General features: G+C 44.2%; 193 protein-coding genes, 1 tRNA gene, 4 pseudogenes and 5 riboswitches (1 of these 203 running past the window's edge). Of the genes and pseudogenes, 59 read left to right on the top strand and 139 right to left on the bottom strand.

Annotation, left to right across the window (positions count from 1 at the left end):
• Positions 1 to 61: 61 nt before the first annotated feature.
• Positions 62 to 164, bottom strand: a riboswitch (TPP riboswitch).
• A 66-nt stretch (positions 165 to 230) separates the two neighbouring features.
• The 10 genes from P855_RS0105040 to rsgA form a co-directional block, all read right to left on the bottom strand.
• Positions 231 to 1,010 carry a sulfite exporter TauE/SafE family protein gene (locus tag P855_RS0105040; RefSeq protein WP_028782542.1) on the bottom strand — a complete coding sequence of 260 codons (780 nt, stop codon included), beginning with the start codon at positions 1,008 to 1,010 and terminating at the stop codon, positions 231 to 233.
• A gap of 88 nt (positions 1,011 to 1,098) precedes the next feature.
• Positions 1,099 to 1,326 carry a sulfurtransferase TusA family protein gene (locus P855_RS0105035; RefSeq protein ID WP_028782541.1) on the bottom strand — a complete coding sequence of 76 codons (228 nt, stop codon included), beginning with the start codon at positions 1,324 to 1,326 and terminating at the stop codon, positions 1,099 to 1,101.
• A 64-nt stretch (positions 1,327 to 1,390) separates the two neighbouring features.
• Positions 1,391 to 2,515: an MBL fold metallo-hydrolase gene (locus tag P855_RS0105030; RefSeq protein WP_028782540.1), complete on the bottom strand. Its 1,125-nt coding sequence runs from the start codon at positions 2,513 to 2,515 to the stop codon at positions 1,391 to 1,393.
• A 22-nt stretch (positions 2,516 to 2,537) separates the two neighbouring features.
• Positions 2,538 to 3,089, bottom strand: a complete 552-nt coding sequence (locus P855_RS0105025; RefSeq protein ID WP_028782539.1) for a sulfurtransferase TusA family protein — start codon at positions 3,087 to 3,089, stop codon at positions 2,538 to 2,540.
• Between the two features lie 53 nt (positions 3,090 to 3,142).
• A complete protein-coding gene (locus P855_RS0105020) occupies positions 3,143 to 3,439 on the bottom strand; it encodes a rhodanese-like domain-containing protein (protein WP_028782538.1) in 297 nt (98 codons plus the stop codon).
• Positions 3,440 to 3,456: 17 nt separating this feature from the next.
• Positions 3,457 to 3,825: a rhodanese-like domain-containing protein gene (locus P855_RS0105015; protein WP_028782537.1), complete on the bottom strand. Its 369-nt coding sequence runs from the start codon at positions 3,823 to 3,825 to the stop codon at positions 3,457 to 3,459.
• A 150-nt stretch (positions 3,826 to 3,975) separates the two neighbouring features.
• Positions 3,976 to 4,542 (bottom strand): class I SAM-dependent methyltransferase, encoded by a 567-nt coding sequence (locus tag P855_RS0105010; protein ID WP_028782536.1) that lies wholly within the window; start codon positions 4,540 to 4,542, stop codon positions 3,976 to 3,978.
• Between the two features lie 53 nt (positions 4,543 to 4,595).
• A complete protein-coding gene (locus P855_RS0105005; protein ID WP_028782535.1) occupies positions 4,596 to 4,826 on the bottom strand; it encodes a glutaredoxin family protein in 231 nt (76 codons plus the stop codon).
• A gap of 29 nt (positions 4,827 to 4,855) precedes the next feature.
• The gene (locus tag P855_RS0105000; protein WP_028782534.1) at positions 4,856 to 5,245 is read right to left on the bottom strand and encodes a DsrE/DsrF/DrsH-like family protein; all 390 of its coding nucleotides are present in this window, start codon (positions 5,243 to 5,245) and stop codon (positions 4,856 to 4,858) included.
• Between the two features lie 279 nt (positions 5,246 to 5,524).
• Entirely contained in the window at positions 5,525 to 6,565 is a 1,041-nt protein-coding gene (rsgA, locus tag P855_RS20545; protein WP_037985642.1) for a ribosome small subunit-dependent GTPase A, read from the bottom strand.
• Positions 6,566 to 7,496: 931 nt separating this feature from the next.
• Between rsgA and P855_RS0104990 the strand changes: the two genes are divergently transcribed.
• The 7 genes from P855_RS0104990 to P855_RS0104960 all read left to right on the top strand — a co-directional run bounded on the left by P855_RS0104990 (position 7,497) and on the right by P855_RS0104960 (position 12,279).
• Positions 7,497 to 7,685: a hypothetical protein gene (locus P855_RS0104990; protein ID WP_028782533.1), complete on the top strand. Its 189-nt coding sequence runs from the start codon at positions 7,497 to 7,499 to the stop codon at positions 7,683 to 7,685.
• A gap of 94 nt (positions 7,686 to 7,779) precedes the next feature.
• On the top strand, positions 7,780 to 8,058 hold the full coding sequence (locus tag P855_RS0104985; RefSeq protein ID WP_028782532.1) for a YrhK family protein: 279 nt from the start codon (positions 7,780 to 7,782) through the stop codon (positions 8,056 to 8,058).
• Positions 8,059 to 8,182: 124 nt separating this feature from the next.
• A complete protein-coding gene (locus P855_RS0104980) occupies positions 8,183 to 8,911 on the top strand; it encodes a hypothetical protein (protein WP_028782531.1) in 729 nt (242 codons plus the stop codon).
• An 18-nt stretch (positions 8,912 to 8,929) separates the two neighbouring features.
• Positions 8,930 to 9,667, top strand: a complete 738-nt coding sequence (gene nfsA, locus P855_RS0104975; RefSeq protein ID WP_028782530.1) for an oxygen-insensitive NADPH nitroreductase — start codon at positions 8,930 to 8,932, stop codon at positions 9,665 to 9,667.
• Positions 9,668 to 9,765: 98 nt separating this feature from the next.
• Positions 9,766 to 10,509: an NAD-dependent protein deacylase gene (locus tag P855_RS0104970; RefSeq protein ID WP_037985641.1), complete on the top strand. Its 744-nt coding sequence runs from the start codon at positions 9,766 to 9,768 to the stop codon at positions 10,507 to 10,509.
• Positions 10,510 to 10,580: 71 nt separating this feature from the next.
• The gene (locus tag P855_RS0104965; RefSeq protein ID WP_028782528.1) at positions 10,581 to 11,582 is read left to right on the top strand and encodes an aldo/keto reductase; all 1,002 of its coding nucleotides are present in this window, start codon (positions 10,581 to 10,583) and stop codon (positions 11,580 to 11,582) included.
• A gap of 220 nt (positions 11,583 to 11,802) precedes the next feature.
• Positions 11,803 to 12,279 carry a DUF456 domain-containing protein gene (locus tag P855_RS0104960; RefSeq protein ID WP_028782527.1) on the top strand — a complete coding sequence of 159 codons (477 nt, stop codon included), beginning with the start codon at positions 11,803 to 11,805 and terminating at the stop codon, positions 12,277 to 12,279.
• A 134-nt stretch (positions 12,280 to 12,413) separates the two neighbouring features.
• Here the strand turns inward: P855_RS0104960 and P855_RS0104955 are convergent, their stop codons facing one another.
• From P855_RS0104955 to P855_RS0104945, 3 genes are all read right to left on the bottom strand, one after another.
• Complete coding sequence (locus tag P855_RS0104955) at positions 12,414 to 12,878, bottom strand: DUF1641 domain-containing protein (protein ID WP_028782526.1); 465 nt, start codon at positions 12,876 to 12,878, stop codon at positions 12,414 to 12,416.
• On the bottom strand, positions 12,871 to 15,825 hold the full coding sequence (gene fdhF / locus P855_RS0104950) for a formate dehydrogenase subunit alpha (RefSeq protein ID WP_028782525.1): 2,955 nt from the start codon (positions 15,823 to 15,825) through the stop codon (positions 12,871 to 12,873). The genes P855_RS0104955 and fdhF overlap by 8 nt, the downstream gene beginning before the upstream one ends.
• 87 nt (positions 15,826 to 15,912) lie before the next feature.
• On the bottom strand, positions 15,913 to 16,503 hold the full coding sequence (locus tag P855_RS0104945; protein ID WP_028782524.1) for a metalloregulator ArsR/SmtB family transcription factor: 591 nt from the start codon (positions 16,501 to 16,503) through the stop codon (positions 15,913 to 15,915).
• Positions 16,504 to 16,638: 135 nt separating this feature from the next.
• Here P855_RS0104945 and P855_RS0104940 point away from each other — a divergent pair, with 135 nt between their 5' ends.
• A complete protein-coding gene (locus tag P855_RS0104940; RefSeq protein WP_028782523.1) occupies positions 16,639 to 16,989 on the top strand; it encodes a general stress protein in 351 nt (116 codons plus the stop codon).
• A 307-nt stretch (positions 16,990 to 17,296) separates the two neighbouring features.
• Here the strand turns inward: P855_RS0104940 and P855_RS0104935 are convergent, their stop codons facing one another.
• The 6 genes from P855_RS0104935 to P855_RS22700 all read right to left on the bottom strand — a co-directional run bounded on the left by P855_RS0104935 (position 17,297) and on the right by P855_RS22700 (position 23,372).
• Positions 17,297 to 18,778 carry a phospholipase D family protein gene (locus P855_RS0104935; protein ID WP_235062612.1) on the bottom strand — a complete coding sequence of 494 codons (1,482 nt, stop codon included), beginning with the start codon at positions 18,776 to 18,778 and terminating at the stop codon, positions 17,297 to 17,299.
• Complete coding sequence (locus tag P855_RS22380; protein WP_200865939.1) at positions 18,775 to 18,912, bottom strand: hypothetical protein; 138 nt, start codon at positions 18,910 to 18,912, stop codon at positions 18,775 to 18,777. The genes P855_RS0104935 and P855_RS22380 overlap by 4 nt, the downstream gene beginning before the upstream one ends.
• An 88-nt stretch (positions 18,913 to 19,000) precedes the next feature.
• A complete protein-coding gene (thiT, locus tag P855_RS20540; RefSeq protein WP_051353095.1) occupies positions 19,001 to 19,612 on the bottom strand; it encodes an energy-coupled thiamine transporter ThiT in 612 nt (203 codons plus the stop codon).
• 89 nt (positions 19,613 to 19,701) lie between these two features.
• A riboswitch (TPP riboswitch) is annotated at positions 19,702 to 19,805 on the bottom strand.
• 70 nt (positions 19,806 to 19,875) lie between these two features.
• The gene (locus tag P855_RS0104920; RefSeq protein ID WP_028782521.1) at positions 19,876 to 21,891 is read right to left on the bottom strand and encodes a penicillin-binding transpeptidase domain-containing protein; all 2,016 of its coding nucleotides are present in this window, start codon (positions 21,889 to 21,891) and stop codon (positions 19,876 to 19,878) included.
• Between the two features lie 250 nt (positions 21,892 to 22,141).
• Positions 22,142 to 22,567 carry a universal stress protein gene (locus P855_RS0104915; RefSeq protein WP_028782520.1) on the bottom strand — a complete coding sequence of 142 codons (426 nt, stop codon included), beginning with the start codon at positions 22,565 to 22,567 and terminating at the stop codon, positions 22,142 to 22,144.
• 70 nt (positions 22,568 to 22,637) lie between these two features.
• Complete coding sequence (locus tag P855_RS22700; RefSeq protein ID WP_051353093.1) at positions 22,638 to 23,372, bottom strand: N-acetylmuramoyl-L-alanine amidase family protein; 735 nt, start codon at positions 23,370 to 23,372, stop codon at positions 22,638 to 22,640.
• Positions 23,373 to 23,582: 210 nt separating this feature from the next.
• Between P855_RS22700 and P855_RS0104905 the strand changes: the two genes are divergently transcribed.
• A complete protein-coding gene (locus P855_RS0104905; RefSeq protein WP_028782519.1) occupies positions 23,583 to 23,870 on the top strand; it encodes a transporter suffix domain-containing protein in 288 nt (95 codons plus the stop codon).
• A 304-nt stretch (positions 23,871 to 24,174) separates the two neighbouring features.
• Here P855_RS0104905 and P855_RS0104900 read toward each other — a convergent pair whose 3' ends face one another.
• The 15 genes from P855_RS0104900 to P855_RS0104825 all read right to left on the bottom strand — a co-directional run bounded on the left by P855_RS0104900 (position 24,175) and on the right by P855_RS0104825 (position 43,447).
• Complete coding sequence (locus P855_RS0104900; RefSeq protein ID WP_028782518.1) at positions 24,175 to 24,900, bottom strand: GntR family transcriptional regulator; 726 nt, start codon at positions 24,898 to 24,900, stop codon at positions 24,175 to 24,177.
• Positions 24,890 to 25,645: a glucosamine-6-phosphate deaminase gene (nagB, locus tag P855_RS0104895; protein ID WP_028782517.1), complete on the bottom strand. Its 756-nt coding sequence runs from the start codon at positions 25,643 to 25,645 to the stop codon at positions 24,890 to 24,892. Before nagB ends, P855_RS0104900 begins: the two co-directional genes overlap by 11 nt.
• Positions 25,646 to 25,650: 5 nt before the next feature.
• Entirely contained in the window at positions 25,651 to 26,832 is a 1,182-nt protein-coding gene (gene nagA, locus P855_RS0104890; RefSeq protein WP_028782516.1) for an N-acetylglucosamine-6-phosphate deacetylase, read from the bottom strand.
• Between the two features lie 119 nt (positions 26,833 to 26,951).
• The gene (locus tag P855_RS0104885; RefSeq protein ID WP_028782515.1) at positions 26,952 to 27,707 is read right to left on the bottom strand and encodes an alpha/beta hydrolase; all 756 of its coding nucleotides are present in this window, start codon (positions 27,705 to 27,707) and stop codon (positions 26,952 to 26,954) included.
• A 38-nt stretch (positions 27,708 to 27,745) separates the two neighbouring features.
• Positions 27,746 to 28,588, bottom strand: a complete 843-nt coding sequence (locus P855_RS0104880; RefSeq protein ID WP_235062611.1) for an SDR family oxidoreductase — start codon at positions 28,586 to 28,588, stop codon at positions 27,746 to 27,748.
• 271 nt (positions 28,589 to 28,859) lie between these two features.
• The gene (locus P855_RS0104875; RefSeq protein WP_037985639.1) at positions 28,860 to 29,786 is read right to left on the bottom strand and encodes an LCP family protein; all 927 of its coding nucleotides are present in this window, start codon (positions 29,784 to 29,786) and stop codon (positions 28,860 to 28,862) included.
• Between the two features lie 112 nt (positions 29,787 to 29,898).
• Positions 29,899 to 31,263, bottom strand: a complete 1,365-nt coding sequence (locus P855_RS20530; RefSeq protein WP_161628809.1) for a DUF2254 domain-containing protein — start codon at positions 31,261 to 31,263, stop codon at positions 29,899 to 29,901.
• A gap of 281 nt (positions 31,264 to 31,544) precedes the next feature.
• Positions 31,545 to 32,354 carry a zinc transporter ZupT gene (zupT, locus tag P855_RS0104865; protein WP_028782512.1) on the bottom strand — a complete coding sequence of 270 codons (810 nt, stop codon included), beginning with the start codon at positions 32,352 to 32,354 and terminating at the stop codon, positions 31,545 to 31,547.
• A gap of 206 nt (positions 32,355 to 32,560) precedes the next feature.
• Positions 32,561 to 33,121 (bottom strand): GNAT family N-acetyltransferase, encoded by a 561-nt coding sequence (locus P855_RS0104860; RefSeq protein WP_028782511.1) that lies wholly within the window; start codon positions 33,119 to 33,121, stop codon positions 32,561 to 32,563.
• Positions 33,122 to 33,799: 678 nt separating this feature from the next.
• The gene (locus P855_RS0104850; protein ID WP_028782510.1) at positions 33,800 to 35,014 is read right to left on the bottom strand and encodes an EAL-associated domain-containing protein; all 1,215 of its coding nucleotides are present in this window, start codon (positions 35,012 to 35,014) and stop codon (positions 33,800 to 33,802) included.
• A 659-nt stretch (positions 35,015 to 35,673) separates the two neighbouring features.
• On the bottom strand, positions 35,674 to 38,385 hold the full coding sequence (locus P855_RS0104845; protein ID WP_028782509.1) for a UPF0182 family protein: 2,712 nt from the start codon (positions 38,383 to 38,385) through the stop codon (positions 35,674 to 35,676).
• Positions 38,386 to 38,603: 218 nt separating this feature from the next.
• The gene (locus P855_RS0104840) at positions 38,604 to 39,740 is read right to left on the bottom strand and encodes a S1C family serine protease (RefSeq protein ID WP_028782508.1); all 1,137 of its coding nucleotides are present in this window, start codon (positions 39,738 to 39,740) and stop codon (positions 38,604 to 38,606) included.
• Between the two features lie 12 nt (positions 39,741 to 39,752).
• The gene (locus P855_RS0104835; RefSeq protein ID WP_028782507.1) at positions 39,753 to 40,967 is read right to left on the bottom strand and encodes an FxLYD domain-containing protein; all 1,215 of its coding nucleotides are present in this window, start codon (positions 40,965 to 40,967) and stop codon (positions 39,753 to 39,755) included.
• A gap of 336 nt (positions 40,968 to 41,303) precedes the next feature.
• The gene (locus P855_RS0104830; RefSeq protein WP_028782506.1) at positions 41,304 to 42,170 is read right to left on the bottom strand and encodes a 5'-3' exonuclease; all 867 of its coding nucleotides are present in this window, start codon (positions 42,168 to 42,170) and stop codon (positions 41,304 to 41,306) included.
• Between the two features lie 125 nt (positions 42,171 to 42,295).
• Entirely contained in the window at positions 42,296 to 43,447 is a 1,152-nt protein-coding gene (locus P855_RS0104825; protein WP_028782505.1) for a dicarboxylate/amino acid:cation symporter, read from the bottom strand.
• Between the two features lie 263 nt (positions 43,448 to 43,710).
• Here P855_RS0104825 and P855_RS20525 point away from each other — a divergent pair, with 263 nt between their 5' ends.
• Positions 43,711 to 44,184: a 3D domain-containing protein gene (locus P855_RS20525; RefSeq protein ID WP_051353091.1), complete on the top strand. Its 474-nt coding sequence runs from the start codon at positions 43,711 to 43,713 to the stop codon at positions 44,182 to 44,184.
• 155 nt (positions 44,185 to 44,339) lie between these two features.
• Here P855_RS20525 and P855_RS20520 read toward each other — a convergent pair whose 3' ends face one another.
• Both P855_RS20520 and P855_RS0104810 read right to left on the bottom strand, forming a co-directional pair.
• Positions 44,340 to 44,594: a hypothetical protein gene (locus P855_RS20520; protein ID WP_235062610.1), complete on the bottom strand. Its 255-nt coding sequence runs from the start codon at positions 44,592 to 44,594 to the stop codon at positions 44,340 to 44,342.
• Positions 44,595 to 44,741: 147 nt separating this feature from the next.
• Positions 44,742 to 46,136 (bottom strand): YjiH family protein, encoded by a 1,395-nt coding sequence (locus tag P855_RS0104810; protein ID WP_028782504.1) that lies wholly within the window; start codon positions 46,134 to 46,136, stop codon positions 44,742 to 44,744.
• A 775-nt stretch (positions 46,137 to 46,911) separates the two neighbouring features.
• Here P855_RS0104810 and P855_RS0104805 point away from each other — a divergent pair.
• The gene (locus tag P855_RS0104805) at positions 46,912 to 48,183 is read left to right on the top strand and encodes a YeeE/YedE family protein (RefSeq protein WP_084315618.1); all 1,272 of its coding nucleotides are present in this window, start codon (positions 46,912 to 46,914) and stop codon (positions 48,181 to 48,183) included.
• 110 nt (positions 48,184 to 48,293) lie between these two features.
• Here P855_RS0104805 and P855_RS0104800 read toward each other — a convergent pair whose 3' ends face one another.
• The 3 genes from P855_RS0104800 to P855_RS0104790 form a co-directional block, all read right to left on the bottom strand.
• Complete coding sequence (locus P855_RS0104800; protein ID WP_028782502.1) at positions 48,294 to 49,463, bottom strand: MFS transporter; 1,170 nt, start codon at positions 49,461 to 49,463, stop codon at positions 48,294 to 48,296.
• A gap of 240 nt (positions 49,464 to 49,703) precedes the next feature.
• Positions 49,704 to 50,102, bottom strand: a complete 399-nt coding sequence (locus P855_RS0104795; protein WP_028782501.1) for a secondary thiamine-phosphate synthase enzyme YjbQ — start codon at positions 50,100 to 50,102, stop codon at positions 49,704 to 49,706.
• A 57-nt stretch (positions 50,103 to 50,159) separates the two neighbouring features.
• Entirely contained in the window at positions 50,160 to 50,342 is a 183-nt protein-coding gene (locus P855_RS0104790; RefSeq protein ID WP_028782500.1) for a hypothetical protein, read from the bottom strand.
• A gap of 338 nt (positions 50,343 to 50,680) precedes the next feature.
• On the opposite strand from P855_RS0104790, the gene P855_RS0104785 reads away from it, so the two are divergent.
• Positions 50,681 to 51,739 carry a fatty acid desaturase family protein gene (locus P855_RS0104785; protein WP_028782499.1) on the top strand — a complete coding sequence of 353 codons (1,059 nt, stop codon included), beginning with the start codon at positions 50,681 to 50,683 and terminating at the stop codon, positions 51,737 to 51,739.
• 59 nt (positions 51,740 to 51,798) lie between these two features.
• Here the strand turns inward: P855_RS0104785 and P855_RS0104780 are convergent, their stop codons facing one another.
• Positions 51,799 to 53,112, bottom strand: coding sequence for a D-serine ammonia-lyase (locus tag P855_RS0104780; protein ID WP_028782498.1), 1,314 nt, complete (start codon positions 53,110 to 53,112; stop codon positions 51,799 to 51,801).
• A gap of 12 nt (positions 53,113 to 53,124) precedes the next feature.
• Positions 53,125 to 54,288 (bottom strand): DEAD/DEAH box helicase, encoded by a 1,164-nt coding sequence (locus P855_RS0104775; RefSeq protein ID WP_028782497.1) that lies wholly within the window; start codon positions 54,286 to 54,288, stop codon positions 53,125 to 53,127.
• A gap of 130 nt (positions 54,289 to 54,418) precedes the next feature.
• Here P855_RS0104775 and mnmH point away from each other — a divergent pair, with 130 nt between their 5' ends.
• Together mnmH and P855_RS20515 are read left to right on the top strand one after the other, a co-directional pair.
• Positions 54,419 to 55,480, top strand: a complete 1,062-nt coding sequence (gene mnmH / locus P855_RS0104770) for a tRNA 2-selenouridine(34) synthase MnmH (RefSeq protein WP_028782496.1) — start codon at positions 54,419 to 54,421, stop codon at positions 55,478 to 55,480.
• A 388-nt stretch (positions 55,481 to 55,868) separates the two neighbouring features.
• Positions 55,869 to 56,633, top strand: a complete 765-nt coding sequence (locus P855_RS20515) for a CsxC family protein (protein WP_051353090.1) — start codon at positions 55,869 to 55,871, stop codon at positions 56,631 to 56,633.
• A gap of 36 nt (positions 56,634 to 56,669) precedes the next feature.
• Here the strand turns inward: P855_RS20515 and P855_RS0104755 are convergent, their stop codons facing one another.
• The 3 genes from P855_RS0104755 to P855_RS0104745 all read right to left on the bottom strand — a co-directional run bounded on the left by P855_RS0104755 (position 56,670) and on the right by P855_RS0104745 (position 59,856).
• Complete coding sequence (locus P855_RS0104755; protein ID WP_028782494.1) at positions 56,670 to 57,890, bottom strand: hypothetical protein; 1,221 nt, start codon at positions 57,888 to 57,890, stop codon at positions 56,670 to 56,672.
• A gap of 102 nt (positions 57,891 to 57,992) precedes the next feature.
• Entirely contained in the window at positions 57,993 to 58,727 is a 735-nt protein-coding gene (locus P855_RS0104750) for a CsxC family protein (RefSeq protein WP_028782493.1), read from the bottom strand.
• A 322-nt stretch (positions 58,728 to 59,049) separates the two neighbouring features.
• Positions 59,050 to 59,856: a CsxC family protein gene (locus tag P855_RS0104745; protein WP_028782492.1), complete on the bottom strand. Its 807-nt coding sequence runs from the start codon at positions 59,854 to 59,856 to the stop codon at positions 59,050 to 59,052.
• Positions 59,857 to 60,047: 191 nt separating this feature from the next.
• Here P855_RS0104745 and P855_RS0104740 point away from each other — a divergent pair, with 191 nt between their 5' ends.
• The 3 genes from P855_RS0104740 (at position 60,048) to P855_RS0104730 (ending at position 62,692) form a co-directional block, all read left to right on the top strand.
• Positions 60,048 to 61,241 (top strand): ParM/StbA family protein, encoded by a 1,194-nt coding sequence (locus tag P855_RS0104740; RefSeq protein ID WP_028782491.1) that lies wholly within the window; start codon positions 60,048 to 60,050, stop codon positions 61,239 to 61,241.
• Between the two features lie 5 nt (positions 61,242 to 61,246).
• Complete coding sequence (locus tag P855_RS0104735; protein ID WP_028782490.1) at positions 61,247 to 61,618, top strand: hypothetical protein; 372 nt, start codon at positions 61,247 to 61,249, stop codon at positions 61,616 to 61,618.
• A 120-nt stretch (positions 61,619 to 61,738) separates the two neighbouring features.
• Entirely contained in the window at positions 61,739 to 62,692 is a 954-nt protein-coding gene (locus P855_RS0104730) for an alpha/beta hydrolase (protein ID WP_028782489.1), read from the top strand.
• Between the two features lie 31 nt (positions 62,693 to 62,723).
• Here the strand turns inward: P855_RS0104730 and P855_RS0104725 are convergent, their stop codons facing one another.
• The 4 genes from P855_RS0104725 to P855_RS0104710 all read right to left on the bottom strand — a co-directional run bounded on the left by P855_RS0104725 (position 62,724) and on the right by P855_RS0104710 (position 66,444).
• On the bottom strand, positions 62,724 to 63,251 hold the full coding sequence (locus tag P855_RS0104725) for a hemerythrin domain-containing protein (RefSeq protein WP_028782488.1): 528 nt from the start codon (positions 63,249 to 63,251) through the stop codon (positions 62,724 to 62,726).
• A 241-nt stretch (positions 63,252 to 63,492) separates the two neighbouring features.
• On the bottom strand, positions 63,493 to 64,110 hold the full coding sequence (locus P855_RS0104720) for a TetR/AcrR family transcriptional regulator (protein ID WP_028782487.1): 618 nt from the start codon (positions 64,108 to 64,110) through the stop codon (positions 63,493 to 63,495).
• Positions 64,064 to 65,341 (bottom strand): MFS transporter, encoded by a 1,278-nt coding sequence (locus P855_RS0104715; RefSeq protein ID WP_037985637.1) that lies wholly within the window; start codon positions 65,339 to 65,341, stop codon positions 64,064 to 64,066. The genes P855_RS0104720 and P855_RS0104715 overlap by 47 nt, the downstream gene beginning before the upstream one ends.
• Positions 65,342 to 65,601: 260 nt before the next feature.
• Entirely contained in the window at positions 65,602 to 66,444 is an 843-nt protein-coding gene (locus P855_RS0104710; RefSeq protein ID WP_028782485.1) for a deoxyribonuclease IV, read from the bottom strand.
• Between the two features lie 156 nt (positions 66,445 to 66,600).
• Here P855_RS0104710 and P855_RS0104705 point away from each other — a divergent pair, with 156 nt between their 5' ends.
• The 4 genes from P855_RS0104705 to P855_RS0104690 all read left to right on the top strand — a co-directional run bounded on the left by P855_RS0104705 (position 66,601) and on the right by P855_RS0104690 (position 71,169).
• The gene (locus tag P855_RS0104705; protein WP_028782484.1) at positions 66,601 to 67,251 is read left to right on the top strand and encodes a LytTR family DNA-binding domain-containing protein; all 651 of its coding nucleotides are present in this window, start codon (positions 66,601 to 66,603) and stop codon (positions 67,249 to 67,251) included.
• Between the two features lie 126 nt (positions 67,252 to 67,377).
• The gene (locus tag P855_RS0104700; RefSeq protein ID WP_028782483.1) at positions 67,378 to 68,895 is read left to right on the top strand and encodes an acetyl-CoA hydrolase/transferase family protein; all 1,518 of its coding nucleotides are present in this window, start codon (positions 67,378 to 67,380) and stop codon (positions 68,893 to 68,895) included.
• 164 nt (positions 68,896 to 69,059) lie between these two features.
• Positions 69,060 to 70,655, top strand: a complete 1,596-nt coding sequence (locus P855_RS0104695; protein ID WP_028782482.1) for an FMN-binding glutamate synthase family protein — start codon at positions 69,060 to 69,062, stop codon at positions 70,653 to 70,655.
• 28 nt (positions 70,656 to 70,683) lie between these two features.
• Positions 70,684 to 71,169, top strand: coding sequence for a PTS sugar transporter subunit IIA (locus tag P855_RS0104690; RefSeq protein ID WP_028782481.1), 486 nt, complete (start codon positions 70,684 to 70,686; stop codon positions 71,167 to 71,169).
• 53 nt (positions 71,170 to 71,222) lie between these two features.
• Here P855_RS0104690 and P855_RS0104685 read toward each other — a convergent pair whose 3' ends face one another.
• From P855_RS0104685 to P855_RS0104675, 3 genes are all read right to left on the bottom strand, one after another.
• Positions 71,223 to 73,184, bottom strand: coding sequence for a phospholipase D-like domain-containing protein (locus P855_RS0104685; RefSeq protein ID WP_037985635.1), 1,962 nt, complete (start codon positions 73,182 to 73,184; stop codon positions 71,223 to 71,225).
• Between the two features lie 243 nt (positions 73,185 to 73,427).
• Positions 73,428 to 74,498 carry a branched-chain amino acid aminotransferase gene (locus P855_RS0104680; RefSeq protein WP_028782479.1) on the bottom strand — a complete coding sequence of 357 codons (1,071 nt, stop codon included), beginning with the start codon at positions 74,496 to 74,498 and terminating at the stop codon, positions 73,428 to 73,430.
• 155 nt (positions 74,499 to 74,653) lie between these two features.
• Positions 74,654 to 74,947 (bottom strand): hypothetical protein, encoded by a 294-nt coding sequence (locus P855_RS0104675; protein WP_051353089.1) that lies wholly within the window; start codon positions 74,945 to 74,947, stop codon positions 74,654 to 74,656.
• Positions 74,948 to 75,023: 76 nt separating this feature from the next.
• Between P855_RS0104675 and P855_RS0104670 the strand changes: the two genes are divergently transcribed.
• A complete protein-coding gene (locus P855_RS0104670; RefSeq protein ID WP_037985634.1) occupies positions 75,024 to 76,088 on the top strand; it encodes a P1 family peptidase in 1,065 nt (354 codons plus the stop codon).
• A gap of 44 nt (positions 76,089 to 76,132) precedes the next feature.
• Here P855_RS0104670 and P855_RS0104665 read toward each other — a convergent pair whose 3' ends face one another.
• From P855_RS0104665 to P855_RS0104620, 10 genes are all read right to left on the bottom strand, one after another.
• Complete coding sequence (locus P855_RS0104665) at positions 76,133 to 76,354, bottom strand: hypothetical protein (RefSeq protein ID WP_028782476.1); 222 nt, start codon at positions 76,352 to 76,354, stop codon at positions 76,133 to 76,135.
• Positions 76,355 to 76,356: 2 nt separating this feature from the next.
• Positions 76,357 to 76,572, bottom strand: a complete 216-nt coding sequence (locus P855_RS20510; protein ID WP_051353088.1) for a hypothetical protein — start codon at positions 76,570 to 76,572, stop codon at positions 76,357 to 76,359.
• A gap of 64 nt (positions 76,573 to 76,636) precedes the next feature.
• Positions 76,637 to 77,371 (bottom strand): membrane protein insertase YidC, encoded by a 735-nt coding sequence (yidC, locus tag P855_RS20505; protein ID WP_051353151.1) that lies wholly within the window; start codon positions 77,369 to 77,371, stop codon positions 76,637 to 76,639.
• Between the two features lie 60 nt (positions 77,372 to 77,431).
• Positions 77,432 to 77,722: a hypothetical protein gene (locus tag P855_RS0104650; protein WP_028782475.1), complete on the bottom strand. Its 291-nt coding sequence runs from the start codon at positions 77,720 to 77,722 to the stop codon at positions 77,432 to 77,434.
• Positions 77,723 to 77,885: 163 nt separating this feature from the next.
• Positions 77,886 to 78,407, bottom strand: a complete 522-nt coding sequence (locus P855_RS0104645; RefSeq protein ID WP_028782474.1) for a GrpB family protein — start codon at positions 78,405 to 78,407, stop codon at positions 77,886 to 77,888.
• A gap of 22 nt (positions 78,408 to 78,429) precedes the next feature.
• The gene (locus P855_RS0104640) at positions 78,430 to 79,287 is read right to left on the bottom strand and encodes a MurR/RpiR family transcriptional regulator (RefSeq protein ID WP_028782473.1); all 858 of its coding nucleotides are present in this window, start codon (positions 79,285 to 79,287) and stop codon (positions 78,430 to 78,432) included.
• A 99-nt stretch (positions 79,288 to 79,386) separates the two neighbouring features.
• Complete coding sequence (locus P855_RS0104635; RefSeq protein ID WP_028782472.1) at positions 79,387 to 80,742, bottom strand: aspartate aminotransferase family protein; 1,356 nt, start codon at positions 80,740 to 80,742, stop codon at positions 79,387 to 79,389.
• Between the two features lie 390 nt (positions 80,743 to 81,132).
• Positions 81,133 to 82,740, bottom strand: coding sequence for an ABC transporter permease (locus P855_RS0104630; RefSeq protein ID WP_028782471.1), 1,608 nt, complete (start codon positions 82,738 to 82,740; stop codon positions 81,133 to 81,135).
• Positions 82,737 to 83,627: an ABC transporter ATP-binding protein gene (locus P855_RS0104625; protein WP_028782470.1), complete on the bottom strand. Its 891-nt coding sequence runs from the start codon at positions 83,625 to 83,627 to the stop codon at positions 82,737 to 82,739. Before P855_RS0104625 ends, P855_RS0104630 begins: the two co-directional genes overlap by 4 nt.
• Positions 83,628 to 83,640: 13 nt before the next feature.
• Positions 83,641 to 84,219, bottom strand: a complete 579-nt coding sequence (locus P855_RS0104620) for a TetR/AcrR family transcriptional regulator (RefSeq protein WP_051353086.1) — start codon at positions 84,217 to 84,219, stop codon at positions 83,641 to 83,643.
• Positions 84,220 to 84,526: 307 nt separating this feature from the next.
• Here P855_RS0104620 and P855_RS0104615 point away from each other — a divergent pair, with 307 nt between their 5' ends.
• Positions 84,527 to 86,419, top strand: a complete 1,893-nt coding sequence (locus tag P855_RS0104615; RefSeq protein ID WP_028782468.1) for an LTA synthase family protein — start codon at positions 84,527 to 84,529, stop codon at positions 86,417 to 86,419.
• A 243-nt stretch (positions 86,420 to 86,662) separates the two neighbouring features.
• Here the strand turns inward: P855_RS0104615 and P855_RS0104610 are convergent, their stop codons facing one another.
• Both P855_RS0104610 and P855_RS0104605 read right to left on the bottom strand, forming a co-directional pair.
• Positions 86,663 to 87,061 carry a hypothetical protein gene (locus P855_RS0104610; protein WP_028782467.1) on the bottom strand — a complete coding sequence of 133 codons (399 nt, stop codon included), beginning with the start codon at positions 87,059 to 87,061 and terminating at the stop codon, positions 86,663 to 86,665.
• A gap of 120 nt (positions 87,062 to 87,181) precedes the next feature.
• Positions 87,182 to 87,835 (bottom strand): ribonuclease H family protein, encoded by a 654-nt coding sequence (locus tag P855_RS0104605; RefSeq protein WP_028782466.1) that lies wholly within the window; start codon positions 87,833 to 87,835, stop codon positions 87,182 to 87,184.
• Positions 87,836 to 88,022: 187 nt separating this feature from the next.
• Between P855_RS0104605 and guaC the strand changes: the two genes are divergently transcribed.
• The gene (gene guaC / locus P855_RS0104600; RefSeq protein WP_028782465.1) at positions 88,023 to 89,006 is read left to right on the top strand and encodes a GMP reductase; all 984 of its coding nucleotides are present in this window, start codon (positions 88,023 to 88,025) and stop codon (positions 89,004 to 89,006) included.
• Between the two features lie 49 nt (positions 89,007 to 89,055).
• Here the strand turns inward: guaC and P855_RS0104595 are convergent, their stop codons facing one another.
• On the bottom strand, positions 89,056 to 89,664 hold the full coding sequence (locus tag P855_RS0104595) for a metallophosphoesterase family protein (protein ID WP_028782464.1): 609 nt from the start codon (positions 89,662 to 89,664) through the stop codon (positions 89,056 to 89,058).
• 209 nt (positions 89,665 to 89,873) lie between these two features.
• On the opposite strand from P855_RS0104595, the gene P855_RS0104590 reads away from it, so the two are divergent.
• Positions 89,874 to 90,092, top strand: coding sequence for a hypothetical protein (locus P855_RS0104590; RefSeq protein WP_028782463.1), 219 nt, complete (start codon positions 89,874 to 89,876; stop codon positions 90,090 to 90,092).
• Positions 90,093 to 90,216: 124 nt separating this feature from the next.
• Positions 90,217 to 90,570 carry a hypothetical protein gene (locus P855_RS0104585; RefSeq protein WP_028782462.1) on the top strand — a complete coding sequence of 118 codons (354 nt, stop codon included), beginning with the start codon at positions 90,217 to 90,219 and terminating at the stop codon, positions 90,568 to 90,570.
• A gap of 44 nt (positions 90,571 to 90,614) precedes the next feature.
• On the opposite strand, the gene serC is transcribed toward P855_RS0104585, so the two are convergent.
• The 12 genes from serC to P855_RS0104525 all read right to left on the bottom strand — a co-directional run bounded on the left by serC (position 90,615) and on the right by P855_RS0104525 (position 100,810).
• The gene (gene serC / locus P855_RS0104580) at positions 90,615 to 91,697 is read right to left on the bottom strand and encodes a 3-phosphoserine/phosphohydroxythreonine transaminase (protein WP_028782461.1); all 1,083 of its coding nucleotides are present in this window, start codon (positions 91,695 to 91,697) and stop codon (positions 90,615 to 90,617) included.
• A gap of 160 nt (positions 91,698 to 91,857) precedes the next feature.
• Positions 91,858 to 91,938, bottom strand: a riboswitch (glycine riboswitch).
• Between the two features lie 341 nt (positions 91,939 to 92,279).
• A complete protein-coding gene (locus tag P855_RS20500; RefSeq protein ID WP_051353085.1) occupies positions 92,280 to 93,341 on the bottom strand; it encodes a DUF2332 domain-containing protein in 1,062 nt (353 codons plus the stop codon).
• The gene (locus P855_RS20495) at positions 93,325 to 94,155 is read right to left on the bottom strand and encodes an aminoglycoside adenylyltransferase domain-containing protein (protein WP_051353084.1); all 831 of its coding nucleotides are present in this window, start codon (positions 94,153 to 94,155) and stop codon (positions 93,325 to 93,327) included. Before P855_RS20495 ends, P855_RS20500 begins: the two co-directional genes overlap by 17 nt.
• The gene (locus P855_RS0104565; RefSeq protein ID WP_028782460.1) at positions 94,148 to 94,633 is read right to left on the bottom strand and encodes a GNAT family N-acetyltransferase; all 486 of its coding nucleotides are present in this window, start codon (positions 94,631 to 94,633) and stop codon (positions 94,148 to 94,150) included. Before P855_RS0104565 ends, P855_RS20495 begins: the two co-directional genes overlap by 8 nt.
• A 23-nt stretch (positions 94,634 to 94,656) precedes the next feature.
• A complete protein-coding gene (locus P855_RS0104560) occupies positions 94,657 to 95,121 on the bottom strand; it encodes a DUF4367 domain-containing protein (RefSeq protein ID WP_028782459.1) in 465 nt (154 codons plus the stop codon).
• 63 nt (positions 95,122 to 95,184) lie between these two features.
• The gene (locus P855_RS0104555; RefSeq protein ID WP_051353083.1) at positions 95,185 to 96,117 is read right to left on the bottom strand and encodes an aminoglycoside phosphotransferase family protein; all 933 of its coding nucleotides are present in this window, start codon (positions 96,115 to 96,117) and stop codon (positions 95,185 to 95,187) included.
• Positions 96,118 to 96,120: 3 nt separating this feature from the next.
• Positions 96,121 to 96,582 carry a DUF4362 domain-containing protein gene (locus tag P855_RS20490; protein ID WP_051353082.1) on the bottom strand — a complete coding sequence of 154 codons (462 nt, stop codon included), beginning with the start codon at positions 96,580 to 96,582 and terminating at the stop codon, positions 96,121 to 96,123.
• Positions 96,583 to 96,977: 395 nt separating this feature from the next.
• Positions 96,978 to 97,475: a VOC family protein gene (locus P855_RS0104545; RefSeq protein ID WP_037985631.1), complete on the bottom strand. Its 498-nt coding sequence runs from the start codon at positions 97,473 to 97,475 to the stop codon at positions 96,978 to 96,980.
• Between the two features lie 21 nt (positions 97,476 to 97,496).
• On the bottom strand, positions 97,497 to 97,913 hold the full coding sequence (locus P855_RS0104540) for a VOC family protein (RefSeq protein WP_028782456.1): 417 nt from the start codon (positions 97,911 to 97,913) through the stop codon (positions 97,497 to 97,499).
• Between the two features lie 196 nt (positions 97,914 to 98,109).
• Complete coding sequence (locus P855_RS0104535) at positions 98,110 to 98,904, bottom strand: helix-turn-helix transcriptional regulator (protein WP_028782455.1); 795 nt, start codon at positions 98,902 to 98,904, stop codon at positions 98,110 to 98,112.
• Positions 98,905 to 99,112: 208 nt separating this feature from the next.
• Complete coding sequence (locus P855_RS0104530; RefSeq protein ID WP_028782454.1) at positions 99,113 to 99,565, bottom strand: GNAT family N-acetyltransferase; 453 nt, start codon at positions 99,563 to 99,565, stop codon at positions 99,113 to 99,115.
• Between the two features lie 24 nt (positions 99,566 to 99,589).
• On the bottom strand, positions 99,590 to 100,810 hold the full coding sequence (locus tag P855_RS0104525) for a hemolysin family protein (protein WP_028782453.1): 1,221 nt from the start codon (positions 100,808 to 100,810) through the stop codon (positions 99,590 to 99,592).
• Between the two features lie 214 nt (positions 100,811 to 101,024).
• On the opposite strand from P855_RS0104525, the gene P855_RS0104520 reads away from it, so the two are divergent.
• Complete coding sequence (locus tag P855_RS0104520) at positions 101,025 to 101,351, top strand: hypothetical protein (RefSeq protein ID WP_028782452.1); 327 nt, start codon at positions 101,025 to 101,027, stop codon at positions 101,349 to 101,351.
• A gap of 79 nt (positions 101,352 to 101,430) precedes the next feature.
• Here the strand turns inward: P855_RS0104520 and P855_RS0104515 are convergent, their stop codons facing one another.
• A complete protein-coding gene (locus P855_RS0104515) occupies positions 101,431 to 102,279 on the bottom strand; it encodes a DUF1206 domain-containing protein (protein WP_028782451.1) in 849 nt (282 codons plus the stop codon).
• A gap of 310 nt (positions 102,280 to 102,589) precedes the next feature.
• Here P855_RS0104515 and P855_RS0104510 point away from each other — a divergent pair, with 310 nt between their 5' ends.
• The 3 genes from P855_RS0104510 (at position 102,590) to P855_RS20485 (ending at position 106,331) form a co-directional block, all read left to right on the top strand.
• On the top strand, positions 102,590 to 103,405 hold the full coding sequence (locus P855_RS0104510) for a ZIP family metal transporter (RefSeq protein WP_028782450.1): 816 nt from the start codon (positions 102,590 to 102,592) through the stop codon (positions 103,403 to 103,405).
• Positions 103,406 to 104,139: 734 nt separating this feature from the next.
• Positions 104,140 to 105,459 carry a glycosyl hydrolase family 18 protein gene (locus P855_RS0104505; RefSeq protein WP_028782449.1) on the top strand — a complete coding sequence of 440 codons (1,320 nt, stop codon included), beginning with the start codon at positions 104,140 to 104,142 and terminating at the stop codon, positions 105,457 to 105,459.
• Positions 105,460 to 105,707: 248 nt separating this feature from the next.
• Positions 105,708 to 106,331, top strand: a complete 624-nt coding sequence (locus P855_RS20485; RefSeq protein ID WP_152526181.1) for a TetR/AcrR family transcriptional regulator — start codon at positions 105,708 to 105,710, stop codon at positions 106,329 to 106,331.
• 18 nt (positions 106,332 to 106,349) lie between these two features.
• On the opposite strand, the gene P855_RS0104495 is transcribed toward P855_RS20485, so the two are convergent.
• The 3 genes from P855_RS0104495 to P855_RS0104485 all read right to left on the bottom strand — a co-directional run bounded on the left by P855_RS0104495 (position 106,350) and on the right by P855_RS0104485 (position 108,174).
• A tRNA-Leu gene (locus P855_RS0104495) sits at positions 106,350 to 106,433 on the bottom strand.
• A 92-nt stretch (positions 106,434 to 106,525) separates the two neighbouring features.
• Positions 106,526 to 107,266, bottom strand: coding sequence for an ABC transporter permease (locus P855_RS0104490; RefSeq protein WP_028782448.1), 741 nt, complete (start codon positions 107,264 to 107,266; stop codon positions 106,526 to 106,528).
• The gene (locus P855_RS0104485; protein WP_028782447.1) at positions 107,263 to 108,174 is read right to left on the bottom strand and encodes an ABC transporter ATP-binding protein; all 912 of its coding nucleotides are present in this window, start codon (positions 108,172 to 108,174) and stop codon (positions 107,263 to 107,265) included. The genes P855_RS0104490 and P855_RS0104485 overlap by 4 nt, the downstream gene beginning before the upstream one ends.
• A 258-nt stretch (positions 108,175 to 108,432) precedes the next feature.
• A riboswitch (purine riboswitch) is annotated at positions 108,433 to 108,534 on the top strand.
• 174 nt (positions 108,535 to 108,708) lie between these two features.
• Between P855_RS0104485 and P855_RS0104480 the strand changes: the two genes are divergently transcribed.
• Positions 108,709 to 109,293, top strand: coding sequence for a xanthine phosphoribosyltransferase (locus P855_RS0104480; RefSeq protein ID WP_028782446.1), 585 nt, complete (start codon positions 108,709 to 108,711; stop codon positions 109,291 to 109,293).
• Positions 109,290 to 110,579 carry a nucleobase:cation symporter-2 family protein gene (locus P855_RS0104475; RefSeq protein ID WP_028782445.1) on the top strand — a complete coding sequence of 430 codons (1,290 nt, stop codon included), beginning with the start codon at positions 109,290 to 109,292 and terminating at the stop codon, positions 110,577 to 110,579. Before P855_RS0104480 ends, P855_RS0104475 begins: the two co-directional genes overlap by 4 nt.
• A gap of 120 nt (positions 110,580 to 110,699) precedes the next feature.
• On the opposite strand, the gene P855_RS0104470 is transcribed toward P855_RS0104475, so the two are convergent.
• The 3 genes from P855_RS0104470 to P855_RS0104460 all read right to left on the bottom strand — a co-directional run bounded on the left by P855_RS0104470 (position 110,700) and on the right by P855_RS0104460 (position 112,894).
• Positions 110,700 to 111,221: an RBBP9/YdeN family alpha/beta hydrolase gene (locus tag P855_RS0104470; protein WP_028782444.1), complete on the bottom strand. Its 522-nt coding sequence runs from the start codon at positions 111,219 to 111,221 to the stop codon at positions 110,700 to 110,702.
• A 284-nt stretch (positions 111,222 to 111,505) separates the two neighbouring features.
• Positions 111,506 to 112,228 (bottom strand): DsbA family oxidoreductase, encoded by a 723-nt coding sequence (locus P855_RS0104465; protein ID WP_028782443.1) that lies wholly within the window; start codon positions 112,226 to 112,228, stop codon positions 111,506 to 111,508.
• Between the two features lie 33 nt (positions 112,229 to 112,261).
• Entirely contained in the window at positions 112,262 to 112,894 is a 633-nt protein-coding gene (locus P855_RS0104460; protein WP_028782442.1) for an FMN-dependent NADH-azoreductase, read from the bottom strand.
• A 220-nt stretch (positions 112,895 to 113,114) separates the two neighbouring features.
• On the opposite strand from P855_RS0104460, the gene P855_RS0104455 reads away from it, so the two are divergent.
• Positions 113,115 to 113,693 carry a TetR/AcrR family transcriptional regulator gene (locus tag P855_RS0104455; protein WP_028782441.1) on the top strand — a complete coding sequence of 193 codons (579 nt, stop codon included), beginning with the start codon at positions 113,115 to 113,117 and terminating at the stop codon, positions 113,691 to 113,693.
• A 657-nt stretch (positions 113,694 to 114,350) separates the two neighbouring features.
• On the opposite strand, the gene P855_RS0104450 is transcribed toward P855_RS0104455, so the two are convergent.
• The 18 genes and pseudogenes from P855_RS0104450 to P855_RS20455 all read right to left on the bottom strand — a co-directional run bounded on the left by P855_RS0104450 (position 114,351) and on the right by P855_RS20455 (position 132,316).
• A complete protein-coding gene (locus P855_RS0104450) occupies positions 114,351 to 115,565 on the bottom strand; it encodes a cation:proton antiporter (RefSeq protein ID WP_028782440.1) in 1,215 nt (404 codons plus the stop codon).
• A 168-nt stretch (positions 115,566 to 115,733) separates the two neighbouring features.
• The gene (locus P855_RS0104445; RefSeq protein ID WP_028782439.1) at positions 115,734 to 116,576 is read right to left on the bottom strand and encodes a pirin family protein; all 843 of its coding nucleotides are present in this window, start codon (positions 116,574 to 116,576) and stop codon (positions 115,734 to 115,736) included.
• Between the two features lie 164 nt (positions 116,577 to 116,740).
• Complete coding sequence (locus P855_RS0104440) at positions 116,741 to 116,938, bottom strand: cold-shock protein (RefSeq protein WP_028782438.1); 198 nt, start codon at positions 116,936 to 116,938, stop codon at positions 116,741 to 116,743.
• A gap of 205 nt (positions 116,939 to 117,143) precedes the next feature.
• Positions 117,144 to 117,344, bottom strand: a complete 201-nt coding sequence (locus tag P855_RS0104435; protein ID WP_028782437.1) for a hypothetical protein — start codon at positions 117,342 to 117,344, stop codon at positions 117,144 to 117,146.
• A gap of 15 nt (positions 117,345 to 117,359) precedes the next feature.
• A complete protein-coding gene (locus tag P855_RS0104430) occupies positions 117,360 to 117,686 on the bottom strand; it encodes a YnfA family protein (protein WP_028782436.1) in 327 nt (108 codons plus the stop codon).
• 31 nt (positions 117,687 to 117,717) lie between these two features.
• Positions 117,718 to 117,900, bottom strand: coding sequence for a hypothetical protein (locus P855_RS0104425; RefSeq protein ID WP_028782435.1), 183 nt, complete (start codon positions 117,898 to 117,900; stop codon positions 117,718 to 117,720).
• 116 nt (positions 117,901 to 118,016) lie between these two features.
• Entirely contained in the window at positions 118,017 to 118,652 is a 636-nt protein-coding gene (locus P855_RS0104420; protein ID WP_028782434.1) for a hypothetical protein, read from the bottom strand.
• A 197-nt stretch (positions 118,653 to 118,849) separates the two neighbouring features.
• Positions 118,850 to 119,766: pseudogene (locus tag P855_RS20480) on the bottom strand (aldo/keto reductase).
• 163 nt (positions 119,767 to 119,929) lie between these two features.
• The gene (locus P855_RS0104410) at positions 119,930 to 120,817 is read right to left on the bottom strand and encodes a 5'-methylthioadenosine/S-adenosylhomocysteine nucleosidase (RefSeq protein ID WP_028782433.1); all 888 of its coding nucleotides are present in this window, start codon (positions 120,815 to 120,817) and stop codon (positions 119,930 to 119,932) included.
• 153 nt (positions 120,818 to 120,970) lie between these two features.
• Positions 120,971 to 121,074: riboswitch (purine riboswitch) on the bottom strand.
• 85 nt (positions 121,075 to 121,159) lie between these two features.
• On the bottom strand, positions 121,160 to 123,745 hold the full coding sequence (locus tag P855_RS0104400; protein ID WP_028782432.1) for a YfhO family protein: 2,586 nt from the start codon (positions 123,743 to 123,745) through the stop codon (positions 121,160 to 121,162).
• Positions 123,746 to 123,882: 137 nt separating this feature from the next.
• Positions 123,883 to 124,875: a glycosyltransferase family 2 protein gene (locus P855_RS20475; protein ID WP_037985868.1), complete on the bottom strand. Its 993-nt coding sequence runs from the start codon at positions 124,873 to 124,875 to the stop codon at positions 123,883 to 123,885.
• Between the two features lie 356 nt (positions 124,876 to 125,231).
• On the bottom strand, positions 125,232 to 126,170 hold the full coding sequence (locus P855_RS0104390) for a hypothetical protein (protein WP_028782431.1): 939 nt from the start codon (positions 126,168 to 126,170) through the stop codon (positions 125,232 to 125,234).
• Positions 126,171 to 126,356: 186 nt separating this feature from the next.
• Positions 126,357 to 127,037 carry a YrrS family protein gene (locus tag P855_RS22620; protein ID WP_268744487.1) on the bottom strand — a complete coding sequence of 227 codons (681 nt, stop codon included), beginning with the start codon at positions 127,035 to 127,037 and terminating at the stop codon, positions 126,357 to 126,359.
• A pseudogene (locus P855_RS22475) lies at positions 127,020 to 127,931 on the bottom strand (LCP family protein); the annotation flags it as partial. The pseudogene P855_RS22475 and the gene P855_RS22620, both read right to left, overlap by 18 nt.
• Before the next feature lie 45 nt (positions 127,932 to 127,976).
• The gene (locus P855_RS20465) at positions 127,977 to 129,371 is read right to left on the bottom strand and encodes a glycosyltransferase family 2 protein (protein WP_051353079.1); all 1,395 of its coding nucleotides are present in this window, start codon (positions 129,369 to 129,371) and stop codon (positions 127,977 to 127,979) included.
• Between the two features lie 455 nt (positions 129,372 to 129,826).
• A pseudogene (locus P855_RS20460) lies at positions 129,827 to 130,258 on the bottom strand (DUF2202 domain-containing protein); the annotation flags it as partial.
• Positions 130,259 to 130,386: 128 nt separating this feature from the next.
• A complete protein-coding gene (locus P855_RS0104365; protein WP_028782430.1) occupies positions 130,387 to 130,596 on the bottom strand; it encodes a hypothetical protein in 210 nt (69 codons plus the stop codon).
• 304 nt (positions 130,597 to 130,900) lie between these two features.
• Positions 130,901 to 132,316, bottom strand: a complete 1,416-nt coding sequence (locus tag P855_RS20455; RefSeq protein WP_037985628.1) for a LysM peptidoglycan-binding domain-containing protein — start codon at positions 132,314 to 132,316, stop codon at positions 130,901 to 130,903.
• A gap of 204 nt (positions 132,317 to 132,520) precedes the next feature.
• On the opposite strand from P855_RS20455, the gene P855_RS0104350 reads away from it, so the two are divergent.
• From P855_RS0104350 to P855_RS0104340, 3 genes are all read left to right on the top strand, one after another.
• Positions 132,521 to 133,162 (top strand): YczE/YyaS/YitT family protein, encoded by a 642-nt coding sequence (locus tag P855_RS0104350; protein WP_028782429.1) that lies wholly within the window; start codon positions 132,521 to 132,523, stop codon positions 133,160 to 133,162.
• 100 nt (positions 133,163 to 133,262) lie between these two features.
• Positions 133,263 to 133,517 carry a GlsB/YeaQ/YmgE family stress response membrane protein gene (locus tag P855_RS0104345; protein ID WP_028782428.1) on the top strand — a complete coding sequence of 85 codons (255 nt, stop codon included), beginning with the start codon at positions 133,263 to 133,265 and terminating at the stop codon, positions 133,515 to 133,517.
• A 289-nt stretch (positions 133,518 to 133,806) separates the two neighbouring features.
• Positions 133,807 to 134,568 (top strand): helix-turn-helix domain-containing protein, encoded by a 762-nt coding sequence (locus tag P855_RS0104340; RefSeq protein ID WP_028782427.1) that lies wholly within the window; start codon positions 133,807 to 133,809, stop codon positions 134,566 to 134,568.
• A 110-nt stretch (positions 134,569 to 134,678) separates the two neighbouring features.
• Here P855_RS0104340 and P855_RS0104335 read toward each other — a convergent pair whose 3' ends face one another.
• A complete protein-coding gene (locus tag P855_RS0104335) occupies positions 134,679 to 134,924 on the bottom strand; it encodes a stage VI sporulation protein F (protein ID WP_028782426.1) in 246 nt (81 codons plus the stop codon).
• 216 nt (positions 134,925 to 135,140) lie between these two features.
• Here P855_RS0104335 and P855_RS21705 point away from each other — a divergent pair, with 216 nt between their 5' ends.
• Positions 135,141 to 135,257 (top strand): YjcZ family sporulation protein, encoded by a 117-nt coding sequence (locus P855_RS21705; RefSeq protein WP_084315614.1) that lies wholly within the window; start codon positions 135,141 to 135,143, stop codon positions 135,255 to 135,257.
• A 505-nt stretch (positions 135,258 to 135,762) separates the two neighbouring features.
• Entirely contained in the window at positions 135,763 to 136,071 is a 309-nt protein-coding gene (locus P855_RS0104320; RefSeq protein ID WP_028782425.1) for a hypothetical protein, read from the top strand.
• Between the two features lie 246 nt (positions 136,072 to 136,317).
• Here the strand turns inward: P855_RS0104320 and P855_RS0104310 are convergent, their stop codons facing one another.
• Both P855_RS0104310 and P855_RS0104305 read right to left on the bottom strand, forming a co-directional pair.
• Positions 136,318 to 137,115, bottom strand: coding sequence for a SurA N-terminal domain-containing protein (locus P855_RS0104310; protein ID WP_037985624.1), 798 nt, complete (start codon positions 137,113 to 137,115; stop codon positions 136,318 to 136,320).
• Between the two features lie 204 nt (positions 137,116 to 137,319).
• Positions 137,320 to 138,168 (bottom strand): DUF2268 domain-containing protein, encoded by an 849-nt coding sequence (locus tag P855_RS0104305; RefSeq protein ID WP_028782423.1) that lies wholly within the window; start codon positions 138,166 to 138,168, stop codon positions 137,320 to 137,322.
• 206 nt (positions 138,169 to 138,374) lie between these two features.
• Here P855_RS0104305 and P855_RS0104300 point away from each other — a divergent pair, with 206 nt between their 5' ends.
• Both P855_RS0104300 and P855_RS0104290 read left to right on the top strand, forming a co-directional pair.
• Positions 138,375 to 139,271: a DMT family transporter gene (locus tag P855_RS0104300; protein ID WP_037985623.1), complete on the top strand. Its 897-nt coding sequence runs from the start codon at positions 138,375 to 138,377 to the stop codon at positions 139,269 to 139,271.
• A gap of 823 nt (positions 139,272 to 140,094) precedes the next feature.
• Positions 140,095 to 140,622 (top strand): YceI family protein, encoded by a 528-nt coding sequence (locus tag P855_RS0104290; RefSeq protein ID WP_028782420.1) that lies wholly within the window; start codon positions 140,095 to 140,097, stop codon positions 140,620 to 140,622.
• 94 nt (positions 140,623 to 140,716) lie between these two features.
• Here the strand turns inward: P855_RS0104290 and P855_RS0104285 are convergent, their stop codons facing one another.
• Both P855_RS0104285 and P855_RS20450 read right to left on the bottom strand, forming a co-directional pair.
• Positions 140,717 to 141,520 carry a metallophosphoesterase gene (locus P855_RS0104285; RefSeq protein ID WP_028782419.1) on the bottom strand — a complete coding sequence of 268 codons (804 nt, stop codon included), beginning with the start codon at positions 141,518 to 141,520 and terminating at the stop codon, positions 140,717 to 140,719.
• Between the two features lie 15 nt (positions 141,521 to 141,535).
• Positions 141,536 to 142,207, bottom strand: a complete 672-nt coding sequence (locus tag P855_RS20450; protein ID WP_037985621.1) for a DNA-3-methyladenine glycosylase family protein — start codon at positions 142,205 to 142,207, stop codon at positions 141,536 to 141,538.
• Between the two features lie 204 nt (positions 142,208 to 142,411).
• Here P855_RS20450 and P855_RS0104275 point away from each other — a divergent pair, with 204 nt between their 5' ends.
• The 3 genes from P855_RS0104275 to P855_RS0104265 all read left to right on the top strand — a co-directional run bounded on the left by P855_RS0104275 (position 142,412) and on the right by P855_RS0104265 (position 145,512).
• A complete protein-coding gene (locus P855_RS0104275) occupies positions 142,412 to 143,515 on the top strand; it encodes a hypothetical protein (protein ID WP_028782418.1) in 1,104 nt (367 codons plus the stop codon).
• A gap of 309 nt (positions 143,516 to 143,824) precedes the next feature.
• Positions 143,825 to 144,322: an Lrp/AsnC family transcriptional regulator gene (locus P855_RS0104270; protein ID WP_028782417.1), complete on the top strand. Its 498-nt coding sequence runs from the start codon at positions 143,825 to 143,827 to the stop codon at positions 144,320 to 144,322.
• Positions 144,319 to 145,512, top strand: a complete 1,194-nt coding sequence (locus P855_RS0104265; protein ID WP_037985619.1) for an aminotransferase — start codon at positions 144,319 to 144,321, stop codon at positions 145,510 to 145,512. The genes P855_RS0104270 and P855_RS0104265 overlap by 4 nt, the downstream gene beginning before the upstream one ends.
• Before the next feature lie 120 nt (positions 145,513 to 145,632).
• Here the strand turns inward: P855_RS0104265 and P855_RS20445 are convergent, their stop codons facing one another.
• Positions 145,633 to 147,096, bottom strand: a complete 1,464-nt coding sequence (locus P855_RS20445; RefSeq protein WP_051353077.1) for an MDR family MFS transporter — start codon at positions 147,094 to 147,096, stop codon at positions 145,633 to 145,635.
• Positions 147,097 to 147,323: 227 nt separating this feature from the next.
• Positions 147,324 to 147,902: a helix-turn-helix domain-containing protein gene (locus P855_RS0104255; RefSeq protein WP_028782415.1), complete on the bottom strand. Its 579-nt coding sequence runs from the start codon at positions 147,900 to 147,902 to the stop codon at positions 147,324 to 147,326.
• Between the two features lie 103 nt (positions 147,903 to 148,005).
• Here P855_RS0104255 and P855_RS0104250 point away from each other — a divergent pair, with 103 nt between their 5' ends.
• Together P855_RS0104250 and P855_RS0104245 are read left to right on the top strand one after the other, a co-directional pair.
• A complete protein-coding gene (locus P855_RS0104250; RefSeq protein WP_028782414.1) occupies positions 148,006 to 148,989 on the top strand; it encodes a multidrug resistance efflux transporter family protein in 984 nt (327 codons plus the stop codon).
• A 24-nt stretch (positions 148,990 to 149,013) separates the two neighbouring features.
• On the top strand, positions 149,014 to 149,934 hold the full coding sequence (locus tag P855_RS0104245) for a DMT family transporter (protein WP_028782413.1): 921 nt from the start codon (positions 149,014 to 149,016) through the stop codon (positions 149,932 to 149,934).
• A 198-nt stretch (positions 149,935 to 150,132) separates the two neighbouring features.
• On the opposite strand, the gene P855_RS0104240 is transcribed toward P855_RS0104245, so the two are convergent.
• The 5 genes from P855_RS0104240 to P855_RS0104225 all read right to left on the bottom strand — a co-directional run bounded on the left by P855_RS0104240 (position 150,133) and on the right by P855_RS0104225 (position 152,600).
• The gene (locus tag P855_RS0104240; RefSeq protein ID WP_028782412.1) at positions 150,133 to 150,687 is read right to left on the bottom strand and encodes a sugar O-acetyltransferase; all 555 of its coding nucleotides are present in this window, start codon (positions 150,685 to 150,687) and stop codon (positions 150,133 to 150,135) included.
• 15 nt (positions 150,688 to 150,702) lie between these two features.
• On the bottom strand, positions 150,703 to 150,930 hold the full coding sequence (locus P855_RS21700; protein ID WP_084315613.1) for a GNAT family N-acetyltransferase: 228 nt from the start codon (positions 150,928 to 150,930) through the stop codon (positions 150,703 to 150,705).
• A gap of 51 nt (positions 150,931 to 150,981) precedes the next feature.
• Positions 150,982 to 151,536 (bottom strand): DUF488 family protein, encoded by a 555-nt coding sequence (locus P855_RS0104235; RefSeq protein WP_028782411.1) that lies wholly within the window; start codon positions 151,534 to 151,536, stop codon positions 150,982 to 150,984.
• A gap of 109 nt (positions 151,537 to 151,645) precedes the next feature.
• Entirely contained in the window at positions 151,646 to 152,020 is a 375-nt protein-coding gene (locus P855_RS0104230; RefSeq protein WP_028782410.1) for a VOC family protein, read from the bottom strand.
• A gap of 100 nt (positions 152,021 to 152,120) precedes the next feature.
• Positions 152,121 to 152,600, bottom strand: a complete 480-nt coding sequence (locus tag P855_RS0104225; protein ID WP_028782409.1) for a GyrI-like domain-containing protein — start codon at positions 152,598 to 152,600, stop codon at positions 152,121 to 152,123.
• 140 nt (positions 152,601 to 152,740) lie between these two features.
• Here P855_RS0104225 and P855_RS0104220 point away from each other — a divergent pair, with 140 nt between their 5' ends.
• Positions 152,741 to 153,742 (top strand): DUF4003 family protein, encoded by a 1,002-nt coding sequence (locus P855_RS0104220; protein ID WP_051353076.1) that lies wholly within the window; start codon positions 152,741 to 152,743, stop codon positions 153,740 to 153,742.
• Positions 153,743 to 153,797: 55 nt separating this feature from the next.
• On the opposite strand, the gene P855_RS22225 is transcribed toward P855_RS0104220, so the two are convergent.
• Positions 153,798 to 153,974 (bottom strand): hypothetical protein, encoded by a 177-nt coding sequence (locus P855_RS22225; protein WP_161628807.1) that lies wholly within the window; start codon positions 153,972 to 153,974, stop codon positions 153,798 to 153,800.
• 323 nt (positions 153,975 to 154,297) lie between these two features.
• Between P855_RS22225 and P855_RS0104210 the strand changes: the two genes are divergently transcribed.
• On the top strand, positions 154,298 to 154,645 hold the full coding sequence (locus P855_RS0104210; protein WP_028782407.1) for a DsrE/DsrF/DrsH-like family protein: 348 nt from the start codon (positions 154,298 to 154,300) through the stop codon (positions 154,643 to 154,645).
• An 18-nt stretch (positions 154,646 to 154,663) separates the two neighbouring features.
• Positions 154,664 to 155,044, top strand: coding sequence for a DsrE/DsrF/DrsH-like family protein (locus tag P855_RS0104205; RefSeq protein ID WP_028782406.1), 381 nt, complete (start codon positions 154,664 to 154,666; stop codon positions 155,042 to 155,044).
• A gap of 155 nt (positions 155,045 to 155,199) precedes the next feature.
• On the opposite strand, the gene P855_RS0104200 is transcribed toward P855_RS0104205, so the two are convergent.
• From P855_RS0104200 to P855_RS0104190, 3 genes are all read right to left on the bottom strand, one after another.
• Positions 155,200 to 155,676 carry a GNAT family N-acetyltransferase gene (locus P855_RS0104200; RefSeq protein WP_028782405.1) on the bottom strand — a complete coding sequence of 159 codons (477 nt, stop codon included), beginning with the start codon at positions 155,674 to 155,676 and terminating at the stop codon, positions 155,200 to 155,202.
• Between the two features lie 114 nt (positions 155,677 to 155,790).
• On the bottom strand, positions 155,791 to 156,333 hold the full coding sequence (locus P855_RS0104195; protein ID WP_037985859.1) for a GNAT family N-acetyltransferase: 543 nt from the start codon (positions 156,331 to 156,333) through the stop codon (positions 155,791 to 155,793).
• A gap of 222 nt (positions 156,334 to 156,555) precedes the next feature.
• Positions 156,556 to 157,083, bottom strand: a complete 528-nt coding sequence (locus P855_RS0104190; RefSeq protein ID WP_028782403.1) for a dihydrofolate reductase family protein — start codon at positions 157,081 to 157,083, stop codon at positions 156,556 to 156,558.
• 219 nt (positions 157,084 to 157,302) lie between these two features.
• Between P855_RS0104190 and P855_RS0104185 the strand changes: the two genes are divergently transcribed.
• Positions 157,303 to 158,214 (top strand): EamA family transporter, encoded by a 912-nt coding sequence (locus P855_RS0104185; RefSeq protein WP_028782402.1) that lies wholly within the window; start codon positions 157,303 to 157,305, stop codon positions 158,212 to 158,214.
• A gap of 215 nt (positions 158,215 to 158,429) precedes the next feature.
• On the opposite strand, the gene P855_RS0104180 is transcribed toward P855_RS0104185, so the two are convergent.
• Entirely contained in the window at positions 158,430 to 159,527 is a 1,098-nt protein-coding gene (locus P855_RS0104180) for a membrane protein (RefSeq protein WP_028782401.1), read from the bottom strand.
• Between the two features lie 128 nt (positions 159,528 to 159,655).
• Between P855_RS0104180 and P855_RS0104175 the strand changes: the two genes are divergently transcribed.
• The 3 genes from P855_RS0104175 (at position 159,656) to alr (ending at position 163,407) form a co-directional block, all read left to right on the top strand.
• Positions 159,656 to 160,897, top strand: coding sequence for a PucR family transcriptional regulator (locus P855_RS0104175; RefSeq protein ID WP_051353075.1), 1,242 nt, complete (start codon positions 159,656 to 159,658; stop codon positions 160,895 to 160,897).
• 119 nt (positions 160,898 to 161,016) lie between these two features.
• Complete coding sequence (ald, locus tag P855_RS0104170) at positions 161,017 to 162,150, top strand: alanine dehydrogenase (protein WP_028782399.1); 1,134 nt, start codon at positions 161,017 to 161,019, stop codon at positions 162,148 to 162,150.
• 90 nt (positions 162,151 to 162,240) lie between these two features.
• Complete coding sequence (gene alr / locus P855_RS0104165; RefSeq protein ID WP_028782398.1) at positions 162,241 to 163,407, top strand: alanine racemase; 1,167 nt, start codon at positions 162,241 to 162,243, stop codon at positions 163,405 to 163,407.
• Positions 163,408 to 163,495: 88 nt separating this feature from the next.
• Here the strand turns inward: alr and P855_RS0104160 are convergent, their stop codons facing one another.
• The 5 genes from P855_RS0104160 to rraA form a co-directional block, all read right to left on the bottom strand.
• Complete coding sequence (locus P855_RS0104160; protein WP_028782397.1) at positions 163,496 to 164,695, bottom strand: amidohydrolase; 1,200 nt, start codon at positions 164,693 to 164,695, stop codon at positions 163,496 to 163,498.
• Positions 164,696 to 164,731: 36 nt separating this feature from the next.
• On the bottom strand, positions 164,732 to 166,144 hold the full coding sequence (locus P855_RS20440; protein ID WP_037985616.1) for an MFS transporter: 1,413 nt from the start codon (positions 166,142 to 166,144) through the stop codon (positions 164,732 to 164,734).
• A gap of 237 nt (positions 166,145 to 166,381) precedes the next feature.
• The gene (locus P855_RS0104150) at positions 166,382 to 168,724 is read right to left on the bottom strand and encodes a helix-turn-helix domain-containing protein (RefSeq protein ID WP_028782396.1); all 2,343 of its coding nucleotides are present in this window, start codon (positions 168,722 to 168,724) and stop codon (positions 166,382 to 166,384) included.
• A 278-nt stretch (positions 168,725 to 169,002) separates the two neighbouring features.
• The gene (locus tag P855_RS0104145; RefSeq protein ID WP_028782395.1) at positions 169,003 to 169,374 is read right to left on the bottom strand and encodes an iron chaperone; all 372 of its coding nucleotides are present in this window, start codon (positions 169,372 to 169,374) and stop codon (positions 169,003 to 169,005) included.
• 12 nt (positions 169,375 to 169,386) lie between these two features.
• On the bottom strand, positions 169,387 to 169,869 hold the full coding sequence (rraA, locus tag P855_RS0104140; protein WP_028782394.1) for a ribonuclease E activity regulator RraA: 483 nt from the start codon (positions 169,867 to 169,869) through the stop codon (positions 169,387 to 169,389).
• Positions 169,870 to 169,988: 119 nt separating this feature from the next.
• Here rraA and P855_RS0104135 point away from each other — a divergent pair, with 119 nt between their 5' ends.
• Positions 169,989 to 170,255, top strand: coding sequence for a hypothetical protein (locus P855_RS0104135; RefSeq protein WP_028782393.1), 267 nt, complete (start codon positions 169,989 to 169,991; stop codon positions 170,253 to 170,255).
• Positions 170,256 to 170,391: 136 nt separating this feature from the next.
• On the opposite strand, the gene P855_RS0104130 is transcribed toward P855_RS0104135, so the two are convergent.
• Entirely contained in the window at positions 170,392 to 171,174 is a 783-nt protein-coding gene (locus P855_RS0104130; RefSeq protein ID WP_028782392.1) for an arylamine N-acetyltransferase family protein, read from the bottom strand.
• A 119-nt stretch (positions 171,175 to 171,293) separates the two neighbouring features.
• Positions 171,294 to 172,004 carry a GntR family transcriptional regulator gene (locus P855_RS0104125; protein ID WP_028782391.1) on the bottom strand — a complete coding sequence of 237 codons (711 nt, stop codon included), beginning with the start codon at positions 172,002 to 172,004 and terminating at the stop codon, positions 171,294 to 171,296.
• A gap of 199 nt (positions 172,005 to 172,203) precedes the next feature.
• Between P855_RS0104125 and bglA the strand changes: the two genes are divergently transcribed.
• The gene (gene bglA, locus P855_RS0104120) at positions 172,204 to 173,646 is read left to right on the top strand and encodes a 6-phospho-beta-glucosidase BglA (protein ID WP_028782390.1); all 1,443 of its coding nucleotides are present in this window, start codon (positions 172,204 to 172,206) and stop codon (positions 173,644 to 173,646) included.
• 97 nt (positions 173,647 to 173,743) lie between these two features.
• Here bglA and P855_RS0104115 read toward each other — a convergent pair whose 3' ends face one another.
• The gene (locus P855_RS0104115) at positions 173,744 to 174,739 is read right to left on the bottom strand and encodes a hypothetical protein (RefSeq protein WP_028782389.1); all 996 of its coding nucleotides are present in this window, start codon (positions 174,737 to 174,739) and stop codon (positions 173,744 to 173,746) included.
• Between the two features lie 190 nt (positions 174,740 to 174,929).
• On the opposite strand from P855_RS0104115, the gene P855_RS22615 reads away from it, so the two are divergent.
• Genes P855_RS22615 through P855_RS22605 form a run of 3 tightly spaced genes read left to right on the top strand, consistent with a single transcriptional unit; the run spans position 174,930 to position 175,991 of the window.
• A complete protein-coding gene (locus P855_RS22615) occupies positions 174,930 to 175,058 on the top strand; it encodes a hypothetical protein (RefSeq protein WP_268744478.1) in 129 nt (42 codons plus the stop codon).
• Positions 175,000 to 175,515, top strand: coding sequence for a DUF4003 family protein (locus tag P855_RS22610; protein ID WP_152526180.1), 516 nt, complete (start codon positions 175,000 to 175,002; stop codon positions 175,513 to 175,515). The genes P855_RS22615 and P855_RS22610 overlap by 59 nt, the downstream gene beginning before the upstream one ends.
• Positions 175,516 to 175,520: 5 nt before the next feature.
• Positions 175,521 to 175,991: a DUF4003 family protein gene (locus tag P855_RS22605; RefSeq protein ID WP_152526179.1), complete on the top strand. Its 471-nt coding sequence runs from the start codon at positions 175,521 to 175,523 to the stop codon at positions 175,989 to 175,991.
• On the opposite strand, the gene fosM is transcribed toward P855_RS22605, so the two are convergent.
• From fosM to P855_RS0104050, 9 genes and pseudogenes are all read right to left on the bottom strand, one after another.
• Positions 175,932 to 176,354, bottom strand: a complete 423-nt coding sequence (gene fosM / locus P855_RS0104095) for a FosM family fosfomycin resistance protein (protein ID WP_028782386.1) — start codon at positions 176,352 to 176,354, stop codon at positions 175,932 to 175,934. The two genes, P855_RS22605 and fosM, sit on opposite strands and share 60 nt — an antisense overlap.
• Positions 176,355 to 176,375: 21 nt before the next feature.
• Entirely contained in the window at positions 176,376 to 176,570 is a 195-nt protein-coding gene (locus tag P855_RS22375; RefSeq protein ID WP_028782385.1) for a DUF6366 family protein, read from the bottom strand.
• A gap of 47 nt (positions 176,571 to 176,617) precedes the next feature.
• Positions 176,618 to 177,097, bottom strand: a complete 480-nt coding sequence (locus P855_RS0104085) for a GNAT family N-acetyltransferase (protein WP_028782384.1) — start codon at positions 177,095 to 177,097, stop codon at positions 176,618 to 176,620.
• A gap of 41 nt (positions 177,098 to 177,138) precedes the next feature.
• Positions 177,139 to 177,387 (bottom strand): annotated as a pseudogene (locus P855_RS0104080) (alpha/beta fold hydrolase); the annotation flags it as partial.
• A 67-nt stretch (positions 177,388 to 177,454) separates the two neighbouring features.
• Positions 177,455 to 177,985, bottom strand: a complete 531-nt coding sequence (locus P855_RS0104075) for a GNAT family N-acetyltransferase (RefSeq protein WP_028782382.1) — start codon at positions 177,983 to 177,985, stop codon at positions 177,455 to 177,457.
• Positions 177,986 to 178,166: 181 nt separating this feature from the next.
• The gene (locus tag P855_RS0104070; RefSeq protein ID WP_028782381.1) at positions 178,167 to 179,312 is read right to left on the bottom strand and encodes a mannitol-1-phosphate 5-dehydrogenase; all 1,146 of its coding nucleotides are present in this window, start codon (positions 179,310 to 179,312) and stop codon (positions 178,167 to 178,169) included.
• Positions 179,313 to 179,317: 5 nt separating this feature from the next.
• Entirely contained in the window at positions 179,318 to 181,411 is a 2,094-nt protein-coding gene (locus P855_RS0104065) for a BglG family transcription antiterminator (RefSeq protein ID WP_028782380.1), read from the bottom strand.
• Between the two features lie 99 nt (positions 181,412 to 181,510).
• On the bottom strand, positions 181,511 to 183,433 hold the full coding sequence (locus tag P855_RS0104060) for a PTS mannitol transporter subunit IICBA (protein ID WP_028782379.1): 1,923 nt from the start codon (positions 183,431 to 183,433) through the stop codon (positions 181,511 to 181,513).
• Positions 183,434 to 183,872: 439 nt separating this feature from the next.
• A complete protein-coding gene (locus P855_RS0104050) occupies positions 183,873 to 185,081 on the bottom strand; it encodes a Bcr/CflA family efflux MFS transporter (protein WP_028782378.1) in 1,209 nt (402 codons plus the stop codon).
• Positions 185,082 to 185,278: 197 nt separating this feature from the next.
• Here P855_RS0104050 and P855_RS0104045 point away from each other — a divergent pair, with 197 nt between their 5' ends.
• Positions 185,279 to 185,995, top strand: a complete 717-nt coding sequence (locus P855_RS0104045) for a vanadium-dependent haloperoxidase (RefSeq protein ID WP_028782377.1) — start codon at positions 185,279 to 185,281, stop codon at positions 185,993 to 185,995.
• Between the two features lie 230 nt (positions 185,996 to 186,225).
• Here P855_RS0104045 and P855_RS0104040 read toward each other — a convergent pair whose 3' ends face one another.
• Genes P855_RS0104040 through P855_RS0104030 form a run of 3 tightly spaced genes read right to left on the bottom strand, consistent with a single transcriptional unit; the run spans position 186,226 to position 188,549 of the window.
• On the bottom strand, positions 186,226 to 186,690 hold the full coding sequence (locus P855_RS0104040; RefSeq protein ID WP_028782376.1) for a thioesterase family protein: 465 nt from the start codon (positions 186,688 to 186,690) through the stop codon (positions 186,226 to 186,228).
• Positions 186,691 to 186,703: 13 nt separating this feature from the next.
• Positions 186,704 to 187,657 (bottom strand): 3-hydroxyacyl-CoA dehydrogenase NAD-binding domain-containing protein, encoded by a 954-nt coding sequence (locus P855_RS0104035; protein WP_037985614.1) that lies wholly within the window; start codon positions 187,655 to 187,657, stop codon positions 186,704 to 186,706.
• Position 187,658: 1 nt separating this feature from the next.
• The gene (locus P855_RS0104030; protein ID WP_028782374.1) at positions 187,659 to 188,549 is read right to left on the bottom strand and encodes a 3-keto-5-aminohexanoate cleavage protein; all 891 of its coding nucleotides are present in this window, start codon (positions 188,547 to 188,549) and stop codon (positions 187,659 to 187,661) included.
• Between the two features lie 300 nt (positions 188,550 to 188,849).
• Between P855_RS0104030 and P855_RS20435 the strand changes: the two genes are divergently transcribed.
• Positions 188,850 to 190,394, top strand: a complete 1,545-nt coding sequence (locus P855_RS20435; protein ID WP_051353074.1) for a BCCT family transporter — start codon at positions 188,850 to 188,852, stop codon at positions 190,392 to 190,394.
• 46 nt (positions 190,395 to 190,440) lie between these two features.
• On the opposite strand, the gene P855_RS0104020 is transcribed toward P855_RS20435, so the two are convergent.
• Positions 190,441 to 190,726 carry the 3' portion of a TetR/AcrR family transcriptional regulator gene (locus P855_RS0104020; protein WP_028782373.1) on the bottom strand. Its footprint extends 257 nt past the window's final position, so only the last 286 of its 543 coding nucleotides appear in the window; its start codon lies beyond the right edge, outside the window; its stop codon occupies positions 190,441 to 190,443.

Genomic DNA, 190,726 nt, shown 5'->3' with positions numbered 1-190,726 from the left:
CTGCATCCCTAGGGGAATGCAGTTCAAAGGTTAGTTATAGGTCGATAAAAATGATTCGTGTCACCTTTTCTCTGCACTTCCCCACGCTGGTATTATCCAGTTCGGGTTCCAAGGGTCAGAGTCGTGTGACTCCTCTCAGCTCAATCGCACCCCTAGTGCTCGAATCTTGTTATGCAGTTTTTTTACCTATTTGTAGCTTAATAGAAATCCTTTTATTTGTAAACCATTTTTTACAGTAAAACGTCCCACCAGATTTTGATGGCTGTGCCGACAATTAAAGCCGCCAGAATACCTTGTAATAACTTGGTGTTCACTTTCTGTCCTGCTTTGGCTCCAAGTGGAGAAGCGATCAGACTGGCAACAATCATAATGAGAGCTGGAACAAGTACAACCTGGCCGGTCATCACTTTTCCGACAGTGGAACCAATCGATGATAAGAAGGTGATTGCCAGGGAAGTTGCGATAGTAACACGGGTTGGTATCTTAAGAACTGTTAACATGATTGGAACCAGCAGAAAAGCACCTGCAGCACCGACGATTCCTGCCGCTACACCAACGATGAATGCAGAAACAGCTGCAACCATTTTACTGAAAGTTACCTGATCTGGCGGAAGGTCATCGTTGTTCTTCCTGGGAATGAACATCATGACCGCTGCTGTCAATGCTAAAATACCATATACGATTTGAATACCTTCTTCAGTCATGAAACGGGAGCCATAGCTTCCGATGAAACTACCGATCAGAATACTTACACCCATATAAATAATGAGGTCTTTGTTCAAGTAGCCGCCTTTTCTGTAAGCCCAGGCACCGGCAATCGTAGCAAAGAATACCTGAACGGCACTAATTCCGGATACTTCGTGGGCAGTGAATGCAGCGAAACCTAACATTGGTGGTATATATAAAAGCATTGGGTATTTGATAATTGATCCGCCGATTCCTACCATCCCTGATACATATGAACCTGCAAAACCGATGATAAAAATCGTGATATAAAACCATAAATCCATTTTTTCTTCCTCCTTTACCTATTTAAGCATTACCAATTGGAAGGGGACAGCCATCCATTTACTGGAATGTCTGTCCCCCTTATTCTGCTTAACCTTTCCTGATCCAGAACTTAAGAACATCGTCTTCTTCTTTTTGCTCGACGAGTTCATGTCCGCTGGAATCTGACCAGGCAGCTAAATCTGCTTTTGCACCTTTATCTGTTGCGTGGATTTCAAGAATGTCTCCGCTGTTCAATTCATCCATAGCTTTTTTCGTCTTTACGATTGGCATTGGGCATGCCAGACCTTTTGCGTCTAGTACTTTATTTGCTTCCATGTTAAGAACACTCCTTTTGTAAAATTAATGAGGGTTTCCCTCCGGAGTCCGGAGGGTTAAATCATTAGGATACCGCGCAGCGGTTTGGTCCGATTTCCATTTCACGCTTTTCTTCTTCTTCTGGTGTCAGTTTACCCATGTTTACCTGGCGTATTTCCTGATACGCATTTGGTTGTGGCGGAAGGTTTTCTGTAACCATCTTACGGAATTCGCCTTCGTCTTCCACATTCAAACCTGTGTTGACTTTATAAAGTTCACCAAGAGGTGCTGATACTTTCCCGTCATCCTGTACTTCACTCATGTTAGCGAAGTGAGCTGGCAGCACTTCCAAGTCATCAGAAAGTTCTTTGTAACGGCTGTAAAGAGTTTCGCGCAAGTCGCCGACCCAGTCTTCTGCAAGGCCTGCAAGGTCAGGACGACCGATGGATTCTACAAATAGGATGTCACCAGTCAACAAGTATTTGTTGTCGATGATGAACGAAGTAGATCCGATTGTGTGGCCTGGAGAGTATACAGCCTGGGCAGCTACTTTTGTCGTACCGACAGTGATTTCATTGCCGTCTTCCAGGTTGTTGTAATCAAATTGAACTTCTGTTGCGTCTTTCGGTGGCAGCCAGTATTGTGCACCAGTTTCTTCACGGAGCGCACGACCGCCGGAAATGTGATCCGCGTGCAGGTGAGTGTCTGCTACCTGAACGATTTCCGCATTCTTTTCTTTGGCAAAATCAAGATAAGGCTGGATCATACGGTTCGAGTCGATGACCATTGCCTCGCCATCGGAAATAACCATATAAGATAGGCAGCCTTTACCAAGACGTACAAACTGGTATAGTTCACCGCCATCAGAAATGTCGCCTACTTTTACCGGCTCCAGGTACTCACTCCAGGCTTTCATACCGCCTTTCAAGTAAGAAACTCCTGTCACGCCTGCTTCTTCAAGCAGGTCGGCGACCATCATGGAAGATCCTTCTTTCGCACAAACGACCAATACGTTTTCGTTTGGAAGTTTATCCATGATGCTTTCCACGCCATCCAATAAATCGAAATAAGGTACGTTGATGACTTCTACGCTGTCCCCTTCGATTTTCCAGTCTGCGAATTCTTTTTGATTACGAACATCAAGAATGAACAACTCTTCTTTATCAATAACTTTGCGTGCAATTTCTTGTGCATTCATTGCTTTTGGCATTGTTACCCCTCCAATTAATGATTTATTTTTCTACGTTTCCGTTCCAGTCTTTCATGCCTGGCGTTACGTTAAATACGTTGTAGCCTTTTTCTGCAAGTTTCTGAGCTGCCATGTCACTTCTGCTTCCTGTACGGCAAATGACATACACATCTTTATCTTTTTCGATTTCGTCCGCTTTTTCGTCGAGTTCTCCAAGCGGTACAGATACGGCACCAGGAATGTGGCCGAATTCATATTCCGCCGGTTCACGGACATCCAGTACGGTAATATCGTCATTCAGTTTGCTTTCCAGGTCTTCATTGGAAACGACCTGCTCATGTTTTTTCTCCGGTTTATCTTCGGAGTCTGTACTTTTGCGTACATAATGGTACAAGACATCGCCATCTTCTTTATGACCAAGGTATTGGTGACCCATGTTTTCAGACCATGCTTCCAGGTCAGCGATTGAACCGCGGTCCGTTGCCTGTATTTCAAGCACATGGCCAGGTTCGAGATCAGTCATTGCTTTTTTCGTCTTTACGATTGGCATCGGGCAAGCTAAGCCCTTAGCATCTAGTACTTCATTTACTTTCATTGAAAATACCTCCTAATTTTAGGTGAAAGTTTAGTAACATTTAGGTGACGGGCTTATTCGACGTCCCCAGTCCAGGACATCATGCCGCCTTCCATGTTGGTAACGTCATATCCATATTGATCAAGGAATTGTGTCGCTTGACCGCTCCGGCCGCCGGAACGGCAAACCATGATATAATCTGTGTTCTTATCTAATTCATCTTTACGGAACTCAAGCAAGTGAAGCGGAATATTCACCGCTCCAGGGATTTTACCCTGGCTCACTTCGCCGACTTCACGAACGTCAACGATATTCAATTTTTCGCCTTGTTCCATTTTTTGCTTTACTTGTTCTGCAGTTAAACTTTTCATCTTTGAATATCCTCCTTTTAACCTCTCCAGGCGTTCATGCCGCCTTGGACATTGATCACTTTTTCAAAGCCTTTCTTTTTCAACATGCGAGAGGCTGCAGATGAACGTCCGCCACTCTGACAGATGACATATACTGGCTTTTCCTTATTAAACTGGCCTGCCTGATTTCCTAATTGCTGAAGCGGAATGTTGTTGAATCCTTTAATATGATTGGATTTGTATTCCCCAGGCGTACGGACATCAATGAATTGTTTATCCTTCTTCTGTTTCATTTCATCTTTCAATTGGGAAGTTGTAATCTGATCGACGCCTTTTGCCGGCATCAATCTTTTTGCTAAAAATCCAATGATGATTGCTACTGCTACGATTGTTATTAATGTTTCCATTTCTCATTACCCCTCTTCATTATTACCATAACCCCTAAGGGTATATTGTAAACTTATTTTTTTAAAAGTCTGCCAGGACTTTCATGGGTTGACTTTTAAAAAAATAAGTGGAGCGGGTGGAGGAAGCGGTATGCTCCCTCCACCCCTTATTTACTTAGTGGCAACAATAAAGTATACATCCTTGTTGAGCTTGCCGACTTTTACAGAAAAACCGGCTTGCTCGACTTCATGGGCCAAATCCTCGGATGGAATCCGCTCATGGAGTGGTGGACCCTGATCTGCTTCTACCTTTTCCCAATCCAGTACAAGGAACATTCCATGCTCCGGAAGAATCCGGTAGACTTCCTGCAAAGTCTGATCCAGCTTAGGAACTTCATGCAGCACAAATGCTGCAAGGGCACGCTGGAAAGAACCATCGGGGAAGTTGAGACGATCCACTCCACTTGGCATGCGATCAATATTAGAAATACCAGCTGCTTCGGAACGTTCAGCCAGCATTTCCAACATTTCCGGCTGGATATCGACCGCGGTTACGCGATCACTTGTTTCTTTTGCTATAGGTATGGTCAAATACCCGTTTCCTGCTCCCAGTTCGATGACTTTTTCATCACCATTCAAATCCAGGAGCCTGATGACTTCCTCAACAGGAACAGTTTCCTGTCGTTTTGGATCGAGTAATTTTTCGGCTTTCTCATGTGAAAACATTTTACCGGCCATACAAATCTCCTTCCATCACGCCGAAACGGGTAATTGCCATGCATCCATTGCTCTTACTGTTTCGGCAAATATTTCAAGAATGTTTCCGGATCGAACCCGATAATCCATTGACCATCGATATTCGTTTGTGGGACACCCATTTCACCAGTCGTCTCCACTAACTTTCTAGCAGATTCCGGATCTTTTTCCAGGTTGACTTCATCATAATTGACACTCATCTGATCAAGGAATTGTTTGACCATGGTGCAATAAGGACATGTGCTGGTTGTATATACGGTTACCATTTACTCCACTCCTTTAAACCTTAGTATAATTAGAATGTTAGCGAAACATCCGCGTCTTTAGCAAAGTTTAGGAAAGTTGCTGCGCCGCCAACTTCGATTCCGTCAACGAAGTCTTCTTTCGTAAGACCCATAACGTCCATGGTCATTTGGCAAGCGATGAAACGTACGCCCATCTCTTGAGCCATTTCAACCAATTCAGGAATGGATGGTACATTCGCTTTTTCGAAACCCTCCTGGAAGTGTTCTGTTCCTTCTGGCATTGGAAGCTGCTTATGAGCATCCTTGTGGATCAGGTTCAGCCCTTCAAATGTGAAGAATACAGCAGTTTCCCCATCGTAAGTTGCAGATGCGTTTGCGATATTCAATACCTTGTAAGCGTCGAACGCTCCACCGTTTGCTGCGATAATAGCTGTTTTCATTATAAATTCCTCCTTGAGAATGTTATTAATATTTTCACCGTCTAGAAGTTGAAAACCTCTAATACCCCGGCGGGTTTAATACCCTGATATGTATACTAAATCATATCACCAAAATAGTCAAGGGGGTATACCTGAATTTTTTCCGACCTTGTTTAGATGGTCTTAAAAGCTTGATACAACGCGTTTTTTTCTATCATACCTGATGCAGCTCCCCACGAAACAGGTACCCAACCGCGTATATAAAAAGGATAACAGAAGACCTGTTATCCCTCAAACATTTTACTTTTTACTTTTTGGACTATGAAGAATTCTGTTGGTTTTGTGAGCACCATACTTAGCTTTAAGGTCCAGACGTTCAATCTCCCGCTGCATTTTCCAGTAATTCTTCAGCCGCTCTTCCGTTAATCTGCCATTCTTTATCGCTAGTTTGACTGCACACCCTGGCTCGCTCCCATGGCTGCAATTCCGAAATTTACATTGGCTGCTATAGTCTTCGATATCAGAAAACGTCGATTGCACCCCATCAGCTTCTCCCCATAACTGCAGTTCGCGCATCCCCGGGGTATCCAGGATGAGCGGCCCTCCTGGCACTAAAAACATTTCCCTATGGGTAGTTGTATGCTTTCCTTTATGATCTTCTGCCCGGACTTCCTGGGTTTTCTGTACCGTTTTCCCGACTAGACGATTAATCAAAGTCGATTTACCAACACCGGAGGAACCGATCAATGCAATCGTTATCCCTGGGGTGAATTTTTCAAGCAGGGAATCGAATCCCATTCCCTGAAGTGTGTCGACAGGATATACCGATACTCCCGGAGCTATCTGTGCCACCTCAGCAGCCTGCCTGTCAGGATCGGATGCTAAATCTGCTTTTGTCAATATAATAACGGGGACCGCTCCGCTTTCATACACCTGCATCAAGTAACGTTCTATCCTACGCAGGTTCAAGTCCAGATCCATACTACTGACAATCCAGACATAATCGATATTAGCAGCCATCACTTGCTCCTGATGGGTATTTCCTGCAGCATGCCGTGTCAATAACGTCCTCCGTTCGAGACGCTGGTGGATAACCGCCTTGTCCTCCCCTGCCTGCTGTTGAAAAAGAACCCAGTCTCCAACACAGGGAAAATCTCCATGCACCTCTGCTTCAAAACGATACTTACCGGATATTTTGCCTGAAAAGGCTCGCTCTGGAGTCTGAATGGTATAAAAACCATTTCCTGCTTTGGTAATTCGACCGACAGGAGTTCCTTCTTCTATTGTTTGTGTTTGAAAGAAGTTTTTGTACCCAAGTGTTTCCCATGTGATTTGTTCCAATAAAGTTCCTCCTAAGCTGGGAGGTTACTGCATCAAGTACCCTCCCTGATCATTTTGTTTGTTTTTGTGGTGGATTGATTGTACGAATTTGCTCATAAAACATCACGCTCCTTTACTTGTTGGTTTTATTATACCAGAACCCTTGATTGGAGGTTGGTGTGAATTGGGCTTTGTTAAAGCCAAATGATGATTATTCAGTTAAGGCTCCCTGTTATGGAATACTCAGTTTCGAGAGAAATTGTTTCCGTTACGATAGTAACGGTTTGGAGGTCCGGAAATCACTCGCTTTCCGTGGCATGTGGTGAGCTTCCTCAGGCTTCGCCTTCCGGGATCTCACCGATCATGTTCATCCCACAGGAGTCTCGCAATTTCCCGTCCCTCCTTACGTTGATAAGGAAAACGGAAACATTGGTATGCGCACCCAACTTTTCATCCATAAGAGCTTTTTTACTAATAAAACACTGCTTATAACATGCACCATGGTTACATATGAGTTATGTAAGACGTCTTCATCTATCGCGGGTTCGTTACTCCCATCCTTCAGATGGGGTGATGGGAAACTGCGAGACTCCCGCGGGAGAAGGATCGAGGCGAGATCCCACAGGGCGATAGCCCGAGGAAGCTTGCCAGGTCCCCCGCAGGAAAGCGAGTAGTTTCCCAACCCCCCTAACTCATTTATGGTAAAGAACCCTTGCTATCTTGAAACTGAGTCTTCCATAATCCGGCCTTATTGAATAAGTGTCTTATGAACAATTCATACACACGTTTAAAATAGCTTTTAATTTCCTAGTCATTTAGCATCAAGCAGGTTTACAGCCAAGTAACGAATCATCTCAAAACACACCTCGTTTTACCCTTTTATTGTCACAATAGATTACCGCCTGCATATTCCGGGAACATGATTAACATACTAAAGCAAGGAGGGTTGAACATGATTTGGTTAATGTTTTTAGTACCCCTTGCCCTACTCATCGCTATTGCCATCTATATAGAAAAAAGAGGCAACCGAGCCGTCACAGATGCTGATATGTCGATTCAGGATAAAGAAATGCTGACTGAAGAATATCTGGACCGCGGCGCGCAAAGTGAAGTGCACAGTCCCAAAAACAAGAATATATAAAGAAGGAACGCCCTGTATCTGTATCCAGGGCGTTTTTTTTGATGTTAACCAGGGTAAGCAGGTTAAGAGAGCAACTATTTAGGGGGGAACGGATATGAAAAATTCTAAAGAAAACTATACCAAACTGAATATCGGGCAGCATGAACTGTTTTTTGATAAACCGTACGAGCTATTATATATTATTAATCATTTCCTGATGGGAGTGTTCTTTTTTGTCGGCAGTATCTTCTTTTATTTTGATGCTCCCATCAAGCATTGGGGTACTACTTTATTTGTGCTGGGAAGTCTGCAAATGCTAATCAGACCTTCCATCAGCCTGGCGCATAAAATCCATCTGAAGAATGAGCAAAAAAACCACTATGAGAAGGATTAACCCTTTTGAAACCAGCTTCTTTCCTATTATATATAGAAGCTGGTTTTTCTTTTTGGATATTGTTGTAATTCCCAATTGGTAGTGGTAATTTTTAATAGAGAAGAATAATAGAGGAGCTAAAAAAATGAAACACGTGTTATTTTGCATGGTGTTGGGTATGGTGTTGATAGTTGCAAGCTGCTCCCCCGATCAAGGGCAAGCCACGGGGGAAGATAAGGAAGCAGTAAAAGAAAAAGTAAGCCCTGCGGTAGAAGCACAAAAAGGAGAAGACGATGAAGCTCCCAAAAAGTTTCGCGTCCAGTTAGGAGCAGAAACATATACGATCGATTTAAAAGAACATCCGATTTTGCATAATTTTTTAAGTGCTTCATCTGACCCTGAAGAAAAGCTTGCGACAATGACTTTTATTCCAATTACGATGAATGAACATGCTGATAAAGCCCTGATTGAATTCGCCTGTCACGAAACTCGCTGTTCCTACTTATTGATGGACTTCTCTGATGAAGGATCAATCCTGCTGGCCGATTTAGCCAAACTGGAACAGGTGCAAGTATCCCATGACAGCCTGATCGCAATTAAATTCAGCCGCAAAAACCAGCAGGGGGTTACGACACACCATGTGGAAATTGCTGATTTAGAAGCAATTTCTGAAAAGACCTTCTCTATCGATTCATACACATATTCAGGGATAAGCTACGAAGCTTATCAATTTCCAATTGAGAAAATGAAGTGGACCGAGTCCGGTGAATTGACGATTCATATTCCCCAAGTGGAGGATTACGCTTCCTACAATCTCGAAAACTGGAGAGCCAAGGGGTCACCTACTACAGAACTTATACTGACTATCAATTAGCGATAAAGGAGAATCACCATGAATGAAATGATCGAAAACTTATTAAGCCACCGCTCCATACGTAAATTCAAGTCCAAACAACTGAACCAGCAGCAAATTGAAGCGATTATTCACAGTGCACTACACGCATCCACTTCCAGTTACATGATGGCTTACTCCATTATAGGAGTTACGGATGAAAACAAAAAGGAACAGCTGGCGGAGATTACCGGACAAACTTACGTTAAACACAACGGACATTTCCTCCTTTTCTGCGCAGACTTGAACCGGGTGACAGTCAAAGCAGTAAGTGATGAGTACGAAAACATGCTGGATAACCTTGAAAATAGTGAACACTTCCTCGTATCAGCCATCGATGCGGCACTGGCTGCACAAAACGCAGCCATCGCTGCTGAATCTATGGGACTTGGCATCTGTTATATCGGAAGCATCCGCAATAATATTGCTGCAGTGGATGAACTTTTCCATTTGCCAAAGCATGTCATTCCCTTATTCGGCATGGCCATCGGCTACCCTGCCCACCACCCGGAATCTAAACCACGTCTGCCGATCGATGCCGTCTATTTTGAAAATGGCTATCAGGACCATGAAAATGCATTGGATCGTTTCGATGAAAGAATCGGAAAATATTATGCGAAGCGTTCTGAAAACAATCGAAAAGACACGTGGACCGACCAAATGAAGCGTCGTTTCCAGAAGACAATCCGTATGGATGTCACGGATCACGTGAAAAATAAAGGCTTCAATAAAAAATAGTAATCCGTCAGGTCCCTTACTTATATGGGGATCTGTTTTAATTTTCACTGGTACTTATCATATAATACAAGCTACGATGACGTATTCAGGAGGGATCTATGGTGCAGTCACTAAAACAAATCGCAGAAAAATTACAGCAGGCCCAATCCATCGTCGTTTTGACAGGCGCAGGAGTATCTACCGCCAGCGGTATTCCCGACTTCCGCTCCAGCCAGGGATTGTGGACGGAAAATCATGCACGTGAGTATTACATGTCGAATCGATACTTTTACAAAGACCCCGAAGATTTCTGGAGTAAGTATAAAAGCATATTCCGACTGAAGCTGTTGAAAAATTATCAACCGAACCACGTCCATAACTTTTTCAAAAAGCTGGAAGACCATTCCAAAGACATAGCTATCATCACGCAAAATGTGGATGGTCTTCATCAGGTGGCGGGAAGCAGTCGTGTGCTTGAATATCATGGATCTTTGAACCAGGCAACCTGCCCCGCTTGCGGGACCTCCTATCCATTGGATTACGTGATGGCAAATGATATTCCCCGTTGTCAGGAAAGTGGGTGCGGCGATGTCCTAAAGCCGGATGTCGTACTATTCGGCGATATGATTACGGCCCATGATCAAGCGGAAGCGATGATCGACAACGCCGACGTCCTGCTTGTGATGGGCACGTCTTTATTCGTTACTCCATTCAACCTGCTTCCAGAATACGCAGCTTATCTTGGAAAACTGGACACGATCATGATAAATGGCGAACCGACGGACAAAGATTATTTATTCGATCATGTTGTTCACGATGATTTGAGCAAAGCAGTAAAAGAGCTTAACAAGTTAATGGAATAGAGCTGCTACGATTAAAGTGCTCCTATAACGGGAAGAGCGTTAGAGAGACTTGCAGTATGGGAGTGATAAGTTTGGATAGAATTCAAATCAGCAACACAGACATGAAAGCAAGCCGGATTGGTCTAGGAACATGGGCGATCGGCGGCTGGATGTGGGGTGGCACGGATGAAAAGGAATCCATCCGTACCATTCATACCGCACTTGATAAAGGCGTGAATTTAATTGACACAGCACCGGTCTATGGTTTCGGCAGATCCGAAGAAATCATCGGGAAAGCTGTGAAGGAACATGGAAATAGAGATGACATCATTCTTGCTACCAAGGTGGGCTTAGACTGGAAAGATGAACAGCCGTTCCGTAATGGGAGCAAGGAACGGATCCATCAGGAAATCGATGATTCGTTGCGGCGACTACAGACGGATTACATCGATATTTACCAGGTCCACTGGCCGGATCCCGTATCTCCGATTGACGAAACAGCCGAAGCGTTGAATTATCTTTATAAACAGGGAAAAATCAGGGCGATCGGCGTCAGCAACTTCACACCGGAACAAATGGATTATTTCCGTGAGGCCGCACCACTGCACACATTGCAGCCGCCATACAATCTATTTGAACGGGAGGCGGAAAATGACCTCCTCCCTTACGTGCAGGAAAACCATATGTCTTCCTTATTATATGGTTCATTATGTCGCGGCTTATTGTCCGGTAAAATGACGAAAGACCGTAATTTTGAGGGCGATGACTTACGAAAAGAAGATCCAAAGTTTCAGTCCCCACGTTTTGAACAGTACTTGTCTGCAGTGGACGAGCTCGATAAATTAGCGCAGGATCGCTTTGGGAAACGTGTGCTCCATTTAGCATTGAAGTGGGTGATCGAGCAGCCGGGCGCCAATATTGCTTTGATGGGCGTTCGTCGTCCCGACCAGATGGATCCAATTGATGAACTGGATTTTGAAATCGACAACGAAAGCATGCATGATATGGACGAGATACTGATGCGGCATATCAAAGACCCAGTGGGCCCTGAATTCATGGCTCCACCTGACAGACAGCAATTGGGTCTCAAATAATGAAAGAGGTCCGGTAAACAACCGGGCCTCTTTCATATTTCTACTCTTACCTGTGTGGAAAGATCATGGCATCAAAAAGAAAGAAAATTTGAGATAACGACTAAATAATTTGCTGGCGCATCGATATATAACCTGTGCGCCAGTTTCTATTATCGTGTAGGATAGAAATTAACAACAGCATTCTTGTTATTTACCCTTAGTAGGTATAGGAGGCAGTGCAATGGAGTTTATTTTATGGACAATAATCATCGTGTTATTTTTATTAAGCTTTGCCAGCCTTATCTTTCCCATCATCCCAGGAACAGTGGCGCTGTGGGCAGGATTTTTGATTTATCAGTTTTTCATAGCCAGTGATGGACTCTCTTTCTTCTTTTGGGCAGCCATGGCGATCTTAACCCTGCTGTTGATTGTGTCAGACATTATTGCCAACAGCTTTTTTGTCAAAAAGTATGGCGGTACCAAATGGGGAGAAAGGTCAGCTGCGGTCGGTGTCATCGTCGGTTCCTTTATCATTCCTCCGTTCGGGCTCATCATCGTTCCGTTTCTTGCGGTATTAGTAGTGGAACTGTTGCAACAGCGGTCTCCAAAAGAATCCATACGTGCCAGCATCGGCTCGTTGCTCGGGTTTCTCAGTGGTTCCGTTGCCAAAATTGTAATCCAGTTGATTATGATTATCTGGTTCTTCATTGCGATATAAGAAAAGCGTAAGCGCCCTGAGAGAGACACGACACGCATAAGCAAAACGACTGGAGGAAGGGGACCTTTCCTTCCGCAAGACGGATTGCTTTATATAAAAAATCCAGCACCGGAACAGGTGCTGGATTTTTTTCGCTATTCCCTTCCCATACCTTTTAAAAATTGCATCAGCATTGTCACGCTCCGGTTGATTTCCGGGTCTTTCAAAGCTTTGGCAAGATCCATAAAACCGGTTTTGGATTCGGGTTCTTTTTCTGTTTCTTCCATCCCGCGATTGATGCGGTCGGATAAATTTCTGATCGCATCGACATCGAGATCACCAAGGAGAAATAAGAAACCGGTAAGATTTTCGATTACTCCGGAGTACTGGGCTTTATTCAGCTCCGTTGCTAATTTCCCCATCGCTTCTTTCCGGTGATTCGTTAAGGCGTACATCGCTTGCAGCATGTCGGCATCATCAAGAGATTTAAGGAGCTTGATTCCTTCAAGGATGGCATGTTTATTTTCAGATAATGCTTCTTTAATCTCTTCGACATCTTTCTCTACTTGTACTTCCTTCGGTACTTCCATCCGCTTGATTTTTGTCAATGATTTAGCCATTGTTCTTCACCTTACTTCCCGGGAATTCATAGTCATCTCGCTGCCATTTTCTTTCCACCTGAACACTGAGTTGTGGCTGGCGGTTGCCTCGACGATGATTATTCGGCGGAATTGGTGATTTTTCTCCTTTTTTCGTGACAACTTCCATTTTTGCCGCGATTTCTTTATATGCGGGCGTGTCGGTGTCTTTATCGACACGGTTATCTGTCAGGAAGTTGACAGCAGATTTTCCGTTGGCACTCATAGGAATGTATAATTCTTTTCCTTTGACTCGGTCTGTAATCGTGACGATTCCTGTCGCTTCCCCTGCATCCGAAATCAGCTTGATTTCTGCTCCTTCTTTCAAGCCTCTTTCCTCTGCGAGTTCCGGGGAAATTTCAACAAAAGCATTCGGTGTTTTACGAACGATGCCCTCAGATTTATAGGTCATATTCCCTTCATGGAAATGCTCCAATAGACGACCGTTATTAATATGGAGATCGTATTCTTCCGTAACATCATATTTCAGGTCGAAGTCCACCGGATAGAGTTTCGCTTTTCCGTTATCAAAATTGAATCCTTCCTGATAGAGGAGAGGTTCATCCGTACCATCTTCATGAACAGGCCACTGGAGGGAGTTGAAGCCTTCCAGTTTTTCATAGCTGACACCGGCAAATAACGGAGCCAGGCTGGCAGATTCGGCCATGATTTCTCCTGGATGGGTGTATCCCCAGTCATAGCCAAGTTCTTTAGCGATAAGCTGGATGATTTCCCAATCCGGCTTTGTATCATACATAGGTTCCATCGCTTTATAAAGTCGCTGAATTCGACGTTCTGTATTCGTGAATGTTCCGTCTTTTTCAAGACTTGCCACTGCCGGCAGGACCACATCAGCGTATTCAGCCGTTTTGGTAAGGAAGAGATCCTCCACTACCATGAACTCCAATTTTTCAAACGCAGAAGTGACATAGTTGATATTGGCGTCTACGATACCAGTATCTTCCCCTTTGACGTAGAAAGATTTCAACTTGCCTTCATGCATCGCTTTGATCTGCTCGTGGTTATCCATCCCCACTTCTTTCGGCAAATCTACGCCCCATGCTTTTTCGTAGCGCTTACGGACGTCATCGTCGGTAACAAATTCATAGCCCGGGAAATAATTTGGCATGCTTCCGAAGTCACTGCAGCCCTGGACATTATTGTGCCCGCGTAGTGGATAAGCCCCTGTGCCCGGACGACGGTAGTTTCCTGTAACCAACAACAGATTGGAAATGGCTGTACTGGTATCACTGCCGAGCATATGCTGTGTGACACCCATCGCCCAGCAGATAGCTACTTTATCCGTTTCGGCAATTTCTTTTGCCAAATCCTTCAGCTCTTCCTGAGAGATGCCAGTCATCTCTTCTGCGTATTCTAATGTGTATTTTTCCAGGCTTTCCTGGTATTCTTCAAAACCATCCACCCATTCGTCTAGAAAACTCTTGTCTTCCCAGCCCTGATCAAGGATATATTTGGTGACTGCGGATAGCCATACCATATCAGTACCCGATTTTGGCTGATAAAAACGGTCGGCACGGGAAGCCATTTCGTGCTTACGCAGGTCAAATACAAATAACTTCTGCCCGTGCAGCTTATGGGAACGTTTAATCCTGGAAGCTAATACCGGATGGGATTCTGCCGTATTCGATCCAATGGTCATAACCAGGTTCGCTTTTGCGATATCATCAATGGATCCGGAGTCGCCCCCATGGCCGACGGTGCGGAACAGCCCTTTCGTCGCTGGTGATTGGCAATACCTGGAGCAGTTATCCACGTTGTTTGTTCCAATTACCTGGCGGGAAAGCTTCTGCATTAAATAAGACTCTTCGTTTGTTGCTTTGGAAGAAGCAATGAAACCTAAGGCATCCGGACCGTGTTCCGCCTTAATTTCCTTAAAACGTTCAGCCACATAATGGATAGCTTCATCCCATTCCACTTCTTCAAAGTGATCTCCACGGCGGATCAATGGCTTTCTCAGGCGTTTTTCACTGTTGACATAGTCCCAGCCGAATCTCCCTTTCACGCAGGTGGCGATTCCATTGGCAGGGGACTGTGCGTGAGGCTCAACCTTCAATACTTCACGATCCTTCGTCCACACATCAAAACTGCACCCGACACCACAATACGTACAAACCGTTTTCGTTTTCTTGATACGGTCTTCCCTCATGGCAGCTTCCGTATCGGAAACAGCAAGCAATGGACCGTAGCCGGATTCCGCTTTCTTCGTCAGATCGATCATGGAACGAAGGAGTCCTGGTTCCTGATCGGTCAGGTATCCTGCTTCCCCTTCCATATCTTTTTCCAAAAGCGCATTACAAGGACAAGCGGTTACACAAAGGCCGCAATTGACGCAGGAAGATTGGTCGATCGGGACATCATTATCCCAGATGACACGCGGTTCTTTTCGCTCCCAGTCTATCGTCAACGTTTCATTGACGACCACATCCTGACAGGCTTCCACACAGCGTCCGCAAAGAATACACTGGTTCGGATCATAACGGTAAAAAGACCCGGATCTATCCGTTTCATAGGAAGTTGGCTTGAACTCGCGGGATTGATGCTCCAAGCCGAAGTCTGCGACCGCATTATGTATTTCACAGTCGCCATTGTTGTAATCACAGACCGTACAATATAGTTCGTGTTTTTCCAGGATTGTATCCAATGCTTCTTTCTGGGCATCGTGTACTTCTGCAAGGTTGGTCATGACACGCATTCCCGCTTCGACTTTCATGCCACAGGCACGTTTCAGTTCCCCATTCACCTGGACGATACAAGTATCACAGGTTTCAATCGGGCCAAGCGATTCGTTATAACATATTTGAGGGATATTTTCTCCCGTCGAATTGACCAGATCCAATAGATTCTGCCCTGGATCCGCTAAGTATTCTTTTCCGTTGATGGTAACCACGGTATGGTCACGCTCTAGCATACTATCTTCCCCCTATTATAGTAATGAGATGCAGGTTAGATTATTCGCATTATATAAACTAGTAACCTGTTTAGGGGGAGATAAAACCTATTTTTCGATAACAATCGGCCAAATTTCTTTTGGATTCAGCTGATATCGATTGTTTTCCCGATACATGAAATGCTGCATCACCCATTCTCTGCGTACCGTGGCAAAGTCTTCATGAAAGGTTTTGATATACGCATTAACCTCTTTTTCCTCGTATACTTTCCCCGGTTCAAAATGCTGGACAAAGTAACTGAGAATAACGAGCTTCTTTTTCAATTGACTCGGAATCTGCTTTAATTCCCCTTCTTTCGTCACAAAATTTTTGATTATTTTTTGCTTTTCTTCCTCGGTCATTTGCATTTCCTGATTTTTCACAAGATTCTCCTCCCCAATTCGTAATATGGCCGTCGCCATGAATTCCAATTTTTTCTCATCAAGATGAAAGTAAATCGTATTTTTTTCTCTTCTTGCATAAACCATGCCGGTGTCTTTCAGTTTTGCGATATGATGGGTGATCGTCGGCGGCTTCAGCCCAAGTTTATTCGCAATCTCCTGTCCGTGGAGCGGACCCTTTTTCAATAATGCCAGGATTCTAATCCTTGTCACATCCCCTGTCGCTTTATGAAATTGCACCATTTTATCTAATTGCATGTTTTCACCACCTAATTAAATATATGTCTAATTAGATGATAATCTAATAACAAATACGTGTCAATGCTTTAAATGTTTGCATAGTCCGCTTAAGGGTTATAAAGACCATGAATATCCTTTAAAGGAGTGTGTAGAATGAAACCATTTATTCGTGAATATACCAACGATGAAAAAGTAATTGAAGATGTGAAAAAATTAAAAGATCGCGGGATTGATAGTGACAACGTCTATGTATTGACCCACGATGACGATCGCACGGATCGGCTGGCCAGCAATGCCAGCGCGAACACCATCGGATTTTCCGAGCAGGATTTCAAGAATGCAATCGGAAATCTGTTCAGTAAAAAAGGGGACGAGCTGCGTACGAAATTACAGGAAATGGGCTTTAGCGAAGAGGAAGCCGATCGTTATGAAGAAGAAATGGATCAAGGGAGAGTACTGCTGCTGGTAACTGAGACCGAAGATGTCAAGTCAATTTTAGCCTAAAAAGATGAAAGAGTGTGAAGCCGTCTGTTATGGCTCACACTCTTTCTTTGTTTCTATGACTCGATTTTTAAGTGTCTAGTAAAAGCAATGTTTGTCTAGTTAATTATTGATTTTGTCTAGTATTTTTTCAAAAATGTCTAGTAAAATCTGAAAATTGTCTAGTAACTTTCCAATATTGTCTAGTTACAGCTATAGTTGTCTAGTTTAAAAGCTTTTGTCCAGTAAAATAGCTGAACCCTGGCGCTCAGCCATTATTCAGACTTGTTCACACCGCACACGACATTCAAGCATGGATAATTAAGCGCGCTTAATAGGTGGTAAACCAGATCAGCTTCTGCAGACGGTAAGTCAGGCTGAGTAAGAAGGTCAATTCACTTTCGTTTTCCTGATAGGCGACGGTATACGCGCCGCCCTGGTTGGTCCACATTTTTTCAAAATAATCCCTTACTTCCTGAATTACTTGCTCCTTTTGCGGTGCCTGGATTCTTACATCTGCTTCGAGATTCAAATTAGCCAGGTTACGTCTTGTGTAATTAGCTGAGCCGCCGGTAATTACGTGGTCTCCTTTTGCTTTATCGATATAAAGCATTTTGGTATGGAACTGTTCTTCACCGACGTTATACCAGCGTATATTCATATTTGGATGATCAAGCTTTCTCAATTCTGCCGCAACCGGAATATTCGGCAGCCCTGACTTTGTATTACCAAAAGCTGTTTTATTCGGGTCGAGAATAATATTTACCGTCGCCCCTTGATCTGCCGCTTCTTTTAACCGGCCCAGTATTTTCCGATCCGCCAGGTAGTACATACCAAGCCAGACGGTATCATTTTTTTCAGCATTTTCTAAGTCTGCTAAAATTGCTTCGTAGATTTTACGTTCGGTAAGAAACTGGGCATTGATGCTGCCGGTTTGTTTCTCAAACTGATAATTTTCCATATCAGGGAAATCGACTTCCTCTTCTGCGGAATAGTCGACGACCGCTTTTTCTGCTTCCAGTATGTCTTTTTGTATTGGCCCTTTCATCCTGAACGCTACATTTTCATGATAACCGCTGGCATCATGAGGGTTAGCCGTAGATACAATAGCTGCATCTTCTGTTACGATCAGCTTACGGTGATTCGCTTTGATATTCATCATTTTCACATAAGAACGGAAGGTGACATCCGGAGCCTGTTTTGCCATGGGATTGGCTATCCAGCCATCTCCTTTCTCCCCGAACCATTGGAAAAAGGTCCGGTAAACCGATGAATACAGCGGATTGGAGTCTCGCAATTCACTCAGGCTGGTCATCACGACGTCAACCTCATTCGCACGCAGGCGCTCAATCGCTTCCGGCTGGTAGGAGTTATAGACTGTATTCACCTGGTCGGTAATAAATACCGCTTTCAGGTCAGGATGTTTTTCTTTCTGCTTGATGATAGCGTCGGCAAGCTCTTTTGATATCGGAGGAAACTCTCTTTTTCCATCCGTATACCCGTTGAATAAGAACATATCAACGACAACAAACTCTTCCGCTTCTCCGATCAGCTCATTGATTTCCCGGAATATTTCAAGTTCATGGACGGTCTTTCCGTTTTCGTCCGGATAGGTTAAATCACGAAAAAATTCCACTTGTGCCATGTCATGTACATTGCCCTGATAAGACAATCCTTCGGGTAATGCCTTGTATGAAGTATGATAGAATATCACTCCTGCCAGCCATAGCACCACCGCTATGAATAGCCAGCTTCGTTTTTTCTTAAGTAAGTATTTCATTCTCATTTTGATACCTGCGAATTTGTTTTTCACTTATCCTGATCCTCTGCATTTTCATAACAGTCATTACAGTACAATTGTTTGTTTTCATAATAACCATTCAAAAATCCGTCCTCACAATATACATTCTTCCCGCACTTACTGCAGTTACCTACTAATTCTCTCATGTTTCCTGCCCCCCTTTTCTCCATGATACTATATTCCACTCTGACAAAAAGAAAAACCTTGCCGGAAGAAATTGGCAAGGTTGATGAGTCAGTTCAATTGTTCCTTGGGTCTTGCTGCAGCCCGGTAGGAAGCCTGTTCCTGATCGTTCAGAAGAATCCGCGGCTGCTTGTGGAATAAATATCCCAGGCCGAGCGCACTGATAATTGCTGCTGGTACCATATAAGAAGCATTATAGACTAACGAGTACACCCATATATTTTCTGCATCGGTATATTCGGCAAAAAATACGACACCAGCTATGAAGTGTCCAATGAACCGGAGTGTACTTCCAAGCAAGATACCGAGCGTCACATACGTGAAAAACTTCTTCGTATTATGATTGATCAGCGACTGTTTGACAGTGTGGGCAAAAATGCCGGCTAATCCTAACAGCGTGAACGCCAGCCCGTATTCAATAACCGCCTGCACCGGAGTCAGAATATAAGCCTGTCCGACGACGATCTGGAAAATTCCGTAAAGCAATCCGGTCAGCAGTCCGCCTTTTATTCCCCAGCGGAAGGCAATCAGAAAGACGGGCACCATTGCAAGCGACACCGAACCGCCCTGCGGCATTTTGAAAATCGGGATGAAATCCAGCAGTGTCGCAAGTGCTGCAAAAATCGCCACTTCTACCATAAATAACGTACGTTTGTTTCTCATGAATCAATCACTCCCCTTGTTTTTTGGCAACAAAAAAAGCAATGCCAAGGGGGAAGCTTCCAGATGGACGGATTCCGTTTGCATTGCACCATCATAAAAGCCACCATTCCTACGCTAGTATTAACTAACAGGTTCGAAGGGTAAGGACATGAGCGCCCACTCTCAGCCAAATTCGGCTCCCCTTGGAAGGCTTTGAATCTATGCTTTTTTTGTACTGCATCTATTATAAAAAACTATCACAAATTTGGCAACAAGTGAGCGTTCTATTCCATATTCCGGAATAATCCAGCAGCCTGCTTGACGACGTCCCCGCTATTGGCGTTTTCTTTCATCATTGCAAGTAATATATCCGTATTTTCGGTTGGATAAACGACAAACCAGCCGTTTTCTTTTCCTTCCTCATCTTTCGTGCTCTTCAGTTCAGCAGTTCCTGTCTTACCGGATAATGCCATCCCTTCAATGTTGGCAGCTCGTGCGGTGCCCGCTTTATGAGCGACAACCTGACGCAGCGCATTTTTGATGACATCGTTGTATTGTGGGTCGGTTACGCCCTCTTTCCAAATTTCCCGAGGGTTTTCACCTTTAACAATTGTTGGCTTCAATAGGTCGCCTTCATTGAAAAATGGCGTGTAAGCAGTCGCAAGATGGATCAATGACATTTGCATTTGTCCCTGTCCATAAGCCGTATTTGCCATCAGCAAGTCATCGGAAAACGTATCCTCATTGGAAATCTGTGAGTTATATACCGGATACTTAATCGGAATCTCCTGGTTGAAACCAAACGATTCCAGGCCGGCACGGAATGTTTCCTGTTCCATTTTCAAAGCTGTTCTGGCAAAGAAAATATTATCGGAGCGAATCAGTGCATTGGTGACATCGACAGGTCCATTGAACTCTGTAACCCGGCTGATTTCATAATTACCCCACGAGCCATCTTCTTTTGCCCACGTTTTTCCATTGATATTGATTGTTTCTTCTGGTCCAATGGCGCCATTGGTCAATGCGATTGCCGCTGTAATCGGTTTGATGGTGGAGCCTGGAGCATAGGTATACATAGAACGGTTCAAGCTGGGCTGTCCTGTATCATCAAGCTCTTTGGTCGTACCATACACCCGCAGGTTAGGATCGATAGCTGGAGAACTGACCAGGGCCAGTGTTTCGCCAGTAGTCGGATGGATGGCCGCCGCAGCACCTGGTTTTCCTTCATAAGATTGATAGATTTTCTTCTGGAGCTCAGCGTCGACCGTAAGGTGCACATCCTCCCCATGTTCTACCGGTTTTTCAGCGATGGTAGTGGTTCCTTCTTCCGATTTTGCATAAATGGTGACACCAGGGGACCCACTTAAAGTATCTTCCATCTTTCCTTCTATTCCGCCTTGGCCAATCATACTATTAGCATGATATTTTTCGTCATCCAATTCTTCTAAATCCTCTGCGGTCACCTGGCGGATATAACCAGTCAGATGGGCGGCCGCTTCTCCATAAGGATAGTCCCGTCCGGTGGTTGCCTGGGTAGAGACTGGTTCCATGGCAACCAGCTTTTCTATCCTTTCCGTTTCATCTGCCGGTATCTTTTTCAGTGGTACAAATTGATCCGGATTTTCCTGCACCCAGCCGGCACTCAGCTTTTCATCAATATCTTCTACAGCAATATCCAGGAGTTCAGAAATCTTCTGCTTCATCTCTGCTTCCTCTTCCCCAAGCTTTTCAGGGATCACACCAATATTCAGAAACTCAGCATTAATGGCCAGACCGTTGCCATTGCGATCATAGATTTCGCCTCTAACGGGAGACTTGGTGGAAAGCCCTACCTCCTGGCCTTCAGCTATCTCAGGGAAAATGAACCCAGGATTCCAGTTGACATACCAGTTCTCTTTCGTTTCCCCGTCTTTTTCCCGCTCTTCTTTCGTCAACGTCGCCTCATAATCAAATTCGATATCACCTGCTACCGATGTCATCGAAACATGAAAAGGAATGGTTTCTTCTGTCTTATCCTTATTCTCTTCCTCTTCTTCCTCTTTCTTCTCAAAGGTGACTTTTACATTTTCAATAGAAAAATCCTGATAGATTTTTTTAAATCGGTCAACCGCTTCTTCTTTTGTATAATGTTCCTTAGAGGACGCAGCAGTCATGTCGTACATTGCTTCAAACTTCTGATTCTGCCATAAATCTATGTATTTGGTAAAACGTTCTTCCGCCGTTGGCTCATCTTTATTACTGCATGCCGCAGTGATAAACATAAGTGCTATGATCATCAGGACACCTGGTAATTTCCTCATAATATCCTCCTTTTGGAAAGTTATTAGCTCTTTTATCTTATCATATCTGCATCTGATTCTGGAATCAGCCGATTGGAATTTTTACCGAGTCCATTTTCCAATTTCCCCTAAAAACTTTCTGCGCATGACGGAAAGTGATTTCCTGCTCTAGTCGTATTCCAGTCTGCGATAAAATATGCTCCCACTGTTTATATGGATGAAATAGAAAAAACCTTCCTTGTATGCCAAGGAAGGCGGTTGATTGTTTTTATTAAGGAACGACGGTGACTGGCACATCAGCGGTATGCAGGACACTATAACTGATGCTTCCTAACACAGAACCCTTCACCCGCCCAAGACCACGGGAACCCATGATGATGCCTTTCACTTTTTCCTTTCGTGCCAGACGGCAAATCTCATCGCTGGCAACTCCGGTCAGCAACACTTTCTCTACTGTTACATCACTTTGGGATAATAACGGTTCGGCAGCCAGGAATGCTTCGTCCGCCATTTCCTGCTGATATTCTTTGATTTGCTCTTTCGTAATGAACCGGCGAATATTATGCGTGTCATATTCAGGCTGTACATGCACAAGTAAAATTCCATTGTCAGTCTCTTTCGCATGCTCGATCGCATATGCCAATGCACGCAATGAATGATCGGAACCGTCTACCGGTACTAAATAGTTTTGCTTCAACAAACCCAGCCCCTTTCCACTTTCTCTCTCCATACTATCCGTTTACACTTCTATTATACCATGAAAATATTCACCGCCCGTCTACTACTGTGACATATTCAGGGCTGGCGGTAATGTAATATATCGCCCCTTTGCTGTTTTTCACGCGGTATTGATAACCCGCCTCCACTTTCACCTTTGCTGTAATTACCGGGAAGCCAAAGCCTTTTTTCACGGTGCCCGCAACATCGCTATCCTTCCAGGAGGGGTGCGTGTAAAATCGTAAGAATCCAGGATGGATCGACTCCACCCGCTTTCCAAGATAGGAACTTCCCCTCGGGACGGGACTATCTGCTCCGATTTTCTCTATTAATTCGTCCCATACTGGTAAAAGTGGCCGCGGGCAATTCTTGCCGCTCCATTTTTTATGAGGGACGATTCGACGCAACGGAATTCCGTGACGCTTCTGTAACTTGCGAATCAGCAGAATTGCCATCTTTACCGCTTCTTCTAAATCACCGTCTACATTCTCGCATATTTCCACACCGATCGAATTTCGATTTCCCGCTCCATTGCCGTCACCTGCATGCCAGGCACTTTCATGGTCAGGCAGATGCTGGATAATTAAACTATCATCCACCGTATAATGCCAGCTGACCATCCGGCTTCCGTCCAGGTTCAGCATGTACCTGCCGTGCATCAGGGCATTGGCACCCCGCGAACGGTTTCCTGTTGTATGGATGGTTATGTAATCTGGCCTCATGGCATACCCAGGACGGCAGGGATGATTTTCCGGCAGGATCATTGGATTGATATTAAGTGACATTGGCACTCCCTCCTTACCACTATAATCGAACCCGGTGGCAGAAAAAGTGCCGCTAATACATTCGATTGTTGAAGAATTGAAATTGAGATATACTTTACCGTAAGTGTGAAATACGTTTTGCTTACGAACGTTCGTCTTAAGAAAGGTATTAAATAGTCGATCACCAATACCTAATTTTGAACATTTGTGTTGTTATTTGGGGGTGCAATCATGCAAAAAAACTCACCATTGCAAAAGCCATGGACTTATAAGGCAGGAATGTTTCTTATTATTTCTTCTATTCTCATATGGGTGATTTCCCCTGTTTTAATCCCTTTTTTACCACTTACTAATGGAGTGAAGGCTATAAGTATAACAACCAGCCTGATTATAGGTGAGGTGATTTTTTGGATAGGTGCTTTGATGGCGGGAAAAGAAGTAGCAAATAACATTAGAAAATCATTTAACCCAAAAAATTGGAGGAAAAAATTTGTTCATAAGGAACAAGACAGAGAATAGTCTATAGGAATTTTGATCACCTCCTTGGTTTGGCAAATAGACAATTTTTGATTTTATTTATTGATAGTAATTTGGGAGTCAACTTATTTCCTTTTTCACTCAATCTGTCCCCCTAATTGCTTAACTCCGATACGTTTAAAGAAACACTCCAAATTCACATTAACATATTATTCCAATACGGTTCTCCAGAAATCATACAACTGGTCATTCGTCATGACAAGGAGTGGTTACTATTTCTAAAAAAACTAAGCGGGCTAAAATCCATAGGATTCAGCACGCTTAGTTTTTTCTGCGTACATAATCGTTAATTCCGAGTGATCTCTGCCAAAAACTTATACCGGTCGGCGCGATATGCCGACTGGACCAGTTCGAACGGCGTATTTTCGGTAGTGAATGTCAGACGTTCGATGCCAAGCAGAGCAGCATGCAACGGAATAGCCAGCGCTTCTGCCTCTGCTTCGTCTGCCAGGGAAGCTTCAATCGCTTGTTCGGCTCGGCCGATGGTAAGTCCGAGTTCTGATTCGACATAGGCATAAAACGATTGTTGGATATTCGCCTGCGTTAATCCCGGCATCAATGCATAAGGAATGAAGGTCGTTTCCAAAGCCATGGGGACTTCATCGGCAAGGCGGACACGTTTGACTTCAAATACCCGTTCACCCACTTCAATTTGAAGTTTCGCTGCAAGATTGGACCCTGCCTCCTTCACATCGAAACTCAACAGTTTATTGCCCGGCTTCAACCCTCTTCGTTTCATGTCTTCCGTAAAACTGGTCAATCCGGTCAACGGCTGTTCCATCTTGGTTTCAGCAATGAACGTCCCTTTGCCTTTTTCCCGGTACAGCAGTCCTTCCTGCACCAGGTTATTGACCGCCTGGCGTACCGTCATCCGGCTGACATCATAGGTCTCGGTCAGCGCCCGCTCAGAAGGGATTGCTTCGCCAGGTAAATATTCCAGCCTGGCGATGCGTTGCCGGATATCTTCCTCTATTTGATAATACATAGGGAGAGGAGACTGTTTATTCAGCATGGCTTCTACTCCTTCCCTGCACGACACCCTGATAGGCGCTTTCGTCGACAATCAATGTCACATCGGGGTGATTCTTCAGCGCAGAAGCCGGAAATGCTTCGTCTATATCCCCTTCAAGCAAACGTTGGATTGCTGGTGCTTTATCCTCCCCGGATGCAAGCAGGATAATCTGTTTACTTTTTAAAATGGAGCGGATACCCATCGTGATGGAATGGGTCGGTACATCTTCAGGTGTCGGGAAAAAGCGAGCATTTGCTTTTCTCGTTGATTCCGTCAACGTAACGACATGCGTAGTTGAATCAAATGAGGTACCGGGTTCATTGAAACCGATATGACCATTTATGCCAATGCCTAACACTTGTAAATCAGGCGGACCAATTTCATCGTTCAATCCTTCATAGCGCTGGCATTCATGATTAATATTTTCAGCATTCCCATTGGGCAAATGGGTATTGGAGGCATCGATATCGATATGATCAAACAACTTCTCCCGCATGAAATAATGATAGCTTTGCGGGTGGTCTTCTTCTAAACCGACGTATTCATCCAAATTCAGGGTGCATGCCTGACGGTAACTTACTTTTCCTTCCTTATATCCTTTGACCAGCTCTTCATAGGTAGCCAGAGGCGTGCCACCCGTAGCTAACCCAAGTACGGCCCCTGGATTTTCAACTATTTTACTTTCAATGAAATGGGCTGCCGCACAGCTCATTTCATGGTAGTCTTCTTTTATAATCACTTTCACTGCCATCAGCCCTCCCGTTCATATGCGACATATCCATTACAGATTGTCATGGCTACATCTAAATCCTCATCCAGTATTACAAGGTCAGCATCTTTCCCGGTGCTGATGCTTCCTTTCCGGTCAAAAAAACCAAGCTCTCTCGCGGCGTTTTCCGATGTGAGACGAGTGATATCCAGCCATGACGGTGCTACGATTTCCTTCATATTGGCTACCGCCTGTTTTAAGGTCAGAATACTGCCAGCCAGCGTTCCGTCCTCAAGACGAGCTTCATTATTTATTACCGACACTTGTTGCCCGGCAAGGTCATAATCCCCTTCCGGAAGACATTTCGCGCGCATCGCATCGGTGATCAGTATCATCCGTTCCGGTCCTTTCGACTGGTAGGCAAGCCGCACTGCATCCCTGTGGGTATGGACAAGATCGACGATAATTTCTGTGGTCAATTCCTTGTGCAAAAGTGCCGCACCAAGTGCCCCTGGCTCACGGTGATGGAGTCCTCGCATCTGGTTGTAAAGATGGGTGACATGGGATGCCCCATGCTCCACGGCTTCCGTCACTTCCTGGTAAGTTGCATTCGTGTGTCCGATTGAAGCGACAACACCTGAATCATGTAAATGCCTGATCAGCTGCAGTGCCCCTGGTTCCTCCGGTGCGGTCGTAACCAGACGGATGTATCCTCTGCTTTCCTGCTGCCACTGATCGAACAGTGAGATATCAGGGGCAATAATATGCTCGAGCGGTTGTGCGCCTGCTTTATCTTTCGAGATGAATGGACCTTCCAGATGAATGCCGATGACTTCAGCGCCTGATCCTGCGGGCTGCTTTTTGATATACCCGGCCGCATTTTTCAAAGCTTTGGAAATCTCCTGGTGCGACTGGGTCATCGTCGTGGCAAGAAAACTCGTGGTCCCTTCCTGTGGCAATACTTCTGCAATACCTGCCAATGCTTCCGGCGTAGCATCCATGGTGTCATGACCGGCTGCTCCATGGATATGGACGTCAATGAAACCAGGAAGTACGGTCCACTTCTTACCTTCCCCATCAATTACGACATCCGCCTTTCGGTCAGAAATGTCTCCCTCGGAAACGGTTGAAATTTTTCCATTCTCTATCCAAAGGGAACCGGTTATTTCTTGTTTATTCTCTACAATGATTTGGATATTTTTTATCAACAATGTATGGGCCATACTGTTCCCTCCTTCGGTGTGACTGCTAGCTCTATTATAAAGGGTGCGTATATAGTTGTCTATACCAGTAAACAAATTAATTTAAAGTTCTGGGCTTAGTATCACCGAAGGAAAGAATGTTATTTCGTCATCGTATACTGTTGAAAAAATTCCAGACTCCTTTCAATGATCAAGTCAAAATCATTATCCAATGTGGCGACATGATAACTGTTTTCCAAATGGACAAGCTCGGTATGCTCGGAAAAAACCGTATCAAAGATATACTGTGCATTATCCGGCGGTACGACATGGTCTTCATCAGACACAAAAATCAAAGCTGGACAGTGGACATCGGCCAAATCAGCCCTGACCCCGTGCAGCAAATCAAGCAATTGAATGACAGAAGCATAAGGAACTTTATCATAAGCAAGCTCTTTAACTCCTTCTTTTTGAATATCAGAATGAATCGATTCCAAAAATCTTGATTGATTCTCTTCTTCCCGCAACGCTTCCATCTGCTGCATTTCAATGGCTGCATTAATCAGGACGATCCCTTTGAGGTCGTCATGATGTTCAGCAAGGTGTAAAGCCAGTGTCCCACCCATGGAAAGCCCGACCACGAACTGGAAACTGGACCGTTTTTTCAGCCAGTCAAATGCTTCTTCTACAGACGCTACCCAATCCTTGTAAGAGGTTTTTTCCATATCTTCATAATGTGTACCGTGACCGGACAATCTCGGCATTGCGACGGTAAATCCCGACTTGGCATATGTTTCTGCAAGCGGGCGCATACTTTGAGGCGAACCTGTAAACCCATGTACAACAAGAATTCCCAAATCGTTACCTTCCTCATAAAAGGCTTCCGCTCCCGGAAGCACAGGATAGTTCTCTTCCATCTTATTTTCCTCCTCTACTTCTCCTGTATTTTCAAACTTTATCTGGATAGCTGTCGTATTACGAGTCTTTCCCATACCTTCCAAGGGAGGATACGTTTGACAGCTATCGTGGTACGCACGCCTTTACCAATCGGATAGCGCACCTTCTTCCAACGTGAGCGACCCGCAAGTTCGCTCGTTAATGCGGCTACAAGCGCAGGGTCAGCCATTTTTTTCCGGCTTGCTTCCATGTAACCTTTAATATTTTTCATATAATCCGCGTATGGGGAGTCCGGGTGACTTGCTTCTTCTGGTATGTATGTCCCTTTCGTCCAAATGTTCGTGCGGAATGATCCCGGCTGAATGACTGCTGCGTCAAACCCATACGGTTGTAATTCCAGACGGAGACTTTCCGTAAAACCTTCCACTGCGTGCTTGGAAGCAACATATGGAGATAGACCCGGAAATGCTACCTGTCCACTGATACTGCTTACGTTAAGCACTTTTCCAAAACCTTGCTTCCGCATGATAGGAAGTACCATCTGGGTAACGGCAATCATTCCGTAAAAGTTGGTTTCAAATTGCTTTCGATAGGCCTCCACCGGCACTTCTTCCGCAAACCCACCGACTGCAACCCCCGCATTATTGATTAAAACGTCGACACGATCAATTGTCGTCAGACTTACTTCGAAGGAACGGAGGGAATTCTGATCGGTCACATCCAGCTGCCTGGGAATGATACGGTCACGTACGAGAGGATCCTCGATTTCCTCCTCGAAACGATTGGCAAACTTCATATTACGCATCGTTGCTATCACCCGGAATCCTTTTTCTGCACACTTGATCGCTGTCAGGTATCCAAACCCATTCGATGCCCCTGTAATCATTACCGTTTTTGTCATGGCAGACTCCTTTCTAACCGCTTTTTTCCATAGTACCACGCCATCATACCGTGTAAACCCCTGAAGATCAGGGAGCAAACAATGATTATCTCATTGCTATGCCGCTTACAGCTTGACCAAACAATTAGAAAAAAATCGGCTTGTCGCCAAGTATTTATGGCGAAAGCCTAAGTGTTTCTTATACTTTAACCCTTTTATAAATTTAAAATTTTCTTAACGTATAAAAAAACTGTCGATCGTGTCGACAGTTTTTCTGGTTGATAGGTCCTTGCTATAATTCCTGTTTAGAGATCATACGATTCACTTTCGCTATCTCTTCCGGGGACACCTGCAAATAATAGATATCATTGACATAGCTGTCTTTTCCTTCTATTTGATACATATTGATGTCTTCCAGCCCACTCCGATAATGAACGGCCAGCGTCCTTAACTCATCTAACGTAAGATTCGTCTCCATATGCTCAGCCAGAACATTGAAAATCCCATCCAAATTAGCTACTGCATGTAAACTCATTCCCTGGGCCATCAGCCCCTCTACTACCTCGCGCTGCCTGTGGTTCCTCCCGATATCCCCCTTCGGATCCTGATCACGCATCCTTACATAAGCCAGCGCCTGTTCCCCTGAAAGTCTCTGGGGGCCTTTCGGGTAGTCGAAACCCCCTTGTACAAACGGGAACTCATTGATTACTTGCACACCGCCGACCGCATCGACCATTTGTTTAAGACCAGCCATGTTCATCGTAGCGTAATAATCAAGCTCGATATCCAGCAGCTCTTCCACTGTATTTATTGTCATGTCCACGCCGCCGAATGTATAGGAATGATTGATTTTATCATAGCTTCCATGCCCGGGAATCCAAGCCATCGTATCCCGTGGAATACTGATTAAATGCATTTTTTCTTGTTTAGGGTCGATATTCATGACAATGATCGTGTCCGGTCTTCCTGCATCTGCTTCCCGTTCATCGATTCCCAATAAAAGAAAATTCAAAGGTTTGTCTAACTTCATCTTATGCTTGCTTTCCTGGCTGTCAATAGCGGTAACAGGCTCGAATAATTCACCGGAAACAGTATGATGCACTTTTTGATAAATCATTAATAAATAAGCACTCATCCCGCCGACAATTATAAGTATCGATAACCCTGCAACAATGAGCCATTTACGTTTTCGGTTCAAGTCTTTCCACTGTTGTTTCATGATCGCACCACCCTTACCGCATTTTATGCTGGCAAGGCACCTGGTATGTCCAGGCATGTGAGAAGGGAATGTTTCATGAAAGGTAAAAATAAAAACTTTTCTTCTGAACGGCTTAAAATGACGAAGGCTCCTCGGCGGCACTCTTCGAACTGACTCGCTGCAGCATATATTCCAGAAGGAAAAGATAATCGTTTTGATTTCCTGTGTTTTTCGCAAGCTCAGATAATTGTTCTAAAATAAACAAGCAGTCATTTTCATACAGGCTGTAATTATCAAACCCTAAAATAGTCTGGCGGGAAAATTCCCATAGATCCTGATGGACCTCCTTATCCATCGTTTTACTCAGCATGGATACCATCGTGATCAGCTCGGTGATGACTGTCGAGTTCTGATTGGCATACTCACGAATGGATGCAAACCCCTTATGGAGGTAATAGCGAAAATCTTTTTGATTTAAAATAACACGAAGCTCCTGTTCCTCGTCATATAAGAAGGAAGAGAGATTCGTAGACTGGCCGATGCTTTTCAGTAAATCAGCAATCTGGTGAATCGTATTCGTAACCGTAAGCGGGTCATTGTGACCGAACGCCTTGATGGCTACTTCGGCAAGCTTGATCAGTCCATATTCCAGGTCCTGGATTTCCGTTTGTTTGACTCCGATCTCCATAGACTTGGAATAGCGCTCAGGATTAATCGTCGTTTGACCGTTGTCCCAATAAGTAATCAGCGGCGTTCCTTCTACCAAAAAATCTCCAATCCTGACCTCGAACCTCAGGAGAATATCATCCCGGCTCGCCTGTTTAACCAATCTGGAAAAATCAGCGACCTGAAGATATCCAGATTGATCGGCTGTTATCACCTTTCCATCAGAATCAGGGGGAAGAGAGTCCTTCTCCACCTCCTTATCAAGCTGGTAAGGTTTCAACTCTTTTTCCAGGGAAGCCTGTACCGATTTTGATTTGGCATTCATATTAAAACTGATATTATGAACCTGCATCCAGGTGGTTGTATGATTGATAAAATAAATAAAGGTCACTGCAGCTGTAATTGCGGTCAGAATCGATAAGACCGGTGTCGCCACAATAAACTCTTCTTCTTCATGGGTAACGTATAAGAAGTTTAAAAGTACATAAATGAAACTGCCGTTGAAAATACCAAGCACATGCTGGGTCGCCCTGTCACTGACGAAGTTGACAAGCATCTTGGAAGAAAACTGGCCGCTGAACGTTGTCAATGCGACGAGTAAAGAGTTGATGGTAAAAGCACTCAGCGTAAGCACCCCTCCCACGAGTGCACTTAAGAGCACCTGCAAGGTCTGTCCGCTGAACCCGATCGCGGCTGGCAGATATAAACTGACATCCACAACATAATCCAGATAAAAGGTAAATGCGGATAAACCGACCGCACCTACGATATACCAGAACGGCATGAACCAGAGTGTTGATTTTAATTCACTTTTTCGCTGCCGTCTCGACATTTTAAAATATTTCTTAATATAGTAAAAGAACCCCATTTTGACCACCATTCTATTCCTGAAAGTTTTTAAATACTTCTTATTCCTACCCTGGAAAGGGGGAAATTAACCTGAATTTCAGAGGTTCCTTCAAAAATAGGGAAAATGGTGACAAATCTCCTCCAATTACATTGAAAGGCGCATTTCTTGCAGATCGGTAAAAAAATAGTTCAATTCAGGATACAAATTGCACATTTGTACTCCTAAACTGAACTACTTCTTCTATCTTGCACGAATTCTTATAGTCAGATGAATAATAATAGACTGAGTGCCATGACCATCATACCGCTTATGATACCGTATATCGATAAATGAGCTTCATCATACTTTTTTGAAGCTGGCAGCAATTCATCAAGCGAGATGAAAACCATGATGCCTGCCACACCTGCGAAAATAACACCGAACATCACATCATTCAAAAACGGCATCAGGATCAAATATGCCACAAATGCACCAATCGGCTCGGATAAACCGGAAAGAAAAGAGAGCTTGAATGACTTTTTCCTGTCCCCGGTAGCAAAATAAATCGGCACAGATACAGCGATACCTTCAGGAATATTATGAATGGCAATAGCAACAGCAATAGCGATACCAAGGCTCGGATCCTGCATGGCTGAAGTGAATGTAGCAATCCCCTCGGGAAAGTTATGGATAGCGATCGCTAACGCTGCAAAAGTACCCATTTTCAATAGTGCAGGGTCATTCACACCATTTGTTGTTTTCTCCATATCTTCTACTTTTTTGACCTCGTGTGGATTGGTCTTTTTAGGTATGAACTTATCGATCAAGGCGATGAACAGCATCCCTCCGAAAAATGAACCGACCGTCACCCAGTTGCCGCTTTCAACCCCCATCGCACTTACCAGTGAGTCTTTTGCTTTGAAGAAAATTTCGACCATAGAAACATAGATCATCACGCCTGCCGAAAAGCCGAGTGCAAAGGATAGAAAACGGGTATTGGTGCTTTTCGTAAAGAATGCCAGCACACTACCGATGCCTGTGGCCAGACCGGCCATCAAAGTTAAACTGAATGCTAATAATAAATCTGAACCCAAATTTCCAGTCTCCTTTCAACCTTGCTAAGGTAATCATACGTTATGTTTTTACCTTGTGCAACTTTTTTTGTTTAAGTAACAATATATTCGCTAACGAAAAACCCCCTTGCCACAATATTATGTAGCAAGGGGGCAGCATGTGCCTATTTTTTACTTTAAGAATGTTTAACTTTGTTAAAGGGTTAAAGTGTAAGAAAAAGATATTATCATCGAATTTTAGCATAGATACATGTATGGCGCAGACCCTCTCCGGTGACAGAGGTATCATCATTTCGCAAAACACCTTCCAAATCAAAACCCAGACGTTCCGGAATTACCCTGCTTGCCTTATTTTCTGTATCACAGCGAATCTCGACACGTCCTGCTTTCAATTCATTAAAAGCAAACGCAGTAATTCCTTCCACCGCCTCGCTCATATAACCTTTTCCGGCGTACCTGGTATCGATCCAGTATCCGATTTCAAACTTTGGTACCTTCCAATTTATGCGATGAAGGCCAGAGGAGCCGATGAAAGCACCGGACTCCTTCAAAAAGATATGCAAGCGCAAGTCTTCGCGAGTTAAAAATTTAGCATGTGATTCCCGCACATTCGCTTCTGTTTCTTCCAGTGTGCCCCTCTGTTGTGCAAAAGGCATCCATGCTTTCAGCTCTTCGTGGGAAGCTTCCTTCGCTTCATGGACCGCCTTCCCATCCCCTGGCAGCGGCATACGTATCTGAAGCCGCTCTGTTTCAAAAGCTGAAGGAAAATCGATTAAAACGGGATTCATCCTGCATCACCATCCTCTGTATATTCGCTATGATGACTGATTAGAAAGTTGAGCAATATCTTATCATAAGGATGAAAATATTTCACTATCTTTCTTAATAATTGCACTGTATTTTTTCACTTCAGCATTCAACAATAGGGCCGGATTGTGGAAGACTTGATTTCGAGATGTTTGTTAGAGTTTAGGGGCGTTGGGGAAGGATTCGCTTTCCGCGGGGAAGCCGGCAAGCCTCCTCGAGCTAAAGCTCTGCGGGGTCTTGCCAGTCTATCCTTTCCCGCAGGAGTCTCAACCTTCCCCCATGCCCCTTGCCAATATAAAGCACTCGAAATCGTGCTTGTACTTTCTGTGTTATAAACACGCTATTCCTGATAAAGTTTCGAGACACAAATAAAAGTATGGCGGCGGGGAAAACGGTGAGACTCCTGTGGGATGAACATGAGCGGTGAGATCCCGCAAGGCGAAGCCTGAGGAAGCTCACCACATGCCACGGAAAGCGAGTGATTTCCCGGCCCTCCAGAGATTATCTACCGTCACGGAAACAGTTTCTCTCGAAACTGAGTCTTCCATTAAAGGGAGCTTATCTGTAACAGAGCTTATAAAAAAAGCCGGAAGCTGGCTTTTTTTAAGTATATCTACAATTGGATATTAGAGAGCCGAAAGTTCATTTATCATAAAGGCTCAAATCATTAGACATTCATGTTCATAAATGAATGAATAGCGAATATCAATGAACAGAAAGTGTTGTTCTGTCAAAGGAAAACTGAACGTACGGATGGTTTCTTTCGTTTCGATATCGGAATAGAGCTCGGATAGTATTCCTTTGTGCCATGTTTTCATCAGCATCACATTTTCAAGGAAGTAAGGACGGAATGCCCAATTGGAACCTTTCTTCCCGGATTCGACTACCCATTGGTCGCCTCTTTTTCTAAAGTTGGCTGAAACTTGCTGACCATCGCTGTTACAAACGAACATACGAAAACTCTCTTCATTAAATTGTTCGGTGATCCATTCGATGAAGGCATCTGCTTTTTTCGGGCCATCCCATTTCGATAAAACTCTCTTCACCTTATCTTCCCAATGAAGAATCAATGATAATCGTTGGTCGATCAAGGACTTTTCCCTGGTGATATACTTGGAAACTTTTTTGGATATATTCGATGCCAAAGCATTTTTAGCCAGGAATGTGGGAGCCGCTTCAGCCAAATAACTGCCCTGATAAAAACGCCCTCCGTGCTTCCAGGCGAAATGGAGCTGAAAGTCATCTTCCACGTGTTCAAACAATAAAGCTGCCCCTATGCGACGGGCTAACATGGACAGGGAATAAATGATGTCCTGAAAACTATCTGCGTTTGGCTGACGAATGATCGTTGTATCAATTTTCAAAAAATGAGGTTCCAGCTGCCGTATCCGATCAATATTCGAGCTTTTAGCTCCGACATGATCAACTGCGATTTGGATGCCATAGGTTTTATAATAAAGTAATAAATGACTCAGCGATTCAAAATCTTCATCAAAGTCATGTTCAGTCACTTCTATGACGATCCGATCCATCGTAAATCCTTCACTTTTGTATAATTGCAGTAACTCAAGGAGATCTTCCCCATTGTTCACCATCAATTGTTTCGCACTTCGATTGATAAACAAGTAACCTTGTATGTCGGACTGTTTCATCTCCGTTAAAGCGAGCTGTAACAAATGCTGTTCCACTTCTACTTTGAATTCCTCAGGAACGTCCGGGTCCTGAAAAAAGTCGTCCAGGCTGATCCATTCCTCTCCATTAAAACAACGGCCAAGCAATTCATAACCAATCACTGTATATCGGATAGCGCTGAGGACAGGCTGGTAAACAGGCTTTACTTTACTTAAATCACTGATAATATCTAATGGGTCCATCGCGCATCCTCCTTTCTTCCATTATGCCATAACAGGGGAACAGGAATGATAGAAAGCCTCCCTATCATTCTTTCTCCCCCCTATTAAACACGACATGTAAGCGTTAACAAATTGTTCATAATTTTTGGTTTCTCTCTTTGGAAATGGTGGTATAATAAAAGTGTAAACAAGATAACAAACAGTTAGACAACTTAGGTGGCTCAACCATCGCGAGTTCGTTTCCGAAACGAACAGAGACGCCGGTTCAAACAAGGGACAGCGCTTCCTGTGCAAGGTGAAAAAAGCCCTGAAATTTGGCCGGGCAGTCAAGTCTGCTGACACGATAGCTGGACAGCAGAGCGAGTAAATGATAGTGAGCTTTAAGTAGATTTTAAAAATCGGACTTAACCCGGAGGTAGAAGGAAACGGATTCACCACAGAATTATCCTTCTGCATTAGCTTTCAAGTGTGGAATCCTGGATGATTCTAACATGGTTGGGTCACCTAAGTTGTTTACCACTTTTCCTGACACATTATGTGTTAGGTTTTTTTCTTGTCTGGCAATTAAAAATTTAATGATTATTGGAGAACAATTGCATTGAGCTACATCCGGCTAAAGCGAATTCCAAATAGATCAAAAGCCCGAACAAAACTGAATTCGGGCTTTTGATGCTGGAGTATTATTGCGCTTCGCTTAATCGTGCTTCAATTTCTTCCATGATGGTACCAGCTTCTTCCCAGTTACCGTTCGAAAGTGCCTGCTGATACTGGTCAAATAAATCTGATATGTCTTTCAGAATTTCTTCTGATTGGAGAAGATCTTCCGCATTTTCTCCAGCCTGCCCTTCTTCCTGTTCACCTTCACCTTCTTCGACATTTGGGTCAATTCGCGCCAGCATTTTTTCCAGGGCTTTATCAAATGTCGGCTCCATCACTATTTGGTCGCCATAAGCAAGAATGATTTGCTTCACTTCCGGCAAGGAAGTTTCATTCGACGATTCGATATAGATAGGCTCTGCGTACAATATGGTATCTTCAAATGGTATGGCCAGCAAATTGCCGCGGATTACTTCCGAACCTCCCTGTGACCAAAGGTTAAGCTGTTGTGAAATAGTACTGTCCTGATTGATCCTGTTTTCAATTTGCTGCGGTCCATAGATATTCCTTTGCTTAGGGAAGCGGTAGACGAACGTTTCCCCGTAGTTCTCTCCGTCATTACGCACACCCATCCAGGCAATCATATTTTGCCGGTTCCTTGGTGTGTATGGCATCATTAATACAAATTCCTCTGTGTCATTCTCCGGAAGTTTCATCGTAATATAGTAAGGCTCCATTCGAATATCTTCATTGAAGTATTTCTCTGTCGGGAACTCCCACTTATCTTCCCGGTTATAAAAGACTTCGAGATTTGTCATATGGTACGTCGCATAGATGGATGCCTGGATTTTGAACAGGTCCACCGGATAGCGGAAGTGGGACTGGATATCTGCCGGTATCTCCTCGGTGAACATATCCGGGAACATTTTTTGATAAGTCTGCAGTAGTGGATCTTCCTGATTGACAGCATAAAAGTCTACTTTTCCGGTATATGCGTCCACAGCAACCTTTACCGAATTACGGATATAATTTTCCTCTTCCTTGTATGGTTCGGAATATGGATAACGCTCTGCAGTCAAATATGCATCGATCAGCCAGGATAGGCTGCCGTCTTCGCGCACAAAAATATAAGGATCCTTATCGTATTGAAGGAAAGGTGCAATTCTCTCCAAACGGTCCGTGATGTTCCGGGTATCCAGGAGTTGACTGTCTCCGTTCAACTGGTTGGATACAAACATCCGGAAGGATCCTGCATCCAGACTAAAAATCAACCGGTTCAAACCGGACAGGGGAATGCCGGTGTCTGCTTCATAGCGGGTGGATTTATTTTCATCCCCGGATGGATAATCGAATTCATCAACATTACTGTTTACAATGACATTCTGATAGTTTTCCTCACCGAAATAAATTTGAGGACGAGTGATATCCATGACCCCCTGAGAGGGGACGTTTTTCAGCATATATTCCGGCTGTCCCTGTGAGGTGATTTTGTTGACATCACTCATCGCAATACCATAGCCGTGCGTATAGCGCAGGTTTTCATTCACCCATGTCTTCGCCTGGGAAGGCAGGTCAGTGGTATTCAGTTCCCTGGCACCTAAGAAAACCTGCTGGTACGTATCATCAATGATATAGCGGTCGACATCGATATCATTGAACTGGTAATAGGTCCGGAATGTCTGGAGCTGGTTATAAATATCAAGTATCGGCCGCGCATCATTGATACGGACATTATTGATCGTCAACTGATTATTTTCCACCATTGACTGATCAAGTGACTGGTTACCTGGATGCTCACGTTCTTCAATCGTGTCCAAGTCATAGGCAGCCCTAGTATATTCCAGATTCTTCTCCAAGTACGGCTTTTCTTTTGAAAACTCATTTGGAGACACAACGTAACTCTGAACTATGACAGAGGCCCCCTGTGCAATAATGACAACTGCAACATAAGCGGCTACCGGAAGCAGCATCGCCTGCAAACGCCCGCGGATCATGGCGATAATCATCCAGACCGCACCCAGGACTGCTACCCCAGCCAATATATAAGAAGCCGGGTTGTTGATCAGTTTATCTGTGTAACTCAATCCATGCACGACACTGGTCTGGAAAATGTTCACCTGGTTAGTCAACAGGGTGGCATAAGGCTCCAGCACATGTACCGCTGCCAGCAGTAAACCAATAATACCAAGCGTTACACCCAAGTGAAGCTGTGCCAGCCGACTTTCCCTGTACATCGAAAATACCGAATAGAATCCGAGTTCAATCAGTAATAAAAAGACCCCTAACCCCAATAATGTATGAAGCACAAAATTGATAAATGGCAAAATGAACATATAAAAAGAGATGTCCATATCGAAATGTGGATCGCTTATACCGAAAGAACTATGGTTCAGAAACTTAAGCCATAATTCCCAGCCAATCCCCTGTACAATACTACTGCCGAACAATCCTGCCAACGCAGAGAGCCCAATAAGTATCAACCGTGCCCATTTCCTGTTCAGAAGGATGGCAGGAAGACGTTCACGGTCAAAAAAGCTGATATACGTCCTCCTCACCGATGCCAGGGTCCCATACATCAGGAAAAAGAAGATGAGGAACCCTGTAACCCCCAGCATGATTTTACTTGTAAATATTGTCATATAAACCGATTTAAAACCAAGTGAATCCATCCAAATGTAATCCGTGATCCAGTTCAGTGTAAGTGCCAGCAATACAGCCAGCACCACAAACACACCGAAAATCTTGCCCAATATAGATCCGAATTTTTTCAGTTTCAGTTTTTGTTTTGTTGGCATATTAATCGTTCGATTACCCACTGTTTTCCCCCTTAGATATGCTCGATATAAAAATTCTTTGTTAAATCATAAAGTTTTCCGATTATACAGGTATACGGATACACCCCATCATTTGTTTCATCCTATATTATTCATTTTACTCCAGGCTTCCTCCATTGAACATACAATTTCTACGTGCTAAGAAAAATCCCGGCAGCTGTTACGCTGCCGGGAGCAAATCAGGATGAAATTTCTTCGCCTTTTCCTGCTAATATTTTCAGTTGATCGTTCTCCAGCCCTACGGTGTAGACCAGTTTATATTTTTTTAATTTCACTTCCCCGCCTACTGTTTCTTCAGCAGTGATAAAGGCAGTAACCTCCACATTTTTACCTGCCTGCTTTGGAATCAAGTCATCGATTTTTACCGATAACGTATTAGAATAGCCTTTTCGGAAGCTTTCGTACGAATTGTTCCCTTGCCAGCTGCTGCCGATCAGGGAATAGGCAGTGACGAAGTCTCCCTGGTTAATGCTTTCATAAAAGTACTCGACAATATAAGTGGCCTGATCGATCGGTGTGACATTATAGCCTTCACCCGGTCCGCCTACGGTATCCTGGATCTCCGGCAGGCTTTTCATAGGATTTTCCGACCATCTTTCCACCAGGTTTATGATATCCGGAATCGGAATACTGAAACCGATCGCTTCTTTATCCAGTTTTGCTGAGTTGATCCCAATCACTTTACCGGTTTCTGCATCCACGAGCGGGCCACCGCTGTTCCCTGGCTGAATCGGCGCTGAAATCTGATACAATCCCCGGTACTCAAACGGAGCGATATCGAATTCACGGTCCAACCCCGTGATTTCACCGGTCATCACTGTATTCTGCAAGCCCAGAGGACTTCCCAAAGCCAGCACTTTATCCAGCATTCCAGCTTTATTTTTCCGTTCCAACGGTAATGGTTCGGCATCTTCAAGGGCTGGCACACGTACGACAGCCACATCGGTGGTGGTGCTGATGCCGATGACTTTCCCTGTTACTTCTTTGGAATCCGCGGTTGTGATTGTCACTTCTTCCGTGTTGGCTACCACATGGGCATTCGTGAGGACATCTCCTTTGTCATTATAAAGGAAACCGGAGCCCTGCTCCCCATCACTCTTTGTAATCTGAACGACGCGTTTTTGAGTTTCTTTGATGATCTCTTCCTGTTCTTTTGTAACCGGCTTTTCCACTGACTGGTCATTTCCGGTCTGTACCAATGCGGAGGCTTCCGTAAGTTTCGTCGGCATTATGTCCTGGATGTAAAAAACTCCCGAGGCGCCTGCAATGGCAATAATGACAGAGAGGATGATGCTGATCAGCCATTTACGATTCATGCTGCGTCCCTCCTACTCGACGTACCATTCAATATTTTTGACTTTCACATCGACTTGTTTATTGATTTCAAAAAATTGTTTTTCAAACTTACCTGTATCTCCCGGATTTAAGTACATCGGGTACACGGTGACCGTATTTTCTTCCGTCTTGATCGGATTTCCTTCTTTATCGAGAATTTCCAGCTCTACGGTTACGGAACTGATGATTTTAGTCGCGACACTTTTTACTTCTCCTGTCACTGTAAGATCACCGAGGTCATCGAGTTTTGCCTTGACATTTTTCACTTCAACCGCTGCAGTCTGGTTCTTCAAATCTTCCTGGGCAGCCTGCTCTGCCGCGCGCTCAATCCGTTCTCGCTGTGCCTGGACAAACGCTTCCTGCTCTTGACGGATCCGCTTTTTCAATTGCAGCAATTTATCATTATTGACTGCAAACTGCAGAGCATGATCGACAGCTGCTACTGCTTTATTGAATTCTTTGCCTTCAATATGGTTTTCCGCATCATTGGAAGCGATGGTCACAATCTTTTCCATGATTTTAGCCTTTACTTTTGTGGCTTCTTCTAAGTTATACCGGGACAAGGTAGACAGATTGGCTGCCAATTGGTCCACCGTCGTAAGTTCAGCCAATTCACTGTTAATGCGCTTGATTTTGATTTGGGAATCCATCGTATCCAGCTTTGGCAAAAGACCCGGGACCAGTTTGCTCTTACTGGCCTTCACATTTTCGCGAAGCGCTGCAATCTGGTCGGTAGCTTTTGCCAGCTGATCACGCTGGATCTCTTTCTCAATTTGCTTCATTTCCTCCTGGAAACCATCTGCTTCTTTTATAAATGCCAGGTCTTTTTTCAATACTGCAAAATCTTCCCTTTTGTCGATCGCACTTTTCAGCATGGATGCCGCTTCGTCATACTTTCCTTCTAAGGCGGAAGCCTCCGCATCCCTCTTTAACTGAAGCACTTCTTCGTTTACATTCTTTTCGTAGGCATAGGTGTAACCGACACCCCCGGCACTAAGCAGCAATACGATGACTGGAAGCAAAATCATCTTCCAATTTTTCTTCCCTTTCGGCTGCTTATGCTCGAAACGGGAGGATGGCTCTTCTGCTACTGTAGCTGATATTTCGTCATTATGTAGGCTGTTTTTTTCATCAAGCCTTGTACCACAATTGGGACAAAAACGAGAGCCCTCGTTCACTTCTTCCTGACAACCTGGGCACTTTCTCATGGGCTCACTCCCCTTTATTATAATAATATTCTGCTAGATTAAATGGTAAATAAATGGAACAAATACATACTTTTTCAATTATAGCATGTTTCGGCAAATTTTCGGATATAGATGGTAGATTTTCGGTTATAAAAAAAAGCTCCGTCAGCATGATTACGAAAAGGGAGGCAGAAAACAACTCCCTTTCCGCGGATGTACGGTCGGGTTACCTTGCTGCATCACGGGGTCCCGGCTCGTACAATTTCCCGCAGGAGTCTTGTCGTTTCCTGCCTCCCTATACATAAAAATAATGGTTAACGAAACCAATGATTATCAAACTGTGCACTTTTTGTTCCATTATGAAAGTAAGGAATCAAGTCGTTTAAATTCCAGTTCATTGAACTTTTCCATCATCCGTTCCTGATTCACCTCAAAAATAGCATCATCGAGGGAACAATCGACATCGACTTCACAGTGAATCGCTGCCAACTTACGAGACAGATGAAGCATATCGAGCTCGTTTTCGATTTTCGTACGCTGCCCTTTAGTCAGGTTCGGAAGATTCTCCAAAATCCCTTCGATCGTTTCATACTCGGTCAAAAGCTTCAGGGCAGTCTTCTCCCCAATCCCTTTGACACCTGGATAGTTATCACTGCTATCTCCCATCAATGCTTTCAGATCGACCATCTGTGCAGGAGTGATTCCTTTTTCCTCCATAAAATTATCATGCTGGTACTCGGCATAATTGCCATATCCTTTTTTCAGCAAAGATACGGTGACATTGTCTTGCAGCAGCTGGAGAATATCCTGGTCCCCTGTCAAAATAATAACTTCGGAGTGCTCCTTATACTTATTGCTCAGTGTGCCGATACAGTCATCCGCTTCATAGCCGGCAAGCCCGACATTCGGAATGTCAAGGGACTCCACCACTTCCTTGACGAGATCAAACTGTGGAATCAATTCGACAGGCGGCTCACCGCGGTTCGCTTTATAATCCGGAAAAATTTCGTTCCGGAAAGTGGTACTGCCCATGTCCCAGCAGCAAACCACATGGCTTGGTTCATAGTTTTTCGTTGCCGTAAATAAGTGTTTGACGAAACCATACACCGCATTCGTCGGTACACCTTTACTGTTAATCATATAATAGTTGCTCATCGCAGTGGCATAAAAAGCGCGGAACAACAGCGCCATGCCATCCACAAGCAGGATCCTGTTCTGATTCATTGGTACTCCCCCTCTGTTTAAGAAACGTGCTTACCTGTTACTAGTATACTAGGCGGCCTCCATGAAAGAAAGACGGAGACAAGAAAAACACGCTGGCTAATGATACCAGCGTGCTTTTCAATCTATTATTTAGTAAACCGGTTGGCAATCATGGTCAATGCGCCATCGCCGGTTACGTTTGTTGCCGTTCCGAAGCTGTCCTGTGCTAAATATAGTGCAATCATCAGTGAGGTCATCGCAGGACCGAAGCCAAGCATCGACTCCAGCAGACCAAGGGCCGCCATGACCGCTCCACCCGGAACGCCAGGAGCAGCAATCATTGTAACACCCAGCATCAAAATGAACGGCATAATGGCACTGAATCCTGCAGCCTGTCCCTGCATGTACATCACTGCCATGGCACAGCTGGTAATCGTAATGGTACTCCCGGCCAGATGGACATTGGCAAGTAACGGAATGCCGAAATCTGCCACCCGTTCACGGGCACCGACTTTTTTCACCCGCTTCAAAGTAACTGGAATGGTAGCTGCCGAAGACTGGGTCCCAAGCGCTGTAAAATAAGCCGGCATCATCGTGCGCAGCATCCGGATCGGGTTCTTTTTACTAAAGGAACCTGCAAGTGTATAAACAAGTGCCAGGTAAACCAAGTGAAGCAGGATGATCATGATGAATACTTTCCAGAAAACGTTCAAAATGGTCTGAACCTGACCGGCATAGGTCATATTGGCAAAAATTCCGAAAATGTGAAAAGGAAGTAATGGGATGATCACTTTTTCAATCACCAGTTGGATGATCGAACGAAATTCATCCATCACATCCAATAAGGCATTGCCTTTCAATCGTGAAATTCCAAGTCCGATGATAAAAGCTAAAATCAGGGCTCCCATCACACCGATCACTTGGGGCATATCGACTGTAAAAGAAGCTTCTACCAGCGCTTCTTCCGGATTTTTCAATTCAGCTGCCGACTGTCCCTGCAGCATGAATGGGTAGAGCGTCCCGGCCACAAGGAAGGCCAGTAAACCTGCCGAGACCGTTGAGCTGTAAGCCAATCCGGTGGTAAGCCCAAGCATCTTGCCTGCCCCGCGGCCCATGGAACCAATTCCAGGAGCGATGAATCCCAGGATGATTAAAGGTATGACAAAGCTTAGAAAGTTTCCGAACAGACCGGTAAAGGTAGCAAATACTTCCACCAGCCATTCCGGAGCGAATGAACCGATTAAAATTCCTAATAGAATAGCGATGATGATTCGTGCGAGTAAAGGTACTTTTTTCATGGTGTTTCTCTCCTCCCGATGTACGTCTCCAATGTATGTTTGTATATTCAAGAAAGAATCATACTCTCTACTCTATTACAAAGCGACCCATTAGAAAAGGGAAAAAACTTGTTAATTTATGTTTTTTGCAGGGATTATCAAAGTAAACGCTTACTTTTCCAATGTCATTATTCTGCAATCAAAATGTATTGTCCTTGTAGTTTTATAGATTCTGCAACCTTGCTACAATATGGAAAGTAGTTACATCGAAGGAGGCAATAAGCATGAAATATTTGAGAAAAATTGTCGTCGTCCTTATTCTATTAGCTGGAATTACATTAACGAATGAGCTTCATTCCCATGCTGAAATGACAAGCGAAAAACAAGTCGCGTTAACCGATAAATCTGATCAATTGAAGCGTTTCGAAGCGAACCACAAGCCGGTACAAACCTCCCAGACTGCTAAAGGGAAAAAAGTTACCGTAGAGGCTACTGCCTACACCGCCTCCTGCGAAGGTTGTTCAGGCATCACCTATACAGGCATCGATTTAAAAGCAAACCCTGGAAAGAAAGTGATCGCCATCGATCCTGACGTTATCCCAATCGGTTCAAAAGTCCATGTACCCGGTTATGGGACAGCCATTGCCGGTGACATCGGGGGCGATATCCAAGGTAATCGCATCGACCTGTACATGGCTGACCTGGCGGACGCAAAAGCATTCGGCCGTGAGCATTTGGAAGTTACTATTTTAAATTAGCCAGAATCAAGGAACAAAAGCGCAGGCACCTTGCTAGTAATGACGTTCGACTAAAAGCGGCACGTCGTACAGTTATCCACAAATAGAAAATTTTATAATTTCCTGGACAACAAAAAAGGCGCCCGGCTTAATCAGATAAGCCGGACGCTTTTTTATCAGTCTTCATCTTTATTCAGAAAGTCTTCTTCGCGTTCCAAATCACCGACGAAGAACGTTTCCACACGGTCGGTGCGAATGACCAGATCATCATCCAATGACCACCAAATACCTCTTTCCAATTGCTTTATGATAAATTCACATGCTTCACGAGTCGTATGAGGTTCACTCAATTCTACTTCTTGTGTCACCGTTCTTCCGCTATTCATCAGAAAATTGAACTGCCATACTTGTTTACTTTCTTCTTCTGCCAATGTCTTCATCCTTTCTTTTTGCATGTGTCGATTATTTTAGTATAGTCGATTCCCAGCCGCAAATGATTTGGGCAGTTTTTTTGAAAAATTAGCACATTTTGCTTACTGTGCAGGTCTTTCCCACCTGTTAGATTGCCCAGCCCATCTTTAAAATATCAAATGGGCAAAGAGGACAATAATCGGCAGGGTAACTACCGTTCTTTGTAAAAAGATCACGAACATTTCGCCGATGCTAAGCGGAATTTTCGACTTCAATATCAATACCCCAATCTCCGACATATAAATCAACTGGGTAATTGAAATACCTGCGATCACAAATCGAGTCAATTCACTCTCAATCCCGCTTCCTATCACTGCCGGGAGGAACATATCCGCAAAGCCGACGATCAGAGCGGGTGCAGCTTCATTCGCTTCAGGCAGCTGCATCCATTCCAGTACCGGTACCAGCGGGTAGGACAACCATACGAATACCGGAGTGTATTCCGCTAACACCAATGCCAGGGTACCAAGTCCCATCACGACTGGAATCAAACCAAGCCAAATATCCAGTACGTTTGCAAAGCCACGGTAAATGACGTTTTTATAAGAACTGACTTTTTCTGCCTGATCCATCGCCTTCTCCAGACCCGATTGGAAACTTGATTTGCCAGATGGTACATATTCTTCGATTTGCTTCCCGGCCACTTCATCATATTCGTCTTTCTTCTTTGACAATGGCGGAATTCGTGGCACGATCACCGCTGCTGCCAATACCGCTAAGGTGACAACTAAGTAAAATGGAACAAAATATTGCTCTAAGCCGATGAAGGTGATGACAACCAGACTGAAAGCAATCGAAGCGATTGAGAAGTTGGTCGCAATAACGGATGCTTCCCTTTTCGTATAATATCCCTGTTCAAATTGCTGTGTCGTAATCAAAACACCGACCGGACCGGCTCCCATCCAGGAGGCTGTCGCGTCAATCGCTGAACGGCCAGGAAGCTTGAACACCGGATGCATCACTTTTCTGAGCAGTGTCCCTATGAAGTCCATCAAACCGAAAGACATCAGAAAGGGCATCAATAGTGCCGCAAATAAAAACCATGTAGTCAACACCGGAACAAGGGAGTATAAGACGGTTCCGCCGGTGATATCAGACCAGATGAACTCCGGTCCGACCTGCATCATGGTCATGATCGCAAATACTGCCCCAATAATTCTTACCCCTGTCCAGAAAAATGAAACGTCCAACAAGTTTTTTATAAGCGGGCTTCTTTCAACCCATTGTGGCTGTGTCATTCTGACAGCTAATGCACCAAGTGCTGACAGTGTTACAAGAATGGTCATAAATAATGGAATTTGATCAGCGAAGTATCCCTGTACTGATTCAGCCAGGATACCGACTCCGATCGTCACTTTCCCCTGGAAAGGAATTGGTATTAAAAATAATAAAATCCCAATGAATGATGGGATAAGAAATTTATTGAAACTGGTCCAAGGAAATGCTTTATCTTTGTTCGTCTGATGAATTTCCTGATATGTCGTCTGCTTCTTCGCTTCCATTTCTAAGTCCCCCTGAAAATAAGTTAGTTATAAATATACATAATATTATATATTTATGCAATAGCTTCTTTACTAATAATTGAACTTATTAAACAGTCTTCCTTATTTACCAACGAATCTTATTCAACAATATGGCCGAATTGTGGAAGACTTGATTTCGAGATGTTGTTGGAGTTGAGGGGCTTCGGGAAACGATTCGCTTTCCGTGGGCGTGTGCTGAGTCTCCTCAGGCTTCGCCTTGCGGGGCCTCATCTATCACTCAGCTCCCACAGGAGTCTCACCGTTTCCCTACGCCCCCTTGCCCTGGGAAGTTCTCGAAATCAGCCGAAGAAAACTGTCCTATGATTGAAGATTTTAATGCCTCTACATCCTTTGTAAAATGCCTCAGGATGAAGATTTCAGCTACATTCTTTCTCTTTGTGAAGGGTCCGTTTAATACAAAACTGGCTGGATGGGGAGGGAAACGGCGAGACTCCCGCGGGAGAAGGGTCTAGGCAAGATCCCACAGGGCTTTAGCCCGAGGAAGCTTGCCAGGTCCCCCGCAGGAAAGCGAGTTGTTTCCCGGACCATTCCCTTCCACTCATGGTAACGGACCCAACCATCTTGAAACTGAGTCTTCAGCAATTGGGAGCTTATCTGTAATCTCAGCGCGGAGCTTTAACAGGGCTAAATTTTATTCGTGATTAAATTAATGGGTTTACAAAACTTTGGAATCGTCTTATTATGTATAAAAGTTAAAACTTATTATATTTATCGGAATTAGGAGGTATTAGTTATGGCTCAAACATCCGCGGAAAGACAACCGAAACAACCTGCCATTTCCGCTCAAGTAAAACAGGCAACAACTGTTGTCACATCTTTAAATCCTGTTCAAAAACCCGCATTGTCAACCGGGTTGATCATATCTATAATTTTGCTATCCGTCACAGTAGCTGTTGCTGGATGGACACAAGGAGTGCTTCTTATCATTGGTATCGGCCTGGGGCTGACACTATTGCATGCCAGGTTCGGATTTACCTCTGCTTTCCGGAGACTGCTATCTGTCGGTAATGTGCAGGGACTGCAGGCACATATGGTGATGCTTGCTGTCGCCACGACGTTATTTGCAATCATTTTTGCTACCAACTTCAGTTTTACTGGAACGGATCCTGTCGGTTATGTTTCGCCGGTAGGGATAAGCGTTGTCGTTGGCTCTTTCCTGTTTGGAATGGGTATGCAAATGGGTTCTGGCTGTGCATCCGGTACCTTATATAGTGTCGGTGGAGGAAAATCCTCCATGCTATTAACATTGCTTGGATTTATTGCAGGTTCTGTGATCGGTGCTTACCACTTTATTTTCTGGACTGAACAGACACCATCCCTGCCAGCCATTTCTTTAGCTGAATCTACCGGCCTCGGATATTTAGGCGGCTGGGCACTACAGATGGTGATTTTCCTTGGAATCTATGGATTAACAGTAAAGTATGCGCGTAAGAAGAACCCGCCGCACATGAAACCATTAGCAACTACGACAGGTTTGAAAAAACTATGGCGCGGTGCATGGCCGCTGCTTGTTGCAGCTGTCGTGCTGGCTGTATTGAACGCCCTGACATTGACCATTCGTGGTAATCCTTGGGGGATTACATCCGCTTTTGCCTTATGGGGATCCAAATTTCTCATGATGTTCGGTGTTGACGTATCAAGTTGGGGCTACTGGCAAGGCAATACCGAGGCATTGCAAACAACCGTGCTCGCCGACTCCACCAGCGTCATGAACTTCGGCATCCTCCTCGGTGCCTTCATGGCAGCAGCTGCTCAAGGCAACTTCAAACCTGGAAAAATCAAACCTGGCATTGCTGGTGCTTCTATCATTGGCGGACTGATGATGGGATATGGTGCTCGTTTGGCTTTCGGGTGCAACATCGGAGCTTATTTCGGAGGAATCGCATCGTTTAGCCTGCACGGCTGGGTGTGGATGATCATGGCATTGGCAGGAAGTTACCTTGCCCTGTTCATTCGTCCGATTTTCGGCTTGAAAAACCCTAACCCTAAAGACTCCATGTGTTAAATAGTAAGTAAAGCGCAAACGCTTTGCACTAACCTAAAAATCAACTTGTTTACAAAAAAAGGTGCGGACCCCAAGTGGATCCGCACCTTTTTCTTTCTTATTTTTCTTTATCAGACTTTCTGCTTCGATTTCTCCTTGTTCATAAACAGGGTGGTGATGAACATCAGTGTCAGGAAACCGATGATCAGACTGAAACCGCCGGCTTGTCCGAACGCTTCGGATACGGCACCGACAAGCAGTGCTGCCGCACCGCCGCCGATACCTGATGCGACGTAAATCAAACCGAGTGCGGTACCAGGGTTTTTAGAAATCGATGTTCCGAATGCCGTACCTGTCGGGAACAGTGTCGAGAAGAACAGCCCGGCACCGGCAAACAAGTATGGCAGCTGTTCCGCAAACATAAAGCTTACTCCGATCATCAAGGCTGATCCAAGGGAGAAAGTAATGAGTATTTTACGTTCATTAATGTGATTCGATAGATAAGCGACTCCCAGTCGTCCTGCCATAAAGAATATCGAGAACAACGTCAGGATAGTTGCTACCATATCTTCCTTGGCAGACGTTGATAAACCTCCAAGATCCAGACTCTTCAAGTAAGTCGGGAAGAAGTTCATAAAGGAAACTTCCGCTGATACTTCTAGCATAAGAAATACCATCAAAAATACCATCTGGGCATCCTTCAACATCGGAATGAAAGCCTTCAGGTTGATTTTTTCTACTTTTCCTTCCGGGAAGTTGACAGAAGTGATATAGATGATAACACCTATGTGCAAGGATGCGATGGCAATGTAAAACACTCTCCAGTCTGCGAACTGGAACAGCCAATTCAGAATTTGCGGGAACAACACCATCCCAAGGCCATAAATCCCCATCGCCAAGTTGAACATCTGGTTCTGTTTTTTTGGATAAGCTGCAGGGACGATCGCGTTACCAGCTACACCCAGTGCACCAAGACCAAACCCTACCAGCATGTAGAACCCTAAGAAGAACATGATATTAGGAGCCAGTCCTGTACCAAGGAAACCAGATCCCATCAGAACTGCAGCGATGATCATCATGATCCGGAGACCGTTTTTATCTGTCAGATAACCGAAGATCAAACTTGCTAACGTAAAACCTAACTGGAATATGAATACGACAAATCCGAATTCGCTCATATCCAGTCCGATGTCTTTTTCCACCTGGTCCAATACAATTCCTTTTGTATTCGTGACACCACCAGAAATAAATTGTGTGAATAATAGTATCATTAAAGCATGTATACTTTTTCCTTTTGACATTGCAGATTACCTCCATTAATTGTTATGTCTTTTCTGCTAGTCCGTCCATTCCACGTGTATATTTCTTTAAAACCTGTCTGATTATTTTGTCTTTGTATGGAGGTAATGGTGCCATCTTCTCTAAGGATTATGCAACTTGATTTTCTTTTACTTTTTACTGGAGTCCACCCTTTTAATGAGTGTTTTTGCTTGATCTTAACAAATAAAAAAAGGACGATAACCAAAGCTGGTCATAGTCCTTTATGTGATGATTTTTACCAGAAACTTCCTTCGTCGGGGTCCATCAAATTCACAAAAATACACGCCTTGCCAGGTTCCCAGTTCTAATTCACCTCCACTGATAATCAGTGTCTGCGCATGTCCTACCGTACTCGTTTTTAAATGAGAAGCCGTATTCCCTTCCGCGTGCCTATCTTCCGGATGATCCCAAGGATAGAGTTCATCGAGCCGCATCAGCATATCTGCTTTTACATCAGGATCAGCATTTTCATTCACGGTAATTCCCGCAGTGGTGTGCAAGGATGATATGATGATGATTCCTTCCTTCACATCAGCTTCCTGGATAAACGACTCGATATCACTGGTAATATCAATCATTTGGTCTCTTCGATCCGTTTTCAGTTCGAATTGCTTTTTCATGATTTATCACCTCTGTGCTTATCCTATACCAATCAAAACGGCTGATTCAAACTTCTTTTACAATGGGATCCCATACTTTACAGATAAATGTTTGCGAAAAGCCTTTACATCCTGCTGCAGCTGACGAATGTCATTCACCGTAACGACTTTCTCCAACCGGGCCTTAATACTCCAATACACAGCCAATTCTTCATCGGTCAACCGGATACTTTTATGAGGGAAGTGGACGAGCTCGCCCATTTCAATCACTCCTCTTCTCCTCTTGAATAGGGTTTTACTAGTGAGTTTATGATGGGACAATCAGGATATGTTCGTATCCTTTTATAAACTGCGGTTTTTAACCTACTCCCTCTTCTACAGGGAGAGCAGCTTCATGTCAATTAGCCTAAAAAAATTAAATAGACTGTACCTTTATCTATTCTTTATGGAGGTGTTAATATCCTTTATCTGGTATGAAATATGACTTTATACCAAATATTAATACCAGGTAGTAAACATTATTGACTTGTGAGAATAGATACTGGTACGATGAACTACAATATGAAAAGATAACTTGCCTTCATGAAAGGAGATTGGAAATGAAAGAGCTTCATTCCTTCAGTTGGTATGCAAAACAAATAAAGCCGCACTTGCCGAAGGGTGCATTTAAACCTGTCCCCTCCCGTTTGTTCGGAGGTTTAGCTTATTTACTAATAACGACCGCAGGGTTTTTGACGATCGGCCTGATCGAACTTCATCCAGTAATCAGCCTGGCAATTTCGCTGGTCATCGGCTTCAGCTTTGCCGGACTCGGCTTTCTGGGACATGAAATCCTTCATGGTACTGTAGTACGCAAGCCTTGGCTCCGCGACCTGCTTGGAGCGATCGCCTTTTTCCCCTTGAGTACAGGACCGAAGCTGTGGAGAAAATGGCATAACATGACCCACCATGTCCATACCCAGCATGCAGAAAAGGATCCAGATGCCTGGCCGACATTAGAAAAGATTAAAAAAATGAAGATGTTCCAGTGGGTGTATCGCCTGCCGTTGAAGGTGCGGTCTACCTTCGCATTTATTTCACTGGCCTTTCAGTTTTCGATGCATTCCATGAAGATGTTTATCACTTATGTAAAAGAATTTAAACCAAAGAAACAGCCAGAAGTGTGGCTGCAGGCGGTTTTACCGTGGGCGACCTGGATTGGACTATTATTTGTCATGGGTTTCACAAAATGGCTTTTCGCGTTTTTCATTCCATTGCTGATTGCTAACCTGATTGTAATGGGGTATATCTCTACAAACCATCGACTCAACCCAATTACTCCTATCAACGATCCATTAGCGAACAGTCTGACGGTGACTGTTCCGAAATGGGTGGATGTGCTGCATTTCAATTTCTCTTATCATACCGAACACCATCTGTTCCCCGGGATGAATCCGAAACACTACCCGCTCGTGAAGGAACAGATCAAGAAGTTCTGGCCGGAGCGTTATCATGAAATGCCACTCAGCCAGGCGTTGATCGCTTTATGGAAAACGCCGCGTGTCTATTATAAAGACAATAAACTCGCGGATCCAAAGTACGGAAAGTTATATCGATCGCTCGGAAGCGGGCTTGACCCGAAGAATATCAAGTTCCGCAGGTTGCGCTTAAGAAAATAAAAAGAGCCTGTTTGCGTTTGCGCAGGCTCTTTTTATTTTTATTTAACTTTTCGGCAGATTTACAGGACAGCTTCTTTGCCTTTCGACAGCATCGTTTCCCGATCATGTTTCGGCACGAGGCTGCCACCCGTCGACCAGACGAGATGGGTGGCCTGGCCGCTGTTTATGCCGAGTGTTTTTTCTATTTTTTCCGACCACCGGGCCGGGCCATACATTCCTGCGAGTGCAGAGGGTTCAAGAAATAATCCTTCGCTGCGATAGAGCAGGTAAAGGAGTTTGTAGAGTTCCTGATCCTCTATGGTATAAATGCCAGCAATCATTTTATCAATGATTGGTGCCACAAATCCGGACGGGCGGCCGACTGCAAGTCCGTCCGCTTCCGTAATATTATCGATGCCAAAATCCTGCACAGCCACCTTGTCATAGAGGCCTGTCATCAAGCCAAGCAGCATCGAAGGGGCATGCGTCGGTTCGGCAAAGATGCAATGGACTGCTTCCCCATAAATTTGCTTCAGTCCATACGTCACCCCGCCTGGTCCCCCACCGACCCCACACGGCAGGTAAACGATCAAGGGGTGCTTCTCATCTACGGCGACACCTGCTGTTTTCAGCTGTTGCTCGATTTCTTTCGCCGCCACGGTGTATCCAAGAAAAAGATTTTTAGAATCTTCATCATCCACAAAATAACAGCGTTGCTCCTGCAGACACATTTCCCTGCCTTTTTCTACAGCGACGCTGAAATCGGCCGGATGCTCGATTACGGTGACACCATAGCTCCGAAGCAGATCTTTTTTCCATTGTTTTGCGTCCTGCGACATATGGACAGTCACCCGGAAGCCGATTTTGGCACTGATGATACCGATGCTTAGCCCAAGATTACCCGTCGAACCTACAGCAATGGAATAATCGGCAAAAAAGTTACGAAACTGCTCGCTGTCAAACTTGCTGTAGTCATCTGGGCGGGAGAGCAGGCCATGCTCGCTGGCAAGCGTTTCAGCATAGTTTAATATCTCAAAAAAACCGCCGCGTGCTTTGATTGAACCGGCAACAGGCAGATCATGATCGCATTTCAGCCACAGATCACCTTTTACTGTTTCAAGCTCCGCTTTCATATCAGCTATTTTTTTCAGTGGGGATACGATTCCTTCCTCAGCCAGTTCCGCCTCTGGAAATGTCTTTCTCAAAAAAGGCAGGAATCGCTGGAACAAAGCAGCTGCCTCATCAAGCTCTTCCCTGGTAATCGGCTGCTCCTTACTTGCCGGTCGATAAGCAGGGTTTTCCCAGTAGACTTCTTTGGTTTGTATGATGTCTGTTAACAGCGGATAATCCGATTGCCATTCCGCTGCTGTTTTTCCGGCTATATGTCCTTTCACGTGTCTGCCTCCTTAATACTGATCTGCATCCACCAGTTCGCCCTTATACATTTTCTTTTCAACAATATCCAGATCCAATTCTTTGCTGATTCTCTCAAGTTTCTTAATATCATCCCCTGTGACGAGGGAAATAACGGTACCGTCTTCGTTGGACCCTAGTCTTCCCGTCCGTCCGGCACGATGAACATATTGGCCTGTCTCATTCGGAAGGTCATAGTTGATAACATATCGGAGTGATACGATATCCAGTCCTCGAGCCGCGACATCAGTCGCAAGCAATAGTGCCAGTTTTCCTTCACGAAATGCCTTCAGTGTTTTCACCCGTTCTTCCTTTTTCGAATCTCCGTGGATCACGCCAACAGAAAGACCTTTAAAACGCAGCTTCTCGGCCAGTACATCCAGGTTGCCGATATCCCGCACAAAGACGAGCCCCTTGAACGCGTCAATGACAGTCAAGCGCTTGAGTGTATCTACTTTTTTCCGGGCATCGGTAATCAAATAACCATGTTCTACAGCGGGCTTTTCATTTTCTATTCCGACACGGATAACTTCCGGGTCATCCATCAACCGTTTTGCTTCCAGCTCACTTGCTTCAGGCAAAGTTGCTGAAAATAATAACAGCTGCCGTTCCGCTAATGTACTTTTGATGATATCTTGCATCGTTGCCCTGTGTTCTGGTGCTAATAGCTGGTCACCTTCATCGAGCACGATTGTTTTCACTTCGTACATTTTCAATTTTTTCATTTTAATCAGCTCTTGAACGCGCCCCGGTGTACCGATGATGATACGCGGATGTTTTTTTAATTTTTCCAGCTGGCGTTTTATATTGGCACCACCGATCATGGTCGCGCTGGAAACTCCGCTGCCGGCACTCCACGTCTGCATTTCTTCATGAATCTGCATGACCAGTTCCCTGGAGGAAGCAACAATCAATGCCTGAGTATTTTTTTTATCAGGATCGATTTTTTGCAGGACAGGAAAAAGATAAGCGAGCGTCTTACCGCTTCCTGTCGGTGCTTCTGCCAGTATGTCTTTCCCTTCCAAAATAGGTGGAATCGCCTGTTTTTGAATCTCGGTAGGTTTACGAAAACCCGATTTTTCCCATGCTTGTTGTAAAAACGGAGGTAATTTTTCTAGTACAGACCAGTGGCTGGCCGAATTTTCGTGATTGGTCATAGGTTGATATCCTTTCCTTGAACAGATAATTTCTTCTTCCTATTCTAACCTAACTGAGCCCCAAAGGAAAAATTACAGCCAGACATGTTATACTGAACATAAACACAAAGGTATAAAGCAGGTGAAATACATGAAACGAGTGACTATAACAGAAGCACTGGAAATGGATGCTCCGGTGGTTGACGTGCGCACGCCTAAAGAGTTTGAGGAATTCCATATCCCCGGCGCGATCAACCTGCCGATTTTTTCTAATGAAGAGCGTGTCACAGTGGGCACAACCTATAAACAGGTCGGGAAGGAAGAAGCGAAGGAACTTGGCCTCTCTCTTGTTTCCCCCAAACTGCCAGAATTTTATAAGCGGGCCAAAGCAATAAGCAACGGCAGGCCAATCGTCATTTATTGCTGGCGCGGCGGCATGCGAAGCCGGACACTGGCCACCGTTTTTGAGGTAATGGGGCTGAAATGCTTTCAACTGGAAGGCGGCATCCGCTCTTTCCGGAAAAAAGTAGTGGCAGACCTCGAAGCCATTGCCCGCTTGAAACGGACATTCATCGTACTAGAGGGATTGACAGGGACCAAAAAAACAGAGATCTTGGAGCAGCTTCAGGAGCAAAACTATCCTGTCCTTGATCTCGAAGGCTTAGCAGCCCATCGCGGCTCCGTGTTCGGACGAGTGGATTTGCCCGATCGCAGCCAAAAGGATTTTGACGTGCGATTATGGGAACGTATCCAGGAAATCGGTGAGACGGATTATTATATCATCGAATCCGAAAGCAAACGGCTCGGCAATATCGAAATCCCTAAATTCATCATGGATGGAAAACAGATCGGTCCGCGTATCCAGGTACATACATCGATTCCTGTCCGTATCGATACCATTCTTGCAACTTACCAGCCGGAACAAAACCATGAAGCGATCGAAAAAGCGTGGGAAATCATACGTAAACGGACTGCAGCTGAAGCTCGTGAGATTATTGACGAAGCGCTGGCAGCACGTGACTATCGGACTGTCACCGAGCAGCTGCTTAACCACTATTATGATCCGAAATATAAGCATGCTGCCAAGGAAAATGACGGCACGATCAGAGATGTCTTTTTTGAAAAATTGGATGAAGCCGTCGAGCTTGTACAAGGCCATGTTGATCAACTGGCAAAAGAACTTCCTTCCGATGAACCAGTGTTCCCTCGTTGAGCACACTTTATGTAAAAATGACCTCAAAAAAAGACACGCTGGCCTCCTGGCTGCATGTCTTTTTTTACCAGGCTCACCGTATGCCCACGGAAAACAAGTGGTTTCCCGGGCTCCATCCACCATCCTTCAACATACAGGAGTTTAATTGTAAATTCACACTGATATTTAACAATTTTTAAAAGAAAAAAATAGTATTCTACCAATTCGCCATTTTCAAGGCTTCTGCTCATTTCTTCTCTATTCCAGCAATATATGCGTATTGCCAGCTACACTAGTCCATCCTTTATCACTCCTGAACGCATATACAATAGTAAGCCAATAGAAAGGAGTATGATTTATGAATACTCCGGGATTCTTTTTGGCAATAAAAATATAAGGAGTGGAAAATATGAAAAAGAACACTAGCTGCAATAATTATCAAAAGAAGTGTCCGCCAGGAATGGCTTGTGACAAAGTAAAAGCAAAGAGTGTTTCTTGTAACGCAAACGGTAATCCATCTGACTTCGATATCGATGTACCTGTCGTGTTATCGGAAGTAGAGCTGCAAGCTACAGTTGAAGCAGATGTTCATTTGCCGACACCAGCGAGAGAAGTCAAAGCAATTAAGAAGAATGTCTCACTGAAGCAATGTGAGGCTTTCCGAAGCCCTATATCTGAAACGCTGGTTAAAGTTTTCATTACTGGTGTGGTACACAAAAACATCCAGTATGTGGAGGCGTGCAGTGGCAACCTAAAAGATTATAGTGTCGATGTCCCTTTCACTTGCAGTGATGATGTGGAAGTATTTGAACTTGTAGAACAAGACTTCAGCCAAAAAAGTTCATTAACAGGTGAGTACCGTTACCTTGATAACCATAAGCATGGTGCTGATCGCTGCCGCAGCGGATCTTACACGTATGAATACTTCAATGAGCCGATTGAATGCAAACTGCTTTATGCGGATATTTTTGAATTGGATCTGTATAAAGACCATGATCGTTTTGGCCGTTTCAATCGCATCACTGAAAAAATGGATATCAACTTACTATTCAAACTGTTGCAAACGCAGCAGCGTATGTCAGCAAATGGCGGCGCAGATCGAGAGTGTGAAGCGCATCGACCATCAAGCATGAGAGACCGCATCAACGAACGAATCAGACGAATGAACGGATAATTATGGAAAAAGGTGTCTCCACTGGAGGCACCTTTTCTATATCTTCGCTAGTTTTACATATTGAGATTGTGTTAATTCAAGCTTTGCATTAACGTGCCCGGTTACGCTCAAACCAGTGGCATCCTGCTTATTTAACAGCTCCTCATGCGAGATAATTTGACAGTAAGGAATGGAAAACTCTATTTCTTCCGCAAACGTTTGATAGGATTCCCTATGCGTGGAAATCTGTTTTCGTTTCGGGCATAGAAACATATATTCACGTGATTTACTAAAGGGAATCACGGGCTCCTTTTTCCAGTCGGCCTGGAATGTTTTTTCTATCGGAACATCTATTTTTATCAATTGCAGCCGGTCATCACAAACTACTTCGATGGTGGCGGTGAGGATCAGTACCAGGAACACGGTGTGTTCTGGAAGCACGACCTTTCCTTTGACAGCAGTAAGATCCCAATCGACCTGATTCACCCGGGAGACCGGGAGAGGTATATCAAGGTTTCGGTTTAAGTCCAATCGCAAATCCAAAGAAGCTAAACATACAGGCAGCTTAACCATCGAATACTTCTGTTTTCTAATGGTGCCGCCCGGCTGAAAAGAAAGGGCATTCCTTTCCGGTTTTTCGCATGGAATCTCAGGACTACTATACGAAAAGCTTCCTAATGAATTACGGTCCTCGCATTTCGGTCTTTCCAATGCTGCTTCCAGCCAGTCGATCACAGGAAAGTTATACCTTTGATGTGTCGACTCGCTGTTTTCTAGGGAATCTTCTTGAATAGGTTCGGGGGAAACGGTACTATTGTCATTCATAAAAGCTTTCAGGAAGCCTCCATAACCGGATCCCTCACTAGCATTCGCTTCCGGGTCTTCTCCTGTGAAAACGTCATGATCATTGCGACTATTATCAGCCTCAGCTAGCTCCTCCTCCCTCTCCCCTTCATCTTCCATTGCTTCCTCTGCGGCTAGCGCAAGTCTGATTTTTTCCCAATCATTCTTTTTATGCTTCTGTTTCTTTACTAGCTTTTCTTTGTCCTCCTGCTTCTCCTCTTGTATTTTTTCCGGTTCTACGCGGCGACCGATCGTCTGAGGAGGCTGGTAAATGATGGGTTGTGATGGAGAAGTATTAGACCTATGGATTGATTGCTCGGCAGAACCTGATCGATTGCTGCTTTCCTTTCCATTGTCAGCATCATACCGATCCGTTTTTGGAAAACTCCATATCGCTCGCTCGAAGTCATTCATACCTGCATGGAAAGAATACACCTGGTATCCTTTCTGGCACCCCCTTATCCTCTCGGCTTGAAATTATTCCCAAAACGGAAAAGGGATCATACTTTTCCCGTACCATCCCTTTTCCTGCCCTAATCAGTCATCATTGGTCGTAGATCTCACCCGTAATTGTTGTTCCTGAAGTACTTTCACCCTTAAATCTACTACCATTTTCTCCTCTAGTTCGGTGAAATAGCCCTCCTCCACCGGGGAAGCATTCGGGAGCGGCATCCGATTGACAGCCTCATCCCATTCAATGATTTTACTTGCAATCAACTCACAATAAGGCAGCTGATTGTAATATTGCATACTTTCCTGATGATATTGGGAAAGATCGCTAGTGAGTACCTCATCTTTTTCCGGATAGCCGGATGGTAACGGTTTCGATACAAAGAAATCGAATTCTTCCCTATGATTGACCTTTGGCATCACCGGCTTCGAACAATACTTTTTTATTTCTGTGACTGTCTCGAATGGAATATCAACGGTATACGAATGCAGATCCGAAGCGATACTTGTCGCTGTATTCTCCTCTATTTCTGTACACGGGCTTGCATACTGGATATTTTTACGGACAAAACCTTTGATGAATAGTTTATTCGTCGGCAATAACAGTCTGCATTGGGTGATTTTCACCCGTTTTTTTACATCCTTGATTTCCAGTACCGGTTCCGGAAAAGTTATTGAAGCATTCATGTCTACCTGAATGGTAAGCTCCGCTAATACAACAGGTACTTTGGTTACAATTTTTCCGATACAAATATCCGGTTTGTGGTGACAGTGCTTTTCTGGTTTATCACAATGATCATGGTCGTGTTCGAACACAGACATTGGGTACCCTCCCTGATTCAAGTTGGTTCATCATATGTAGGATTTTTGCCTATGTGTATGGTCAAATAAAAAAAGTACAGCTTTCGATGAATGTCACTTGCCCGACGCTACAAAAAGTTTTTGCTTTACCCCCTGGGTCCAGGCACCAAATTTTATAAGGCTGAATAGTCTATATTATTAGAAAAACTTGGCTTGTCGCCAAGTACTTATGGCGAAAGCCTTGGTATTTTCTTATACTTTAATCCTTTAACAAAGTTAAACTTTCTTAAAGTACAAAAGAAAAAGCATTATCCCTCATAGAGGAATAATGCTTAGTTGATGCTTAGCAGCCAGCAGCGCCGGCATTACCATTGCCCAATGATTCGATGCGGACTTGCTGGTTCTGCAACACTTTGATGGTAAAATCGAAGAACATTTTCTCGACCATATTGTGGAAGTATCCTTCTTCGAATGCTGCATAGTTGCCAGGGAGAGGCATCCGGTCTGTTGCTTCATCGTACTCTGTCAAATTGCTGGAAATGATTTCGCAATAAGGAAACTGGTTGTAATACTGCGTGCTATCCTGATGATATTGGGACAAGTCACTGGATAACAGCTGATCTTTCTCTGGATATCCTTTGCCAAGTTCCTGAGCCCGGAAAAAGTCGAATTCGTTACGAGAGTTATATGCCGGGAGCTGAGGCGGCTGAATGAAATCTTCCCCCGCAATTGTCGTCACACATTCAAATGGAAGATCCACAGTATGAGACAGCATTTTTGAGGATATACATGCACCGGAAGCATCCAGAATCGGTGACGCATACTGGATGTTTTTGCGGACGAAACCTCTCAAGAACAACTGATAATTATCCCTCACAAAAGGTGCATTTGGCGTATCCGTACCAGGCAGCATCAAAAGGCATTGGATGATCTTCACTCTCTTTTTAACATCCTTAATTTCTAATACCGGTTCCGGAAAACAAATATTAGCAGAAGTACTCGTAGAAACATTCAATTCAGCCAGCGTGACAGGCAGCCTTGCAACTAAGCCTGCATTCTCCGGCGTGACGATCGGGTCAACTGCCGTGTTTTCGCATTGTTCAACAGATGCAGACTTATTTACGTCTACACAATTGTTGTCTTTTTTCATTTAAATTTCCTCCTTTATATTTAAGGTACACTTTATCCTATGCAGACAAAGTCTAACGGCATAGATGAATGAGGCAGTATAACCGTGGAATTTGTACGAGGTGGACGAGCAGGTGAGGATATTTTAAAAATGGATACAGGCACACGCCCACCCCCCTGTTGCATATGATTCAGAATGAGGAGGTCGATCGAATGGATAGACAAAGTTTTCTGGCGGTTGACATCGGAAACAGCTGGTATAAAGTCCTCGCTTCGGATGATGGGATAATCAGTGAATATGAAATGCCGAATGCAATCGCGTTATTTGATGAAGAATTTTATGAGCTCCCTTATGATGAAGAAGATGTGATACTGGATGAGAATCTGATTGTCGAAGTGAAAAGTCAGGCGATCATAGACAAACGGGAAGTCTATTATGTCGGAAAGGCAGCGACACGTCAGCGTAATGTCAGCCTGACTTCATTCAATAATCAGAAGGTCGATGAAGACCGCACTTACATCCTGTTATTCGGAATCGCTGCCTATCACGCCATGCTCGCAAACCCGGAGGAAACGGATATCACCTATGAAATCGACCAATTAGCCGTATCCCTGCCTACTACCCAATTCAAACGAAAAAAACAGCCCCTGAAAGAGTCTCTGGTCGGAACGCACACCATCATTTTCCATAAAGTTCCTGGCATTGCTGAACCAAAAGAAGTCGCTGTCAAAATGAATATTAAGGATGTCATTGTCGGAGCCGAAGGCGCCTGCGCCTATCTTGGAATGACCCGTGACTTACATGATTTGACTATTAAGGACGACGAGCTTGTCAAGGATTCCCAGAAAGGAATCATCATCGGTGACCTGGGTGGGGATTCCGTCGACTTTGTCGGTATCAAGAATAATAAACCAGTAGCTTCTATTGAAGGAGAGCCGTTCGGAATCAACCCATTCTTGGACATCATCATTCAGAAGGTCAGCAAGAATGAGTTATACAAATTCGATTCACGGACGGAGCTGGAAGAAAAACTGTATGCAGGCCAATCCGAATGGTATGTCGAACCATTCGCAGGGGTTAAAAAAGACATCAGTAAATACGTCATTCCCCAGTTAAAATCCATGGCCATCAAATACCTCGAATTGTTCGACCGCGTCCGGAACAGCTCGAATGAAATCAAAGGGGCAGCGCGATACATCGCTGTCGGGGGCGCAGCAAAGCTTGCTAAAAGACAGATCCAGGAAGCTGCTGTCAAATGGCAGGAGAAAGGCCGTCCAATCGAATTATCTTTTCCGGAGGATCTGGAGAAATTGAATGTCATCGGTCTTCTCATTCTGGCGCAAATGAACGAAATGAAAAAACAGCACCAGGAAGAAGCAATCGATTACGTTACGACTAAAGGGTGATGACCATGGCTGAAACCTACACGGATTATGTGAACCGCGTGGCGATTACCGTTCCTGATGAATATATCGATATTAAAACCGGAGAGTCCCACTTTATTTCTAAAAAGACCCAGGAACAAATCGCTTATCATGCCACCAACAGCACACTCGTCCATTTAGTTTTTTCGGCATTGGAAAATTATTTTTCAGAGAAAACCTCCGCTCCCACTGCGGATAATAATGATGAAATCCTTAAAGAACTGGCGAGCATCAAAAAGATGTTATCTGCTCATCCTCCGGTCGCTCCATCCCGGCAGATGCCGCGGATTCAGCGCGTCGTCCAGAAAGAAATAGACCCTGATGAGCTCGATGATGTATTGGAAGCTTTCGGTGGTTAGCATTACGACGGGATTTGGGATATCATAAAAGATGATTTCGTAATTCCAGGCGGAATCATCTTTTTCTGTTGTAATCGTTTTTGAAAGAATATATAAAATAGAAGCAAGGAGTCCTGTTTTATGCCACCCCAAAACAATTCAATAGAACATATATTACAGCGGCTTTCCGCTTGGGAGAAACCTTTCAGCTTCGATCATCCCACGGTCATAACACCTGAGATAGCCGCCTATCTGAATTACTATGAGCTATACATATCTGACGGCGCATTCCATTTCGGGAAAATAGAAACCAATGGAACGAAGACGATGGTGCAGATGTTTGCACCTAACCAAAGCAAAGGAACCATTTTTCTATTGCACGGTTACCTGGATCACGTCGGTCATCTAAACCATGTGATCCAATTTTTAAACAAGCATGGATATACGGTGATCAGCTATGACCTCGAAGGCCATGGGCTGTCAGAAGGAAAAACGGCTTCTGTCCAACGGTTTTCTGATTATGTCCATTCGCTGGAAAAACTGATGGACCTCACAAAAAAAGAAATGCAAGGTCCCTACTATGTAATCGGCCACAGTACCGGTGGCGCAATTGCTATCGATTATGTATTAAAGCATCATGACCATGTGTTTGACAAAGTAATTCTGGCGGCTCCACTGGTGCATTCCTCGCATTGGTACGGAACCGTTCTCGGTTATTATATAGCCAGTATGATTCCTTTCCTTGATAAAGTGAAACGGAATTTTCGGGTCAATTCCTCTAATACGCAATACCTGAAGGCAAGAAAACTGGATCCGCTGCAGACTTCCGTCATCCCGCTTGACTGGGTCGGTGCCATGCTGCACTGGAATAAGCTGCTGGACCAGTATCCTCCTTCTAACACGCCGACTTTTGTGATACAGGGAAATAAAGATAATACGGTGGCCTGGCCATATAACCTCAAGTTTATAGAAAATAAATTCACCAATTCAAAAATGGTCCAAATCGATAATAGCCGGCATGCCCTTTTTAATGAATCAAAAGAAATCCGGGAGCTGGTGTTTTCGTTTATTAAGAAATTTATAGAAGAAAAATGACACGACTGGAAGTTCAGCCGTGTCATTTCAGTTAAGAAACCTTATAATGTTTCGCCAATTTCGCTTTGTCTACATCGGAAAGAATATTTTCAGCCATAGGAAACAGGACATTTTCTTCTTTGTGAAAGTGAGATATCAAAATGCTGCACCCTTCAATGACCCGGTTGTAAAGCTTTTCCGCCTCTTTTGTTGTAACGGTTTCATCAATGTGGAATGTCCCTTTCAGATAAGCTTCGAAGTTCTTTTTCGCCATCTCGTGTTCATATTCCATCACAACAATCGGACCTGTTTCTTTACCGATATAACTCCCGAGCATCGGGAACAGGAATCCTTCCTCTTTTTCAGAATGCGGGAGGAGCACTTCCATAAATAAAACCACTTCTTCCCGAAGCCTCAATAAATTAGTGTGAGCATCCTCCGCTGTCTTCAGCTGCCCGGCCAGATTTTCCAGTTCATCCATCATGCCTAGCAGGATGGGATGTTCATCTTTCAGATGCTGTAAAGGGGCACTAAGTTTGGTTCCGCTTTCTACTTGTATTCCAGCACATTCATGACTCATATCGGCCACTCCTTTTTTCTATTACTCTATGCTTATCCTACCGGAATTTAAGCAAAGCGTATGTGATACGCATCACTGATACGAAAAATTTGTGATTTACTGCCAAGACCCATTTGGGAGTTTGATCGAGATTTACAGCCTCAGCCATGAACTCACCAACTCCCCGGATTCATATTGTCATAATAAAAGAAGCTCCGAATTGGAGCTCCCTTTTTCGTTTAAGATATTTTTTTAATAAACACTATTCCACTTCCAAAGCCATTTTCAAAAACTCAAGCAGTATGGTGGACTGCTCTTTGAGTTGGACATCCTGCTCTGGAAGGATGGCGTGATCCAGTGCCAGTCCATCAATATAGGTGATGATCGCACGGGCCAGCATTTCACTGTCATACCTGTCACTGAATTCTCCATTTTCCTGACCAGCTTTGATGACATCCGCATAGATTTTCAGCCCATTCTGATATCGCTCCTGCCCGTACTTCCGGCGCCGCTCGTCATTTCTTCCGATAATGAAAAATTCCAGGTTGCTCGGTGCCAGCGGATCCATCTCGTCATCTGGTTCCCGATCCTCTCCAAATATCCGAAGCAGCAATAAATCCCAGTAGGACTTCACTTCATTTTCAAGAAACTCCTGTGTTTCTTCAGAGACCTGCAATAAATTTTCTTTCAAAATCGCCTCATATAACTCTTCTTTATTGGAGAAATATTGATACAATCCTCCCCTGCTGACTTTCGCTTCTTCCATGACATGCTTCATCGTCGTCCGTTCGTACCCATGTTTGATGAAAACTGTTTTTGCAGCTGCAAGAATATCAGCTCGTCGTTGCTTCAGGTGTTCCTTGCTCACTTTCGGCGACATTTGTGTTCCCCCGTTCTATGTTCCCTTTAAAGATAATTCCGACTAATGAAACCGCGACTAAAAGTGTGGCCGTGATGATAAATGTCGGGATGACTCCGATTACTGTGGCCAGCCATCCGCCAAGTAACGGACCGATGATAGTGGCCGTTGTGGTGACACTATTGATGACGCCAAACACTCTGCCCGTCATGTGAACCGGTGTGTCAACCTGAACGGTGGCCTGAAATGGCACGAACACCAGACTCGCTGCGAAACCTGCCATCAACCCCAATGCCGGAGCCCATATTACCGAAAATCCGATATCAAAGGATGTAAATACAGCCATCATACCAAAGCTTATTCCAATCCCGCAAACACCCGCCAGCATCAAGGGGAAGGCTTGGTAGTCCGTCTTTTTCGCCAGCAGCATCCCGGCAAAAAACATCCCGAGCCCAGACGCCGTAACAATATAGCCGAACAGATCCGGGGAAGCAGTGGTCAGCTCCCGGAGCAGTACGATGATTTGCGAATCAGATAATTGGAGAATCAACAGACTGAATCCTAAGAAAAACATCCCCGCCAGCATATACGTATTCGATTTGATGAAAGTGATCCCCACTTTAAATTCTTCCTTGAAAGAGGGTTTCACCTTGTCATCATCATCTTCCTCTACCACTACAACAATAGCTTTCGGCAGCATCATAATCATTGCGGCTGAGACAAGGAAGGTGCCGGAGTCGATGAAAAATACGATTTTTGCACCAAAGGCGGTGACTAACACACCGCTTAGTAACGGCCCTATTACCTTTGTCATGGAATCAATCATCGATGTGATCGACATCGCACTTTTCATATCTTCCTGTTTGACCAGCTCTTTCAACTTACCGTTCTTCGCCGGGATGAACACAGCCGAAAATACACCAATCGTAAACAAGCTTGCATAGACGATCCAAATGGTATCAGCAGCCGCCAACACAAGAATCAAGCCGGCACGTACCAGATCGGATGCAACCATCAAAGTTTTCCGGCTGAACCGGTCGGCCACCGTTCCTGCTAATGGTCCAAGCAGCGCCATAGGGATGGCCAGACATAGAATGATCAGAGAAACCTGCATCGGGGACGCATTCCATTTCAACCCCACCATCGTAATTACCGCAACAATACTAAGCCAGTCACCAATACTCGAAACCGCCTGCGCTGCCATCAATGTGAGATACCCTCTGTTTTTCAGCAATCCATTTTCCACTCTCATCCCAGCCCCTCTTAAAAACGACACCTATGTCGTTTAAGTTAATTTAATTATATCGACACTAATGTCGTTTTGCAACTGTTTTTTAAAAATAGTTACCTGCCCTTATTTGGCAGGGGGAGGAGGCTTTTCTGGAAATGTCCCTTTTATTCTTAATAGTGTCTCCTATAATGTCAAGAGTGTCTCTCATAAGGGGGAAGTGGTGTATATAAGCTCATTTATCTCAAAAAAAACGCATGGCATAAGCCACGCGTTTCTATTCCTTATCCTGCTCCCCATTTCCTATGCAATTGTTTAAGTTCCGTTTCGTGTGTTGGAGTTTCTTTCGGAGTTTCTAAAATGAACGGAATACCAGCCATAACGGGTGCTTTAATCAATTGGTCAAATTGCTCCTCTGTGATATAACCATCATCTCCAAAAATAGTTGCATGACGGTCTTTTCCTGAGCCGGTATCATATTTGGAATTATTGAAATGAACGGCTTCCAGATGATTGAAATATTCAAGCTCCGTTCCTTTTTCCAGCACTTCCTTCCAGTTGGCACCGTTCCAAAGTCCGCTGGCAAACGCATGACAGGTATCGAGGCAGAAACCGATTTTCTCTGGCTGGTCACAAAGACTCCGGACCTGGACGAGTTCTTCTAACGTTGTCCCCATGGAACCAGGCTTTCCGGCATTGTTTTCGAGCAGTATTTTACATTCTCCCTTCCACTGGGAAAGAACTTCATTGAGGACAGCAATCATTAACTGGTAGCTGACGAGCGGATCGTCATCATCGATTCGTTTTCCAAAATGGACGACCACCCCGACCGACCCACACGCATCCGTGATTTCAAGATCATTCAGCAATGACTCCACCACCTGCTTACGCTTTTCATCATCTGCAGGAGTCAGGCTGGTTGGATAAGGGGTGTGGGATATAGAGATAATTCCTTGTTCCGTACAAAAATCTCTGCAGAGCATGGTATCATCGCGATTGAAGTCTTTGACTGCCAGGCTGCGGGGGTTCTTCGGAAAATATTGAAAAGCAGCTGCATTCATTGCCGCTGCCTGTTTTGCTGCTCCTAAATAGCCGTCCCGAATCGAAACATGACTGCCAAACTTCATTATCATTCACCCTTTTACAGAAGTATCCAGAATAGTATCCCCCGGACTCTAAAAATGATAAATGTATATTTTTTTTCGATTTGAAGCTCATACTTTCCATCCTGTCAAAAAAATGTCTATAATTTTAATAACGATTGCGTTAGAGGAGGTTTAAAAGTGGACTATTTTTCCGTTTCTTCCATGGTTGAATCATTCAGAGAATTATTCCCGAAAGAAGCTTCTATTGCTGTGTCCGATTCTCAGCAATTCATTTATTATAAACCAAGCAAGCATATCGATCTGAAAATCAAACCCGGTGACAAGATCAATGAAAATACCGTTACGTTCAAGGCGCTCAGCGTCCGGAAGAAAACGTCGGATCATATCAATGGGAAGGTATTCGGCACCCCTTACTTCGGTACCTCGGTGCCCATCATCGATTCCGGAAATCCAAAGGGCTGTGTTACTGCGATATTGCCTTCGAAACAATTGAAATTTCTGTCCAAGTTCCTGACCCTTCATATCGAGGATCGCTGGATGCCGGTTCCTTATGAGGAAGTCATGTTTTTAGAAGCGCACAACCGGAAAACATGGGTGCAATCGGAACGCGGTACAGGAACGCATAAATTCACGTTGAGCGAAGTGGAATTTCACTTGCCGGAGGAAATGTTTTTACGATGTCATCGTTCTTACATTATCAACGTCAATTATATTGCGGAAATTCAGCCGGATTCCCATTCCACTTTTCTATTGATCATGAAGGATGGTACCAAAATTCCGGTGAGCCAGACCTATGCGAGCCAATTCCGGCGAATACTTTCATTCTGATTTTTCTTAGTTATGTCAGGAATTTTCTATTTCAGTACGAATTTAAGCCTTTTCATACCAAAACCCAAGAGATGAACGCGCGAAGACGTTAGAATTATAAGAAAATTACAGCATGGAGGTTTTGGTATGGAACAGAATTATAAACAACGATTAAGAGATACACGCCTGGAGGATCGCATCGTTTCAGAGGAAACAGCTGCTTCCTGGATTAAAGACGGAATGACGCTTGGTTTGAGCGGATTCACCCGTGCCGGTGACGCTAAGGCGGTCCCTTCGGCTCTTGTTGAAAGAGCGAAAGAAGAACATTTTAAAGTGAATGTATATACCGGGGCTTCCCTCGGATCTGATATTGATCGGCTGATGGCGGAAGCTGGAATCGTGAATAAACGTCTGCCGTTCCAGGCTGATAAAACGATGCGAAATGAAATAAACCATGGAGACATGCTGTTTGTCGACCAGCATTTGTCCCACACTGCTGAAGCGATTCGTCAGGATGTATTGAATCCGATTGATTACGCTATTGTGGAAGCGGTATCAATTACAGAAGACGGGATGATTGTGCCATCCACTTCTGTTGGCAACTCTTCTATTTTTGCGGAGAAAGCAGAAAATGTGATTGTTGAATTGAACCTGGCCCAATCCGATGCATTTGAGGGCTTGCATGACATCTATGAATTAGGAGCGCAGGGAAAACGTCAGCCAATTCCGTTGACGGAAGTCGATGACCGTATCGGCACGATCGGCATCCAGGTTGATATAGAGAAAATTAAGGGGATCGTCATCACCAATCAGCCGGACTCTCCATCTACAATAGTGCCGCCGGATGACGAGACAGCAACGATGGCAAACCACCTGATTGACTTTTTACGAAAAGAAGTAGAAATAGGAAGGCTTCCTGAGAATCTGGCCCCATTGCAGTCGGGAATTGGTTCAGTGGCCAATGCCGTATTCCATGGTTTACTCGATTCTGAATTCACGGATTTGGAAGTTTACTCAGAGGTGTTACAGGATGCAGTTTTCGATCTCCTGGATGCAGAAAAAATCAAGTTCGCTTCCGGCTGCTCGATTACACTGTCTGAATCCAAGCTCGATGAAGTTTACGGTAATATCGACCGCTACCGGGACCGGCTGCTATTGCGTCCACAGGAAATTTCGAATCACCCGGAAATCATCCGCAGGCTAGGTCTGATTTCGATCAATACGCCGCTTGAAGTCGATATTTATGGCAACATCAACTCCACTCATGTGCTTGGCACCAAAATGATGAATGGGATTGGAGGTTCCGGTGACTTCACGCGTAATTCACGGCTTGCTATTTTTGTCACGAAGTCTATTGCCAAAAATGGCGACATCTCGAGCGTGGTCCCATTCGTTTCGCATGTGGATCATACTGAACACGACGTCGACGTCATTGTGACCGAACAGGGTTACGCGGACCTGCGCGGCCTGGCACCAAAAGAACGTGTGCCATTGATTATTGAAAACTGTGCGCACCCGATGTACCGCGATCAGCTTTATTCGTATTATGAAGACGCGTGGGAAAAAGGCGGCCAGACACCACACGTGCTGGAAAAAGCCTTCGAATGGCATACCCGCTTCAAAGAAACCGGCACCATGAAAGCAGCCGCCCTGCAGCACTCCTAAATACTTCTTCACCTTCTTCTTCATCTTCACCCCGGGTCCTCCAGATATTGGATGTCCCGGGGTGTTCTTGTTGTTAAGCACCTTGCCCCTCTTCTCTCTCCCATGTTTAATAAGAATGAGACGAGGAATAAAATTAGAAATGACACGTAAGGGGGCGTACTTAAATGGAACTGGTCGATTACATTTTAATAAGTTTCGTTGTTCTGTTTTCAGTTGTCCTATTGCTTCCGTTGCTTTTCATCTTTCATTTACGTTTGAAAGATGAAAAACAAAAAGAGCATGCTGTCCTCCGAAATTTCCCTGTATTAGGAAAAGCCAGATATATCACAGAGAAAATGGGTCCTGAACTCAGACAATACTTATTCCACAACGATTATGAAGGGAAGCCATTTCCTCGTAATGAAATGGAAAGCACTTACCTTTCTGCTAAATATAAAGATAGAATGTTAGGATTTGGGTCGGAAAAGGACTTTGATTCTCCCGGCTACTATATCAAAAATTCGATGTTTCCTGCCCATCGTAACGAGATGCGAATGGATAAGGATCAAACGGTTAAGACCAAGGTTTATAAAATCGACAAAGATAAATTGTTTACAAGGAAGGAACATCGCGAATATGTAGATGTCGATCCTGTTTTATTGCCGGCTGAAGATGCCATAGTAATTGGGGAAAACAGCTGCAGGCATCCCTTTCACATAAAAGGACTTGTCGGACAGTCTGCAATGAGCTACGGATCTCTGGGAGAAAAAGCGATCACCGCTCTGTCTACCGGTCTCGGTTTAGCGCGGGGTACCTGGATGAATACTGGTGAAGGCGGGCTGACCCAGCACCACTTGAAGGGCGGGGCCGATATCATTTGCCAGATTGGCCCGGGATTATTTGGTGTCCGTACAGAAGATGGCAACTTCTCCTGGGAAGAATTCAAACGGAAAAGTGAAATCGAAGAAGTAAAAGCATTTGAGCTGAAGCTGGCACAAGGAGGGAAAACAAGGGGCGGTCATGTTGATGCTGCCAAAATCACACCTGAAATCGCCGCCATCCGAAACGTCAAACCATGGACTTCCATCGATAGTCCGAACCGCTTTTACCAATTCGACACCACCCCTGAAATGGTAGAATTCATTAAACAATTAAGAAAAACTGGCGGAAAACCGGTTGGCATCAAAATTGTTGTTGGTCATGAAGATGAAATAGAAGAGCTGGCTGCTTACATGAAAAAAACAGGTGAAGGTCCCGATTTCATTACAGTCGATGGGGGTGAAGGTGGAACCGGTGCTTCCTATCAAGAGCTTGCCGATGCAACAGGTCTTCCAATCAGAACGGCTCTTCCTCTGGTTGACGATGTGTTAAAAAAATACCATGTCAGAGATCGTGTTAAAATTTTTGCCTCTGGCAAATTAATTACTCCGGATAAAATCGCTATGGCGCTCGCCATGGGAGCAGACCTTGTTAATATCGCAAGAGGAATGATGTTTTCAGTGGGATGCATTCAGGCCCAGGTTTGTCATACCAATAACTGCCCCGTAGGAGTGGCCACCACTGACCCAGACTTACAAAAAGCCTTGATTGTCGAAGAGAAATCTTTCCGCACATGCAACTATGTGATTTCGCTCAGGGAAGGCCTAATCAATTTGGCCGCATCTGCCGGCCTTGACTCCCCTACTAAATTTAAGAGAAAGCATATTGTGTATCGCGATGACCAGGGACAGCTTCATTCGCTGGAGGAAATGCTTAAAAAGAAAAAGCCGGCAACCACATAAGCCTAGGGAATGAAGAGGAGATGATACTATGCCTGAAAAACAGAGATTGAGTATTCTTTCCCCCTTTACAGGATCGGTAAGCAGCCTACACGAGGTACCAAAAAATAAATTCGCCATCAAAATGCTCGGAGATGGAGTGGCAGTGAAACCCTCGGAAGGAATGGTGGCATCTCCAGTCAAAGGGGAGATTATCCAATCATTCCCTACCAAACATGCAGTGACCATTTTGACAGAAGCAAACGTGGAAATCATGATTCATGTCGGCATTGATACGCACCTGCTTGAAGGCCGGGGCTTTGAACTACACGTAAATGAAAAAGATACAGTAAATGCAGGAGATAGATTAATTACTTTTGACTTAGATTTGATCACTAAAGTACTTCCCAGCACCCTTTCCATGGTGGTAGTTGTAAATTCGAATGAAATCAACGAGTTCATTATCACCGATGCTCAGAAGGTAAAAAGGAGCCACTCCAAATTGATGGACTTGATCGTAGAAAAAAACAAACAATAAAACCACACCCCGGGTCCTCCAGATATTGGATGTCCCGGGGTGTGGTTTTGACTTTACTGCATGGTGCCTCCTGCCAGTTCATAGCGTGCGTGGAATTCTTGTAAAAATTGATTGGTTATTGCTGCATCATGAATGAACAGCATATTTTCATCATTGACATTATTGCCATTGTTGCTCCAATTGGTAGAACCAACAATAACAGTAGGATCACTATCCGTATTCGCATCAACCAACATAGTTTTACTATGAAGTTTACGAGCTTCTTCATCCTGATAGACAGGAGCCGGATTAGCCCAGCGTGTATTCGGATTATTCGTACTTTCCTGGGAAGCGGTACGTCCCGTCATATCAACACTTGCCGACCACCACTGGTTCCAGAAGCTGGTGTCGAACACTCCTTTGATATCGAAACCGGTCAAGGAACCTTGCATATCCTTATACGACCCTTCCCATTTATACTTCAACTCGTCAACCAGTGCCTGATCGCTCCAGGCGAATATAGAAAAATACGTATTAAGATCAGCTTCATTTTTCACAAGTTCCGCCATTCTCCCGACCGCGTCATCACCTGCGGAAAAATAGATTTCAACGGGAACACCATTGATATTCACTTGATGCACGGTGTTATCGACCTTCCGGGAACTGTAATTGGAAGTCACTTTGTCCGGAGTCATCCCTGTACTTCCCCACATTTCATTGAATTCCGTTTCATAGATTCCAGCAAGCTCCGGCCAGTTGATTTCGACAACATGCTGCTGGTTGCCGTCCAAAATTCCTGCATCCATATTGGCTTCTGAGCCATATAATCCGGTCACCGTAAAGTTCCAACTTCCTGTGAATACCCAGCGATCATCCACCACTGCAAATTTGTTATGCATCTGGTTTCCTGGTGAATAGTAAGCATTGGTGTCCTTCTCCTCCGCTTCCACAAATAAACGTCCCGTTTGTGTACTGTTGCCGATTTCGACCGTCACTTCCGGAATATCGCTTGCCTCAGAAGGCAATCCCTTCTCAGTCCGTGCCGCGCTATCCTCTACTGCCATCATCGGGGAATCAGAAAATACATGGATATCATCAGCTGTCCCGATGGTTTCGTCCCTTCCGCGAACCATTTTTTCTACATACAACCGCATCGTTTTATATCGTTCTGTATAATGAGGATCCGATGCATCCTTGGCATCCGCAATGACCCGGACTTTAACCCCTTCGGCTGCTTTTGCAATCAGGGTATCGACAATCCGTGGAAGATTGATTTCATAAGTCGCAAAATCGATGCTGGTCGTTGCACTATTCAGCCTTTCGATCAATTGATCTTCCAAATTGACATGATCATTCGCTTCATTTCCAGCAGTAGCATATTGATTGTCGGCACATTTGTTGAAAAATACGTTAATTGCACCTTCTGCTTCCGAGACGTTGGATATATTCTCTGTTTTATCCGCACAACCAGATGCTCCTTCACTGGAATTCGCTGCTTTTGGTGTACCAAGTCCCTCCGTATAGTCAGCTGTCGAATTTGCCCAGTTATTTGCATTTATTCCACTTTTGTCTGGATCAATCCGCTCCATCGTAGCTTTCGTATCATTATCGCCGGCATGCCATGCATCCACTTCATCAATAATATTGCCTGTTTCATCACGAAGCTTTAAAACTTCCCCGCTGTTAGACAGGCTGCCGTAATAGATCAAATTCGCCGCAACTCCGGAAACGGTTGAATCATCCGTTCTTTCTATTATGTAATAGCTCTTTGCAGGAATGGTACCTGACAAGGCGATAGCTGGAGTGCCATCCTGGGCGTCCAGACTCCAACCGGTAAGGTCAACATCCTGGCTGCTCGGATTATACAGCTCCAGCCATTCATCACTATAACTGACAGTCGTACCCATCCATGCCACTTCGTTGATAATAACATCTCCTGATACAGCTGCATGTGCTTGATGATCATCTTCCAGCACGGGACCGTAAAAAGATAGAATCATCGCAATCAGGACCGTAATCGGTAAAGCTCTCTTCAAATCTCCCACTCCTTTTGTTATTTTTGTTCAGTCTACCTTTCCAGTGTAAAGGACAATGGAGCAAGTTTGTAATAGATTTGTAAAATTAAAACTCAGGAGCTAGATTTGCTGTTCCAGTGGGGATTTTTACAAAATAATAAGTCCTCCCTCCCTGCATCTATGTAAGCAGGAAAGGAGGACTTTCGTACAGGTACACCCCGGGACATCCAGATATTGGATGTCCCGGGGTGCTACTGGTGCCTTTTACTTCACTTCGACAGTCCATCCCTGGGTGTCTTCCAACTTACCAGTCTGGATGCCGGTGATTGTGTCATAAAGTTTTTGCGATAGTTCGCCGATTTCGTGGTTGTTGATCACCATTTTCTTGCCAAGCCAGTTCAACTCGCCAACCGGGGAGATGACTGCGGCAGTACCAGTCCCGAACGCTTCTTCCAATTTGCCTTCTTCATGGTATTGGTAAAGTTCTTCAATCGAGATGCGGCGTTCTGTAACCGTTACGCTCCATTTTTCCAGCAGTTCAATGACAGACATTCTCGTAATCCCCTGCAGGATGCTTCCGCTCAAAGCAGGTGTCACGACTTCGCCATCGATTTTGAAGAAAATGTTCATGCTGCCGACTTCCTCGATATACCGCTTTTCGACGCCATCGAGCCAAAGGACATCAGCTTTTCCTTCCTGATACGCCTGTTTTTGCGCCTGGTAAGCGGCGGAATAGTTTCCTGCTGTCTTCGCCATGCCGGTTCCGCCTTTGACAGCACGGGTGAACTTATCTTCGACGCGGATTTTGACAGGTGTCAAACCGCCGGAAAAATAGGATCCGACCGGGGACAGGATAATCATCAGCTTATACGTTTTAGATGGAGCAACCGATAGATTCGGTTCTGTACCGATAATGAATGGGCGGATATATAAAGATGTACCTGGTGTATCCGGCACCCAGTTTTTTTCCAGGCTGATCAGTTCCTCCAGGTACCCCATCACTTCCTCTTCGTCGATTGGCGGAATGCTCAAGCGGTCACTGGATCGATTCAAGCGCTCAAGGTTCTTTTCCGGACGGAACAAAAGCACGCGGTCTTCCGAGCGGTAAGCCTTCAGCCCTTCAAAAACTGTCTGCCCATAATGGAAAATCATTGCTGCAGGATCCAGCGTCAGCGGCTCGTATGGTACAATGCGCGGCTCATACCAGCCTTTCTCTTCATGATAATCCATGACAAACATATGGTCGGTGAAGGTTCGGCCAAATGGAATCTGATCCGTATTCGGCTTTGGCTGTTTGGTTTTACTTTCTACGATAGTAAGTGCATTTTTACTCATGTTCATGGCTCCTTATGTGATTAGATTAGTTAAGTAAGTAATTTGGATAAAAAAGTACCCCCAGCCAGGTGGAGGTGTTTGAGATTATTATCCATTGTACGCCTAATCAATGATAATTTAAAGCTTTACTCGGGTAAAAGGTAAAAAATTCTGAATCAAGCAAAAATATACGCAACGTATTGAGCCATTTTAATGCCAACCGGGATAGACAGCCACGTAAGGATCAGGGACAAAGTGAACAGATATAGCGAATCCTTAAAAAACATCCATATAACCAACAACGCTCCTATTGCCCATATAACAAGAATTGCAAAAAATTCTGGAGCGACGAAGGTTTGATCGGAATAATTTTCACCTATACCCCCGGAAGCGAAAAAGGTAGAAATCAGGACTGCTACGATGCCGGTGAGGAGCACATTGATAATGGCGACAGTTTTTCTTATTATCATTTGACTTACCTCCATTAATCATAAAAAATAGTGATACAATGAATGAACGAGTTTAGCAGAAAGCAAGGTGATTGTTATGTATAACCAAAAAAGAATTGCCGATTTTGGGGTGAAAATCGGACGATTGAGCCGCGGACCGCTCAACGCGATCACCGACGTCGCTGGTGTAACTGTCGGCCATGTTACCTTAAAAAATAAGGATATACAGACAGGCGTGACTGCCATTCTTCCTCACCAGGGCAACGTGTTCAAGGAAAAATTGATCGCCTCAAGCCACGTCATCAACGGATTTGGAAAAACGATCGGAACTATACAGATCAATGAGCTCGGAACACTCGAAACACCGATTGTCCTTACCAATACTGCAAGTGTCGGTACGGCTGCCGAAGCGTTAATTGCAGATACGATGGAACAGAACCCGGAAATCGGAAGGACCACCGGTACGGTGAATCCTGTCATCGGTGAATGTAACGATATGTTTTTGAATGATGTCCGTACCCAGGCCGTTCAGAAAGAACATGTATTAGAGTCGCTCACAAATACCGCTGCTGAATTTGAAGAAGGTGCGGTCGGTGCCGGACGGGGAATGCTTTGTTACTCTCTGAAAGGCGGAATTGGTTCTGCTTCGCGACTCATGGAGTTTGCTCATGGGGTATATACGATGGGAGTGCTTGTCTTAACGAACTTCGGTATGCTGAGCGACCTGCGTGTCAATGGGAAACCTGTGGGAGAGGACTTAAAGCAGGCACTCCTCGATTCCGGGGAACAAAAAGACAAAGGATCAGTGATGGTGATTGTCGCGACAGATCTCCCAGTGTCAGAACGACAGCTCAACCGGATTCTCAAACGATCTGTCACCGGGTTGTCCCGGACAGGGGCGATGATCGGCCATGGCAGCGGAGATATTGTACTCGGTTTTTCCACAGCAACGAAAATACCACACGATAAACCGGCTCAGCCGCTTAGCCTCCCCACGATTCATGAAGGGGATATCGACACTGCTTTCCGCGCGATTGGGGAAGCGACAGAAGAAGCGGTATTGAATTCTTTAGTGACCGCAGATCCAGTGACAGGACGTGAGGGTAACGAACGGCCAGCCTTCAAAGATTTATTGGAGCAATTCGATATCAGGTTGACATAATTATCTTATGGAAACTCACGCTCCCCGGAGGGGCAATACAATTTTCAACGAAAGCCATCACCTTCATGATTATGATTGCTTCCTCCGAAATCATGACCGCCGACATGCTTCGCGCTCTTATCATAAGCCTCATCTTTTAATGTGCGCTTTTCTTTATTCAGTTCATCTCCGTAAAACCGGTTGGTATCCCACCCGAATTTTTCACGGATCAGCATAAAAACTATTGGCGAAGCTAACAATGCAAGTAACCCTAAAAATAACCACATCGTCATTCTCCTTCCGTTTCATTAGTTTTTGAAGCGGTTATTTCCTTAGCCAGCACCTCAATGAACCATTGATTCTTTTCCAATATCAAATGACTGACAATCATGGCCAGGAAAAAAGCGATCGATGAAGCTTCCACATATAAGGCCTGGTTGACAATGTAGAAAAGTAATACTGATAGTACAACCAGGCTTATCGTGTAAATGAGCCCTTTTACCATTGGTTGTCCTCCCTTTTGCAAAAAGGCACGTCCAGAATGGAACGTGCCCCTTTTTTAACCATGATTATTCTTGATTCGCTGCTTTAGAACTGCGAAGACCCAAGTTTCCCGCAAGCAGAGTTTGCCCTATCAGGAACAATCCTCCGACAGACCAGTACAATGGCAGTGCGGCTGGCATATTAAAGGAAATCACCAGGATCATGATAGGGGATATCAGCCCCATCCAGCGCATCATCGGATTATTATTCGCTGAATCTTGCGGCATCAGTTTTTGCTGTACTTTGAACTGGAAATAGTAAATCACTCCAGCAATCAATGCCAACGGAATATCCGGCCCGCCCAGACTGAACCACAGGAAAGAATGCGAGGCAATTTCCTGAGAGCTTTGGATCGCATAATAAAAACCCATCAGAACCGGCATTTGTACCAGAAGTGGCAGACAGCCCATTGCCATAGGATTGACGCCATGTTTCTTATAAAGCTCCATCATTTCCTGCTGCAGTTTCAGCTGTTCTTCCCGTTTATCCGTTTCTTTTAACTTTTCCTGGATGACCTTCATCTCAGGCTGCATCACGCTCATTTTCTCTTTCATATGCTGCTGGTTTTTATATTGCTTCAACGTAAAAGGCATAAGCACCAATCGAATCAGAATCGTAATCAATATAATGGCGATGCCAAAGCTGCCATCAAACAGGATAGCTGTATTTTCAATCAAAAAAGTGAATGGGTCGACGAAGATATCGCGTATAAAAGCACTTCCGCCTTCTCCGGGCCCTGAACATCCACTTAACACTATCATCAATAAACTCCCTAGTAACACCAAACGTTTCACGCTACTCCTCCTCACAAATTTTAAAATCTATGGTGTGAGAAGGATAGGATGGTCGTCCTGGTCGCCATCAGGAGCCTCTTTTCGTTTGACACACTTTGTGATGATAAACACGTGTGTATCTTTCGGTAAATCAGGACTGGACACGTCCCCTTTTGTGAGCGAACGTTCGAATCCGGTACTTGTATCGAAAGCTAACCCTTTTAAGTAAGAGCCTTCAAAATAATGGCTGAAAACATGGAAGGAGAACGGCAGCAGTGCCGCCATAACCATGGCATAGAGATGCAAATTTAATGGGAGATCAAATAACACTTCAAACACACTGCTTCCTCCTTCCATTTTTGACGCTTATTAGGATGTACGCATGAACAGTCGTAAAGGTTTCAACTTTTCTGTCATACGTACTAATTTTTTGTCTTTAGCTCGATGACTCCCTTTTTATTTTTACTCGCCTAAACACAGACTTCCGCACGTACTACAGCTTTTAATCATTTTGTTTACGGTACCAGGCAAGCGCCCGTCGCTCTCTTTCTTTGATGAATGGGTCTTTACCATTGATATAGGATTCGATATCGGTTGGAAACTTTTTTGCCAGATCCGCTTTTAATTGTCCATATGCTTCCGCTTCTTCAGGATGTGTCCTAAGATAATCCCGAAATGCCAGGTGACGATCGATATCAGGACTTCCGGCTTCGAATACATGAACATGATGGGTGCGATCGTCCCCTCCTTTCTTAAAAAAACGTCGACGCGGGATCCCATGCTCCCCTTTCGCTTCATAACCGATCGCTTCCATCGCTTCATTAAACTGATCCACATGCTCAATCTTTTTCACCACTGGCATGATATCGATCACCGGTTTTGCCGGAAGCCCTGCGACAGACGTACTTCCGATATGATAAATCTCCTCAAGTATGCCTGTGAAAATTTGCTCCAGCCGCACGGCTTCTTCGCTAAACAACATCGGCCAACGCTCTTGATATTCAACGACTTCTACTTTTCTCATGGTCCAACCCCCGCTTAATATATTAGCTGCTCCGGTTATCAAATACTCCAAAATGATCCCATATTCCTTCCAGCACATCGAGCCGCTCATGAACATCCACATGCTTTTCTTTCGCGACGAAAGTGATTAACGCGTTAATCAGGCTGAGCGGCGCCACAAATGAATCAATGAGACTCGGCATCTGACTGGAAGCCGCCAGCGGGATAATCGCATGTGGGACAAGCGGCGATAATAAATTATCGGTAATCGCAATGGTAGTAGCCTGCTTTTTATTGGCATAGCTGAACATTTGGATGGTACTTTTCGTATATCTGGAAAAACTGATGCCGATGACGACGTCCTCTTCTTCAAGTTCGGACAATTTTTCCGCAGATACTTCCACCGACTGGAGCAATTCCGAATTTTTCAGGATAATATTCAGGTAATAGTGTAAAAACACACCGAGCGAGGTGGCACTGCGATTGGCGATGATGTACACCTTTCTTGCTTGCACCAGGGAATCCACCGCCTGGTGGAATGCCTGTTCATCCATTTTCTCTATAGTCGCCTGGATATTAGAAATGTCATCCTGGAAAACTTCATAGACACCGGAAGATTCTTTATCATAGACTTCTTCTGATATTTTCAGCCGCTCCGCAGTGGTCAGCTGCTTTTGCACGGAACTTTGCATGAATTGCTGCATCTCCGCATAGCCGGAATATCCGAGTGTGGTCGCAAACCGAACGACGGTAGCGTCACCTACTCCAGCCATTTTCGCCAATTTACCGACGGTCAAAAAAGGAGCCGTGGTCTGATTTTCTAATATGTATGTCGCGATTCGCACATGCGATTTACTTAGATCGCTCATTTTCGAAGCGATTTGTTGGTAAACATTTTCCATCGTCCCAGCACTCCCTCCTGTTTTCAGATTACTTTTCTCTCATAGGCAATGCAAGCTAAAAGGGGGACCAATGCAAGCATTGATTCGCCCCATCCCTGCTTAGTCGGTCAACACACGTCGGATCGCTTCGTCATGCGCATCGACAGTCCGCTGGATATCTTCATCGGTGTGTACTGTCGACATCGAGTAACGGTTCATCGGCTTAGTATAAATGCCAAGCCTCAGTAATTCATAATCGATTTCTTTTCTTAAATTGGCATCGTGGTTTTCCATATCACGGTAATTGAAGATTGGCGTATCTGTCAAAATGATATTAAAAATGCTTCCTGCCCCGACTGTCTGCATGGCCAGCCCATGTTTTTGATAAACTGCCTCTAATTGATGGCGTAAAACCTGCGTTTTTTTAAATAAATCGTCAAGCGTTCCTTGCTGTTCCAATAATTCAATCGTAGCCAGCCCGGCAGCGAGCACGGTCGGATGCCCGTTGTATGTCCCGCTGTGGAAAACGGTTTGTTTTTTGTTCGTATTATCTGCTCCTGCCGTCAAAATGTCACGGCTGGCATTGACGGCGGTAGTCATCATGAACTCCCGCTTGCCCCCAACGGCACCGATCGGAAACCCGCCGCCAAGCACTTTGCCAAGTGCGGTCAGGTCCGGTTCGATTCCGTATACTTCCTGCGCACCGCCCAATCCGAGGCGGAAGCCGGTTTTCACTTCATCAAAAATCAGTACAATCCCCAGCTCATCTGTGATTTTTCGGATACCGTCCATGAATTCCTGTGTAGCCGGAATGAAGCCTCCCTGGACCGGTTCCAAAATCAATCCGGAAATTTCATCCGCATGCGCTAGCAAAATCCGTTCCGTATTTTCCAAATCATTGAATGGAAGCATGATTGTATTCTCTACATAATATTCTGGGATACCACTGGATTCAGGCACTGCTTTTGGAGCTTTTTCCTCCCCGACCTGCCCGAGGTCAGGATTGACACTCAAGAGGACCTGGTCGTATCCGCCGTGATAGTGACCTTCGAACTTAGCCAGTTTCGTTTTACCAGTACAGGCCATCGCCGTCCGGATCGCCAGTAGTGTCGCTTCGAGACCGGAATTGGTGTAGCGCACCATATCGATGCCTGGATACAAGTCGATCAATTTTTCCGCCATCGTAATCTCCAGTTTGTGCGGCGTACCAAAGATCGTTGTTCCATCGGATTGCATCTGGTTCATGACTGCCTGGTAAACATGCTCATGCCCATGGCCATGGATGAGCGCACCGTAGGAAAGCAGATAGTCGATATACTCATTGCCATCGACATCATACAGCCTGCTCCCTTTCGCCTTTTCCATGAACAGCGGATGAGGTGCGATGTGCTTGATGTGTGCTGTCACACCTCCAGGGATGACTTCTCCCGCTTTTTCGAAAAGTGCAGCCGAATTCCCGCTGTTCTCCGATATCATCGATTTACTATCCGTAGTAATTTTCAACATCTCCTTATGAAATATTTATTTCATTTTTAATTATAATATGAAATATATTATTCATAGTCAATGAATATGGAGTTACGTTTGTATTACAATCATCAATTAATTATGAGTTGTCGATCTCTCCAATAAAAAAAGAACCCTTAGCTGATTAGCCAAAGATTCCCTTCAAGATGATAGGTCTTCTGATAATATATATTATCCTTATTTCTCTGAGATTGTCTCTCATATTACTGGAAGTGTCTCTCTTAATCTCAGTTTTGTCTCTCATACTACTGAATTCTCTCTTAATCCCGGTTTTGGCTCTCTAACGCTCTGCACTCTCTTTTACCAATGTCTTCTCTATTACTCTACCCGGAATAAATCCTAGCCGCCCTGGACATCCCGCTTCCGGTATCCAACTGCCCCTGCCACAAGCAGGAGCACCGCGATTCCGGTCAACCCGAGCAAGCTCATCCAGCTGACTTCCTCGACAGGAAGCTCTGGCACATGGCCGAATGGGCTCATGTTGACCACCCATTCATCAAGTTGGAATAATCCCCCCATATATACAACAATAAAAGAATAAACCAGATACAACCATGAGATCACTGTTACCTTTGGAGCCCAGCCGAGCAGCAGTACAGCCAGCCCGAGCATCACCCACATGGCAGGCAAATAAACCATGGCTGATTGATAAAAGGTCCCCAAAGAAATACCTTCTTCCATGACCGCATTACCGACCACACCTAAGCCAAGCGCAGCAAGCGACAGCATGACCCAGCCACCTGCCAGAGCTAATACCAGAAAGCTGCCAAGCAGCCGGATTCTTGAAACCGAGCGGACGAGAAGATGTGCGGCCCGCCCTTTTCCCTCTTCTCCTTTCAATTTCAACAGGAACATCATCGCCGGTATGGTACTGATCATCGCCAGTACCGCCATCAGCATCGTGATGAACTGCTCTGTCAAGGTAACGCCGGACACAGGGCCCAGGAGCTGTTTCATCATTTTGTTTTCTGCAAAAAACGACTCCAAATCGCCAAGAATCGATCCATATGACGCACCAAGCACGAACATTGCGATTGCCCAGGAAATGATTCCGGTCCGCTGCAGCCGTACAGCCAGCCCGAATGGACTGAGCAGCAAACGGGACGCCTGTTTTTTACCTGCTTTGGAAGGAAGGAATCCTGCTTCCATATCACGAATGGCATTCAGGTAAAAAGCTGCCCCTATGAAAAGCACCGAAATTCCGAGTGTGACGAATATTGGCCACCAGTAATTATTGACAAAAGTCTCCGTGCGGACTATCCAACCGAACGGGGAAAACATCGATAACGTTTCACTGCTGACATCTCCCACCGCCCGGATCATATAAGCGATCAGCAATACCGCCATTCCAAGACCGACTGTACCCCTTCCGCTTTCAGACAATTGAGCGAAAACCGCCGTAAGTCCGGCAAAAAAGATACCAGTTACACCAAGCGAGGCACCAAACAACAAAGATCCCGCAGCATCGATACTATCAATTCCAAGCAGCATCAAAGAACCAGCGACCAGCAGTGCCAGCAGGATATTGGTCATCACATAGACCAATAAAGTGGAAGCGACATTGGACAGCCGTCCGGTCGGTAAGGCACGAATCAGTTCCACTCGGCCGTCTTCCTCTTCCGCTCTTGTATGGCGGGCTACCAGCAGAATATTCATGACGCCAACCACCACCGCAGTCAATAGCAGCATCTCATGTGCCAGCATGACACCGACCGTATAGTTATCCAAGCCATATACCGGTCCGACCATTGCCGTAACCGCCGGATTCATCATTGTTTCCACCATTGCCTGGCGCTCGGCGTGGCTAGGGTATAAAGTAGCAAAAGCATTGGCAACCAGCAGGTTTGCTACGATGAAAGCTGCCAGCCAGATGGTCAGTCTTATCCGATCCTGTCGGAAGACAAGCCGTGTCAGCACCCCAGTATTCGCATACAATCGCTTGTTCATTCCCCTTCCACTCCCTCATAGTGGCGCATGAATAAATCCTCCAGGGTCGGTGGTGCACTTTCTATTTTGACGATGCCGAACGTGCTGATATAAGCAAGTACCTGATCAAGCTTTTCCGAATCCACCTGAAAAACGACAGCACTCCCTTTTTCTTCTACATGGTGGACGCCTGGCTGGGAGGCTAGCTCAGTCATTGGCTGCTTTGTTTCCACTAGCAGCTGCGTTCTGGTCAGATGACGCAGGTCAGAAAGTGAGCCCGATTCGATGATCCGTCCCTCCCGGATGATGGCGACACGGTCACATAACTTCTCCACTTCCGATAAAATATGACTCGACAGCAGCACACTTTTCCCTTGCTGCTTCACTTCATTGACACATTCCTGAAAGACGCGTTCCATCAAAGGATCAAGGCCGGATGTCGGTTCATCCAATATATACAGATCAGCATCTGAGGAGAAAGCAGCTACCAGTGCTACTTTTTGACGGTTCCCTTTGGAATACGCCCGGCACTTTTTGGTGGGATCCAACTGAAACCTGCGGATCAGCTCGTCGCGACGCCCATTCCGCTTGCCGCCGCGCAGTTTGATAAACAGATCGATAACCTCACCGCCAGTAAGGTTCGGCCATAGATTCACATCTCCCGGCACATAGGCGATCCGCTCATGGAGATTGACCGCATCCTTCCAGGCATCTTTTCCAAAAATGATAGCCTCCCCATCTGTCGCTTTCAGCATGCCAAGTAAAATCCGGAGCGTCGTCGATTTACCAGCGCCGTTCGGTCCGATAAACCCGAACACTTCTCCTCCCCGGACTTCGATATCCACGCCATTGAGCGCTTGGACCTTACCAAAGTGCTTCGTCAGATTATTGGTTGTTAACACAGTCATCCTGACCCCTCCCTTAAGAATAAAAACTTTTCCTCAAAACTTCCAGGTATTCATAGAACTCACCCCACAAAGGATCAAAGTCCAACTCCGCTAAATTTTTTCCTTGCAGCCGCTGCTTCAGTTCATTCTGATAGCCTTCGATCGACCAGCGGATCAATTGGAAAGCTTTCTCTACATCGACATCATTCCGGAACAATGACGCATCGATGTTTTCATACATCATGGCATAGCCCAGCTGCTGCAATTTTTCCATACGAGGTTTCAGCTTTTCCGGAATTGTCGTTTCGTCCAGCATGAATGTCCCGGCAAACCGGAACAAAGCAGGGTGTTCCAGGAATGCTTTCATTTTCAGACGTGAAGCCTGTTTAAAACGCTCGATAAAATCCTGTTCTTCTGTATCAATCCGCTCTAAATAATCATCAATGATCACTTGGAGCGTGTATTCAATCAAGTATTCATAAAGCCCTTGTTTATTCTTAAAATAGTAGAACAGCATCCCTTTTCCTATGCCAGCCTGTTTGACAATGGCATTCGTCGATGCCTGCTCGTAGCCTTTTTCAGCAAACTCGTGAAAGGCAGCATTTAAGATCATCCGCTGCTTTTCCTCATCTAAGTTAATGAATTTTTTTGGCAGTGGAATCCCCTCCTTTTATCCATATCGAGGTTCCGGTTAATTTAGACCACCCCGGTCGACTTTAGTATATTCCTTTTAGACCACCCTGGTCAACATATATTTACATTCTATTAAAAAATCAAATAAATAAGATTAACCTTTCATTTACATGGGAATAACAAATTAGAGTGTTTATATTTCGGGTGTACATGTTTACTTTTCGGTAAAAATTTGTTAAATTTAACTACTATGCTAGACATGAAAGATTGACAGGAGGTTCAACAGGATGAATGAATACAAAAGTCTATTAAAAAAAGGCTGGCTATTCTTCACAGTAGCCATCGTGTTTTTGTGGGCAAAAACCTATTATGCTTTGAAAACAGCTTTCACACTTGACATTGAAAATAATACTCAACAATTTATATTAGCCATAACGCCAATCAGTTCGATACTCTTTTTCTTAGGTTTAGCGTTTTTCTTTTCACCGAAACGACGCAATAAAGCCTTCATGGTCATCTATTCCCTGATGACATTTGTGCTTTTCGCCAACGTTGTCTATTTCCGGTTTTTCAATGATTTCATCACGCTGCCGGTGCTTATGCAATATAAAAACTTTCTGGACCTTGGAGGCAGCGCCAAAGCGCTTATCCATCCGACAGATATCCTGTACTGGATCGACGTCGTGATTCTGATCGCCTGGACAGTCCGCCAAAAGACAAAGCCAAGCATGCGATTCAAAAAACGCACCGTTGCTATGCTTTATGCTACAGTCCTCGGCATTGGTGCAGTGAACTTGAGCCTGGCGAATCAGGAACGCCCTGAGCTTCTCACACGTACTTTCGACCGGATGAAGCTTGTCAAACTTCTAGGAATCTATAACTATCACATCTATGATAGTGTCATGACAGCTAACACATCGACGAAGCGTGTATTTGCAGACAGCGATGAATTGACTGAAGTACTGAACTACGTCAATGGCCAGCAAGGAAAAATGGGTGTCCAGGGTAAATACTATGGAAAAGCGGCAGGTAAGAACGTCGTGCTGATTTCCCTTGAGTCCACGCAGAATTTTGTCATTGACCGTAAATTGCACGGTCAGGAAATCACACCATTTTTAAATGACCTGACTGATGACAGTTTTTACTTCAAAAACTTTTATCATAATACCGGCCAGGGAAAAACTTCCGATTCCGAGTTCCTTCTCGATAATTCTATGTACGGATTATCCCGGGGAGCAGTATTCACTACCAATGCCGGGAACGAATTTAATGCAACACCGGAAATTTTGAAAGAAGAGGGATACACACCTGTAGCACTTCACGGTAACCACGATACATTCTGGAACCGTGATGTCATGTACAAATCCCTTGGATACGATCGTTATTTCTCTAAAGAAGAATATAATGTTACAGAAGAAAACTCGGTCAACTATGGTTTGAAAGATATTCCATTCTTTGAACAATCCATGCCGATGCTCAAAGGGCTGGAAGAACCATACTATGCAAAATTCATTACCATGACCAATCACTATCCTTATATCCTGGATAATGAAAAAATGAAGATGATCGAACCGGCAGAAACCGGGGATGGTTCTGTCGACCGTTACTTCCAGACCATGCGTTACCAGGACGAAGCCGTCAAGAAGTTCTTCCAGATGATGAAAGAACAAGGCGAATATAAAGACACCATTTTCGTTCTTTACGGCGACCATTATGGCATCTCAGATAACCACAACCGTGCCATGAGTGAAATCCTGGGCAAAGAAATCCGACCATTCGAGCGGGTACAATTGCAGAAAGTACCATTGATCATCCACATTCCAGGTATGGAAGGAAAAGAAATGAATACAGTAGGAAGCCAAGTCGATTTGAAACCTACGATTCTGCATCTATTAGGAATAAAAGAGAAGCACGATGTACAATTCGGAGTCGACCTCTTTGCTAAAGAACGTGAAGACTTAGCGATATTCCGGGACGGCAGCGTTGTCACCGACAAATATGTCTATGCTGCTAAAGAAGATATCTGTTACGACAAATCAACCGGAGAAGAAATTGAAGATAAAACATGCGCTCCTCTCAAACAGAAGGCCAAAAAAGAGCTGGAGCTCTCCGATAAAGTCGTACATGGAGACTTGCTGCGCTTCCTGGAAAAGAATCAGAAAATCGAAGGTAAGAAATAATCGTCAAACTAAAGCACCTCCTGGACCTCAGGAGGTGCTTTTCTATTTTTATCTCTTAAACTACCCATTGAAATAAACATTTTTTACCATAAAGCCTGCTATAAATGATGTTTCTCTCAGAAAAGCTCTTTAATGATGCCGCCTTAAAAAAATAGATTCCTCAGCTTATGAAGAATCTACTTTCCCTTTTCATTATCCGCTCTGTTTTTTTCTGAAAAACCGCCGGCAATCGCTGCAAAAATATCACCAATCAACGTTAGAAGCGCTCCCATGTTCTTCCTCCTTTAATTCCGTACTGACTTGTTTGCGGGACATCAATACGGCTATGCCGGTATATAGATAGCCCAGTAATAGCAAACATGTATAAGCTAATGAATAGATATTCGGAACAAACAGGAGGGCTGCTGTTTCTGACCACGTCAAACCCTTGAACACCGCCATACCCAATCCAACTGCTTCCCGTTCTATTCCGGGAACTCCTCCTTCTGCGAAGAAAAAGAACGCCACATTGGCAAGCAGGTATCCCAACGAGGCTACCAGGCAGGTATGGCATCTGGTTATTTTATAGCCAATCCCGACCATGATTCCAACTAATAGAAACAAAGTAGGATAAAACAGGATCAGTGTTTCTGTAGCATCCATGACCATCACCTCATTCAACCATTACTTTATTAAAATTATTTCAAATCATTAAACTATTCACAATACTATTTTCCATAATTTATAAAAAAATCGCACAATTACTTTAACAATGGGGATGATTCACAATTCGATAGTACTCATGATTTCCGTTTCATCCAGCGCCTGCGAAGCGAGTCGGTCCGCTTCCCGGTTCCGTTTTCGGGAAACCGCTTTGTATTCCGGCTTAATCCCCATCTGTTCCATTTTTCCTTCCACGCGATTCGCCCATTTTGACAATTCATCCTCCAGACAAGGCCATTCTCCGTTCAACTGGTTGATGACAACCTGGGAATCGCCTACGATTGTAACAGTCATGTGATGCACCCCCATAAACTCCATTTCCTGCAAAGCGAGATGAAGCGCAGCGTATTCTGCTTCATTATTTGTCTGGAGTTCGTCCACCAAAGCATTCTTTCGGCGCCGGTAGGACTTCCCGTTCTGCTCATAGTAAATCGCACAGCCAAGTCCCGACTTTTTTGATTTTAAATCAAATCCTCCGTCAAAATAGACCGTAATGTTGTGCGGTTCTGTTTCAATCCCCTTCATATATTCCTTCAGTTCTTTCAAACTCCACATATGATCCTGACTATCGATGAAGGTGAAATCCTTCACCCGCCCGGTCCTTTCTAAATCTTCGGCAATCAAAATCGCCTGAGCTGCTTGCATTTCCTCTGAACTGAATTCACTATGTGTCCCTTTCGGGGTCTGGTAGGTCAATTCGATTCGTACTTTCATGTGATAACCACCTTTTTTACCGTTTATCTGCTTTCTTTTATTTATGACCGGAACAACCGGGAGTTAAACAAAATGGTGAACACCGCCTGAATTCCTTTGACAATTTCTATTATATGGTGTAAATTACCTCATGTACGAACATTTAATATTGTTATCATTAAAATATTCGTTTTTAGGGGTGTGAACCATGGAAAATGTATTTGATTACGAAGATATTCAATTGATTCCCGCTAAATGTGTCGTAAATAGCCGATCAGAATGTGATACCACCATCCGCTTAGGAGATTACTCTTTCAAACTTCCCGTTGTACCTGCCAACATGCAGACAATCATAGATGAAAAAATTGCTGTCAAGCTGGCTGAAAACGGCTACTTCTATATTATGCACCGATTCCAGCCGGAACAGCGTATTGATTTTATCAAAGGTATGAAATCCCGTGGGCTGATCGCCTCCATCAGCGTCGGAGTCAAACCGGAAGAATATGAATTTGTCCGGCAGGCAGCTGAAGAAAATCTGGTACCGGAATTCATCACGATCGACATCGCCCATGGTCACTCCAATGCAGTCATTGAGATGATTCATCATATCAAGGAGCACCTTCCGGATAGTTTCGTCATTGCCGGAAACGTCGGTACACCGGAAGCTGTCAGAGAGCTTGAAAATGCAGGCGCAGATGCGACAAAAGTCGGCATCGGTCCGGGAAAAGTATGTATCACCAAAATCAAGACTGGCTTCGGCACCGGCGGCTGGCAGCTGGCTGCGCTACGCTGGTGTGCCAAAGCTGCAAGCAAACCGATCATTGCCGACGGAGGTATCCGCACCCATGGAGATGTAGCCAAGTCCATCCGTTTCGGGGCATCCATGGTCATGATAGGCTCCCTTTTCGCCGGTCATGAGGAATCACCAGGTGAAACGTATGAAAAGGACGGAAAACGCTACAAGGAATATTTCGGTTCCGCATCGGAATTTCAAAAAGGCGAAAAGAAAAACGTCGAGGGCAAAAAAATGTATGTCGAGCATAAAGGGTCCTTAAGAGATACGTTAGTCGAAATGGAACAGGATCTCCAATCCGCTATTTCGTATGCAGGCGGTACGAATCTCGACGCGATCAAACACGTCGACTATGTAGTAGTGAAAAACTCCATTTTTAATGGGGACCGCGTTTATTAATGAAGCAGAAAAAAGGATGAGTGAGGTCGATAGCCTCGCTCATCCTTTTTTATACCGTATACACTTCATGTGTCGGCAGCTCCAACAAAGTCAGTTTTCCACCATATGCAGCACCGGTATCGATATCAATCTGATCTTCGTAATAAATAATATCTTTGACCGGAGTATGTCCGTGGACGACGGTTTTACCCAGTCCGATCCGGTCCGTATGGCGAGTCCACAACATCGTATCTTCATCCTGTTTCTTTATCGGGATTTCCGGTTCAAGTCCAGCATGAACGAAGATATAGTCGTCAGTTTCATAGTAAAGCTCCAGATTTTTCTCCATCCACTGCTGGTCTTCTTTCAATTCTCCTCTTTTTCCCTGATAAGATTCCAACGTACTGGCTGCCCCATTCATTTTCCAAAGCTCCATCGCCTCTCCTTCATATTGCGAGCGGATGAACAGATCATCGTGGTTTCCCTTGATTGCAACAGCACCATCTTTCTCCACCAGTTCCTTCACTTTGTCGATGACTGCTTTCGAACGAGGGCCCCGGTCTATATAATCACCAAGCAAAATCAGCTGATCATTCTCTGAATCAAAAGATGCTTTTTCAAGCACGCTTTCCAGTTTCTCAGCCTCTCCATGTATATCGGAAACGATAAGATACCGCATCGATGTCTCCTCCTTGTTTGTTGACTTGCAGTACAAATTTCCTGTTTATCCCATATACCTTTTTTGACACCTTTTAAAACCCCCTATCGCTCATTGAATAAGGGGTGGGGTATGCACAATTGCTCAACCATGTTATACTTGTTAAACAATTGAATAAAGACATGTTCCCGAAATGGTTTAGCTGACTCCAGAAAGGAGTAGATTTTTGAATGTTAGTATCTGTATCGTGGATTAATTTCCATAAAGAAAGTGACCTTGATCGTCCCGAATTATTCCGAAGAATGGATGAAATCGAATGGGACACATACGCAGAGGATTCGGAAGTAAACAAGGAAAACCTGAAGAAAAAGCTGTCTTCCAGTTTCAAACTTCCAGTAGAAAAAATCCAAATTATCGATTACGACATAAAGCACGAAGTTAAAAATTGACAATTTAATTGAATTCTATAAATAATGAGACGGTCTGATGGCCGTCTCTTTTATTTTCTTAATTTGAATTGTTATACGCATCAATTCAGCCCTCCAGGTAAAAATAAGAACTGGAGGGATGCACATGTCACAGCGCTACTTAACCATCGAAGAATTTAACCAGCTGCTTCAGAAGTGGAACGGTGAAAACATAACAATTGCCAAGCAGGAATTATCGGATCACGACAGTATATCCATGAAGTTAGATTCGATTTCCTATTCCAAAGATACGAGAAGGATGGACGGTTACGAGCCCATGCACACCATCCAATTGAACGGATCGGGCCATATCGAAACGGATGGAAATGGGTTACAGCCGCTTCCTGACTCCTATTATGAAATTCCGCTGGAGGATACAACAGAGTACCAGTACGATAAAAATACATTCAAATTGGTTACCGAACGAGGAATGTATACCATTGAAATAGCTAATGATTAGTAAAAAGAGGTCTCGTCCTTAGCATAGGAGGAGACCTCTTTTGATTACTTCTGCTTACTTTCGAATTTTTTCATAAACGCGACAAGGGACAGGACGCCATCGACCGGCATCGCATTATAAATGCTGGCACGCATCCCGCCAACTGAACGGTGCCCTTTTAATGTTTCCAAGCCTGCTTCTTTTGCTTCCTTCACAAATGCCGCATTCAAGTCATCAGAAGGACTGACGAACGGTATATTCATCAATGAACGGCTATTCTTTTCAACAGGAGAAGAAAAAAGCTCAGATTCCTCCACATAATCATAAAGGATTTGTGCCTTTTCCCGATTGATTTTCTCCATTTCCTTAACACCGCCAAGGTCCTTCAGCCATTCGAAAACAAGCTTTGCCATATATATCCCATAGGTGGGTGGCGTGTTATATAAGGAGCCTTTATCACTATGTGTCTTATAATCCAGCATAACCGGGCACGATTCCTGTGCATTTCCGATCAAGTCTTCACGCACGATAACAACTGTCAGCCCCGCCGGACCGATGTTTTTCTGAGCCCCTGCATAAATCACGCCGAACTTAGATACATCCATCTGTTCGGATAAGATGTTCGATGACATATCCGCCACGAGGGGCACATCGCCCGTGTCCGGGACTTCCGCGAATGCCGTTCCTTCTATCGTGTTGTTCGTGGTGATATGCACATAGTCCGCTTCCGGGTCGATCATCGAGCTGTCCACCTCTGGAATATAAGTGAAATTATCCTCCTCAGACGAAGCAATAATACGGATATCTCCATATTTCTTCGCTTCCTTGATCGCCTTTTGCGACCAGGATCCAGTATTCACATAATCTGCTTTTCCGTTCGCACCAAACAGGTTCAACGGAACCGCAGAAAATTGCTGTGAAGCGCCCCCTTGTACGAAGAGCACTTTGTAATTTTCTGGTATGCCCATCAGTTCACGCAGCAGCTGTTCTGCTTCCTCGATGATTTCTGTAAACAACGCGGACCGGTGGCTCAGTTCCATGACAGACATGCCAGAGTCCCTATAGTTTACGAGTTCACTTTGTGCTTTTTCCAGCACGGGAAGCGGAAGCATTGAAGGACCCGCTGAAAAGTTATAGATTCGTTTCATATCGACTAATCCCCTCACTTTGTATGTAGTTGCACTTGCCTCTATTGGAAAAACTCAGGTGTCGCCAGTTACTTATGGCGAAATCCTTCGTATTTTCTTATGAATGTATAAAAAAGAGAGACCGGGTCTTCCCAATCTCACCAACATAAAAGGTATCGTATGTACCTCTTCCGTCCTTTTGCCTGAGATTATGAACCCTTCGGCGCTGCACGAGATGTGCACCCTCTCCAGAAGCCGCTCCTGCCATAGGATATCCATGACATTCAACGCTTGCTAATATTCGTCTTTTCAGAAAAATCAGTGATATGCCTGGATTATAAAGCATAGCCTGCAGGTTATCAAGAGGGTGAAAACACGCCACCCGCCTTTGGTAACGCTTACTTTATCGCTGTAAAGGGATTACAACCTTTTAGAGAAAAAGTTACTGGAACACCGTCTAATTACTAGACAACATGATGCATTTATTAGACAGTCCATGGTGCTTACTGGACAATATGTGAGGTTAACTAGACAATCTCGGTCTTTTACTAGACATTATCAAAAATTTACTAGACAATATCTAAATTTTACTAGACAAAACTATCATTTACTAGACACGTTTCCCTGGAGGTAACAGCCTTTCACACCCCAGTCGAACCAACGCCCATGTCCATCAGTCTCCCCAATTGTTTCAGCATAACCTACTCCATTTATTACATAATCGAGATGGAGGTTCCTGTCATAAATATTATTGTAGATGTGACATACATCCCGCTTACGCCCAATTGCACTCACTTTCTGCTGCAATTCCTCTTTCACTTTCCGGGGCATCTGATTGGCGACATGGGTATGAAAAATGCAAAGCGTGCTGGCGGAGGGGGCTTGGGCAGCAAGTTCTTCCAGCATCGAGACGCCATCCCCTTCGATCAAGGAAGGAGGAGATTTACTGAACTGCTTCACCGCTTTATCAAAAGTCTCCAGCCTTTCCTGATGTTCCGGCCATATAAGTGCCTTCAGCCATAAGGCGTCTTCCTCCTCCTTCAGGTCACTGACATGCAGGTCCACGCCTACGCGGGAAGCCACAGGGGGGGCGTTATCAAGGAGCTCCGGCATGCTTCCCTGTCTTACTTTTGAAGATAAGTGTACAGCTGAAGCCTTATTCCCATAGGAACAGTCCCCACCATAAGAATAACTATACTGATCCCATAACAATTGAAGACCTGCGCTTGTTCCAATCTCAATCAATGACAAAGAGCGCCCTGTTTTCTTTTGTATGTAACAAAAAAGCGGATAAAGATACGCACAGCGTCTCACTTCGTTCGTTTGCACGAGTTTTTCCTGCATAGTTGCTATTATTTCTTTTCGATAGGTACGACAAAAATCAAGAAAACTGGAAAATGAATCTTCCACCTGCTTTGGTTTCTCTGTAATACTCGGGTAAAAGTTACCGAGTTCATACGTTTTCCCTGATAACAATAACTGGTGGACTGCCCCAAGTAACAAATTAGGTATCGGCTGTCCTTTTCTCGCATGCGAACTTAATTGGAGCAGCTCTTCATTACCAGCAACTTTGATAGCCAGGAACTCATACAAAGCGCTTGATCCTTTACACTCCAGTTCAGCAAAATCCAGAAATTTAGCCGCAATCTTATTTTGCTCCATCAGTCATCCCCCTTGGGCTGTTACGCGTGTTTTGCTCTAACAAATTTTCTATTTTCCCCTTTAAAAACGCTTTGATTTTAAACAGCTCCCCTGCTTCTAAAACAATGCTGTCGTCGTTTTCCTGATAGATTGCAAGTACCGATTGGATGATAGTATGGAATTCTTCAGGAAGAGTCCTGATCCCCCACTTCGCCCCTTCCAGTTTGGAAACAATGTCACCAGCTTTTAAATATCGATAAAAACGAATCAAGTTTAATGTGCAGTACACAGGATCATGCACAATGTTATCCAGACAGTCGTAATAATCATTTTGAATAGAAGCAACAAAATCTTTTTCTGGCACCCTCGGAAGTACTTCATGAGTCGGTTTTCCAGCTAAACAAATTCCTTTATGATAGGTAACGGTAAGATGAGCGGCCAAATCGGGATCCTTCCAATTCACATTAACGAACGTGTCACCCGTTTTTTTCTGCTCGAATTCATCTCTCCAGTACTCACTATAATGGAAGTCAAACATGCTTGGATGCTCCCAATCCACCAATTGCTGTTCATGCATGAAGGTAATTTCTATTGGAAAAGGACGGGTAGATTTTGTTAAAAAGAGTTCGGTCAGGTAACGCGCTTCCAGATTGTTGAGCCGTGCTTTTGTGACTCCTAAGAGATCGATGTCACTGTTACTGGCATTAAAACCACCCATGGCAAGGGATCCGTGCAAATATAAGCCGACCAGTTTAGATCCCAGCAATGCTTCTATTTCTTTGCCTATTTCATTAAGATGGAAATCTGGTTTATTACTGTCTCCATTTACTTTATTCATTTACTGACTTCCTCTCAGGCTTGTAATTCATTTTCAAAAACTCATAGCTGCTTCCATTCGTATTCTGCATGAACGTCTCGCCGCGGACAAATCCCGCTTTTTCATAAACTTTAATCGCCCGCTGATTGAAGGTCGCAACTGATAAGGTTATTTGGCTGGGGTTGAATGATTTTTTTGCAAAGTTCAGTCCAGCTTCAACAAACTCCCTTCCACGCCCTTCCCCTGTTAACGAAGGTTTTATTCCGAGGCCAATATCAATGGTTTCCGGATCTACCGGATGATAACTGAAAAAGCCGACTAATGCTTTCTCACTGGTCACCACATAATAATTTTCCCCACGTTGCTTGGGATCGAGAAACTCCTCAAGATCCTCCTGATCAGATTCCATGTCATAAAAGCAATATTTACCGTCATAATGCCAGTGGTGAGTAATTTCCTCTGCTTGTTGCTGGGTCATTGGATAGAATTCGTAAGTCATACTAAATCAACCCTTCTGCCATATTACTTAAATGTTTTCGCTGTAGTGATCAGCTGGGAATCCTCCAGTGCTTCCGCTTTGCCGGCAATTGTCTTCAATTGGTAATGGACATCATCTTTTTCCCAAAGAAGCATTCTGGCGCCCTGGGCATTCTCATAAAAGAATCCCTTCCTGTCGCCAATTTTTACTTCCTCAAATAAATTGCTTCCCGCAGTATTCAAAGTCGCATTAACCACCTCGAGCATCATCTGCTCCCCTTCTGTCCCGGTAAAATATACAGAAAAAATAGGCTGGTCAGGTACGAGCGTATCCGTTTCCATACTTTTCACTTCAAAAGGAACTTGCTCAGGCAGCTCGTATTCAAAATCTACCGCTTGTAAATTTTCTTTGACTTGCGCCTTATCGTAGGTGTGCATTGCATTTGGTTCTGTGGAACAGCCAACTGTAAAAATCATCAGCATAAAAATAAACCCTAGCTTCAGTTTCATGTTACTTCCTCCTCGTAGTACTGATTTCTCTCTAATTCTACTGAAAGTATACTGATTTTTCACTCAGGATAATAGTTTTTCAAAAACCTCAATAGCTTCAACAAACGTCTGATCATACCTGCCCTTATCATCAACCGTCCAACTGGCTGCCAGAACCGTATGGCAATAACCCCACATTAGCAGCCTCTCTTTATTCAGATTCAATTCTTCTGTAAAAATTTCCACCCGCTTTTCTATCACGGGCAGCTTACCTTTTTCCGGCAGCTTGTTCAAAAGAAACTGGATCAAATCATACTCCGTCTCTCCTATAAGTCCCTTCGGATCGATGGCTGTCCAGTCATCCTTTCCGGAAGCAAGCACATTGTAATGATGAAAATCACCGTGAAGCAAGCGCTGGTTTTGACTGGTTTCATTCAAGTAAGTAAATAGTCTGCTTGCCTTTTCAAGTGTTTCTTTTGATATTGGTCCCAGCCCATTCGGATTCTTCCCCAGGATTGCTTTCAGGTTGTCTTCTCTTGCTTTTGTTGTTGGAAGACAGGTGTTTTTAGGAGCAGGACGATGTAACTTTTTCAGTACATGAACTGCTATTTGGCAAGCTTCTTCATCAACTTCCATTTCTGCAAGTGTATAGCCGAGGGTTAACTTTTCTATTAATAAAATGCCATGTTCCTGATCTACATCTACGAGAGAAGCCATTCCCTCCCCATTAAACAATTGTAATGCTTGCCATTCATCGAGAAATCCTGCGCCTGGAAGTGAGATTTTAACTACCAGTTCTGTTCCGTCTGCACGGACTGCAGGAGCTACATAATTGATCGACAGGGAAAAGGGCGTTTCCAATTGCAACGCCCACTTTTCTTCACAATATGCAATCAGGTCTGGCAGCTTTTCAAGCCAGGCTTCCCCTTCTTTTTTAAAATACAAACGTACGGATTCTACAAACTGTTTTTGCAATTCCATCACGATTTCCCCTTCTTTTGCTTTATCAGGCCGCAATGATTAAGCCTCCGGTTCCGGAACAACAAAGGAGAAAGATTCTCCGGTACTGGAATTACACCTGCTCAACTCATAACGCCTTTCGCCCTTTGTTTTTGTGCTTACAATATCCGCACATTCCGCCTCTCTGATTCCTTTTCCCGTATCCGCATATGCATCCATGGTGTTGTCATACGTATAATGAATTTTTTCACCGTCAAATTCCAGCTTGTAAAAAATAGGATCACCTTCGATGGTATAGGTGGTAATCCGGACTTCATCTTTCTTACCTGCATCCACATTACTCAAAAATTTTTCAAACCGCTCCAGATTGTATATCTCGCCATGTACATTGACGACATTCCCTCTTTGAATAGCTGTCTCCGGACTGAGTTGGGCTTTGGCATCAGGTTGCTCATCTACCTGCTGACAGGCCGTCAATACGGATATTACAATGATTGCCGATAAGAAAAATGGAACCTTCATTTGAACTCCCCCTGTATTGTTTAAGGAATAAGGACTATTATTTATTAAGACGTACACCGAAGGAAAAAGGTTACAATCAAAAATCCGCCCCACGTCACGAGGGCGGATAAGCTTGATTAAGCGGGAATACGAGACAAATTTCTTTATTAGTAGACAGGTGGGAACGGTTACTAGACAAACTCGAATTTTTACTAGATATTTGGAAGGTTTTACTCGACAAAAACTAAAATTTACTAGACAGAAAAGTAATTTTACTAGACAGGCAATACTGTTTACTAGAAATTAATCACATATACTAAACAGCATGCAGCTCCCTCTATTTTCTTTCCTTTTCCAAATGCTCGTCTAAGCATTCGCATGGAGAGGAAGTCTCTTCCACTACGCTTACTAATGTTTCATTTATGGATTTCTTTTAATACATTCATATCAATTTTCTTCATCTGTAACATGGCCTTCATGGCGCTTTCAGCTTTTACCGGGTCAGGGTTACTAAGTAATTCGGAAATTCGTGCAGGGATGATCTGCCAGGAGACTCCATATTTATCTTTCAGCCAGCCACATTGCTGTGCTTTTTCGTCTCCTCCGTCCGAAAGTTTCTCCCAATAGTAGTCCACTTCATCCTGGGTATCGCAATGGACAATAAACGAGATGGCTTCTGTAAAATGGAAATGGGGCCCGCCATTTAACGCGACGAACCTTTGGCCTTCCAGCTGGAACTCCACCGTCATCACTGTCCCTTCAGACATGCCGTGGATTTCCTGACCTTCGTTAATATAGCGTGTGACTCTTACAATCCCGGAATCTTTGAATATGGAAGTATAGAAAGCCGCTGCTTCTTCCGCTTGGTTTTCAAACCATAAGTTCGGCGTGATTTTTTGTATTTTATCACCCATCATCTCACCCTCCTTAAGGTTTTACTTCTCCGTAATCTTGTTTTCATTCGTGTATAGGACTTCCCATAAATGTCCATCGATATCTTCAAAGCTCCAGCCATACATAAACCCGCCGTCCATTGGTTCATTGGACGGTTTTCCACCGGCTTCCAAAGCCTTGTTGACTAAATCATCTACCGCCTCCTTGCTGTCTACAGACAAAGCCAGAATTGCTTCGGTGTGTTTGGCGGGATCTGCAAGTTCTTTTTTAGTAAAAGTCCGGAAAAAGTCTTCTTTTAACAGCATGGCATAGATATTTTCACCAATCACTAAACAAGCTGCCTTTTCATCCGTGAACGCAGGGTTGAATTCAAAACCTAACTTCTTAAAAAAATCGATCGACTTATTTACGTCTTTCACCGGCAGATTGACATACAATTGTTTTGCTTGAGTGGCCATATTTTCACTCTCCTTTTCCTTATTCAAATTTCATCCTTGCTTGGGCTATAGACACCAGGCACGGGATATCGAGCAAACCAAGATAGACTGTCAGCTGGCAGCACGCTCCTTTCTCGTTAGAGTTCGTTAACGATTACTTCCTTTAGCGACTATTTATGACAGTTTCATTCTAGCACCCGAAAATATAAACGATTTCTTATCGATTGCTATGTGGGTTAACTCTTTTTAGAAAATTTTTCATCAGCAGTGGCAGTGAAATCAGAATGGGCGGATCACCTAGACGTGGAGGACAGAGGGTTAACTGCTGGTGTGGGATAGGAGAAGATTCTTTAACGATGATTGGGTCTTTGGAACGGGCCCGCAGCGTTTGATGCGGAAGCAGGAAGTCTCTGGCCTGCATTCTCCAGGAAACGGAAGTAGCTAATAAATAGTAAACACCTGGATGGACACCTTGGAAACAAAATTCTCCTAACGAGGAAAGTAACGTTCCATATAGCGGAAACCCCTCTGGGATAGGTTTCGGAAACAAGCCGACCAGGATGATCCCATTAAAGGGTTCCGTAGCTGTGATGGTTCCTTTCAGCGTAGGAGCGTCCCTACTTTGGCTGCCAGGGTCTGACCAGTCTCTGATCTTTTTCAAAGATTGAAAGTGATCACTGGCGTTCGGTGAATAATGGCGGAATTGAGCAGGGGTCATTCCCACCCGTTCTGTAAACCTGGTGGTGAATGTCCCTAAACTTTGCTGCCCGATCTCCATGCCAATGTCCCGCACGCGCAAGTCCGTCTGCAATAACAGGTCTTTCGCCTTCTGCAAACGTAATGCAGAGATATAATATAACGGGGAAACCCCCATTTGCTCTTTGAAAATACGGGCGAAATGATAACGGCTATAGCCCGCCTGACCGGCCAAGTCGGCAAGCGACAAAGGTTCGTATATTCGCTGATGCATATAAACGACCACTTCTTCAACTTCGGGATACCTATCTGTCATAGTTACCTCCCCATTACTTTCTTTAGCGGTTTGATACGCACGGACCAAAACAAGCTTCCCTGATTCTTTTTTTCCATTACTATCTAATTTCTATCTTTTTCGCTAAATTCCTTCTTATATCTCTATTTCCTCCCTAATACTCGTAAAAAAACAGGCAGTCTATTACGCAGCCGCCTGTTTTTCCTGCTAATATTTTTTTACAGTCCACTCATAAATCTAGCGACAGCCGGATCATGTCGCGGCACTGAATACCGTTTTCGTAGATTTCTTCCTCATAGTGTCTCACAAAAAAGTCTGCATCCACGCCGACAATCCGAAACCCGCATTTTTGATAAAATGCCAGTTGATCGACGCTGGAATTACCAGTGCCTAGCTCGATGGTTTGATAACCCTGTGATTTGGCGACCCGGATGGCGTCCATGACCAACTGTTTCCCCAGCCCTTTTCCCCGGTGACTTTCTTCGATAGCTATATTTACTAATTCCACCGTTCCAGGCCTGGTGGGAAGCAGGACATAGACACCGACCGTGTTTCCATCATTTTCCGCTAGCATGCAGTCTCCTCGCTGGACATATTCCTCTACCAGCTTTCGGAAAGGATCAGCTTCCAGCAACAGCTCGATCGGAGGCTTTTCATTTTTATGAAGCTTCCTGACTTCCATAACAGTCTCTCCCTATTATACGAGCTATTTGACCACCTGTACTCTACGAATCATTCTGCCGTCCAGTTCAAGGATTTTAAAGTTGATACCATCACGTTCCAAGGTATCCCCTTCATCCGGAAAATCATTGAACTCTTTCAGCAGATAACCAGCCAGTACATCTTCTTCTTCGGGTATTTCCGTGTCGAAGAGGGTATTCAAGCGACGGAGCGTAATTTTGCCATCACAGATCAATTCATGATCTGAAATTTTTTCGACGATCGCATCGTTTTCCGTATCCATTTCATCCTCGATCTCCAAGCCGATCATTGCCTCAATCACATCCTCATGGGTAAGAATGCCTTCTGTCCCGCCATACTCATCGAGCACAATCGCCATATGCTTCTTCTCTTTGGTCATCTTACGGAAGACCCACTCAATTTTATGAAACTCATAGACGACGAGGGGATTTTTATAACAGTAGTCAGCGAGGGGTTTTTCAGGCTCCATCGCCCAGGAAATCAAGTATTTCGAATGGAAGACAGCGACAATGTCATCAATATCCTTTCGGTAAACCGGATATCTGGTATAAGGATGCTGAACGACCAGATCCCTCACTTCTTCAAAGGAAGCAGTATGAGGAATAGCAATCACATCTACCCGCGGCGTCTTCAGGACGTCTTTGACATTCAAATTATAAAAATCGAATACTCCTTTGATTCGATGGGATTCTGCTTCATTGAACGTCCCTTCCGAATCTGCGATATCGATCATCGTCCGGAATTCCTCTTTCGATATGGATACTTCTTCTGTTTTACCTTTTGACAAGGCTTTCGTAATGGATCCGGTAAGCCAATTCAACACAATCGTGATGGGTTTGAACACCAGGACAAAAAAGCGGATAACCGGGGCTACGGCCATCGCAATCCGATCCGGGAAAGCAGCCGCCACGGATTTCGGTAACACTTCTGCAAAAATAATGATGACTACAGTCAGGATGGCAGAGGCAACCCCGACACTGAAACCATATTGGATGGCAAGAGTCGTGACAAGCGTCGGCAGCAGAATATTCGCGATATTGTTCCCAATTAAGATTGTCGTAATGAACTCACTCGGCCTTGAGATTAAATCTAACAGCCTGGCAGCCTTTCTATTACTCTTGTTCGCTTTTGACTGCAGTTTCATTTTGTTTGCCGCTGTGAGTGCTGTTTCACTTCCAGAAAAGAAAAGGGAAACGAAAATCAAAAAAATGATCGCAATGATCACAAGCAATTTCCTCCTTATGTATAACTTACCATCAATTGTATCGAGAAGCGGCCCGCAATGCTAGAATAAAGATTTTACTTTTATGAAGCCTCCATCCCGTCAAAAAGACTACTCTCCTTTTGATCATAAAACACTTGGGCTTCACATATAAATCTACTGCAATTGACTAATAAACGTTACTTTCACGATAAGATCATCGAAAAGGAGACAAGCGATGAAAAACCCAATTTCTGTTCTTGCTGTCGTAGTTATCCTTCTTTTTGCAGCATTTCTTGAAACACCAGCCATGAACATCAGCGGCGTTACCTTTGCACCGAGTGAAAACGCCGAGGAAACAAGCGAAGTAAGCAGCCAAACACAGGAAAATGATGCCGCTGCCTATACAAGCTTGGAATCTGTACTGGTAGAAAGTAAGGAAGTGGATGGGTACCTCGTCGAAACTTATCAGGAGATAGAAATCTACAAAGATCAACAAGGCAACATCATCAAAAGGATTCCTACCTCCAATTACGATTATATTAAATATAAAATTGAGCCCTAACATCAAAGCGCCTGTGAAAAAACAGGCGCTTTTGTCATATCAGCTATTATATTTCAGTGGTATGGTTTTAAAAAAACTTTCACTTCACCCTGCCAAACATCATCTGTTCATAGCGGCCACGAATGATCTGGTAAAGGCCGTACAGGATCAGGCCAAGCGCCACCACTCCTAATAGCCATTGACCAAAAGGTTTCTGGGCAACCTCCGCCAAAGCGCCGTCCAATCCTTTGGCTTTACTAGGATTATGGGTCATGGCTGTACGGACAATGAAAAACCCGATTATTCCCAGGACAATTCCACGCGCAGTCAACCCTGCAGTCCCGGCATTCCTGGCAATTCGTATTTCATGGTCACTCATTTTGATGGTTCTGATATTCTTTAAAAACTTTTGGGTTGTCCCAATAATTAGCTCAAATAGTCCATATCCAATCGTGATGACACCAATAGCTCCTAGGATCCAAGCACCGAACGGCTGGGATAACAGCTTAGCAGATAAGGTATCCTGGGAGCCTCCGCTGCCGCTTCCGGCATTGATGGCGATTTTAAAAGCCTTGAAAGCAAGGGCGCCGTATATGACCCCACTTACAAAGTAGCCTGTTCTCGTAACCATCCCTTTCAGATCAGAACCCTCATTTTGTGGATCTTTAAACGCCTTGATAAGAACCCACATGATGTACAAAATAAGGCCCAGACCAATCAACCATAGAATCACATTACCGGCAGGCACCTGGGCGATGGAACGAAACATACCGCTTGTGCCGGTTGTCTTTCCGCCAACACCGATAGCGGCCATAAAAGCCAGTACACCTATCAATGCATAAACAAGCCCTTTCGCCATATAGCCTGCCCGTGCCATGCGTCTGATCCATGGTTTGATATCTTCTTTTGAAACTTCATTTTTATTACTCATAGATTGCGTTGTATCCATTCTGAACCCTCACTTCACTTTTAATCCGTTTCAACTCTTCCTTTCCCACTTTACATCATTTAAAAACCCATCTTAGTATCCTGACGTCAAATCCGATCTTTCTGATTGGCGGAATAATAGGTTAGCTGCTTGCCACTTAAGGGAACTGGTATATCTTGCCTCTTTTATTTATCATGATTTGACTGTAAAAACTGAAAATTTCAATAGAAAATCTATGAAGCATTGACTTTTATTTTCCTAAAGCTTAAACTTTTTACCTAAGGAAACTTTTTATTGAATTAAAACAAACATCACAGGAGGAATACCAGCAATGATTGATATATTTTTAAATTTGCCTCCCATGGTACAGGCACTGATCGCCACCCTTTTCACCTGGGGTATGACAGCGTTGGGAGCAGCCCTTGTATTTACAACGAAAACGATGAATCAAAAGCTGTTAGACGGGATGTTAGGTTTTGCCGGAGGAGTCATGATCGCCGCGAGTTTCTGGTCACTCCTCGCACCTGCGCTGGATATGGCAGAGAAAGATGATATAGCCGCATGGATACCAGCCGCTGTGGGCTTCATGCTGGGTGGAGTGTTTCTCTGGAGTGTTGATAAAATCATCCCCCACCTCCACCCGGGTTCCTCGATGACAGAAGCAGAAGGGTTCCAGCCGAATAAAAAACGGCGAAGTACGCTACTGGTGCTTGCGATTACATTGCATAACATCCCGGAAGGTCTTGCCGTCGGGGTAGCCTTCGGCGCTGCTGCCGCCGGCTTCCCTGAATCATCTCTGGCCGGAGCGGTGGCTCTAGGATTAGGAATCGGTATTCAAAACTTTCCGGAAGGAGTTGCCGTTTCCCTGCCGCTGCGAAGAGACGGGATTTCACGCAGAAAAAGCTTCTTTTACGGTCAATTTTCCGGTATGGTTGAACCGGTCTCCGCAGTCATCGGGGTGTTAGCCGTTACATTAGTCGAGCCTCTTTTACCTTATGCCTTAAGCTTTGCTGCAGGTGCTATGATTTTTGTCGTTGCGGAAGAAGTTATTCCAGGGTCTCAGGAGGAAGGAAATAAAGACCTGGCGTCAATGACCTTAATGATAGGATTCACTGTCATGATGATACTTGACGTCGCATTGGGGTGAAAAAACCATGAAACCGGCTGTTCCACCGTCGGCTTCATGGTTTTTATTATTCAACATTATGGCCGTATTGTGGAAGACTTGATTTCGAGATATTGTTGGAGTTGCGGGGCTTCGGGAAACGATTCGCTTTCCGTGGGCGTGTGCTGAGTCTCCTCAGGCTTCGACTTGCGGGGCCTCATCTATCACTCAGCTCCCACAGGACTTTGAATTTTCATCTTGACTTAACCCACGCACGAAGGAAATGCGTAGCATTTTCGAGGAGTCTCACCGTTTCCCTACGCCCCCTTGCCGTGGGAAGTTCTCAAAATCAGCCGAAGAAAACTGTCCTATGATTGAAGATTTTAATGCCTCTACACCCTTTGTAAAATGCCTCAGGATGAAGATTTCAGCTACATTCTTTCTCTTTGTAAAGGGTCCGTTTAATACAAAACTGGCTGGATGGGGAGGGAAACGGCGAGACTCCCGCGGGAGAAGGGTCTAGGCAAGATCCCACAGGGCTTTAGCCCGAGGAAGCTTGCCAGGTCCCCCGCAGGAAAGCGAGTTGTTTCCCGGACCATTCCCTTCCACTCATGGTAACGGACCCAACCATCTTGAAACTGAGTCTTCAGCTATTGGGAGCTTATATGGAAGATCAACACGGAGATTTAACAATGTCTCAATAATAAACAAGCTGCATAATGATATTCATTCGGCTCAGACTATGGACATGAAAACAATATAGAAAGGGCCTGCTTATGAAAAAGTTAGTTTTCATCCTTATATTAAGTATCCTTTGTCTCGCGCCCATATCATCGAGCCATGCAAGTATCATTTATACGGTTAAGAAGAATGACACCCTGTGGAGAATTGCTGAAGTGTACGATCGTTCCCCCAAAGAACTGCAGGAAATCAACGGGGTTGCAGATCCAGCGAAACTTTTGCCTGGTCAGTCCTTACTGGTACCTGGTAACACGTATGTAGTAGAACGTGGCGATACACTGTGGAAAATAGCCAATCTTCATCAGACATCTATCGAAAATCTAATGCAAACGAATGGGCTTTCTTCTCGCATTGTGTTCAATGGACAGCGACTACAGATTCCCCAAAGTAAAAAAAGGGACGCTACCATCGGGGCTTTCTTTGTTCCCTCCACTCCGAGCGAAAACAAATGGGCTATGAATTTTTATAGTAATTACCTGGATGCCATCAGCTTTTTTGAATATCGCCCTGATTCGAATGGAACTTTAAGCAGCCTGCACGGAGAAGAATCAATCGAACTTGCCTGGAAAAAAGGGATGAAACCTTATGCTACCATTACAAACTTGACCACTGAAGGCTTTGACCCCGACCTTGCCCATGTTTTGTTGGCAAATGCTGAAAAACAGCGGCAGTTAATTGAAAACATCGCAACATTAGTGCACCAAAAAGAGTATAAGGGAGTAATCATCGATTTTGAAAGCCTTCACCCGAAAGACCGATCTAATTTCAACAACTTTATTAAAAAGCTAAGCAGCCGTCTTGATAAAATTGGCGCCAATGTCGGCCTGGCAATTCCCCCGATGAAAGGTGATCGCAACCCTGCTTATCATGCAGCCTACGACTACCAGACCCTCGGTACTCATGCCGACTTCTTGTTTTTAATGACCTATGACTGGCATTGGGCCGGGGGTGATCCGGGCCCGATTGCCCCGATTAAAAAAGTAGACAAGACTCTTGAGTACGCAACTTCTGTCATTCCTGGTGAAAAGATTTATTTAGGAATCGCCATGTATGCATATGATTGGAATCTGGCTGATGAGGAATATGCGGAGGCCTACTCCCAGGAAAAAGCATTAAGTATTGCTGCGGATTATGCAAGCAGCATCCAGTATAATTACTATCATGCTAACCCTTCCTTCCGTTATACAGATAAAAACGGTGATCCGCACGAAGTGTGGTTTGAAGATGCCCGGTCCCTGCTCCCGAAGTTCCGCCTTGTGAAAAAATATAACCTGAAAGGTGTGGGAGGCTGGAAAACCGGACTCCGCTTCCCGCAGCTAGGATATTTGCTTAAAGAAGAATTCACCATCCATTAAAATGGGTGGTGCTCTTTCTCTGATGTTAAGAAAACATACTGGTGCAGCGTTGTGAACATTTACAGCAATGGTAGCCGTGGGCGATATAAAACGCCTCCTTTTAATGCGCTTTCATTCCGTTTATACAAATGTGCAATAACCTGCACTTTTAAGTATAATGAACGTAATCAGAGCGTTTGTTTGATAGTCAACAATTACTTATGGGATTGTTGGGTAAACAATTAAAAATCAGACAGGAGGCGGAGAGGATGGATAAAGATAAACGAGTCAGACGGACGAAGAAGGCGTTGCAAAACTCCCTCCTCACCTTAATGGAGGAAAAAGATTTCCAGGATATCACAATTACTGATATCGTTACGACCGCCGATTATAATCGGGGTACCTTTTACAAGCATTATAAATACAAAGAAGATTTGCTGGATGAAATCATTGAAGATGTCATGACCGGCTTGATTGAGTCTTACCGGGAACCATATAACGACAAGGAAACGCTCGAAGTGCCCAGCCTCTCTTCATCTGTCATAAAAATTTTCGACCATGTGGAACGAAACTCAAAGTTCTATCAGATTGTCATCCGCTCTAACGCTTTGCCAGGCTTCCAGGAAAAGTTTATTCAGACATTGAAAAAGCTGGCATTCGAAGACCTCCCAGCCTTCCCATCTAATCCGGACGTCAACCCTGACTTACAAGCAAGTTTTCACTCTTATGCGATTCTCGGAATGATCATCGAGTGGGTCAACGGCGGATTGAAGCATCCCTCATCATATATGGCCGAACAACTATCGGCCCTCCTGAAAGCTGAACCGATGAAGACCGCCTTCAAAACGAAATACGTCCTCCCCACATGGCATAAAAAAGAGCCCTCGATCTGAGAGCTCTTTCGAACCAAGTGGCGAAGGTGGGACTCGAACCCACACGCCCGGGAAGGCACTTGATTTTGAGTCAAGCGTGTCTGCCAATTCCACCACTTCGCCGGGAATTTTGAATTATTTTTTCAATCGGTATTATAATAAAAATTCTGTTACAATTCAACCTTCCAGCCAGGTTAAGAAATGAATTATGCTTGCTACTTTCCACTCCAGCGGAAAAAGCGTGAAGCCAGAATGGTAGATATTACGGCTATTCCTAATAATATACCTATCTCGACCCCATATTCTGTAATCGGAGACTCGTTCCATGTACCACGTAACATGATGATGACATAGTAGAGTGGCAGGATTTTAGCCACATACTGGAGGACTGTCGGCATGAACTCCAGCGGGAACGTAGCCCCTGACAAGAACAACATGAGATTCAAAAATAACGAACTGATTGCTGCAGCAGCCTGGGTGTTTTTAGCCAAAGAGGTCAAAAACAACGCAAACGGGAAAAATGCAGCGATACTGATCAATAAGGCTGCAATCGTACTACCCATGTATGCAGGCAGCGTTAGATCGTATAACAGCATCCCGAACACCATCAGCAGTACAGCAGAAATAAAGAAAATAACCGTCCCTTGCACTGTATGAGCGGCAAGGATTTTCCAGGGCTGAAGCGGAGTAGACTGATAGCGTCGCAAAACGCCCGTTTCCCGGTATCCGGCTAATACGGTTCCGAGTGTGAAAAACGATGTGGTAACGATATTGACACCGATCCAGGAAGGGACAAACATCTGGGCAAAAGAAAGGCCGTTCATTTCATTCCCGACGAACATGGAACCGAACAGCCAAATCATGGCGACAGGAAACAAAAACGTCCAGAATACACTGAGACGATCCCTGAAAAACATTTTCGTTTCGATACTTGCGAGCTTCATTACTTGTATCATCCCGTCTGCCCCTTTTCCAGGTAGTGAACGAATAAGTCATCGAGGGATCCTTTTTCAAACTTGAAGTTAGTCAGACTGATGCCTTTATCGTGACAGTAATTGAAAATATGGTAAGCAGTCATTTGCTGATCCTCACTGAAAACCTTGAACGAATCGCCTTCCTGCTCTACCCGCGCCACTCCCGGAACTGTAATCAGGTATTCATACTCCAGGCCATCGCTTTCAAAAGCCAGGTAATGAGCTTTCATTTCATTCAGCAGTTCTACCGGTGTATTCAATGCTTTCAAATGTCCACTGTATATCATTGCCACCCGGTCACACAGCTTCTCCGCCTCTTCCATGTAATGCGTGGTAATCACTATCGTACTTCCCTGCTCTCTCATCAGCTTGATCATCGACCACATTTCCCGGCGGGCATGAGGATCGAGTCCCATACTCGGCTCATCGAGGAATAATATCTCCGGTTTATGAAGCGTTGCCAGCGCAAGGGTCAACCGCTGTTTCCAACCACCTGACAAATCCTCAAAAGCAACATTCAACTTATCCCCCAAGCCCAAAATCTCGATTAAATACTCTTTTTGCGTTGCCTGCTTATAAAAAGATGAAAAAAGATCAAGTGCTTCTTTTACTTTCATTTTCTTCTGAATGGAAGTAGCTTGAAATTGGACACCAATTCGGTTGTTCAACTTCCTCAACTGTCTGCTCGGATCAAGCCCCAACACATCTATCGTACCGTTGTCCGGTTTCAGGATGCCTTCCAGCATTTCAAGGGTGGTCGTTTTACCCGCTCCGTTTGGTCCGATGATTCCGAAAATTTCCCCTTGGGATACGGTAAAGGACATGTCCTTTACCGCCTGGACACTGCCGAAACTTTTCGATAACCCTTTTACATCAATAACATGTTCCATGTCTCCCCTTCTTTCTGTAAAAGCTGTAACTCCTACAAACTAAAAACCGATTTTGAAGCGTCACTTTTAATTATTCCAATGCCTCCCCATTTTCACAAGATAATTTTCAAAATATTTCCGTTTATAAACAATTTGAGCGATTACAGGGCTGACTTTAGATTATATGTTTAAAATGCTTTGACATCCGGGAATTTTTCATGTAGATTATTTATTATACGAACAATATATAATCATAATTACTTATTATTCGTATTTAAATCATCCAACTTATAATCTTTTCATATAATCGCAGGGATATGGCCTGCAAGTCTCTACCGGTTTACCGTAAATGAACCGACTATGAAAAGCAGCCTGTCCATAGAGCGGGGATGTTCGTCCGCCCTCTATTCTATTTGTCATTGATAAAATGAAGACAAAGCTCGCTTTCCTCATAGTGAAATGGAAAGCGGGCTTTTTATATTTTCATAAAGTTTAACTTTGTTAAAAGGATTAAAGAATCAAATTTTTCTAATACTTCCTGGAAAGGGGATAATCATGGATTTACTAGAACAGAAAATTGTAACCCAAGGAAATGTATTATCCGATACCGTCATCAAGGTCGATTCTTTCCTCAACCATCAGATTGATCCATTCCTGATGCAGAAAATCGGCCAGGAGTTCGCAGACAGATTTTCGGATGCCACCGTGACGAGGATCCTGACACTGGAATCATCGGGCATCGCTCCGGCAACGATGGCTGGATTGGTCGTGGGCGTTCCGGTGGTGTTTGCCAAAAAACGAAAGCCTATTACGCTGGCTGATCATTTTTCTGCGGAGGTATATTCATTTACGAAAAAAGAAATGAATAACATCACGATTTCCAAAGACTTTCTATCTCCGGATGATTCCATTCTCATTATCGATGACTTTTTAGCCAATGGCCAGGCGGTCTCGGGGATGATTGAAATTATAAAGCAGGCGGGAGCAAGTCTTGCAGGCGTCGGCATCGTTATTGAAAAAGGGTTCCAGAACGGCGGAAAGATATTACGTCAGCAAGGAATCCGGGTAGAATCCCTGGCAACCATTTCATCCATGCATGATAAGCATATCACTTTTGACAAGGAGCGTGCGTTAACATGAAAACTTTCACTTTAGGACTGCAGCATCTGCTTGCCATGTACACGGGTGCCGTTTTAATTCCCTTAATTGTTGGAGGAGCCCTCGGACTCACTTCTGAACAGCTGACTTACCTGGTCGCCATCGACCTTCTGATGTGCGGGATAGCGACGATTCTTCAAATCGTCAGCAACCGTTTCTTAGGAATCGGGCTGCCTGTGGTACTCGGATGTACATTCACGGCGGTTGCTCCGATGATTGCCATCGGAGGTGAGTATGGGATTTCAGCTATTTATGGAGCGATTCTCGCTAGCGGACTATTTGTTGTAATCATCAGCAGTATTTTCGGGAAGCTGGTGCGCTTTTTCCCGCCGGTTGTTACAGGAACGGTTGTCACCGTTATCGGAATCACCTTGATTCCCGTGGCCATCAATAATATGGGTGGCGGACAGGGCGCCAGAGATTTCGGTTCGATCACCAACATATCTCTGGCGTTCGGTACGCTCTTATTTATCATATTGATTTATCGCTTTACCAAAGGCTTTACCCGGGCGATCGCGATTTTACTTGGAATCATCGCTGGTACGATCGCAGCTGCCCTTGCCGGAAAAGTGGACGTCTCAGCTGTAGGTGAAGCATCCTATTTCCATATGGTAGAACCGTTTTACTTTGGAATGCCAACCTTTGAATGGTCCGCAATCCTGACGATGATATTGGTGGCGATGGTTTCACTCGTGGAATCTACCGGCGTCTACTTTGCGCTGAGCGACCTGACCGGGAAGAAAATAAACGAAACAGACCTGGCAAAAGGCTATCGCGCCGAAGGTCTTGCCATTTTTCTTGGAGGCATCTTCAATGCTTTCCCTTATACAGCCTTCTCCCAAAATGTCGGTCTCGTCCACATGACAGGAGTGAAATCTCGAAAAGTGATTCTGGTAACTGGTCTGCTGTTGGTCACCTTAGGGTTCATTCCGAAAATTGCTGCCTTGACGACCATCATTCCAGCCGCTGTGCTCGGAGGAGCGATGGTGGCGATGTTCGGAATGGTCATCTCCCAGGGCATCAAAATGCTGAGCAGCGTGATTGCTGATTCTCCAGAGAACTCCATGATCGTTGCCTGCTCCGTTGGCATGGGGCTTGGCGTGACAGTCGTTCCTGAGCTGTTTGCCCAGCTGCCATCTGGTATTCAGATTCTGACGAGTAATGGGATCGTTGCCGGCAGTGTGACCGCTATCGTGCTTAATATCGTATTTCATATGACTCCACGCAACGTGAACGTAACCACATTAAAAGAAAAGAAAGCTTCCTGATAGCAGCACATAAACAAGCTCAGAGTTTTTGCTCTGTGCTTGTTTTTACTTTCATTTTCTTTTGCTTTAGTTCTTTCCTTAATAGAAGCCCTTGCGGCAAATCGTTCCACAGGACACGGATTATAAACCTTTTATATCCATAACCACTTCGGACAAATCGTTGCAAAATTGATGTCCACGCCCATCAAACTTCCGAATGGCTGCTTTCGGCAGTTTCTCGGCAAAAAAGGTAAGATGTGAAAAAGGTACAATTTCATCATCGCGGCTATGATAAAAGAACATTCTTGGCAACTGGTCAAATTTTAAAGAAGACGCTTCAGGCAAAACAGACTCATCATATGGTGGTGCGATAAGCAGCACCCCCGTAATATGATTTGTAACCTTTTCATGAGTAAGATATTTCAAAAGCACTGAACCGCCCACAGAGTGTCCAACAAGAATTACCTCGCCATTCAGCCTGCTGAGAAATTCTTCAATCTGAACTTTCCATGTTCCATAATCAGGTTCGCCTTCGTTAGGCATTTCAGGATAAAGTACATCATATTCAGGGCCAAGTGCATCTTGTAAATATGCCGACAATACTCCGTCTAGTTCATATGCCCCTTCCCCGGCACCTTGAATGAATAACACTTGTTTTTGCATAAGCTTCCCCCTTAGTTTTTTTAGTCTATCACATCCTGTTCCGAAGAGTTTCTTTTCGATTGCTGAACGTATACTACTTCCACACCTTAATAGCCTGACCGCAAACAGAATACTAGCAAGTGTTGCACCTTTTACCGCAATCATCACCGCCACAAAAAAATTACGAACGGTCATCAATTGCACTTCATCAGCATTCAGTACTTATCGTGAAAAACTTTCTTCCATTACAAAAAGCCCGTCCATGGAATTTATTATCTTCCTGAACGGGCTTTGGTGATTATAGATTAATTGTCATCACCTGGGATATCGCAGCTTTCATCCGTACAAGCCGCATCCGCGGATGTCTGGATCTGCTGTAAAGAAGGAGTTTCATTTTCTTCCTTCCATACTTTTTCCAAGGTTTCCTGGAAAAGTTCGGGTGGCTGGGCGCCAGAAATTGCATATTTACGATTGAACACGAAGAATGGTACTCCCTGGACTCCAATTTGCTGGGCTTCACGCTGGTCGTTCCGTACTTCTTCCAGGAAGTCATCATTAACCAGTACATCTTCCGCCGCTTCCCCATCAAGACCAATTTCCTCTGCCAGTTCTATCAAAGTATCCGGACGGCCAAGGAAACGGGATTCGGAGAAGTAGGCCCGCATCAGATGCTCCGTGAACTCCAGTCCTTTGCCCTGTTTTTCGGCATACTTGAACAACCTGTGAGCCTCCAACGTATTGGTCTGTTTCACCTCGTCAAAATTATACTCCAAACCAACGGTCCTGGCGGTTTCCACCAGCTGATCGTTCATCTCTTTCGCCTGTTCGACCGTGGTACCCATTTTCCTGGCAAGCACTTCGTAAACAGAAACATTTTCATCACTCTGTATGTGAGGCTGTAATTCGTAGCTTTTGAAAATGACTTCCACATCACCCTTGTGGTCGAACTTTTCTAACGCCTGCTCGAGTCGGCGTTTGCCGATATAGCAAAACGGGCAAACAAAATCAGACCATACTTCAATTTTCATTTCCGGCACCACACTTTTCTGTTAATTTCAGCCTTACGCGTATTGGTAAGCAAGGTTACGAGCTGCTTCTTTTACTTTCGTCATACCTTCCTCGATAATAGCTTCCGCTTTATCAGGCATTGCATTATGGCCTTCGATGATCACTTCATCGACGAGGTCCATGCCATACAGACCGCCGAATACGTTACGCATGAAGTTGACGGACATTTCCATCGGAGCCATTTCTTCAGAAGAATAGACACCGCCGCGTGCGTTCAACAGGATCACTTTTTTGCCAGGCATAAGCGGCTTGATTCCTTCTTCTGTATATTTGAATGTGAAACCAGCTTCAGAAACGTAGTCGATGAAAGTGTGCAACTTCGCCGGGATCGTGAAGTTCCATAGCGGGAAAGCCAACACGATAACATCGGCAGCTTCAAGGGCATCTTTTGCTTTTTGTTTAGCGTCAAGCAGGCGCTGCTCAACATCATTCAAACGCTCGCCAGCTTCCAATTTAGTCAAGGCGTTGAAAAGGTCCTGCCCGAAATAAGGCATGTCTTCTGCGAATACATCATACGTCGTGATGTTTAGATCGCTGTTGTCTTTGACCTCTTCCATAAATGTTTCGTACATTTTTGTTGTGATACCGTCTGGACGGTTGTTGCCTTTTACTACTAATACGTTCATAACTATGATTCCTCCTATATAATCTTAGATGTTAGTGTAAATACTATTTTATAGCTGGATGGAAATTCCAACTTTTTAAACATCTTTTGTTTATACAACAAATGTCGTATAATCGCATTATAAAGACTTATTCTGTGTGACTCAACCAATAAGTTTTGCATTTTATCGTATATACAACATTTATTGATATCTGTTTAAAAAGTAGAAAGGGGCAATACCCATGCCAGAAAAAACCGACCCCCGCATCCTCCGTACCCGAAAACTGATTATGGATGCCTTCATGACGCTTTCTGAAAAGAAGAAGTTCAAAGATATCACCATCAAGGACATCACCCAGGAAGCGACCGTCAACCGGGCAACTTTTTACTATCATTTCACCGACAAATATGATTTATTGGACAAAGTATTGAAAGAAGATCTGATGATTAATGTATGTCAGGAAATCGGCGAGCACGAAGTCATCAATGAGGAGACAATTAAAAGTGTATTCCTGACTGTAACGAAGTTCAACGCCTCGATGTCCACCAGGTGTCCGGACAGCTTCGCAGCTTTCACCGATCGAATCGAAAATCTGATCAAGGAAGATATGCAGCAGTTGTTCCTCACCATACTATCGAAACAGTTCCCCGATCAGCACGAGCATTCATTACGGGTGGCTGCCGTAATGCTGAGCTGGTCTATCTATGGTGCGACAGAAGATTGGAAGAAAAACTGCGACCTTCCTGCCGAAGACTATGTAGCGTATGTGGTGCCTTATATCATGAAAGGAACCGACTCCTTAATAGCCGAACCAATTTGAACAAAAAAACCTAGTAGTGATTCTACAGTTAAAGCTCCCTCGTAATGGAAGACTCAGTTTTGAGAGAAACTGTTTCCGTCACGGATATGAGTGCTTGGAGGGCCGGGAAATCACTCGCTTTCCATGGGCGGACGGTGAGCTTCCTCAGGCTCCGCCTTCCGGGATCTCACCATGTCCTATCCTCCCATAGGAGTCTCGCAATTTCCCGGCCCTCCTTACGTTTATGAGAAAACGGAAACACCTGCAAGCAGAATCACCATTATAACAGTTACAAAGAGGGCTTATTTCCTGAATTACTAGGTCTTTTCATGCAGAAAATGTGGAAGATATTTTCTTACAACGTAGGGTTCGTTCGTCAAAATATGGATAAGGTGGCGGGGAAACGGTGAGACTCCCGTGGGAGAAGGGGCTAGGCGAGACCCCACAGGTCGTGAAACGACCGAGGAGGCTTGCCAGCTCCCCCACAGGAAAGCGAATCGTTTCCCCGCCACCCTTCCCTCTGTCTCGGTAACGAACCTAAATATCTTGAAACTGAGTCTTCCACAATTCGGCCCTTTTGTTGAATAAGCCTCTTATGAATGTTAAAGAGATCCTTTAAAAAAGTGCCAGATCTTCTGCTTCTGCTGGAGATCTGGCACTTTTTTATAGAAAGATTATTTATTTTTCCATTAATCCCAATTTGCTGATCAATGGCTTGATGGTAAGGCCCTGTACAATCAGAGAAAATACGACCACACCGAACGTGAGAATTAACACAGTGTCCCTGCCCTCAAAGGAAGAAGGTAAACTTAATGCCAGCGCGATGGACAAACTCCCTTTCAAACCACCCCAATTCATGATTACTTTCCATTTGGCTGGTATTTTACTGGATAATGATGTGCTCAAATAGAGGGACATTGTTCGGGCGATCAGGACAATCACAATCGCCCAGATGATCAGCATCCATTTACCTGTGAAATCGATGTTCTGTATTTCCAATCCGACCATCAGGAAAATCAAGCTGTTGGCAATTTCTGTTATCGTATCCATGAAGGAATTGATATTTATTTTTGTAGATTCCGTCATCCCCACCCTGGCTCCATAGCTGCCATATATCAACCCGCTCATGACCACAGCAATGACCCCTGAAAAGTGAAAATGCTCCGCGATAAAATAACTTCCAAAGTACATCAGCAGCGATATTGCAATCTCCAGCGGGTAATCATCATATAAGCGGATGACCTGGGAGGTAACAAACCCCAAAATAGCACCAACCACAGAACCTCCGATCACAAACTTCAAAAACAATAACACTCCACTTCCCAATCCTGCGACCCCCATTTCTATGTAGGATAAGAGGTAAACAGTAGAGATATTGAAAAGGACAACCGCGATTCCATCATTAAATAGCGATTCCGTCTCCATCACCGTCGACAACTCTTCCCTCACTCCCAGCGTTTTGAAAATGGAAATGACACTGATCGGGTCAGTCGCACTCATCAGCGCCGCAAATGTGAATGCCAAAACAAGGGGAAGCCCTAATAGGTAATAGACTGCTGCTCCGATAAGGATAAAGGTAGTGAATGTGCCGAGGAAAGCGATGGAAAAAGAGACCGCTTTGTATTCAAAAAAATGCTTGATTGGTATTTTCAGTGTGGCATCTGCCAGTAAAATCGGCAAAAATAACGAGACAATGATGGCATGAAATACATTCGACTGGGTAATGAAATTTTCAGCCGCTTCAAAAAAAGGGGTTTCGGTCAATCCTAAAATCAATCCTACTAATACAAGCGCTATTGAATACGGCTGTTTAATGAGTTTGGCTATCCCGATGACGAAAATGGATATTGCGAGCAGCATCAGTATTTCAATGAAAACCTCATGGAAATGCATAGTCTCCGCCCCTTAATGATGTATTCTGGTTAAGTGCTAAGATTTTTTATCCTTTGTTGCTACACCCCATTAACTTGTGTTTCCCGTGCAGGAATTATTCCAGGATAGAACAAAAGCCTCTCACCCGGCTGATGACTGAATGAGAGGCCTTATTTAATATAAATTCAATTAATTGGAGGGTCCGAATTTGCCCTGCTGGTAATCCCGATAAGCCTGGAAAATCTCTTCCTCCGAATTCATGACGAACGGGCCTCTTGCTACCACCGGCTCCCCGATTGGCTCACCAGCAACCAGAATAGCCCGCAGGCTGTTATTCGCGTGGATGGACACTTCACTGCTTGTTTCACTGGAAGTTCGGCCGAGCCAGAGCACCTGGTTCTGTTTCCCTTCGGTTTCCCCGCTCCCGAAAGTGCCGCTCCCTTCCAGAATATAGATGAAACCATTGAAGCTTCCCGGCAATTCCTGTGTTACCTTTGCTCCTGCCTCCATATTCACTTCCACATAAGTGAGCGGTACATGGTTGTCCGTATCCACCATCACATCGCCGGAGGACCCGGAGTAAATGCGGATTTCAGCTCCTTCTTCCTTACGAACCGGCATGGCTTCTGCCTTCAAGTCCTGATAACGCGGAACAGCCGACTTTTTACCGCTTGGCAGGTTTATCCATAATTGCAGGCTGTGTACCGTTTCTTCCGGGAGCGGATCTTCCGAATGGACGATGCCACTACCTGCCGTCATCAACTGTGCATCGCCAGGTTCCAATACCCCTGAGCCCCCATGGTTGTCCTCATGCTTCAATTTCCCTTCGATTACATATGTCATCGTCTCCATACCGCGGTGCGGATGGTCCGGAAACGTCCCTCGCTGGAACCAGTCTTCCGCCATCAACAGGAATGGGTCGAACTGTTCCCAGTTGCCAGGCGGCAGCACTTGTCCTACCTGCTTATGCGGACCAGTTCCTTCCTGGTATTCCACCGTCCATACGCGTTCAATTCCTCGCTCATTTGCCATTGGTGAATCACCTCCTGATTGGTCTGCTTCCATTATATTACTATCTTTCCTAAGAAATAAAACATAAAGATTAGCTTGCAATAGGCAGCTAACGAAAAACTGCCATAATTAAAGTGCAAAAAAAGAGACTTCCATGTTGGAAGTCTCTTTTAAGCTATTAACGCTTATTTTTGAACGTTAGCTGCTTGTGGTCCGCGGTTTCCTTCAACGATTTCGAAAGAAACTGTTTCGTTTTCTTCTAGAGTTTTGAAACCTTCACCTTGAATAGCAGAGAAATGAACGAATACATCGTCTTGACCTTCTACTTCAATAAATCCGAAACCTTTTTCTGCGTTGAACCATTTAACATTACCTTGTAACATAAATTGTTACCTCCTGCGTGGAACTGATCCACAATGTATTACTATTATTGCTCTAGAAATTCAAGGGAAAGTCGTAAAACTTCATCTTTCATTCTTTAAACGAACAAGAATAATTAATCCTAACTATACGCTGATTATTCCTCCCCGTCAAGCATTTATTCAATTTATTTTTAGGAGCAGCCTACTCCTTCTCAGAAGACCACTGTCAGCCGCCTGCGGTACAAGTTACGGCTGAGCTTCCGATGGACAGATTCAATTCAATAAGAAGGTCCTCTAACTTTTCGCTATCCACTGTATCCTGCATAGTTTTAGTTTGTATAGGTACCTGAAATTTTTCAAATATGGTGCGGGTGTCCGCCCAAACATTAACAACAGCTTCAGGAGACATATTGGATTGAATCACCATATTCCCACCTCCTTTTTAGTTACGTGGCGCAAATAACATGACGGAAACACCGACCAGACATATGCCAGCTCCGATCCAATCATAGAGGTCAGGCGTTTTTTTATCGATCCCCCAGCCCCACAAAACGGACAGCACGATAAAAACTCCCCCGTACGCAGCATACACTCTGCCAAACGAAGGGAAGGTCTGGAAGGTAGCGATCACACCGTATAAGGCCAATGCAAGACCTCCGCCCAACCCCCAATAAAACGGTTTACCTTCTCTCAGCCACAACCATATCAAATACCCGCCACCGAATTCAGCCAAGCCGGCAAAAAAGAATAAAACAAAAGCATGTAGCAAACGATCACTTCCCGGCTCTTTTAATAGTGGTTCATTTATCTGTATGTAACTTTCTCCACTCGAAAATTGATGCAATAAAACCAATCAACCCGCCTGCAGCAAGAATAACGGGGATAAAAACCAGCGTATTTTCGGCAAACATCCGGTAAAGGCCCCACATACATATCATCAAGTTACTGACCAGTGCAATTTTAATCCGCAGACTTTTACGCACTCCCCAAGCCTCCTTGCCTTTTTCCACTTTACCATGTTTATTACTGCTTTTGCACAGTTCTCAACAGAATCAAGCCTTTGTATTTTCACAGGTGGCTGCTTTCACTTCTTCCCCTTTTATTTGCCGAAAATTTCACTCAGTAATACTTCTTTATCCGCCCCTCTGATTACGATGCCATAAACTTCCCCTTCTTCCAATGTGGATGGTAAATTATTCGCTGTAATGATTTCATTCCCAGTTTTTATCCACTGTTTAAGCTCTTTTTTATTAAAGTTTTCGTCTGCATACGTCGTTTTCAAAATATAAACGATCGGTTTCGGGTTGACATCAATCGCGATACCATCGTAATGATCACTGACACGTTTCAGCTGCTTGTCGATTTCAGGAACGACTGAAAACCATTGCTGTTCTTTCTTCATCTTTTCCAAATTTTTGAATTCTACCTTTACCGTACCGTCTATGTAGCCCTGTTCTTCCAACTCATTTTTCATAATTTTTGTTATTTCTTCTTCCGCATCGGTTTTATCAGAGACAGCATCCGATACTTCCACTTTTACATCTGCTTCTACTGCAGGACCATAGGATATTGCTAATATCTTATAACCTTTTTTAGATAATTGTTCACTGGCATCAGAAAAATCAAGTTGCTTTCCCTTCTCTCCTTTTGCTCCTAATATCTCCGTGTAAAAAATACTTCCGCCAAGCAGAGCGACAGCTAATACTCCAAAAATCACCCAATTTCTTTTCTTCATCTATGTCTCCCCCCCCATACCAATTATAAATATTCTACCACATTATTCCAAACCAGGAATGGTTTCAACTTTATACTTATAATCGTTTTATTCATACAGGAGAAGGTCTTAGAACTAATAGATTCGGCGTTCAGCCTTCCAGAAACCCAAAAAAAGAAGTACCTGTTCCCGAACCGGGCAGGTACTTCTTCTTAATTTTATGGGAGATTATTTCCAGCTGCTCGATAGAGCCCGTACCACTCTTGACGAGTCAGTTCGATATCAGATGCCTTGGCGATATCGCGTAAACGATCGGGATTCATCGTACCGACGACCGGCTGGATGTTAGCCGGATGACGTAAAATCCACGCGATCGCAATCGCAAAATCTGTAACGCCTTTTTCTTCGGCAAGCTCCTGCAGTTTCGCGTTGACTTCCGGAAATGCGTCATTTCCGATAAATGGTCCCTCAATCATGCCGTGCTGGAATGGCGACCATGCCTGAATGGTGATGTCGTTTAATCGGCAATACTCAATAACACTTCCATCACGGACGATCGCGGGGTCATGCGCCATGTTGACATTAAATCCGGCATCGAGCATCGGTGTATGTACCAGGCTCAATTGCATTTGGTTTACAATCAAGTCATCATCCAGATACTTGTTCAACAACTCCATTTGCATGGGGTTCTGGTTACTGACACCGAAAAAACGGACTTTCCCGCTTTCCTTCAAGGCGGCAAAGGCTTCAGCAACTTCTTCAGGGTCCATCAATGCATCCGGCGATGAAGCAGTAAGCTATCGACATAGTCTGTCTTCAGCCGGCGAAGACTCGCATCCACGGATTCCAGGATATGTTCTTGAGAAAAATCAAAGAAACCATCGCGAATTCCGCATTTCGTCTGCAATTTCAATTTTTCCCCGACATCATCGTTCATCTGGATCGCATCGGCAAAAACTTCCTCTGACTTCCCTTTCCCGTATATATCGGCATGATCGAACAGATCAACTCCTGCGTCCATCGCGTTTTCAATAACATAGGCAGCATCTTTGTTACTGAGTTCACTCATGCGCATGCAGCCAAGTGAAATCTCTCCTGTTTCTAATTCACTGGTACCTAACCTGATTTTCTTCAAAAGTCATCACCTCTCCTCATCTGATGAGTCTATCCTAACACGTTGGATGACGGATAGTAATTATTTCTATTCAAAGGTTGCCAGCACAGTAAAGGCTATACCAAAAGGAGGTGCCTGATCCAGGCATGCATTACACACGAGGAATCAGGCACAGAGACTTAAATCATTCACTTTTCAGAGTCGAAATATACTTTTTCACAACTTCGTAAACATAATCCTGATTGGCTGCTGCAGTATCTGGATTATACTCGCCGCCATTGGTTTTATTATTGGATAAAATCCGGATACCAAGATAAGGTATATCATAAGCTTTGGCAATTTGCGCTCCTGCTGCTCCTTCCATCTCTTCTACGGAAGTCCCATAATTTTTGTGGAACCAGTTGATACGGTCCACCTCATTATTCCAGACATCGGCAGAACCGATCGTCCCCTCAACAACTTTTCCTTCCTCGTGTTCCTTCTTCACTGCTTTGGCGGCTGCGAGTAAATCTTTGTCTCCTTTATAATAGCGGATATTTTCCGCGTCCGGATCTTCACCCGCACTTCCTTCTGACGCCATCAGGTCCATTGGAATCCACTCTTTAGGATGAATACCTTCTCCCTCTTTGTAATGTGGAGTTTTCAGTGAACCGATGTTGACCGTTCTTTTACCTAACACGATATCAAACACATGCAAGTCAGGGTCGTGTCCGCCAGAAGTACCCTGGTTGATGATAGCGATCGGATTATATCTCTCAATGGCAACTGCGGTAGCTGCTGCCGTATTTTCCATCCCTTTCCCTGTCTTGGCAACGATGACAGGATAATCATCGACTGTACCTAAATAGAAATCAAATGTCCCTGATTTTTCTTCTTTTACATTTTTGAGCCTGTCAGCAAACTTTTCCGCTTCAATCGGCATCGGACCTTCAATGAGAATAGGTCTTTGCTTCTTTTCCGGGGCAGCTTCAGTCTTAGAAGAAGAACTACAACCTCCAAGCACCGATAGTGACAATACAGTAATAAGTGCCAGTAGAGCGAAAAACGTTGGTTTACGAAATGTTAACTTCATGCGAGCTCCTCCTTGTTGTAGTACATACCCGCTGGTCGAAGCATAAGAAAAAGGCCTGAAACAGTGTGTTTTCCACCTTCCAGACCTACGAAGCCAAAGTATGTACCATCCAGCAGGAAAAGGCAGAAATTGCCCTGACTAAAAATACCGGAAAATAACAATACTTCAACCCGTAGTCCAGTTCTTTCAATGGGAACCTGGTAGAAACGCTCCGACCATATTACCGAGCATATACGAGTGATGTGATATGAAAATGTTACTGTGTCAATATAACAAACCATATCGTTACAATCAAGAGAAAATATGAACGTTAAATAACTTTTAGTCATTATTGTTCGTTTTTTAAAGATTTGGATTGAATATGCGACGTTTAGATAACAGGATTGCCAATAAAATGCATACAGCTGTCACCAGTAGGGACAACTTGAAGAAAGGTGGATAGTACACCAGCTGAATCTTGTTGAACCCTTCCTGAGCAGGAAAACCTACAAAGGCATAGTTCACTTTTTCGATTGGCTGCGCTTCATCATTGACCTGCACCTGCCATCCTCGTTCATAAGGAATCGGCAGCATCATAAAGCGATCACCCTGCTTGTTGTCATAGCGAATCGTCAGTTTGTTACCGGACCACTCAAAGTCAGGTTCTTCCGGGGCTTCTTTCTTTTCTCTCTCTAAAAGCTGATAATCTTCTTCGTATAATGCTAAGTCCGTTAACACATAATTTCCTTTAGGCAAGCGAATTTTCAACTTGTTTGCTTTCGGTACCCGGATGACAAGATCGTCTACATATGTTTTGTAGATCGATTGGTTGTGTTTACGAGTTGTGCGGTAATCATTTACTTTGACGGCAAAACCTTTTCGCTTCGCTAAACTTTCGAGGTGAAAACTGACGTAAAAATCCCCATCCCCCGATACAGGCTCGTCCAACGTAAGATCGATCCCCCCCTCTTTTTTTGTGACTGTCAATTTCCCGTCATCATAGGTGGAGCCAACCTCTGTCAGCCTCGTTTTCTTCACGATATCAGGCACATCCTTAACCTCAGCCCCTGGTGTTTCCGCGCGAGTTGCAATGACTCCTTCCAGCATGGCATGCTCTTTTTCCAATACATTGGCATCTGCCAAGTCCCGCTCCGAAAATATAGTATCCGTTGTGCGTACGAATGGCAGCAGGTTGGTATTTTCATAGGCAATGTAGTGTTCCGTACTTGCCGCTTCGCTGAACCCATAAGGGACATTTCCGGTATCTTTCTTCTTTTTTATTACATATTTCCCCTGCAGGATACTGTACAAGTTGGCACGGTTGCTTAGCGTCGAGTAGCGGCTGACACTTTCCCTTCCCATGTCAATGTTCAAATCGTTCAAGTAAAAATAGAGCAGGTTTTCATTCAGGATGCTGGAATAGACGCTCATTCCGTTGAAATCCTGGACAATCGGTGTATTGTTCAGATACCCCACCTTCCAATCAATCCGGAAAAACGGGGAGGAATCCTGCTTTTTTATTTTTCCAAGCAGCTCACGATGCTCTTCACCGTTATATTGATCACTATGTAAGAATTGCTCCGTAACCTTATTAACCCCGGTCATTTCTGAAATGACATATTGACTTGCGTTAGAGGAAACCAGCAGATTGAAGATAGTGACTGCACATATGAAGTAGTACCATATTATTTTGGACGACCACACAAAACTTGCTGCCAGCACTAAGGTAAGGCCCATCAACAGAAAGACACACATGCCCGGCAGGGATATCCATTCCATTTTTTCATCACGAAGGAGAAAGGCGATATAGCTTACGATTACTATGGCACTAGCCAACAGCACAGCTTTCTTACTTACCCTATGCAGGTGCTGCAATCCGGCACATACAGCACCGCCAATTGTAAAAGACAAAACGTATTCCCACCTGTATTGCGGTGCAGAAAAGCCATTAAACGCACTCGCTGCCAGGGGACTGAAATGAAGCAAAATAAACAAAATACTTAGCACGCCGAATAGACGGAACATCGCATATCGGTAAAAGGAATAGGTAAAAATGAACAATATAAACAAAGCCGGCACAATGACGTACCTGCTGGTGAACAAAATATTATCCGAAAAATCAACAATCTCAATAGGAAAAGCATAGTCCGGCCGATGGTTATGAAAGAAGCTGTAGACCGCCGGAATAAACGAAACCGCACTCATTCCAGCCCCAACTAAACCAGCGATAACAAACAATTTCACCTTCCGTCTCAGACTTATCTCATTATTATCCAGACGAATCGACAAACGGGCAAGCATATACATAGTTATAAATATCAGATTGATATAAGCGAAATAAAAATTATCGAACATCGTTACAGCCACAGCAAAAATAAACCATCCCGGGCGTGCTTCCCGGATGATTTTTTCCACACCGTATACTAGCAGCGGCACCCATAACATCGCATCGGCGAAAAATTCCCAATACGTCGCATGCCGAAAATAGATGACCGATAACCCATAGACAGCCGCCCCAAGAAAGGCCGGAAGCCAGCGGCCACTTATATACCGGAAGACCAACGTCGTTATATAAAGAATCACCATCAACCGGGTGACACTGATGAACACAGCAGCCTTTGCCCAATAAACGACATCCACTGTTCCAACCACACCCATTAATTCCAATATATAAGTAACCCCAGCTGCTATCAGGAAAACAATGGAAGTAGAAAAGTAAAAAGCCAACTGACTGTATATACCGCCACCTAATCCAAACTGGTAGGCGTAAAAAAAGTTACCGCTTGTATACTGTTCGTAAAGCAGTTTTTTAAACGTGACCATCTGCTGCAGCCCATCATTATGGCCGACCATAAAACGCCCCTCGGTCCATGCATACAAGAAAAATGCATGGGCAAGTACAGCAAGTATCAGACAGGCGGCAAACAAAAGTAAGAGCTTCCTGTTCATATGAAATCCTCATTTACTTTTTTTAATTATCCCAGCCGCAAAGAAAGTGACTGGCACGGTAAGAAGGGCGCCGGATACAGATGCCTTTGCATGATCCAGCTGTTCCTATTCGCAAACAGGCACAGCTGTGTAAGGAACTATTGATCCCCACTGTGGTAGATCTTATAAACTCCTATCTGTTCCCCATCCTTACTTTTTCCTCTTTTAATATTAGATTCCTCTACGAGGTAATGTGGGCGCTGTTTCGTTTCGTAATAAATCCGCCCAATATATTCACCGATGACCCCAAGACTTAACAGCTGGATACCACCAAGCAGCAGCACTGCCGAAATCGTCGTAAAATATCCGCGTTCCACGACGCCATTATTCATAATCATAATTAAATGAACCATGATATAAACCACCGACAGCAGCAAAATAAAAATACCGGTATAAAAACAAATCCGAAGCGGCCGATTATTGAAAGAAATCGCACCGTCGATCCCATAATTCATCAGGGTCGAAAACTTCCATTTCGACTTGCCATTCTCCCGGCAGACATTATCATAATGGATGATCTTCTGGCTCAAGCCGATCCAGGAAAACAATCCTTTGGAAAAGCGGCTGCCCTCATTAAGTTTCAACAATCCGTCAACTGCCTTTCGGCTCAACAGGCGGAAATCACCGACGCCATCCTGCAGGTCGACTTCGACGAACTTATTGATCATGCGATAATAAAGGGAAGAGATACAGGACCTGAGCCAGCCGTCCCCTTTCCGATTGCGACGGCCGACCACCTGGTGATAACCCTCTTCATACCCTTCGATAAAAGGTTTGATCAAGGAACAAGGATGCTGAAGATCCGCATCCATAATAATCACCGCTTCCCCATCTGCATGCTGCAGGCCGGCGAGGAGCGCTACTTCTTTCCCGAAATTACGGGTGAATGAAATATATCTCACATTCGCGTTCGATTCCGCCAGTTTTTTGATGCGGGCAAGCGTATCATCCTTACTTCCATCATTCACATAAAGAAGCTCGTAATGGTAAGGAAGCCCCTCAAACTCTTTGTCTACCGCTTTATAAATAAGATCGATATTATCGGATTCATTATAAGAAGGAATAATAATTGAAATAAGTCCAGCTGTCATACTTACACCTACTTTTAAGTCTATCTGCATATTGCTACAACTAGCTTCAGCAGAAAACCCCTTTCTTATACAGATGTACTGAGTTTTGGTTAAGTCAGAACGTGATGGCATTAAGGCGGAAGTTTGGCGGGTTAGGGAAGAAGTTGACTGTGTGAAGTCAGAAGGTTACAACGTTATGGAAGAACATAGTCGAGATTGACAGAGTTTGAGCACATTCCATGAAATTATATAACAGAAATTTAAAAAACATGTTTCACAGGTGAAGAGCATAGGAATATCCTTTTTTATGAAAACCAAGTGGTATTCCAACTAAACACAAAAACAGCCTTTCACTTAAGGAAGCGAAAGGCTGTTCGTTATACAGGCTGCTCTGCTGGTTGCTTATCCATGCCCGCGTTCTCGATGCTATGTTCAAGTTTTTCCAGCTCTTCTTCGCTATAAATAGGATCGCATTCCTCCAGACGCTTCACCAGGAATTTGGTAAGTGCGTCCTGTTCATCGAACACATATGGGATGCTGGCTGCTGAATAATTAATTAGCTGATTGCCATGGTGGTCCACATAAAGAATCGGGGTGATGGTGTTAGGCATGGTATGTTTTTCAACGATGGGCTGGAGATGGTCTACCCCGTCCATGACTCTTCTGGCTGGATTTTCAACTCCGATCACCTTCAGATTAGTCTGATCCGCTCGGCTTTTATCAAAAACAATGGTCTTTTCTATTTCCTTTTCTTCCGCAGGAAACAGATCGTTAAGCAGGAATGAAAAATCTTGCACCTTCTCTTTGGTAATCCCATAAAGCACGTTTCCATGGAATTCTTTCGTATCAATCAGGTAAACTCCTGTTTTCAGCAAAACGATATGCCCGACCTTGACGGCAGATATCCCCCCGTCTGTTTTAGAAGGTAAGAATACTTTCGGAAGAATCCTCATCTCGGAAGGCTTAAGTACACCATCGGACACCAGCTTCTCCTTTAAACTTCTAAGTATGTGAAAGGTCTTTATCTCGCTTGTTGTCTTAGAGATCTTTTCCATGTCCTTGACATAGGCTTTAAAATCGTCGACTTTCTTTTCGTAGTCTTTCTTTACCTGCTCCCTTTGTTCCTCTTCCTTCTGTTTATATTCATTTTCGACTTTATCAAGCGTCGACACAGCTTCCATTTCAAGTTCTCTCAGCATCTTTTTGTTGGCTTTTTTATTTCTGAACAGGAAAAACATCAGGCCAAAGACAACTAATAATAAACCAATAATGACGACACCTAATACATAGTAATTCAGAAAATCATTGATATCCATAAAACCATTTCCTCCATGTAGTTTTTTTATAGGATTCGAAAAAATTTCGACCGGTAAGGTAGCCGATATAAAATTGGTTAATATTACTTAGATTTTTTAGATATTGGATGAAGAAAAAAGGGAGCGGAATCGCCCCCTCTTTACTATATCTATAGTTACATCTCACAAACGATACATAGATACAGATCAACGGTTCTTCTGATCATTTTCATGGAGGACTTCCACCTTCACCGGTTTGTAGCCTGCACCGTCCACCCATGAAACGTAAACTCGGTAATTCTCTGTTTGTGCTTTATTGGTTACCGTAACAATGGCATCATCTGCGCCTTGGCCTTCCGCCCACCAGAGAATCATATCACTTTTGGCTAACCCTGCGCCTTTTGCGACAGCAGCCGTCATTTCTTCCCAGTCCAGTGTTCCTTTTTCAAACGTTATAATCGTGTGGTTTTCTTGCTGAGTAGGTACCACTGACCAATTTTTCGTAATTACTTCCGCAACATTCGGCTTGCTGCTGTCCTGTCTTGTTTCGTCTTTTGTATCTTCCTGGTCCGTTTGTGATCCAGGTTCATTTTCCTGATTTGTTTGTGAATCCGATTCATCTTCCTGAACCGCTGGTACCTCAGCGCTTTTTTCATCCGACTCCTTCGTATTTGTATCCTCTTCTATTTCACCAGTCTTATCTTCTTCCGGGTTAGGCTGATGTGCCTTTTTATCACTCTCTTTTGAGTTACCCTTCTCATCAGGCGCTTTTTCCGAAGTCTCTTTGTTATCTGTGTCGCTATCTTTCTTGCTTGATTCCGGCTTATCATCAGCCTGCTTATCATTTTCACCGGGTTCAGATTCAATCAGGTCCAGATGTGCCTTCAACTGGTTTGAGAGTCCCTTCAGTTTATCCTCATCCGGCATATAGTAGTAAGTGCCCTTTATTGTTTTATCTGATCCCTCTATTTTATGCTGCTTGATATTAGTCCGGGCGTCCCGATAATTGAGTTGAATCTGCCACATATCTTTTAGGCTCATATTCGTTTTTACATTGTTTTGAATCACTTTAGCGATTTCACCATAGTTGAAAATTGCTGAAGTCTGAGAACCTTTGTCGATTACCTTCTCTATCACCTGACGCTGACGTTCCTGCCGCCCAAAATCCCCTCGTGGATCCTGCTTTCTCATTCGGGCATAGATCAAAGCTTCTTTCCCGTTCAAATCTAGCAAACCTTTTGGAAAATACATTTTTTCATCCGTGAATTCAGAATCATAGGTATCGAATTCTAAACTATTACTCAATTTAATCCCACCCAGGGCATCCACAATACCTTCAAATCCTTTGAAGTTAACTTTGACAAAATAGTCAACTGGAACATCTAACAGCTTTTCAACCGAAGAAACAGTCATCGCTGTTCCACCCACCTGATAAGAGCTATTGATTTTGTCCTTTGCCCCACTTATTTTCATATACGTATCCCGGGGGATGCTGACCATATGCGTCGATTTTTCAGCCGGATTGATGGTCAACAGAACCATAGAATCCGCACGACCGCCTCCTTCACCGGCGCGTGTATCCATTCCCATTATGAGGATGGAAGTTGGATCTCCTTCCCCTAAATCTATATTATCCATGCGATTGGCAATCTTCGGATTCCTGTCGATATCTTCCTTGATACTGGCGGAGGTTGACGTTACAAAGTTGAAAGCATAACTGACCACCCCCAGGACCAAAACTGTCAATGCAGTTATTGTAAACAACAATATTTTTTTCCCCATTACACTTCACCTTCTAAAAACATTTTCTCTAGGATCAGCCAATTGTTAGGCTGCCGTTTTCGAGTCTTTCTGGTGATAACTTCTTCCTGTACGTGAAACCTTGTTCCATTTTTTATTGAAAAAATAGGAGATGCTGCCATACATGACAAAATAAACGGCTACAAATCGATAGATGAAAATATCAAACAAGATGGTCACAAACAAACGAAGACTGTCCATTTTGCTGAATGAAAATCCATAATGTTTATTCATCCGAAGTGCAACAAAGTCATAGATAATTCCAAATACAATCAGGAAAAACAGATAGAAAAACAGATAATCAATGAATGAATTTCCCGGGTTGTTGATTATATTGTAAGTCATGATACCTGTCATGACGTAAGCTGCCAGCGTCCCAATAAGGAATGTTTCAAATACATAGAAAAAGGAAACAGGCTTCGTAAACAACGTTTTTAAGAAAAATGCCCAAAAGTGAATGATGCAGTCGATATAGGCTTTCTGCCAACGCAGGCGTTGCTTGGTCAAGTCTTTCCACGTTTCAGGAAGCTCGGTGTAGCCGATAGCATCTGCTACGAAATTGATTTTCAGGTGTTTACGTCTGGCTATATACCTTTGGATACGCAAAGTGATATCAATATCTTCACCGATGGTATTCCGATAGCCGCCTACTTCAAGAAGTACTTGTTTATTAAAGATCCCGAACGCGCCTGATATGACGGCCAGCGCTTTGAAACGTACCAGTGATAACTTTGAAATATAAAATGCTTTCAGGAAATCAAGCACCTGTACACGTATCAGCATATTGGCATGCTTCAAAGATAGGCGACTTAAGGGTTGATCCGTTTTGGTCTGCAGGACATGTACCATTCCACCCGCGGCAACCACATTCTTATCCTCGAACGCCTTATTGACGGCGCCTAGTGCATTGCCTGTCAGCATTGTGTCAGCATCCAGCGTGACAACCAAGTCATTTGTGGAATACTCAATACCAGCATTCAGAGAGTCCGCTTTTCCGCCATTCACCTTGTCGATTACGTACATATTAGGATAGCGACGGGACTGATACACCTCTTTGATCTGCTCATGAGCAAGATTTCCTTCCACGGACAAACTGCAGGCTTCCAGGTCTAATAAATCATCCAAATGTTCCATGGTCGCATCTGTAGAACCATCATTGATGTAAAAGACATTGAACTTGGAATACGACAAAGATTTCATACTGTCGATCGAAGTTGCTATGATGTCCTGTTCGTTAAAACACGGGACTAAAATACTTATGCCCTTTTCCACATCGTAACCATTTGCACTCTTCCATCGTTTCAGTTCACGGTTTACATCGCTTCTTTCACCGGACTCCCGGAAAAACGGCAAGCAATGATAGATATGCAAAACCGGAAAAGTAACACTGATCAAGAAAAATAGGGTAATTAATATATCCAACTATGCCACTCCTTCATTAGACAACCATAGGAATAAATAAATTCATTTCCAATGAAAAACGTCCTCCATGAAAGGAGGACGCGGACTCATCATCTATAAAGGTTATCACAACCGGCACCCGAAAAAATACAGGCTTATTATCTAAATAAAACACCACTGCTTATGAGAAATCCTATGTACCAAGTGACATTCTTTTCCGATTTCCACCAAATATTGTGTGGATCATGTAACTACAAGACTATTCTGGAGCTATAGTCATAAAACACTGATTGAAGCTGGTATTTTTAAACATGGATTAAAATAGGCGTCATTATAAAAATAGTATTACATTTTAATTACTTCATTGGTTTAAAGCGGTTATATCTGTTAGTATAAAAATGAATGAAGGCAGCACCCTACCAGTGACCTCCCCCTTTTCCTGGTTAGCATGCTGCCTTTCTTTTTTTTGCCCGGATTTATTCATGAAGTCCCCGCGCCAGTCCCCTCTCAAATGCAGCCAGATGATTTAAAGAGGCATTACGTAAATTAGTGAATACCATCCTCACATCCTCAGGCAGCATATAGGAAAGGAATTTATTATACATTCCAATATTATCGATCTCCGCCTGGACTCCTTCTGCAAATGCTTGCTTTACCGTTGACGGGGTAGACACAAACATCTGGGAAATATCAGCCGGCACAGGAACCTGGTACCGTTGGAACAACGGAAGTAACGCTTCGATATGCCTCAATTCCGCCTGCTGAATATTCGCAAACGGACTCACATACCCAAAATTACTCAATATATCCCGGTATCTTGCTTGTGCCGAGTATTCGTCCTGAATCGCATAGGTCAACATTTGCGGCAGTGTCAGGGAAGTTGCATTCAGCGCTCCTTTTGCCCCATACTCCGCTGCGGTTTGTCGCACATCAAAAGGGTAAGAATCCTGATAACGATTCGTATACATCGCTCGCCCTCCTTATCGCTCACTTGTTATCGTATGGGCACGAGGCGGAAAGGGTGCTATACATATATCTACATAAAAAACAGATAGGAACTGCCTGCTAAAACCACCGAGCTTATGATAGCCTTCACCCGTACCTTTTTACCGCTGACACCTGCCTTCTTTTCTATGTAAAGCAAATATTTATTGGCTATAATGAACCCGAGCAAAGATAATCCGAACCCGACGGCGTCATCAGTCATAGTAAAATAACGGAAAATTCCTAATCCGATCAAAACCATTCCTATAGCTCCAAGTGTCAAACTAAAGTAAAGCTGTTTGTTTTGTTTAATGATAAAAATCCCTCACCTCATCTATTAAATTCTTCCGACAATATGGAATAAAGCTTCAAATCCTGAAAATTTCCTTTCCCAAGCATTCCTTTCCTCTGATTTCCTTTATTTTACCATTTTCTTTTTCTTCATTGGGGGTCCTCAACAAAAAAGGTAGATTTTTGTGAATATATCAAAAAAAAACGTACCAATCCTGAAGAGGAATTGGTACGCCATTACTATCACCTGGGCGTGGTGTTTTCTGACAGCTCTATTAAAAATACTTCCGGATTCTGAAATTATCACGTAATACTGGCCAGTTTTGCGGGAAGGTAATTCCCAGCACCCAATAACTGCCGCCGCGTAAGCGATATGCTTTGATCGTGTCATACTTTGCCTGCATGCTGCGGGCATCCTCGAACCAGACTTCGTGCTCCTGGCCGGTTCCATCGACATATCGGAAAAATGGAGATTGATAGGTTTCATCATACTGGATATCTACGCCATATCGCTGGGCCAGCCGGACTGCTTCCTTAGGACTCACCGTCCTAGCGAATGTTCCTTGTTCCCATGGAATTTTCCAGTCCCGGCCGTATAACGGGATGCCCATCAGAATTTTGTCCCTCGGAATTTCTGTCACAGCATAATCCAGCACATCCCGTACTTTGTTGATTGGAGCAATCGCCCAGGGTTCCCCGCCAGCCCAGCCCCATTCATAGGTCATGACTATAACAAAATCCAGGATTTCCCCATGGGCAGCATAATCATGTGCTTCATATAAAAGCCCCTTCTGATCCGCGCTTTCTTTCGGAGCAAGTGCCGTTGAAACCGTGTACCCTTCCGGCCGCAGCCTGGCCACAGCCCGCCTCAGAAAATCATTATAGTTTTCCCTGTCCTCGGGATAGACATATTCGAAGTCGACATTCAGACCGGTATAGCCTTTTGCTTCCATGGTAGTCAGAATATTGGTAAGCAGGGTTTCCTGCAATTCCGGACTCCGTAAAAGAGTTGCGGCTATATCCGAATCAAACGACCGATCCCTGAAATTGGTCAATACTAAGAGGGGAGCGACATTGGCAGCATCCGCCGCTTGCAGTACTCCCGTGTCGTTCATATCCGTAATCGAGCCATCTTCTTTGATCGAGTAAGTGAATGGCGACAGATAAGTGAAATTCCGTCCGAGGGCAAGAACCTCACGTCTTCCTTCCTCACTCATGTTGGTAATATAAGCATTGATTTCTGTTTCAGGCCTGGGCTCCCTTGGGATGTACAATATTTGCCCGACAGACAGCATGGATGGATTGGTGATGTTATTGATCTGAATGATCTGTTGCATCGAAGCACCAAACCTGCGGGAAATCGCCCATAAGGTATCCCCTGACTGAACAGTATAAGGAAAATAGGGAAGCACCAGCATATCCCCGACAAAAATCAATGCCGGATTGCTGATTTGGTTCACCTGGGCTAAATCCTGAACAGACACCCCGTAACGCTGTGCTATCGACCACAGTGTATCTCCCGCCTGCACGACATATTCCCGGCCCGGTTCAGGAATGACCAGCGCCTGCCCCGCTACGAGGACATCCGGGTTCTCTATCTGGTTGGCTAATACAATCTGATTCATATCGGAACGATACTGCCTGGCTATCGCCCATAACGTATCGCCGGATACCACTACATGAATTTGCATGCTTCCTTCACCCTCTCAGGTAGTCTCTATATACCATGCTATTCACAGGAACCCTGTCCTATTATGTATTTAAATGCTTCACTGCCTCCGTGAAAATTTTGGCATTAAAAATTTTCACGCACCTATTGACGTGAAAAATCACGGCTAATAAAATTGCCTGATAATAAAATAATCAATAATGATCAGAAAGACGAGGGTTCATAAATGCTTTATCGCATGACCGTATACATTCTTGGAATAGTTGTCAATTTTTTCGGTGTAGCCCTTTTGATAAAAGCTGCTTTAGGTGCAGGATTTTGGACGGCATTATTTGTCGGATTGGAAAATCACTTCGGTTTGACAGTAGGAATCTGGTATGGAAGCTTCCAGCTCGCCTTTATATTCCTGAATGGATGGCTGTCAAAACAAAAACCGGAATTCCGGGCGTTACTGCCGCTGGTGCTGGAAAGTCTGATCCTGGACTTCTGGCTGGAAGTCGTTTTCCACAATATGAGCCTGGCAGCAGCACCATTCCTTATCCAGCTCATTACCGTAATCACCAGTGTAGGCTTCATTGCCTTAGGCGTAGCTATCTATATTTTGCCACAGCTGCCACGGGCACCGGTCGATCAATTATTTTTAGTCATCGCTAAAAAATTCAGACTCAGTCTTTTGGTGAGTCAGACAGCGATAGCCGTCACCACGTCGACGGTTGCTTTTCTCATCGGTGGTCCCGTCGGGATCGGTACGTTGATGGGCACAGCCCTTACAGGTCCGCTCATCCAGTATTTTTATACCAGAGGTTACCCTTTGTATTATTTACTCCATCCCGGCTACCGCGAACGATTTGAACCTGTCATTCAATAAGGTACTGCCACCGAGGCAAGTCCTTCCGCGCTTAATGTTTTAAGTTTTATAATCTGGGATATAACCAAACTAGATTATAAAAAAGAGGAGGTTTACCATTATGGGTATTATACTATATTTAATCGTAGGTGGACTGATTGGCTGGCTCGCCGGTGCCATCATCGGCCGTGACATGCCACTTGGAATCATCGGCAATATCATTGCAGGTATCGTAGGTGCATGGATCGGAGGAGAGTTATTAGGTTCCTGGGGACCATCCTTAGCCGGAATTGCTATTGTACCTGCTCTGATTGGTGCCATCATTTTTGTCTTTATCATCAGTGCCATCATGAGAGGTTCACGAAAAAAACGATAATCCAGCCAAGCTCAAGGTATCATCACGCCTTGAGCTTTTGTTATCATCCCCAAGCATTCTGCCACCCCTGACTGACACCTTACATGACACCGCACTCACTGGCCTGACACCTTCTCCCCCAAGGGTTATGACCCAATATCAGCCACTGAAACATAGGCAAAACAAAGATTATTAACAAAAAAAGAATAGTAACATCGTACAGGATATGAATTTTTCCTCCATCACTATAACACCTGAAGTTTCTTTCATTCGATTATAAAGGCAAAAGCTTTGAATGGATGATGAGACGATGAAAATACAAGAGATCAGTAATCTGCAGTCTTTTTCGAATAAACAAACCATGGATTTGCGAGTACGGGCGTTTCTATTTCACCACAAAACAGAACTTTCTGCAGGCACTCTGGATGTCTTGAAATTTATCTGGCGCCATTCGGTCAAATATCCCGGTGTCTCTTTTGCAAAAAACGAAACGATTGAGAAAAAAACCGGACGCAGTCGCAGCACCGTCATCCGTGCGATCAATATATTGGTTGAAAAGGGACTTGTAAAACGCGTACCTGCTACCCGACCCAACGGCAAACGCGGTGTCAACATACTTGTCATCCTGCCGGAAGATGAAACGACCGCTCCATGGCTGGATAAAGAAGACCAACACCCTTCGGGAGAGAGTCAGCCGGAAGCAGACGAAGAAAAGTCTTCGCCTGAAGCAGTGCAAAAACCCGATTTCGATACAGATTACCTTCCTTCTTACATACCGAAAGCTTTTACTTCACTGACGAAAGCTTTTTTACCAATCGATGATATCTGTTCCGCCTGGAAAAGTGTCACCCATGCTTACCGTAAGTTCCAATTGAACTACCCAGTCGACCATTACATAACAGCGATCAATCGTACATTCAAGCAAAGCCTCTACGTACAGAAAAAAGGAATGATCAAGAAGACATTTCTCGGCTATTTTTATGGCGGGATCATGCAGACCTTCACCCAGGTGTATCGACAGGAAGTAATGGATGACCCGTCCAACTTATATTATGATTGGCTGCATGCGTAATGTGGCCATTGCTGATATAAAAAAATACCTGGACCAACAGACTGATCCAGGTTAATTCCATATAACCCCTGCACCTTCCAAAATGTCAGCATCTGATTTGTTAACAGGAGTTACCTTTTCTTCTTGATCATTTTTTCAATCGATGACAGATCTTTCGGTACTTTATCATTTAATATGGCTTTTACAATCATGTCTTCTTTACTTTTCGAAACTGGTTTATTTGCCAGCCTGGAAACTTTATTAATTACGTTTCGGATCGTTTTTTCGTCTTTGAAATTAGCACCTTGTAATGACTGGGCAAGCTTCATGACTTCGTCCATTTTCACACCGGTTTTCTTCTCGAAATTATTGAACAAGCCTATTACCTCCTTTGCCTTCAGAAAGATTCATACCTATCCTATGGCAGGCCATCTGGCTGGTAACGGCATATATCCCCATTTCGATGACAAGATTATTTTTTGGTATAAATGTCCTCTCCAATCCCTGCACACTTACATAAACTAATTAAGGGATAGGGGCTGCTATGCTTTCCCTTTCCAATTGAATAAAACTTACAGTTAGGAGGGTGAAATATGGGTTACGGATGCTACGGAGGTCTTGGTTATGGTGGTTCCCGTTATGGAGACACTTTCGTGTTGATCGTTGTCTTGTTTATCCTGCTTATCATTGTAGGAGCTGCCTGGTACTAAATCGATGATTAAAAATGACCCTGATGCCGATCACCTCCTCTCGGCACCAGGGGCTAATTTATGACGGCTCTATTATCAGCAGAGATGAAATCCCACATAAAAAAGAACCTGCACCCCTTATCACTGGGACAGGCCCTTCCATACGGTCACCCCGCCTGTTGCACGGCGTATGACCCGATCATTTTCTTTTACTTCTTTTAAGAAGAATAATGATAAAGATGATAAATAGTAGAGATACAACGCCTGCCATTAAAAGAACAGACTGAACAAACGGATCCCCCAGCATCTTGCCAGCACCTCCCGGATTCCACAACATTTCCCAGTCATTTTAACATGAATGCTCACGTCATTCAGGTATCCATTGAATCGCTTTCTCCAGTTGAAGAGGCACTTTCATTTTCATGATAGTACCTCAGCTAAACATAAAACATGTTGTTTTTACTATTTTCATAATGTTAAAGGTAATGTACAATAGTCAATACTACGATTGAAGGGGAGGATGTAAATGAAACGGTACATTGCCCTTTTACTCATGCCCCTTATCCTGAGTGCTTCCTTTACGGTCTCCCATGAAAATGTAACACAAATAATTGCGAGTGATCTTGAAGAAAGTATTACAGGGGACACATCTTTCTCGTCAGATGGTAGTAATGAGAAAAAAACCGCTGCATGGATGCTGTCAGCATTTTCTCTAATCATAATAGCGATTACAATTGCCAAAACAGCAACCAGCAATTTCATTGTAGAACGTTCGTTTCTTACGGCTGTTTTTTACCAGTCAAACAATGTAATCACTACTCCTTTGCTTACCTGATTACCATTTAAACAAAGGAGGGAAAGCTGATGATCTGGTTTCGATTCATAATGATAGGATTGTTTTCCTTAAGTGCTATATCTTTATTTTCATTTCAGGGAATTGAAATCTACCATGCATTTCTCGATTTTTTCAATAAAAATCAGTAAGAACCAAAGCGCAAGCGCGTTACTGGTAATGACGTTCGACTATAATTTCCTAGACAACTTAAAAACCAGGTCCTGTTCCGGACCTGGTTTTTCGTTATTAAATATGAACTTTCACGTCTGCATCTTTTCGCAGGCTCTTAATCAGCTTTTGGGCTTCCTGTGCTTCTTTTTCCTGTTTCATTTGCTGTTTAAGGGATGGTTTGACTTTCTCATAAGAAGGCATCTTACTTTGCCCGCCTGCCTTTTCCTGCTGCGCTTTGATCTGCTCATAGCGTTTTTTCAGTTCTTCCTCCGTAGGCTCGATGTCGCCTGCTTCAGCGGCAATCAGCTGCTCAACCTTCACTTGGGTTTCCAGCTGCGACATGACTTCTTTTTTACTCATGCCTTGTTTTTCTAATTGGGCAAGGAATTCTTCTTTTGACCCTGCTTTATTCCGCTTAGCCAGGTCTTCGAGAATTTTATCCTTCTTTTCCTGGGTAGCTTTGTAATCACGATTGTTCGCTTCCTGGATGAGAAGCTCCTGACCGATCAGGCTGTCGACCATTTGTTTCTTCAGCTTGTCCTGGTCAACCTCCTGACCGGACATCTGTGACTGCAAGGCAGCTTGTTGGAATTGACTCTTATAAGCTGTCTCAAATTCTTTTTTCTTAATTTTTTCCCCATTGACTTCTGCTACGACATCCGGTGTACCTTCCAGATCAGGCTCAGGCATTTTCGGCTGCTTGCCACTTTTGCTGCTGCCGTCTTTTTGTCCTTCACTTTGTTCACTGGACTGCTGTTCCTGCTGTGTATCTTTTTTCTCATTATCTTTTGCTGTTTCGTCACTGCTGCATGCACCCAAAGTTAAAAATGCTGCCAACAGTAAACCTGATAACCACTTTTTACGCAATGTCATTCTCCTTTTCAATGGATAGTTTCCGCTATTGTATCAAATACCAGCAGTCTGTAAACCCGGGAATTCCAAAGAAGAAGCCATTACGCTGGCTCCCTCACCCGGATGAACCCTGATCACAGAGGGATTATCACCAGCTTCGCAGGTACAGTAAACGAAAATGTGTAAAAAGTATGGAATTTACGGAAGCCCTTCAACAAGCAGGTGCTAATCTGTTGAAAAACCGGACCCGTCAATCAGCTCGTCAGCGCTTTTCTTCAATAATTCTCTTGTAGTAAGCCTTCCCTGTCGTTCCTGATACGAAGAAATAATCTGAAATCCGATCTGATAACCAATCCATCTTGGGAGCGGACCATTCCCTTTCCCATACAAAAATTTCTGATAGTTTTCCTGCCCTTCTACATGCAAGGAAGATTGCACATGCTTCTTCCATATTTCTTTTACTCTATGATCCCGATAATAACTGGTCCACGGCGCCAGCAGCTTTTCCCCGTACAATTCTTTCACCGCATGTTCTGCCAGCCCTTCCATGACAAGTACTTCTTTTAGGGGAAGTCTGCTTTCATCCAGCCCCACCTGGGAAAACCGGCATATATGATTATATTCATGCGCCAGTAAGGCCTTTATTTCTAGCAACGGAGTATCAGGCGCCAAAAATAAAAATAAGCACTCCCGGAAGCTTACCCCACTTTTTTTAATGGGCCTATTTTCAACAGGTAGATGTCCCCTTGCTACCGGATAGATATAGATCGGGGCCTCTGGACCATGCCATTTTTTCTTTAAACGCCGGTATTCTGCCTCGACAACCTGCCATACATTCCTTTTCTCCATTTCATGAACCGTCTGCTGGATATGCTTCCACTCGAACGGTTCGAACAATCCATGCTTCAGCAAAATGGCATGTAATGCTGCCGGGGGGATTTTGGATAACGTTTTTTGGACCGGTCTGCAAAGTGCTTCACACTGCTCATCATGAGGCGGCTTAAACAACAAGCTTTTCTTTTCACACATTTTTACAAAACCCTTTAACCACAGCTGTGTATCCTTTACTCCCAACGACCTCTCCCCCTTCTGCTTTCAGATTCACTCCAGTGATTTCGAACCTTTCAAGCCCTGCCGGCCAGCCGAAAACACAATGCGAAGTATTATACGAATCGTAGGACTTTTTTGTGCATCCTTCGGTTCCTTTCTATAGTGAACAACTGTGTTATAATTAGAAAATTAAAATAATTATGGAAGTTATAGAGAATGAGGGTGAGTATGTGAACAGAGTATGGTTTACCGTTTTGCTGGTGATCACGACCAGCCTGATGGGCTCCTCTTTTGCCGTTGGTAAAATTGGGCTCGATTTTGTATCCCCACTACTGCTGGTGGGATTACGGTTTACGATCGCAGGTCTACTGATGGCTCTGGTCGTATTTTTACTAAAACGAAAACACCCGAAACGTGTCAGGGAATGGTTCCAGATGCTATTGGTGGGTGTGTTTCAAACCGCAGGAGTGATGGGCGCTATCTTCCTCAGTCTTCGGACGATCACCGCTGGGGAATCATCGATTTTGACATTTACCAATCCCCTGCTGGTCGTACTGTTCGGCACGATTTTCATGGGGATGAAGTATCGATGGCTGCAATGGGGCGGGGTCTTCATCGGCTTCCTTGGAGTCTTCATCACCCTGGGTGCGAGTCTGGACATTAAACAGCCAGGCACACTGTTAGGAATGTTCAGTGCAGTCTCCTGGGCTATCGCGACATTATTGATGAAAAAATGGGGAAGTTCATTCGACACCTGGGTACTGACCGCCTACCAAATGCTTTTTGGCGGCCTGCTCCTGCTCCTGGGAAGTGGATTGTTTGAGCAAACAAAGTTCGTCATCACCCCGCTATCCATCTTTATCTTGATCTGGCTGGCAATCATGGCTTCCATCGTTCAATTTGCCATTTGGTTCTATCTTTTGAACAAAGAAGATCCAGGAAAAGTCAGTGCATTTTTGTTCCTTGCTCCTTTGTTTGGTGTCCTCTTTGGATGGCTGTTATTGAACGAACAGTTACATATATCTACTCTGGCAGGCGGAAGTCTGATATTGGCTGGCATCTATTTTGTCAATCGACCGGCCAGACACGGAAAAAGTCGTCTTGCTCCCGGTCCTTCTCAGCTTTGAATTGCCTAAAGCAGGCACCTTTTCCTTTGGTAGTTGATACTACTGAAAAGCTCCCTTTTATGGAAGACTCAGTTTCGAGATACATTATTTCCGTTACGATAGTAACGGTAGGAGGTCCGGGAAATCACTCGCTTTCCATGGGGGTACGGTGAGCTTCCTCGGGCTAAAGCCCTGCGGGATCTCACCATGTACTCTACTCCCATAGGAGTCTCGCAATTTCCCGGCCCTCCTTGCGTTTGTAAGACTAACAGAAACATCGATATGCGGAACCACCATCTTAACAGCTGAAAAGAGCTTATGTCCTGAATCATTGAGCTTTTCATGCAGAAAATGTGGAAGATATCTTCTCACAATGTAGGGTTCGTTCGTCAAAATATGGATAAGGTGGCGGGGAAACGGTGAGACTCCCGTGGGAGAAGGGGCTAGGCGAGACCCCACAGGTCGTGAAACGGCCGAGGAGGCTTGCCAGCCTCCCCACAGGAAAAAAACGAATGCGTAATCGCCTTGGGAGACACGACACGCATAAGCAGAACAGCAAAAGGGAAGTGTTCTTTCTTCCCGTTGATGGACTGCTTATGTCGAGAGTGTCTAGGCGATGAAGCTGGAAAGCGAATCGTTTCCCAGCCACCCTTTCCCCTGTCTCGGTAACGAACCCAAATTACTTTGAAACTGAGTCTTCCACAATTCGGCCATTTAATTGAAAAAAAAAGCAGTTATATCTTGGATTAGAATATTTTTTAATTATTAATCTTGACTTTGAGATATTTATGAGTTATCTTTAATTCAAGATAAATAACCAAACATTTTCAGGAGGAATTTTTTTATGACAACTTTAAAATTAGACAACGTGCACAGCAGCTTGAATTTTCAAATCAAACATATGATGGTTTCCAAGGCAAAAGGTGAATTTCAGGAATTCGATGTGAAGTTCGATGGAGACCTCGATGATCTGAGTAATGCAAAAGTGACAGTTACTATCCCGGTTACTTCCATCGATACCGGCAACGAAGACCGTGATGGCCACCTTCGCTCCGGCGACTTTTTCGAAGCAGAAAAATACCCGAATATGGTGTTTGAAAGTAAATCGATCAAAAAAGTTTCTGATGATGAATACGAAGTGACTGGTGACTTCACGATCAAAGACGTCACTCGTGAAGAAATATTCACTGTAGAATATAATGGCGTATCCAAAAGCCCGATGGATGGCAGCACCATCGCCGGCTTCGATGTAGCAGGCAAAGTCAACCGCGAAGCTTATGGCATGACATGGAACGCAGCAGTAGAAACAGGCGGCGTTCTGCTTGGTAAAGATGTAAAGTTCGAAGGCAACTTTGAGTTCGTTGTAGAATAAAAAAAGCAGATTCTATCACAGAATCTGCACCGCTTGCAGAGGAACTAAGAAAGTTTTTCTGCAAGCTTTTTTTATTTTTAGAGTGAACTCAAAATCAAATTTCTATCACCTTGATACTGGAATGGATCTCTTCTTCTGCGGTTTCAAATTTCCATTCGCTTGGAAAGTAACCTAAGGGATTGCAGATTACCTCTATTCCTTGATAGTGGTCATGATAGCGGTAATGGATGTGGCCGAATATATATTTTTTCACTTTATATTTTTGTGCCAACTCACCGAAACGGGAGCTTCCCATCATAGCGTTGAAAAAATCCCAGTTGTGGTCATCTTTCCGTACAACATATTTTGAAAATGGTACGACATGGGTAACCATTAAGATATTTTTCCTTTGATAAGCTCGCAGCCATCTTTCTATCCTGTAAATTTGACGGTTTGTCTCAGTTATATCCGACCCTCTCCAATGTGCATAAGTTTTATCCGGCCATGTAATATCCCCGTAAGTACCGCAATTAAATGCTTCATGTGAGTACCCTTCTATCCCGAAGGAATAATCGTACCAGCCGCCATCTCCGATCACTACCCAGTCATTACCAAGCTCCACAGGTCCATTTCCGAGATTACCTTCGAATTCCAGCAAAGTTTCATACGCATGCTCGGAATCATCATGATAAATATCGTGGTTACCATGCACAAATAGTATTTTTACATCGGGAAGGTTACCTTGCAGCTGTTGCAGCAGTTTCAGACTTTTGTCCGGTTTGGCAGTCAAATCCCCGCTGATAATGAAAACATCCGGTTGATGCGTAGACATCCAAGTCTCCAGTAACACCATAATGTCCGTCTGTGTTCGTTTCCTGTTCAACCCTTCATGGATATCTGACAAAACAGCTATTTTCATAGCATCCCTCTCCCTCTATTTCTGTAACTGATCCCATGCTTCGTCGACATTGCTGTACTGGGCAACCAGGCCTTTGTTGATCGCTTCCCAAAGATAAAGCGACGCAGCGGTGTAATGGGGGTGCCACTTATCTGCATGGCTCTTGATGAGCTGCTTTCCATTGTTATCCCGCTCCGCTTGATACAGCCACTGGCAGGCGCGCTGCAAACCCAGATCCCCTACTGGCAATACATCTTTCCGCCCTAAGGAAAAAATCAGGAATACCTCTGCGGTCCATGGTCCGATTCCTTTCACACTTGTAAGCACCTTCCTTATTTTTTCGTTATCCATCCTTTCCAGCTGATCAAGATTCACTTCTTTCGCTAATACTTTCTCACTGAGATCCCGCAGGTAAGTTATTTTTTGCTTGGAAAGGCCAACCTCTCTAAGTTCCTCATCCGAAAATTTCAAAACCGCTTCCGGTGTGATTTCCCCTGTCAGTTCCTCAAATCTTCCATAAATCGTCTTCGCCGCTTTCACAGACAGCTGCTGGCCAATACAGGATCGTACTAGACTTTTGAAATGGTCTCCCCTTTTGGTAAGGGTGATGTCCCCGATAAGCGTGACCAGTTTTTTCATTGCCGGGTCTTTTGCTGTCATTGCCTCAATGGCTGATTTTTCAAATGTTAATAGTGTATGAGTCGTCATAATTATCTCCTTTTAGAAAAATGGATGCTTCATTTGACAGCGACAGGGTATAGGCTTCTTATCAAGGAATACCAGCCGCTCATTAATAACATCTCTATAATAATTAGATTTCAAATGCGTTAAATCCTGCTTATAGCTATGATCCTATGATAAAATACAGGCTGCTTTTTATTAAATAATTAAAACGATAAGGATGTGTCCCCCTTGAAAAAATGGTCATTCTTAGTCTTAACCATGACAGCCCTGCTGCTCCTTTCGGCCTGCTCTGGTTCTGATACGCAGGAAAAGGAAGCCGGGAAAAATAACAACGAAGACATACAGCAAGAAGACACCTCCGAGAAAACAAATGAGGGTAAAAAGCAATACCCTCAACCTTACCAGGCACTGCAGCCTTCTGAAGATGCAAAACCTTTGAAGAAAAAGCTGTCAAAGAAAGAACGGAAAAACATGCCGGAGGCCCAGGCGGATGGGGCTGATAACCCCGAACGTTCGGTACCAGCCGGCCAAATGCTTGTCAAAGGTGCCAGGGATCAAACGGATGGACCGTTAAAAAACAACAGGCTTGTCGCTTTTTATGGACATCCGAACTCGGAAAACATGGGGATTCTCGGTGAAATGGAGCCGGAAGCCATGATGAAAAAATTAAAGAAACAGACACAAGCTTATTCCGACGCAGACCCGGAGCGCCCGGCCATTCCGACCATTGAGCTGATCACGACCGTCGCTCAGCGTGACCCCGGGCCAAATGGGAAATATTATCGTATGACACCGAAAGAGGATATCGAAAAATATGCCAAGCTTGCAGAAAAACATAACGCCCTGCTTCTGCTCGATATCCAGCTCGGCACGGACTCGGTCATGAATCAGGTAAAACTGATTGAAAAATGGTTGAAGCTTCCGTATGTCCATCTTGCCATCGATACCGAATTCAGCGTTGAAGAAGGAGAAATTCCCGGAGAAGACCTCGGTCAAGTGGACGGACAAGAGGTGCAGAAAGCAGTGAAGTATTTATCCCGCATTGTCGAAGAGAATAACCTGCCGGATAAAATCGTCCTCGTCCATCAGTTTACGGATGGTGTCCTGACGAATAAAGACGCCATTCAGCCGACCGACAACGTCGAAGTCGCATTGAATTTCGATGGATGGGGTGCTTCCAGAGACAAGCAGATCCTATACCGGAAATTCGTTCTTAACGACACTTCCCAGTACGGCGGGTTCAAAACCTTTTATAACAAAGATAAACCAGTGCTGAAGCCAATGGATGTGGTAAAACTGGACCCTGCCCCGGCGGTAATCAACTATCAATAAGCGTTTTTCCTTAAGCAGGAACAAGAGTGAGTAACTATCTTTCACGAGACAAAATCATTCATTTATTAGACAAGCAAGGAATATACTGGACATCTAACAATTGAAAGGGGCCTCCCCCCCTTTCTTCGTATTAGAAAAACTTGGCTTGTCGCCAAGTCATTATGGCGAAAGCCTTAGTTTTTCTTATACTTTAATCCTTTAACACAGTTAAACTGTCTTAAAGTAAGAAAACTCTCCTCTTTATGTGAGGATTAAGTGTTAGTTATGATAGAATGGTGCATATGTATCTTTGAAAAGTGAGGGTTACCAATGAAAGAAACAGAAGTAGAATTACTGAGACTGATTGAAAAGAATGCCAACCTCGAAGTAGAAAAAATCGCGAAACTGATGGGGAAAAGTAAACAGGAAATCGAGGCATTGATTGCAAGCCTGGAAGAAAAGAAAGCCATCCTCGGCTATTCGACGCTCATTGACTGGGCGAAAGTGGAAAATGAAGAAGAAGTGACTGCGATGGTAGATGTTAAAGTCACACCAGCCCGAGGGGTAGGTTTTGATAAAGTAGCGGAACGCATTTACCGTTTTCCGGAAGTGAAAGCCGTTTACCTGATGTCAGGCGCTTATGATCTGTCCGTTTCCGTAAGAGGAAGCACGATGATGGAAATCGGCCATTTCATATCCGAGAAATTGTCTACACTCGATTCCGTCCTATCAACAACGACCCATTTCGTTTTGAAAAAATACAAGCATGACGGCATCATCCTGGAAGATGACGATGATGACGATAAAAGAATTGTGGTATCACCATGAATCAGTATCTATCCACACAAGTAGCAGACCTGAAGCCATCCGGAATCCGCCGTTTTTTTGATTTGGCGGCCCAGATGGATGACGTCATTTCCCTGGGTGTCGGGGAACCGGATTTCGTCACCCCGTGGAGTTTTATCGAACAAAGCTTTCATGCGCTGGAACAGGGCTACACCTCCTATACCGAAAATGCCGGCATGCTGGAGCTTCGGGAAGAAATCAGTGCCTATCTCCATCGAAGTTTTGACTTATCGTATGATGCCAGTGACCAGGTCATTGTTTCCGTTGGCGCAAGCCAGGCGATTGATCTCGCGTTGCGGGCAATTGTCAATCCAGGCGATGAAGTGATCGTCGTTGAACCGAGCTTTGTTGCTTATGTACCGGCCATCACCCTGGCTGGCGGAACTCCAGTCACGATTCAAACAAAAGCGGAAGATGACTTTAAAGTGCAGCCGGAACAGATCGAGGCAGCCATTACACCAAAAACGAAAGCGATCATGCTGTGCAATCCGAACAACCCGACAGGTACCTTTTTGGAGAAAATAGAGTTAGAGAAACTTGCGAAAGTGATTGAAAAGCATGACCTCCTCGTCCTGTCGGATGAAATCTATGCCGAGCTCACTTATGACGAGCCGTACACCAGCTTTCCAGCCATTCGTGACATGAAGGAACGGACCATTTTAATCAGCGGGTTCTCCAAGGCATTTGCCATGACGGGCTGGCGACTCGGCTATGCTGCCGGCCCTGCTGAAATCATCGCTGCCATGGTAAAAATTCATCAGTACACGATGATGTGTGCCCCAACGATGGCTCAGCACGCTGCATTAGAGGCGATGAAAAATGGACAAGAAAGTGTCCAGCACATGCTCGAAAGCTATAAACAGCGACGGAATCTGATCGTCAGCAGTTTGAATGACATCGGGCTCGACTGTCCTAATCCTGGCGGAGCGTTCTACGCCTTCCCGTCCATAAAAGCAACTGGATTGAGCTCGGCGGAATTTGCCGAGCAGCTGCTTCAGGAAGAACATGTTGCCGTCGTACCAGGAGAAGTCTTCGGAGCCAGTGGAGAAGGCTATATCCGCTGTTCTTACGCGACCTCCATCAAGCAGCTGGATGAAGCGATGACGCGCATCAAGAGATTCACAGAAAAGCGAATCAATCCGGTAACTGCATCATCAGAATCTACCAGCTAATTTAGTTATTGAAAAGAAAGGTGCCTGCCCTCTAAGTAGAAGGAGCAGGCACCTTTTTGCTGACAGAAAATCTTCTTGTACGTTCAAATGCTGCTTTGATATGCAACTGACCGATAGTGACTATGAAAAAGAAAGGTCTTCTTTTCTATGTTCAGTTCCTTCCGGCTCAAAATCAGGGGCACTCGCTTTTCTGATATATAAAGCGATGATAAACGCTCCAATACTTAATGCAAGCGCAAACCAATAAGCATGGTGCACACCAATGATCATGGCCTGGTCCATAAGCTTTGCCGTAACCGCACCAGATTGTTCATTCAGATAATTATTCTGTCCCTGGCTCATGATACTGACGAAGATCGATACGCCAAGCGCGCCCCCAATCGGCTGTAATGTATTGGCAATTGCCGTGCCATGAGGGTATAAATGTTTCGGCAGTTCATTCAAGGCATTTGTTTGCGCCGGCATTAATATCGCTGAAACCGAAAGCATCAGTACCATATAGGAAAATATGAAGATCCAGATCGGAATGGCAGGCCCAAGGTTACTGAAGAAGATCATGACTCCTGTTAATACAACCGTTCCCGGTATAATCAGCTTTCTTGGACCGAATTTATCAAATAACGTTCCCATGACCGGGGACATCAATCCATTCAATAAAGCTCCTGGCAAGAGCAGCAATCCAGCTACTTTCGCTGAGTAACCGAGTGGCCCTTGTAAATACATCGGCATGACGATTTCTGATGCAAACATCGCCATGATGACAATCACAAAAATAATGATGCCTCTTGCATAACTTTTGTAGGTAAAAACACGGACATCCAGCAAAGGTTCGTCAATTTTCAACTGGCGAACAACAAAGAGGAGTAAACTTATGAAGCTGATCCCCAGGATTGAGAGAATGGTAACAGATGAAAATCCTTCCCCACTTTCCCCGGCACTACTGAATCCATAGACTATCCCTCCAATTCCGATCGATGAAAGAACGATCGACAGGACGTCCGCCTTGGGGCGGGTTACTTCTCCAACATTTTGTAAGTACTTTATGCCAAAAAGGATAGAAAAGATAGCAAAAGGAATGACCGTGATGAACAACCAGCGCCATCCTAAAAAGTCTACAATCACACCGGACAGTGTCGGCCCGATGGCAGGGGCGAACATGATGACAAGTCCGAATGTTCCCATGATTCTGCCGCGCACCTCCGGAGGATAGAGCAGCAAAAGTGCGTTCATAATGACCGGAATCAATAGACCCGTTCCAACGGCCTGGATCATTCTCCCTGTCAACAGCATGGAAAAATTAATGGCAGATGCAGCTATTATCGTGCCTGCTAAAAAGACCGACATGACTCCGATGAACATCTGCCTGGTGGTAAACCACTGAATCAGCAGCGCAGAAATCGGCATCAGCACCCCCATTACGAGCATGAAGCCCGTAGCCATCCACTGTACCGTTGCAGCCTCAAGGTCGAATACAACCATCAGTTCTGTTAAGGCAATATTGAGCAGGGTCTCATTTAAAACGGCAAAGAAAGCACCAATCATAAATGTAATAAGAATGATTTTTCTATTAAGCTGTGTTTCCATAGCATCCTCCATAACTGAAATAAAATGACATACTTATCCATAATCCACTACTTTCATTTGATTGGCAAGCATTTTCTCCCAGACCCTTCCCCTAGGAATTGCTTTAATGAACAGGCTGGATTTATTAGAGTATAGCATGCATCGGCTCAGGAAACTTCTTTTCGATTGCGTACTAAATAAAAAACCGGATTGTCTCCAAGTACTTCTGATAAGCGCATGCGGCCGCCTTATCGGGACTGGGCATATGTCATAACGAAATGTAGTACTGCGACCTGGCCGGTCGGATTGATGTAAGCGTGCTCCCTGTCGCCTTTAAACTTGATCGAATCATATGCGTATAGGTGATAGGTGTCATCATCGACTTTCACCTGCACTTCTCCTTCCATCACGGTTACATACTCGACCACGCCCGGCTGGTGGGCTCCGGGTTTATACTCTTCATTCCCTTTTAAAAAAGCGCGGTGAATCTCCATCGAGCCATAACCCGATGTATCAAACATCGGCTCGAGGCGGATGGCTTCGTCGTCACTCAGCACCCGGTTGCCTTCATGGTTACGGGAGATTTTCACTTCCTGCTGCTCATTCAACAGCATCGAAATCGGAATTCTTAAGCCATTCGCTATTTTCCAAATCACCGCAAGCGACGGATTGGCTTCGCCCCGCTCGATGTTGCCAAGGGTCAGCGCGCTCACTCCTGTCTGTTCCCCAAGCTGCTGGAGGCTGATTCCTTTTTCTTTTCGAATGCTTCGTAATGTGGAACCTACTTGTTTTGCTAGCTTTTCCACTTCTGACTGGTTCTCGTCCACTGGTTTTCTCCTTCCTGATTTCCTAGTCAACTACTATGAATATATGTATAATATAGTTTATAGAATATATAGTATACTTTATAAACCAAAAAGCGGGGATGGTATGAAAGAAATACTGATCGGGATCGTGGCGTCTGTCTTCTTTGCGGTGACCTTCATTTTAAACCGCTCCATGGAGCTGTCAGGTGGCAGCTGGTTATGGAGTTCATCGCTGCGTTTTCTTTTTATGGTACCGTTTTTAATTCTAATTGTACTTCTTCGGAAGAACGGCAGGCAAGTGATAGACGAATTAAAACGCAATCCTTTGCCATGGGTCGGCTGGAGCTTTGTCGGATTTGGCTTGTTTTACGCTCCGCTCACCTATGCGGCTGCCTATGGTCCCGGGTGGCTTGTCGCTGGTACCTGGCAAATGACGATTGTCGCCGGAGCGCTGCTTGGCCCGCTTTTTCACAAAACGATCGAAACTCCGGAAGGCTCTGTCAGAGTACGGAACAAACTGGAGGTACGGGCCCTGCTGTTTTCCTTGTTTATTCTGTTCGGAGTTGCCTTGATCCAGGTGCAAAAAGCAGGAGAGCTGACGTTTTATGAAATGGTAATCGGCGTGCTTCCGGTTGTTGTAGCGGCTTTTGCATATCCCCTTGGCAATCGGAAAATGATGGAGGTGTGCGGCGGGAGACTCGATACATTTCAACGGGTGCTTGGCATGACGCTCGCCAGCCTCCCTTTTTGGCTGATCATTGCTGCAACTGGCTGGGCCACGGCCGGCACACCATCCAGCAGCCAGCTGCTGCAGACGTTCATTGTTGCAGTCAGCTCCGGTGTCATCGCCACGACATTATTTTTTATAGCGACGGACCGGGCGAGGAAAAATCAAGGGAAGCTCGCTGCCGTCGAAGCGACACAGTCCACCCAGGTATTGTTCGTCCTGCTCGGGGAGACCTGGCTGCTGTCTGCTCCGTTCCCGCAAGGTATTGCCTTGGCAGGACTCGCAATCATCATTACCGGGATGGCGCTGCACAGCTATTTTACAAAAAAGAGCCCGGCTCCCGCCGTCAAGGAAACCAAACAGGTATCACACGGAGCATGATTCATTAGTCAGGAGGTTGCTGTCATGAACAAACAGGCATTCACATTAGCATTTATCACTGTACTGATCTGGGGTTCAACGTTCGCAGCGATCCGCGCCAGCCTTCACGGCGGCTACACCGCAGGGCACCTGGTTCTATTCCGTTACTTCATCGCATCCAGCTTGTTTGCGGTCTATGCCTTGTGGCCCGGTGTGAAATTCAAACTGCCTTTAAAAAAAGATATCCTCCCGCTTTTGTCACTAGGATTTGTCGGCATCAGCATCTATCATATCGGCGTTACTTTCGGTGAAATCACTGTCTCTTCCGGCACCGCCGGCATGCTGATCGGAGCTGCGCCAATTTTCACCGCAATTATTGCCGTCATCGCGTTAAAAGAAAAGCTCGGCACGTTCGGCTGGATTGGACTTGGCATCGGATTTATCGGTATCCTGCTGATCACGATCGGCTCTTCCGGATCAGGCTTCACCCTGTCTCCCGGGGCCATACTGTTAGTGATGGCAACGGTAGCAACATCGATTTTTTTCGTGTTCCAGAAACCGTTCTTCCGTCGCTACAAGCCGATCGAATTGACCGCTTACGTAACCTGGGCCGGGACCATTCCCTTTTTCATCTTCAGCCCCGGTCTGTTTGAGACCCTTCAACAGGCGACATTGGAAGCGAACCTCGCTGCGATCTATGTCGGTATCTTCCCGGCAGGCGTCGCTTATGTGACCTGGTCGACCGCCCTGTCGCTCGGAAATGCCAGCTCGGTCACAAGCATGATGTACCTGGAGCCCGCCGTCGCCGTCTTTTTTGGATGGGTCTGGCTGAACGAACTTCCTACTACGTTATCGCTCATCGGTGGAGCTGTCGCCTTGTTAGGTGTGATCACGATCAATGTACTCGGCAGAAGGCATCTGATGAAGAAATACCGGACTGCCGCTTATAACAGGAATACATCCTGATCCTTTAGTGCCTGCTCACCTATTTGGGAGCAGGCACTTTTTGAATAGGAAACTATGCTTCTTTAACGCAACTACATCTGATTTAACCCGGTCGGCTGCCACCTATACCTCCCTGACTGGCTGACATATCGCCTTAGGACCTACCACCCTGCAATCCGTAAAAAAAGAGCCCGTATGTTCAGGCTCTATCCTGCTGAATCAGATTTGTTTAATTACCTTGGCCGGATTGCCGCCGACCACCACATTCGCTGGTACATCTTTGGTCACTACGGCTCCCGAGGCAATGACAGCATTATCACCGACCGTCACCCCAGGGTTAATGACAGCATTCCCGCCAACCCAAACATTATCTCCAAAGGTGATCGGCTTTGCATATTCTTTTCCAGAATTCCGCTCTCCGGAATCGAGCGGGTGTGTGGCCGTATAGACTTGTACGCTCGGTGCAAGCAGGCAATTATCGCCGAACCGTACTTCACAAACATCCAGGATGATACAATCAAAATTTGCAAAAAAGTTATCGCCTACGTGGGTGTTTTTCCCGTAATCGAAACGAATCGTCGGTTCCATAAACACGTTTTCCCCGGCAGAACCAAGCAGATCATGCAACAGCCTGGCCCTTTCTTCCCCTTCCGTTTCCTGGGTTTGATTGTATAACCTCACCTTGCGTCTTGCTTCTTCGCGTTCTTTTACAAGTACTGGGTCAGCAGGGTCATACATTTCCCCTGCCAGCATCTTTTCTTTTTCTGTTTTCATTGCTGCATCTTCCTCTTAAAAATTATTGTTATCACAGACGTACCTAATATAGGGAGGTTCCTGCGCATTTTCCAGCCTTAGTCCAATTTTTTCTGCGACCCGGATGGAGCCGATATTGTGCCCATGGATATCAGCTCCTACCCTTTGTAAACCCACTGTATCAAAAGCATAATCCAAAATCTTTTTAGCTGCCTCGGTTGTATACCCTCTACCCCAATATTTCCGCTTCAGCCGCCAGCCAATCGCCGTTTCAAAAACGGCAGCACTGACCTCCCCCTTCCTCCCTGATAAAAACTACTCAGCAAGATCCGGATAGACGACCGTCCCATCCGCTTCCACAATCGGCATCGCACCCCATTTTCCCAATTCATGCCCAACAAGCTCGGGCTTTCCCTTAGAACCTTCCAGAATATGAAATACTTCCCAGCCATTCGCCTGCAGCCAATTACTGATCAGCAAGCGATGGCATCTTGCAGGATGCCGCTCGGAACACATATATACCACATTTTCCCCTTCAGCTGCGGACTTCAGTTCATCGAGCCCTTTCTGAAATTCATCCGTCAATGTGTAATCGGCATAATTATGAAACGAGCGATTGTTCCACCCCGTATTAAGATCCTCTCCAATTTCGCCGGATCGGCTCCTTCTGCCGCCGAGAAGTGGATAATGCCCATATTTAATGCCTGCTTCCTTCAACCATTTTTTCAGATTATTCTGATGAAACTGAGGGAACTTCCGGCTGGCAGGAAACGCTCGAATATCTGCCACAGATTCGATATCACCCGCTTCAAGCATCGCAAGAAATTGTTCTTCATCGTGAGCGGAATGCCCAATCGTATAGATCTTCATAGCCCATCCCCCTAGTCAAAATATATAGATAAAGAAACAATACCCTTTTCAGCCAGCTTAAAATCAAACTTACAAAATCTGGAGGACCTGGGGTGTCGCGCCTAATCTCCTACCAGTGTACTTGAAGCTTATTACCACTGGGATCATAAAAATGAAAAAAGGCATGGCCATTTTCTTCTTTTATATCATCCACCTTCACATCGTTATCCATTAGGTGCTGGTGAAATTCAGCTAATTCAGGACTAGTAAAGCCGATAATAAAAGCTGGTTCCTCATCCATTTTAAAATGTGCATATGTATCATCTTTAGTAGGCACTAAAATAAGTAAGAACGGACCATCATGCACTTTAATAATGGCAAATGGATCTTCAGTAATGGATAACAATGTAAGCCCTAATATTTCGCTATACCATTTAGCTGACAAATCTAAATCTCTCACAGGTATTCTAATATAATGAACTTGTTCAAGAAACGACTTCAACAAAAAATACCACCTTTACCTAATGGAATACTAATCTTCACACCATACTTTTCACCCTATTTATCTCCTCCTGCTTGATTTACTCTTTCGTTCAACTAAACAACTACCTGATCGGATCACATAAATCCACAATATCTTCACTTTCCGTCCATTTCGAATAGATTTCTAATGACCACTTGTCTGGCACTCTCGTAAATCCATTTTCTTCTATCCATTGATGCAGATGAGAATATACTTTGAAGATCTCTGTAGCATGCCCTTTAAAATTCAGCACCGCGTACTTCTGCGTAGGAACAACTAGAGTGACCATCCCTGCAGGAATGTTCTCAAAATCATGAACCTCATAACAGACCCAGTATCCATCATCCTCTTCGGTCGTCTCTGCAGCTTTAAATGCCCCGATCAGTTTAACTGGGTCAACGAGTTGTTTCATCTCATTTTTACGTCTTTCTAATGCCATCGATGCTTTTGGAATCTCTTCGCCATAACCTGCCATATCTTCACAAACCACACGAAATCCCACTAATTTCTTTTCTTCGAATTCTCTTACCCCTTTTAACGTGACAGAGTTAACTTTTTCCATCGCTACCTCCTCCTTTCTAATGTTTTACACCGTACCTATATCTATTTCTCTGAAAGGGTAATTTTTCCTCTATAAGAAGAAACTTTTGCGGTTCCTTATCCGTAGAAAAGATAATCAACCATTTTAGAGGGGGAGCAAATTTGGCACTATCTACGCAACTCGAATTATGGAAAGATAACTACGTGGACGTGTATGAACAGTTGAGAAAAGAGATGAAATGGACCGATAAAAAGATTGTCATGATGGTGGCGGCCGTCTATGTGACCAGTGAACGTAAATTTGATATCGACCGTTATGTAAAACTTTCGGAAACCATAAAAAAAGAAGCAAGCATGTTTTCCTACTTGAACTCACCGCTTCGATACTCTGTAGCTGCTATGCTTGATACACGTTTTGATGATCCATTCCACGCGTTTCAAGACATGATGCAAGTCTATGAAACTATGGTCCGCAGCGGATTTAACCGTTCCCAATATACCTACCTCGCTGCTGTTGCACTGATGCAGGATAATCAGGAAAAGCCTGACTACCCAGAAAAAGTGGAACGTGCGGTTTCGATACATCGGTTAATGAAAAAGGAACATCCATTCCTCACTTCAAACGATGATTATCCGCTCGCTGCATTACTTGCTCACCGGGGAGAAGAAATGGAATCACTCATTGGCCAGATCGAGTATATCTATCGTTCGCTCAATCGCCAAGGCTTTTGGAAGGGCAACCACCTTCAATTTTTAAGTCATATACTGGCGCTGGATGAGGATCATACACCAGACGAGTTAGTGGAGCGCACCATCACCACGTCACAAGCATTAAAAAAGTCGGAGATCCGCTTTAAAAGTTTACTTTACCCGGAAGCCGGACTGATCGCATTCCTTAGCGATGATGCAAACATGGTAAAAGAAATTCTCGACTTCAAGCAGGCACTTGACCAGGAACCTTCCTTCCGATGGCATAAAGACATGAATGTAAAAGTGGCAATTAACATATCGGTTAGCCATCAGCTAAGAGAGGCAAACACGCTTCAAACAGGACTGTTTACAGCCCTGGAAACTATTATTCAAGCCCAGCAGGCCGCAACCCTGGCAGGAGTATACGCCGCAACCGCCGCCTCCTCATCTGCCAGTAACGGGGGAGGACAATAGAACAAAAAAAGCCCCGCCCCTGCTGTTCTTTCACATAGTAGAGGCCGGGCTTTCCTTATTTCCGAAAATAGAAAAACGTTGTCGCAAAATAGATGATCATAGCAACAGATATGAAGATAACAGCTTCAACAATTTCAGAATTAGTATATGCATGATAATACAATAGAAAATAAAGCAGCCACGACAGGTAAGTGACCGCACCCAATAGATTAAAAAACGTTTTATCTCTCATCACAGGACCTCCGGATTCAAGTAGTGTTTCTATCTTTTTACTACGATTAAAAACCGGAATCCGTTTCAGCCTTCCTCTACATTTTCATATTCAGTACCAATAAAGTTCCATTTTGAAAAAGCATATCAATCCCTCCCCGTATAAACACCGCCTTATAATTTGACGATATACCGGTAAAGAGCTATTATAAAAATACCCCTAACATACCCATGGCGGTATCGATGGTTGTGGAATTATATAATTAATCCAAGAATAATCTCCAAGTAGCAGGTAAAAATAAGCCCCGCGCAGATGATATGTCTTATCCGAAAGAAGGGATAAATATGGCAGGCAGGAAACTCGTATATTTTGTTTCGTTGAGCTCAAATGTTCCTTATGTATTAAAGGAAGCAATGGAAAAAGCAGAAGAAAAAAATGAGGTGGCCATATTTTTTGATCTTGATGGAGCACTTGCTTTAGATCAACGTTATTTAAACCAAATGAACAGAACGCATGGTACTAATCTTGAATCACTCTTAAACGAAGCACTAGCTGCCGGGATCAAACTCTATGGATGCCAACTCAACGTATTAATTGCAGATGGTTTAGTGCTGGTAAATGGGGTCGAAGCAGCTGGTGTCGCAACTTTTTTGGATACAGCTTATCAGGCTGATCATGTATTAAGCTATTAAAAGCCAGGGGGAAAATCTATGAATGCAAAAAAAGTGGTTATTTTAGCCCTCCATGATGAAATGGAATCCGCTTACCCGCCATTGAATGTAGCAGCAGGTGCAGCCGCTTCGGGCGCTGAAGTCACTCTGGCATTTTCCCGTAAAGGCGTAAATATCCTTCAGAAAGAATATGTACCTGTTCCATCCGAGGGAATGGAGTACCTTTCCCATGCATTGGAAGATTTCAAGGCAGCTTCCATTCATGAATTGCTTGAGATTGCTGTTGAAACAGGTGTGCAACTATATGCAGTTGATCTGGATATGGAAGTTGATGCCGATTTCATCTATCCGGCTGAACAGGTTCCCATCAAATGGGTCTTAAATGAAGGGGCTTCTGCAGATTTATTTCTCCATTTTTAAATGAATTATGTTTTCTGAGCTATACAAACCAATACTGAAACATCATTGGTTATCTGTTTTTCAGGGTTGCGTGCTAAAACTCTAACCTGAATTGGTTCTTATCATAAACTTCCGCTACTTTAGAGTAATCAGTCGTTTTCATCCTAACCCTCTTTCTAAAAGATATTCTTTTCAAAGTGAGAGCGTCTTGTGTCATTCCGATAGACTGTAAAGCCATGATTCGAATAAAAATTCAGAGCACTTGTCCAGCCTTTATTGGTTTCTAAGACAAGCCTGTTATAACCAAGCGTCTTTGCATACCATTCAAGAGACTGTAACATCAACTTCCCTACGCCTTTTCTTCTATAGTTACGTTTAACGGACATTCGTTCCACTCTTCCCAACTGGTCATTTTCTTTCGTGATAGCCCCAGTCGCGACCAGATCCTTGTTTACGATAGCAATTAAAAAAACACTTCCTTTTTTATTGTAATGAGTCATAATATCGTCCAGATCAGGGTTTAGCGAATGATCAAGATACCCAAAACGCTCTGCTAATCCATCTAGTATTAGTTGTTTGGCTTCTTCTTCAAAATTTTTATTGATAGGCAGAACCTGCAGTTTGCCCGAATCCTGACCTTCTTTGCCGCTCACGATGTACCTCCTTTCTCAGTGCGTGTCACTGGAAACATTTCTTTTTTTCATTGATATGTAGCAACAAAAAGATGCGCATGCAATCGTACTACATTGGCCTTAAACTGATGGGCTTCATTTTGTATTCATGTAATATATGAGGTTATCGGTCCAGTCATTTTCTTCATAAATAAACCGCTTTCTTGTACATTCATAATCCATTCCTGCACTCTCTGCTAACCGGATCGAGGGGCTGTTATCTACATTAATATGAGCCTCCATCCGATGAAAATTTAAATCACGGAAGGCGATAGACAGCCCTTCCTTTACCGCCTCTCTCCCGTACCCTTGTTTCCAGAATTGATTATGAATCCTGTAACCCAGCATTCCCCACTGAAATTCATCTCTCATAATTGTTGAAAACTCAACACTGCCGATATGTTTCTGATCTGATTTTCGAAAAACCCCGAACACATATAGCTCATCCCGTTCAGCTAACCGTTTATATCTGGCAACTACATCATTGAACTTTTGTTGTGTCCAGGCGTCCACATCAATACCGTCCCCGTCATATTTATACTGGGAAGGGAGTCTATTGCGAAATCCCTCCAGCCATTGTTCATAATCTTCATTCTGCAGCGGTCGTAATATCAGCCGCTCTGTTTCAGATTGAAGCATTCGTTCATGTGTTTTCAATGTGACATCTCCTCTGCATGAATAAGTTTTTCAAGATACAAGCTGCGTAGTTAGAATTGTTTTGTTTATAAGCCATCAGACATCACACCTTCCGAAATGTACTAAAACAATCATAACATAATCAGAAAATTCACAAACCGAACCTCCTTTTTAAAAAAACCGCACCCTAATCGGGTACGGTGGCCTTCATAACACAGAAAAATCTCACGCCAATTCATAGTGCATTTCAGCAAACTGCTTATACTGTTTGACATCAAGCAGCTTCAGTTGATTTTCCGTTTCCCCTGGGATGAATAGTGGTATCCCCCGGCCAATGATTGTCGGGGCAACCTGGATGATAAACTCATCCACCATCCGCTCCTGTAACAGCGGATAAAGCACCTCGCCTCCGCCGACAATCCAGATCCGCCTGCCCGCTTCCTTTTTCAAGGCCTTCGTAAACGCCGCAATATCTTCATCAATAAACTCTACATGTTCTGTGGATCCAAAAGTCGCACGGGAAAACACATAACATTTTTTATCCTGGTATGGAAATTCATCCATCAGAACCTGAAGTTGATCGTATGTTTTCCTTCCCATTAAAATGGTATCAATTGAATCATAAAATTCCTCGTACCCGGTGTCATGCTCTCCTTCTGTCCCAATCAGCCAGTCCAACGCGTGGTTTTCCCGGGCCAGAAAACCATCAACACTAATCGCTCCGTAAAAAATTAATCGACTGCGGTTGTCCATACTTTCCCCTCCATCATTAGGTATTCCGTATTGATCCCCCAAAGATATTATTCGTGAGCACCAGCGAGAGTAATAGTGTATTCCCGTAAAATTCAGGAATACACCAAAGGAGCAGCCGGCACTGGGCTGATCAGATGCTCTTTGTTTCTTATAAGCCCTACCCAAATGCTTCCTTTCCCTTTATCATAACAGTATCGCAAGAAAACGGGGGGTTACAAAATGAGGAAGTTACCTGCGAAGTCGGCCGGCTTATTGCTGGTGATTTCCGGAGCTACTTTTTGGGGTGTCGGAGGTACCGTCTCCCAAAAGTTATTTCAGGATTATCAGATCGATGTCAATTGGCTGGTGACTATCCGGCTGCTGATTGCCGGCGTGCTGCTCTTGCTTGTGCAGTATTTCAAAAAAGACCGCAATCAGATTTTCCGTATCTGGAAAAAGAAAACGACCGCCATTCAACTGATCATTTTCGGTCTGCTCGGAATGCTTGGTGTCCAGTACACCTATATGGCTTCCATCCATCACGGGAACGCCGCAGTCGCGACACTGCTGCAATATTTAGCACCGGCTATGATTATTATCTACCTGCTGCTGCGCAGGCAAACCGTTTTGAACGTAAGGGATATGATTACCGTCTCGCTCGCTTTGATCGGGTGCTTTTTCCTACTTACAAACGGGTCGATCGCACAGCTGTCCGTTCCAGGTCCGGCAATTGTATGGGGAGTTCTTTCCGGAGTTGCGCTCGCTTTTTATACCTTATACGCCGTACCGCTTCTCAGACAATACGACTCCCTCGTCGTGGTCGGCTGGGCGATGGCGATCGGCGGTTTCGCTTTAAGCTTTATCCATGCCCCGTGGGAAGTGGACGTATCTGAATTTTCAGCGGAAGTATACGCTTATCTGGTGTTTGTTATCATTTTGGGTACGATGATCGCATTCTGGTTCTATATCGAGAGCCTGCAATCCCTTTCCCCACAGGAAACGAGCCTGCTTGGCAGCCTCGAACCTCTGTCAGCTGTCCTGACAACGGTCGTTTGGCTGAAAGAACCATTCGGTATGTTCCAGTGGGCAGGAACTGCCTGCATCATTGTCATGACGTTCTTTTTAGCCCTGACTAAAGAAGCTTCTTCTTAGAAAAACCTGGCTTGTTGCCAAGTCCTTATGGCGAAAGCTAAGTTTTTCTTAAACTTTAATCCTTTAACAAAGTTAAACTTTCTTAAAGTACAAGAATGAACAAAAAAATCCCTAAGAGCCGGTTGATCCAACCTTTGCTCTTAGGGATTTTTGAATTGCTTTACGAATTACTCCCCTAACGGGGGTGTATACCGATCTAATGAAAATATGCCTGATTAATTCATTGCTTGTTTAGCTTCTACCGGCTGAGTTTCTTTTTCTTGCTTGAATGCCTTCTTCATCCTAAACGGTGTAATGATTAACACGGCAATCAATGTCAATCCAAGATAGCCGATCAGCGGGTAGAAATAGGCAACCAGTTTGGTAAACCCGAAGAAACTGACAATAAAACCAACCACCATCGTGCCGGTGAAAAACACCTTAAACTGTTTGGTTTCCACTGTAGAAAATCTGGCAGTGAACGAATAGAACATGCTGAGTGCTGTATTGAATATCATGGCGAATATGACGATCGACATGATAACACCTAACACCGGTGATACGGCATTCACAATGGCAAGCATTGGCATATCTGCCTGGCCGACGTGTTCCACTTTTGAAAAAATAGCCAGGTTACTTAATATGATGAGGAGGCCAATACCAAGACCGCCCATTAATCCACCGAGCGCCGCTGTTTTCCGGTTAGTTTCAGCTCCACCCATGACCAGCGCCATGGAAGCTCCTACGGCAATGTTAAACGACACATAGTTGATAGCAGAGATAAACCAGTTCGGCAGCGTTGTCGATATCTCGTTCGCTGTACTGTCCAATTCAGCAAATGTTCCGTCTGCCGTCAAAAAGCTGAAAACGGATATAATCAGAACAAACAAGATGAGGAAAGGCGTGATCCCACCAATGATATTGACAACACGGTCGACCTTCAACATTCCTGCCAACAAAACTAGCACGGTCATGAGGATGGTTCCTGCCACAACCGGTAGTCCAAACTGTTGATTAAGATTGGACCCTGCTCCCGCAATCATGACTACTCCCACACCGAACAAGGTGAAAATAAGGACATAGTCAATAATGGTTCCTAATACTTTACCGCTTATTTGGTAAATGACTTCCTTATGGGAAGTGGTTTTCATCCGGCTTCCGATCCATACAAGCGCCATCCCCGCATAAGCGAATAACGCAGTTGCAAGAACCGCCCCGATGATTCCCAAGATGCCAAAGCTGGTGAAATACTGAAGTACCTCTTGTCCAGAGGCAAAACCAGCCCCGACAATTACTCCTATAAAAGCGCTTCCAATCATTAGTGCATGCTTCATATGATGTCCTCCTGTTCAGTCTTGGGTAACACTATATCATCCTGGAGATGAATTTTAATTGTAAATATACTAAAATAAAAAAGCAACGATTTGTGTATTTACTCAAACGAATATAAAGGAGCGGGCAAATGACTCTACATCCAGACATCCTGAAAGACCAATTAAACGAAAGCCATGTATCCATCGAGGAACTCGCCGATCGTATTGCTGATATTTTCAATTGCCCTATTACAATAGAAGATTCCAATCACAGCCTTATCTCCTATAGCCGACATAGCAGCAATATCGATGAAGTACGTGTTGCTACCATTATTAACCGCAAAGTTCCCGATAAGGTAATTAATGGATTATGGAAAAATGGGATTATGCCAAGGCTCCTTGACAGTGATGAGCCTGTCGTCATTCCCGAAATGAAAGAAACCGGCCTAGGCAATCGGGTTGCGATTTCGATTCGAAAAAATAATGAAATACTCGGATTTATATGGGCGCATGTCTCGGACAGTACCTTTACGAAGGAAGAAATGACACTATTTAAGGAAGCATCGCTGTATGTAAAAAAATTCCTTCTCCAACGCAGAAAGCGGCGGAGGAAATCGGAGGAAGGATACAAAGACTTCTTTTGGCAGCTGCTTCGAGGCGATATTTGGGATAGTGATGAAATTCTCCAAAAGGCGAAGCAGTACAATATGAACCTGGATGGTAATAAAGCCATCGTGGTCCTCCATTTTTCCGATGTAGTAACGGAACAAATGGAGAAACACGCTTATTATTTATCAGAAACACAGGTGAAAGTCTCCGTGATTACACGACTGTTCGATGATGATGATTTTATTATGCTGGTGCGGCTGAAAGAGAACCAGTCTCCGAAACAAACATTGATAGAATTTATTCAGCAATTCATCTTGAAGATGAGTAGCCAATTACAGTTACAGGAGGTTCACGGGTCAGCTGGAATGACGTATCCCTCCTCCCAAAAAATTGTCCATTCCTATCATCAGGCTACAGAAGTTTTAAGGTTAAAAAGCAAATTCCCGGAAGAGCTTGCGAATGTATATTTGTATGAAGATCTAGGTGTTTATCAATTTATTGAGCGCTTAAAAGATTTCCAGAAAAAGAACCACTATCATAATAGACAAATCGAAAATCTCCGGCGATACGACGAAGCCAACCATACCTTTCTCCTGCACACGTTAGAAGCGTATCTAAAGCATGATAGTAACGTGTACCAGGCGGCGAAAGAGCTCTATATCCATCCCAATACGATGAACTACCGGCTGAAACGAATCCGCGAAGTCGGTGGGATCGATCTCAAGGATCCGAATCAAAAGGTGAGCCTGTTTCTGGACTTAATTACAGATAAACTGGATTGACATGCTTTGTGCAAATACACAAAGCATGCTTTTTTTATTTAGCTATTTACCCGATGAAACCGCTTTAACGGCAAGTTACGATGAACAGGAGAAACCATAGAAAAAGGGAGAGATATATCATGATCATTGGGGTACCTAAGGAAATAAAGAATAACGAAAACCGTGTAGCCATGACACCAGCTGGAGTCGTTCACCTGATAAATGCCGGACAAACCGTCTATATCGAAAAAGGAGCCGGTTTGGGAAGCAACTTCAAGGATGAAGAATACGTGGAGGCTGGTGCGGAAATCATCGACCATGCTTCAGACGTGTGGGCAAAAGCGGATATGATTATGAAAGTAAAAGAACCACTTAAAGAAGAATACCAGTATTTCCGTAAAGGACTTATCCTTTTCACTTACCTGCATCTGGCGGCGGAAGCCGAATTAGCAGAAGCATTAATCGAAAACGAAGTCACTGCCATCGCCTATGAAACAATTACGGTCGATCGTACCTTGCCATTGCTGACTCCGATGAGCGAAGTTGCCGGCCGAATGGCTTCTCAGCTCGGTGCGCAGTATTTAGAAAAATCAAAAGGTGGAAAAGGAATCCTCCTTGGCGGCATTCCGGGAGTAAAACGTGGAAAAGTGACCGTAATCGGGGGTGGCGTCGTCGGTACCAATGCCGCTAAAATCGCACTTGGATATGGAGCGGAAGTAACGATCATCGATCTGAACCCTGTACGCCTGCGTGAATTGGATGATATCTTTGGCTCAAGCATCAATACCGTCATGTCCAATCCGTTTAATATCGCAGAAGCGGTTAAAGAATCTGATTTGGTAATCGGCTCTGTATTGATTCCAGGAAGAAAAGCACCAAAATTGGTATCCGAGGAAATGGTCCAATCCATGAAGCCGGGTTCTGTAATTGTTGATGTTGCCATTGACCAGGGTGGAAACTTCGAAACAGTCGACCATCCAACTACCCACGATGAGCCAATCTATGAAAAACACGGCGTGCTTCATTATGCAGTAGCGAACATCCCAGGCGCTGTGCCTCGTACTGCTACTGTGGGACTAACCAATGTCACTGTTCCTTATGCGGTGCAAATTGCTTCAAAAGGTGTGAACCAGGCAGTTCAGGATAATGCCGCTATCCTTGCAGGTCTGAACGTCGTCAATGGCAAAGTAACATATGAAGCTGTGGCGCAGGACCTTGGTTACGAATATGTTTCTCCAGAAAGTGCATTACGTGAAGCAGAACTCGCTCATTAATTGAAAAGTATCCTTCTGCCATAGTGGCAGACAGGATACTTTTTTACCCTGTCAATGACATAATCACATCTATAAAGGGAGGTTTACCCAATGCATCATGAAAGTTATCGTCAGGCGTGGGCAGAAGTCTCCCTGGACGCCTTTCGGGAAAATGTGCTGGCATTCAAAAACCATATCCATCCGAATACAAAACTGATGGCCGTAGTCAAAGCGGACGGATATGGGCACGGTGCAGAAGCAATGGCAAAAGAAGCCGTTGCTGCCGGTGCTGATTATTTGGCTGTTGCACTTCTGGATGAAGCGCTTCTGCTTCGCGAGGCAGGGATAGATGAACCGATCCTTGTCCTTGGCTATACCCCGCCGGATGCCGCTGCAACAGCAATCAGCAAGGAAATCACCCTGACCGTATTCACAACAGACGCAGCAGAAAGCGTACGGCTGGCAGCAGAGTTCCTGAAAAAGCCCGCACGCGTGCACCTGAAAATAGAAACCGGCATGAACCGGATTGGTATAATGGAAGAAGAACAGGCCCTGGAGATAATCGAAGCCCTCACGTCCGAATATGTGTTCATCGAAGGGGCGTTCACTCATTTTGCGGATGCTGATAATCCGGATTCCGCCTATACGAAAGAACAATTTGCAGCCTTCTGCCAGTTTGTTGATTTTTTGGAAAATCACATACCTCTCCCCATCAAGCACTGCTGTAATAGTGCAGCGACAATCGCTTATCCCGAAATGCACCTGGATATGGTGCGGGTGGGTATCAGCCTATATGGATTGTATCCGGAAGAACATCTAAAACCACTCATTTCCTTGAAACAAGTAATGAGTATGAAAGTAAAACCCGTTCTCATAAAAACGCTTGAAGCAAATAACACGATCAGCTATGGCCGCACGTTCACAACAACCCAGCCTAGTACCATCGCTACTCTTCCTATCGGATATGCTGACGGCCTTTCCCGTACCCTTTCCAATAAAGGCGATGTAACGATTCAGGGTAAAAGAGCTCCGATTGTCGGAAGAATATGCATGGACCAGACAATGGTCGATGTTACTGGAATTGTTGGAGTAAAAGAAACAGATACCGTTACTGTCTTCGGTGAACCTTCGGAAGGTTTTATTTCCATGGGAGAAGTAGCCGATCATATGGGAACCATCCATTATGAAACAGCCTGTCTGATTGGAAAACGCGTACCGCGAGTCTACGTAAAAAACGGAGAACCGGTTGAACAGAAAGTATTAACACAACAGGCCTAATAGCTTTTACAACAATTAAAAAGGAAGCGGCGTTATTATCGACCGCTTCCTTTTTAATTGATTTTTCACGGTATGAAATTAATCCGTATTACCCTTTATGCTGATAAGCATCCAAGTATTCCCATACCACCGTACCAACCGATTTAGCGGCGACAAGCAGACAATCTTCATCGATATCAAATTTCGGATGATGATTGAAATATGGTTCCTTAACCCCTTTAGGCGTACACCCGATAAAGAAATAGGACCCAGGAATCTTTTCCAGATAATATGCAAAATCCTCAGAAGGTGAAAGCTTTGGAAACTCCTTCACCTCTTTAATATCCTCATCAGCCGTGTTTTTCAAGGTATCTGCCACAAACGCAGTCATCTCCGGATCATTGTATAGCGGTGGATAGTCTGGTTCATACGCTAAATCACAGGTCACCCCGAAGGTTTCTTCGATTCCTTTAGCGATTCGCTGTATCTCCTTACTGATGACATCCTTCGTTTCATGATCGGAGTAACGGATATCTCCTTCAATCTCAATGCTATCCTTAATGACATTAAAGCTCCCTTTCCCATCAAAGGATCCGATCGTCACTACGCCGGTACGAAGCGGGTCTACTCTGCGGCTGACAATCGTCTGGGCAGCTGTCACAAAATAAGAACCGGCAACGATGGCATCGTTCGCCTTATGCGGAGAGGATCCATGCCCGCCGCTCGCCTGTATCCGGAGTTTAAAGTAAGCCCGGCCATTAAACGTATAACCGCTGTGGTAGCCGACCGTTCCTGCAGGTGCCATTGGGAGGACATGGATACCGAAAACCGCTTCTACGTCATCCAGATACCCTGCTTCCACGATACTTTTCGCCCCGCCTGGAGGTACTTCTTCGGCATGCTGGTGAATGATTTTTACCGTGCCATGGATGTGCGCTTTCATTTCGATCAGACTATCAGCGAGCACTAATAGATATGCCGTATGGGCATCATGGCCGCAGGCATGCATGATTCCTTCATGCTTCGACTTGAACGGCACCTCTGCTTCTTCGTTGATCGGCAGCGCATCAAAGTCTGCACGTAAGGCCACCACTTTGCCGGGTTTCCCGCCTTTGATGGTGACAATGATGCCATGCCCATTCCCGGCTTCTGTCTCGATATCAACGCCTTTCCCCTCGTAAAAGTCAGCAATATAGGCTGCTGTTTTTTCCTCTTGAAACGAAAGTTCAGGATTCTTATGCAAATGACGACGAATGGCAATCATCTCATCTTCCCGTTCTTCTAACCTTTTCATTAATTGTTCGACCATTCAGAAAGACCCCTTTCATTCCAGGTTCCGTATATTTTATTGCTCTGCTGCCTGCTCCAGGTATTGGTCCTCTTTTTTATGAGTCACTCCAGGTACCAGTACCACGATAGACAATAACGAAACGGCAGCAAATATGACATTGGTGATGATACCGACAGTGGCAGAGATGTGTACCGTACTGATCGAAGCGACCGTACCGTATACAGTGGCAGAAATAGCAATACCGAACGCGTTACCAAGTGAACTCGCCATTTTATAGATACCGGAAGCTTCCCCAACTTTGTGGTCAGGCGCAGAAGAAACCGCTGTATCCGTAGAAGGGGTGGCATAGATGCCAAGACCTAATCCGAATAAGATAAATCCGATGAACACCACGGCTGTATAGATTAAATCAGGCAGGAATGTCAGCCCCATGACAGCAACCCCTACCAGTGTGATCGAGGAGCCCCAGATCATCGGTTTTTTCGCTTCTGTTTTCTGCATCAATTTTTCCCCTACTCGTATCATGGACAGGACAGCGACCAGGTATCCCAGGGAAAGAAGTCCTGATTGAAAAGCAGTAAAGCCGCGCCCAACCTGGACGTACGTATTAGCTACAATTAATGTACCTGCTACTGCATTAAGCAGGAAATTCGAAATCGTCGCACCTGTATATGGCTTATTTTTAAACAACTGAAAGTCAATCAACGCATTTCTTCTCTTTGCTTCATATTTCACAAATACAAGGATACCAAGGATAGCCAATACAGCTAAAGCTATAGTCGGAAAGCTTGTCCAGCCAAGAGCAGCTCCTTGAGTAATGAATACATTGATGGCAAGCATTGTCACAATGAATATCCCTAATCCACCAAAATCAAATTTAAATTTGCCAACGGTTTGCCCCTTGCTTTCCGGAACTTCTTTTAGAAGCCACAATGCCAGGACAGCGAAAATAATGGAGAAAACGAAAATCCATTTCCATCCCATATAAGTAGCAATAGCTCCTCCGGCAAATGACGTCAACCCGGAGCCGCCCCAGGAACCGATTGACCAGAAGCTGAGTGCCCGCTGTCTTTCTGCTCCTTCAAAATATGCTTTCATCAACGCAATGGTTGCCGGCATAATACAAGCGGCAGACAAGCCTTGCAGCACCCGGCCGATGATCAGTAAGACAGCCCCTTGAGAAAGTACCAGCAGTAATGAGCCGAGAATACTTAAAATCAGACCAAAATACGTAATCTTCTTTCTGCCGACGCGGTCTGCTAATCCGCCGGCGACAACGATAAACAACCCGGAAAATAACGATGTTAAACTGATAGCAATGTTCAATACACCTAACTCAACACCCAAATCACTTTGCACAGCAGGAACAATATTTACCATCGCCTGGGCAAATAACCAAAATGTAATAACACCAAATACAATACCTGCAATCATCTTGTTCGTACCTTTATAGTTGGCAGCTTCCATGATGATCCCCCTCATTTCACAATTAGTAATTGCGATGATTTTAATAATAAGCTTATTATGCTTTTATTATAGGAAATCGCTGCCCCGCTCCTTAAGTACATTTTCATCTTATTCAAGCCTGTTCCTTACCTTCTTGTTGAACAGGCGATTAAATAGGTAAAAAATCCACCGTCTTTTTTTGATCCATTAAAAAAAAGACCAACACGTCCTGCATTGATCTTTTCGATAAAAGGCTATTCATGTTATGATTTTTCGTATTTCGAAAAAATGAATGGCATTAAAGGATAAAAATGAATAAAAAGACCATTCACCTTCAAACACTTCATCGAATATTTCCAGAGAAGGCTGGCTCGTTTCCGTAATATAACGGATGACTTCTTCATCTATCCCGAATTTACTGTTCAGGCTGCGCCATTTGCTGTACAGGGCCCCGTGGTCTTTATCAAACACACGCTTTCGAATCTGATATTCGCCAGGTTCCAGGTTAGTAATTGTCACATGAAAGTCTTTATTCAATTTATCCGACAACGATTCCTGAGTAGAATAATAAGGGTTTACAGTATTATAATTCAACAGGATCAACTGGTAGCCCCCATCGGTTTTGGTCATTACATATTCGTTTCCGATTGAGATAACACGGCCTTCGAGCCGCTTCAAAAGCTGCATGGCAAAATACACGGGCCGTTTCCCGCTGAAATAGTGAAACAGCTCCATCCCATCCAGACTGATTCTTCTGTTTTTATCCCTTTTTTCATGCTGTTCGGTATTGATCCAAAAGCCGATCGATTCCACTTCGCTCGCGATTTCCATGGCGCTTTTCAATACCAGCGCCCCACGGAAGAAGGTTCCGTTGGTATAACGGGTATTTCCCGTCAGTGTATTCCAGTTGATCAGATGGATCGGCATATTCTGATAATGTTTCCTGACATACGTTTTTACCATTTTCGTTTTATCTTTAATAAAGCTGGACGATAACGCAAACCGCTCATCTTCAAAATGTTCAAAATCAATCATCTCATTCTGATTGCTTTCATACCCGATAAAATCGATCGGCACCTGCTCTTCCAGCATCGTTTCGTGGGTTTCAGGCGGCCGTCCTTCTTTATAAGAGAAAGGTAAAAAAACGCCTGCCTGCGTATTCGGGACCAGTTCCTTGATTGCTTGATACAGCTTCACATAAACCCTTCGCAATTCCTCATAACTGACTGCCGTGTGAAAAGGTTCATAAAAAAGAAAACGCCAGGAAGACACAAACGCATTCCCATAAACGTTGAGGCTATGCTTAAGAAACTGACGTAACGCTCTAAAGTAGGTTTCTTCATCCTCGGTAACTTCCTTATATTCGATCCGGATAAACAGGGAGAACCCATGCTTCTGTAAGAAGTTCAGGGCGGCATCGGCATTATAGAACGGGGATGTAGTGGCAATCACTTCATCCGTTTCGACAGCAGGGGCGATAATCGAACCTTTGATCAGGCGCTGTACCCCAATATAATCCAATCCCAATTCCTTTTTCGTCATCACTAATTGTGAACGGACATCCTCCCTCAGTACTTCGCTCAATTCCCCGATCGAAAGCGTATGTTTAGGAAAGTTTAACTCCTGATTAAGAGGATCGCTTGCAGCATCGATCGTTAACTCGTCCGCTCCCCATTCTGTATTGACAAAGGAACTGGTGACATCTTCATTAAGAAACCGCTGCAATTTTTGCAGGATATTTTGAAATTGCGGTGCCTTTCCCACATTTTCCAGGTGATAACTTTTAATCAAATCCTCGGTATCTTTCCGGTTTTTTTCCCGATAGACATTAGGGGTTTGCTGATACATTTTCTGAAAAAGCTGGGAAAAAGATTTCGCACTGGAAAAACCGTTATCGATGGCAATTTGCTCGATGGTATGTGGAGTGTAGAGTAAATCCTTAACAGCGTGATTCAGACGAATTTCATTTAAAAACCGGTTAAAACCGATATCCATCTTCTGTTTGAAATACCGGGACAGATAGCCCGGTGAGAGGTAAAAATGGTCGGCTGTATCGCTAAGCGTGATCGGCTGTTTATAATTCTCTTCCATAAAACGGATAATCTCATTGATACGGGATTCATTTGACAGATGGGCTTCTGTACGAATCGCTTTCTGCTTGAAACTGCGTGCTAAAACCAGCAAAATTTCACTCAAGTTTGCCTGCATTTCAATACGGTAACTGTCACTTTTCCGATAGTTGGAAATCAGCATTTCTGCAAGTAACTTCCGTATCGTCTTCACTAATGGCTCCCGCCCCATATCGATTTCCTTGGAATAACAAGAAAATCGATAATCCTTATAGGCAGGATAATACTTATTCATATAAGCACTGGTAATTGTAACCGTCAGCACCCGATTATTGCTGCTGCCTTTGATTTGATACAGCTGATTTTGATTAATGACCAGCAGGTCTCGTTCCTCCAGCTTATAAAAACGGCTATTGGTTTCTACGGATAACTCCCCATTGATGACAAGCATCAAAAGGACTCCCTGATTTATCCGGGGATGCAGTACATCCACTTCCTGCAAATGAATCCTATAATCATTTTCATGCCCCATGGCAATTCCCACCTCTACTCATTGACACGTCATTCTTTACTATGTAGTCTACCCCTGCAACATTCTAATTGAAAGCATCTCATCCATCAGTTTATCAAAAAATTCTTCCATTCCCCATCTTTTCCGTTTACTTCGTTAACGGGATCCTATTACAACCTAACGCAAAAAAACAAACTCAGAAAAAAATCACCCCCCCATGAGCGGAAGGCCCGCGGTGGATGATTCTATCTTATGCCGCCCCCCATGAAGGAGCCCTACTATACCGATCGTAATCGACCTTATTTTCGCCAAAAAGCAGAATAGTCTTCCTTGTCTTTTATATTAAATGTTATCATTTTTTCCAATAAGGAGTAATCAACAGGACGATTCCACGGCATGCGCATTAACTGTTTCGTGTGATCATAACCAGCCTGTTTGATTTCCTCTGAAAATTGATTGATCCCCGCCTGTTCCGGTGCCACGGCCAGGTGTTTTTTGGCAACACTGAAAGCGATAATAAAGGTTCCCTGATCCGTAAACATCGGCTGATTCCATTTTACTTCCTGCTTTAACTGCGGGAACTGCTCAGCAACCCATTGCAACACTTCCTCCGTGCGTTCGCGGTGATCCGGGTCATCAATCTTTGCTAAAAAATCCTCAAACACTTCCATCCTCGTACCTCCTCACATTTCCAGCTTCTCGGGTGAAACGATGATCCCATCTTCATCTACATACACATAATCACCCGGATTCCATACGGTATTCCCAAATTCTAAAGGAATATCTGTTTCTCCTTTACCTTCTTTCTTACTTTTCAACGGGATCGTGCCCAGCGCCATGACTCCCACATCCGCTTCAACGACTTCCTTGCGATCTCTTATGTACCCGTTGACAATGATACCAGACAAACCTCTATCTGCCGCGATTTCTGCCAGGTTGCCACCCAGCAGCGCACAGTTTTTCGAAGCCATCCCATCCACCACTAGCACATTACCGGCAGGGATCGTCTCCAGGGCTTTCCGTACGAGCACGTTATCATCCTTCACCTGTACCGTGGAAATCGGGCCAAAAAAGCTTTTCTTTTTACCAAAACTCTCATACGATGGGTCCACAAGACGAATCTTTTCCGGGTATTGATCACATAAATCGGTTGTTTTAATATTCATTTTTCTGTCTCCCTTTCTTCATGATTTGTCCCTGTATTTATTTCTAGAAAAATGTAAAAATCCCTCTTTACATGTTAATTTCCTTACAGGGCAAACTAATAAACTAAAGGAGGGAGAAGATGAACTTTTCAGGTGACATCATCGCCGGAGCGTTCGACCAGTGTAATGACGCATTTATTTTGCAGCAGGTGAAACAACTATCTACCAGCTCATCCCTTAATAAAGATCAATTTGATGCTATCTATCACTATCTGAGAACCAATCAGGATGACCCCGGCGGGCAGGTGTTATCCTTGAATGATCAAATGCTGGTCCGCCTGACTCAGGAAGAGCTGCAGGATTTCATCGAGGACTTGGACAGGATAAAAAGTATTTTTTGGAGCTAGGTGAAGAACTTCTGCCCTAACACAAAGTCCTTCTGACTTATATCTATCCAAAATGAGCACAGAATTTCCTTAGGATTCTGTTTCACCAATACCAAATAAACAGAAAAACGCCGGGATAAACGTCAATCCCAGCGCATTAAAATTCTAAACCAAACTGCTCTTTTGCAAGCAATTGGAACGTTGTTTGATCTATATCCCGTTTTTGGCTCTTCCCATCTATCCACTCGGTGTAAGAAGTACCGGTCAGTGTTTTGCTGCCTTCCGGGGTAAGTTTGACCGCCAGCGGATTTTTATTAAAGGGAGAGTGCTCATGATGTTGAATGATCTCCTGCACTTCATTTAATTCTGCCACTTCTGTTACCGGCCGCGTGGCATCAAAGGCATACCCGATCTGCCAGTCGGTCTGCTTGTGTTTCACCTTCATTTCCAACAGATGATCTCCATATGGGCTGTCTTCCCGCTTCACCCGGAACTGCCCATTTGCCGAACGGATAGTTTTCCCTGTCAATGGAACGGGCCGGAGCGGCAAGTTTCCTCCGAATCCGTTATCCACCAGCCAGGATTCTCCATGCTGTTGAAGGATGATGGCAACATGCGTCCTGCCAAGATGCGTCCAGTCCTGCTTCGCTTCGACAAAAACTTCCCCGCGCACAAGCTGGGCATCAAAGCCATTTTCGAGGAGGAATAAATAAAGCAGAGCATTGAGTTCGTAACATACGCCGCCTTCTTTTTCCTCAAGTAACTTTTTAATTAGATTTCCCTTTGTCAACGGGAGTGTCGTGCCATTCAAAATCCGTGCGTTTTCAAAAGGAAATGTCCATGCAGTTCTTTCAAGCAAATCATCGAGCGAATCCATTGTGAGATTTTTACCTTCAGCCATTCCGATTCGTTTGCGAAATAAGTCATTCAGTCTCTTCATTAACCCACCTCCGATTAGTAGCGTTTAGCCTGTTATCGTTTCACTTTCAGCTGGTGTCCTAATGATAATCATATAACTTCCATAACGAAAAGACACCTGAACACCCTTCACCTTTACTTCTACTGGAAATGGCTATTCGCTTGCAGGAAGAACTGGGATTGCTCGTAATTATAGGTCACAACAGAGAAATCGAACGGCTGTCCGTTAGTTAAATGAAACACGGTTTCTACGTCCAGTTTAGGTGCTCCGGCTTCTAGCCCGAGATAACCCGCTTCCTCCTCGGTGAGCCTGTCGACGTGAAGGTACATATCCGAAAACCCAATTTTTAACCCTAAACCTTCCTGGATATAATGGAAAATAGATTCTGATACGATTTCTCTGTTCAAGTAAGTAACGTAAGCTTTGTTGAAAAAAGATTCTTCCAAACACAGTGTCTCTCCATTAATGTAACGGACCCTTTTCACATAATAAACCTTGTCATCCACTTCCAAATTCAGATTACGAGCAGCTTCTGCTGTCGGTTTACGAATATCCAATTCAATCACATCAGAGGTTAATTGAAATTCATCTAAATCTTTTTTGAACCCCTGGTTGGAAAGTAAGCTGATGTACCCCTTTCGCTTTTGTCTTCTTACAAAAATCCCACTGCCTCTTACCTGGAAGATAACACCCTTTTTTTCCAATAAATCCAGGGACTTAGTCACGGTACTTTTACTTGCCTCAAATTGGTCCATCAATGTAGCGAGAACAGGTAGCTTATCCCCCTGCTGCAGCTCATGTTCTTCTATATATGTTTCTATTTCTTCGGCGATCTGCTGGTACTTTAACATACACATACCTCATTATCCTGAAATTTTCTGGGCTCATTATAGCATAAAAAGTTAAGCATAGGTCATCCTATTGCATTGTGTAACATTAATATTTTTATACCGGCATTGATAAATTATACCGATACAATTATAATGTCATTATACCTTAGATATCGAAAGTAATGTATTTGTATGGATATAACAAGGAGGAAGAATTACCATGAACAATATGCCGAAAGATTTCTTATGGGGCGGCGCATTAGCGGCCCACCAGTTCGAAGGCGGATGGAATAAAGGCGGTAAAGGCCCGAGCGTCGTCGACGTCATGACCGCAGGCGCCCACGGCGTACCGCGAAAAATCACACAAACAATCGAAGAGAATGAGTTCTACCCGAACCATGAAGCGATCGATTTTTATCATCACTATAAAGAGGATATTGCACTATTCGCGGAGATGGGGCTGAAATGCCTGCGCACCTCGATCGGCTGGAGCCGTATTTTTCCTAACGGTGATGAAGACGAGCCAAATGAAGAAGGTCTGCAATTCTATGATGATGTTTTCGATGAACTGCTTAAACATGGCATCGAACCCGTCATCACCCTGTCCCACTTTGAAATGCCACTTCATCTCGCAAGGGAATATGGTGGATTTCGCAATAGAAAGGTTGTCGGCTTTTTCGAAAAGTTCGCAGAAACCTGTTTCAATCGCTATAAAGACAAAGTAACCTACTGGATGACGTTCAACGAAATCAACAACAAAATGGATGTCGACAATCCATTGTTCTTATGGACCAATTCAGGAGTTACCGTAGAAGAAGGCGAAAACGCAAAAGAAGTGATGTATCAGGCGGGACACCATGAGCTGCTCGCAAGTGCTCTCGCAGTGGCGAAAGGAAAAGAAATCAACCCGGATTTCCAGATTGGCGCCATGGTTTCTCACGTGCCGATCTACCCTTATTCCTCGAACCCGGACGATATCATGTTGGCGGAAGAATTGATGCGACAGCGTTATTTCTTCCCGGATGTCCAGGTCCGCGGTTATTATCCAAACTATGCTTTAAAGGAATTCGAACGGGAAGGTTACGATATCAGGTTCGAAGACGGTGATGATGATATCTTACAAAATGGCACCGTCGATTACATCGGGTTCAGCTACTATATGTCCACTACCGTCAAAAGTGACGCAAAGAACAACAACACCGGTGACATCCTGAACGGGGCATTGCCTAATGCTGTGAAAAATCCTTACCTGAAAGCGAGCGACTGGGGCTGGACCATCGACCCGGTTGGTTTACGCTACGTATTGAACCGCTTGTATGACCGCTATCAGATTCCATTATTTATCGTAGAGAATGGCTTTGGAGCTGTTGATACAGTCGAAGCAGACGGTGCCATCCATGACCAGGATCGCATCAATTACCTGAAAGCACACATCGAAGAACTGGAAAAAGCCGTCATTTACGATGGTGTCGACCTCCTTGGCTACACACCCTGGGGAATTATCGATATCGTCTCGTTCACGACCGGCGAAATGAAAAAACGCTACGGGATGATTCACGTCGACCGTGACAATGAAGGAAATGGTTCGATGAAACGCTCGAAGAAGGATTCCTTCGAATGGTATAAACGTGTCATCGCAACCAACGGCGAAGATTTATACTAGTCATGAAAAACTTGAAATAATAAAAGGGGACTTCCACGCGCTGGAAGCCCCCTTTTTCTCTGTGTTATTTAACGGCTAAATGGACGTTTCTTATGGGTCATCTTCCTGATACCGCACGAGCCCATAGAGTAATTTCAATCAAAAGAGCAAGCAGGACCACCCATGCCAAAACGGGCAAGAAGAAATGATGGAATTCGTTTAGCAGATTCCCTTCATAGCTGTTTCCTCCCATCGCCATTGTAAAAGCAAAAAACATCCCAAAAGTGAAATTCCGTGACCACTGGCTGATATGGTAGGTAAAGATACCTTTTCTCCAGCCTTTTTGCTGCACCCGTTTGACGGCGCGTATGATCTCCACACCCTCCACGAAGCAAAATACGACCAGTACAAACAGCCAATAATAATAAAGAAACAAACCATCCAGCATATTTGTTGTAATAATAGCAAGGCCTGTAATTGAAAGGGCGCCATGGATAATACAGTTTGTGTTTGTCCAGTCCTCTATAATAGACCAGCCTGTTGCCAAATAACGCTTCAAAATTAAAATAAGTCCGTTCATATAAAAAAACACACCGAAGGCAAATGCAGAAAAAATTAACAAGTCAGGCAAATTTGGAAACATTTTCACCCATAGAACGACTAGTGATTGTGCTGCAACAGCAGACAACAGGACAACACCATGAGTCGCATGGAAGGTTGGCCGCTGCCACAACCGTTTGAAATTCCTGATGCTTATATAAATAAAATATACCGACAAGAACGAGTTAATTACGGCCACACCCACCGCCAATGAATGAAGCAATGGCGTATAGTGTTCCAGCACGATCCCCAACACCGAAAAACCGGCGATCCAGGAACCAATAACAAAAGAATTAACCGGGTTATTTAAAAAAGGAGTAAGAAAGCCTTTTTGAAATAACTGCCGAACTAATTTTGAGTAAATAACGATAGCCAGAAACAAAAAAGTTAATGCGAACCATCGTTCTGCAGATTGGTTTACAAAATGACTCATGACCCCATGCAAGAAAATACCCAAAGCCATAACGATTGCCCCTGAGGCTGGATTAATTACTTTTTTCTCTATTACATCCATTCTTGTTCGACTCCTCTTTCGCGCGACTGACCTTTTTATTGTACGATTTTTTTATAATTATTTAAAGCGACCGGATATTAGAGGCAGGGTAAGCAGAGGTGCTGAACGGAAACCTTTACATGATAATGAGAAACATTTTCTTTATTCATCCGTATATAGGAATAGACAACCATTAAGAAGGAGGACCAGTATGGTTTTAATGGAAGAGCTTACATCATTGAAAGATATATGCGGAGATTTAAAAACAATTGAGAAAAAAGATGAGGTGGACAGAAAAAAAGATTGTCATGATGGTGACGGCCGTCTATGTGACCAGTGACCGACAATTTGATATTGATTGCTATGTGAAAGTTTCTGAAACAATTAAACAAGAAGCCAGCATGTTTTCCTATTTGAACTCCCCGCTGCGATACACGGTATCAGCTATGCTGGATACCCGTTTTGATGTTCCTATCCGCGCCTTTTCCGATATGATGCAAATCTATGAATCTATGATTCGAAGCGGATTCAACCGTTCCCAGTATACCTACCTTGCCGCTGCGGCGATCATGCAGGATCACATGGAGAATGCTGACTTGATGGAAAAAGTGGAACGGGCGGTTTCGATTCACCGGTTAATGAAAAAGGAACATCCATTTCTCACCTCCAACGATGATTATCCACTGGCTGCTTTGTTGGCTCAACGGGAAAAAGAAATGGAAAAGCTCATCGACCAGGTTGAATATATATACCGCGCACTCAATCAAAATGGATATTGGAAAGGGATAAATTCTTAAGCCATATGCTTACACTGGATGAGCAGCACACACCAGACGAACTAGTAGAGCGCACAATCCGAGCATCAGAGTCATTAAAGAGATCGGAAATCCGTTTTAAAAGTTTACTTTATCCGGAAGCAGGCTTACTCGCATTCCTTGGTGATGACACAAATGATCTAAACGAAGTCCTGACATTCAAGGACGCCCTGGACCAGGAAGCACCCTTCCGTTGGCAAAAAGATATGAATGTCAAGGTAGCGGTTAACATTCTGGTCAGCCATCAGCTGCGTGAAACCAACACCATTCAAACAGGATTGTTCACCACACTGGAAACTATCCTGCAAGCCCAGCAGGCTGCAACCCTGGCAGGGGTAACAGCCACTACTGCGCTTCTTCCTCCAACAGTAGCGGACAATAAAAGCCTATATGGAGTTTTAATCAAAAAACTCCATATAGGCTTTTTCCTGTTTATAATAGTCCAATCGATCCTGTAACGTCCCAGTATGAAATTCAAACTTATGGCCGTCAGGGTCTTCAAAATATATGGACCGCTTGTCCCTTTTATCTCTTGGCCTGCCAGGTAAAATAGTAACACCCAAATCATTTAGCTTTTGATACATTTTGTCAAAATCGCTTTCGTCAATGGAAAAGGCAATATGAGTATAGGAATCCTTTATTTCATTACGTGGGATTCCGTTCTCTTCATTGAGCGCAAACCACATACCATGAACATCAAAGTATGCCGTACTTCTGCCTTTCACCAACAGCCTGGCATCAAAAACATTCCTATAAAACTCGACGGATCTTTCTAAATCCGAAACGGAAAACAAAAAGTGATTGAGTCCTTGTATCGACATATATAGCCTCCTAATTACTTGTTAGCGGAAGAATAAAGCATAAATGAAAAATGCTAATAAAATGATAAGTATAAGTATTCCGGTACTTTTCCACCCCAAGCCGCCAACTAAATCCGGCAGTCCTCCACCATGGATACTCCCCGATGGATTCCTCTTTAACTCTTCCTGGTTCATTCGCTCCCGTCTTTCTTCTGGACTTTCTTTTTCCCCAGTCACTTACACACCTCCCCTAAGGCTAAAAAATAGCCTAACAAAACTGTCCGTCACACCAACGGCTTCACTAACTCAATTTCATCCCTGATCGGAATACCTTCATTACCAAGTAAAGGGATCTCGGGTTTGATCTTTCTTGCTTGATCCACTGCATTATTTATAATCTTGGACATTATGTATCCCCGTTTTTGGTAAAACTTCAATGCCAACAAATTATCGTTGGTGGTGATAAGTTTTATACGGGTACAATTTTCTTTACTAGCAAGGTTTTCCACTTCCTGAACTAAGGATGAACCAATTCCTTTTCCTTCTTCCACACTATCTAATGAAATGATTTCACATTCGTTACCTTTTATGATGTAAGTAATCAAGCCGATGATGTTTTCATCTTCGTTTATTACAGTAAAGCCATCCAGCGCACTGCAGTCATAAACTCCGCTGGAAATCACCATTCCCGGGCTGCCCCAATGCAATTTAAAGAAGTCTACTATTTTACTTTTTGAAATATCATTAGTAGATTGAATGTTCATTTTAGTCTCCCTCGCGTCCTGTCAACGATTTAAATAGTCTAGCAATCTTTTATGATATCCACTAAAGTGAAACGTTCATGATTTTCAATGATCTCAGACCGGCACACCCCTCGTTGATCGATCGCTATGACATAAAATTGATCGTGCAACCTTTCTTTTTGATGATATGTAAAATCAAAACAGCTTTCACCAGGGCCGCCATGTAAATTAAGGACAGGCTGTTTTTCCTTTGCCCCAAACTCTTCAACGTAAAGTTTCTTCCCTCTAATTTCTATTAATCTGCCTTCCATCTCTGTTCCTCCCTTCCATAAATTTTTCAGGAAACCCATTCGAATTACACAATTTAAAATCCCACCATTATTTTCGATACTCCATCAACCAGCAATCTCTGTATTCTCCTTCGTGAAGCTCATGTTTGGGGAGTAATTTTACTTTTTTAAAACCACTTTTCTCATAGCATTTAATAGCCCTTGCGTTCCTTATTTGGGGATCCATCACTACCAGGTCTGCCTTTTTTTGTACTAATAAGAAGTTAGCCATAGAGGTAACGAGTAAGGTGCCAAGCCCTTTATTCCAATATGCTGCTTCCCCAATAAACTGGTCTATTCCATATATAACTTCATCCCCATACCCATATTCTCTTTTGGTATCCTCCTCTAATAGATAGAATTGAATATATCCAATTTCACTTCCTTCAAAAGCGACGATACACTTATTAACATAGTCGTTAGGATCATAAAATTCTTTTTTCACTTTATCTTGATCAAATGGATTGTCTCTTCCTTCATAAAACTCAAGAACCCTTGGATCAGATAGCCATTTTGCCAGCAGGGGACTATCCTTTTGTTCTAATTTCCTCACCAGCAAATTTTTATTCTGAAATAGTATAGCAAGCCCCCCTTTATCTCCGTTTACGTTTCGAGACTCCAATCGCATGAACAGAAGGTTATATTTACATACGAAACAGCTAGGGTTTAGTTTCAAAACTTCCCTTATTTAAATTTACCTCCTCTGATTATCAGATAAAAGAAAAGGAGCCTGATTTGTTTATGAATCAGGCTCCAACTAGTTACTGTTTACTTTTTAATTCTTCATAGTGACGGACTACTTCTTTGGTGATCTCACTGTCTTCTTCCAGCTTACTTACTTCTTTCAGAACATAAGCAACCCCGTGCTCTTCGATCATTTCCTGGATTTTCATAGCTTCTTCATCCTCGTTGTGATCAAACAATAACGCTGCTGCGATCGCTTTAGCCAGATTGGTATAGGATAAACCTGCTTTTTGCGCCTGGGTGGCCGGACGAATTAAACGGTCTTCCGGGCCAAGCTTCCTCATCGGAGCGCGTGCTACTCTTGTCACGTTATCATTGAGATAAGGATTTTTGAAGCGTTCAATATTCTTGTTGATATAGTTTAAATGGTCGTTTTTATCGAGACCGTATTCATTGATCAGGTAGGATCCAGTCTCTTTTAGTGTTTCCCTGACTTGATTGGCAACTTCTTCATCGGAGAGGGTCTCGTCAATGGTCTCTTTCCCGGCAAGATAACCAAGATACGCAATAACCGCATGTCCTGTGTTCACCGTAAATAGCTTTCGTTCAATGAAAGGAGCGAGATCCTCTACAATCTTCATTCCTTTTACCGGTGGAATAGATTCTTTTGTTTCCACCACCCACTCATAATAGGGTTCCACAAGGACATCTAAGGAATCCTGATCCTGAATTGGCACGATGCGGTCAACAGCCGAATTAAAGAAATAGACCCTTCCTTCGATCTTTCCTTTCATTTTATCGTCCAGATGGGCGAATACATAATCTCTTAACAATGCTGTTGCTCCGATTTGGTTTTCACACGCAATGATATAAAGTTTTTCATCAGTTGTATTGATACGTTCAGAAACCCCGCGGGCAATCAATGGTGCTATCTTTGGCAAAATGTTCGGTCCGATCGCTGTCGTCAGGTAGGCTGCATTTTTAATCGCTTCTACCACTTCGTCTTCCTGACTGCTATTATTTAATCCAGAAACGTTTTCGACAGCTACGGTCTCTTGCTGTTCGGTCGCTAATTTAACCTGATAGCTTCGTTCTTCATTTAATTTATTGATGATCTGGTCGGCGATATCGACAAATGTTACATGGTAACCAGATTGGGAAAATAGCGCGCCTATAAAACCTCTGCCAATGTTTCCTGCTCCAAAATGAACCGTTTGCTTCACCATCATCATTCCTTTATCAAATTATTTTTTAGATAGACCAGAAATAAATCTTCCAGCTTTTTTCGAATCATCGCTTCATTAGAAGAAGAGAAGATCATCATGGCCACATCACTTTCTATCAAGCTGGTACTGATGAGACTCAGGATTTCCTGTTCCCGGTTACTCAAGTTTTCAGGAGCCAGCATTAAAAGGAGGTTCTTCATTTGCATGGGCTGGCCATCCATCCCCTTGATCTCACAGGGCTGCTCTAAGTGGGATACTCGGAAGATAAGCTCATGGATACCTTCATCACGACAATGAAAGAGACCCATATTCGTATTTGGGATACCTAGTCCGCCTTTCCGCTCTCTTTCTGTAAGCTGGTGCATGACATTAGGAGCATCTGTGAGAAGCCCCTCCTGTTCCGCCTGTTCCACCATTTGCCCTAAAACATCCCAGTGATTTCCATCTCTCTGCTTTCGGTATACACTCAGGTTCTTCAGGATGGCATCCATACTGGATTGAACGTCTTTTATTTCCTGCAAGAGACTCTTTACATCCTGCTGTTTTGTTTCTGTTTTAGGCGAGGTATCCTGCTGGGCACCAGGGCTTAAATAGTGATTTTTGCTTGTCAGCTTTTCCAGGTTATTCTCCAGGTAACTCTGGATAAACCCGATGTCCTTCTCACTTAACAACGGACTAACAAGAATGTAGTCAATATTCGTAAAAGGGAGTCTGACAGTGGAAATCACAAGCTCATAGTCATCGAGATTTGCTGTTTGAAAATCTTTAATCGATAAAATCTCAACATCTGTAATCTCTGCCAGTTCTTTTTGAATACGGCTTGCCAGCATCTTAGAAGCACCGATACCTGTAGGGCAGACGATTACTGCTTTAATTTTTACTTTCTCTTCCTGCATCAGCAACGCTGAACCAAAGTGCAAAACGATAAAGGCAATTTCATCATCGGGAAAATCAATATCCTTAAATTCTTTTTCCAGGGCTTTTTTAACCGCCATGAATAAGACCGGATATTTCCTTTTTATTTCTTCAGTCAATGGGTTAAATAACTCCAGTTGTTGTTTCAAGCGAAATATCGATGGCTCCATATGTGCCAATAATCCTTGAAATAAAGAAAAGTCATCGGATAAATCCACATGCAGCATCGAAGAAACATCCTTGATGACATTTTTAATCAATTTTCCGAGCAGTACACTGTCATAATATACGACATCAGTAGCGTGCACTTTTGAACCTCTTAAAATAATCGTTAAAAAATGGGCATCGCTAGTGGTGATTGGAATCGAAAGATTTTCTTTCAGCTCCCGGCCTATCGTTCGGATTAATTGAAATTCATTTGTATCTTCATTTGCTGCCTGATAATTGTCTGGCAGCAAAAAATTATTCTGGGTCCGCTGGATTGTCAGGCAAATATGAACAATAAGCCCGATATAATCACTATCGGCTAATCTTGTTTGCCCTTTATTGATTTTTTGATTAACCAGCTTGTCTATCATTAATAAATATTCCGGAGAAAAATATCCTAGTATTTTCTCCTTCTTCTCCTCTTCTTGTTCCAGTAAGTACAAATTTTCGATTAACTCTTCGTAAAAATAGACTAAGAAGTAGCTGGCAAGTGCATGCCGTTTATTCGCTTCATCTGCAATAAGCTCGACTCCTACGCCTCTTTTTCTTGTAAGGGTAATAGAAAATTTTTTTAACCAGTCCGAAAGTTCATCCAGATAGGTAGATAATGTTGCACCGCTTACCCCAAGCTCGTTGGCGAGCACTTGTTTTTTTATTAAAGGACCTTCATGCAGCAAAGTAATAAGCAATCTCAGCTTTCTTTCTTCGGGTGTTTCATCGGTAGGATCGACACCGGTCAATGTCTGTATGAGCCTGAAAATCTGTTCGTTTTTACCATCGATAAAAAGACCATCATCCGCAGTACGGTTCAATTCCAATTCAAATTGCTGTAAGACCTTATCAATTGATTTCAGGTCTCTTTGAATCGTTCTCACGCTCACATTCAGGTACGAAGAAAGAGAGTGAACCGTATGATTCCCCGACGTTCGGACAATTAAATCAATGATGGATTTTTCCCTTGAGGTAATAAACATGCATCTCACTCATTTCATTTTTTGATGTCCCTCTTTTAAGAGAAAAAGCATGGAAGCAACAGCAGAAAGGCAGGAATCATCCCGCCTTTCTAACCACAATTATTTGCTGTTAATGATGTCCTTAATTTCTTTTGCAGTCGTTGCCTGAACCATCTGGTCGACATTTTCCTGTTCAGAACAGATTACTGCAATGCCTGAGAGGATTTCCAGGTGTGTGCCATCTTTTCCGGCGATACCAAAAATCATTTTGGCTTGCTCTCCGTCGAAATCAACCCCATTTGGCACTTGGATAACCGTAAATCCGGATTTGAGTACGGCTTTCTTTGCTTCTTCTGTCCCATGGGGAATTGCTACATTATTGCCCATATAAGTGGAGGTGATTTCTTCCCGTTCTACCATCGCATCGACATAGCTGCCTTTTACATAACCGGCTTTGACTAACGCCTCTCCCGCAAAACGGATCGCTTCTTCTTTTGTAGAAAAATCCTTCCCGATAAAGATGTTTTCTTCCAGCAATAAATCATCATCTTCGGCAGGATCTACGGTTCCCGTTTCTTTTTCGGATTCCTCTACAAGTTCTGCCTGCTCTTCTGTTATTTTATTTTGGAGACTCGCGATCAACTTATCATACTCAGGGCTTGATAAGAAGTTATCTACAGAAATATGATAAGCATTCGGCATTTTGCCCTTCGCGCGAGGGGTTAATTCTTCCTGCGTAATGACGATATCCGTATCCTCCGGAATATTACTGATCGCTGTATTAGTTACCGATACATCAAGATCAGCTTCTTTTACTTTCTTTTTCAACAGGGATGCACCCATAGCACTCGATCCCATTCCGGCATCACAGGCAAAAATAATCTTGTTGACTTCCTGTGGGAATTCACCGTTATGACCGGTTGTTTCTTTTTCAGCCACATTTCCGGCAACCGAGCTTTTCTTACCTTTCATTTGTTCCATCTTCTGAGTCGCTTCATTGATATCCTCATCCTGTTGCTTGCCGGTTTTAAGGACGACAGCAGAAACGATGAAGGAAACAGCTGTAGCTACAATAACCGCTGCAAAGTTTGCTACATAAACCATTGGCTGAGGAGGAGTAACAGCTGAAATCGCCAGGATACTACCTGGAGATGCAGGAGCACCAAGCCCTCCACCTAAAAGTACCAGTGTGAAAACACCACTCATTCCACCAAGAATCACCGACAGAATCAGCATAGGTCTCATTAGTACATAAGGGAAGTAAATTTCGTGAATCCCACCAAGAAAGTGAATAAGCGCTGCACCTGGGGCTGACTGTTTTGCTGCTCCTCTTCCAAACAACATGAAAGCCAACAATACACCAAGACCTGGTCCCGGGTTAGCCTCTAGAAGGAAAAGGATCGACTTACCAGTTTCTTGCGCCTGATCCAGACCGATTGGTGACAGAACCCCATGATTGATTGCGTTATTTAAGAAAAGAATTTTTGCGGGTTCAATCAGAATACTGGTCAGAGGAAGTAATCCAGCACCGATTAACCAGTCGACACCAACCACAAGGATATCGGTAAAACCTTCAACCGCCGGTCCTACGCCTAAGTAGGCAAGAATCGCAAGAATGCCACCTATGATCCCAGCAGAGAAGTTGTTAACAAGCATCTCGAATCCAGATCTGATTTTTCCATCAATCGCCTGGTCGAATTTCTTTATGACGAAGGCCCCAAGCGGTCCCATGACCATAGCACCCATAAACATAGGCGTATCAGGAGCACCGACGATCACACCCATCGTTGCAATCGCACCTACGACACCGCCACGTTGGTCATGAACCAGCTTACCTCCTGTATAACCGATTAACAGCGGCAACAGATAGGTAACCATCGGGCCTACTAATTCAGCAAGGTTTTCATTTGGGAAGAAACCAGTTGGAATAAATAATGCCGTGATCAATCCCCACGCAATGAAAGCTCCAATGTTCGGCAAAACCATCGAACTTAGGAAGTTACCAAACTTCTGTACCGCAACTTTAATATTTGATTGCGCCATTATACTCTTCCTTTCAATAAAATAATCATAATTTCGTTCTAACTTCATCATAGTGGAGTAATGTAGGCGCATTCAATGACAATGAAAACTAACTTTGTCGCACAGGTGATGACAAACCTATTGTTTCTCTTATTTGGTCTACTATGCTAAAGGAGTGAGAGGATATGCTGAACTCCCGTCAAGCTAAGATGTCATAATTAGAACAGCCTGTTCAGGTCTCCTAATTCCACTCATTGGATGGACGGTTTACGGGAAAATATGGTGGAATTTCCATTTATAAGGGGGCATTGCTGGCTTTAATCAAAGCCTATGTTTCAAACAACACCCCTGCGTTAGGGCGGAACATAGCGGAGATAAGCCAGAAAATTCAAGCTCAAATAGTAAATTTAAAGTGCCTGCCCATCATTAAACAGGGACAGGCACTTTATTTTTGACAACACTAAGCTGCCACCGTTTGTTTTTTCTTCGTCAATGTAAAAAACACCACACAGCCGATCGAAGCTGTTATGAATAAAGTGGCCCCCATCGGTACAGCGGTCGATTCATCGATGCCGACAAGAGGAGAAACAAGCGATCCGAACAATAACGGAAGCATGCCTAACACGGCACTCGCGCTTCCTGCACGATGCCCCTGATACTCCATCGCAAGCGTAAACGTGCTTGTCAGTATCATCCCCATGGACGTCATATAAATAAATATCGGAATTACCAATGTTGCCAGCGGTCCTTCGATGATGGTCATGATCAGGAGGAAAGAAGTAGCGCTCACGGCAATGAGGACAGCAGCTCGCAGCAGGCTCCTTTCGTGTATGATACCACCCAGGCGCCCGATAATAGCACTGCCGGAAATAATGGCAAGTCCATTAATTCCGAACAGGATGCTGAAAACCTGCGGGGAGACATCATAGATGCCCTGATAAACAAAGGGAGTCCCAGAGACATAGGCGAAACTGCCACCATGAACAAATCCGATCGTCAACGCATAACCGATGAAGGAACGGTCCTTCAGCAGCCGGCCGATCGTACGAATCGTTTCCCCAAGCTTACTTGGAATTCGTTTTTCTTTTGGCAGTGTTTCCGGTAATTTAATATACATGGTAAGGACAATGATAAGGCCGACTAAAAATAAGAAATAAAAAATTGTACTCCACGAGGCAAATGGCAACAGCAGGATTGCTCCCCCTGTCATTGGTGCAATCATCGGTGCGGTCGCATTAATGACCATCAAGAGTGCGAAGAATTTCGTCAGGTCCCTGCCACTAAAAACATCCCGTACGACAGCCCGTGATAAAACAACGCCAGCCGAAGCGGTAAAACCTTGTAAAAACCGGGCAATCACAAATATGTAAATATTCGGAGCCAGAGCACATAAAAGCGATGCCAACGCAAACAGGAAAATAAATACCAGAAGCGGTCTTCTTCTTCCCTGCGAATCACTGATCGGACCAACAACAATTTGACCTACGGCAAGACCGATCAGACAGGTGGTCAAACTGAGTTGTACAAACGAGGCGCTCGTCCCAAAATCATCAGCAATACCAGGGAAACTCGGTAAATACATATCTATGTTCAGGGGACCTAAAACCCCAAGCATGCCGAGCAATAATGCCAGCCCGATACGCTCTTTTCCAGTTGGATTATGTAACATGACTTTCAAACACCCTTCTTTATTCGTTGAAACACTATTAAACTAAGATTTTACTCTTCTGCAAAAAAGAATGCCAGCAAAAAGCCCGCTACGCTCGTTGGCCATTCACCGGCCTTCTTTCAACATCAAGGTTCTTATTCTTCCCGTTCCCCCATATATTTTTAGGCAATAAGTAGAAAATGTTAGGGGATGAAACAATGAGAACTACTTACAGAAGGTGGTCAGCATATCCTTACCAAGGTGAGCAAAGTCCGCCGACACCTTATCCTTCAGCAGCGTATTACCCAATGTTTTTTATTTCCAGGGGAGAAACCAAGTCCTTTCTCGATCCTTTAGGAAACCAGATTAATTGGGAAATTAAAAACCCTTCTGGAGTTAATTGGGATAGCGAACTATTGCTGGTGGAACAAACGTTATCACGCCTGACACCCCAACAAATTCAAATCGCAAACTACTGGGGAAACTCCGAAACAACGGAAAACATGACCCCGATCATCTTCCATTTAGCAAAAAAATACAGACTAGGATCCCCCTATATCGCTAGAATCCTGGCTTATTTTCATGCTGGAATTAATGATTCCTTTGTGATTTCATGGTATTTGAAATACCTTTGGGATGTAGCGCGCCCCAATCAATACGGCCGGAACATCACCCCAATTCTTCCTACACCCCGATTTCCCGCCTACCCTTCGGCTCATGCCACGGTGGCAGGATGTGCAGATGCGATATTAAGTTATGTATTTCCGGCAGATGCAACCGATATAAAGAACACGATGGAGCAATGCGCTATGTCACGGCTATATGCCGGCGTACATTTCAAAGTGGATAATGATGAAGGATTAAGATTAGGCAGACAAATCGGAGGTATTGTTGTAAATGTATTAAAGAGGCAAAGCTTCAATAGTTTCGGTTAATTTTTAAGTTCAGGTGCTACCCTTGTCCGACTGACCAGGAAAGCGAGCTGAACCACTATGTCGATGACATGGACAAGATTCAGCTATATATCAACAATACCTCTGCCTTAACGAGGATAACTTCTTCCCTAACGGCACCAAGTTCCTTCCTAACCAAAAATGTGTCGAGCTCATTAAAAACAGACGCCTTATCCCCAAAGCAAGGGGAAAGGCGTCTGTTTTTCTTGTTCCTATTTTCTTCTTATACCAATGACTCTTCCAGCTTGTTTCGGCTTTTCCAATCCTTTTTGCTCTTTAAAGATATCCGCTATTTTTTCTTCGATCTGCTCAGGAAAAGGAGCGCCTCGTCCTTCATTCACGTCTATCCCCATCAGCATTTCTTCCAAGGTCGCTACGAGATCGCCAGCCGCATTGTACATTGATAAAAACAAATGGATCCGCTTCTGGTCATAATCAAGCACACGGAAAGTAATTTCGAACGCTTGTCCCTCTTTCATCTCCTGCAGGTAGCAAATATGGGTTTCGAGTGTGAAAATCGTGTAATTATACTCACTGCGAGCCGCTTCATCTAAACCGATATGATCGATGAACGCATCGGTCGCCTGGCTGAACGCGCGGTTATATTCTGCATCGTTCATATGACCATTATAATCCACCCAAGCTGCAGGAACGGTCTGTTGAAAACGAAAATCCATGAAGCCACCCTCCTTACACGCGTGTTTTTTCTGTTTCTTTTGGCCAGTATTCCTGAACCAGATCATATAATTTGACCAAAAATTCGTTACGGTGCTGATCCAGTTCACTCATGGACATGCCGTTCGACTGCTCTTCACATCCCGATACGACTTTATCGTACAGCTCATCTGTAAGTTCCGGGGCTTCCAGCTTCGTCCATGGTTTTTTCAATGCCGGACCGAACTGCTTGAGCATATGGCGCATGCCGCCTTCCCCGCCGGCTAAATGGAAGGTCAAGAACGGCCCATATTGGGCATAGCGCATGCCAGCTCCGTGGGTGAACGCTTTGTCCACCTCTTCGGTTGTTGCGATTCCTTCATTGACAATATGAAGTGACTCGCGCCAGATTGCTTCAATCAGGCGGTCTGCGATATGTCCTTCAATTTCATGACGAACCAATAGGACGCGCATCTGGATTGCTTCGTAAAAAGCCTTCGCCTTATCTGTATTCTCCGTCGTCGTCTGTTTTCCTGGTACGACTTCCACCAATGGCAAAATATAAACCGGATGGAAAGGGTGCGCCACGACGAACCGCTCCGGATACTGCAGGTTTGCCTGCAGTTCAGATGGCATGATCCCTGACGTGCTGGAGCCAATCAGCGCATCCGGCTTGGCATGACGATCGATATCCTGAAGTACACGCTGTTTCAGTTCTTCCACTTCCGGGACGTTTTCCTGGATCATATCGGCATCTTTCACCGCTTCCGCCAAATCTTTTTCAAACGTGAGACGGTCCTTTGAGGCACCTTCCGCTAACCCCAGCTGTTCCGCATACGGCCATGCCTGTTCAACGGCCTTTCGCATGCGTGCTTCTGCACCCTCTGCAGGATCTGTCGCAACGACGTCATATCCGTTGGCGAGCATCCGGACAATCCAGCCTGTTCCAATAACTCCTGTTCCGACTACTGCTGCTTTTTGTACTGCCATGTTATTTACCCCCGTTCGGATTACGTAGATTCAACAATTCTCTTGCTTCCTGTGGTGTCATTGGCTCTAAGTCCAGGCCGTTCAGCATCGTCACAGCTTTATCGACAAGCTGTTCGTTTTTAGCTACCACGCCTTTGGATAAATAGATATTATCTTCGAGTCCGACACGTACGTTGCCGCCAAGAAGTGCGGACTGAGAAGCCATCGGCATCTGCATCCGTCCGATTCCGAATGCGGACCAGTGCGCATTATCCGGAATGCGATTTTTCATATAAGACATGGTTTCTACATCAGCCGCTGCTCCCCAAGGAATACCAAGGCAGAACTGATACATCGGATCGCCATCAATCAGCCCCTCTTCTACTAATTGATTGGCAAAGCGGACATGGCCGGTATCAAAGCATTCCAGCTCCGGCTTGACACCACTTTCCTGGATAAGCTTCGCCTGATCCCGCAGCCAGTCTGTCGGGCTCATATAGATCATGTCGCCAAAATTGGTACTACCACAGTCAAGCGTGCACATTTCCGGAAGCAGTTCGCCAACCGGTTCATGACGCTCGGCAGGCGTCTGGATATCTGTACCATCTCCGCCTGCTGCCGGCGTGTTCAGGCTTGGGATGAAGTCGCCGCCACCACCGGAAGTGATATTGATGATTACATCGGTTTCTGAATCACGGATACGGTCGACAATCTCACGGTAATGCTCGACATTATGACTGATACCGCCAGTTTCAGGATCGCGGGCATGCACATGGGCAACCGTCGCGCCTGCTTTCGCGGATTCTATTGCTGACTCCGCAATTTCCTTTGGTGTTACAGGCACATGCGGGTTTTTCTTTATCGTATCTCCTGCGCCTGTTACGGCAGAAGTAAGGATTACTTTATTCTTCATGACAATTCCTCCTTCAAAAGGTGAACGTTGTTTTCGATTCCGTTAAAACTATACCATCCGGACTGTTAATATTCAAATCATTTTTTAAAAAAAGATCTCTAAACCCACCCCTATATCCACACATCCATATTAATCAGCAAAATTAGCTATTTAAGCAATTGAACTCCGTGCATATATACTAAGATACTCTATCCTCCTGTTTCCTGCCTTATATCATCTTTGAAAGAATACCGTCTGGATTGTACAGTTTTAAATGTCGATTAAAGCAGAAGTAATTTCAACAAATAAAGGAGGATTCTTTTGAGAAAAGAACTCATGGATTGGAAAACGTTTGGAGGGGCGCTGTCTTTATTATTGCTCGTATCCCTGCCCCTAATCGTTTTTCCAACACAAGGAAAACAGGTAGTTTTATCCATTAATGAAATAATGACACAGCGATTAGGTTTCTTATTTTTAGGCGTGGGCCTGGCCCTGCTCCTATTTTTGATGTTCATCGGAACAAGCAGGTACGGGGACATCAAGCTCGGGGAAAAAGACACGAAGCCCGAATTCAAAACAAGCTCCTGGGCTGCGATGCTGTTTACGAGTGGAATCGGGACCGGCATTCTGTACTGGGGTGTCATCGAATGGGCCTACTACTATGAAGGTCCGCCGTTTGGACTGGAACCCGGATCAAAGGAAGCGATCCAATGGGCAGCCACCTATGGATTTTTCCACTGGGGACCGATCGCCTGGGCGATGTTCGCGATCCCTGCCCTGCCAATCGGCTACATGTTCTTTGTGAAAAAAACGAAAGTATTCAAAATCAGCGAAGCCTGCCGTCCGGTACTTGGAAAATACACCGACGGTCCGATAGGTCGCCTCGTTGACATCCTGTTCATGTTCGGTCTGCTTGGCGGAGGCGGAACCGGTCTCGCGCTATCTGCACCAATCATCTCTGCCGGACTGAACCACCTCATCGGTATCCCGGACACCATGACAACCAAGTCCATCATTTTGATGTTCTGTACCATGATTTTTGGTCTCAGTGCCTACTCCGGACTGCAAAAAGGTATCCGCAGGCTGAGTGATATCAACCTTTGGCTTGCTTTCATCCTATTGATTTTCGTGTTTACGGTCGGACCGACGACCTTCATCACAGAATCAACGGGCACTGCACTCGGAAGAATGATGGACAACTTCTTCCTGATGAGTACATGGTCCGAACCATTCAACGATCTTGCCATGTTCGAGCGTACCGGATTTCCTGAAGGATGGACGGTCTTCTATTGGGCATGGTGGATTGTCTATGCACCATTCGTCGGACTATTCATCGCCCGTATTTCCAAAGGAAGAACCATCCGCCAGATTGTTTTCGGCACCGTATTGTTCGGCAGCCTCGGTACCGTGCTGTTCTTCGGTATTCTAGGAAACTATTCCATGTATTTGCAATTGAGCGGACAATATCCGGTCATCGAGACATTGAACCAGCAGGGAGCACCAGCAGCCATCATCGGCACATTGACCGAATTGCCGCTCGCCACACTCGCCATCATTGTGTTCGTCCTGCTTGCGACCATATTCTTATCAACCACGTATGATTCCGGATCTTACGTCATCGCTTCGGTCGTCCAGAAGCATGTTGAAGGAGAACCGCTCCGCTGGAACCGCCTATTCTGGGCATTGGCACTATCCATCCTGCCAATGATTTTCATGAACATGGGCGGACTGACAACTCTGCAAACCATCAGTATCATCGGTGGTTTCCCACTATTAATCATTCTGCCAATGTTAGGCTGGTCCTTCATCAGAATGGTGAATGAGGACAGAGAAAAAGCAGAAGAAGCAGAAAAAGAAGCATCTTAACAATAAAAAAGTCACCAGCTCTTCCGAGTAGAGCTGGTGACTTTTTTTATTCCGATTCATAGGTTAGTTCGGTTAATCGCTGTAACACCTGTTCCCGTAACTTTGGGGGCAGCGGTCCAAGCCCGAAGATTTCCGAAAGCCAAAGACCATCGACGGCCAGACGCAAAATCGTCGCATCCACCTGGTCGATCCCATCGTGCTCGATATAATTTTGCCAGTCCGCATAGGTGTCCTGCAGGGGCTGGAGCAGCTTTGGATTGATACCCTGAGCTGCCAGCATCCCGGCACTGATCGTTTTGTTTTCCGCACTTTTATCATGCATGACATTAATG

This window comes from Thalassobacillus devorans MSP14 (assembly GCF_000496835.1).
GTDB lineage: Bacteria > Bacillota > Bacilli > Bacillales > Halobacillaceae > Thalassobacillus > Thalassobacillus devorans_B.
This window is presented reverse-complemented; position numbering and strand designations above follow the sequence as displayed.

Excerpts from the sequence above, each read along its gene's own strand:
- P855_RS0104270 (WP_028782417.1), top strand. The coding sequence starts at position 143,825 with ATGAAAGAAACAGAAGTAGAATTACTGAGACTGATTGAAAAGAATGCC.
- P855_RS0104725 (WP_028782488.1), bottom strand. The coding sequence starts at position 63,251 with ATGAGTCATGAATGTGCTGGAATACAAGTAGAAAGCGGAACCAAACTT.
- ald (WP_028782399.1), top strand. The coding sequence starts at position 161,017 with ATGATCATTGGGGTACCTAAGGAAATAAAGAATAACGAAAACCGTGTA.
- P855_RS0104905 (WP_028782519.1), top strand. The coding sequence starts at position 23,583 with ATGCAAAAAAACTCACCATTGCAAAAGCCATGGACTTATAAGGCAGGA.
- P855_RS0104175 (WP_051353075.1), top strand. The coding sequence starts at position 159,656 with ATGACTCTACATCCAGACATCCTGAAAGACCAATTAAACGAAAGCCAT.
- P855_RS0104065 (WP_028782380.1), bottom strand. The coding sequence starts at position 181,411 with ATGTTTATTACCTCAAGGGAAAAATCCATCATTGATTTAATTGTCCGA.
- P855_RS0104670 (WP_037985634.1), top strand. The coding sequence starts at position 75,024 with ATGTATAACCAAAAAAGAATTGCCGATTTTGGGGTGAAAATCGGACGA.
- P855_RS0104225 (WP_028782409.1), bottom strand. The coding sequence starts at position 152,600 with ATGGAAAAAGTTAACTCTGTCACGTTAAAAGGGGTAAGAGAATTCGAA.
- P855_RS0104680 (WP_028782479.1), bottom strand. The coding sequence starts at position 74,498 with ATGAGTAAAAATGCACTTACTATCGTAGAAAGTAAAACCAAACAGCCA.
- yidC (WP_051353151.1), bottom strand. The coding sequence starts at position 77,371 with ATGATAGTGTTAAGTGGATGTTCAGGGCCCGGAGAAGGCGGAAGTGCT.
- P855_RS0104245 (WP_028782413.1), top strand. The coding sequence starts at position 149,014 with ATGAACAAACAGGCATTCACATTAGCATTTATCACTGTACTGATCTGG.
- P855_RS20530 (WP_161628809.1), bottom strand. The coding sequence starts at position 31,263 with ATGTCGAGACGGCAGCGAAAAAGTGAATTAAAATCAACACTCTGGTTC.
- P855_RS0104350 (WP_028782429.1), top strand. The coding sequence starts at position 132,521 with ATGCTTTATCGCATGACCGTATACATTCTTGGAATAGTTGTCAATTTT.
- P855_RS0104515 (WP_028782451.1), bottom strand. The coding sequence starts at position 102,279 with ATGGATACAACGCAATCTATGAGTAATAAAAATGAAGTTTCAAAAGAA.
- P855_RS0104485 (WP_028782447.1), bottom strand. The coding sequence starts at position 108,174 with ATGGAACATGTTATTGATGTAAAAGGGTTATCGAAAAGTTTCGGCAGT.
- P855_RS0104560 (WP_028782459.1), bottom strand. The coding sequence starts at position 95,121 with ATGAAACTGAAGCTAGGGTTTATTTTTATGCTGATGATTTTTACAGTT.
- P855_RS0104505 (WP_028782449.1), top strand. The coding sequence starts at position 104,140 with ATGAAAAAGTTAGTTTTCATCCTTATATTAAGTATCCTTTGTCTCGCG.
- P855_RS0104480 (WP_028782446.1), top strand. The coding sequence starts at position 108,709 with ATGGATTTACTAGAACAGAAAATTGTAACCCAAGGAAATGTATTATCC.
- P855_RS0104980 (WP_028782531.1), top strand. The coding sequence starts at position 8,183 with ATGAAACACGTGTTATTTTGCATGGTGTTGGGTATGGTGTTGATAGTT.
- P855_RS0104960 (WP_028782527.1), top strand. The coding sequence starts at position 11,803 with ATGGAGTTTATTTTATGGACAATAATCATCGTGTTATTTTTATTAAGC.
- P855_RS0104745 (WP_028782492.1), bottom strand. The coding sequence starts at position 59,856 with ATGAAAAAAGACAACAATTGTGTAGACGTAAATAAGTCTGCATCTGTT.
- P855_RS0104345 (WP_028782428.1), top strand. The coding sequence starts at position 133,263 with ATGGGTATTATACTATATTTAATCGTAGGTGGACTGATTGGCTGGCTC.
- P855_RS20485 (WP_152526181.1), top strand. The coding sequence starts at position 105,708 with ATGGATAAAGATAAACGAGTCAGACGGACGAAGAAGGCGTTGCAAAAC.
- P855_RS0104590 (WP_028782463.1), top strand. The coding sequence starts at position 89,874 with ATGTTAGTATCTGTATCGTGGATTAATTTCCATAAAGAAAGTGACCTT.
- P855_RS22380 (WP_200865939.1), bottom strand. The coding sequence starts at position 18,912 with ATGAGAGAATTAGTAGGTAACTGCAGTAAGTGCGGGAAGAATGTATAT.
- P855_RS0104210 (WP_028782407.1), top strand. The coding sequence starts at position 154,298 with ATGGCAGGCAGGAAACTCGTATATTTTGTTTCGTTGAGCTCAAATGTT.
- P855_RS0104805 (WP_084315618.1), top strand. The coding sequence starts at position 46,912 with ATGGCTCAAACATCCGCGGAAAGACAACCGAAACAACCTGCCATTTCC.
- P855_RS20450 (WP_037985621.1), bottom strand. The coding sequence starts at position 142,207 with ATGACGACTCATACACTATTAACATTTGAAAAATCAGCCATTGAGGCA.
- P855_RS0105030 (WP_028782540.1), bottom strand. The coding sequence starts at position 2,515 with ATGCCAAAAGCAATGAATGCACAAGAAATTGCACGCAAAGTTATTGAT.
- nagA (WP_028782516.1), bottom strand. The coding sequence starts at position 26,832 with ATGGCCCATACATTGTTGATAAAAAATATCCAAATCATTGTAGAGAAT.
- P855_RS0104880 (WP_235062611.1), bottom strand. The coding sequence starts at position 28,588 with ATGACAAAAACGGTAATGATTACAGGGGCATCGAATGGGTTTGGATAC.
- P855_RS0104690 (WP_028782481.1), top strand. The coding sequence starts at position 70,684 with ATGCCTGAAAAACAGAGATTGAGTATTCTTTCCCCCTTTACAGGATCG.
- mnmH (WP_028782496.1), top strand. The coding sequence starts at position 54,419 with ATGAAACGAGTGACTATAACAGAAGCACTGGAAATGGATGCTCCGGTG.
- P855_RS0104625 (WP_028782470.1), bottom strand. The coding sequence starts at position 83,627 with ATGACTGTGTTAACAACCAATAATCTGACGAAGCACTTTGGTAAGGTC.
- P855_RS0105010 (WP_028782536.1), bottom strand. The coding sequence starts at position 4,542 with ATGGCCGGTAAAATGTTTTCACATGAGAAAGCCGAAAAATTACTCGAT.
- P855_RS0104235 (WP_028782411.1), bottom strand. The coding sequence starts at position 151,536 with ATGAAGATCTATACGATTGGGCATTCCGCTCACGATGAAGAACAATTT.
- P855_RS0104125 (WP_028782391.1), bottom strand. The coding sequence starts at position 172,004 with ATGTTAAAGTACCAGCAGATCGCCGAAGAAATAGAAACATATATAGAA.
- rraA (WP_028782394.1), bottom strand. The coding sequence starts at position 169,869 with ATGAATATTAAAACAACCGATTTATGTGATCAATACCCGGAAAAGATT.
- P855_RS0104045 (WP_028782377.1), top strand. The coding sequence starts at position 185,279 with ATGAGAACTACTTACAGAAGGTGGTCAGCATATCCTTACCAAGGTGAG.
- P855_RS0104695 (WP_028782482.1), top strand. The coding sequence starts at position 69,060 with ATGGAACTGGTCGATTACATTTTAATAAGTTTCGTTGTTCTGTTTTCA.
- P855_RS0104310 (WP_037985624.1), bottom strand. The coding sequence starts at position 137,115 with ATGACATTGCGTAAAAAGTGGTTATCAGGTTTACTGTTGGCAGCATTT.
- P855_RS20475 (WP_037985868.1), bottom strand. The coding sequence starts at position 124,875 with ATGACAGCTGGACTTATTTCAATTATTATTCCTTCTTATAATGAATCC.
- P855_RS0104490 (WP_028782448.1), bottom strand. The coding sequence starts at position 107,266 with ATGATACAAGTAATGAAGCTCGCAAGTATCGAAACGAAAATGTTTTTC.
- P855_RS0104460 (WP_028782442.1), bottom strand. The coding sequence starts at position 112,894 with ATGAACGTATTAGTAGTAAAAGGCAACAACCGTCCAGACGGTATCACA.
- P855_RS0104845 (WP_028782509.1), bottom strand. The coding sequence starts at position 38,385 with ATGCCAACAAAACAAAAACTGAAACTGAAAAAATTCGGATCTATATTG.
- P855_RS0104810 (WP_028782504.1), bottom strand. The coding sequence starts at position 46,136 with ATGGAAGCGAAGAAGCAGACGACATATCAGGAAATTCATCAGACGAAC.
- serC (WP_028782461.1), bottom strand. The coding sequence starts at position 91,697 with ATGAAACGAATCTATAACTTTTCAGCGGGTCCTTCAATGCTTCCGCTT.
- P855_RS0104605 (WP_028782466.1), bottom strand. The coding sequence starts at position 87,835 with ATGAAAGTACGAATCGAATTGACCTACCAGACCCCGAAAGGGACACAT.
- P855_RS0104955 (WP_028782526.1), bottom strand. The coding sequence starts at position 12,878 with ATGGCTAAATCATTGACAAAAATCAAGCGGATGGAAGTACCGAAGGAA.
- P855_RS21705 (WP_084315614.1), top strand. The coding sequence starts at position 135,141 with ATGGGTTACGGATGCTACGGAGGTCTTGGTTATGGTGGTTCCCGTTAT.
- P855_RS0104830 (WP_028782506.1), bottom strand. The coding sequence starts at position 42,170 with ATGAATCAGAACAGGATCCTGCTTGTGGATGGCATGGCGCTGTTGTTC.
- P855_RS0105035 (WP_028782541.1), bottom strand. The coding sequence starts at position 1,326 with ATGGAAGCAAATAAAGTACTAGACGCAAAAGGTCTGGCATGCCCAATG.
- P855_RS0104465 (WP_028782443.1), bottom strand. The coding sequence starts at position 112,228 with ATGAAAATTGAAGTATGGTCTGATTTTGTTTGCCCGTTTTGCTATATC.
- P855_RS0104920 (WP_028782521.1), bottom strand. The coding sequence starts at position 21,891 with ATGAGGAAATTACCAGGTGTCCTGATGATCATAGCACTTATGTTTATC.
- P855_RS0104290 (WP_028782420.1), top strand. The coding sequence starts at position 140,095 with ATGACAACTTTAAAATTAGACAACGTGCACAGCAGCTTGAATTTTCAA.
- P855_RS0104990 (WP_028782533.1), top strand. The coding sequence starts at position 7,497 with ATGATTTGGTTAATGTTTTTAGTACCCCTTGCCCTACTCATCGCTATT.
- P855_RS22615 (WP_268744478.1), top strand. The coding sequence starts at position 174,930 with ATGGTTTTAATGGAAGAGCTTACATCATTGAAAGATATATGCGGAGAT.
- P855_RS0104825 (WP_028782505.1), bottom strand. The coding sequence starts at position 43,447 with ATGAAAAAAGTACCTTTACTCGCACGAATCATCATCGCTATTCTATTA.
- bglA (WP_028782390.1), top strand. The coding sequence starts at position 172,204 with ATGAACAATATGCCGAAAGATTTCTTATGGGGCGGCGCATTAGCGGCC.
- P855_RS0104190 (WP_028782403.1), bottom strand. The coding sequence starts at position 157,083 with ATGGACAACCGCAGTCGATTAATTTTTTACGGAGCGATTAGTGTTGAT.
- P855_RS0104850 (WP_028782510.1), bottom strand. The coding sequence starts at position 35,014 with ATGGACCCATTAGATATTATCAGTGATTTAAGTAAAGTAAAGCCTGTT.
- P855_RS0104510 (WP_028782450.1), top strand. The coding sequence starts at position 102,590 with ATGATTGATATATTTTTAAATTTGCCTCCCATGGTACAGGCACTGATC.
- P855_RS0104945 (WP_028782524.1), bottom strand. The coding sequence starts at position 16,503 with ATGCAATTAGATAAAATGGTGCAATTTCATAAAGCGACAGGGGATGTG.
- P855_RS0104675 (WP_051353089.1), bottom strand. The coding sequence starts at position 74,947 with ATGATAATAAGAAAAACTGTCGCCATTATCAATGTGCTCCTCACCGGC.
- P855_RS0104700 (WP_028782483.1), top strand. The coding sequence starts at position 67,378 with ATGGAACAGAATTATAAACAACGATTAAGAGATACACGCCTGGAGGAT.
- fosM (WP_028782386.1), bottom strand. The coding sequence starts at position 176,354 with ATGTCGATACAAGGACTCAATCACTTTTTGTTTTCCGTTTCGGATTTA.
- P855_RS22225 (WP_161628807.1), bottom strand. The coding sequence starts at position 153,974 with ATGAGAGATAAAACGTTTTTTAATCTATTGGGTGCGGTCACTTACCTG.
- P855_RS0104145 (WP_028782395.1), bottom strand. The coding sequence starts at position 169,374 with ATGGAAGTGTTTGAGGATTTTTTAGCAAAGATTGATGACCCGGATCAC.
- P855_RS0104940 (WP_028782523.1), top strand. The coding sequence starts at position 16,639 with ATGAAACCATTTATTCGTGAATATACCAACGATGAAAAAGTAATTGAA.
- P855_RS0104715 (WP_037985637.1), bottom strand. The coding sequence starts at position 65,341 with ATGAGAGTGGAAAATGGATTGCTGAAAAACAGAGGGTATCTCACATTG.
- P855_RS0104645 (WP_028782474.1), bottom strand. The coding sequence starts at position 78,407 with ATGAGAAAAGTAGAAGTCGTTGAATATCAAGAGCGTTGGCCGATGTTG.
- P855_RS0104195 (WP_037985859.1), bottom strand. The coding sequence starts at position 156,333 with ATGCTTCAATCTGAAACAGAGCGGCTGATATTACGACCGCTGCAGAAT.
- P855_RS0104440 (WP_028782438.1), bottom strand. The coding sequence starts at position 116,938 with ATGTTACAAGGTAATGTTAAATGGTTCAACGCAGAAAAAGGTTTCGGA.
- P855_RS0104885 (WP_028782515.1), bottom strand. The coding sequence starts at position 27,707 with ATGGAAGAGAACTATCCTGTGCTTCCGGGAGCGGAAGCCTTTTATGAG.
- alr (WP_028782398.1), top strand. The coding sequence starts at position 162,241 with ATGCATCATGAAAGTTATCGTCAGGCGTGGGCAGAAGTCTCCCTGGAC.
- P855_RS20490 (WP_051353082.1), bottom strand. The coding sequence starts at position 96,582 with ATGAAGGTTCCATTTTTCTTATCGGCAATCATTGTAATATCCGTATTG.
- P855_RS0104340 (WP_028782427.1), top strand. The coding sequence starts at position 133,807 with ATGAAAATACAAGAGATCAGTAATCTGCAGTCTTTTTCGAATAAACAA.
- P855_RS0105020 (WP_028782538.1), bottom strand. The coding sequence starts at position 3,439 with ATGAAAAGTTTAACTGCAGAACAAGTAAAGCAAAAAATGGAACAAGGC.
- P855_RS20495 (WP_051353084.1), bottom strand. The coding sequence starts at position 94,155 with ATGAATAAAGTAAATGGAGACAGTAATAAACCAGATTTCCATCTTAAT.
- P855_RS0104435 (WP_028782437.1), bottom strand. The coding sequence starts at position 117,344 with ATGGTGATTCAATCCAATATGTCTCCTGAAGCTGTTGTTAATGTTTGG.
- P855_RS0105025 (WP_028782539.1), bottom strand. The coding sequence starts at position 3,089 with ATGAAAGTAAATGAAGTACTAGATGCTAAGGGCTTAGCTTGCCCGATG.
- P855_RS0104205 (WP_028782406.1), top strand. The coding sequence starts at position 154,664 with ATGAATGCAAAAAAAGTGGTTATTTTAGCCCTCCATGATGAAATGGAA.
- P855_RS0104835 (WP_028782507.1), bottom strand. The coding sequence starts at position 40,967 with ATGAGAAAGTGCCCAGGTTGTCAGGAAGAAGTGAACGAGGGCTCTCGT.
- P855_RS0104115 (WP_028782389.1), bottom strand. The coding sequence starts at position 174,739 with ATGGATGTAATAGAGAAAAAAGTAATTAATCCAGCCTCAGGGGCAATC.
- P855_RS0104035 (WP_037985614.1), bottom strand. The coding sequence starts at position 187,657 with ATGGCAGTACAAAAAGCAGCAGTAGTCGGAACAGGAGTTATTGGAACA.
- P855_RS0105000 (WP_028782534.1), bottom strand. The coding sequence starts at position 5,245 with ATGAAAACAGCTATTATCGCAGCAAACGGTGGAGCGTTCGACGCTTAC.
- P855_RS20515 (WP_051353090.1), top strand. The coding sequence starts at position 55,869 with ATGAAAAAGAACACTAGCTGCAATAATTATCAAAAGAAGTGTCCGCCA.
- P855_RS0104150 (WP_028782396.1), bottom strand. The coding sequence starts at position 168,724 with ATGGGGCATGAAAATGATTATAGGATTCATTTGCAGGAAGTGGATGTA.
- P855_RS0104365 (WP_028782430.1), bottom strand. The coding sequence starts at position 130,596 with ATGGTTTTGATCGGATTAGGAATTTTCCGTTATTTTACTATGACTGAT.
- P855_RS0104750 (WP_028782493.1), bottom strand. The coding sequence starts at position 58,727 with ATGTCTGTGTTCGAACACGACCATGATCATTGTGATAAACCAGAAAAG.
- P855_RS20455 (WP_037985628.1), bottom strand. The coding sequence starts at position 132,316 with ATGCAAATTCATGTAGTGGTATCCGGCGATACGTTATGGGCGATAGCC.
- P855_RS0104595 (WP_028782464.1), bottom strand. The coding sequence starts at position 89,664 with ATGCGGTATCTTATCGTTTCCGATATACATGGAGAGGCTGAGAAACTG.
- P855_RS0105005 (WP_028782535.1), bottom strand. The coding sequence starts at position 4,826 with ATGGTAACCGTATATACAACCAGCACATGTCCTTATTGCACCATGGTC.
- P855_RS22610 (WP_152526180.1), top strand. The coding sequence starts at position 175,000 with ATGAGGTGGACAGAAAAAAAGATTGTCATGATGGTGACGGCCGTCTAT.
- P855_RS20510 (WP_051353088.1), bottom strand. The coding sequence starts at position 76,572 with ATGGTAAAAGGGCTCATTTACACGATAAGCCTGGTTGTACTATCAGTA.
- P855_RS0104450 (WP_028782440.1), bottom strand. The coding sequence starts at position 115,565 with ATGCATTTCCATGAGGTTTTCATTGAAATACTGATGCTGCTCGCAATA.
- P855_RS0104970 (WP_037985641.1), top strand. The coding sequence starts at position 9,766 with ATGGTGCAGTCACTAAAACAAATCGCAGAAAAATTACAGCAGGCCCAA.
- P855_RS0104615 (WP_028782468.1), top strand. The coding sequence starts at position 84,527 with ATGAATGAATACAAAAGTCTATTAAAAAAAGGCTGGCTATTCTTCACA.
- P855_RS0104735 (WP_028782490.1), top strand. The coding sequence starts at position 61,247 with ATGGCTGAAACCTACACGGATTATGTGAACCGCGTGGCGATTACCGTT.
- P855_RS0104135 (WP_028782393.1), top strand. The coding sequence starts at position 169,989 with ATGAACTTTTCAGGTGACATCATCGCCGGAGCGTTCGACCAGTGTAAT.
- P855_RS0104160 (WP_028782397.1), bottom strand. The coding sequence starts at position 164,695 with ATGGTCGAACAATTAATGAAAAGGTTAGAAGAACGGGAAGATGAGATG.
- P855_RS0104410 (WP_028782433.1), bottom strand. The coding sequence starts at position 120,817 with ATGAAGTTAACATTTCGTAAACCAACGTTTTTCGCTCTACTGGCACTT.
- P855_RS0104285 (WP_028782419.1), bottom strand. The coding sequence starts at position 141,520 with ATGAAAATAGCTGTTTTGTCAGATATCCATGAAGGGTTGAACAGGAAA.
- P855_RS0104640 (WP_028782473.1), bottom strand. The coding sequence starts at position 79,287 with ATGGAAAATGTTTACCAACAAATCGCTTCGAAAATGAGCGATCTAAGT.
- thiT (WP_051353095.1), bottom strand. The coding sequence starts at position 19,612 with ATGAGAAACAAACGTACGTTATTTATGGTAGAAGTGGCGATTTTTGCA.
- P855_RS0104785 (WP_028782499.1), top strand. The coding sequence starts at position 50,681 with ATGAAAGAGCTTCATTCCTTCAGTTGGTATGCAAAACAAATAAAGCCG.
- P855_RS0104475 (WP_028782445.1), top strand. The coding sequence starts at position 109,290 with ATGAAAACTTTCACTTTAGGACTGCAGCATCTGCTTGCCATGTACACG.
- P855_RS0104130 (WP_028782392.1), bottom strand. The coding sequence starts at position 171,174 with ATGAAGAGACTGAATGACTTATTTCGCAAACGAATCGGAATGGCTGAA.
- P855_RS0104060 (WP_028782379.1), bottom strand. The coding sequence starts at position 183,433 with ATGGCGCAATCAAATATTAAAGTTGCGGTACAGAAGTTTGGTAACTTC.
- P855_RS0104720 (WP_028782487.1), bottom strand. The coding sequence starts at position 64,110 with ATGTCGCCGAAAGTGAGCAAGGAACACCTGAAGCAACGACGAGCTGAT.
- P855_RS0104030 (WP_028782374.1), bottom strand. The coding sequence starts at position 188,549 with ATGAAGAATAAAGTAATCCTTACTTCTGCCGTAACAGGCGCAGGAGAT.
- P855_RS0104565 (WP_028782460.1), bottom strand. The coding sequence starts at position 94,633 with ATGACTTACGAATTCTATCCAATGACCCAGCAACAAGCAGAGGAAATT.
- P855_RS0104610 (WP_028782467.1), bottom strand. The coding sequence starts at position 87,061 with ATGGATGCTACAGAAACACTGATCCTGTTTTATCCTACTTTGTTTCTA.
- P855_RS0104985 (WP_028782532.1), top strand. The coding sequence starts at position 7,780 with ATGAAAAATTCTAAAGAAAACTATACCAAACTGAATATCGGGCAGCAT.
- guaC (WP_028782465.1), top strand. The coding sequence starts at position 88,023 with ATGGAAAATGTATTTGATTACGAAGATATTCAATTGATTCCCGCTAAA.
- P855_RS0104790 (WP_028782500.1), bottom strand. The coding sequence starts at position 50,342 with ATGGGCGAGCTCGTCCACTTCCCTCATAAAAGTATCCGGTTGACCGAT.
- P855_RS22605 (WP_152526179.1), top strand. The coding sequence starts at position 175,521 with ATGCTTACACTGGATGAGCAGCACACACCAGACGAACTAGTAGAGCGC.
- P855_RS0104635 (WP_028782472.1), bottom strand. The coding sequence starts at position 80,742 with ATGATATCGGAGAACAGCGGGAATTCGGCTGCACTTTTCGAAAAAGCG.
- P855_RS0104740 (WP_028782491.1), top strand. The coding sequence starts at position 60,048 with ATGGATAGACAAAGTTTTCTGGCGGTTGACATCGGAAACAGCTGGTAT.
- P855_RS0104320 (WP_028782425.1), top strand. The coding sequence starts at position 135,763 with ATGAAACGGTACATTGCCCTTTTACTCATGCCCCTTATCCTGAGTGCT.
- P855_RS0104420 (WP_028782434.1), bottom strand. The coding sequence starts at position 118,652 with ATGAAGAAAAGAAATTGGGTGATTTTTGGAGTATTAGCTGTCGCTCTG.
- P855_RS0104630 (WP_028782471.1), bottom strand. The coding sequence starts at position 82,740 with ATGAACAAGCGATTGTATGCGAATACTGGGGTGCTGACACGGCTTGTC.
- P855_RS0104860 (WP_028782511.1), bottom strand. The coding sequence starts at position 33,121 with ATGAATCCCGTTTTAATCGATTTTCCTTCAGCTTTTGAAACAGAGCGG.
- P855_RS0104620 (WP_051353086.1), bottom strand. The coding sequence starts at position 84,219 with ATGATCTTAAATGCTGCCTTTCACGAGTTTGCTGAAAAAGGCTACGAG.
- P855_RS0104265 (WP_037985619.1), top strand. The coding sequence starts at position 144,319 with ATGAATCAGTATCTATCCACACAAGTAGCAGACCTGAAGCCATCCGGA.
- P855_RS0104085 (WP_028782384.1), bottom strand. The coding sequence starts at position 177,097 with ATGAACATTCAATCTACTAATGATATTTCAAAAAGTAAAATAGTAGAC.
- fdhF (WP_028782525.1), bottom strand. The coding sequence starts at position 15,825 with ATGCTAGAGCGTGACCATACCGTGGTTACCATCAACGGAAAAGAATAC.
- P855_RS0104795 (WP_028782501.1), bottom strand. The coding sequence starts at position 50,102 with ATGAAAAAGCAATTCGAACTGAAAACGGATCGAAGAGACCAAATGATT.
- P855_RS0104240 (WP_028782412.1), bottom strand. The coding sequence starts at position 150,687 with ATGAAAACAGAAAAAGAAAAGATGCTGGCAGGGGAAATGTATGACCCT.
- P855_RS0104585 (WP_028782462.1), top strand. The coding sequence starts at position 90,217 with ATGTCACAGCGCTACTTAACCATCGAAGAATTTAACCAGCTGCTTCAG.
- P855_RS0105040 (WP_028782542.1), bottom strand. The coding sequence starts at position 1,010 with ATGGATTTATGGTTTTATATCACGATTTTTATCATCGGTTTTGCAGGT.
- P855_RS0104250 (WP_028782414.1), top strand. The coding sequence starts at position 148,006 with ATGAAAGAAATACTGATCGGGATCGTGGCGTCTGTCTTCTTTGCGGTG.
- P855_RS0104180 (WP_028782401.1), bottom strand. The coding sequence starts at position 159,527 with ATGAAGCATGCACTAATGATTGGAAGCGCTTTTATAGGAGTAATTGTC.
- P855_RS20525 (WP_051353091.1), top strand. The coding sequence starts at position 43,711 with ATGAAATATTTGAGAAAAATTGTCGTCGTCCTTATTCTATTAGCTGGA.
- P855_RS0104530 (WP_028782454.1), bottom strand. The coding sequence starts at position 99,565 with ATGGAAGTCAGGAAGCTTCATAAAAATGAAAAGCCTCCGATCGAGCTG.
- P855_RS0104840 (WP_028782508.1), bottom strand. The coding sequence starts at position 39,740 with ATGAATCGTAAATGGCTGATCAGCATCATCCTCTCTGTCATTATTGCC.
- P855_RS0104540 (WP_028782456.1), bottom strand. The coding sequence starts at position 97,913 with ATGGCCACTCAAGCAAAACAATTGTATGTCAATCTGCCGGTGAAAGAC.
- P855_RS0104775 (WP_028782497.1), bottom strand. The coding sequence starts at position 54,288 with ATGACCAATCACGAAAATTCGGCCAGCCACTGGTCTGTACTAGAAAAA.
- P855_RS0104665 (WP_028782476.1), bottom strand. The coding sequence starts at position 76,354 with ATGTGGTTATTTTTAGGGTTACTTGCATTGTTAGCTTCGCCAATAGTT.
- P855_RS0104390 (WP_028782431.1), bottom strand. The coding sequence starts at position 126,170 with ATGGATATCAATGATTTTCTGAATTACTATGTATTAGGTGTCGTCATT.
- P855_RS20440 (WP_037985616.1), bottom strand. The coding sequence starts at position 166,144 with ATGGAAGCTGCCAACTATAAAGGTACGAACAAGATGATTGCAGGTATT.
- P855_RS0104400 (WP_028782432.1), bottom strand. The coding sequence starts at position 123,745 with ATGAACAGGAAGCTCTTACTTTTGTTTGCCGCCTGTCTGATACTTGCT.
- P855_RS0105015 (WP_028782537.1), bottom strand. The coding sequence starts at position 3,825 with ATGGAAACATTAATAACAATCGTAGCAGTAGCAATCATCATTGGATTT.
- P855_RS0104875 (WP_037985639.1), bottom strand. The coding sequence starts at position 29,786 with ATGAAACAACAGTGGAAAGACTTGAACCGAAAACGTAAATGGCTCATT.
- P855_RS0104050 (WP_028782378.1), bottom strand. The coding sequence starts at position 185,081 with ATGTTACATAATCCAACTGGAAAAGAGCGTATCGGGCTGGCATTATTG.
- P855_RS0104185 (WP_028782402.1), top strand. The coding sequence starts at position 157,303 with ATGAGGAAGTTACCTGCGAAGTCGGCCGGCTTATTGCTGGTGATTTCC.
- P855_RS0104445 (WP_028782439.1), bottom strand. The coding sequence starts at position 116,576 with ATGGCAAATGAGCGAGGAATTGAACGCGTATGGACGGTGGAATACCAG.
- P855_RS0104545 (WP_037985631.1), bottom strand. The coding sequence starts at position 97,475 with ATGGGTGATAAAATACAAAAAATCACGCCGAACTTATGGTTTGAAAAC.
- P855_RS0104520 (WP_028782452.1), top strand. The coding sequence starts at position 101,025 with ATGAAAAACCCAATTTCTGTTCTTGCTGTCGTAGTTATCCTTCTTTTT.
- nfsA (WP_028782530.1), top strand. The coding sequence starts at position 8,930 with ATGAATGAAATGATCGAAAACTTATTAAGCCACCGCTCCATACGTAAA.
- P855_RS20445 (WP_051353077.1), bottom strand. The coding sequence starts at position 147,096 with ATGGAAACACAGCTTAATAGAAAAATCATTCTTATTACATTTATGATT.
- P855_RS0104730 (WP_028782489.1), top strand. The coding sequence starts at position 61,739 with ATGCCACCCCAAAACAATTCAATAGAACATATATTACAGCGGCTTTCC.
- P855_RS0104710 (WP_028782485.1), bottom strand. The coding sequence starts at position 66,444 with ATGAAGTTTGGCAGTCATGTTTCGATTCGGGACGGCTATTTAGGAGCA.
- P855_RS22700 (WP_051353093.1), bottom strand. The coding sequence starts at position 23,372 with ATGTCACTTAATATCAATCCAATGATCCTGCCGGAAAATCATCCCTGC.
- P855_RS0104535 (WP_028782455.1), bottom strand. The coding sequence starts at position 98,904 with ATGACAGATAGGTATCCCGAAGTTGAAGAAGTGGTCGTTTATATGCAT.
- P855_RS0104455 (WP_028782441.1), top strand. The coding sequence starts at position 113,115 with ATGCCAGAAAAAACCGACCCCCGCATCCTCCGTACCCGAAAACTGATT.
- P855_RS0104800 (WP_028782502.1), bottom strand. The coding sequence starts at position 49,463 with ATGTCAAAAGGAAAAAGTATACATGCTTTAATGATACTATTATTCACA.
- P855_RS0104470 (WP_028782444.1), bottom strand. The coding sequence starts at position 111,221 with ATGCAAAAACAAGTGTTATTCATTCAAGGTGCCGGGGAAGGGGCATAT.
- P855_RS0104040 (WP_028782376.1), bottom strand. The coding sequence starts at position 186,690 with ATGGATTTTCGTTTTCAACAGACCGTTCCTGCAGCTTGGGTGGATTAT.
- P855_RS0104900 (WP_028782518.1), bottom strand. The coding sequence starts at position 24,900 with ATGCTGAATAAACAGTCTCCTCTCCCTATGTATTATCAAATAGAGGAA.